Origin of the sequence: Yersinia canariae (assembly GCF_009831415.1) — a bacterium.
In the GTDB taxonomy this organism is placed as follows: Bacteria; Pseudomonadota; Gammaproteobacteria; order Enterobacterales; family Enterobacteriaceae; genus Yersinia; species Yersinia canariae.
This window is the reverse complement of sequence record NZ_CP043727.1, coordinates 230686-461371: the sequence shown is the minus strand read 5'-3', so window position 1 is coordinate 461371 and position 230686 is coordinate 230686. Positions and strand designations below refer to the sequence as shown.

The following is a 230686-nucleotide window of genomic DNA, read 5'->3' as shown; positions in this document are numbered from 1 at the left end:
TATGAAAGAGATGAAAATCACCATTGCTCACGAGGCAATACCTACTGTTGGTTGGCCTGCAATGACCATGCGATTTACATTTACAGCGGTGGATGACAACATCCGCGCGCTAAAAGTAGGTAACCATGTGAATTTCACTTTTGTGCAGCAGGATAATATCTCATTGCTTCAGGAAATTAAAAATAGTCAGTCTTAATTAATTTCCTCATTAAAATTTATTTGCCTGCCCCCCTGTTATGGCAGGCTTGATTATTTACCCCTACGGTTCTCCCCCGAGTTAACAGGCTTGGCTTCTATCAATGTTCAGTGGAATTAAATATGGCTTCTATAAAACTTAAATATACTGCAGTTATTATCAGCAGTCTTGTGATGGGAGGGCTTATATCCGTTGGGGCTTACCATTATCTTTTTTCCGCAGACAAGGCTGAAATACAATCATCAGAGCGTAAGGTCCTGTTCTGGTTTGACCCAATGAAACCCGATACCAAGTTCGATAAACCCGGAAAGTCCCCGTTTATGGACATGGACCTGGTACCAAAATATGCGGATGAAGGTGGATCCGGAAACAGTAACGGCATCCGTATCGATCCTACTCAAGTACAAAACCTGGGTCTTAAAACAGAAAAAGTCCGCACAGGGCGCCTGACTTACTCTCAGACGATCCCTGCCACTGTCAGTTTCAACGAATATCAGTTTGTTATTGTCCAGGCCAGATCGGAAGGTTTCATTGAAAAAGTGTATCCGCTCACTATCGGGGATAAAGTCAAAAAAGGCACGCCCCTGATTGACATCACGATCCCTGAGTGGGTCGAGGCTCAGAGCGAGTACCTTTTGCTGTCAGGTACTGGCGGTTCAGCAACGCAACTTAAAGGGGTGCTGGAACGCCTTCGCCTTGCCGGGATGCCAGAAGACGACATCCAGCGCTTACGCAATACGCGGAACATTCAGACGCGCTTCACGATTAAAGCACCTATTGATGGTGTGATCACCGCATTTGATTTGAGAACGGGGATGAACATTTCAAAAGATAAGGTTGTTGCCCAGATACAGGGGATGGATCCGGTCTGGATTAGCGCCTCGCTACCGGAGTCTATCGCATATTTGCTGAAAGAGACCTCTCAGTTTGAAATTTCTGTCCCGGCTTATCCTGATAGAACGTTCAACATCGAGAAATGGAATATTCTTCCCAGCGTTGACCAAGCCACCCGAACTCTTCAGCTTCGCCTGCAGGTAGACAATAAAGATGAGTTACTGAAACCAGGAATGAATGCCTACTTGAAACTCAACACTCAGAGCCAGGATATGTTGCTTATTCCTTCTCAGGCGGTCATCGATACCGGCAAAGAACAACGTGTGATAACTGTTGACAACGAGGGCCGGTTCGTTCCTAAAGTCATCAAGGTTCTGCATGAATCCCAGCGCCAGGCCGGGATTGGTTCTGGCTTGACCGAGGGTGAATCGATTGTCGTCAGCGGCCTCTTCCTCATTGACTCTGAAGCGAACATTTCCGGTGCGCTGGAGCGTATGCGTCATCCAGAGGATCACGCGACTACAGCACCCGAAATAACGGCCCCTTCAGCCAACGCACATTCAGGTCACTGAGGAGACGAAGATGATTGAATGGATTATCAGGCGTTCGGTCGCCAACCGCTTTCTGGTCATGATGGGAGCCCTGTTTCTGAGCATCTGGGGAACCTGGACTATCATCAATACACCAGTAGATGCCCTGCCTGATCTCTCTGATGTTCAGGTTATTATTAAAACCAGTTACCCGGGACAAGCCCCACAGATTGTAGAAAACCAGGTTACCTATCCCCTAACGACCACCATGCTTTCTGTACCCGGAGCAAAGACCGTCCGAGGGTTTTCACAATTCGGTGACTCATACGTTTATGTGATTTTCGAAGACGGCACTGACCTGTACTGGGCAAGATCCCGCGTATTGGAATACCTTAATCAGGTTCAGGGTAAGTTACCTTCAGGGGTCAGTTCCGCGATAGGGCCGGATGCCACTGGAGTGGGCTGGATTTTCGAATATGCTTTGGTGGATCACAGCGGTAAGCATGACCTCTCGGAATTACGTTCTCTGCAGGATTGGTTCCTGAAATATGAGCTGAAAAATATTCCGAATGTGGCAGAAGTTGCCTCTGTGGGCGGCGTTGTCAAACAATACCAGATCCTCGTTGATCCGATGAAACTGGCCCAGTTTGGTGTAAGCCTGCCAGAAGTTAAACAGGCCCTGGACTCCTCTAACCAGGAAGCAGGCGGTGCTTCCGTTGAGATCGCCGAAGCCGAGTACATGGTACGAGCCAGCGGTTATCTGGAAAGCATTGATGACTTTAACAATATTGTCCTCAAGACGGGTGAGAACAGTGTCCCTGTTTACTTAAGGGATGTTGCGCGTGTTCAGATTGGACCAGAAATGCGTCGCGGGATCGCGGAGCTGAATGGTGAGGGTGAGGTTGCGGGCGGTGTGGTTATTCTGCGTTCAGGCAAGAATGCGCGTGAAGTCATTTCTGCAGTAAAGGATAAACTGGAAACACTGAAAAGCAGCCTACCAGAAGGTGTGGAAGTGGTGACCACTTACGATCGTAGTCAACTGATTGACCGTGCGATTGATAACCTGAGCTATAAACTTCTGGAAGAATTTATTGTGGTTGCCATCGTATGTGGCCTGTTCCTTTGGCACGTTCGTTCTGCATTGGTTGCCATTATTTCGCTTCCTCTGGGGCTGTGTATTGCCTTTATCATCATGCGTTTCCAGGGGCTAAATGCCAATATCATGTCTCTGGGGGGAATTGCGATTGCTGTTGGGGCCATGGTGGATGCCGCCATCGTCATGATTGAAAATGCGCACAAACGGCTTGAAGAATGGGACCATAGTCACCCTGATCAACAAATTGACAATGAAACTCGCTGGAAAGTGATCACCAATGCTTCTGTTGAAGTTGGACCGGCCCTGTTTATCAGCCTGTTGATCATCACCCTTTCATTCATTCCTATTTTTACCCTTGAAGGACAAGAAGGGCGTTTGTTTGGGCCTCTGGCCTTCACAAAAACCTATGCCATGGCGGGGTCTGCATTACTGGCGATTGTGGTCATTCCTATCCTGATGGGGTATTGGATCAGAGGAAAAATACCGGCAGAAACCAGTAACCCACTGAACCGTTTTCTGATAAAAATTTATCATCCTTTGTTGCTCAAGGTTCTTCACTGGCCAAAAATGACGCTTCTGGTGGCTGCCCTGTCAATTTTTACCGTGATATGGCCACTCAGTAAAATGGGGGGAGAATTCCTGCCTAAAATCAACGAAGGCGATTTGCTGTACATGCCTTCAACGCTACCCGGTGTATCGCCTGGTCAGGCTGCAGCCCTGTTGCAGACGACGGATAAACTGATCAAAACAGTGCCTGAAGTGGCTTCTGTTTTTGGTAAAACGGGTAAAGCAGAAACGGCAACAGACTCTGCACCACTTGAAATGGTGGAAACCACGATCCAACTGAAACCTCAGGACCAGTGGCGACCGGGGATGACGCTTGACAAGATTATTGAAGAGCTCGATGAAACGGTTCGACTACCGGGTCTGGCCAACCTCTGGGTTCCACCTATCCGTAACCGCATTGATATGTTGTCCACCGGTATCAAGAGCCCGATAGGTATTAAAGTATCAGGCACGGTGCTCTCCGATATTGATGTCACGGCTCAGAGTATAGAAGAAGCGGCGAAGACCGTTCCTGGCGTGGTGTCCGCCCTGGCAGAACGCCTGGAAGGTGGACGCTATCTCGATATCGATATTAACCGGGAAAAAGCGGCCAGATATGGCATGACGGTCGGAGACGTGCAGTTGTTTGTCTCGTCTGCCATCGGGGGTGCCATGGTCGGCGAAACAGTGGAAGGAGTGGCTCGTTATCCGATCAACATTCGCTACCCTCAGGGGTTCCGTGATGGGCCTGGCGCATTGAAACAATTACCGATATTGACGCCGACGAAGCAGCAAATCACCTTGGGTGACGTGGCTGATGTGAAGATCATTTCAGGTCCGACCATGCTGAAAACAGAAAATGCCCGTCCTTCAAGCTGGATTTATATCGATGCCCGTGGCCGTGACATGGTATCCGTTGTTAACGACCTTAAAACGGTTATCAGCGAAAAGGTCAAACTTAAACCGGGTACCAGCGTCTCGTTCTCGGGACAGTTCGAATTACTGGAGCATGCCAACAAGAAATTGAAGTTAATGGTGCCCATGACCGTAATGATTATCTTCATTCTGCTTTACCTGGCATTCCGTCGCGTTGATGAAGCGTTGTTGATCCTGATGAGCCTGCCGTTTGCGCTGATTGGCGGTATCTGGTTCCTGTACTGGCAGGGATTCCATATGTCCGTTGCAACGGGTACGGGGTTTATCGCACTGACTGGGGTAGCTGCAGAGTTTGGCGTAGTGATGCTGATGTATTTACGTCAGGCTATTGAAGCAGACCCTAAATTGTCCAAGCCAGAAACATTCACGCGTGAAGGTCTTGATAACGCGCTTTATCACGGTGCTGTACTGCGTGTTCGTCCGAAAGCCATGACGGTCGCGGTCATCATTGCTGGACTGTTACCGATCCTGTGGGGGACTGGGGCAGGTTCAGAAGTCATGAGTCGCATTGCTGCCCCGATGATTGGAGGGATGATCACGGCCCCTTTGCTGTCCATGTTTATCATTCCGGCAGCCTATAAATTAATCTGGCTGCGTCGGCATAAAAATTAATCATGTAAATCAGCGGGAATATCGGCTTCAGAGCCGAGCTCCCGCCATCACCCTTCTCTGTCCGGAGAATAAAATCCGTGCGGATAACATACAGAGGATAGTATGAAAAAAGTGTTATTAATGGCCATCATGTTCGCGTCCTCCCTGCCAGTATTCGCGGGTGAAAAAGTCATCGACTTATACAAGTCTGAAAGTTGTGGCTGCTGTACGCAATGGGGTCAAGTTATGGAAAAACAGGGCTACCAAGTTAACACTCACGTTTTGAACGAGAGCGCCCTCACCGCATTAAAGGATAAATATACAGTTCCTACGGACTTAAGAAGCTGCCATATGGCCACTTCAGGCAATTTAATCATTGAGGGGCATGTGCCTGCGGAGGCTGTCAGTAAAGCCTTAATTCCAGGTTCTGGTATCTATGGCCTTGCAACACCAGGGATGCCAGCCGGAAGTCCGGGCATGGAAATGGGAGATAAAAAAGATCCCTATAACGTCATTGCGTTTGAAAAGAATGGTTCACAGCGGATATACCAGCGCATTGAATAACCCGGTACCTGGAATTTTCAGCCAGCCTTATATTCCAGTCTGGCTGAATACCGTAAAGAGAATTACAACTAAATCACAGAGACATTCGTGGTATCAGTGGCAGTGACATATCCTGAAGAGAGTTGTCTTTGCATGTCAAACAGGTCAAGTAAACGTAAGGAGAAGTACCGTGAATAAAAAAGGGTACGAAGTCCCTGATGCCGTTGAGACTTCTGGGCTTGCTCACCCGCGACCCGAACAACTCCGGGCTGCGAAAACTGTCCAGGATCCTGTTTGCGGTATGCCTGTAGATCCTGAAAAATCCGGGTTCAGCATATCCTATCAGGATAGACAGTTTTTCTTTTGTTCTGCTTCATGTGAATTAAAGTTCAAAACAGATCCTGAACATTACATCCACGCTAACTCAGCCCCCTCTCCAGAGCAAAAACATTCCCAACATCATCACTCGCCGAACAGTATGCCTAAACCAGATGTCAGTCATACCAGCGGTGCCGTCTGGACCTGTCCCATGCATCCGGAAATCAGGCGCAACAAGCCCGGAGGTTGCCCTATTTGTGGGATGGCACTCGAACCTCTGATTGTCGCTGCTGATGCAGGTCCGAGTGACGAATTCCGAGATATGACGAGGCGTTTTTGGATCGGTGTATTATTGTCTCTCCCTATCCTTGTTCTGGAGATGGGTGTCCATTTATCAGAAATTCTATCCCGGCTTATCCCGCCAATATTATCAGTCTGGATCCAACTCGTTCTTGCCACTCCGGTTGTTCTGTGGTGTGGTTGGCCTTTTTTTGAGCGTGCCTGGTCATCTATACAAAACCGTTCACTGAATATGTTCACCCTTGTAGCTATGGGGACTGGTGTGGCCTGGCTTTATAGCGTCATTGCGACTATTTTCCCGACCTTATTCCCTCCCTCCTTCAGAAATACAGACAGTGTGGGCGTGGTTGCTGTTTATTTCGAGGCCGCGGCTGTCATTACCGTGCTCGTTCTACTGGGGCAAGTCCTGGAACTTCGGGCCAGAGAGCAGACCTCTGGGGCAATCAAAGCCCTACTGAACCTTTCCCCCAAAACAGCCAGACGAATTAAGCCAGATGGCCAGGAAGAAGACATCAGTATTGATGACGTGCTTCGGGGGGATCGGCTCAGGGTAAGACCCGGAGAAAGTGTGCCTGTTGATGGTGTTGTCGAGAATGGCAACTCCTCCATTGATGAGTCCATGGTGACCGGTGAATCGATGCCTGTCACAAGAAGGGTTGAGGACAATGTCATTGGCGGGACCATTAACCAGACGGGAAGTTTGGTTATTCGTGCGGAAAAGGTGGGCAGCGAGACGATGCTTGCCAGAATAGTCCAGATGGTGGCTGACGCCCAGCGTTCGCGCGCGCCTATTCAGCGTATGGCAGACAAAGTGTCTGGATGGTTTGTCCCCTTGGTGATTGCTATTGCCATTCTGTCATTCATCATCTGGGGGATATGGGGGCCCGAGCCCAGATTCGCTCATGGATTGATCGCTGCTGTTTCGGTATTAATCATCGCCTGTCCCTGTGCGCTGGGATTGGCTACCCCAATGTCTATTATGGTGGGTGTTGGTAAAGGTGCGCAATCTGGTGTGCTCATCAAAAATGCAGAAGCACTCGAGCATATGGAAAAGATTGACACACTAGTTGTTGATAAGACAGGAACACTGACAGAAGGTGCGCCCTCAGTCACCGCTATCATTTCTTTAACGCGTGGTGGAGAAGATGCACTTCTCAGGATCAGTGCGGCTGTCGAAAAGTCGTCTCAGCACCCATTAGGTCAGGCTATCGTCGCGGCAGCCATAAAAAAAGGCATTGAAATTCCTGACGTCAGCGATTTTGATGCGCCTACCGGAAAGGGTGTCCTCGGAAAGGTCGAGGGCAAAGTGGTGGTGATTGGTAATGCGGTGGCAATGCATGAAAATGGTATTTCAACTGAAAACCAACTAGAAGTGGCAGACTCCTTGCGCAGGGAGGGCGCAACGGTCATTTATGTGGCTATCGAGGGGATTTTAGCAGGAATGATGGCTATTGCCGATCCCATCAAAAAGTCCACATATGGTGCACTAAAATCTCTTCAGAAAGAGGGGATCCGGATAGTGATGTTAACGGGGGATAACAGACTGACTGCTGAAGCTGTTGCCCGAAAGTTAGGTATTGACGACGTGGAGGCTGATGTACTTCCTGAGGGAAAAAGTGCCATTGTGGCTCGCCTCAGACAGGAAGGTAAAATCGTTGCGATGGCCGGTGATGGGGTCAATGATGCACCCGCTCTGGCTGCTGCAGATGTAGGGATTGCAATGGGGACAGGTACTGATGTTGCCATAGAAAGTGCTGGCATAACGCTTCTCAAAGGGGATCTCTCGGGGATTCTGAAAGCTCGACGGCTATCTGAAGCGACCATGGTTAATATTCGTCAGAACCTGTTCTTTGCATTTATCTACAACGCACTGGGCGTACCTGTGGCAGCAGGACTGCTATACCCATTTTATGGTGTATTGCTCTCCCCGATAATCGCCGCTGCAGCAATGGCGTTGTCATCCGTAAGTGTGATCGCCAACTCGCTTAGGTTAAAAGGGACCGATCTCGATAACTGAGTATTATCCTGGGAATAAACCCGGATGATTAGGAGGAAAATCATGAAAAATGGCACACTGGCTCTTATTGCCCTGATCGCTATATTGGTATTTGCCGTTATCAGGGAGCACTGGGAGCATGTCGCTGGCTACTGGCCCTATCTGATCCTGCTTTTGTGTCCGCTCATGCACTTTTTCCATGGGCACGGAAATGGGCATAGCCATCAAGAGAAGAACCCTTCCGACAAAAAATAAAGACGTTCGGGGTCAGCCATTGCCCCCGAACATTAATCCAGAAATCGCTCATACTGCTGTATGTGAGCGTATACATGTTTCTCCAGTGGACCGAGTTTCGGTTTCTGTGGACGAAAGGCCAGAGAATCAACGGGGTTATCCTGAACCAGTAATTCATAATGCAAATGGGGTCCGGAAGAGCGACCACTGTTTCCTGACAAAGCGATCTTCGAACCGCTATTAACACGTTGACCTTTTTTTACCAAGATTTTATTGAGATGGAGGTATCGGGTCTTAACCCCAGACTTGCCTGCCACTTCCACATAGTACCCCATTGAGCTGTGATACTCTGCTTTCATCACGGTTCCGCTAATGACACTGACGACTTTTGTGTTCATCGGCATAGAGTAATCGATACCATTATGTGGACTGATTTTACCCGATACAGGATTAACACGGGCTGGGTTGAAAGAAGAACTAAGACGGGCGGAAGGCGGTTTAGGATAAGCCAGGTTTGTTAATTGGAGGTCGCGCCCTAATTTATAAAAATCAGCATCTGAAATTCGGTACGCAATATATTCTTCTTTCCCTGAAGATAATTTATAGGCTACCACTCGAGATTTTCCGGATTTTTCTCCGACCACAAGTCTTATAGTTTCGTTTTTTTTAAGTTGTTTTAAATTGATGGCGTCTGGAATAGATCTCTTGAGTGCAGCTATTTCACCCGCTCCAAGACTGGAGCGGGCAGCAGTGATATAAAAGTCATCCTTAATAACATCAGTAGAATACATGCACTAGATTCTCTGGTAATATAATCGCTCCTCGCTATTCTAAGGGGGATAGTGTCATCTGTCATCATTAATTACAGGAAATGGAACCACAGATGGTCATAATATTTGTAACATATCTTTTATACGTTATCTTGCAAAAAGTCCTGACCCTCTACGACAAGCCGGATGACGATTGATTTTTGCGCTTGTCGCGGCTCGGAGGACTCATGCCCTCTCGATTTAGAGCCGCATTCTGTCTGGCTTTATCTGCCAGTTTTACCCGTTCAGCGTCAGAAAGTGCTTCAGAGGCGGCAAAAAGTCTGGCTAGACCATCGCTGACTCTTACATTTAACAATTCATCGATTTTCATATGAAATTCCTTTCAAATCAATATTATTTCGCAAGTCCGCGCTGAAGACACCAGGTAAATTCAGAAGAAATACGCATTAACACCTCATCGAAAATCAGCACGTAAAGCTAGAGAGGCAATTCATTCTGCATAAGCAGCCCGAATTTTTTCTGCCTGCATCTGATGAGCCGGGGCAGCAGCATTATTGACTTGTTCATGCACAAGTGCAGCCCGATCGGCTGCATTTAAATCAGAATAGGAAACCGGATCTGGTTTATTTTCTTCCTGCGCTAACATTTTCTTATGAGACTCAATTATTTTCTGGTGGGCATATGAGTTACTGTTATTCATAAATGAATGTGCAACGATAGCTCGCTCATGTTCATTCATTTCAGAAAATGACTTTGCCCTACTTTTATTTACACTTACTGAATCCTCTTTATGAACTGAGGCATTAACATGTGAAACCGCAGACGCGTTATTAACGAACTTATGAGCATTTAATGCCTGTTCACTGGTATTAGCAAAAGAAGTACCTATGGAAAGTGTAGAAAGCACGGTAATAAGAATTATTCTATTCATGAGACTTTTCCTTCATTATTTATATTAGTAATCAGGGTGTAATTAAAATAATACTTCATTTATAAAGACTGTGCGAAAAATGACGTAAATGTAATGAAGATAATTAAACCCTTCAACATTACGCGATTGTAATGATTATGTTGTTTTTTTTATGTTAGCTTCATTTTCAGTTTTCAAAATACAGAGGGCAGCTCACGAATTGCTCGTATCACTCTCAAAAGGAGAAAGTTAATGCAGTTAAAAACTTCACGACGCACTTTCATCAAAGGACTCACTGTCACCGGAGTTACCAGCAGCCTCGGCGTGTGGAGTTTTAATGCACGATCAAACCTAAACCTTCCTCTGCCACAGACACTACGGGGCACCCGTTTTGATCTGACGATCAGTGAAACCCCGGTCAACATCACGGGAAGCAACCGGCAGGCCAAAACCATTAATGGTGGCCTGCCCGGGCCAACATTGCGGTGGAGGGAAGGTGACAAAGTCACTCTCAGGGTCAAGAACAAACTGGATGAGCACACGTCCATTCACTGGCACGGCATTATTCTGCCCGCCAACATGGATGGCGTACCAGGACTCAGTTTTGCGGGTATCGAGCCAGACGAGACCTATGTCTATACCTTCCAGGTCAATCAAAACGGCACTTACTGGTACCACAGTCATTCAGGTTTGCAAGAACAGGAAGGCGTTTATGGTGCCATCATCATTGATGCCCGTGAGCCAGAACCGTTTCAGTATGACCGTGAGCATGTTGTCATGCTGACCGACTGGACGGATGAAAACCCTCAACGCCTGCTGAGCAAGCTCAAAAAGCAGTCTGATTATTACAACTTCAATAAACCCACGGTGGGTTCCTTTTTCAAGGATGTCAACACCAAAGGGCTCTCTGCCACGATTGCCGATCGCAAAATGTGGGCGCAGATGAAAATGAACCCAACGGACCTGGCTGACGTCAGTGGGTATACCTACACCTATCTGATGAATGGGCAAACCCCCCTGAATAACTGGACGGGGCTGTTCACGCGAGGAGAGAAAATTCGCCTCAGATTTATTAATGGCTCCGCAATGACCTATTTTGACGTGCGCATTCCGGGCCTGAAGATGACCATTGTCGCTGCGGACGGCCAGTATGTAGAACCCGTCAGCGTTGACGAGTTCAGAATTGCTGTTGCTGAAACGTACGATGTCATCGTCGAGCCAACCGAAGATGCCTGCACCATTTTTGCGCAGTCCATGGATCGCACGGGTTACGCCCGTGGAACACTCGCTATACGTGAAGGGCTCAGTGCACGCATACCCCCTCTGGATCCCCGGCCCGTTTTAACCATGGATGACATGGGGATGGGAGGGATGGATCATAGCCAGATGGCAGGAATGGCGGGGGGTGATCAGATGATGAGCATGGATGGTGCTGATATGGCGCAGCCAGAGTCATCGTCGTCACCGATGGACCACAGTAACATGGCCGGAATGGACCATTCCCAGATGGCGGGTATGCCAGGCATGCAGAGCCACCCGGCGTCTGAGGATAATAATCCTCTCGTCGATATGCAGGCTATGAGTGTGTCTCCCAAGCTGAACGATCCGGGTCTCGGGCTCAGAAACAATGGCCGTAAAGTGCTCACCTATTCCGATCTTAAAAGTACGTTTGAAGATCCCGATGGCCGGGAGCCCACACGAACCATAGAACTTCATCTGACAGGCCATATGGAAAAATTTGCCTGGTCATTTAACGGCATCAAGTTCTCCGATGCAGGGCCTCTAATGCTTAAATACGGCGAACGCATCAGGATCGTCCTTGTCAACGACACCATGATGACTCACCCAATCCATCTGCACGGCATGTGGAGCGATCTTGAAGATGAAAACGGTAATTTTTTAGTCCGTAAACACACGATTGATATGCCACCAGGCACTAAACGCAGCTACAGGGTCACGGCTGACGCACTGGGTCGTTGGGCTTATCACTGCCATCTTCTTTATCACATGGAAATGGGAATGTTTCGTGAAGTTCGGGTTGATGAATGAGGAGAATGAATGTGAATACGTGGAATTTTAAACACCTCATGGTTGGGATGTTGTTCTCTCCCCTAGCATATGCAGGGCAGCATACTTCAGTCTCCTCTCATGCGGGTCATGATATGTCCGCCATGCAGCAACCGACCGATACAGAAGACATGGGTATGACCGCCATGGAGCCGGTGATAACGGAGAGTCGCACACCTATCCGCCCCATTACAGATGAGGACAGGAAAGCCGCATTCAACGATCTTCAGGGACACAAAGTTCATGACAGCGGCATCAATTATTTCATTCTGCTTGACCAGTTGGAATGGCAAAGAAGCAATACCGACAATATTTTCAGTTGGAGTGTCAACAGTTGGGTTGGCGGAGATATCGATCGGCTATGGATTAAAAGTGAAGGTAAACGCGTCAGCGGTAAAACAGAAAGTGCAGAAGCCCAGTTATTATGGGGGCATGCCATCGGTCCTTGGTGGGATCTGGTCGCGGGGATCCGGCAGGATTTTCGCCCCTCATCACCACAGACATGGGGCGCAATAGGCTTCCAGGGACTGGCCCTCTATAACTTTGAATCGGAGATCACTGCCTTCGTGGGGAGCGGCGGTAAAGCAGCCCTTCGCCTGGGGGGAGAGTACGATATTTTATTCACCAACCGACTTATTCTCCAACCCTCTTACGAGGTCAACTTCTACAGTCAGAATGATGAATCACGAGGAACAGGCAGTGGACTGTCCGATACCGAACTCGGCCTCAGATTGCGTTATGAGGTTCGCCGTGAATTTGCACCCTACATCGGTGTTTCATGGGATCAGCGTTATGGAAATTCATCAGATTTTGCAAAAAATGACGGCGAGAAGGACAGCGAGTTTGTCTTTCTGGCAGGTGTCAGAGTGTGGTTTTAATTAACTGAATCATTTAAGGGGAAAGTGTATGCGTTTATTTCATCAGGCTGTACTGGCTTCAGGGTTAACTGTTGGTCTTGTTTTTTCTGCAATGGCACATCCTGAATTAAAAAGTTCCGAACCACAGGCGAATGCCACGGTTTCATCACCTACAAAAATCGAACTGAATTTTACAGAAAATCTGGCCACTAAATTTTCGGGAGCAAAATTAACCATGACAGGAATGAAAGGCATGGCCTCTCATTCACCTATGTCCATGGCTGCCAAAGTATCACCGGGTAGCAACCCTAAATCCATGGTTGTCACCCCTCGTGAACCGTTACCGGCAGGAACATACCGTGTTGATTGGCGTGCGGTATCCTCCGATACCCATCCTATTACCGGAAACTACTCCTTCTCTGTGAAGTAATCGATATGAACGACCAAATAATGATTATAGTTCGATTTTTCCTGTATCTCGATTTGATGCTTATTTTTGGGCTGCCTTTTTTCGAGATATACGGAATAAATAAAACACGACGTGAAACAGGATCAGTCATTCATTTCAGGTCGTTCATATTCTTTGCGGTCATTTCAGGTATTGTGCTGACATTTTTCAATATGCTTCTCGTCTCAAATGCCATGAGTGGTGTGACGGACTTCAGAGAGTTATCAATACATATTATAGAAATGGTTATTGAGGAAACAGAAGTGGGTGTCAGTTGGGTTATTCGCCTGATTGCACTTTTTATCGCGCTCTCAGGTATTTTACTGTATGAGCGTAACCAGCAGGTTTCACGCTGGATAACCACCCTGGCGGGCACAGTAGCCTTGGCTACACTCGCGTGGGGAGGGCATGCGGTAATGCACGACGGCATACACTACTACCTTCATTTATTCAGCGATCTTGTTCATCTTGTCGCCGCAGGGACATGGGTAGGAGCTCTGGCAGCCTTTGCCATACTGTTGCTACGTAAAGGTAACCATAACAAGCTGTTTGTTGAGGTTGTCTCGGAGTCGCTGGCCGGATTTGCTACAGCAGGGACGATTATTGTCGTGGCATTGAGCCTCAGTGCCGCAGTCAACTATGTGTATATTACCGAAGGCGTTCTTTCCGTCCTTGTAAACAGCTCTTGGGGGCTATTGCTGCTTGCGAAAACCGGGCTCTTTGGCCTAATGCTGTTGCTGGCAGCAGCAAACAGGTTTCACCTTGGCCCACGATTGGAACGAACTGTCAGTATGGGAGAATACAGTAAAAGTATCTCTTTAATGCGTCGAAGTATTCTGACAGAATTCTTTATTGCCATAATTATCCTTGCAGCGGTGGCCTGGCTGGGAATGTTGTCTCCTTCCTCCATGGGCGAATAAAGAAACAGCTTGGAGAACAAGTACATAATGCAGCATATCCTCATTGTGGAAGATGAAATAAAAACAGGCAGTTACCTGCAGCAGGGACTGGAAGAGGTCGGCTATCAGGTGGATCTCTTTCACGATGGCCGTGAAGGTTTGAATGCCTTACTGAAAGGCCACTATGAGTTGATTATTCTGGACGTCATGCTGCCGAGCCTAAATGGTTGGCAAATCATCGACGAGATGCGTCAATCCGGCCATGAAGAACCCGTTTTGTTTCTCACTGCGAAAGATAATGTCCAGGATAAAGTGAAGGGACTGGAACTGGGCGCGGATGATTATCTGATCAAACCCTTTGATTTTGCGGAACTGGTCGCCCGGGTACGAACACTGCTGCGCAGAACTCGTGCCCTTGGCCCGACAGTATGCAGTCTGGCTGACTTGACGGTGGATATGGTACGCCGGACAGTAATGCGCTCTGGAAAACGAATTCATCTGACGTCAAAAGAATATATTCTGCTGGAATTATTATTACAGAGAACGGGAGAGGTCCTCCCCCGGAGCCTGATATCGTCGCTGGTATGGAACATGAATTTCGACAGTGACACGAACGTGATAGATGTCGCAGTGCGTCGTTTGCGAAGCAAAATTGATGATGATTTTGAACCTAAATTAATACATACCGTACGGGGTACTGGTTATGTCTTGGAGATAAAAGAAGAGTGAAAAAAAAGTTCTCCCTAACAACACGATTGAGCCTTGTTTTTTCCATTTTCATGCTTTCGGTATGGTGGTTATCAAGTTTTTTGCTGATTACTGCACTTAATAGTTACTTTGATAACCAAGATAAGGAATTTATTCTCGGAAAATTACAACTCACTGAAGAGTTATTGAAATCCGAAACTATTAGCTCTCACGACAATATAAACCCTCTTTATGATAAAATTAATGACGCAATGATTGGTCATGCAGGCTTGTTTATTTCAATAAGAAATTCAGATAATGAAAAGATTATTGATGCATATTCGAAGAATACCCCAATTCCAGAAAATCTGTTAAATAATTCAGGGGGCACTCTGAATAATATGCTGCAAAATAGAGAGAACGGGACGATATACCGGAGTATTTCTCAGCGTGTTAGCCTACCTCAGTCTACTGGGCAAGATAAGCATTTCATCATTACCGTCGCCACGGATACCGGTTTTCACTCCCAGTTTATGGATAAGCTGGGAAACTGGCTGTTCTGGTTTAATTTTGGGTTGCTATTTATTTCAGTTTTCCTTGGCTGGCTTACCACACGGCTTGGTCTGAAACCGCTGAGGGAAATGACACGTCTGGCATCCGGGATCACCATTAATAATCTTGATCAGCGCCTGGATCCTGATTCTGCACCGTCTGAAATAGCCGGAACAATGCGAGAATTTAACAACATGCTGGACAGGTTAGAGGGGTCATTCCGACGATTGTCAGACTTTTCTTCTGACATTGCTCACGAACTGCGTACACCTGTCAGTAATCTGATGATGCAGACTCAGTTTGCACTTGCGAAAGAAAGGGATGCAGAACATTATCGCGAGATCCTTTTTTCTAATCTGGATGAACTCAAACGTTTGTCCCGGATGAGCAGTGACATGCTTTTTCTGGCCAGGTCAGAACATGGCCTTCTGCAACTGGATAAAAAGAATGTTGATCTAGCCAGGGAACTAAAAGACCTCATTGAGCTGTTCGAACCACTGGCAACGGAAACTGAGAAAGAAATGACCCTGAGTGGCTCAGGAATAGCTCAAGCAGATCCAGACATGCTTCGCCGGGCGTTCAGCAATCTGCTGTCGAATGCGATTAAATATTCACCTGATAAGTCGGATATTACTGTCAAGATTGAAGGGGACGAAGAACAGACGATCATTAGCTTCATTAATACTGCTTCAGGCATTTCCGCCGCGAATATTGACCGGTTGTTTGACCGTTTTTACAGAGCAGACTCTTCAAGGGTTCACAACACGGAAGGCACAGGTCTTGGGCTGTCGATAACACGTTCCATAATCAATACGCATGGCGGAGATTTATCAGTGGAGCAGCAGGGAAGAGAAATATTATTCAGGGTCTGTTTATTTCGACAAAGTAAACTGAAGAAACAATAAAACCCCAGAAAACAAGAGGGACGAAATGTGTCCTTGATGAGTGACAAAAATGTCATCATCGCGTCACGCGTTAAACAGAACCGAGTGTTTATACTCAACAGCAAATCAGGATAACAGCGGAATATGATGTTTCGCTTCAGACCTGAACTGAGAAAGAAACTGAGGGTAGCGCGCCATAAATCAACGTTGGATAAATGGAATGCGAACCACCTACTGCTGATTACTGGAGAGTTTACACCATGAAGAAAATTATTATTGCTGCCGCTGTTGCCTTGACCTTTTTTTCCTCAGCCTGGGCCGCCGAAACCGTGAATGCCCATGACCAGGTCAAGAATGCCCAAGCGATGGCACACCAAAATATGTCAACCACACAGGGTTCTGCCGTGCAGGGTTCTGGTGTGAAAATGGCGGATATGGATGAACATGGCAAAGCTGCTATGTCGCATGAAACCATGAAAAATGGCAGTGCACCTGCGCACCAGGATATGGCAGAAATGCACAAGAAAATGATGGACGATATGACACCGAATGACAAAGCTAAATCAAAAACATTCGCAGAAATGGACGAGCATGAAAAAGCGGCCGTCGTCCATGAGAAAGCCAATAATGGGCAATCATCCGCAATTCATCAGCAACAGGCCGAAAGACATCGTAGCCAAGTTAAGACTAACTGATCCTGCCCCTAACTGTGTGTCCCCATGTTAATGCCGCTTTATGATGGCATTTGCCCCAACTGCAGGGGCTTTGTTTTGACTTCGTCCCCCGCCAGTGGGGACTTTTTTATAGCCAGTTGCCCTGTTTCTCAGATTTACTATGACGAAAACGTAAGCGAATGAGATATCGCTTTAATAGCTTTCAGACCCGAACCAAAACGTACGATGGCATCCCTGTTCTTTTCAAGCTCACTGTAAGGCAGATAGGAAATGTTTAAATCCGTGATCCTACTGAAGGCAGGGCGCTGTAGTTGATTTCTAACATCTTTTTCGCGTGCATCGGGAGCAACCAGAAATAAAGCTGTTGAGGCAGAGAAATCATTTCCGTTCAACGCCAAATCCAGCATACGGACAATGCCCGAATAAATTGACGTTGAATGCTCCACTTCGAATGCTGCAATAACCTTATCCCCTGCAGGATCAAACCAGAGCACATCAATTAGCTTTGTTGCTTCGGCCCCCTTCGCAGTTTTAACCGATTCAGGTAGGCACTCAAGGCACCCCTCGGCAAGAGGCATGCCCTCATGCTGACGTCCTCGGTCATTAGACGCAATCCAGACATCATACCCAAGTCCTTTACCGATATCTCGCAACCATGCCTGTATTTCGCTGTGTGTCCGTTCGTTTTCGCCCTCCTGACGCATCGCCTTGCTCAGTTCTTTTGCATTAATGGCTTCCTGCAGATGTGTATTCCAGTCTTCAACAGCGGAACTCGAATCTTCCAGAGGAGGGGCCGGGTAACGGCCTGAACCAATATCAAAAAGAAGCCCAGCAATAGCACCCAGATCGTTAGAAAGTAAATCACGATAACGGGCATTCAATGTAAGAACACCTTCCCTCATTGCAAGAAAGTGCGCCCAACTTCCCAGTTTGACCCGGGCCCCGGTAAGTGCGTTGAATCCTTTGACTATCGCGGTGTTAAAAGGCGGTACATGGGTAGGGTGCAAGAAGTAAAGGAGGTTTGCGACTGCGGGCCCAAGCCCCTTTATCTTCACATTATCAATGGCCTGAATATGGCGGATAATCTCATCAGCCTGCCCGGAACACGAACACGCCTGAAGCAGACGACCGAAAGCTTTCTGATTATGCGGATTTTCATAGATATCAGGAATGCGAAGTTTGGGTTTCCAAAGAAATGCGTGATCCGCCCCTTTGAATATTTGTTTTTGTTCAGCAACTGAATGCACTATAGTCTCAAGAGATGAACCGCGGTATGCCACCCCAAATGTTCCCTGTTCTATCTCATCCACAACAACGTTGATGCCGTTCCGGATCGACCGAAAATTCTTCAAGCGCTTATCCCATAAGAACCATGTGTGATAAGTGGCCTGAGGATCATGCCGCCATTGTTCAATTAAATGACGAATATGTTTCTGGTGATTCATCTCCATTGAAGAACCTTTGAAAAAAACATGATAACTATTGATGATCTCTACCTTTTTTAAGATGGCAGAACGAATCAGGTTGACGACTGAACGTGATATCCCGCTGCATAGTCTAGGCTAGTCTGGGTGATAACAGCCACAACCAAATTGGCTCCCAATTGCGAACCTTCCTTGAAAATTTTACCACATATGGTCATCATGATGGGCTGGGGTGTGATAGTGCTAAGCGGAAACTTTCGCTAAAGTCTGATTGAAGTGCAAGGATAGTCTCTAGCCTCCCTCGAAACTGGCCACGTTTGCCTAATTTCGCCCTGACATTTCGACGCTGCCTAAAATGTTTCGGAGCTACAGGCGATTACCCTTATAATTGCTTTAGTCAAATGCAGTAATACGAGACTAATGGCGCTCCACCATGGAGAGCGCCATGGGTAAAATTATGCGCTAACCGTGAATGACATCATCATTCCTGTATCTTCATGTTCTAACAGATGGCAATGTGCCATAAAGGCTTTTTCTGGAGGGGCCAGATGATTAAATTGCACCAAGACTTCACTGACTGCACCTTCAACATGAACAGTGTCTTTCCAGCCACGACGATGTGCCGCCGGTGGTTGCCCATTCTCAGAGAGGATCCTGAATTGAGTACCATGGATATGGAAAGGATGTAGCATCATGTCCCCCACTCCCGAAATAGTCCATTTCTCATATTGACCTTTTTTTGCATCAAACATCGGTTTCATCATGTTGAATGGTAAACCATTAATGAAGTTGGCATTAAACAAATCAATTTTGCCATCTGTCGGCACATCACCATGATCCATACCTTGCATCATGTTGCCGTGCATTGACATTGCAGGATCCATTTTCATTTTTCCATGGTCCTCCATACTCATTCCAGCCATAGCTTTCTCACCGTACCTATCCATTAAAGCTTGCATGCCTTGCATATCAACTTGGGGATCCATGGACAGCAGCAGTGAACGCTGTGTAATCCCCTCAGTTGAAGGAATAGCAGGGAGTGTCACCAAATTGTCTGGAAGCTTTCTCTCTCCGGGCCTTAGCGTGGTTTCTATATGTAAAACCGGTAAAGCTTCATCAAATGGTGCTAATGTCATCCCTATTTGGCGCACGGGTAAGGTATTAATATCAAAAGGTTTTCCATCAGACGTATCAACCAAGACTTCGAATCTTTCCCCCATTAAAATGGGTAGCTCTGTCACTTTTACCGGCTCAGAAAGGTAGCCTCCATCGCTGGCAATCACATACATGGCACGTTTATCACTGGTGGCCAATCTTAAGGAACGCGCATTACAACCGTTAAGAAAACGTAGGCGTAACCAACCTCGGGGTGAAACATGCTGAGGGTACACAGCGCCATTTGTCAGCATCAGATCGCCAAACCAGCCAATAGCGGCGGTCATCACATCCATTTTGTAATCAACCTGCCCTTCACTATTAAGCCTTTTGTCTTGTAAAATGACTGGAATATCATCTACCCCCCAATTTTTAGGTAGGGTTAAAGCACTACTTTCCTTGTCCTCAATAAGGATAAGCCCGCCTAATCCCATGGCAACATGGTACCCACTAATATGATGAGGATGTGGGTGGAACCAACAGGTTGCTGCTTGTTGATCAACCTTGAATTGTGTTTTCCTGCTCTTGCCCGGTTCAATGATTGCTTGTGGTCCGCCATCAGCACTTCCAGGAACCTCCAAACCATGCAGATGAACTGTTGTGGCTTCTGCTAATTGATTTTTAATTAACAAAGTAATATCACTATCTTTTTTTAAACGTAAAGCAGGTCCCAGTAGTGCACCGTTATAACCCCATGTTGTAGTAGCGGTTGTCCCTCGGAAAAGGGTTTTCCCTGATTGAATGGTTAATGCGATCTGACCTTGGGCATCAGGTTCTAACAAAGGAGGGATTGGTAGAGCAGGATAGTCCGCTGCAAAAACACGAGAACTCCACAAAGGTAACGTAGTGGCAGCACCCAATGCCGCACTTAACTTAATAAAATCGCGACGTTGCATATTCAACTCCTGAGTTTCAGGGTTAATTACATGGCTTCTTGATATCTTTCAGAAAACATTGATTTTAATGAAATGACTTAACATTTACGCCGAGTAACCCGATAAATTTCATGGGTAACATCAACAAAGATATCATTGTGCCATCAGATACCACCTGTTAGTGATGCAGTTACCCACTGCATCACCTTTTAGCAGTATCGTTTCCATATGATGTAGGGTTTACCTGTAGCGACCACCGCCATCATTTTGGGTCCATTCCGATTATGGTATGTATTTTTCTATTGCCATTGATAAACCTTATGATTTAGAACAAAAAACGCGGACAATGCAATGAGGTCTTCCGCCTCCTCAACCAAATTTCACCTTCTCACTTCTTTATGAGAAATCCACGGCTGGTTGCAGCGATGACGTAAAGCCACTTTATTGTTTTTCGTGGTTTTTTAGCCACCCCTGCATCTGGTCGATTTCTGGTTGCTGGGCTTTTATAATTTCTTCTGCCAGCTTTCTCATTTCGGGATCTTTGCCAAATTTAAGCTGTGTTTCCGACATTTTAATGGCACCCTGATGATGAGCAATCATCCCTTTAGCAAAGGCTACATCTGGATCCGATGACATTACTCCCGCCATCATGTCATCATGCATAGTCTTCATCCCAGCCATCAACTCTTGAGATGCAGGAGACAGTGATCCATGCGCCCCCATTTGCATGGTCTGGTTGGCGGCGAAGACCGCCATAGGTGACATTAACAACACTGTTAGGAACAACATTTTCTTATTCATTTTACTACCCTTTCAAGTTAATTAGTTCGCTAGAAAGTATAGCTGTTATCTGCAATTCTGGCCGATTTGTCGTAAGCGCACAGACAACGCCGTATTGATATTCAGCGGTAAGATCAACGCCCCACGGCAGTATTAAACCGCAGCCCTGTTGCCTCCTTTCTCACACTCTACATATCCTCGATGAAACCGAAGAGTAATCTTTAAAAAAACGCCCCGATACCGGGGCGTTGAACTTAAGATCATGCTACTGATTTTTCGTTGCTATCCAAGCGTACCGACCAGCCATGAAGATAGTAAGCAGGTGTTCGCATAACGCGACAGCATTGCATCGTTAGCGAGTTGGCGGTGATAATTTCTGCCGGGATCTGCAACAAAGACAACTGCAGATAGCACATCGCAGTTGCGACCGGATCAATATCAACACAGCTTGCAAACATCCATCGCTGTGGAGGGTATCCCGCCTGGCTAAACTGCTCGGCCACCGCGATAATCATCCCACCGGCACCACAGGCTGGTTCACCCACGGTCAGGAACGGCTTTCGCTTCAACTCACTGTCCAGGTCATGAACCACCATCTTTGCCATCATCCGGGAAATATCAAACGGCGTGAAAAATTGCCCACGTCTTGCATCACCCAGTTCAAGGTTCATGAATATCCTGCCGAGAACATCATCGTAAATCGGCTGCTGCAGGCCCAGGCCACACCGGAGAATACCCAACAACTTTCCCATGCGATTGACGTCTTCACGTTCATACTGTTTGACCAGGCTAAGGTACTCGTCCTCAAGCTGCCGCGAAAATGCGACCTGATTGTGGACTGCGCACGCAGCCATCTGTACAAAATCCCGGAAAACCTCATAACGATGATGATAACGGGCCGTCTGGTTAAATAATGAAATAAATTCCGCAACATGCGGATTGGGATTTGCCATAGGGATGTTTCCTGAAATAAAAGGGGAAACATCCCCCAAGGGAAATGTTTCCCCTGGGGAGTGGCAGGTTATTGGCTAACCTTGGGTGAAAAGTCAGTGCTGCATCAGTTTCTCATCCGTTTCATCGATACGGACAAGCTGGACTTTCTCTGGTACAAGCTCCAATACGGCAACCATAAAGTTGCTTGGGGTTAACAGCGGACTTCGGGGAGACCAGTCGTTCTGGTCTATCCGGTCCAATTGGTATTTTTCTACCAAGTGGTTGATCGCTTCATAAACAGGAATGTTGAGCCCAACCAATCCCATAACGACATCGTCATCATGAAAGTTGGTATCGTTCAACGTCAGCCCAAAGTGTTTCTCCAGAAGGAACGCCGCTATCTTTTGGTATTCGCGAATTGCAGTGGTGTCCATCGTGTCTTCCTCCAATAGCGGCTCAGGCGGCAGCCAGGGCTTGTTCACGTAAAATAAGGTATTCAAAGGCTTCACGGGCAAAACGGCTTGCCTGGAAGATGGCCTTTTTGTCTTCTTTCAGTGCCTTCAGCCATGAGGCAATATAGCTCTCATGCTGAACATCACCCTGGATACCCACTTCGGCGCACAGGAATGCCGAACCGATTTCCGCGACAAGTTCCTCGAACGCGTACACCGGGTCCCCAAACCGGCGTGAAGAAGACGTGATGCCTTCTCGCGCCAATCGGGAGACATGGCCGGTAGAATGCACCAGCTCATGCAACAGCGTACTGTAGTAATCTGCCGGGCGATGGAACTGCACCGCTTCCGGCATCGTGATACGGTCGGCTCCAGGGCTGTAGAACGCCTGATCCTGATGCCGGTGTACCACCGGTACGCCACTGCAGACAACCACCTGTTCTGCCCGCTGGATACGCTCAATATCATGTCGCTCGGGTGTTTCCTCAGCGTCACCGGCCACACTCACCGGCGTCAGCAGTTTCTCGGGTAAATTATCACACTGCTCAACGTTGAACAGGTGAAAACTGGTCATGAAATTTCGCCTGGAGACCACGGCGTTACCCTGTTCATCAAAAAGAGGCTTGCCTTGCTCGTCCGTCTCTTTTTTCTCAAACGGCTTGAACAGGGTCACCAGTGTGGATTTTTCGCCTTTACGCACGTTACCGCCCACATCCAGTGCCTGTTTGAACGTCAGCCAGCGGTGTGAGGTAAACCCCTTCTCCGCTGCATCAATCCACAGCAGCAACACATTGATACCGCTGTAGGCCCGCCCAGTAATGGCGTTGGCCGGTAACCCGCTCATGCTGACCGAACGGCCACCGGCAACAGTACGCCACGGTTTGCGCCACGGAGACGTGCCCTTTTCCAGCGCCGCGACGATTTTATCCGTCACGACCTGGAACAGGTCCACTTTATCCTGGTGACGTGATGCTGCCTTTTTCCTGGTTTGTTTCGTTGTCATGGTAAGTCCTCTCCATAAAAAACGGGGACTTACCCCCTTGCGGGAATAAATCCCCGCAAGGGTTGTCAGTGCTAAAATCGTATTAACCGATAATAGCGTCAGTGTGTTGAAGTCCTGGAGGTAACGTCACTGCCAGATGTAAGTGGGTGTTTAACCAGTCAGTCACCTGTTGCCACTCGGTACGTCCGACCGTCGAATGAAGGGCGTAGCACGTCGGGCAGTAATGGCTGACCAGCAGCAGTACCGCCATCACCAGAAAATCGTAAGGGTGATGGAAGGTATTGCACTGACTTTGCCGCCGTTCGGAAGAACACAACCGAACCAGGCAAAGAGGGTCACCTGACAGGCCTGCGCCAAAATCACCGTTAAAGGAGATAACGCCCAGCCCCACCATACTGTCGTCATACCTCAGTGGTTGCGTTCCACTGTGGTCATAGACAGTCAGGGGTTTACCCAGCCAGCAAAAAACCGACTCGTTGCGAACCCGATGATGCACTCGGGTTATTGCACGGCACAGCTCACTCCAGGCCTCATGGGGAACCGTCTGGATAGGGGTGAAGAAGTAACATCGACGCATTACCATCCCTCCAAAATTGCTCTTGATTCCTCTAGCCCCGCTTCAAAGAAGTGGTCCCAGGCTCCAGGGCAAACCATTCTGCCCAGAGCAATGACATCATCGAACAAAACTTTGCAGGACGGATGGGTATAACGGAGTGGATCCAACCCACATTTTCTAGCAAACGTTTGTGCCAGATTGGCAATCTCCCAGACATTATCGGTAAAGCCGTCTTCATCCGGTTGTGTGCCAATATCCAATTGCTCATGCGCGGCAATCACCCGCAAATCGCCTTCAAGGTTTGCCAGTTCGCACAAGTCATCGAGAGAAAAGGGGCCGTTGGCCTGATTTGTCGTCATCATGGTAAGTTCCTTTATAATTAAAAATGGGACTTACCCCCGATAGGGAAGTCAGTCCCTATTGGTAAGTAAAATAAAAACAACGATTTATCGGCCCTGGGTTCGAACAACCTCCAATGCGGCCTCAAGCGTTAACCAGCAGATCCCTGTGTTGGCATCGAAATCATGAACAGCCTGTTCAAGGGCTGCTATGGCTTCGCCAGGGGTCGCCGTCTCGTCCTGAGACTGAACATCTTCGGCGTACCACAGATCCAGCAGGATCACTTCGTCCTGATCCGCATGTCGTTGAAGTTTCTGAATGGCTTCAGCCACGGTTAAGATAGCGGCCATCAGTCAATCGCCCCGCCAATAGCAGCCCATTCAGGATGCCGCACTGCAAAATCACGCAGTCGGTGGTAGCTCTCGATAAGAAAGTCATGACCCGATTCTGCCAGGACGCACAGGGCATACAATGACACCGTCATTCCCAACGCCTGGGCACTCATCTCACCTCGGTAATAGTTTGAGTGCACCTCAACCCGATAGGTTTTCTCCGTCTGCGGACAGACAAAGAACCCGCCATCGGATTGGGTATACCAGTGCCAGAAATCACTGCCATAGTCCTCGCCATAGTCCTGACTGAACCTACGGGCATAGGCGTAGCACATCTGAGTAAAGCTGACCACATGGAGCGTGGCACTGTCCTGGGAAAACTCCTGTTGGACGAGTACCGAAACCAGCTTGTAGAAACCGGTCATCCAGTCCGTGTTCTCCGCCGTTACGGCGGGTGTTTTTGTCATCTGTGTCATTCCAGGTTTTCTCCAAAAAAAGAGCGGAACCTGCCCTTTGGGGGACACGTCCCACAAAGGATTGAGTAAAAATAAGGTTCTGTGCCGTTCACCACCGAAGTGGCGAAGATGCAAATCAGTGGGGCGCGTTGAGCCAGCCACGCTCGGCAAACGAGACGACTTCTCCATGGCCAATCACCAGATGATCAAGTACCCGCACGTCAATTAATGCCAGTGCGGTGATCAAGGTGCCAGTTATAAGCCGATCCGCTTGGCTGGGTTCAGCCATGCCCGAGGGATGATTGTGCGCCAGGATCACCGCGCCAGCATTGTAGGCCAGAGCCTGCTTGACAATTTCCCTGGGATGAACAGTGACCGAGGCCAACGTGCCGGTAAATACCGTCTCACTGGCGATCAGGCGGTGCTGAGTATCCAGGTACATCACCATAAACACCTCACGCTGCTGTCTTTCCAATTGCAGGCGCAGATAGTTGCGTGCAGCATCTGGTTCGGTGATCACTACCGTGCGGGCTTGTAACTCGCGCGCCAGCAAACCGATAGCCTGGGTAATGATATGTTGCTCATGAGTTTCATATTGCATGGGGTACTCCCGAAAAATCGGCATACACCACCCCAGTCGGGCAGTGCTCAGCCTGACCAGGTGAAGATCATGGATCGTGTAAAATGTATGATGTTCCGAGTTAACGGTTCACCACCGAAGTGGGTAACAACATCTCGCCGTGCTCATTCACCATCGCTATACATTCACGCAATAAACGACTGGCATGGCTAAAACATCGCCGGTCACGCTCACTCGCTCGCTTACAGCTCAGATTTTCCAGTTCTGCAAGATGACGTTGCGCACTACCCCGCCATGAATGCCGCTCATCATTCCCAACACAGGCGCAGAAATGGGCATTCGCCAGGGTAAACAGTCGGTCCGTTGCATTCCGGTATTCCGCGACAAGAACAAAGGTTGTCATAAGTCACTCCGTATCAAATATGACAGGGAGTCATCCCTTTACGGGGATCGGCTCCCGTAAAAGTGAGAATGAAAATCTCTGCCAGGGGAAAAGCTTCCCGGCAGAGACAAGAGCCATTAGCTTGCTGAAGTAATTATCAGTTTGTAATCGTCATATTTCACCAGGAAGCTCTCTGTCAGTTCGACAGATTCCTCCCCCAGACGAACAAACAGGGTTAACGAAAATGTCACTTCCGTATCGGAAGGAACTGCCCGCTTACTCCAGGCATCCTGCGCTGTTTTTATCAGCGCAAGTTGCCGACGTTCCCACTCAGCGATGCTGAAGCGGTCTACGGCGCGATCCCAGGCCGATAACGTGATAGATACTGGTAAAAAAGCCAGTTCTTTGTCTTTGTGTGAGTCCATAGATGTTTCCTTACGCAAAAAATAAGGGAACACCTATCCCCAGGAGGGAAGCGTGTTCCCTTGAGGGTGAGTCAATCAGATAGGATGCCAATCAAGGCATGTTGGATAAGTGCACCTTCATCGCAGTGAACTGCGATCCCCGCTTTCAAAGGTTCAGGGGGGTTACCGCTCTAAAGCGCGTCCTCTCAGGTTGTGGTCGCTTTGGCTTGTGATTGCCCGAAGGCGTCCTTCTCAAATCACCAGGACATTGGCTGTTGTCAGAGACAACGGGTTAGCATATAAAATCGTACACAATTCAAACGTATTCGACAAGTCCATTCCTGCAAGAAATACAACTATCCTAGGGACACCCGACTCCAATTATCACTGCCAATCAAAATTCATCATCACCCACTCTATTATAAACTCTGGCAACATAATGCCCGCGCCCGTCCCCATGCCCTAAATCCATTGAGACCATTGCTTCCGCCTCTTTTCGGCTCAATCCTTTATTCATATGATATTCCGTCGCTTCTCTGGAATAGGCATAGCGCAGACTATGCGGAGACTCCTTCCCCGTTAACCCGGCCTCTTTGAGCGTATTTCTATATCGATCAATAGCAGAGTGCAAATTAGGCTTATCTATTAATTTCCCATTGTGTTTATCAACATATTTTATCGCCTCATTGACTGCACGAATAACCGTTTCGCGATCTACAACCGTGGTATCCCTCGGGCGTCCACCTTTGGTGCCGAATACAATCCGTATACGCTCATCCCCTTTATTTAATGCCTGCCGCCAGGTCTTTAATGACTTGGCGGATTGAACCGTCTCTTCTGTTCTCAATCCTAAATAACGGGCTAATTGCATTGCAGCGGCAACACCTTCGTCTTTATCACGTACCTGGGCGAGCGCTGCGTGATAGCGCTCGTCTGAAATAGCAATTTTAGAACCGTCACGACTGGCCCCAGATAAGCCGAGTGCCGAATTACTTAATCGTTCATGATTTGGATCGGCGAGTTTCGTCCTGCCAGCAGTAGAAAACATCGCCCGAATAGCCGCCATTTCATTTTGCATCGTCCGTTTTGATATATTTTCAGACTGGCGATTTTTTATATATAGCTCAACATGATTGGTTTTTATATTACTGATGTCGCGGATCTGAATATTTAATTTCAACATACTTTCTGCGAAACGAGACGCTATTCTGGCGCGATCTGAAACAGTTTTAAAACTTCCGCCCGATTTTCGGGCCAATGTGATCAATTGCTTACTTAACTGCTTATTGGCTCTCGACATCCCCCACTCCTTTCGTCCTGAAAAACGCACGACATTACCGCCTTCGTCTCGAAGGATGAAGGACGTACCGAACTGCATTTTTGATGTACGCCAAAACGTCTGAACAACGTTCAGCATGACGGTGATACATCCTGGCCCCGACGACACGGTTTGCTTTGCGCTTCCTGCGGCTCGACTGATAACTGTGCATCGGGGTGGCAAAATGTTGAGTTCTTGTGAGGTATCCACAGCTCGCTGAGCTGCTTGCGGCTTGCGCCGGTACCTGACTATTGCCAGGTCACCTCCATCCATCAGCATTCGCTGATGTTGCCATCGTTACCGAGTCGATTGTTCTCCTTTATTTCATAGATAAGCGTCTTCATGGGTTACCCCGTTTTTACGACGCGATGGTTTAAAAAATGGCCTTTTACTGCGCTGGACGTTCCGTAGCCCCGGGTTCGGCCAGGGTACTACGTGTCGGTCAGAGCGTAGAAGACGTTGGTAAAGCCCGTATTACTTGGGTTCGTCAGTTATGCGCTTTGCGCGTCACTTGGTATATGCTTCGCAATTACACAAGTGACGCGCTGCGCAACTCCCGCGCCAAATGCTGCTTCTGCAGATGCCAAATGTTCCAATTGGCATAGCAGAACGCCGCAAATGTTGCCGGGATCGCTGGACGTTGGTCCAAAAAGATAAGGGCGTAGACGTGGTGTTTCTCCTGGTAATAGAGAAACTACCCCGCAGTGAAGTTTCCCGCTGGGGCGTCAGTTGTCGTGATGAAACTGACTGTCTGTGAGTGGATAAGTGCACCTTCATCGCAGTGAACTGCGATCCCCGCTCTCAAAGGTTCAGGGGGGTTACCGCTCTAAAGCGCGTCCTTTCAGGTTTAGGTCGCATTGGCTGTGGTCGCTCGAAAGCGTCAGTCTCAGACCACGCTTCTCTCCATATGACTTTGGCTGTGTGACCACCCGAAGGCGCTTCTCTCAGATCACCCGCGCACTCCTTGCGCTGAAGCATTGGCTGTTGTCATCGACAACGATAGAACAGGGGAATCATAGAGGAGAGTCCAGAAATCTTCAACAGAAACAGGGCGGGGATATATGCAGCAGAAGTGACGGAGTTTTGCACATACCCACCGCCAGAGTCTGTTCGCTTGTCCCGCTCACAGACCGCTCCCGTTTGCCGGGGTGCTAGGTGGCCCCCGGCTTCACTGGCTTTTCTGACCGTGGATATGTGCATAACTCAATTTATTTTTTCAACATTGACAGGTTCCCAATCGCTTTTTTCTCCGCCAGTTTAGCTGCCGGTTTAATATAGCCCTCAATGCCTGAAGACACTGGCAGAATAACATCAACATCGGTTGATTTTGATTGGTAACCCGTCACCTGCTCTATCAGTTTAATCACATTCTCGGCTGTTAGCTCCCCATTAAAAAAACCACTAATCAAGTTAACCAAACGAGGGTCAACAGAGGATAACGCAGCGCCGAAAATAATGGCTTGCCGGTAAAAATCACCCCGAACTTGTGTCGGCAAACTTTCAACATAGTGTTGCGCCAATTGATCTTGCAGATATATTGACGGGTGTAAATACGCAACGATCTTCTTTCGTTTATTATTCATAGTTAAGCCCTGACCATCGCCTTAACCAGAGCGAATTGTGGCTCTTCTACTTTACTCACCTTATGGCGAGGAAAATATGTCTTAATATATGGATAGATAATTTCCGCCCCTCCCCCGGTCAGATATATACGATGCATTCCGCTGAAGGACTCAATTTCATTTCTCACACCATCAGCCAGGGAAGCGGATTCCATTTGTATTACCGCCTGGATATTACTGATCTGGTCAACGTCATTGATGAGGGTTCGTAAATAGTCCTCATCCAAATGATTCCTGATAATTTCCCCCGTCACATAATAGCTACTTGGGGTAGAAGCATTCATTAATGCATCCATCACTGCCCGGTTAATCCGAGATGTCCCAATCTCTGCATTCCCTTTGACCTCGGTAATACTTTCGAAAGCCCCCTGTATCATGCCGCAATCCAGCGTCGTTCCCCCTAAATCGACAATAAGGCTACGCTCAAGTGGCTTAACCTTATCAGCAATGATAGAAGCCAGTGCCGCTGGCAAAGACTCAGGCATGACCTTCACCTCCTTGATTTTAAAGACTTCTCCTTTATTCAACGAAATATTTCGCAAGACATTATTTTTCTTCGCCTCTATATTCACCTCATTCGGCTGGTTATCCACATCGAAAAACTCTGTCACCGGCAGGGTGACCGTCAGTGCGATCTCCTGCGGCGGTAAACCCGATGTCAGCAAGGCATGATGAATGGCAAGCAGGTTTGTGGTGCTGTATTGATAACTAACATGCGTGGTGCCGATTGCCGCAGTGCTTCCCAAATCATGCGAATACTTTTTCCCATCAACGGTGTAGTTGAACACTTTTCGCATCCCCAGGATGGCAGGGCTCCAGCCATCTTTGAAACTGTTACCCGACAGATGTGTCTTGATCTCGCCCTGTTCCAGCCAGGCCAGTTTTACGTAGGTCGATCCATCATCACAAGATACGTTGAGCATATAATGTCTCTAATTGCGTATTGATATGACTCATATTGAGAAAACATGAGTGTCTGAAAACACGCACACCTTCGAATAAATCAATAAATGAGTCCATTTTTAACTCAAATTGAGAAATTTATAATTTCCATACTCCGTCATTCCCTGTGTTGACTCAAAATGCGTCATGGCATGCCTCACCGTGAGTCATCTTTCATGCAGCAAACAGGTTGTCCCAACATCGCATCTGCCGTAATGTAGTGGTGACAAAATTCTGGAGGTTAAGGGCTATGACCAACAAGGCATCAAATCAGCAGGATGAGATCTGGACCGTTATCGCAAAGGGGCTAGTAGAAGCAGTAAAAATGGTGTTTTCTATCTTTCTTTTTGTTTTTACAGCAGGAAAAAGCAGAGACTCTACAGAAAACATAAGAGAAGAAAATGGCATTGGCGAATTACGTAACGGCCATAGTGGTTATGGATACTATGTGAATGGAATGAGAACAGATACGGATGATGAGTGATAATATTACCCTCTATTACCACCCATCTTTTGCCCTATTTCTTGCCCATACCTTTGGTTGCAACAGTTTTAGCTACTTCTGTAGCGATTTTACCTCCTTGAGCACCTGCAGCACGACTACCGTCTGAAGCATTCGTAACTGCTTGAGATATCGCCCCTCCAATGTGTACGCCACTCCAGCTTATAGCCCCAAACCAAAATGCAGGCAGTACCACAAACATCGCCCCTAGAACCAGATTCATGATCCAGCCTTCAGCCCCAACGCTACTGAACCAGTTGTAATACCCGCGAGCACCGGTGTAGACGATTTCAATGAGCCGATCGTCAAGCCAACTACCCAGTTCCCACCAGAACGTAACGAAAGTCATCGCAAACATGACAAACGTCAGCGTGACCACCACTTTGGGGTCATAGGCACCGAACAGCATCACCAGAGGGATGCAAATGACCATTGCCATCATCAGGATGCCATGCACCATAGGCAACGCCTGGCGTAAGGCGTCAAACGCCGGTAACTGTGTTGCTTGTGCCGAGAATGCGCCCAGGCCACTGACCATCTGCTTAAAGCTGCTATCAAGTGCTATCCCGGTTCCCCGCTGGCTTCCTGCCATATAGGTTTCATGCCCCCCGGACATCAGGGTATTTTGCGGGCTGACCAGCCAACGCAACAGGTTTTCCTCCCAGTTCTCACTGTCAACGAGCTTCATTCTGTTGGCAACTTTCGTGTTATAGGCTCCCGCCAACCGACTTTTCAGCCCTGTACCGGATGCACTCCACCACTCTTTGCACGTTGGATACCCGCCCCGTCCCACATCGGGATAACCGCTATCCCGACTGTCGCTGTACGGCCACTGCGAACGGGGTGAGGTAGACGTGTAGTAGTCATAATATCCGCCCGTATTCAGGAAATAGCTTGAGCCTATCCAGCCCACCGAATTAATGGTGGCATCAGTAAGTTGGCTATTGGTGGATTTCAGTTTGAAATAGGCCTTGGAATAGCACTGGTTGGCGAATTCCTGTACCTCCTGTCGGGTCACCGGATCAATAAGTTGGGTATGTTGCACCTCAAAGCGCAACTGGCGCAGTTCCATACCACAAGGGATGGACGCAATGGCCGCATGCGTCACCCCTTTTGACAGGTTGTGAACCAGATACCACCACATCGGTACCTTGGCAACCTGGCCGTTGAAGTCAGTCAGCAACCCGCCATAGCCTGACTCATCCGGCTTGGGCACGTTGGTGCCGCATTGCCTGGAACGGGTTTGGTCAAACTTCATGACTGTCAGATCAACCTCTTTGAACGGCATCGCACAGAACAGGATCACCACGAATGCAACGTACAACACCTGCTCGATGCGAGGGAGTGCCAGTACCCCCTTGTTTCCCTCGTCATCCCCTTCGGTACGCACCTTCAGCCAGACTCCGGCGACCTTCAGGACCAATGGCAACGCGAACAATCCCGTAGTGGTAATGATGGTCCACAGGGCGTTATTAATCAGCCAGCCCAGGAACACCAGGAAAAACTCCAGATAACTGTCCGTCGTCATCACATCCCCCAACGGTAACTGGTGAATTCAATCAGCAAGGCCAGGCACACTATCATCACTTCGAGTCGGTAGACCGCACCCGGTGAAGGAGCCTGACGCAACAACGTCGCCCGGACACGGTGAAACCACATTGCGGCCACAATGCCGTACAACGTTAACCGCCAGATAAACAGCGGAACTCGCGCCTGTTGCAGCCAGACCGTTAGTGCGGTTTCATGCCCGGCCAGATACAATCCCAATGCCGTCGCACATCCCCCCAGTAGCAAAATCCCTACCATACCGAAAATAAAACCTGCAACTTTACGCCACCGGCGCGGCATCTTTTTCTCTGGTTGGCTTTCGTCCTTCGAGACTCTTATGGTCGTCATGATTATTCCTCCGTGGACTTGCTGAGTCCCTGGACAGCACTGTCATTTTGCTGGTTGTTCTGACGCAGGCTGTTATCGACCTCACGCGCTTCCTGACGAGTGATCGCCACCAGAATGGAGTTGTTGCTGATGGACTTACGTATCTCCATCTCATTTTTCAATGCCTGGATCTCCCGGTCTAAAAACTCTAGACGGCGATCAGAGTCCTCCATCGCAAGCGGTTGTTCTGCCGCGTTAGGTTCTGATTGCCCGACAACCAACATACGGCGCATCGCCAATGCCGTCGTGATGGTGTCTGCCATCGCCAGTTCACCGGCCAGACGCTGTACCAGAGCGCCATTGTCCGGGTCATCCTTCAGCGCCTGGATAACCCCGCGCGTTACGGCCAGATCACCGGTTTTCAGCGTGCCAAGGTTGGTGGCATTAGGAGCCAGGTTACCGTTCACCAGTTTGACCAGGATCTCCAGATTCTCCTGGGTAGACGTATCTAACATGGGAGAAAAACCTTCGCCTGGTGTAGAGGTGCCAGGCTCATTTTCCACCCCACCGCTCCCACAGTCCGTTCCCTTGGCGCAGGTACGAATAGCACGATCACCGAGAACCTTGACAACGGCTTCTGCCGCTTCCGTACTGGTCTTGTATTTTTGACACAATGAACCATTACACGCAGAAGAACTTACCGCCGCATCACTGGTTGCAGACTGTTTATTCAGGATGTTGTAACCTGCTTTCACCAAGTCATGAGTCGGTTTGATCGCTGCCTGCCCGCTCCCTCCCCTTTTCTGACCACCTACCCACTTAACACCTTCTTTTCCTGTCGATTTCTGTTGTTGATTGCTGGCCTGTACCGCATCAGACGTGCTGGAAACTATATTTTGGTACTCTTCACTTATCGCAGCCTGTGTCCACTTGTTAGACGAAACGTAATCTCCCATTTTCTTCGACATCGTCTGGCAGTTGAGCTGAGCCTTGTCGAACGCCACATTGGCCTGCAGGACCCCATTGGTCAGCAGTTCGTATAATCCAGGGTTCGCCCGCTGGATTATCATCGCCGGAAGGCTGGCAACCGCGCCGGTTGCACCGTTAATCACATCCCCCATCATATTTTTGAAGCCGTCCGTCGCCCCGTTGAGCTGGTTCTTGACCGTGGTACTCAAATCGAAGTTGCCGCACATCAGATCATTGTTCCAACTGATACCGAGCCCCATTTTCTCCATATTGTTGCTACTGGGGGGTTGAGATATCACTGTTCCCCCACCGATTGAATAAAACAGGTTGTCGTTTACAGCCCCTTTCATTCCCTTGCCATAACCGGTGTTAGCCTCTTCGCCCGTGATGTCGAATACCGCAAATGCCGGTTGATTCAGAACCAACAGAACGGCACCCGCCAGCGCCCCTGCCTTTAAAAATGCGTTGAATGTCATGGTGTACACTCCCTTGAGTTAAAAATCAGTGCTGTAGAGGAACGTTTGGCCGCGCCGTTGGCAGCAGGAATAGGGTTGCCAGAGCGCCCAGGCATAAGCGCCATCTGTCGCGATGGGGTTGCTGCTGTCCGGGAACACGGCACAGGAAGAGGAAACCGAGGGAGCCAATTGCTGCCATTTGTGATTTTTGGTGCCGGTATTCTCCGTCACCGGGTCGGGCGGCCAATATCCGTCACTGCGACTGGCGGTCATCGGGTTATAGAGATGCACCTGGCCGGTACGCGTGATGATATCGGCAGTACGCTGAGCCACAACTGCAGCCGCTTTGTAGTCATCCACCTGGATGACAAACCCACCACGCGGGAACACATTGCCCCACATATCCCCTGTTGAGCCCACTTCACGCATTCCTAGTGTCAATGCTTCGGGATAGAGGGTTTCCGGGATGCCGGTACGCCAGACCAGCGCGTCCAGGGTACTGAGGAAGTACGGCACAAACGCCGAGGCAGAACTGGCGCAGGTGTAGCCCATCGACCCCATGAAATTGTTAAATAAAGGGGCCGCTAATGCAGGGTGGCCAATCGCATCAGCGTTCTTGAAACGCAAGTTGTCTTTGCGCAGCCCGCGCTTCTGCTCATTATTGCCACCGCCTTCTGCCACGCCAGGAATGCCCGTCCCCAGAATCGCTACTTCTGACCATGGGTTATCTCCGGTCTGGGCATAGCTGGACACCACGGCATTGGGGATGTAGTGCTTCACCTTGACAGACGTCCGTACCGTACATCCCCAGGCTGTACAGAACAGCCAGTAACACACCCCGGAGATCCGGTACTCCAGGCACGTCGGGGAAATCGCACTGGCAATGATTTGTACCGAGTTGATCGCACTGGCCGTGAACGGTTGTACCGCGCAGTACAGCAACAACGCCGTCGCCAACTTATGACGGCGCAAGGGGATAAGGTTCATTGTGCCCCCTTATGCTCAGCCAACTTTGCTTCGGCCAGGGCAACGTCAGCCGTGCCGTACACCACATACCGGTCGTCAAATACCACGGCAGGGTATTTCTTCAACCCGATATCGTAGGCCTGGATAACCCCCTGGTAAGCCTGCACTATCTGTTGCTCTTTCTGTTGCCAGTCAGGGGACTGCAGCACCGCTTTGGCCTGCTGCTCTGCCTTGCGAGGGTCAGCAGACAGGGCACCAAACACTTCACGCTGGACGACCTCCGGTGCATCCAGGTAAACCACCTGATGCCCGGCACGTAATCCAGTCGGGGGATGCTGACTGTCGGTATACACCACGGTTGCCGCCTGTGCCGATACGGGAGCGCACCCGATAGCCAGCAGGAACACAACGTTACGTTTCTTCATCACATCTCACTCCTGTGGGACAAAACCGCAGGGTGACGTGCATTGATGACAAAAACAGCAAACAACTCTAAATGCGTTGGGGGAAATTAGGGGAGTAACCACCGTGAGCGCTATTGATGATTTATCAAGATAGTGATGCTGGTAGTAGGTGCTACTAAATCTGATCGTCGGCTAAGTGCCAAATATAGTCATTCGAACCCTGAGAGTTACACTTTAAAGTGATTCAGGGTATGCACTTGCTGGTTACGAAGCTTGAAAAGTGAATGGCTCCCTGTAGGGGGTTATGTGGATATCCATCATGCGGTACGAGATATCAGTGAATGGATACAAGGTTATTCGCCCCCATCGGCACAATGGTGGGTTACCGCCCTGTGAATACGAAGAGCAGTGGAAAAAGGCTACGAAGGTGTCCTGATTTTGTGAGCCACTACACTGACGTACCGTCTATATAGCTATTTAGGGTGCTGCACACAGCCAAGAAAGCTACATTTCGGACACAGCCCAACACATTAAGCTTTTCTCAAAGCCAGTCAGTTGAAGGTGCTCTATTCTGGGAGCCAAGGTCCGAAGTTTCTCCAGCAGGTCGTTCAGATGTTCCGATGGCAAGATGAGGTTCTTGAGCTGGGCCGAGATCTGAGTGGGAATTCCGTATTCATCCAACGCGGTGAGCAGCGGGTCGAGGAACATATTTTCAAGCTGCTCAGCAAAGAAGCTGAAATCTCCCGGCTCGATCCCTTTTTTCGCCAGCACGTCGGCCTGAATGTTATTCACGGCCATGATGTCCCGAGGCAATCGGAAACACACCATATTTCTGATGAATTTCAGGCGTAGGTTGATCGCTTCGCTGGGCGTATGTTCCTGCCGTCGATTCTCCACCGCGTCTCTTAGGTAAGCTGGCAGGTTTTTCTGAGTTCGGAGCTCATTGATGTGCCACACCAATTGCAAGCTGGACGATATCCCATAGTCCATCAGGTTACCGCCCTCCAGACTGTAAACCAGTTCACATAGGTAATTGAGCTGGTTCGGCTCAGGAATACCTTTCCAGTCCAGAAGTTTGCTGCTGGGCAGTAGGTCACGAATGATCGTTTCTGCTACCTCGACTTGCCGCTCAATCGGGACGTGCCGGTTCTCTATCAGGGTTGTCGGCGACAGTACCGGGTTGGCGTATGCATCTTGGAGCCGACCACGTGAAATATCAGTAAGGTATTCGTTCTCCAGTTGCATGAGGAGTCCCATCGGGGAGTTTTCATCCTGATGACCGATGGGGTATTCGACTGTGAGGCCCTGCTCAAGGGGAGGCGCTTCGAGCATGAAGACTTTTCCAATGAAGTACTTATTCATACGGCCTGCGCGACCGGAAATATTCTTGTAGGTGAAGTAGTCGAATGTTGAATTCTTCAGGCGCCGGTCATAAATGATCACGTTCTCTGCCGATGTGTTGACGCCTTCGATCATCGTAGATGTACAGATAATTCTCTTGATGATGCCATCGTTGAACAACTTGACGATGTACTGCTGCAATGCACGTGGCACTCCTCCATGGTGAATCCCGATACCCAGAGATATTGCCTTGGCAACGTTCCATTCAGGGTGGTAGTGTTTAGAGATCCACTCGGCTATTTCCTGCGTCTCTGGTACTGGCGTCAGCCCAGCTTCCTGAATCAAATACTCGGCGACCCTGTTCGCACTAGGGGGGGCCTGACAGTAGATTAAGGTAGGCGAGTCTAGAGTTGTGACCAACTCTAGCAATTTTTCCTTTCGCTCTTCGGATCGCATCTCCAGATTGAAATTCTGGATGTCGACCGCGACCGTGCTGTAGTCGGATGGGATGAAGTGGTACTCATAGTCATCCAAACCAGAGATCTTCTGAATGTGAGGCCCGAGCATGTAGAACTGAGCACCTGTCTTTGCGAGCTTGTGAAAGGCCAAGCTCAGGTCAACAGCGCGTGTGCTTTCGTCTGTGGAGTTCCCCAAGTCGATTTTGTAGAACTCGTCCAAGACAAAGAACTCCACATCAGCAAGATCAGGACGCTGGATGACACGCTCTTGGGTGAGCAGGTAGACGTTGGTTGTCTCGATCACGGATTCTTGGCTCGGATGCGTGATCAGGTTGAAGTCCTTAAAACGTTTGACCAGGCGACGGCGGGTTTCGTCGATCAGCGCAATGGTCGGAACGATCACCACCACCTTTTTGAACCGTCGCTGTGCCAGTACAGCGTCAATGACTAGACTTTTTCCGACGCTTGTAGAAGCACTGAGTACTACGTTTCGGCCTTGCATGATCAAGCTGAAAACATGGGCCTGCAGATGATGAAACACCATGCCTTGTTCTACTCCCTCGACCCTGTGAGCTTCGTAAGCTAAGCGGTCAGAAATCGCCATGCTGCTGAGGTGAGGAGTGATATAGGGGAATAGTCCGACAGCTCGTACCATGTTTAGCAGGAGCGACTGTTCGACAGAGTCAAAAAGCTTAAATTTGTCGAGTGCTCGGATCACCAAATCGCGGCCCTCCCACTCGGAATTGCTTCTGTTGACGATGGTGTTGATGGCGAGCAGCACATCGACCGTCGTTGCGTTCTCTTCACCGAGTTTCGCCAAGATGTTCTTGATTTTTTCGTAGTTCATAGCCGCTTCGTTCCTTGAGACATCTGCGGCTGAGTGATCTGCCCGGGATATCTTCATCTTCGTATACCTTCTGCTCCGTTATCCGGAGAGCATGTATCAGTTATGCCTGCAATTCTTCCAGCTTTTCGCAGCGAGCGTTGAAAGCCTTGGTCAGATGTTCAATGCTTTCCATAGGCACCAAGAAGATGAGCACCTTCACTTGTTTGATGTTCTCCGGCAGTTCCGAGGTGAACGTGCTGAAGTGGGTTTCGATCTCTATCTTGAGGTTGTCTACGTAATCAGCGAGCCAGCCTGACGAAAGAGCTGCACTGTCGTAGGTCAACAAGATGGGGAAGCAGAGAATATTCAGCATGTCATCGACAGGAGAATTCCGATGCAGAGCTTGATTGAAGGAATCTGCTTTTGGCTGGTGATGTAAAGGTTCGCGTAGAGAAATAATGATTTCGCGCTCTGCCGACAGCACGGTTTCTGAGATAGTTTCGTCAAGAATTTCTCGAATTTGCTCTAGCGTTGTATCCATGTCATTTGCTTTGCTCAAGCGGGCAAGACCTAGCCACAACTGGTCATCCTGATCAGGCATCTGAACGATGTGAGCATTGCCAAATTCTGAAAGCTTGCCAGCAGATTTGTAGAAGACTTTACACGCAACGGGCTCGCTGTTTTGGCGGCTGCGCAGGATGGAATGGAGAATTAATTCTGCAATGAGCCTGTCGCGCGAAAGCTCACTGTCGCTGAAGGTACTGATTGACCTAGCCAGTATCGTTTCGGCGTTATGCGCAAGGATGTTTACGATTTCACTGGCCTTTAGGGAAAACTCGGGTAGCCATTCGATGAGATGCTTTGCGTAATTTTCATGCCGCCATTTCTTAAGCGCATAGCGCACGTCAAAACCAGAAAATGAGTGCAACAAGCCCTCTTTTGTGTTGGCGTGAAACTCGACCAAGAACGGATCCGGACGCTTTTTATATGGTTTGGATGTGGCCGTTGACTTGTCATCAGCCTCGTCTAATAATTTCCTGAGGTAAGCCAGCGTCGGAGCTCGAAGGATGATCTTAGATGCTGCGGCTGTCTTCACGCTAGCTGTGGCCGCTTTGTCAGCAATCTCTAAAAATTCTTCGTAAATTGCCTTTAGTTGCGTGAAGTTGGGGCGATTTCCAAGCCCCTCCGCAAGCTGGGACAAAGCCTTTATATTGACGGCCTCCAGCGCCTCGACATCACCGTATACCTGCCAGACAAAGTTTTCCGCCCAGTACAAGAAGTCCCGTTTTTGAGGTGATACAACCGTTTTAAACTTCTTGCGCAGTGCCACACCTCGGGTCGTGGTTATGTCAGGCAGCACCCGCTTATCTATCTCTTTCTTGAATCCTTCAAGAATTTTTGCGACGTCGCGCTTGGTCACGATTCGGAAGCGGGCAATACCTGGGCGTACGTCGCATTTCAGCGATTTATGTAGCAGCGAAGAATTAGCCTTGGTGCCGTCTAACGCTGTTATCTCTTTCAAGTTCCATTTGCCATCACTTTCGGTTGTTTTGACCTGAATGTATTCATTTAGTATCTGGCCCGCGCATTGGAATACCGCCACGATGTCATCCGCTGTCTCGCATTCCACTTGGGAGTAGTTGCTGTCCCGGAGCATCTTGAAGATGAAACTGACAGCTACGTGATCTTGATACTTGAAGCCTTGCCTTGCCGCAGGCCCACCTGCATCGGATAGGCTAGTAATACTCATCATGACATCCTTGCATTGCGAGAAGATTTGCAGAAATTGGACATCAGCTCAGCCAATCAAGACAATACATGCGAAGCCTGCTAATACTACAGCGCTATTCCTATTGCAGTTATTGGCAGGTCATATGCAATATTTATTGTCACTTTATGCTGCTCTCAATAGTCCAAGGTAAAAGCAATATTTCGATTGAATCACCCCATAGTCGTAAACACAAGTTAACCGCTTTTGGCCGAAAGCAGTTATTTATACAAATGGATAATAGACGAAATAAATCATTGCGTCTCCGCTTTGCAGATCGCGCTGCTCCAGGTTCGCTGTCTGCTCATCCCTAACAGGTTTGGCTATGGCCATACTTCTGCATCCCTGACACCTACCGACTGGCTTCCAGAGCCGGGTCTGCGTGCTTGCGCCTGCCATGAAGCTCAGCACACAGGGACGACCGTTGACATGTCCAGCAGTCTTTCCTGACGCCATCACCTTGTCCGTGACTTTAACCCGTGGCTACGCGTCATCAAGGCGCGCCACTCTGCTGTGCGTTTGGGCCGCACCTACTTGCCGCTTTTACCCTTGCCGTTTCTTTCGCTGCTGCATTCCTTTGACCAGCTTCCGGTCGATTGACACGGACTGATATAATCAACGTCCTCTTCACGCACTGAGCTGCCTGTCAAACCTGATTGGTCCAAGAGTTGTGTAAGATTAGGTACAAGATAGTACAGATAGCCGGTCATTTGACCGGCTTGCAAGAAAGGTTACTGTGATTGAATACCCAGGCGCTCTTCCAACTGCGTCACCAGATACACTGCATCGACCGCATCCGGCAGGTTGATATACCAGCGCGGAGCCTGGGCATAATCCTGTGCGGTCGGCCAGTGTAACGTGCCGGTGATCGTCAACAGCAGATTGGCACTGCCATCGGCACCGGCGAGCTTCACCGCGACGCAACTGTGATGCCCCACCCGGTGCGGCGAACAGGTGATCGAGACCACAGACCGGGTACGTGCCCGAATCTGCTCACACAATTCTGCCAACTGCCCGGCATTTACCTCACTGATACGCGGATTACCCTGTGGCGGGGCCTCAAACAGCACGCTATCTTCACTACCGTCACCGGCCACAATCTCCAACATGGCCTTCTTCAACTGCATCATGCCGCCGCCTTAGCGATACCGCGAGCCACATCCAGTTGATGTGCAATCTGTTTTGCTGCCGCCAACTCTGACACCCCCTGCGCCTGCATAATCGCCCGTCGCGCCGCCTTCTCCTCTTTCTCGGTCATGCCCAATGCCAGATATAAGCTCGGCGGTACCGCCCGGAACAGCGCCTCGATGCGGCTCGCCAGTACCACCCCTTCGGTATAACAACGGGGGGTTTTGGTCGCCGACAGCAACATGGCTTTCTGCTCCGCCGTCAATTTCTTGAAGCGGGCGATCTCCTCCACCTCTTCCGGTGGCATCACCAGGCACAGCCACCATTCAATCATGTTGAGCATCTTCTTCGACGTGTTCGGGAAATCCTCCAGGTTCTGCGTTGCCAGCCACAGCCAGGCCCCCAGCTTACGCCACATCTTCACTATCTTGACCACAAACGGAGCCAACAGCGGGTTGGTCGTTATCATGTGTGCTTCATCGGTCGCAAACACGATTTCCCGGTCCAGGAATTGGTCGCGTTCGGCAATGTTGTTGATGGTGTTTACCAGCGAGGTATAGGCCACCGCCAATGCCGCCTCATACCCTTCCCGCGCTAACGTTCCCAGGTCAATCAACGTCACATCCGCCTCGGGCCAATTCTCACCGGGGCGGTCAAACAGCTCGCCCAGGAACCCCTGCATAAACACGCCCAGCGATTCCCCCATGTTCTGTGCTCGGGTTCGGCGAACTTCAGGACGCGCCGGATCAGCCGCAAACTGGTATAACGCCGCCTGCAGGTCGCTGGTGACCATCTGCCGCCCCGCGTTATAGGCTGCTCGCGCGGCCACCAGGATGGCCTCACGCATCATGCCCCGATCGGCCCGCTCCAGCTTGGCCTCTTCCTTGGCCTCGCCGCCGGTGATCATCAACCGAGCAACAATCTCCAGTTCACCCAGGATGTCACGCTCCTCATCGTCATCCTCCTCGTCACTGTCCTCGGTCTCGATACGCTCACTCAGTTCCTCCTCACTCACCAGCACGGCTGGCGTCTCGATCAGACGGTGGGCATCGGCAAAGGGAGCCAGGGAAATACCGCAACCGGGCTTGATGCTGACCTTGTTCACCGTCAGATCCAGCTCTTCGCAGTAATCCGCAAACAGACCAAAGGAGTTACCGGCTTCGGCAATAAACAGCCGGGGACGGTGGATAGCCATCAACTGCGCGAACAGGCTGTTCAATGTGGCCGATTTCCCCGAACCGGTGGGACCAAACAGCACCAGATGGGCATTCTTGGCGCGATCCTGACTGTTGAGCGGATCAAAGGTCAACGGTGCGCCGCCCCGGTTAAAGAAGGTGAAGCCAGGATGGCCGGTGCCGGTGTCACGACCAAACACCGGCAGCAGGTTGGCCATGTGCTGCACGAAGGTCAAACGGGTATACCAGTGTTTTTTGTCGTGCATCGGGTTAAAACACATCGGCAAGGCGCGAAGGTAGCCGTTGAGCGGGGCAACATCGAACTCCGGCTTAACCGGCTGCAGTCCGGCGTTCAACAAGACTGCCGTCAAGTCACGCTGGCGGGTATTCAGCACCTTGACTGTCGGGGCCTTCAGATAGAAGGTCATGCTGCCCCGGTACAGCTTGTGCTTTTCCCCCAGATAACGCTTGGCGGTTTCCGAGTCTTCACGCACCCGCTCCGACTCGGTATTCTCGCCGATGGCATTCTTCGCCAGGTGATTAAAGCGCTCTTCCAGCACGTCCTGGGGCTGCACCACCAGTGTCAGCGAGGCCACTGTCCCTTCCGGCAGTAAATCCATCAGCGCATTGATATTTTCCCCTTTTCGCGTCTCCCCCGTCAGGTGCCCCACGGTGGGCGCCCGGCGCAGCCGGTCGACCGTGACCGCCTTGTGCGGCAGTCCATCAAACCACCACACGCCGCGCTCCACGTCAGAACGCGGCGGTGAAAACAGCACCGTCTCACTGAAATCATTTTCCACCGGTAACACACCCGACTCATCATCCTGGTGCGCAGCCGTGCGATACAAGATCTCTTTATCGACCCAGTCAGGCTCGGGGTTAAACCAGCGCAGCAACCAGGCATGGATCTGCTCCCCATTCTGACGGGCCGCCACAACACCGGCACCGGCCAGCGCTGACGAGAGACGTTCACAAACCTGGTTCAACGCCTCTTCGGGCGCATGGGGCTCACGCAGTGCCGGATTGACATAGCGATAGACCACCATCCGGGTACGGCGTTGCTGACCGCGCCAGGGTGCGCCGGTGATCGCCTTATCGATAAACAGCCCCTTGGGTACCGCAATCCCGCGCATATGCCGTTCCATCTCGGTGAGATAGGCTTCAGTAAACGTCGTACCCTGCGCCCAGGGCTTGACGTAAGCACGCAGTTGATCCAGGTATTCGGTGACGTCGGTTTCATCCTGACAGAAGAACTGCACCACCCACGGGTGCGAATCCCGCTCCTCAAAACTGTCCTGCAGGGCGTCTTCCACCACATCGCGGATCTCCTCCAGCCGCTCCGGCGTCCGCCCTTCGGTACCCACCGGCACAATCTCAAACACCGCCCCGACCGATACCCCGTCATCGAGCAACAGGCACTGGCTGCGCGGCAGGTACTCGGCCCACGGCAGGTAATCCACAAACGTCGGGTTGTTCGGGTAAAGTGCCTTTTCCTCGGCCACCGTCAGCTTGCCGGTTTTCATCTGCGGCTCACGTGTCAAGACCGCCGTATCCAGGCCATCGTCTTCTGCTGCTGCGGGAGCCTGTTTGCCAATTTTCTTCTTGCTAAATAATGAGAACATTACAGCGCCTCCGTACGTTCACCCGGTAGCGCATACTGTACCCGGCTGTAAAACGGGAATACCGAGCTGTAGCCCGGCACCGGCGCGGGCTCATTTCCCGCCATGTGCGGGTAGATATAAATCACCATATCGGGGTTCGGCAGGCGCGGGAACACCTGCTGGATCTCGTTTTCCGCCGTCCGGGTATAGCTCTCCTCGATGGCCTGACGGGCAGCGCTGTCGTCATCGGTCAATCCCCGGCGTAATGTGCTGCGGGCCTCGGTGGCCGTCCGTGCCGACGAGCCTTTGTTTTGCCACAGCTCCAGCATGGTAGAATCCCCCGGTGGCAGCATTTCATCTTTGGTGGTACTGCAGCCAGCCAGCAACACGGTCAGGCACAATAAAGGTAAAAAGTGCTGTTTCATCAAAACCTCCTCAATCCAGCGCATGCTGCTGGCGGATATCAAAATCGTACCGAACCTTGCGGCCCTGTTCTTCATAGTCAATCGGGATTTGGCGGGTAATATGCACGGCCACCTGGGCACCCGGTGGGACATACACGGCGTCAAACATCTGGCCGTAACGCGCTTTCACCCAATCAGCCAGCTCGTTGGTGCCACCCGACAGCGCTTTACCCAACGCCGCCTGCCCGGCACTGCCGGTCAGCGTACTGGTCACCGTGGTACCGTCCACTGAGGTGGTCGTCTGGCTGTTGGCCATCGCATCCGCCGCTGCACCGGCCCCCGACAACGCGAACAGAGTCGGCAGGTACGTCGAGGCGTTGGATTTGCGCTCCCCGGACAGACACGGCACCCCGTTCTCATCGGACAACCAGCCAATACTGCCGCCGTTCGATTTGCCGTTGCTGCCGTCGCTGGATTTGGCCGGAGACGGCACGGTACGCACGGTGCCATCGGTAAAGACAAAGGTAATGGAATGCACTTCGCCCCGGACACAGGACAATACCCAATCGCCGGTGGCGGTGCCGGAGACAATCGCCCCTTCCACGTCCGGCAGCTCGATACCGTTGGCGGTCAGGTTCTCTTTGCCGATAAGCACTTTAAACGGGTACGGATCGGTGACTTTCCCATCAATCGGCACCCGGCCCAGCAGCGCTGTCATGCCACGGCTACCAATCAGCGTCGAGTTCTCCGGCAGTGTGTACACCGGTGTCGCTTCCTCGATGGCCTGCTGATTTTTCGCCGCCCGGTCCAAATCGGCTTTCTGGCGCGAAATAGCGTTATCATCCAGGCTGGCAAAGGAACTCGGGAACTGGAAACTGCCGGTGCCTGCCGCCGTGCCCACGGCAGCGGCCCCGATGACCGGTTTACCGTTGCGGTCAAGCTGCACGGCGTCCTGTGGCTCAATCCACATCACGCCGCCACTCACAGTGCCCGTTGCCCCGTCACTGCCCTCCAGGCCCAGCCCAATCGGCAAATCACCCTGCTGTCCCTGCCCTGATGCGGATGAACCGGCAGACGGCGTCTGACCTGACTGACCGCCCATCCCCTTCAGATTTTCAATCAGCGTTGCCAGGCGCTGCTGCTCCGCCTGAAGTTTCTGCCGGGCCTGCACCTCTTCCTGCTTCGCCACATTGACCGCATCACGAATGCGGTTATCCACATTCACTCCGCCTTCTTTGAGGGTGGCGTTCTCTTCCGACAGCGTGACATTCTGCCGCTCCAGACTGGCCTGCTTGTCCTGGATAACCTTCAGACGTGCCACCAGGGTTCGCAGGGTATCTTCCGGGGTATCCCCCTCGATACCGAGGATCTGCAGCTCCTCATCGGTCAGGTCAGCCACCGTATTCGTTTTGACGGTCGATGAGACCGGTGGGGTACCTGAACCACAGGATTTCACCCCAATGGCGATGGCAATAAACAGCACCACCGGCACCAGGACTTTCAGCAGGGTATTGGATTTAATTTGCATGAGTCTGCCCTCTTGATGAGGTTCGCGCCTTGCCCTTCACGGCAGGGGCCACCGGCTCTGGCAGAAATGCCGCGTCCGGGCGTCCCTGCATCACCAGGTACAGCAGGGTGGTGTCTTCCGGTGTACCGGCAGCACCCAGCCAGCGATGCTGGAAGGTCGCCGAATGGAAGGTGCCCTGCAAACGACGCGGGTCAAGTACCACTTTCCCCGACCGCTGATTGGTCAGCTTCAGGGCTACCACGTTGACCCCCTGAACACCCCAGGCCGCCAGTGGGCGCACCGTGACCGGCTCGGAAGGCAGCAGAGAAGTGATGTTCGATGACAGACCGTGCGAAATGGCGTGTACCCCCGGCAACGCTTCAATCGTACGCAAGGGGGCATACAGACGTTGTGCCGCATAACGCGTCAGGGCAATCGGCAGGGGCGTCGTAATACGCGGGGTGTTGTCTTTGGCAGAGATCTGGCCCTTACCCTGGGTTGTGGCCGTCTCTTCTGCACTGACCGAGGTGTTATCACTGCCGGTCGCACTGGAAACGTCACCCTGATAGACCAGGCTCACCGGCTCACGCACCTGCTTGCCCTCCAGGGCAGTGATATCCAGCAGGATAAGCTCGCCGTTTTCCACGTCCTGCAGTTGCAGTCGAGTGGTGGCAAAGGCGCTGCTCGCCTGCAGGTACACGGCACCGCCGGTGCTCTGTACCCGCAGCTTACCGTTCAACTCGGGAGGGAAACCCACACGCACATTCTTGTTTACAAACACAATGCGTTCCTGCCCCACGGTCAGTGGCACCTGCAGTGGAATACGCTCCCACTTCATCAGTTCTACCGCCTCGACCGGCAGAGGGGCACCCAGTATGCCTACCGTACCCAGCAACGCCAGGCACAGCGGCAGATAATGATGTTTTATACGCATCAGAACAGTCCTTTCTTCTCAACCGGCGCGACCGGGGCCGCTTCCAGGCGTTGGGGAATATCGGCGTAGCAATCAAGTGCCAGACCAAACGGATTGGCTTCCGGGTTCTGATCCCAGCGCACAATCTTCAGCGGGTAGCGCACCAGTGCGCGTTTGACCGGTTCGGTGTGGTAATACTCATCGGCCACCAGATCCAGGCGCACAATCCAGCTATCGCGGCTCACTACTGTCACGCTGTCATCCTTGTAACCGCGTCCCGGTACTTCCGAGATCCCCCGGACGCGCTCCCGTAACTCCCCGGCGGACGAACGCTGTTTTGCATCCTTGTTCAGCCACTCTTCACAGGTCGGCGTCAGGTAGGCAGAGAGAGTGCTGATACGGTACGGGTAGTCGGTATTGCCGTCTTTCGGCCAAGAGTTAAGTTGCTGGAAGATGTAAAAGGCAAAGCTGTAGACGGTGGACGGGTGAACCTCCCACCAGGCGCGGGTCGAGCCCGAGCGCAGATCGGGCGGGTTATGAACGGTCAGGTTGCGCGGTGACAACATCCAGCCAGCAAGGGCTATCATCAGCAGAACCATCAACACCCCGCAGGCTCCACGCAGGGTTGAAATATGGCGGTCACGCGCATTGACCGCACTTCTGTACTTACTCATCAAATTCCTCCTGGAACTGGCGAATGACCGGCGTTGAACGGCGCAATGCCCAGGTCTGGTTACGGTGTATCAAGTGGGGATTGCCCATCCGCTGACGGCTCAGCCACAGCTCAACACGCCGGTACAGATAGTTCTCCGGTTTACCGCGCTTGAAGCGGGCCATCAGCTTGCCGCCGAAGAACACCGTAAACAGCGGCATCAATAAGCTGACAGTAGGAAAAGCCAGCCAGCCGATGAACGGCGCAAAGGGTATGGCGACCACCAGGCCGCCCAGTACGCTCAACCCCGCTGTCATAAACAGCTCCGGCGTAGTAAAGCCTTTGAACACGATAGGCTCGGCATTGAGCCTGTCAGGCAAAAACGAGATGGTCGCCATACCGTACCTGCCTTAGCCTACGATGACCGTGGCCGCTTTGGTTGCCAGCCAGATGACAGCGACCACAAGCACGATACCGACCACGACCAACATACCGAATTTGGCCCAAGTGGATTTTCCCTGCTGCACTTCAGCAAAGGTGGCAATAATGGCGTTCGCCACAACCAGCAGCGCCACAGCCGCCAGAATTAAGCCACCCAGCACGATGCCGTCATTCACATAGCCAGAAATCTGGCCGTAGAATGAACTGTCGGTGCTGGATTTTGGGCCTTCCACGGTCGGTAAAGCTGCCTGGGCGGACGTGACTGCCGTTAACGCCAGCAGCAGGGTGGACTGACGGACACGCTGTGCGACACGGCGGGAGGAAGAGAGAAGAGACTGCAGATTCATGATGGTTTCCTTACAAATAAAGAAGAGATAAATGATTAACTGGCGAACAAATACAGACTGACCAACAGCAAGATGACGACACGCACCACGAAGCGTTGAACGGCAGCCCCTTTGATGTTGCCTGCCGCATAGCCCCGATAGACGTGAACAAATCCCCACCCTGCCCACAGCGTCAATACCGCTATCAATGAACCGATAAACAGCAGGTTCAGGACGGCGGGCTCGACGTTGCCAGCAGCGGCTTTAAACGCGGCGGTCTGTGTTTCATTCATTACCGACGCTCCTGGCGATATTGCCCGGAGACTGACGATGTGGTGGGTTGAGCACGGGAAGGTTCGAGGTAAAACTCAATCCCCCTGCGCATCGTGTTGACGTCCTGCGTGGCCCGCAGATAGTCAAAATGAAAACGCCCGGACTGACCGTCCTGAACCGCCATCACACGGGCGCGCTCTAGGCTGGCCTGCACCTGATCCAACTGCTTCATGACCAGGGCCAATTCGTCTTTCTCACTGGCCTGGACGGACAGTGCGGTGAACAGACTGCCTGCGAGACACAACGCCCGCAGCGGTGCTATGTGCATGGGAACCTCCTTTTACGGGTAATAGATGCAAGGCAGAGCTTGGCGAAAAGGAGGGGGAGGGTCAGCAAACAACTAGAAGGGGGATTTTGAAAATTTATCCGGAGCTAAACAGTGTGAGATCTGCGCTCTAGGGATGATAAGTCATGAAAACAGACCAGAAAAACGCTTGGGTCCATTGTGCGAGGCATGTGTCACCTCAAAGATGTAACTTAAACATGTACATATGTCATACTGAATCATGCCACCCTAAAGGAAAAGATGTAAAAAATCATTAAAATCAACTAGTTAAATTTATTTTTAATTTTATTAACAGTAATAGATTAACTTTTTGTAGAATGTCTTGGTGAAACAATAAGGATCTATATAGCATGTCTATTTACGCAATTTGGAACAACAAAGGCGGTGTTGGGAAGAGCTATCTGACATTCCAGTTAGCTTCCGAGTACGCCAGACAGAACCCACAGAAAAAAGTGCTTGTTGTGGATCTTTGTCCTCAAGCCAATTCTTCATCTATGTTGTTAGGAGGAATGATTGAAGGGGAAAATCAGCTCACCAGAATTCATACGCAGCAACCTAAAAGAACTATCTCCGGCTACATTGATGAAAGAATAAGAAGCCCATATGTGTCTCCAAATTCTGGGGCAAATTATATTACTCAAGTATTTCCCCTAAATAGACGCATTCCAAATAACGTCTACTTAGTTGTTGGTGATGAGCAACTAGAAACACAGTCATCCCGAGTTTCTAGTGCTGCCAACCCAGGACCACAGGATGCTTGGAGAAGCGTTCATTTATGGATTCGTGACCTAATTGATGATATTAGGATTTCATGGAATAATGAGGATTGCTGTGTTTTTGTTGATTGCAATCCAAGCTTTTCTATTTATACAGAATTAGCATTGTCAGCATCTGACAGATTACTTATTCCTTTCTCTGCCGATGGTTCGTCTAAGCGTGCTGTAAAAGCTATATTATCGCTAGTTTATGGTGTACAACGCCACGCTGGTGAACCTCTCTCTGAATTTGTTATAGAATCAAGACGTTGGAGGATGCAAGCGCCTCTCATATATATGTATGTCGGTAATAGACTTACACAAATGAATAGCTCATCTGCCTCAGCGTTTAGAACCGTTGTAAGCGAAATAGGAGAAGAGATCTGGAGTGTTTGGCAAAACAGCCCTCAAGTATTCTGTGTTCACCCAAATGGTGCTGCTACGCCAGGCAATAAGCGAGCTTTCAAAGCTATGTTCCAATATGAAGTTAGTGATGCAAACTCAGCATCCGTAGTTTCTGGTGCGTTAGGAATACCGATAGCATCCCTTACTGCTGGACAAAAAGATGTAGCGGGCAGAAGCATAACAGTGAATCAATCACAATTAGACAAACAAGTTCCAAATGTTCGAGATCTCGCTATGAATATTGAATAATATTTTTCATCCAAAACATCCAGAGGGACTATTACTTTGGGTGTTTTGATAAAATGGAGATATTATCGAGAGTGATTAAAATTCGCCCGCAAAGCTTAACATATAAAACCTCATCATTATAATGATGAGGTTCATTGCTATATCCCGCAAATGTTATTTAATAATGCAACATTAGCCCATAAAGCGATTTAATTTAAATATTATTACTAGACTAGTCGTAAGGCAGCTTTGCTTTTTGAGGACTGCCCTCCAGATCCCTGAACTATAGATACGCCAAATAATAAATTTGAAAGTTCATCTATAGGAATATTTAGGGTGTTAGCTATCACCGCCATAGAAATTCCATCTAAACTCAGGTTTTCTATAACCTTCTCTATAATCAGTGAACGCTCCCGCTCAATCCCACCAGGCTCTCCTGTTCTATAACCTTTTACAGAGGCATCTCTCATCAAACTATTATATTGCCAGTCACTTAATGCGCCTGCATTTCTCATTCGAACGATCAAGGCCATAGCAGATACACGCCAATTAGCTTTAAGCTGAATTATTTTATCTAATGTAGGAAATGCAAGTTTTGCCGCTAGTATATTTTCTTTAGGCATTAAGAAGCACGATGCGAAGGAGTCTGCTTCCTTCTCAACATCCTGTCCCTGAGGTATTCCATGCCTATGCAAGACCAAATGACCCAATTCATGTGCAGCGTCAAACCTACTTCTTTCACCTGTCTTTTTTGTATTCAGAAACACATACGGAATACCGTCTTTCCAAAAAGAAAAGGCATCTATATCAGCGGTGTCCTCTGCAAGGAAAAAGACTTTAGCCCCATGTTTTTCAAGGAGATGTATCACATTTCCTATACTTTTCTTCCCAAGTCCCCATGCTTCTCTTAAAGACTCAGCGGCTGTCTCTGGCTCACTCCCTCTCATATCTGGAACATCAACTGCAGGTAACTTGAATTTTTCATCAAAATAGTTACTAACCATGACACCAAGTCCACCGACACCTATTGCAGCATGCTGCTCCGCTGCTTTAGTTTTCCTAAGTGAACGGAAGGAAACTGTGTTGGGGTTTATGCTTTCAATATCATCGCCAAAAAAGAAAGATTCCGGGTACTTAAGCGCATTAACATAGGCTGAAATGGTTGCGTCAGTTGGAGCATACAAACAATACTCCTTTTCATACTCAATAATAATACGTGAAGACAACCCTGTAGCCTCAGCTAACTCTTTCAGGGTCATCTTCCTCCTGATCCTAGCTAAACGCAGCCTGGAAGGATTAAATAATTTTCTATTCTCGGAATCTAATTCTTTCATATTCTTACAACGTCAATATCAATTTCTTCGATGAAATCTTCATCCTGAATAATTTCACCACCATCAAACGGAACAGAATTTAATATTATTCTCTCGCCCCAAGTATTTACCCGAGCAAACCCATTGACCACTTTCATTCCAACAGGAAATGAAATTTCGCAACGTACCTCTTTATTTCCACTATCATAGTAATAAAGAACGATGTATGTCTGTGTAGTATCTACTGCTTGAGGAGGTTCTAATCCAAGTCCATCATTAGAAAACATCGGATGTTCTACTGGAAATAATTCAAGAGTATCTGAGTTGCTGCTCACAATACTCATGGTAGCCTCGCCTTTTGCGTTTTTTGTTTTTGGCCATCCTTCCGACTGCCCAGTATCTTTATCTCCGGCAGTAACTACCAGGTTAATCCCTAATTTAGAGTTGTGAATCATCTCCATGCGATTTTGTCGCGAAGAGCTCCAGCCAAGATCTTTTGCGATCAACTCACCGCGCAATGCAGCTACGAACTGACTCCAAAATCTAAAACCGCCATCAATCACTGGATGTAGCTTACTCGTTCGGCGACGCTCATAAAGAGCACTTGTAATCGCGTTATGAACATCATCCGGATCGATACCCATCTGAGACAGTCGCGTTACTGAAGCATCCTGAATTGTTATCTTACACTTTGGTATATTCATTGTGACTACTCTTCATTTATGGGCACTTCATGATTTTTACATAAATTTAATGCGCAAATCAAGAAGTGAAAAAATTTAAAGTTGCGCCCCATGCTCTTGCCAGGCGAGTACTACCACGGATACCTCCCCAACTTCCTATACCGAAGATGTACAATAATCCTGTCGAATTAGACCTTTATCAGCAATCACAAATACTTTTTGAATGACCCCATCGTCACCGATATCGCCAGCCCCATCAGCAGCGCAGCAGGCAGCAACAGCAGGTTCGGATACACTGAGAACGGTGCGGACAGATAGAGGATGCAGGGAATATAGACTGCCGGTTTCACAAACCGCTTGGCATGGTGATACAGAAAACTCGACTCATACCCAGCACCATAGCGACGTAGGTCACGCCTCACCATCCCGTCTACGATTCCCACCAGGGCCACCAGAACAAACAGCGGCACCGACAACACCAGAATGGTGACACGCATCAGGAAAACCAGCGTGACATACATCGAGGCCATCAGGTATTCACGCGCCACCTGTATCAACCAGGCTCCACTGACATTGAGGCCATCCGTCAGGGCATTACCGCTGTTACTTGACTGCGCTGACTGGAGCCACCCCAGAAAACCACTGTTCACAAACAGCCACTGGTAGCCAACGGTTATCCAGGTACTCACCGTGGTCACCGGCGCAGACAGCAACAAACTACGGGTAAACCCTTCAGAGAAATAACCGCTTTCCGTCACCATCACCGCACGGCTGTGCTCGGCTCCCAGTTCCGGCCAAAAGAAGGCAATCCCGATGTACTCCACTATCAAGCTAAACAACAGGGAGACCAGTAACATGCCGACTACCCGCCAGGGCATGTCCCACAATACCGTCATCAGCACACCATGCGGTTTAGGTGGCTGGGCCTGCTGAACCGGTTGCGGGGAAGAAGATGCTTGTGCCATACCCCTCTCCTTAATGTAGCGCCAGGACTTCCAGCTCACACTGCAGCAGCATGGGCTGGGCATTGATTGTCACCCAGATGCCCACCTGATTAGCCGGGCAAGGCTCCTGCTCACGTCTGGCGTCATACCCTAATCTGCTTAACGCTGCCACTATCTCCGGGGCAAACGGCGTTGAACAATGCTGGTTTTTCAGCACCGCCATGATATCGCGAGGCACCTCTGCAGACAGCCCCAGACTGGATGCCAGCACAACACTGACACGATACTGTTGTTTCATTGAGTTTCCTTCTTCAGACCACGTTATTGTCAATCTCGGGTGCCCGGTCTCCCGGCAAGGCCGTTCCCGACCACCAGGTATCGCCCGTGCGGTAATTTTTCTTCATATACTCGGCGATTTTCGCCAGACTTTCCGGCATCAAGGCATCATTCCCCGCCGCTGGCAACGGCATACGGATCTTCCACAGTTTCCCCCCTTCCAGCAAGGCAAAGGCCTGGCCTTTAGGCAGGTTGATCACATTGGCCGGGGTGATCAGTGGGGTACGCACTGAGCTGACCCTGTCTTGAGTATTAGACGTAAAATCACTGCCCATTTCCGGGTTAGAAATGTCAGTCACCCCGGACACCAGTGTCTTGGTATACACCTCGACTTCAGGCACTTGTTTCGTCATCAGTTCTGCCGTTTCGGTATGCCGAACGCGCAGCATCACCAGGCTGTTGAAGTTACCGACCACCTGAGCGGCCTTGGCAGCACTCCCTAGCCGTGCCTCGATGTCCGGCAGGGTTTGGGTATAGGCTGTCACCTCGATACCTGCACCGCCCCCTTTGTTGATAAGCGGGATAAACTCGTCACCCATCAGTTCGTTGAATTCATCACAATGCAGGCTGATCGGGGTTTTCTTCCCGTCATCACCCGGTAAACCGTCGTTGATACCAAACTTATAAATATGCCCCGCCACGCTCACCAGGTCGGCAAACATGCTGTTGCCCACCGCTGCAGCCACCTCCGGGTCTGACAACGCATCCAGGCCGATATAGACAATGCCCTTTTTACGGATCACCTGCTGCCAGTCAAAAATCGTGCGCGGATCGGTCAGGTCGGTATAGTCCGGTGAGATGAGTTGCGCCGTCTTGCCGGAGGTCAGTTTCTCCAGCAACGGCAACAGGCTGGCAACAATCTTGTCATAGTATTTCTGGTCATAGCGAACAGACGAGCGCAGGCCATCCAGGATAGGGTCATACACCCGTTTTCCCTCATCACTCCCCAAAACGTGCTCAATCGCCACGATACGCATCGAGCGCCCCTCCATATGCCGAGGAATATCACGCTCATCGAGAACGGGCACCAGACTCTCAATCTGCAGCCACAACGCCGGGGCATGTTGCGACAGGTAAAACTCGGCGTAGTTTTCATAGAGGTCACTGATGTTATTAACGTAACGCATGATCAGACCAAAGTCAGGCCGCTGTCCCAGGGCAACCAGGCCACGGGCGATAATGTTGACAAACCGCCAGGCAAACTCCCGAAACACCGCATTGTTACCGCCGCCTTCCAATTGTCCAGCCACACGGGTAGCCACCTCAGAAATACGGTTGAAACGGCCCACGGCGTTGTAGCGGGCACTGATGTCGGGCCAACCCAGGTGAAACACCTGCAGCTCGCTGGCGCGACCGGCGCGGTGGGCTTCGGCGTAAATGCGCTTGAGCAGATCCGCATCCCCTTTTGGGTCAAAGACAATGGTGACATTGCCACGCCGGATATCTTGGGTGATCAGCAGCTCTGCCAGACGGGTCTTCCCGACGCGGGTCGTGCCCAGAACCAGCATATGTCCCACCCGCTCCAGCAGGCTCAGCGACACATTGACCTCATCAGGTTCAATACCGTGCAATGCGGGCTTACCGCCGACGTCCGGCAGTGGACGTACCGGATTGAACGCCGACTGGCTGGAAAGCCATTTGCACAAGGTGGGGTAACGGTATTCGTAACGTTGTTCAAAGCGACGCGCCGCCTGGTACAGCGCCGGGGGATTCACATAGCGTTCCACTTCGGGGCGCAATGTCGCCAGCAGGCGCTGGGTATGTTTCTGTTCCCATAAAAATCCGCGCCCCAGGAACAAACGTTGGTGACTCACTGGCACCTCAGCGCTGGTCATCACATAACGCGGTAAACGGCGGATATTGCGCCGATAGCGCAGCACCCTGAACCCTTCACGGGTCCGTTTCAGCGCAAACACGGCAAACCCACCGGCAGTGACATAGCTGACAACAGGAGCCAACGCCACCGCCCAGGGCGCTGTCACACAGATATAGCTGGCACAGGCGGCAACAACTGCGGTATTTAGCTCGACAGCCGGTCGCAACATCGCCTCAATCACATAACGATCACTCATTGTTCATTCCTCATTCAGTAGCCAGGGTCGTTGCCCGTCGATAAGGTCAAGTAACCGCTGACCACTGATAAACTCGATATTGGGGAAACCTTTCCGCGCCTCGCGGGATTTCAAACCCGTTCGCCCGGTATGCACAAACAGCCCCCGGCAACGTTCGCGGCAGACCAACGCCCCAAATGCCGCCACATGGGCCGGTGTGATGGTGCGGGCATAGCGTTTGGCCTGGATAAGGTAACGTTTGCCATGACTCCACACCTGCCCATCTAATCCGCCATCACCGCTATAATGCCGGTTGCGTTTGATGCGATATCCCCGGCGTTCGAATGCAGTCAGTAGCAATTCTTCAAACACATAGGGGTTCACTTTACGCAGATAATTCAGACGTTGGCCGTCACCGGCCAACTGGGGAAGACGCGCCAGAACACGTTGAGCCTGACGCTGATAACGTCGGTGGCGACTGACTTTCGCGCCAATCAGTAACGCTATCCAGCTCAGCACGCTAAGTAAAAGCAGCCACCAGACCAAAGGTCCCAGACTCTCCAGCATCAGACCCGATCTCATTGTTCCAATCCCTTTTCCGTCAACAACACCGGGTAATGGGTCAGCCCCAGCCGCTTCGCCAGATCACTGCCCGAGACCGGCAACAACTCCAGCCCATCCGCGTGTTTCTCCAGGTCATTGAGCGCCCCCTCGCTGGCAACGTTAACCACCAGGCCCACCGCGTTTAACTGCACCAGAGCATCCCGACGCAGTGACAGCCAACGACGAGACAGGTCATCATCACCAATCAAAAACATCGGGCGCATCCCCGGCAGAGTCAGTGCCCTGGCCTCCACCTTGCCGGGTGTTAGCTCAGGGGTACTGATGGGCAAAACGGTAAGCGGAATAACAGACAACGGCTCTGCCTGGGATGCCGTGGCTTTGCCTTGATTATTGATGCCCTCAAAATACGTTGCTGTTGGCTGACCGCCCAAATCGGCGACGACAGTGAGTTCAGCCTGGACGGTAAAACTGGCGACACCCAATACCATCACACAGATCAGGCGGGGCAATAAACGTGGATTCAGATTCATGGCGTCGCTCCTGCAGCAGGTTCAATGACAACATTCGATGCCAGTACCCCGGTTGTCGGCTGCAGGCGATTCAAATGTCGTTTCACTATGGCTTGATAGGTCCGTGCAGGCTGACCGCCTGCCGGATGGTGATAGCACCCGGCTGCCGTTATCCAGCTCCCCGGCTTGTTGTCGTAGCAGGCCCGCAGAATACGGGCTGCCACATGCAGATTGACATACGGATCAAAGGCTTCCCAGGTGGAGCGGAAGTGATGCCCGTTCCAGCCCAGGTTCACCTGTGCAATCCCGACATCGATACGTTTCAGCGAATGGCTGCGCATAAACCCTAATAGCGCCTGATAAGCCTCTTGGCGGGTCGTATAACGATAGCCTTTTCCGGCGACATTAATGGTCCACGGCCAGGGGCGAATACCGTGGGGAAGTTTCTTTGACGATTCCGTCAGCGCCAGGCTGTACAAGGCTTCGGCTGGCACCCGCTCTTGTACCGCCACCTGGTAATAACCTGACGGGATCTGCTGAGAAGACACGGTTGCCAGACTGCCCGCGCTGCACAAGAGAAGCGCCAGCGCACTTAATACGCGGTAACTTGCCATCCGTTTGTCCCCTGTTGCAGTACCACCGGCATACGTCCCTGACCGAACTTGATCCACTGCCCCCGGTCGTGATTGAGCGTCAGCGTTTTCGCTTTCACCCGCTCGACGGGGATAGCCAGCTTCTTCGCCCATACCCGCACGGCTTCATCCTTCCCTTCACTGCCGACAAGGTAGATATCCAACAGGCGTTGGCTAGCCAGCAGAGACGCCACTTTGGTCTCACACGGCGTCCCACAGTCAGCCCGAACAAACAACGCCAGCCGCCCGTTACCTTGCCCGGCATCCCCGGCAGATTGCACCGGCAGGATACCGGGGTAGACACGAACCCAGGCGGCATTCACTTCACGTTGGAATGCCAACTCAGCCTCAACCCGCTGAAAGTCCTGCTTGACGGACAGGACGGCGTAGTGACGCCGCTCTTCCTCGCTCCGCGCTTCGATACCCAGCGTGGTGATCGGATCTAACCCCGGCGATAAAATCCCCCGACGCCCTTTGCTCAACTGCTGATAGCGTTGCCATTCCTCGGTGGTCAGCCCCCATTCCTGCGCACTTTTTTTCGACTGAGCTTCTTCCAGCGCCTGCAGGGTGGTACTGACACTGGCGGTGTTTCCCTGCTGGGATTGCTCAGTTTGCAGTGCGGCGGTTGCCGGGAAAAGCGGGGCCATACCCAGGCCCAATACCAGCGCGATTGATGTCAATTTCATCCTGAACCTCCTTTATTGAACGGTCAGCGTCTGCGTCCGACCTGCGACGCTGAACTGGGCCTGATTGACCCCGGCTGACAACAGTGTCCAGCCCTGGACGGTTTCGCCGGTTTCAACCAGTCGGATATCCGCCAGATTGAACGCCTGCAGCGGTGCCACGGCGACAAACACTGTGCCTCCCCGTCGTTCAATGCTGGTTAGACGGAAAGGCGCAGCGACAGACCGGGCGCTCCGGGTGGGGGGGTCTTGACGTTGGGTGTGGTCGCCGCTGGAGTGACGGCAGAGGTTGCTGGCTTGGTTTGTGCTGCACCGGCCCGTTGTTCCAGGGTGTCAATACGGGCCTGCAGAAGTGCCATTGTGGCATGAACGCCCTGCAGCGCCTGCGCATCTGACGACACCGGCAGGCTGACCTTCGTCTCAAGCATACGCACCTGCTGCGCCAGATGGTCAAACGCGGTTTTATCCACGACGGGCGCAACCAAGGCTTCCTCCAGGGAGGCCGACAGCGTTTTCAACGTCTCGCTATTGCTGATGACCTGCCCGTTCAGCTTGTCCAGCTCTTGCTGGACCGCATCCCGACCGGGGACTTGCCCCAGGGCCGTTTGTAGCGAGGCAATCTGGGCAGATTGGCTCACCACTTTTGCCCCAATACCCACCACCGAAAGTACCAGGAGCATAAAGACGCTATAACGCAGCAACCGCATCCCCTTGCCCGGACGCGCGGGCAGGGTCTCCTCCATTATTTCGCTCATTTCAGCATCCTTTGCCGGGCTGGAGCCGGAGTGGGTTGCGGTTGTACGGTGGGAGCCACTGACTTGATGGCAGGCGGCTGTAGAAAGTGACTGCTGGCGATCGGCGCAGGGGTCGGCTCTGGCGGTAAACGGAATCCATCACGCAGCGAATGACAAACTACACGCTGCACCGAATCCACCTCTAGCTGCCAGGCCGGTCCGGCCAGGATTTGCAACGCGTCACTCAGGCGGATCGGGCCGAGCTGATGATGCACTGCCGGTAAGGCTTGGCTGTAGAGCACACGATTGGCTGACGTGATACTGCACAAGCTGAACCCAGACTGGCGCAGCGCATAGCGCATCGCATCCGCCACGGTGGGCGACAAGGAGGCTGGAATGCGAATATCGATCACCTGCTCCAGCGGGGCGCGTTGTGCCTGGGAAGGGGAGGTACTGACCAGCAGATAGCGGTCATAGCGAACCACCTCCAGCGGCGCGGCAAACGCATCGGGACGAGCCGACTGTACGTTACTCGAGAGCTGGACACCGGCAATTGGGGAGGGGGGATCGCGTTGCAGGTTTTTTTGCGGTTGGACACACCCGGTCAGCACCGCAGCGGCCAGTAAACAAGCAGGGAAAGCGTAATATGATTTCATGAACATCCTCAGTAAGCAGTCAAAAAGACGTGCTCACTGTGCGAATCTTCACGGTTACCCTCAACGAACAACTCATTTCCCGAAAATAAAAAAAACGCCAGAGAAAAACCCTGGCGTAAAGTGAGGTGCTACATCGACAATCTAGAACGCATTGTCCGGGTACTGTTGTTGTGCGGTACTGGCCGAAGCCCCTGGTGTTGGCGTTGATTTTTCCGCTTTGTAAACCATTTCTTGCCCTACCTTGATCCAACTGATTTTTATCAGTCGCGCTTTCAGCGTAGGCCGGGATTCACCTGCGTGATCGCCTTTGGTCAAGGTAAACACATCTGCCGTCAGATTGCTGAGTTTAAAGCCTAAAAGCACTTTTTTTTCTTCATCAACAGACTTCTGACAGCGCCGGATGAGACTACTGGCTTCTTTGCCGGATATGGTGACATCGAAACGCGTGTAGTCCGGTTTCTCAGTCGATCCGTGCAAGGCATTAATCACGCCAGTCAGGAATGAACCGTTGGCCGTAGTGATCTCACGGATATTGCTGAGATACCCCAGACCATCAACATGCAGATTAAAATAGCTGGCCTGATTTTGGGTAGCAGTAGATTGAGATGCTTGAGACATGGTGTTTCTCCTTGGGAATAAACCGGTATGCGGAGAAACGTCCCCAACGGGAATTTTCCCGCAGGGTATCAACGTGAAGACGCTGACTGTCTGTTAAGTTGGATAAGTGCACCTTCATCGCAGTGAACTGCGATCCCCGCTTTCAAAGGTTCAGGGGGGTTACCGCTCTAAAGCGCGTCCTTTCAGGTTATGGTCGCTTTGGCTTGTGATTGCCCGAAGGCGTCCTTCTCAAATCACCAGGACATTGGCTGTTGTCAGAGACAACGAGTAAGCCTGGTCATTATTCAAACGGGCTAAAAAGAAGTCAACACTAAACTGTCAGCCGAAATGTCATTAGGAATATTTGATAAAAAAAACGGGAACCGTATCTTCCCGATACGTTCCCGCCATGCCTGCACCACAGGCTGTTGTATGACTGCATTCCATCAACTCAGAGGCCGAGCCTTCGAACCCGACGCGTTTTTCACTGAGACTTTGCGTCTTATACATCCATTCCCCAGGTAAAAAGAATGATGCATATTACTGGTGACCGCAGTAATCACGGGGTGCTTCAGAAGCCTCGGCAAAATAGCAAACTCCGTGCACCGAGTGCAATGGATTATTAATTTTACCTCAACGCGCTTTCTTTTTGGGGAAGCCCCGACGCTTGTTCCGCTGAGGGGGATTCACTATCCCGGTACAGTCAGGATAACGCAGGCATCCCCAAAAACTCCCTGATTTCCCCGACCGCTGCAAGGTCACACCCCCACACGTCGGACACGGCGGTGAGGGTGGAACCGTGATATTTATCGCCTGCTGACGCCCTTTTTCGACCAACTGCGCTGTCCAGGCTGACTGCTTTGCCATAAAGTCATCCAGGGACATCTTTCCTTCGGCGATATCATCCAGCGCCTGCTCCCACAAGGCGGTCATGCCGGGATCTTTCAACGGCATCGGCAACACATCCATCAGTTCACCGGCAACTACGGCAGCACGCAGAGATTTCCCCTTTTTTACGATAAAACCGCGAGTCAGCAGGGTTTCAATGACCCCGGCCCGCGTCGCCTCCGTCCCCAATCCTGCGTTCTCTTTCAGGATTTTTTTCAGGCGGGGATCAGTCACAAACTGCGCGGCGTTTTTCATCGCCGCAACCAAGGTGCCTTCCGTATAATGCTCAGGCGGCTTGGTCTGCTGGGGCTTCATGGCCGCCCCGGTCACCTGACACTGCGCGCCCTGCTGCAGGGCTGGAAGCTGCATGTTGTCGGTATCGCCTTGCGCCTCATCGCCCTCATACTCCTGTTCTTTCTCAAATAGGACTTTCCAGCCGGGCACCACCACCACATTACCACGGGTTTTAAACAGTTGACCGCCACAGAGCAATGACACTCGGGTCGCATCCTGTTCATAAACTGGCAGAAACTGCGCCAGATAGTGCTGCCGGATCAATTGGTAGACCTGACGCTCTACCTCACTCATTATACCGAGTTCGCAAGGTTGTTTTGTGGGGATAATACCGTGGTGGGCGGTGATCTTCTTATCGTTCCAGGTACGGGAGACATACCCTGGCTGCAACCGTGCCAGAACCGTCGAGAGCGCCGGGTCACTTTTGACCAGAGCAGAAAAAACGGCAGGCACTTCCGACAACATCGAGGTCGGCAGAAACCCGCAGTCTGTACGTGGGTAGGTCGTCGCTTTATGTGTTTCATACAGAGCCTGGGCAATATCCAGTACCTGCTGAGCACCCAATCCCCAACGCTTTGAGCACTGCTGCTGTAGCGTACCCAGATCAAACGGGAGCGGGGCCGAGACGGTTTCGCGTTTGGTCTCTATCTCTGTGACCGAGGCAACACCCTTTTGCTGGCAGAGCTGGACAACCTGCTGTGCAACCCCTTGCTGAATACAGCGCTTTTCATCATCACAGTAGGTTGCTGCGGGCACCCACTGCGCCTGAAAAGATTGACCGCTGGACGTCAGCGCAAGCGTGACCACAAAAAAGGGCTTTGGCACAAAACTCGCGATGTGCCGATCGCGCTCAACAATCAGATTGAGCGTCGGCGTCTGTACCCGTCCAACTGAAAGCACATTGCCGTAGCCGCTATCACGGGCTTTGACCGTGTAAAGACGGGTCAAATTCATGCCGATTTGCCAATCTGCGCGAGAGCGGCCAAGACCCGCCAGGTAATAAGGATACGTTTCATGCCCTGGTTTTATCGCGGCCAGTGCGGCCCGAACACTGGCTTCATCGAGCGCCGAGAGCCACAACCGTTCGACGTTGCCCTGATAGCCGCAATAATCAAGGATTTCACGGGCAATCACTTCACCTTCACGGTCGGCATCCGTCGCAATCACCACACAATCCGCCTTGAGTAACAACTTTCGGATCACCTCAAACTGCACTTTGGATTCGGGTTTGATCTGCATTTGCCATTGTGTGGGTAACACCGGCAACACCTCGGTACGCCAGGGTTTGCCAAACTGCTCGCCGTACATATCAGGGCTGGCTTGCTCCAACAGATGCCCAAACCCCCAGGTCACCGTCACCCCCGCACCTGACAAATAACCGCTCTTCTTCTCCGTTGCGCCCAGCACAGCGGCAATATCCCGTCCCTGACTGGGTTTTTCACACAGAAATAGTTTCATTCCATTATCCATGAAAGTGAGCCCGTCAGATTCAGAATGCACAACACCCTACCCACAGGGGCATAGCACTAAAATGACAGGTGAATAAAAATTCGAAGATGGCCCAGCCGGACCATCACATGATGCAGACGCCGTTAGCGTACTTTACCTTCAGCGACCTGTTTGACTTCGGCAAACAACTTGCCTGTATAAGCCTCGGTGACATGTGAGGCCTCACTGGAACGGAACGAAATGTACATACGACTCCCCGCACCATTTTTCTCAAGCTCAATCAGGATATTGTCTTCAATCCCCTCATCAGCGCCCCAATCCTTGCCCATCTTGTAGTAGGCCCCAGGTTGCGCGTCCCAAGCATAGGCACCATCCGTAATTGAGGCGGCAACCCAACGATTGCTATTACTACTATTGTTTAATCTATTGACCTCATCACTGGAGGTAAAATTGTAATACCGTTTTACCCTTGCCGCTACCGTATCCACATCAACCGGAACGTCAAATTCTCGGGCGTTTTTCTTATCCACTACCGGTGAGTTTTTGGACAACGTTGGAAGCCCGCCCCCCTCATTTGAGTCGGTTTTTTTTCCCAGTGAGAGCAAGCCGTAGCTCACATCGCTGACTTTTTTATTCAACTCTGCAACATCGCTCCCTGCACATCCCCCTAATAGAACAGCCGATAGCACCACGCCTGCAGCATTACAAAAATTACTCTGTCCCATGCTTCTCATCCTTATATCCTTGTTTATCAACGTCCCCCACGACCTTATTATCCTTGGATTTATGCCGAGATCGCTTATTTAATAAACGAAGGCTCTCTGCATTGACCGGCGGCGAGAAACGAGAGCGTTTTTTGCCTAAAAGCACCTCACGATCCAAATCACCAAAATATTGCTGCGCCGGATGTATCGTGTCAGTCTCCATCACAATATCTGTGCGGTTGATGGGGAATGATCGGTAGTGCTGTGCCGCCGAGAATATTTTACGAATCTGGTATCCGCCCTGATGCAACTGATCATCACGATGCTGCCGAGAGATAAATCCGTAATGATGGGCCTGAAATAATTTCAGCGCCAGTTGGTCAAAACCAACAAGCAGGTAAACGCAGCGATACCCTAAAGGCGTATGACTATGCACACCAATATTAAGAGGGGAGCTGGAAACAACACTGGATAACGAAATACCGCTTGGAAGATCGGCTATAATACTGTTTGCCTCATTTAACAAATGCTGAATGTTCTTATGTGCTTCATCAATCAGCTTTTCAAGCTGATACATCACGGCATCCGCATAAGGATTATCAGCAAGAGAATCTCGGCTGATGCTGGACACTAACCGGAAGAATCGCGGCATTCCGATGATGGTATCTTTCCTAGCACCTCTTTCTCTTCCTTCCCAGGTACTGATCGCATAGTAGGTATGCAAATCAATCTGCAGTTCTGAATGTAGTGCACCGACTTTTTTACCATCCTTTTTCTCTGCATTGTCAGTCATGACAGCCTCTATTCGATAGTTGACGCAGAGTGAGATAGTCAGAGATCAACGGCCCCTCGAACAACGGGAAAGTATTTTTTCGTCTTTCACAATTTGTAGCTCAGTCTGTACCTATTGATCCCCGATTATTGATAGCTTAAAACTGATGACCCCATCATCAGTCTGTACCTATTGATCCCCGGTTATTGATAGTTTAAAACTGATGACCCCGTCATCAGTCTGTACCTATTGATTCCCGGTTATTGATTGTCAAAACAATTACCGCTTGTAAGCAGCACGGATCTCAGCCATCACCTGAGCAATGCTTTCCGCCGATGCTCGCTGGTTTTTCCCTTGCGATTGGACTTGAACAGGCTCTGGTAGTGGCTGGGATTTTGGCGGCTGCCCACGTTTGCCCTCGCCAACTGTCGAATTGAATTGTCCATTCCTCGCCCGCTTCAGCGTGGCAAGCAGGTAGGCAATCACATTTTTTATCTCACCGGTACCGATACGCTCCGCCACTTCATCCAAAACCTGTTGTCCCAATGGCGCTGGCAGTGCCTTCAGTTGCGGCTCCACGTTATCCCGGTCAACCGTGGCCAGATTTTCAATCAACACTGACGGCCAGCGAAGCCGGTTGTCGTTATTCCCGGATGCCCCTCCCCCTACGTACGTATCTTTTACACACTGTGTATAACTACGTACGTAACAGTTCGGATTCCGAACTCTGTCATAACCCCTTGTTTCTAGACTGAGTTCGGGATCCGAACTCGGTAAAAAAGCCCCCTCATCGACACTGGGTTCGGTTTCCGAACTCGGTGATCTTTGGGTAACAGGAGCCATTTTTTGACTGAGTTCGATTTCCGAACCCGGCAAAGAAGCCTGCTGTCGCAATGCCAATTCTTGAGGAGACTGAGGGGAGGACAACCGAGCTTCGATCAACGCAACGCGCGAATGACGGTGACGCATGGACGTATCCTGTTTGATTTCACTCAGTACAGACAGTGCCGTTAACCGGATAGTCTTGTTACCGTGCTGACACGCTTGTGCCACCGAATCCAGCCAGCCGGGATCAAAGTGTTCGGCATCACGTAACCCCAACGGTTCATCATGCTGTGCATAGATGTTGCCACGGACACGGCCACCGTCATCCCTGACTCGCTTACATAAACTCAGCCAGCCCGTGAGCCGTAACATCAACAAGGCGCGACTGACCGTTTCTCTTGAGGCTTTACCTGAATGGGGGGAGGCAAGCTGAAGCTGCAGCTCTTCATAGGTGGGGAATACCGCTCCGTCGTTCTGCTGAGCATAGAGACGGATCATTACCCAGGCGGTTTTATCCAGTGGCGATAAACGGTTATCCATATAAAGTTGCCGGGGAATGGCATCATGCACATTCCCCAGATAGAGCAGACCACTCTGCTCATTTGTCACCGCACCGGATTGTGCCTTTTGCACAATCCGGGCCGTCATCCTGCTTAATGTATGTTGTATGACGCTGTCTACCGCCAAGGCCATCAACCCGCTCTCCGCTGTTGCTGCTGTTCGATCCAGCCTTTTACCAGCGTCCACACGGACGTTAAGGCGATATCTTGCTGTTCAGCAATCAGCATCATGACCTCCAGCGCTTCCAACGAGTCAAGATTGCTTATCTTGGCAGTTCGCCACTGCTCCCAGATAGAGATCTCTTCTGCTTCAGCGGGCATCTGATTACGCCCTTGCCGGGTAGGAATTCCGGCAAGGCGACGACGGGTACTCACTTCCGCCGCCGTCAGTCCAAAATAGCATTGCATCATTTCTATCGATCCGCCCAACGCCAATGCACGATCGATACGCTGTATACGAACCTGCTCTTGTCGGGCCTGCGCCAGCATCATATTGAGATTGGTATGGTTGATGTGAAACGTCAGTATCGAGACAGAGGAGTTAACCAGGTAGTGTAAATCCTCTACCGTAAGTTGATTCAATTCCTGGATCTCCTCCAGCGTCAGTCCCATTGCCTCACAACGCCGAATGTTGCCGGATTTCAGTTCCATCAAGACCTGCGTCAACAAGGCATTTGTCGTCATACCGGTGTGCGGATTCATATGTAGTTCCCTCCTAAAAGTATCCCTAAATCAATCGCCCACGCCACCACACACAGCACAACCAGCGTGATACCTGACCTGTCCTGACGGATTTTATTCATTGGATACCCCTCTGTTACCGGTCAGTTTGCCTTGCTCTGCACCGTCGACACCGTGATACAACCGGGCATTCTTCCCTGCGACAAAGCCGGTTCCACGGGCAATATCTGCCCCGCGACATTCCCTGGCTTCCCGAAGTTTGGTCTGAGATAACGCCAAGGCTTCAAGGTAATGCGCCATACTCTGGCTCTCCCGCTGAGAGGGGCCAAAATCAACGACGACACGGCGAACACCCTCAACCCACCCCTCACGAAACTGGTCGGCACGGGCACGGCGAGTTGACAGTTTAAGACGCTTGTTTTGCGTCTTAAGGTAGGCGGTTGTTGCCTCTTTCAGTTGGCGAGATAGAACATCAAAGGAATATGCAGCCACGGCAGGACGTTCGCCAAAACCGCAGAACACCACGACGCGGTGACTGTTGCCAGCGCTTCCCTGCTGCCAGCGATAGTAAGCCCGACAACCAAATGCACGGTTAACAACCCAGACCAGCCTGTCCATCCACTGAGGGATTTTCACGGCATCTGACGGGGCTTTCTGTGTCTGCTCTTCCCGTACAGAAGAAGACTCGGCATCCAGTTCACTGATACCGTATTTTTGCATCAACGTCTGAGCGCGGGATAAGGCCAGCCCGGCCTCATGGGCATTGCTGTTATTTTTAGCCAATTCCAGCAGTTTACGAATTAACTTCACCAGACGAACCTGACGCTGTGAATGTGAGTGACTCATCCCTATTCCTCCCTACCCTGACACTGCTGTGACTGGCGTTGGATCTCACGCAAACGCCGTATCACGCGTATTAACCGTAAAAACTTCACTACCTGAATATCATCCAGCAACGGCCAGTCTGCCGGTTGCTCAGTACCGATGATGATGTTGGTCAGTTCAGTCGCAGACAGTGAAACCGCAGCATCACCTGATAACCCTGCCAGCAATCGCGTTATCGGCGAGGCCCGGTGAACATTCACCTGCAGACGATATCCCGACGAGCCAGGCGCAGTGTCTTCACAGAGTTCCTGCTCGGCCTCAAGCACTTCAGCCAGCTCAAAGGCCAGACGAAAAGCGGCATCCTGCAAATGCTCAATATCGTCCTGCAGGGCGGAAATATGCCAAATATCCGTCACCGGCTCTAAACCGGTATTGGCGAATGAAACCGAGGGATCTGAGGTTGCACTTTCCAGTACAGAAGACGGGTTATCATCCTGCAGTACAGCGCCAGATGAGGCTGAAGGTGGGAAAGTTACCGGTAATGTTGACTCCCGAGACTCATTTGGTAGGCCATACAAATCAAGCTGTTCCTCTTCCTTGCGCTGCTCGTGATCGGCGGTATCAGCATCAAACGCTACCGCAGGTTTTACATCCTGCAGAGAGATAACGGCATCGGGCTGGCGATGCACCGCCGGGGAGGGGTTTTGAATCTGATTATCATCACAGGAAGGAACACCAAGCGAAGACGCAGGCACCACAACGGGGGTTACCCCCTCCTTCTCGGTGCCTTTATCTGCATTGATAATATGTTGTGGTAGAGGTGCGGGTTCGCCGAAGAGTTTCCGGCGATTCTGCTCTTTCGGGTCGAGTTCGATTAACCAGCGATCATACGTAATCTCCGAGCTGGGCATTGCCTGGAGTAAGGCGGCGATCAACTCGTCTTTGAACGTTTCCAGGGTGTATTGGTCTGGATCATCCAAGGTGTGACAAACCGTGCCAAATACTGTATCAAAATCGTTAGTCACAGGAACACTGGTCGAAAAATCGTTCCATGCTTTTTGTGCAGCCGAGCGGAGGGATATAAGCTGGATAACTTGCCCCTTACCCATTCCTGAATTGAGCAGGGTGGGCATGTACGGGTATAAATTTTCAAGGGTATATTCCATCCTGCTGATATTTGACTGAGTGATAGGGTAGCCTTCAGTACGCAAAAATAACTCCAGCTCTCGCTGAGATATTTTCTTCCCAATTTGCTCTTCGTAAATACACTTCGCCTTTGCGATACCCAACGCTTTTTCTATAAACAGTAAATCACCCCGAACATCATTTTCAGCCAAATGCCCGATGACACACTTCAACCGCCCCGGCCACGGCTTGAAAATGCACTGAATACGACGAAAACGCTCATCTTGGGTCTCTTCCCATAGCTCCACCAGGATCGTGTAGCGTGTATTTCCCCCATCACTGAAGATATACACATCTTCTGCGCTGTCGGGGTTTTTCGTGACTTTTGGCACCGAATCCAGACCACGCGCCCGGATAGAAGCCTTGATATCGTCATACCTGGGGTTACGGGTCGTACGCGGGTTATCTGGGTTGGGCCGCAGTTGATCCAGCGTCAGTACCATTGGCATTTCACTGACCGGCAAGACGGCCACTGCGCCGGACGCTGGCGAACGTCCCCGCTGCAATAATTGTTCCCCTAACGTCTGCACCTTTTTAGAAGTCATAGCGACCTCCCGAGAAATCTTCAAATCGGGTGATTTCAGGCTGGAACTTCACTTTTACCGTGCCAATGGGACCATTGCGCTGCTTACCGATAATCAGCTCGGCAATGCCTTTATCCGGGCTGTGTTCGTCGTAAACTTCATCACGGTAGATAAACAGGATCACGTCAGCATCCTGCTCTAATGCCCCGGAATCTCTAAGGTCACCGTTATTGGGTCGTTTATCTGGCCGGTTTTCAAGAGCGCGATTAAGTTGTGAAAGGGCGACGACAGGGCAACCGATCTCTTTTGCCAGCACCTTTAGAGCACGTGAAATCTCGGCAATTTCCTGTGTGCGGTTTTCCTGACCAGGGCAACGCATCAACTGCAGGTAATCCAACAGGATCAAAGACGGCTTTCCGTATTTACGCACATTTTTGCGTACCCGAGAGCGCAACATTGAGGGGGTCATAAAGCTGTCGTCATCAATAACCAGACGATCTTTCCACTCAAGAAGAATTTTGTTTGCCTCCCCCACCCTGGCCCACTCTTCATCGCCCATATTGCCATTGCGGAGATGCTGCAAAGGGACACGTCCCAGCATGGCAATAAACCGTGATAAAAGCTGGTCGATGGGCATTTCCAGGCTGTAGATCTGCACCGATTTGTCTTTCCTGGTCTCCAAAGCACCTTCACATAAACTCAGAGCCAGCGCGGTTTTGCCCATTGAGGGGCGTGCCGCTAACAGGATTAGATCACTGTCTTGCAATCCACTGGTCATCCCGTTGAGTTGCTCAAAGGGGGTTGGGGTGCCGGTGATCAGGTCTTCACTGCTGCAACGCAGCTCCAGACGGTCAAGATAGGTCTCCAGCGAGGATATGAGATCAAACGGCTTACCGGACGCCTGTAGACCCGCGATATCAAAGAGACGTTGCTCTGCCTCTTCCAACAGGGAAGCCACATCCGTACGAGCATCTTCGGCCTGTCCGGCCAGATCATGCCCCAACGCCAGTAACTGGCGTTTTTGCTTACCGGTCGAGACATATTGTGCATAGGCCACAATATTGGCGGCGCTTGGGGTGTTCTTGGACAGTTCAGCCAGATAGGCAAAACCCCCGACAGTATCAAGCTGCCCGACACGCTCAAGCTCTTCTGATAAGGTGATGAGATCGATGGGCATATTGCGACCAAGCAACGCCTGCATGGCTGCAAATATCGTCTGATGAGGTCGTGAGTAAAAGCTGTCTGCCGTCAGGATCGGTGCAATCTCATCCCAACGGTCATTCTCCAGCATCAGGCCACCCAGGACAGACTGCTCGGCTTCCAATGAATGTGGCAGAACCCGTTGTTGTTCAGTGCTACGCATGGCGAGCCTCCTCAATCTGAACCTCGCGCAATGCACACGCCAGAACTTCACGGAGTCGAGAAGAAGCGACCAGGATCAAGGGTTCTCGATCATAACTCGCGCCAGACTCCAGCAACGGAAGTCCAACCGGCGCTTGCGGGCCCACGGCCATATCACGAAGTTCCGATTCACTCCACAGGTTGGAAAACTCGATAAAATCGCTCGCCAGTTCCCATTCATCAGCCAGACGCTCATAAATCCGGCTTTTTGCTGTTTCGTAATCAGGCGCATCGACAAACACATGAACCTCATCGTGTCCCTTATAGGTATCAACGGTATAAGCGACAGCCCGCCAAATTTGATTGCGATTCATACGCGGATCTCCCGAGCAAGAACATCATCAAACAGGGGTTTCCACTCAGGGAAAAGCTCACAAGCCAGATCACATATAGACTGTGCGGCAGGCGGGGTTTTACGGTCAGTTTCATACTCCAGTCTGTGGGCTGGCTGAGACAAACTGTGACCCAGTTTATAAACGTCCAAATCGTAGATTTGCGTTGCCAGCATACTGACCGGGATACCTGTAGAACTGTATGTACCTTCATCAATAATCTGCGTTATCGCTGCCAGCGCTTTTTTTGCCAGAACGGTGTAATCCATGCAATTCACCAGAATTTTCACCGGGGGCAATGCGATACCAAAGTCTTTATAAGGCAATAATCCTTCCATCAGCGGGATAGTGCCGCGTAAAAACTCGCGCACATCAGGTACCACCGGCTTGATCATGGCTAGCGCCGTATGGTTCGTTGCTAGCATGACCAGCTCAAGCATGATGGATCGGGCCCCCTGTGAATCAATAATAATCACGTCATAGTCGGTAAACAGAGGATGCTGCAGTAAATTGCGCAAACGAAAACGGCCATCCGGCGCATGCATCATGGCCGTTTTGAGTTGTTCGTGGGGATCGTTAGAGATAATCAGATCAAGGTTGGCAATACTGGTATGGGAAATAAGCTGTTGAGGTTGATTGAGATCAGCCGTCTGCATTAACAACTCATACAGGCCGTAGGGGGCTTCATACCGCAGGTGATAATAACTGGAGGCTGTCGGTTGAGCGTAGTCACCGTCGATCAACAGAGTCTTGAGACCGGCATCTGCACAGAAGCCGCTGAGATTAGCTGCGTGGGTCGATTTACCTTCGCCGCCTTTGGTAGAAATGATTGAAATTACATGCATATTTATTACCCGAATTTGTCATTCGAGCAATAGTAAAAACAGGTGAAACTTTAACCGTTTTCTACACGGGGATTGAAAATCCCCGTGTCCTTGGTTCGATTCCGAGTCCGGGCACCACTATTTATAAGGCCTCGCTGCAAAGCGGGGCTTTTTCGTATCTGGATTCTGGTCTATTTCCTGTCTGACGCCTGACTCATTGCGACCCCTATTTCAACACGCTATCTCCCATTTCCCCCTGCACATCCCATCATAGTCATGCACTCTGACCTATACAGCCAGAGCCCCATTCATCATATAATCGTCCTCATCCTTATTAACGCCCCCTTTATCACACCACAAAAAGCAGAAAAACTCCGGTCCTGATCCGGTCTCCCCGTGGCTCTCCCGTGCTTTCCCCGCAAATCCCCCGAAATCTTTGCGCGTAAAACCCTTGTTATACAACGTTAATTTACCCACAGCCCCGTTTTCCCGTTTATTTCACAGTAGGGGCCCCTCTATTCTATATTTCTTATTATTCAAAAAATGATGTCACAGTATTGTGATGACTCATGAAGGTATTTTGTCTAAAAATCTATTTTTTTAGACAAAAACCAACAACATCTCACTGTCAATTAATTTCAAATTAACTCATTGTAATATATCAATTTATTAATTATTGAATTTAAACAAAACCCATAAAACATGGAAAGTATTACAGGAGGATAGTGAAAAAGTCATATTCCTCTCCCCAAGACATGTATGCCATTCAGAAAGCATAAGATGTGATGAGTGAGTCATCATTGAGTTGGCAACAGAAGAGTGGACAGTCATGAAAACTGAATAAACATATTGTTTTTATATTTTATCTGAGATTAACAGAATAACCCTATCCCCATGCAGCATCAGCCTCGTTCTTCAAATACATATTATTACCCTGCCCCCACGCCTCAAACTTACGGGGAAACGGGGAAAAAACCCAAAAGTCATAGGATGAGAAGGCTTTCGGCTCCCAAAAAAACGGGAAAATACCGGGAGAATGCGGAAGAAAGCCGGGGAAGACCAGAAATAGACCGGAACTCTACTCGCCCAGTCGCCTTATCTCATCAGCATTTATCCACCCACTTCATACCCCTTGTTCATCTGCTCATATCAGTTCTCAACACCGACTGAGGTCAGGGACTCTTACCTCCCTGTCTCACTTGTTACGCGTATTACCCCATTAATCCACACCGGCATAAGGAGACTTCAGCATGCCTGTACCCCGTCGTTTTAAATTTACTCACCGGCTCATAGAGAGTTTGCCACCCAATCCATCCGATGCGCCGTCACGAGAAGCTGAATACAGTGATACCGAGATAAGCGGCCTAAAATGCCTGATTGGAAAAGGAGAAGGCAAAAAGAAATTTCTGCTACGTTATCTCTGGCAAGGACGCAAGCGCGCCATCAGTATTGGTCACTGGCCGGAGATTGATGTCAGTACTGCGCGAAGGATTGCCACTGAGATGAAGCGCCAAATTGCCACAGGAACCGATCCTCGCCACGAACGGGACAAATGTCGCGCCATTCCCACGCTCACAGAAGCGTTTAACCAGTATTACCTTCCGTGGGCGAAGTTACATAAAAAAGCTGGAACAAGGATGAACAGCGTTTTCGTGACCATATTACCCCTGTGATGGGGAATCTGCTGCTCAATGAAATCACGCCCCGTCACGTCACCCATCTTCAGTCATCACTCTGTGAAACCTGTCAGCCTGCCACCAATAACCGGGTCATCGCCCTGCTTAAAGCCCTGTTCAGATAAGCGTGGAGACCGGAATACTGACCTTTATAATATGATTATCCATTTCATTCGTCGGATTCAGCGCTACCTCGCCGGTCACACCCGTTAGTTTCGCACGCGAAATGTCGCCAAACGCGCGCTATGAAAGCCCTATCACGGTGCCCGGTGTTGAAATTGTGTAAAGCGAGGCTGCGCAGGATAAAGGACTCAGCAGCAACCAAGTAATCAGAAAAGATAAAGCGCGCGTCATAACGGGATTCTCCATTAAACAGATGAAGCATAAACGCGTCAGGCAGCAACTTTATTCGACTGATACTTACACTTAACCATTTTATCTTTGAGGTTAATAAAAAAACCGGCCAAACTGGCCGGTTTTTCTAGCGTCGGATACGCGCAGCTTAATCCTGAAAAACGGTGTTGAACCAGAGCGTCAGATGAACTATGTCCACCGCGTCAGGTGGCCTGCTCCCGTTTAGTTAATCTGCGACTACCTTAGCAAAATCTCAATCTGCTGCAGAAAACTTAGAACGTTCGCTGTGAGCTCAAAGCTGCCTGTCATGCCTGCTTAAAAACAGGCTTAACGTAGGATAATTTCCTTTTTCCAAGCGGACCCCTTCATGTAAGCACCGAAAGTATCACTAATGAGCCTTATCACCTCTGATTCATAAGCATTCTCAATATTATTTATCACTATCACGCCCTTGTTTAAAATCGATGCAATTATCCGCTTGATTTGCCCCATTAAGGGCCTCTCGGATATCACTTAATATACGTTGTCGCACTGAAGCAGGTTGTATCACTTCAACATGCGGTAGCCAGTATTTAATTAATGGGATAATTTGGTTCAAATGGTGGACCTGAGAAATCAACAACATCCTCCCATCCGGGGATGTATGGATTATTTCTTGCTGTGGGTAAAGGGCTCGACGGCGAAAGTGATGTGCTACCTGTGGCGATACAGAGAGTAATACCTCGAAATGTTCTTCGCCGTACCAGATACTGTCAGCCTCCTCAATACGGGCATGAATATTCGACTGAGAGGTAAACACCACCTGACTGACCAACAATCCGCTAATACCCGATACCACGAAACTCTTGAGGAGATGATTGTCCACACCAGCCAGATACCAAATTCCCCGATCGCTCACTAAACGATACGGCTCAACGTCACAATATTTCTTGTCACTATACGTAAAAGAAACGGCTTTAGACTGCTGGGTCGCCTCAGCCAGTGTATTTAGCGTGGAAAGAAAGACAGCGCAATTTTCAAAGGCACGCGGCTTAATCAGAAAAGGATTATTATCTGTCGCTCCCAGCAGTAACGTTAATAGTGGATCATCCCAGCGCGGGAATAGCCCATTTATCCCAAGAATATGGGTGAAACGCCGTAAATCAGTATTACTGCGCTGCCCCAATGCCCCTCGAGCCAGATAATAGTTTTTACCTTTTCTTTCAAGATGTAGGTATGCCAAACGCTCATGCATATCCCGATACAAGGTACGCTCGGATACATTAAATTCTGCCGACAATTCTGCCAAAGAGAGGCACTCACCATTATTGAGACGAGTCAGCACCACACCAAGGCGATACCCCAACTTGTCGTGTCGATCCATGCCAATAACCTGCCCAATTCAGTAAAAACTGAATTATCCGGGAAGGTCAAGACAGGTTACGTCGAGGGATAAAAAAATAACCATAAAAATTAATCATTTAAATTCAATTCGTTACTTAAGTATATCTATCTAATAATAGTCGTTGACACAACCTGTCATATCAAAAATTTACCGTATTCGTCAACACGGTGAGCCAGAGATCGTGACTCTCGATAAAAGTGGAGCCAACACAGCGGCTTTGGCCACGCTCAACGCCGACAAACCCGATGAAGAAACCATCACTATCAGGCAGAGTAAGTATCTGAATAATCTTGTCGAACAGGATCACCGCAATATCAAACGCCGGATACGACCGATGTTGGGATTCAAATCATTTCGCCGGGCACAAACGATATTGGCTGGCATTGTGTGTACAGATGATACGTAAAGGGCCGCTTCAGCATCCCGACGGCGAGGGTTTATCCCAGGCGGAACAATTCTATCTGTTGGCTGCCTAAAAAACCGGCAGCGCCACTTTTGCTAACTTCTCTACGCTAATGCGACAGAGCCCAGTTTTCAGCTACCGCCTCTTCGCGGTTTTTCTTGCTGACTTCGGCGTATTTCTCGTAGATACCCTGTTTATCAGCGCCATTTTTTTCGGCTTCTTCCAGCTCTTTGTGCAGGTTTAGTACATCTTTTGAACTCAGATAGTTATTCTCCACCGGAATCGCAGATTTCAGTAACCTGCTTCAGCGTATCATGCCAATTAAACATCCGAGGTACCCGGCCCGACTTAACCATAAAAATGGGCTGGTGAGACCAGACCGGCGGATATTGGTTAATTCCCGCATTGGTGCAAGGCCATCATTTTTGATAACAACATCCTTTGCACCATAGCGACAATGCATTATCAGAAAGAAAATCCCAGCAATCCCTAAACCAAAATAACTCTCAGGGCTGCCCCAAAAATTGGTCCGTAATTTTAAATAAGTGAGCCCCCACATACTCAGTAAAAAGACCATAAAAGAACATGCAGCAATATTCATGTCACGTTTACTGCTTAGCCCAAAAAAGAGCGCATCAAAAAAATACATCGGGGTAAAAGGTGACTGAACACCTCTTCCTGTCGCTTTACTAAACCGATAAAACATGACCGTTCCGACCGCAAAAGCGGAAAGTGCAATACCTAACAACACATAAATCATTTGGTTAGTCCTTTTTGATAGGCCAGGAAATTAGTTCGGTACTGCCAGAGCCGTTAAGCTCTGGCTGATTGTTACTGTTTTCACTTTGTCGGATACTCGCACCAATTCCTCCACCAACTCTGAAAGAGCCACCAATGCCGTCTTTACCAACACACCCTTCAACTGAAAAAACACCTGCCGATATAGCACCGGAATAATCATAGGTAGGGTTGAAACCTTAAATCGGGTAAGGTCCAAAAGCCAGACCGGCAGACGCATCTGCACGCCAGCCTAACACCTTCGTAATCCCACCATTAATTGCAAATTTATCCTCTGAAAGCACACCTTCCAGATACCCCCCTGCGACATAACCTCCAGCGACCTGACCTTTTAAATCGCCATGAATTTTTGCTGAATCCCCTACTGACGGGCCGATATGTGATTTGTCTACCGCTTTGATAATTTTATCGTTAGTGACCCCTTTACCGCCGAGATCAAAAGCCAAAGACGCATCCTGCTGCACACGCGGAGGAATAAGATCACCAAGGGCATTATTCTCCACCGCATTCTTCCCAGCCTGCGCACCAGCCACTGCGCTACTGCTGCTATCACCTACCAATCCACCCGCCAACCCTGCGGCCAATGTCGCCAGCGCACTGACGGTTTGTTTCTGTTTTTCGGTGAGACTGTCTTTATCCCAGCCCATCGCCTTGATGATTGCGGGTGCGACGGCTTCTGCCGTGAAGGCAGAGATGGCACCGACTGTCGCATTACCGCTGAAGTGCCCCACCACCGCACCTAACACCGCATGCGCCATCAGATTAGCGCCCAAGCTCTGATCGGCGGGCAGGTATCTGCTAATTTCATGGGCCAGATAAGGGGCGCTGCCACCAGCGAGAGCTTGATCAATATTACCGCCGGTCAGCCCCTGAGTGATTGCTGTTGCAGCTTGGATCGCCCGTTGTAAATCACTGCCAGTGCCGTAACTGGCTGACGCTACTGACTCACCGCTTACAGATCAAGTCGAGACTAATGCAATTTAGAGCTTAGATGGGGAAGGATCGGTTCGGCAAGCAGGCAATTATCACCGTTGAGCGCGGTAGAATAGTTATTGAACTGGATATTAATATCTGACAAACAGGCAAAACAAATACCCTCCGGCATAGCCGGAGGGTATTTGTTCTATTTAATAGGATAGTTGTAATGCTCAGGGATTTTATAATCTTCCGGGAAAGATATCTCATCGGGAAGCTTGAAAAAACGATCAATATCCTCGGTCGTCTGATAAAAAACCCCATATATCCCAGATAAAAAAGCTGATATACGTAGCAAAGCTGCTTGCATTGCTAATTCATCATCATTTTCTTGCGCATTAAAAAACAACTCGATTGTTAAATTAAGATTTCTTATGCTTCCTTGGATGCTATCTACTATTGAATAATCCTTCTCCAAATAAAGGTCATCCATATCAAGCTCTTTACCCGACCGCTGCTTTAACAGCTCCAAGTAAGCATCTTTAAATTTATCTAACATACTAATATCTATCATTTTGGCAACCTTCTACCTTCAGCTTTAGCGGCCTTGGTTTTTGCGTCATTAAAGGAACCGTCAAGATTAAGGACCGCCCTTACCTTTGTCCCTGTACTATCAAAAACTTCGATATGGTCTTTATGTTTGGCATCTAAATAGAATTGATCACCTTTCTGAATATAATCACCTACAGGTTTATTTGCTAGGTAAACGCTTTGCCCCTGATATAGCTTACTAGTTTTTTTAGATATATCTTTAATTTCACTACCAAAACCAGTTTTTTTAAAGAACTCAGCCATATTCCCCACAGCCCCGGTATTTGGAACATGCGACATTTTCTTACCTGGCAGGAAAAGACCTGCTAGCATCCCACCAGTGGCTTCCAGCGCCATCTGATCCCCATCGTATGCCTTTTTGGCTGACTCTGCGATGGCTGACCAGGTTTCACTCTGCATCAGTGCTTTTACGGTATCTGCCGCCGCCTGATTTTTACCCGCCAGATCGTTTAATGCCTGAGTGCAATAACTGTCCCCGATAGCACAGGACGCCAGCGCCATCACATAATCAAGCGCATAGTCGCCGCCACCCAGTGCCGTATCACCAGTATCAGCAAGAGCTGTGATAATAGCGTTTGCGATAGCAGATGTTGTGCCTTCACCCAGTTTATCCCTAATTTGATTTTTCAGGGATTCAGCAGCCTGTTTCATCGACTCACGGCCATGATCACCAGACAGCGAGTTATTCTCCACCGCATTTTTTGCTACTTTAATCTCATTCGATTTACTACATCTAGAAGTTCTTCAAGCTCTTTACCATACTCAGTTGGTTCAAAGTCTTCAGTTATACCATTTAGCATGAATTCATTAGAGATCAATCCACATAGTTCTTCAATTTCATTTGGCGTGAGACGGTTATCAATTATTTTTGATACAATCACTGAGTTATCTGTACCGCATAGAGTGGCGATTATTTGTTGATGGCTCAGAGTTAAAATACTATTCATTTTGCTACCCCATATGATGATTTCGCCCATCCAGTAACTACTTTACCTTCAGCATTGATAACGATAACTGCATCATTTCCTGTATATCGAAATGTAGGGCCATATTTTGATGGTACATATTCAATCTTTAGAGGGTTCGACCAAGCACTATCCAGCGCTATAGGACTTATCCCTATGCCTCCATCTCTACCAGCAATTTGCTCTAATGCATGTTGAGAGTAACTAGTAATTTTTGTTGGCGCTTTGGCTCCCGCAGCCTGTTCAGCAGTTAGCTGCATGTTCAGTCTTGCACCACTGAATGCGCTTTCCGCTGGGCGGCTAGGAATAATCCCTTTAGCCATTGCTTGATCAATTGTTAGCCCGTTCCCTCCTGATGCTAGCACTTTCGCTGAAACTAAAGCCCCTGATAATACCCCTGCAACATTCTCTAGAGCCCTCTGGTCGCCATTAGCTGCTTTGATGGTCGTGGATTTTATTCCCTCCCATGCATCGCCATTAATGATGGCAGTCAGTATGGCTGCAGCCCCCGAATCTTTTTTCGCTAAATCACTTTGAGCCTGATCACAGTAACTGTCTCCGGTTGCACAGGCAGCCAGCGCTGCGGTCAGATCGAATGCCGTATCACCACCTAACATGACGGCATCACCAGCTTCACTTCCAGCATTAATCAGACCATTAACAAGCTGGGATGCGAGGTTTTCACCCAGCTTATCCCTGACCTGTGCTTTCCACCATTCCGCACTCTGCTTTAGTGATTCACGTGATTGATCCCCACTGAGCGAGTTATTCTCCACCGCATTCTTGCCAGCCTGCGCTCCGGCCACTGCGCTACTGCTGCTGTCACCAACTAACCCACCCGCCAACCCGGCGGCCAGTGTCGCCAGCGCACTGACGGTTTGTTTCTGTTTTTCGGTGAGACTGTCTTTATCCCAGCCCATGGCCTTGATGATTGCGGGTGCGGCGGCTTCTGCCGTGAAGGCTGAGACGGCACCGACTGTCGCATTGCCATTAAAGTGGCCCACCACCGCACCCAACACCGCATGCGCCATCAGATTAGCGCCCAGACTCTGATCGGCGGGCAGGTATTTGCTAATTTCATGGGCCAGATAAGGAGCACTGCCGCCAGCGAGAGCCTGACCAATATTACCGCCGGTCAGCCCCTGAGTGATTGCTGTTGCGGCCTGGATCGCCCGTTGTAAATCACTGCCAGTGCCGTAACTGGCTGACGCTGTATTACGTATCTGCTCGACCAGTTGCTTATTCGTCGGCGTCAGATTGCCTTTCTCCGCCAGCACGTCTTTTGCTGCCTGAATTGCCTTCGGATCTTTCAGCGCTTTTTCTTCCGCTATCTTACCCTGCGTGCGCGCAATATCGGCAACCTGATTGCCTATCTCCCCGATCAAATTGATTTCGCGCAGGCGGTTTTGCTCTTTCTCTTTATCGAAGATAGGGGAGAGTGCGTTGTTGGCGTGTTCGACGTCACGGCTCAGGTCAGCGACATTTTGCTGTTGTTTCTCGGTATCGCGAACCGTGATAGTGCCATCCGAAACCGCAGCATGAGTAGTCGAACTGGCATCACCACTATTGCCTCCCACGATGGGGACGCCCCCGCCCATATTGCTGATAAAGTCCTTGCTGCCGGTAAAGCCGCCACTGCTCAGGCCCATGCTGCTGGTCGAGGTTTTAAAACTGGCCTGATTATCGAGATCCGAGAAGCCGAGCGAGCCAGTATCCAACTTGTTTTTATCTGCAGTGGCCGTCGAGCTAATCACCGCACCGTTGAGCTGAGTGTGCTCGCCTACGGTGATATCAAAACCCCCTTTGCCGGCAAAGAACCCGGTCTGCTCCTGTACCGATGTATAGTCTGAGTCAATTTTGGACTTACTGGCACTGACACTCCCGCTGCCGGTCATGGTGCCGAAGGTGAAGCTGCCACTGGCACTCACGCTGGTCTGTTTGCTGTCGTAGTTGTTGCGGTCTTGCTCACTTTGCAGGGTTAAATTGCGGCCAGCATCCACTTTCACTGTTTCGCCGCTGACCTGCGTACCTTTCAAGGATGTATCGCGGCCACTGGTGATACTCACCGTATCGCCCGCTTTTAACTGGGTTTCAGTATGGGTCAGGCTGTCGCCTTGCTCTTTGCCTTTACTGGCATTCACACCCGCAAAGATACTGATACCGGCCCCTTTTCCGAAGCCAATACCTATCCCAATATTGCCGCCCGAACTTTTATTGCTGCCATGCAGACTCTCACTATTTTCGGCACTGTTCAGCGCAATATCATTTTTAGCAGCCAGACTGAGATTTTTTCCCGCTTGCAGCTCGCTGCCCTGTACCCGAATATCGCCCGGCCCCTTGTCTCCGGTGGCGGTGATAGAAAGATTATTCCCGGCAGCAATGTTGCTGCCGCTGGCGGTGGTCTGCTCAAGACGACTTTCTGATTTACTTTTTTGGCTGCCAAGTGAAATGCTCACCCCCACCGCATTGGGGTCGCCGGTTTCATTGGCAAGCACCCCTGCTTGGGCCGCCTGAACGCCCTGAAGCACAGTTTTGGTGGTCTGCAATGCCTGGAGGCGGCCATTGGTCTCTTTTTTGGCATCCTGGGCGGTAGTGACGGCGCTGTTGATGGCACTGCCTACCGCACCTGACAGGGCGAGGGTGATGCCACTCTGTTTGCTCTCGGTGGTATGCTGTTGAGACAGGTTGTTTTCCGCGGCAGTTATCGCGACATCTGACCCTTTCAGGCTGATGTCTTTATTGGCGATCACTTCGCTGCCATGAAGAGTTAACTGATTTCCTGCATTAAGAGTGACATTGCCCCCCAAACTGCCAATCGTGCTACCAACGTTGCTCAGAGTCTGCGTCTTGTCGGTGTTTTTTTGGCTATTACTACCAATCGTGACACCAATGCCGCCCGTGCTCATCAGGCCAGATTTTTTCTGCTCAAACAGGTGAGACTCGCTCTCGCTCTGTTGCGCAGTGCCGATGGTGATATTGTCTTGCGCCCGCATATTGATATCGTTATCGGCCACCACGTTACTGCCGGTGACCGCGATATTTTTGCCACTGACATTGATAGAGCCCGCCGACAACATTGATCCGACCGCCAGTGTCTGGCTAATACTGTCTTCGGTGCGGGTCGTGGTGGTCGATGCCAGCCCTTTACTCTTACCGGTGTGATTGCGCAGTTCATCATGCTGTTCGGTCTGGGTGGTGCCGTCGTATTCCGCAAATGCCCCTTACAATGTGTATGAGGTACTAAAACCAATTGACGATGTTTCAAAAAGTAAAGTTCTTCCTTGGTTTGGTCAAAAAGGGCAAGGAACTCAGTATGAGCTACCTAAGCCAGTCCAATGGTATTTAGATAAAGGTTACTTGGGAGAGAAAAAATGACAAAAGAAGATCTGCTTTGTGAATTAGAAAAAAGGAACGTTCCCAAAGGGATCTATAGCCTTGATGGAGTTAAGGATGGAGAGTGTTTATGCATTATTCATCAGGGGAACGCCTGGGATGTTGTTTATAACAGCCGGGGTAAAATTACGTACAAAGAAGTTTTTAGTAACGCTGAATCAGCTTATGATCAATTTTATCAAATAATGAAAGATGATTATGGTTGGTAGTTGTCGTGGAGAATAATCTTCTAGGTGGCAGTGAATGGCTCCAGACGGAAAAAGCCAGGGAACATGGCGCTGATGTTCTCTCCTGTAGTGATAATCCTTCCGGTGAAGCCTGTAAGTGGGGGCAGGCTGAAAATAAAGCTTATGCAGCCGCATTAGCGACAGGCAGTGTTGTCCTGTTACCGGGGAGTGCCCAGTCTATGTGGTTACTTGGTGCCGGGACAAATGCCGGGATGCAGATAGCGGTGAAATAAACCCGGTCAACTCAGTGGCAGCAGGCTGAATAAATGTGATAACCATAGGGCAGGGCTGGAAAGGGACAATATGATGCACAAGGTAAACTTATAGGCTTCCTGGAACCGCCAAGATGATGAAATTAACAGCTCAAATAGCGAGCTTGCCAGACAGAGAAAATGTTGTTTATGAAATCTATGCTGGATCTGATCAGGTTGCAGAAATATCAAACGAACCTGACGTTGGATTGCGAATAGATATTTTTACTTGTCCTAATGGTGGATGTTGGAGTTTTGATTTTAATAAGTTTCGCGTTCTCATCGAACAAGCGAAAAAAAACATCAGTTAAAACAGCAATCTAGGCCAGTTAGCCGGTTGTGTCGCATTAAGGGTAAGAAGCTAAGCTGGCGTGGTATGGCTGTTTTTTAGGACAGGCTCTATCCGCCCCGTCCCGGGAAGGCTGATGGGGCTATAGGTTCAACGGACAACTCTAGCATATGGCAAACGGGTACTATTGGTAATGCGATAACCAAATCTGAAGGGTCTCTGTCTGGATCTACAACCGTTATTCCTCCCAATGCAAAAACAGAACAGATTCGCTCCTTAAACCGAGAAAATGAAAGCGCGCAAATATTATCTCAATCAGGTTTTTATGTTGAGCAAAACCCTTATATAGCGGGAAATAAAAATCCAGGCTATAGGATTAATGGTGAAATTTTTGACAATTATGCACCTAGTTCTAGTAGTGTGAGAAATATATGGACTGAAGTGAAAGGTAAAATTGACGAAGGGCAAACCTCGAATGTTGTCATCAATATGTCTGATACCAAAGTCAGTTTTTCTCAGTTACAACAGCAACTTACAAAATGGCCGATAATGGGGATGGATAAGCTCATTATTATAGATAAATCTGGCAACGCTATTAGGATGAAGTGATATGTCAATAGATATAAGATGTTACACAAAACTGATAGTGCCTGATTTACAGGTTAAGTTAGATCAGTTTTTATTGAAATATCCTGATGTTTTTCCTGAACACTACATGTTGTATAAAGCAAGAGATTTAGGGTTATTTGATAAAGAAATCTCTAATGAATTTGGACTGGATCCAGAATCGTATTTTGGATTGCATATAACTAATAAAACACTTGAGATATCGGCTGATGAAATGGCAAATATGATTAGGCAAGCTCTGGGAGCGGACAATGTCATTGTGCTTTTAAATGGTGAAGATTTAATCTAAACATTGTGATGAATCCCAACCCTTAGCGGTTGGGATTTTTTATCTATCAGAACTTCAACTCCGCCTCAATTGTAAGCACACCCGTAAGTGGTGCCAACACAGCGGATTTGTCCATACTCAACGCCGACAAGCCCGGTGAGGAAACGATAACCGTCAGGCAAAGTAAATATCTAAACAACCTGATTGAGCAAGACCACCGGAACATCAAACGCCGGATATCCAGCTTTTATGAGTTTGCTCGCGTAAACAGTGTGCTCTGATGGCCTGGACAAAAAACACATCTGCAAGCCGACTCATCACTATACGCGACCCCATGTGTTGCTCGGCACTTTCGATTGCCAGTAGTTTTAATGTTGCTTCTAAAAGCGGTGAACGGGTTGTGTCAGAGGGGATCACTACAACTGTCGGCAGCAGTGAAAGCAACGGTTCTGCTCCTGCGGTATCAAAGGAGAAATAACCACATAGTATGTCGGCCGCTTCGCCATCACCTCCAAAACTGAGACCATTACCTGAACCTTCAGCAAAAATGTCTTCACACCACCGCGCTGGGGTAGACGGGTTATCCACTATCCTGTGCCATAAACGGCCCCAACGTCGAAGTGGTCTGACCGGTATTCATCATACCTTTACCGAAACCGCTCCCACTTAGTGCATTATTTTCAACGCAGGCCATAGTTTTCAAAGCGTAAAAGCAAAAAAACGCCCCCAGCCTACATCTTAAGCTGGAATAAGCCGGATTTGGGACGGATACACCTGTGACCGTAGCTATCGAGCGGGAACAGTTGATTGTTGAGACTAATTTCTGACCGTGAAAAGTAAAATCCCGACGTGGAGATCGGGATTTCATTTAATTATTTTATTCAAGAAAAAAATCAAATTCTCTCTCTTCCCCTTTTCCTTGATACTTATTTTTTGTTTTATTAAAAATATAAATAATAATATCAAAAACAGCCCCTAATCTTTGGCGTGAAATGTTCGAGTTTTTCCAGTGTAAAATAACTCCAGCTCCCATACCTGAACTTAGCATATCCCAAAGAGCATCTGTGTTATTTCCATAATACGGTCCAAAATCCAACAAGTTAGATAATATAAAATGAAAATCATGTTCTGAATTAATTTCGTTACCATCAATAGTGATTAGCTGAGTCATCGCCATATCCTTTCTCATTTCCATGTACCTACAGGTGCTACTGTTTTATAGTGATCCGTTGTGATGTATAGCAATCCATCATTTGAATATAAGAGACGGGTGCCATCTTGTTTCGCTCTGGACACAGTATTAGCCAAACCTACATCAGCCTCATACCAGACTCTGCCTTGAATTGAAGGTAATACATGGGTCGTATTTTCAAATATATCGCCTCCAATTTGACCTCCGGGAACATAATTACCCAAAGCTTTACCTGCTGTCCAGCCACTATCTTCCGCAACTTGTTTGACTACATATTGGGATGGTAATTTACCTGTATTCCGTAAACTATCTACAACTTCATTTGCCACTTGAGTTGTCTTCAGATCTATTTTCAAACCAGCATAACTTGTAGCGTTATGTGCTGCATTAGCCGCAACAGCTCTCGCTGCTGTCGCTTCCACTGCCGTTTTACCAATCCCTATAACTCCGGCAGCACCAACTCCGCCAGGCGTTGCGGTTTCAGCAATCTGCAACCCTACGTTATTCAGACAGATTGCCGGTTCGGCCTTACAACCTTTCAGTGCGGCTTTAGCAAGGGCTGCTATTTCCGGCGTGGCTGCAACAATCATTGCTCCTCCAGCCACCGCACCTACGCCAGCAGATACAACAAGGTTTCCTTCTGCAATACCTTTGGCTATACCAGCCTTACACGTCGTATCACAGTCAGGGGTGTTACCCAACCAGAATCCGATATCTCCGGCTCCCAGGCCCAACGAGTTATTCTCCAGTGCATTCTTCCCAGCCTGCGCCCCGGCAACTGCGTCAGCAGTGCTGCCACCGGTCAAACCGCCGGCTAATCCGGCCGCCAGTGTACCCAAGGCGCTGATGGTTTGTCGTTGTTCTTCGTTCAGATCTTCACGCGCGATCCCTGGGTACATTTGCCAGGCGATATATTCCCCCATCACCGCACCGGAAGCCCCTGCCAGTGCACTGTTGCCATTGACCTGAGCGACCACCGCACCGAGAACCGCATGGGCCATTAGATTGGCTTCCGTGTTGACGCCCCCTTTTCGGGTCGGATCAAGGGTCATATTGTGGATCACTTCAGCCAGATACGGTGCTGAGGCTCCTGCCAGCGCTTTCGCCATATCACCACCGGCCAAGCCTTGTACGGCGGCTGTCGCGGCCTGAATACCTTGTTGCAGCGCGCTGCCGGTACCGTATTTCTTCATCTCGGCTTTGTATTCTTTTGTCTCACGCAGGGCTTCCGCATCGCCTTTCAACTTCGGATTGGCCTTCAGCGCGGTCTCCAGACCGATGATATCCCCTTGTGTTCGCGCAATATCCATGGCCTGACCGCCAATCTCGCCAATCAACTGCGCTTCTTTTAGCCGGTTTTGCTCTTTCTCTTTATCAAAGATAGGGCCGATGCTGCCGTTGGCGTTGTCGGTGTCGCGGCTCAGGTCATCGACATTCTGCTGCTGTTTATCCGTATCTCGGATGGTAATCATGCCATCGGATACGGCTGCCTGCGTAGTGCCTTCGGCATGACCGTTATTGCCCAGCCCCGACAGCACCACGCTACCCAGATTACTCAGCAGGTCAGACCCCACCGGACCACCGGTGCTCAGGCTACCGCCCTGATGCTCAGCTTTGAAATCGGCTTTGTTCTCGATGTTACTGAAGCCCAGTGTGCCGGTATCCAGACTGTTCTTGCTCTTGTCTGCGGTGCTGGCAATCACTGCGCCATCAAGCTGGGTGTGTTCACCGACGGTGATATCAAAGCCGCCTTTGCCTGCGAAGATACCGCTCTGCTCCTGCACCGAGTCATAATTGCTGTGCAGCTTGTCCCGACTCATGCTCAGATTGGCTGAGCCACCGGCACCAATGACCGCGACACTGATACCGCCGCTGACGCTGGTCTGCTTCGAATCATAATTGTCGCTGTCTTGCTGGCTTTGCAGCAGGAGGTCACGGCCGACATCCACTTTGACGGTTTCGCCGTTAGCTTGCGCGCCTGTCAGTGCAGTATCACGCCCGCTGCTGAGCGACAGTGTGCCGCCCGTATCAATCTGGGTTTCCGTCCAGAAGGTGCCGTCGCCGTGCTCATTGCCCTGACCTTTGTTGGCATTGGCAAAGATGCTCAGGCCACCGCCAGAGCTACCGAACCCCAGACTGACGCCCACACTGCCGCCGCTGCTGCGGTTACTGCCGTCGGTTTTTTGCGTACTGGCCGCGCCGAGTAGCAACACATCACGGGCCGCATCCAACGTCGTATCGCCGCCAGCTTTGAGCTGGCTGCCCTGCACCACGATATCGCCACTGTTCGTTGGGTTGCCATCACCGGTGGCGTTGATGGTCAGATTGTTGCCCGCCGTCAGGGTCGAACCCGTCACGCTGGTCTGTTCCTGCTGCTGTTGCGAGGAGGATTTTTGTGCGCCTAATGAGATGCTGACGCCGAACATGCTGGCGCTATCGCCCCCCTGAGCCTGCACCAGTTGGCCTGCCTGCACCGCTTGCACGCCACCGAGCGCGGCTTTCACGCCTTTCAGCGCGGCCAGTCGGCCATTGCTTTCTTCGCTGGCATCTTTGGCGGCGGTCACTGCGGTATTTAGTGCGCTGCCGACTGCACCAGACAGGGCCAGCGTCAGGCCGCTACTTTTTTGCTCCACAATATGGGTTTGGGTGCTTTGATTTTCCGCTGCCACAATAGCGACGTTTTTCCCGGTCAAATTGATGTCTTTGCCGGCTAACACCTCGGAGCCTTTTACCGTCAAGTCTTCCCCGGCAGTCATGTTGACGTTGCCCAGAACACTGCCAACGGTGCTGCCCACGTTGGAAATCGACTGGCCGGTATCGGTCGTTTTGGTACTGTTACTGCCCACCGTGACCCCAATACCACCCGTGCTCATCAGGCCCGATTTTTTCTGCTCAAACAGGTGAGATTCGCTCTCGCTCTGCTGCGCAGTGCCGATGGTGATGTTCTCTTTTGCGCGCAGGTTAATATCGTTATCGGCCACCACGTTACTGCCGATGACCGCGATATTTTTGCCACTGACATTGATAGAGCCCGCCGACAGCATCGAGCCAACGGCCAGTGCCTGGCTAATACTGTCTTCGGTGCGGGTGGTGGTGGTGGAGGCCAGACCTTTTTTAGTGCCGGTATGATTGCGCTGTTCATCATGTTGTTCGGTCTGGGTGGAGACGGTGACATCCCCGCCCGCAGCCAGCTTCAGAGAACCGTCGGTTTGTACTGCGCTGGCACTGAGGGTGATGTCTTTTGCCGCATTAAGATTGATATCGTTCTTGGCGTTCAACTGGCTGCCGTGCAGCGTTTCATCGTAGAGATCCACTGAACTGGTATGGCGCTTGCTCGAAGATTCACCGGTGACGTGCAGACTGTCGGTGGCCGCGCTAAGGTTGATATTTTGCGCCTGCACATCAATGGTATCGGCATTGATGTTGGCCCCCACGGCGGTCAGATTGTCGACCTTAGCGGTCAACGCGCCACCGATATTCACCTCGCTACCCAGATGGCGGATGTGCTCGCTGGTCGAACTGCCATAACCATAATTCGCACTTATCTGGTCGCTGCGCTCGACGGTATTGAGGATCCAGTTGCCGCCGGTATTGACCTGAAGATCTTTGCCGACATTCACACTTGCGCCTTGCAGGATAAAGTCGCGCTCGGTATTAATCACCGCGTTGTTACTGACATTGAGACTCGCCAGCGGCCCTAGCAGGGTTTGATTGCGCAGCACGGAACCATTGCTGCTACTGAGTTGTTCAGTGCCGGTGCGCAGGATTAAATCGCGCCCGCTATCCAGTTGCAAGTTAGTGGCATTTAACTGCGCACCGGTCAGGTCTATATCACTGTTCAACGTACTGAGTTGCAGATTATTGCCCGCCTGAAGCAGGCCGCCATTGCTGGTCAGGGTGATATCTTTTGCCATGCTAATGCGCAGATCATGGGTGGCTTTGATGGCCCCTTGATTACTTAAACCCTGGACATCGGTGAGTTCGATATTATTGGCCGCAATCAGCGCACCGTTGGCATGCAAGTCACCCGGCTTAACGCCTGCCAGATAGACCACCGGTACCAGCACGGTTTCGCCAGCGACTTCGCGGCTTTCCATCAGCACGATATTGGTGGTTAATGCGGCCATCTGTTCCGCACTGAGGTGGGTGCCGAGGGCAATATTGAACGTCTTGCTGTACTCGAGTCCCGCCGCAAAGACCTGCTCGAACTGTTCCTGAGCGCTGCGGTAATCACTGGCGACCGCCTGACCGGTCAGCGCCAGCACCTGGTCGCGCACCAGACGTTGTTCGTAGGCGTTATCCCCCAAACGTTTGAAGAGCACATTCGGGTCATTATTCAACTGTTGGAGCACGTAATCCGACCCTTTCCAGTTATTGAGATTGGCAAACGCCGGGTTAGTTTCCACCAGATAGCCGCCACTCAACGCCCTAACTGGGGCGGCGAGGCCAGTGCGATCCACGTTGGCGGAAGGGGTATTGATACTGTCGAACGAAAGCTTGCCTTCCGGGTCAGGCGCGTAGTGGCCTTTATCTGTACTGAGTTGATACAGCCCACCGCTGGGAAGTGTCAGCGAAATACCGTTAAATTCAACAGCAATGTCCTTGCCGATATTGTCACGATTGTTTGGTGGAGAGATTGCACCGGAGTTTGCCCCATTATTAATCGTCGTCCCACTGCCACTAATGGTTTTCGCGGTAAGACTGGAGGCGTATTGGTTGGTGGTGTGTTCTTTGACCTCCGGCCCCCAACCGGTACCCCACAAATTGCCTTTGTAGGTACGGTAGCGCCACTCACCGCTGGATGTCGTCCGTTCGATCAGGCGTTGTGCATTCCCCCAACCATCTTGATTCAGGGTGACACCCGAAAGATCAATCTCGCCTTGCGCACTCACTTTGCTCCAGAAATTTTCCAGCGTGCCCACCTGTGGGGTCAGGTTCCCTCCCGCTAACAGTTGTGCCTCAGGGCTGATTTGATCAATGCCGTTATAGGCGTAAGTCGACGTATAATCAGTGCCGGTATAATCGCTATTCATCGAGCCGCCATGAGGCGGTTCTGCATAGCGCCCGCCCGGAATATCTGGGTTTTCAGCCGTCCAGTAAGCGGTGCCATTCACCGTATTGGCCACAACAAAGTTGCTATTGGCGGTGAGAATATGGCGGCGATTGGTCAGCTTGCTGGCGTAAATCAGCAGATCTTTGCCTGATTCAATCAGACCAGAAATGTTGAGGATCTGAGCCGCCGTCTGATAATTCCCGCTATTATCTTGCCCGCCCGCCAGAATGACCTTACCCATACCTAAAAGGGTGGTGGTCGGGGCGCTGTCTGTGTGGGTAACGGTATCACTGTTCTCAATCACCGGTGCCAGCAAGGTTAATGTGCCATTTTCATCCGTTGCGCCGATGAGGGCTTTAGGGCCGGAGTTGGTGATGCTTTGACGTGCTTTGAGTGTGGCTTCAGCCCCAATAATGCTGCCGCTGTTGAACAAGGTGGTGGAGTCAGTACTGAGTTTTCGGCCTGCCAACAACTGCCCGCTATTGGTTAAGGCACCTTGAGTGGTAAAGGTTAAATCTCGTCCAGCCTGGAGGGTAGAGCCTGCCAGATTGTTGAAATCACTCAGTAAACCAATAGTTAGATCCTGACTGGCACTGACTTTACCTGCGCTGCCATCAAACTGACCAAGATTCAACGAGATATTATTCGCCGCCAGTGCGCCGCCTTGGTTATTGAGTTTTTGAGCTGCATTTGCGCCCGCAGTAATGGTCAGCGAGCCAAGAGAAATGATGTTGGCGCGCTGTGTGCTGATATCACCACTGTTGGCAATAATATTCATCTCGCGAGCTTGCGTGTGACTGTCGGCAAGACTCACCCGACTACCGGTTAACGTCATGGCCCCCGCCGCGAGGGTTTGACCTTGTGCGATCAAATCCTGATGGGTGGTTACCGCCAGGTTGCCCGTATCAGTCAGGCGGCCATCACTTTGTATCCCAGCGCCCAACAAGCTGGTGCTGTTGCTATCAAGACGCTGCGCCTGCACCGCCACGTTGCCTTTAGAGAGCAGGGTGCCAGCGCGGTTATCCAGATAACCAGCCAGGTTGAGATTGAAATCGGTGATGCCAGTTTGTGCGATGACACCGCCGAAGTTAGAGAGTGATTGCGCGGCGAGAGTTATCTGATCAGCAATCAGGCTGGCTTTATCAGCACGTAGCAAGGTGGTTGTCCCAGCCGACAGCTGCGTCGCAGCTTTAACCACGGCCTCAGTTAAGGTGATATCGCCCGATTTGGCCGCGAGAGTGATAGCATTAGCCTGAGTCTGACTACCGGCTAAATCAAGTTGGCTACCTGACAGCGCTAATGTACCCGTAGCGATATTCTGCCCTTGAGCAATCAAGGTGTGCTCTGTGGTGATAGTCAAATCACTGCTGTTGGCTCGGCTACCATCTGCTGTCAATCCCGCTGCTATCATGGATGGATTGCTACTGAGTAAGCCGCTGGCCTTCAGTTGGAGGTCGCCAAGTGCGGCAATGGAACCATTGTTAGCGACACTCCCGTCAGACTGCCACTGTAGTACGCCTTGGGTATAAACGGAGCCGGAGTTAGCCGCATTACCATGCACTGTTAACTCGCTGTTCCCCGCGCCATAGAGGCTGCCACTGTTATCCAGATTACCTTTGGTCAACAGGTGTAAATTGCCCTTGGCAGCATACAGGCTGCCCTTATTGGTTAGGTCACCGGTGACGGATAGCGCCATTTGGTCACCCGCGCTATACAAGGTGCCGCTATTGTTGAGATAGCCCTCAGTGGATAACTGCATATCCCCGCGAGTTTGTATCACACCGCTGTTAGCCAGATTGCCCGCAGAGGCTAAAGTCAATTGTTGTTCGGTGTAGATCTCGCCCCGATTTTCGGCATTTCCGTTAATTGTAAATTGCCCAACACCGGCGGCATACAGAGTCCCGCTGTTAAACAGGCTATCGGTGTTCAATGACAAATCCCGACCGGCCAGTAGGGCGCTGTTGTTATCAGCATTGGTGTTGCTGATACTGAGCGCCGTCAACTGCATATCCCGTCCGGCTTCCAGTTTGTACTGATTAGTCAGTGCGCCACTGGTGTTAAAGAGCAGATCACGCCCCGCCGTTAGTCGTGCGCCAGCCTGATGAGTGAAATCACTTTGCAGGCGTATCCACATATCGGTCGCGGCGGCAATTTCCCCTATGCTGCTATCAAGTCTGGCGAGATTGAGTTGGATGTTATCAGCATGCAATTTACCGCCACTGTTATTCAGGGTTTGTTTCGAGTTTGCTGCGGCGGTGATCGCAAGGGTTCCGGGAGTGAGCACCGTCGCGTCTTGCGTAGAAATATCGCCATCGCGTGCCGTTACAGTGATATTGCCAGCCTGAGTTTGGCTACCGGTGAGGTCAACACGGCTGCCCGATAACGTCATGGCACCCGCAGCCACATTTTGCCCTTGAGCAATCAATGCCTGGCGCGTGGCGACATTAAGCTCCCCACTATTGGCCAGCTTGCCATCGCTCTGCACTCCGGCACCGAGCAAGCTGTTGCCATTGCTGTTCAGTGTTTCGGCTTGCAGCGAGAGTTTGCCACCAGAGAGGAACTTGCCATCACGGTTATCAATATTACCCGGCAGATTCAGATTGAAATCTGTGGTCCCCGTTTGTGCTATCACGCCGCCAACATTGGAGAGCGTTTGCGCGTCGAGTGTGACTTGTCCGGCAACCAGGTTGGCATTGTCGGTACGTAGTTGCGAAGCTGTTGAGGCAGAAAGATTCTGGCTGGCGGATAACCTGGCTCCGCTGAGATCAATTGGCCCACCTTGTGAGGTCAATGTGATATCACTGCTCTGGGTTTGACTGTCGCTGAGATCGATACTGTGTGCGTTGAGATTTTGCGCCGTACCACTGACATTTTTCCCTTGGGCGATTAGCTGCCCGTTGGCTTCAATGCTAAGAGTGCCGCGGGTAACACTGCTGTTGTCGGATTTGACACCCGCACCCAAGAGAGAGTTGCGGTTACTGTTTACCTCCGCCGCGCGCAGAGTAGTATCACCCGCCGCCGCAACAGTGCCACTGTTACTGAGCTTACCCGCCGTAGTGAGTTGGGTATCACCACTGGCGTAGAGCACACCTGAGTTATCAATATTGGCGGAAGTCTTCACCGCCAGTTGTCTCGCACTATTGATCTGGCCGCTGTTCATCAGCATGCCGTCAGCCGTGATAGTAATATCACCTGCTGAAGCACCTATCTCGCCCGCGTTACGCACACCGACACCGCTTTCAGTACCAATCAGGCGAATTTTACCCGCATACATGCCACCCAAATTGGCAACATCCACCGCCACTGTTGGGTGCGCGCTGCCATCGGCAGCTTTGGCATTAATATTCTGATGTGCGGCATCAATCTGATTGCGCCCGGCGGTGACTTTTAGATCATTGGCCCAGATACCGGCATTCACTTTAACGGAACGGGCGATCAGATCAGTATGATCCTGGTTGCTGCTGTCCAGACCTTTACCTTGAATAACAATTTCGCCCCGATCTACATCGTAGCCGGTGAGCTGGCCATTATTGAGCTGCGCCTGACCGGTAGTTAAGGTCGCGCGGTTGGCGTTAATAAAACCACAACCATCACAGGTAATGCCTGATGGATTGGCAATCACCACCTGCGCCTTGCGCCCGGCCACTTCGATATAGCCATTGAGCTTGCTCGGGTCACGGCTGTTGACTTCGTTAAGGATAATACTGGCCTCACCGTGTGCCAGCGATGGGTTGCCGTTGACAAACCCACCGAGTTGGGTCTGGCTGACGCCGTGGCTGTTATTGAGGATAACTCCGCGATTATCGACATCTAACTGGCTGTAAACGTTGCGTGACACACCGTCGCTGCTCGGCGTCTGGATATTAACCTGCGGTGTCCCGTTGGCGCTGTTGATAATGGCCGGCTGCTGATTTCCCGGCGCACTGCCGTCGGCGACAATATCGGCCTGAGCGGATAACGAAACACAACCCAGGGCCAGTAACAGACTAAAACTCAGCGACGATAAGGCACTGATACGGCGGCTTTGCGTATGCCCAAGACCTGACGACGGCGATGATGCGGCCCGACCCGAGGCGGCGATATCCGCTACCACCATCAACATGCCACGCGCTTTATTGAAAACGATACGGTACAGGTTCTTATTCATAACTCATCCCAGAGTAAAGCGTTAATCGGGCGCATCAGTATTGCCAGTTCAGGTTAAAGCCCAGAGTCACCGAGTCGGTTTTGAATCCGTCGGGTTTAGAGAGTGGTTTGCCCGCAAACAGGTCGTAGCGGGTATTCAGAATATTGCCGCGAACACCGATGGCTCCACCCGCCAAATGCTGGCCCAGCAGATAAGAGGCACTGCGTCCCCCAACCTCGCCATAGTCAACGCCGACATACAGTTCATGCCCTGGCAGCGGGGTGTACCAGCCGAGATCATTGCGCACTGTCCAGCCACGATCAGCATTCAGCGTGCGCTCGCCATCAAACCCGCGCACTGACCAGCGGCCACCAATAGAGAACTGATCCTGTGCCGTCAGCGGCGTGTTAGTGCTTTGACGTTGGTATTGCAGGTTGTAGTGGAATTTTTGCGTCAAGACGGCAAAAGGAATATCCAGTTGTGCATTTAAGCGCAGAATTTTACTCAGGGCGGTGCCTTCCCCAACATACTCTTCCTGTGCGGGCATCGCACCAAACCAACGAGTGCCGCGCTGATAGCTGATACCGGCATCCAGTGTGGCCTGCGAAATAAAGTGGCGATGTTCCAGCCCAACACGCCAGGCGGAGGTGCGGCGGCGCTGCACTTCCACTTCGGTATCATTGATGTAGTTTTTCGACGAGCGGGTCAGCACATTGTAGGTAAAAGTGGTTTTCTGGTTGGCGTTGCGGTGCAACAGACGGCTGAGTTGCAGTGTGACATTCTCACTTTCACCCCGATAGCTGTAGTCGCCATTCAGGCCTGCAACCGTCTGATGATAGTCATAGCTGCTGGCGGTAATACCTGCGGTCCAGTAACCGAACGGCAGCGAGTAATGACCGGTCAGGTTATTGGTGCCTTTGTCGCCGCGATTTTTTATTGAACCGCCAGCCGAGACATAAAACAGGTCACTCAGGGATAAAGGGTTATCCAGAAACAGTGTTGCACCACCTTGATAGCGGCCGGTGCTGCGGGTGCCGGAGTCATCCAGTGAGGCCGCCAATCGCCACATTTTACTCTGTTTCCAGTTTAGGGCGATGTCGGTCTCACCGGGTGCGGAGCCGGGGATCAACTCCATACTGGCTTGCACGGTGGGGACGCGCTGTAGGTTCTCCAGCCCTTGTTCGATATCACGCAAATCCAACAAATTACCGGGGCGGGCGGGGAAAGCACTGAATAGTGTGACATGGCGGTCACTGTCGGGAGTCAGTGTCACCTGACGTATTTTGCCGGGTATCACGTGTAATGCCAATGTGCCGCTGTTCAAATCTTGCTGCGGAGCCAAAACACGGGTGGTGACATAGCCATGGTCGATCAGGCGGTTTTGCAATTGGCTCATCAGCAGATTAATGCCCTGTCCGCCCAAACACTGGCCTTGCGCCTGATTGGCCAGCCGTTGCAGCGGCAACCAGCTCGGTAATGGCTCGGTTCCACTGAGGATAATGCGGTCAATAACAAAGCAGGGGTTTTCAACCGGGAAGGCAATCCGGCCCACAGAGGCCGCAGGTACCGATAAGCGTACATCGGGTGTCGCAGGCGCCAGACGTTCTTCCAGTGCCCGTTGCCGTTCCTGCTGATGAATACTTTGTTGAACGGGGGCTAATTCCGCGCTATTACTTGCAAGTGGAATAGCTACCGCAGGCAACAATATGCCAGCTATTAATGTTGAATGATGGGAGCGCAGCACAGGGAATATCCTTATTTGCCCTGCTGGGGCAGATAAACGGCTGAATAAAGTAATTCAGCGCATTATGCCTACGAGAAGTTATTTTCAATACATATTTTATAATATAAAAGACATCAAATAATTAGCTTATAAAATCCATAGAAAATATCGTACAAATGGAAAGTTATTGTGATAAATATCTAATTAAATTAAATACCAATAGTAGTTGGTCGTTCGTGAAGGCGAAATGAGTAGTCAGTTAACTTTATAATAATCTCAATAACATGACTTAAGTCAATATTCTCTGGTAAAGCCGCAGGAGTAACATAAACTAATCCTACAATTCCAAACCAAAAATCTAATGAGTTATTCTTTCCATTGTAAATAAGGTTGGAACATGATAACCGAATTGCAGGCTTTGTCGCATTAAAGCGTAGTCAGGTAACATGCTGTTTTTTTATGGTGCTACCTGACTATGCCACTGATCCGAAAAGCCTTCAAACGCCTGCATTATCCCGTGGATGTCATCGCGCAATGTGTTCGCTGGTACCTTGCTTATTCCCTGAGTCTGCGTGATCTCGAAGAAATGATGGCTGAGCGTCGCGTTGTCGTTGATCATTCCACACTTCACCGCTGGGTTGTTCGTCTGGTACCGCTACTGGATACGGTATTTCGCCGACATAAACACACAGTGAGTCGCCGCTGGCGAATGGATGAAACCTACATCAAAGTCAAAGGCCAATGGAAATATCTTTATCGGGCCGTCGACACTGCCGGTCACACCATCGACTTCCTGCTGACTGCCAAACGGGATACCGTCGCCGCATTACGTTTTCTTTCGCAAAGCCATTCGTCAGCACGGTGAGCCGGAGATCGTGACTATTGATAAAAGGGGTGCCAACACAGCAGCTTTGGCCATATTCAACGCCGACAAGCCCGGTGAGGAAACGATAACCGTCAGGCAAAGTAAATATCTAAACAACCTGATTGAGCAAGACCACCGGAACATCAAACGCCGGATACGGTCGGATGCTGGGATTCAAATCGTTTCGGCGAGCACAAACGATATTGGCTGGCATTGAATGTGTGCAGATGATACGTAAAGGGCAACTTCAGCATCCCAATAGCGTAGGTTTATCCTCTGCGGAACAATTCTACCTATTGGCAGCCTAAAAAACAGGCAGCGCTAATTTTGCCGCCCCTTTCCTGTTAATGCGACACAACCCTTTTTCTCGTCAGTCGCACCCAGCGTATTATTCTCCACAAAAATAAAATCCCAGCGACTTAGGTGGGATTTTTTACTATCAATTGTAATTAGAGATGAGTTTATTTATTTCATCTCGTAGCTGATCATCATTAAATTCATACTCCTCACGATCTTCATCTGGGTTATACATATCAGCCAGACAAAATATACTTGATAAACACTCACTTATCTTCGCATCATAGTTAAGTATATTTTTGTTATCTCTTTCTATACGCCAAAGCTCTATATATGCTTCTGAAAATACTGTTGCTGACAATCTTTCAGCAACAAAAGATCTAGCAAAGTCCAAAAGTAAATAATTCATCTTAACACCCCATTTTTCATAAGGTTATCATATTGCGGTGTCCCTGGAATGACTTTAAAACCTGTAATAAATTCACCCGATTTACCAATAACAACCGCGTTATTTGTAGTAGGGTTAAAAAATACTTTAGAGTCTTTCACAAAACCATAAGTACCCTTTTCAAAGGTAGTAGTATCATCTATATGATTTTTAATTGCAGTTTCATACTGCTTAAGTGTCTCAGAGTTTTTCTTTGTGGTAACAACATCAAAATCAGCTGCATGCTTGAATTTTTTATCTAACTGTTTGGTGCTGAAAGCGATTCTATCAGAAACAATTATAGCTCCAACATCAGGCACTTTCTTACCCGGTAGGAAAAGCCCTGCCAGCATTCCACCAGTGGCTTCCAGAGCCATCTGATCCCCATCGTATGCCTTCTTGGCTGACTCTGCGATGGCTGACCAGGTTTCACTCTGTATCAGTGCTTTTACGGTATAGGGCAATGGAAACATACACTGTCAGTTTTTATCTCGACATCTGAGCAACGTACTGAAGGACGCGAGAAAGCGCGACAAATTAATTATGAATTGTTTTAATCGTGACCAATTTAAGCACGAGTTTTGAAAATCCCCGTGTCCTTGGTTCGATTCCGAGTCCGGGCACCACTATTTAGAAACGGACGCTTACGGGCGTCCGTTTTGCATTTAAAAACCAGCTTTTGGATACGAGATAACAGTATCATTATCCTCAAAAAAGCCAGTTCCCCTCTGAAAGACCAATCTTACGACTGACCAACAGCTAATACATTTATTCTGCATAAACGGGATTATCAAACTTAGTTTTATTTCATTACTCATACTGTCTCTTTCCCCCGGCCTATGCGCAATATATTAATTTATATGGCAATAGTAACTCACAGCAATAAGTTAGAAAAATCACAGTAAATAATATTGAAAAATCCCTCCCACCCTCTTTCAGCGCCGCACTCACTATGGCGGAAAAATTTCCCCAAGCCCCCAGTGATAAAGAGTTAGCACAAATACACCAGAAAACCTTAACAAATAGCGATAGAACTGTAGATGCGTATAATTTTCATCTTAAGGAGCGATATATGTCTTTAAAAGGTAAAGTGGCGCTGGTGACAGGTGCGGGGCAAGGGATCGGCAGAGGTATTGCACTTCGATTAGCTCGTGATGGTGCTGACATTGCATTGGTTGATTTAAATGATGAAAAAACCAAAGCCGTCGCGGACGAGATTCGTGCTTTGGGTCGTAAAAGTGTCACTTTTAAAGCTGATATAAGTGTTCGTGGTGAAGTTTTTGCCGCGGTTGACTACGCCGAAAAAGAGCTCGGTGGCTTCGATATTATGGTGAATAACGCCGGTATCAGCCAAACTAAAAGTCTGCTGAACGTCACACCGGAAGAAGTCGAAAAAATATTTAAAATCAACGTGCAAGGTACACTTTGGGGTATTCAAGCCGCAGCAATAAAATTTAAGGCCCGCAAGCAGACAGGTAAGATTATCAATGCCTCATCTATTGCCGGTCATGAAGGGTTTGCTCTGTTAGGTATTTATTCAGCCACCAAATTCAGTGTTCGCGCACTGACTCAGGCCGCAGCAAAAGAGTTGGCCAGTTTCGGTATTACGGTTAATGCCTATTGCCCCGGAGTGGTCGGGACAGATATGTGGGTTGAGATTGATAAAAGAATGGCCGAAGAAACTGGCGCACCGATTGGTGCAACCTATAAAAAATATGTCGAGGGCATCGCCCTTGGCCGGGCAGAAACACCGGAAGATGTTGCCGCTTTTGTTTCATTCCTCGCCGGCCCAGATTCAGACTATATGACCGGACAAGCACCCTTAATTGATGGCGGTTTAGTTTTTAGATAAGTTGCCTTGCCGTGTTCGTGAACAGTAAACCCACCATTGGTGGGTTTTATGATTTATGTCGTGCAAACTTCTCATCAAATACGAGTGGTTAAAAAACTATCAACAGTGACTCTGCTATCTGTTAAGTTACTCTTTCACGCACGATGGAAGGAGCATGCCAATGTCCCGTCTTACCGCGAAAGACTTTTCCCCTGAACTGCTCGAACTCTACGACTATTATGCCCATGGTAAGATAACCAAACGGCAATTCCTTGAATTAGCAGCAAAATATACTGTCGGCGGCCTAACCGCGCTCACCATACTGGGCCAACTCAGCCCGAATTATGCACTCGCCCAACAAGTGGAATTCACCGATCCCGATATTATCGCCTCATATATCACTTACCCATCACCAAATGGTCATGGTGAAGTGCGCGGCTATCTGGTTCGTCCCGCGAAAGCAACGGGCCCACTTCCTGCGATAGTGGTGGTTCACGAGAATCGGGGGCTAAACCCTTACATTGAAGATGTGGCCCGCCGTGTGGCAAAAGCTGGATTTATTGCGCTCGCCCCTGATGGGCTTAGTTCTGTCGGGGGGTATCCTGGAAATGATGATAAAGGCCGTGAGCTACAACAGCAGGTTGACCCCACCAAACTCATGAATGACTTTTTTGCCGCGATTGAATTCTTGAAAGTGAATGAAGCCACCACCGGCAAAATCGGGATTACGGGCTTTTGTTATGGCGGTGGGGTTGCCAATGCCGCCGCCGTCGCCTATCCCGAACTTGCCGCGGCGGTGCCTTTCTATGGCCGACAACCCAAGCCCGAGGATGTCCCCCGCATCAACGCGCCATTGTTACTGCACTATGCTGAACTGGACACCAATATTAATGCGGGTTGGCCAGCTTATGAAGAAGCACTCAAATCCGCGAACAAAACTTACGAAGCCTATATTTATCCCGGTGTAAATCACGGTTTTCACAATGATTCTACACCGCGTTATGACCAAGCCGCTGCTGACTTGGCGTGGGAACGCACCATCGCGTGGTTCCGCAAATATCTGGCATAAGTCTTAAGATGGGCTAACGTCTGAGTGACTCTGCGTTAGCTCATCCATCTGAATTTGTATGAATTTTCACTATTAGTCAGTAAAAAAACCCACCAGCCGCCACTCCTAAACCCAGCTTAACTGAAGCTCTTTCCTACTCTCCCGGCAAATGTGAGCCTATTTCGCCCGGATTTAATGATGCGGATCAATATATCGGCCTTTACCCATTGATCAAATGCTTATGATTATCATTTAATTTATCATCTAGGTCGTAATTGAGTCTGTCATGAATATTGATTTGATGCCGTATCATGCCCGTCCGGGGCCCCTACCTTTCCCCAAGCGCTGGGCCACAATGCCATGGCGTGATAGCCGCCCACTGCCGGCTGAGTCACTGCAAAATAGCTGGCAATCACTGCTGCAAAAGCCGCTGCCACCGAATAAGCGTTTGCTTTATTTACATATTCCATTTTGTGCTACTCACTGCACTTTCTGTGGTTTCTATCAAAATCCTCTACAACCTGAAAGCACTGCGCGCTACACCGACTACCTGCTGCGGGAACTGAGCATGGAAGCGGGCAGCCCCCTACTACAAGGAGGGCCAATTCATGCAATTTACTTCGGGGGCGGCACACCAAGTGCACTTTCAGCACAACAATTACACAGCATTATCAGCCAATTGCGTAAAAGTTTGCCGCTAGCTCCCGATTGTGAAATAACCGTTGAAGGCCGTATTTTCAATTTTGATGATGAGCGGATTGATGCTTGTCTGGATGCTGGCGCTAACCGTTTTTCTGTTGGAGTTCAAACCTTTAACACCCGTATTCGTCAGCGCATGGGGCGGAAGGCCGACCGCGATCAAGCCATTCGTTTTCTGACTAATTTGGCCTCTCGCGATCGTGCTGCTGTGGTCTGCGACCTGATGTTTGGCCTACCGCATCAAACACCAGAAACCTGGCAGGAAGATTTGGCTATCGTGCGGCAACTGCCACTGGATGGCGTTGATTTATATGCTCTTAATTTATTGCCAACCACACCATTAGCCAAATCAGTGGAAAATAACCGGGTGGAACTGCCGACACTGGCGCAGCAATGTGACTTTTACTGTCGCGGGGCCGAAAGTCTCGCACAGGCGGGTTGGCATCAGTTAAGTAATAGCCACTGGGCGCGCACCACACGTGAACGCAATCTTTATAACCTATTGATAAAACAAGGGGCTGATTGCCTGGCCTTGGGCAGTGGTGCCGGGGGATCTTTGCAAGGGCATGCTTACATGCAGCACCGCAGTTTAGATAACTACTATCAATTAATCGACAGCGGGCAAAAGCCTTTAATGATGATGACGCAAGCCAGTGGCGAACATCCGTGGCGGGCCAAATTGCAAAGCGGTATTGAAGTCGGCCGCCTGGATCTGAGTGAGTTAATGACTGACCCATCCCCGCTGCTGCCATTGATTGCGCAATGGCAACAGAACCACCTGCTAAAAGATAACAGTTTCTGTCTACGGCTCACTGATAACGGGCGCTTCTGGGCCAGCAATATCATGCAAGCTCTGCAAAATATTATTCCTTCACTTATGACTACGGAAAGCCACTTATGACCTCACAATCCCCTAAAAATAAATCATTATTGGCCGAATTTCTTGCCACGGAGCCGGATGGCACACTGGAACAAATTGCACAGGATTATCAGGTCAGCCCACTCGAGGTAGTCCGCGCCTTACCACAACGTGTTTTAGTCAGTGCGGACCAATTTGACCAGGTCTGGGACAATATGACGCAGTGGGGAGATGTCACCACTCTCGTGCACACGGCCGATATTATTCTGGAGCACAAAGGCCCGTTACCCAGTGGTTTTCATCGCCACGGCTATTTCAATCTTCGCGACAAACAAGGGCTCAGCGGCCATATCAGAGCACAAAACTGCCAAGCTATTGCCCTACTGGAACGCCCGTTTATGGGGATGGCAACTGCATCAGTACAGTTTTTTAATCAGCAAGGTGATGTGATGCTGAAGGTCTATGTGGGCCGTGATGAGCATCGCCAATTACGAGCTGACGGCCTCGCCGCATTTCATCAATTGGCTCAACAGCTCACTCAAGAACAGCATGATATCAATGAAAAAAGTGAGGAAACCCCATGAAACCTTGGCTGATATTTGGTGCCGGACATGGCGTGGGCGCACATCTGCTTGCACTGGCAAATTCACCGGCCAACTCTGCCCTGAATCCGCGCCCTGTCACTCTATTGATACGCAACCCGCAACAAGCAGAATCCCTGCGTAGTCAGGGACTTACCGTGGTATGTGGCGATGCTTGTGATCCAGAAAGTGTGTATCAAGCTTGCCAACTCGCGGGGCCAGAGGCCGCCATCATTTCAACATTAGGTAGTCGCACGGCTGACTATCAGGGCAATCGGCTGATCATTGATACTGCCGAGAAACTCGGCCTGAAACGCATGCTTTTAGTCACATCCATTGGCTGTGGTGATAGCTGGCCAACACTTTCCCCCGCCGCTCGTGCCGCTTTTGGTCAGGCGGTTCGTGAGAAGTCACTGGCTGAGAGCTGGTTACAAACCAGTGGCCTGATTTATACCTTAATTCGCCCCGGCGGTTTACTGGATAAACCCGCAACAGGAAAAGCCACCTGTCTGCAAGCTGAGGCCCATGGAATGGTCACCCGCGCGGATGTTGCAATGCATCTGAGCCAGATGGTCGAAGATCCCGCCACCTATCATCAAATTTATGCGCTTGTCGACCATGGATAAGCTCGCTAATTAAAAGCCAGTTAACAATAAATATGTCTTGATGTAACATCCACCCTTGATTGATAATGCTTATCATATTGATAGCGGTTATCATTACCTTGCTGGTTATATGGATAAACAGTTGAACAGAGCACCAATAATGAACGATGAGTCTGCTACCAAGCTTCCGGCGGACAGTAAGCCACTGTCTATCACCAGCGAACAACTGCTGGGAGAGCATGGTGTCGCTTTTATCGTCCATCAGGGCGAATGCTATCAACTGCGCCAAACCAAAGCCGGGAAGTTAATACTGACTAAATAATATACCGAAAAATCTAAAGCCCTCACGGTGGAAACCCTGAGCGCGAAAGATATTAATGCAAGCCACCCAGATTGAACAATCAAGGCAGCCAGCAACCTATTTATTTGTTTTGCATATAATTTTTTGCATAGAAAATATGGAGAATTGCCGACATGCCTCGTTTTACTTCCGACCGTTTCCGCTGGTCCTCACTCAGTTTGGCAATCGCTTGCGCCCTGCCTCTTGCTGCTCAAGCTGCTGATACCACAACCGCAGCAAACAGCAAAAAACACGCCACCGACACCATGGTGGTCACGGCAACCGGTAATGAGCGCAGTAGCTTTGAAGCACCGATGATGGTGACAGTCATTGAAGCCAACACCCCTACCAGCGAAACCGCGACCTCTGCTGCAGATATGTTGCGCAAAATTCCGGGGCTGACAGTGACGGGCAGCGGACGTGTTAACGGGCAAGATGTGACATTACGTGGTTATGGCAAAACTGGCGTCCTCACCTTAGTTGATGGTATTCGTCAAGGCACAGATACCGGCCACCTGAATGCAACTTTCCTCGACCCAGCGCTGGTCAAACGGGTTGAAGTGGTTCGCGGCCCCTCCGCACTGTTGTATGGCAGTGGCGCATTGGGCGGGGTTATTTCTTATGAAACAGTGGATGCCGCCGACATGCTGTTACCTGGCCAAAACACCGGTTATCGGGTTTACAGTTCCGCAGCAACCGGCGACCACAGCTTCGGCCTGGGGGCCACCGCTTATGGCCGTACTGATGATGTCGATGGCATTCTCTCCTTCGGTACTCGCGATATCGGTAATATCCGTCAGAGTGATGGGTTTAATGCACCTAATGATGAAACCATCAGTAACGTACTGGCAAAAGGGACCTGGCGTATTGACCAGATTCAGTCTTTGAGCGCCAATTTGCGCTATTACAATAACAACGCGATAGAGCCAAAGAACCCGCAAACCAGCGCGCCATCCAGTAGCAATATCATGACAAATCGCTCGACAATTCAACGCGATGCTCAGCTTAAATACAACATTAAGCCGCTTGATCAAGAATGGTTGAATGCCACCGCTCAGGTTTACTACTCCGAAGTAGAAATCAATGCGCGACCACAAGGTACGCCAGAAGAGGGGCGCAAGCAGACCACTGAAGGTGGGAAGTTGGAAAACCGCACCCGTCTGTTGACTGATAGCTTTGCTTCACACCTGCTGACTTACGGCACCGAAGCTTATAAACAAGAGCAAACGCCGGGCGGCGCAACAGAAAGTTTCCCACAAGCTGATATTCGTTTTGGCTCTGGTTGGCTACAAGACGAAATCACCTTGCGCGACCTGCCGGTTTCCATTTTGGCCGGTACCCGCTATGACAATTATCGCGGTAGCAGTGAAGGCTATGCCGACGTCGATGCTGATAAATGGTCATCACGCGGGGCGCTTACGGTAACACCCACTGACTGGCTGATGCTGTTCGGTTCCTATGCGCAGGCCTTCCGCGCACCGACGATGGGTGAGATGTACAACGATTCAAAACACTTCTCCATTCCTATCGGCGGCGGAAGATTCATCACGAACAACTGGGTGCCGAATCCAAACCTAAAACCGGAAACCAACGAAACTCAGGAATACGGTTTTGGCCTGCGCTTTAGCGACTTGTTGATGGCCGAAGATGACCTGCAATTCAAGGCAAGTTACTTCGACACCAACGCGAAAGACTATATCGAAACCAAGGTAAACATGGTCGCCATGACCACCACTTCGGTGAATGTCGATCGCGCCAAAATTTGGGGCTGGGATGCCACCATGAGTTACAAAACTGCCCTGTTTAACTGGGATCTGGCCTATAACCGCACCCGGGGGAAAAACCAGAATACCAATACTTGGCTCGAATCCATTAGCCCAGATACCGTGACCAGTACCCTGGATGTGCCTGTCGCTAACAGTGGTTTTGCCGTAGGCTGGATTGCCACCTTTGCTGACCGCTCTCAGCCATTAAGCACCGGCAAACGCCAGGCCGGTTATGGCCTCAATGACTTCTATGTCAGCTATAAAGGTCAGGAGCAATTTAAAGGCGTGACCACCACCGTGGTGTTGGGTAACGCCTTTGATAAAGAGTATTACGCGCCACAAGGCGTGCCACAAGATGGCCGTAATGCGAAGTTCTTCGTGAGCTATCAGTGGTAATTGATTGAAAAAGTTAGTCTGAAATAACACATCCGGTAATTCAATCAACGAATTACCGGATTATCATTTCTACCTGTCACCTGCATATAAAAAATCAATAGAACGAGGAAGTTATTATGAGCAAGCCAATATATGAGCAGTATCTGCAAGCAAAAGCCGATAACCCAGGCAAATATGCTCGCGATTTAGCCACTCTGATGGGCATATCAGAAGCGGAACTGACTCACAGCCGTGTCGGTCACGATGCCAAACGTCTGAAAACTGATGCCCGCACATTACTGGCCGCATTAGAGGCTGTCGGTGAAGTCAAAGCCATCACCCGCAATACCTATGCCGTCCATGAGCAAATGGGGCGGTATGAGAATCAACATCTGAACGGCCACGCCGGTTTAATCCTCAATCCGCGTGATTTAGATTTACGTCTGTTCCTCAATCAATGGGCCAGCGCATTCACCTTGTCAGAAGAAACTCGCCACGGTGTGCGTCATAGCATCCAATTCTTTGACCATCAGGGCGATGCTTTGCATAAAGTGTATGTCACTGAACAAACTGACATTCCCGCTTGGGAAGCACTGCTGGCGAAGTTTATCACCACAGAAAACCCACCATTGCAGCTAGAGCCGCTAAGCACACCTGAAGTGGCAGAACCGACGACCACTGATGAGACAGTCGATGCCGAATGGCGCGCCATGACTGACGTACATCAGTTTTTCCAGTTGCTCAAGCGCAATAACCTGACTCGCCAGCAAGCATTCCGCGCGGTGGGTAATGACCTGGCGTATCAAGTTGATAACAGCTCACTGACCCAACTTTTGAATATTGCCCAGCAAGAACAGAACGAAATTATGATTTTTGTGGGTAACCGCGGTTGTGTGCAAATCTTTACCGGCATGATTGAAAAGGTTACACCGCATCAGGATTGGATTAATGTTTTCAACAAGCGCTTCACACTGCACCTGATTGAAACAGCCATTGCCGAAAGTTGGATTACCCGCAAACCAACTAAAGACGGTTTTGTCACTAGTTTGGAACTGTTTGCTGCTGATGGCACCCAGTTAGCTCAACTTTACGGCCAGCGCACTGAAGGGCAACCGGAACAAAATCAATGGCGAGATCAGATTGCTCGCCTAAATAATAAGGATATTGCCGCATGAGATTAAGGTTACTGTCACTCCCTTTCATTCTGTCGCTGAGCGCCTGCATTCTGCCGCTAAATTCTTTCGCCGCAGAACGTATCGTCACCGTTGGCGGTGATGTCACAGAAATTGCCTACGCACTGGGTGCGGGGGGCGAGATTGTGGCTCGTGACAGTACCAGTCTACAGCCTCAGGCAGTGCAGAAGCTGCCTGATGTTGGTTACATGCGCATGCTCAATGCCGAAGGGATTTTGGCGATGAAGCCGACCATGCTGCTGGTCAGTGAGCTGGCGCAACCTTCACTGGTGCTTAAACAGGTCGCTGACAGTGGTGTAAATGTAGTCACCATTCCGGGCCAAACCACACCGGAAAGTGTGGCAGTGAAGATAAATGCTGTCGCCACAGCACTGCATCAGCAGGAAAAAGGGCAAGAACTTATCAAAGACTATCAGCAACGTTTAGCCGCAGTGAATAACACTCCCCTGCCGGTCAAAGTGCTGTTTGTCATGAGCCACGGGGGGTTAACACCGATGGCCGCAGGTCAAAATACCGCAGCAGATGCCATGATTCGTGCCGCCGGTGGCAGCAATGCGATGCAGGGTTTCAGCCGCTATCGCCCACTGTCACAAGAGGGCGTAATTGCCAGTGCCCCTGATTTATTACTGATTACCAGTGACGGCGTGAGAGCGCTGGGGGGGAGCGAAGGTATCTGGAAATTACCCGGCATGGCATTGACGCCCGCGGGTAAAAATAAGCGACTATTAGTCGTAGATGATATGGCGCTACTGGGCTTTGGTCTGGAAACCCCACACGTACTGGCGCAACTGCGCAAAAGTATGGAACAAGCGCAATGAATTGCCGCATTCACCCGCGCCTGATGCTGAGTATCTTGTTGATGATCCTTATCATCTTAGCGCTCGGTTCAGCCAATATGGGTGCATTGACGCTCTCGTTTCGGACTCTGTGGCACGCCTCATTAGATGATGCAATGTGGCATATTTGGCTCAATATCCGGCTGCCTCGCGTGCTGTTGGCGGTCGTGGTCGGCTGCGCACTGGCAGTTTCCGGCGCTATCATGCAAGGATTATTCCGCAACCCACTGGCAGACCCCGGCCTGCTGGGTATCAGCAGCGGCGCGGCTTTGTGTGTCGGCATAATTATTGTTATGCCATTCAGCTTGCCGCCACTGTTAGCACTTTATAGTCATATGGTTGGCGCATTTATTGGCAGTCTGGCTATTTCAGCCATTATTTTCACCCTCAGTCGCTGGGGGCATGGCAACTTATCCCGCCTGCTACTGGCCGGCATCGCTATTAATGCGCTGTGTGGCGCGGCCGTCGGGGTATTGACCTATATCAGTGATGACCAGCAATTGCGCCAGTTCTCCTTATGGAGCATGGGCAGTTTAGGTCAGGCGCAGTGGTCAACACTCCTGGTGGCCGCATCCTTGATTCTGCCCGCGTGTGTGCTCGGTTTGTTACAAGCTCGTCAATTAAACCTGTTGCAACTGGGGGATGAAGAAGCGCATTACCTCGGGGTCAATGTACGGCAAGCTAAACTGCGCTTGTTGCTGCTCAGCGCTATTTTGATTGGCGCAGCCGTTGCTGTCAGTGGAGTGATTGGTTTTATTGGGTTGGTCGTCCCGCATCTTATTCGCATGCGTATCGGTGCGGACCACCGCTGGTTGCTACCCGGCGCTGCACTGGGCGGCGCGTGTCTGTTACTGACTGCCGATACTCTGGCCCGGACCTTGGTTGCACCAGCTGAAATGCCGGTCGGGTTGATAACCAGCTTGCTGGGTGGGCCTTATTTTCTGTGGCTGATTTTACGTCAGCGGGAGCAACGTAGTGGTTAATACCGCGTTATTAGAAGCGAATCAGCTTTCTTACCATGTTCAGGGGCAAAGGCTGATTAATAACGTTTCACTACAAATAGCCAGCGGGGAAATGGTGGCGATTATCGGGCCAAACGGCGCGGGGAAATCCACCCTGCTGCGTTTATTAACGGGCTACCTTTCCCCCTCAGAAGGCCAGTGCCAATTGCTGGGGAAAGACCTCAACAGCTGGCAGCCCCAAGCATTGGCCCGCACCCGAGCGGTAATGCGCCAATACAGTGACTTGGCTTTTCCATTCAGTGTTAGTGAAGTGATTCAGATGGGCCGGGCACCTTATGGTGCGGCACAAAATCGTCAGGCGTTGCAGGAAGTTATGGCGCAAACAGACTGTCTGGCTTTGGCGCAACGCGATTACCGCGCACTCTCGGGCGGCGAGCAACAGCGGGTACAACTCGCTCGGGTATTAGCTCAGTTGTGGCAACCCGAGCCGGCCCCGCGTTGGCTATTCCTTGACGAACCAACTTCCGCATTAGATTTGTATCATCAACAACATACGCTGCGCTTACTGCGCCAGCTTACCCTCCAAGAACCCTTGGCGGTGTGCTGCGTACTGCATGATTTAAATCTGGCGGCACTGTATGCCGATCGTATTTTACTGTTAGCGCAAGGCGAGCTTGTGGCCTGTGGCACACCAGAGGAAGTGCTCAATGCCGAGACACTGACCCGCTGGTATCAGGCTGACTTGGGGGTTTCACGTCACCCGGAAAGCGCCCTGCCACAGATTTATTTGCGTCAGTAATTGCAGCCTAAGGCTGGCTTTGCTTTTCTAAAGCCGCCTTTGGCTCAACATCCGCCAACAATTCATAAATCGTCTTGCCCACTTTTTGCACTGCGCGTTCAATCTCAGCCGTCATCGGTTTGCTGTAACTCAATCTTAGGCAATTGCGGTATTTCCCAGAGGCGGAACTAATAAATCCGGCGGCCACCTGCACCCCCAATGGCAACAAGCAGCGATTAAGGCGCAAGCTATCAAACCCATGTGGCAATTCGACCCACAACATAAAACTGCCCTGTGGCCGACTTAAGCAGGTATTCGGCGGGAAATATTTCATCACCCAACCCGTCATAATATCGCGATTGCGTTGATATTGGCGGCGCATCCGGCGCAAATGCTGCATGTAATGGCCCTGCTTGATAAATTCAGCCATTGCCAATTGGGGTAACGAAGCAACTCGCCCGGCAGAAATATATTTCATGTGCAGCGCTTTATCTAAATAGCGCCCCGGAGCAATCCAACCGACACGTAAACCCGGTGCTACCGTTTTTGAGAAAGAACTGCACAGCAATACTCGCCCGTCATCATCAAATGAAGCAATAGTCGGAGGGCGCGGATATTGGTAAGCCAGCGCGCCATACACATCATCTTCAATTATTGCGACGTCATAGCGCTGGGCGAGTATTAGCAGCGCCTTTTTGCGCTCATCGGGCATGTTGTAGCCCAGTGGATTATTACAAGTCGGCGTGAGTTGAACGGCCTTAATCGGCCATTGATCTAAAGCCATTTCCAAGGCCTCCAGACTGATCCCCACCACCGGATCGGTTGGGATCTCAATCACTTTCATGCCCATCCCTTTCAGGGTTTGCATCGCACCATGGAAACTGGGGGAATCCACCGCCACAATATCACCGGGCTGGCAAACAGCGCCTAATGCAATAGCCAGTGCGCCATGGCAGCCGGATGTAATAATGATATTATCAGCCGATTGATGATTGCCGCTGTCCAGCATTAGACGAGCAATTTGCTCGCGTAATTCCGGCGAGCCATAAATATTGTCATATTCCAGCACTTCTTCACTCTGATGAAGGCTAATACGGCTCAATAAACGGCTGAGAATTTTCAGCCCAGGGCCAGAAAGATCAGGCGAGCCCGCGCCCAAATGAATAACATTTTCCTGATCGCCTCTTTGCAGAAATGCCAGCGTATTTTCCCACTGTGATATTTCGACCGGCCGCTGTGCATGGGTGCATGTGGCGGGTAAAGAGGGTAAATTTGAACTGCACCGCACGAAGTAACCCGACTTCGCTCGCGCCTCAATCAGCAAACACTCTTCCAACTGCCGATAAGCCTGTTGTACGGTACTAATGCTCACCCCATGCTCGTCACTCAATACTCTGACCGAGGGGAGCCGCTCACCTGCAATATAGAGCCCTTCTTTAATCCGCTGACTCAAAATATCGGCCAGTTGTTGGTAACGAGTCATTGATATCACCTAATCAGTAGCAACCAGTACAGATGGCAAAAAATTGCACCATTCAGTTGATATATCTCATATCTGTATGGAAATAATAGTCCTAATTTGCATCTGTAATGTTTCGCGCCAAAGTCTCATGCTAATGGCTCACCTACTGACGGGGAGTCGAAAATGAATAATATAATTGAAGATCAAATAGATAAATGCTGCTCGTCAGCTGCACGAGCCGCAAAAAATCGCCCTAATATTTTTATTCGGTTATGGCTAAAAACATACAGATATGCGCATCAATGGAATGAGCAACGCAAAACGGCCAATACACTGGCGCGGTTGAACTCGAGTCAATTGAAAGATATTGGCCTAAGCCGAGAGGATATCAAGCGCGATTACAGCCGCCCATTTTGGCGCTAAATGTCGATAGTGGCCCATCAATATGACAGGCCACTCGTCGCTTTAATATGACCATTTAATGAAAATTACTCAGCCCGTTACACTGGCACTGCGCCAGATTGGCCATAATTTCGGGATATAAATCAGAGGCTAAAAATGCAGATATTCCGCCTTTTAAACTAAATATCTGGGAATACGGCAGTTTGCTTGCCAATATATTAGCGGCTCTTTGGCTACGTACCCCTGATTGGCAATACAAAATAATAGGAACATCATTAAAATATCCATTATCGGTGCTTTCTATCTCAGCTAAAGGAATATGAACTCCACCGATAGAGACCTGCTCTCTTTCATGCAATTCACGAACATCAATCAGATGGATGACCGCATAGGCATGGATAAGATCATTAAACTCCGCAAGGGTCATAACAAATTGATCAGGCATCACGGTACTACTGCATACAGCAGGAATTTCTTCTAATATCTGAGACCAATTAGGGTCTCTTAATGGGTTATTCCGCGAGGCAGAAAAACTCAACTCTGTTGTCGTTGCTTCCAAAGCATCATAAACCAATAACCGCCCAGATAGAGGTCGTCCCAGACCGGTTACTAGCTTAATTACCTCATTAGCCTGAAAGCAGCCAATAATACCGGGTAAAATACCTAACACCCCAGCTTCTGCACAATTTGGGGCTAATGCTGCATCCGGTGGTTCAGAATAAAGATCGCGATAATTAGCACCACGAATGCCATTTTCATCCTGAACATTAAATACCGACACCTGCCCCTCAAATTGCATGATCGCCCCATAAACCAATGGCTTACCGGTAAGATAACAAGTATCGTTAATCAGGTATTTTGCAATAAAGTTATCCGTGCCATCGACTACAATATCGTAGCGAGATATTAACTCTTCGGCGTTATCTATATTTAATTGGTCAATATAGGTTTCTATCTCAATATAGGGATTGAGCTCCTGTAAACGTGACTTAGCAACATCAGCTTTTTTCTTTCCTTTATCTACAACCCGATATAAAACTTGCCGATGTACATTAGAAACATCAATATGATCAGCATCGATAATACCTATCCACCCAATACCCACAGCAGCTAAATAAAGTAAGACCGGGCAACCAAGCCCTCCGGCCCCGACGACTAATACGTGGGCATTTTTGAGTGCCAACTGGCCTTTCATCCCGATGGACGGAATCAATAAATGCCGAGAATATAACCCTATTTCAGGGGGGGTAAGATGATCATAATGTGTATTATTTACCAAAATTTTCATACTATGACTCCAAATATTACCTCCTTTTATTTAATAGTCAGTTATCCATGACTTATCCAGGTTAAAAACTTTCTATGACAATAGCGGCCAAAGTATCAGCACGGCTAACATTAAAAACATGATGAACAAAGATGGGCTGTTTATTCAATAAATAAGCTCGCGTTCTTACTCTACCTTCATCAAACAAAAAGAATGGGCAGCTCAGCTTCGCAACAATGCTCTTAATGGGCTTCTCCATAGTGCGACGGAGTTCAGCCGGATCGTCATCTAATGAAATAATTAGCCGTTCACGCCCGGCAGAGGCAAGAGTGGGTAATTCAATAAAACTCCATTGGTCCGCCACTTCACACTGATGGCGATAAAGCGTAAATAAGTCGTTACTCTCAGTAATAAGCAGCCCTTCAGTTTCTATTTTATTTAGCAGCTTGGGCACCGCTCGAACAATATTGGATGAATCTATCTCTTCAGGCAAAAACCGTTGCAGTAACTTTTCATCTACTTTACCCGGCACAGCGGTAAGTGCATCATCTCCGGATAATAACAATAGACGAAAACAAATCATAACACGGGAAAAAACAATATTATTGGCACTAAATTCGTAATGAAACTCAAATATATTATCATTTTGTCTAACCCTAACTTTAGTCACACTTGCCGTAAATTGATTAGCATCAAAGAATTCAAATGGTGCAGTATATTCAATTTCAAAAGCCGTCACTACCATACTCTGTTGATACTCTTGTATCAGTGTAGGAAGTGATACATTTAAATAATATTCAAACCATAGCCATTCACTACTCGCTGCCAAAGACAGCAACTCTCTCCCATGAAATTGCAGAGCGGTAAATACACACGTATGAATGGGGTAAGTCATATTAACCATGCGTTCTTCGTTCATATCAACCTCCCGCAATAGCGGTAAAAATATCAACACAGTCATTATTTTTTATCGGCTCATGAAATTCATCTGGATTAATTTTTTGGCCATTCAAAGAAACCAGATATCCCTTTTTAAACTTTAATTCCTTATCATAGATAACCTCTTTTAATTCCGGCCACTGTGAAATCAATCGTGTCATTAACTCAGTAAGAGTGCTCGGTTGGTCAATATCAATTTGTAAATCTTTCTTATAATTAGTGAATTTGGCTAAATTGCCTGATAGTTTAAATCTCATAATGTTTATCCTCCTGCACTATTTTTTGTTGTGCAAGCATCTCAAATTCATGAATAACCCGAAGACCCAGATCGACTTCTAGCTTCTCCTGTGGGTCAGCCCCTGCCAGCAGTGAGGTAAAATCTCGATGTGAACGCCCTAAACCACTCTCTTCGGTATATCCCCAGCCACCGGTGAGTTTTAGCGCCATTAGCGCAATGAAGTTTATTTGCTCAGTCGCATAGTGTTTTGCGGCTGAAGAAATAGGGTCCCAATATGGATCACTCTCTTTTCTCGCCTGCCGTTCCAGAGAATGGAAAACCATCGTTCGCGCCGTTTCGAGCGCAATAGTCATACGCCCAATAGCAGCCTGCACATGCTGCATTTCAACAAGAGGTTCATCGTAACGAATAGTTCTTTGTAAATAACTTATCGTCTCTTCAATAATGGCCCGTGCTCGCCCTAAAAATAGTATTACCAGTAATGGACGGCGACAATTGAGAAAATAGCGCTGTACAAAACTAAGACCATCAGTAGCAACCAGCAAGCGATTTTTATCAAGCTTTACATTATTAAGATTCAGTTGTACCAATCCCAGTGAATGCATACCGTGCATAAGTCTAGGAATAATCTCCACTCCAGGATCACTGCGTTTAACTAAAAAAACTTGTAGGTCACTGCTTTCGCTACGAATAAAAACCAGAAAAAGATCGGCAGTAGCACCACCCGTAACATACTGCTTAATACCATTAAGAATATAACCATCTATATTCTTGCAATAAACAGCATTAGATAAGAAAGAAAAAGCATCAGCATTCTCGGTATAAGCGAAGGAACCAAACTTATCCCCATCAATTAACTGGCCAATATATTTTTCAATAAAAACCTCTCTCTCTGTTGCTATTAGGGCTGAAGTAAATGACACTCTGACGGACATAAGAAGAGGAAAAGAGGTATCAGTGGATAAATAACCTATTTTTTCTAAAACACTTCCCCACACAGCATCCCCTTGATTTTTACCTCCAAATTTATTTGGCAACATATAAGTAAATAACCCTAATGAAGCAAATTTTTTCGCTACATCATTAGGAATAGGTATAGAGTTATCATCGCGATATTGTGTTTTTTTATTTATTTCCTCCTCAATTAAATCACCATATAATTCTTTAATATCATTTGCACCTTGCCAATCTATGTCCATAGGATGCCTCTCGCATTAGCCAGCTATATTTCATGAAAGTAACAATGAAAATTAATATTTTTTCACTATTTCATTTAGAGCAGATATAAACAAATCAATATCTTGCAATGTGTTATACACTGCAAATGAAATTCTGACAGTCTCTTGCACCCCAAAAAAAGTCATTAATGGTTGAGCACAATGACGGCCAACCTGTACTGCAATTCCAGACTTATCTAATGCCAGACCAACTACTTTCGCGGGAATACCGTCTACAATAAAACTGACTACTGCGGCTTTTATTGGTGATTGACCTAATATATGAATAGAAGGCAATAAGGAAAGTTGCTGGGTAGCATAATCCAACAATACTTGTCCATGCCGGGCAATAGCATTAATCCCCAGTTCCTGCAGCCAAGTAATAGCGGCACCTAATCCGATGATACCGGCAATATTTGCAGTGCCAGCCTCAAAGCACCGCGGAGGAGTAACAAAAGTAGACTGATCAAAGCTAACATTTGCCACCATTCCGCCACCATATTGCCATGGCGGCATATTTCGCAGAATATTACTGCGGCCATACAACACACCAATACCCGTAGGGCCATAAAGTTTATGACCAGAGAATACATAAAAATCTGAGTCTAACTCTTGCACATCAATCGCAATATGAGGTACAGCCTGAGCACCATCAATCAATATAATGGTTTCTTCTTTTTTGTCGCGATGCCTTTTGTCGTATGCCCTTACTGCCTGAATAATAGCCATAACTGGATTGATTATACCTAGCACATTCGAGACATGAGAAAGTGCTAAAATCCGAGTATGGTGACTCAATAATTGTTCAAGTAACTCAGTCTGTAATACTCCATTTTTATCTATCGGCAAAATTTTTAATCGTGCTCCGCTCTCCCGGCATAGTTGTTGCCATGGGACGATATTACTGTGATGCTCAAGAGCCGAAATCAAGATCTCATCACCGGGATGCAAATATTTTTTCCCCCAACTTGCCGCCACTAAATTAATAGCGGCTGTTGTTCCTTGAGTGAAAATTATTTCATCTACCGACTTAGCATTAAGAAACACACGTATTTGTTCTCTAACCTGTTCCAGCGCTGTCGTTGTGCGCTGTGAGAGTGTGTGGACCCCCCTATGTGCATTTGCATAATATTCACTATAACATTTTGTTATTGCATCAATAACTGCCTGTGGTTTTTGGCAGGAAGATGCATTATCTAAATAAACTAATGGATAACCATTTATCTGTTGCTTAAGAATCGGGAACTGCCTATGAATGGCATCAACATCGAACACTCCCTCTTTTGCTTGAGCATTTACCATAAAACACCTCAGAATTAGAAATCAGTTTTAATATTTTCACGATCATCTTTTCTCTCCAATGAATGTAATTTATCACTTACAAAATAATGAGCTTGCTTGATATTAGTTAATATGATAATTTTTTGTTTATATAAAAATCACAAATTTGCAATCAATCTAATTATAGTATTATTTTTTAATTAGTATGTTTTTTTGTTATTTATTTTTTATTGAAAATAAAAACATCACTATCTATATTACTTAATATAAATAATGATGTCTTTAATAATAAACCAGCTATATAAGTGAACTGGGTAATGAGTGTTTTATATTAATGCATTAGAAGTCATAACCTACGGTTGCTTGTACTGAGCGCTCTGCCCCCCAGTAGCAATAGGAAGTGTTATAACAGGCCGCGACATACTTTTTGTCTGCAATATTATTCACATTCAATTGAACAAATGCGCCTTTCAACGATGCTGCCCATGTTCCTAAATCGGCGCGAACAGAGGCATCACCCAGCGTGTAAGAAGGCACTCGCACGGTATTGGCATCATCAGCCCACTGCTTGCCAATGTAACGGATGCCGGCACCGACATTGATGCCATAACCCGCTTCATATTGCGCCCACAGAGAAGCCATATTGGATGGTGCTAATACCGGTGTATTGCCATCATTTCCATCAATAGCATCTTTGAATTTCACGCGATTATAGGTATAGCCCGCAATCACACTCAGCCGCTCATTAATTTGGCTTCGAGCTTCCAATTCCAGCCCTTGTGAATTCACCTTACCCGCTGGCACATAGTAAGTCGCTGGAACTGCACGGTTTGCCACATCATTTTGGGTCAGGTCATATAAGGCGGCGGAATAGAGCGAAGTGCTGCCTGGCGGCTGATATTTAATCCCCACTTCATACTGCTCGCTGGTCATCGGTTTCAGCAGTTTTTGCTGTGCATCTGGGAATAAACTTGGCGTGATAGCTTGGCTATAACTCACATACGGTGAAATACCGCTATCGAAGCTATACAGCAATGACGCACGCCCACTGGCGTGATTATCCGTGCGCTCATCCGTGCTGTTGGCGGTCTTATCAATATTTTCCGTTTTCATCCGATCATATCGGCCGGATAAATTGAGATGCCAATTATCCAATGTCAGTTCATCTTGCAGATAAACCCCGCTTTGCTCATAGCGGCGGTTTAAATAAGATGTGTTAATACCTGGGGTGGTGCGCAGATAATCGCTATATAAAGTCGAACCACCAGAAACACCGGTATAAGGGTTCAGCGTGGTAGCATTAGCGCTATCACTGCGCAGATTATTGCGGAACTTCTGGAAGTCAAAGCCCAGTAACACTTTGTGTTCAACCGCCGCCGTGGCGAAATCAGCTTCCAGTTGGTTATCTACAGCAAATGCATTGAGAGAAGAATCTTCACCAGAATAATAACGATTCATTAGAGTACGGTCACTATTCCAACCGCCCTGATAAACCTGCTCTAGCTGAGTATTAGAATGGGTATAGCTGGCATTCTGGCGGAAGGACCAAACATCATCAAATTTATGTGCAAATTCATAACCATAGATTTGCTGCCAGCGCTTAAATACATTGTGATTACTTTCGCCATCAAAAAAGCTGCGACTCAATTTTTGCCCATAAATACTGCCATCCGCCGGAACTGCACTGTGATAGCCACCGGAGGGATCTTTTTGCAAATTGGCGCGCAATAACAGCGAAGTATTTTCATCTGGTTGCCACAATAATGATGGGGCAATTGCATAGCGCTCTTCGCGTTGATGGTCATACATGGTGTCGCTATTACGGGTGATTCCCGTTAGGCGAAATGCCCAATGTTCTGAGATTGCATTGGTATAATCAAACGCAGCGACTTGCGTATTGTTATTACCGGCGGTCAGGCGGAAATGGCCTTCAGGGGTAAATTGAGGTCGTTTGGACGTCATCATCACTACGCCGCCGGGGATACTTTGGCCGTATAGCGCCGAAGATGGGCCTTTTATCACATCAATACGCTCAAGGAACCAGGGGTCAACCTGCAACACATTGTAACTGCCGCCATCACTGAGTAAGCGTAGCCCATCAAGGAAGGTATTATTCACATCCCCGCCATGAAAACCGCGCAAGGCAATCGTGTCATAACGGGTTGCGCCGCCGGAAAAACCGGTGAAGACGCCAGGAGTGTAATTCAGCGCCTGATTAACTGTCGCAACGTTTTGATCATCCATTTGTTGGCGAGTAATAACTGATACCGCTTGCGCAGTCAGGATTAACGGCTGATCGGTTTTCGTTGCCGCTTTGGTGGTTTTTGCTGTGTAACCCAAGGTGGGTAAATCAGCTTCGTGGCCTGCTTTGGCAGTCACTTCTATCGTATCGTCAGCCATGGAGGCTAATGGAATAAACATAGCCAATGAACATAAAATAGCAGAGCGCTTTATTATAAAAACCGAGAACATAATGACCTTCCCCAGATGGTGTATATGGTTATTTATCAGCGTCCCTTGCTATTTTCGTCTGGCAAACACTCTTGCCTGCACACCACATATCGTGAGTCCATAAGTGCAGCGCACAATCTATTAAATGAGAGTGCTAATTACAATGATAATTATTATCTTTGGTATTTAATTTATGGGGATGATTATCGGAGTAAGATTATTCAGTAACTCGCAAGGTGTGCCACAATAACTGTCAAGCAGGTACAACTGCACTAATTGATGGGTTAATTGTGGCATTCACTTTCGGGCTAACCAGTTTTATGAAAAACAATGGGTATTTTGTTTCGCGTCGAGATTATCCCCGACTCTATCTATTGCTCACGCTTATTTATGCATCACTAATAGCGATTTCAGCGACGGGCACTGTCTTTGCGGCTACAACATCAGAGACGACAGCCGAAAGCAGTGAGGAGCCGGCAAAACCGGCGGTATCAGTACAATTAATTAGCCTGCAAAAACAGTTGGATAAGCTAAAGCAGAGTGTCTCGGTCAGTACATCTGACAATCAGTTAAGTGCGCTGAATGATACCGCCTTGGCGCTGGTTCATGATGTCGACATCCTGCTCGCCGATTTGAAGCCCAAGCGAGAACAACTGCAAACACAATTGGATGTTTTAGGCCCCCTTCCTGCCGCCGGTACGCTAGCAGAAACCCCGATAGTTGCTCAACAACGCCGAGCGCTAAACACCCGTAAAGCCCAGTTAGAGGGCCAGAATGATCAAGCTCAGGCCATCAAAGCCAACGCGGAAAACCTGGCAACACAAATTATCGCGTTACGGCGAACTGCGCTGAAATCTCAAATAGCCTTAAATTCCGGCAGTATTTTAGGGGCTAAATTTTGGGCACCCATCGTCAGCCCTAATGTTGATGATGACAAGCGGCTCAAGGATTTTGTGCAAGAACTGGCTGATGCCTGGCATGCCGCCTGGGAACCCGAATGGCGCACTGGCACGGCAATATACCTGTTGCTGGCACTGCTGATCGGCGCTTTTGGTTTTAAGTTGCTCGACAATCTGACCGCCTGGTTCTGTACCAAATGCCTGCCCCAAGGCCCATTGCGCCGCAGTTTTATGGCCTCAGTAACCACCCTCTACACGGTATTGATCACCGTCACGATGGCGCAATTCATCACCCAGACATTCACCCGCACGCCCGATGTCTCGCCACTAGTTATGAATTTTGCGCAGGCATTTGTTCAACTGATGTTTTTCTCTGCGTTAGTCGCCGGTCTCGGGCGAGCATTCTTATCCAACCAGCGCCCCTCATGGCGTTTACCCGCCATTGCCGATGAAGTCGCCGCGTCACTAAAGCTATTCCCTCCGCTATTAGCCAGCTGCATCATGATTTTTGGTGCTATTGATCAAATGAATAACATGATCAATATCAGCGTATCGGGGACCATTTTTGGCAATGGAATATCCGCCCTGTTGGTGGCGCTGACGGCCGCGATTATCCCATTACGCGCCAACCGAATACGGCGTCATCTGATGGTCAATGGCGAAAAACCTGAAGCTTACTCCACATTAGCTGGATTGATTCATCTGGCTATCGGTATTACGGCAATAGCCATATTGCTGTCATTATTAGTCGGCTATATCGCACTGGCAAAATTCTTAAGTTACAAACTGGTGTGGGTTTGCCTGGTACTCTCTTGCTTATATTTATTGACTCATTTCTGTGTCGATTTAGCGGAAAGTCTCTTTTCCCCGGCCAGCAGTGCCGGTAAAGCAATTAAGCAATCGCTAAATATCGATGATCGCCATCTGGCCCAAGCGGCAACATTATTATCGGCGACCAGTAAAGTCACCCTGATATTACTGGCTATTATCGCGCTATTTAATGGCACTTTTGGCTCGACCACGCCAGTTTCTCTGTTGCAAAAAACAGTGGAACTCTTAGGCGGTGAAGGGCTGGAAAGATTAAATATCGTCCCGACAAATTTGTTTAATGCTGCACTTTGCTTACTTGTTGGCTTATATACGCTAAATACCGCACGGCGCTGGCTCAGTAATGAATTCCTACCGAAAACCCAGATGGACTCTGGTATAAAAACCTCGGCAGTCACACTGTTCAGTAATATTGGTTACGTACTGGTGATTCTCCTGACCTTATCAGTGCTCGGTATTCAGTGGAATAAATTAGCCTGGATTGTCAGCGCGCTGTCGGTAGGTATTGGCTTCGGCTTGCAGGAAATTGTGAAAAACTTTATTTCCGGCATTATTTTGCTCACCGAGCGGCCCGTCAAGGTCGGGGATTTAATCAGTATTAGTGGTGTGGAGGGTGATATTCGCCGAATAAATGTTCGCGCCACCGAAATCCAACTCGCTGACCGCTCTACAGTTATCGTGCCAAACTCTCAATTAATTTCGCAGAATGTACGTAACGCCACCATGGCTAACGCGCAAGGGGTGGTCACGATTGCTTTAACATTCCCGCTGGATTTAGATGTTGAACTGGCACAAACGCTACTGATAGAAGCTTATGAAGAGCACGAATCCATACTCGATACCCCGGCTCCCTCGGTAAAATTCAGTCAGTTAAGCCCGGACGGTATTGTGCTCAGTGTCACGGGTTTGGTGCCCAGCCCACGCATGGTGAGTAATACTAAAAGCTCGTTATTATTCAGTATATTAAAGCGACTTCGGGCCGCAGGTGTGTCTCTGACAGTCGCGACACCGACCAAAACGATACCGACAGAGAATTAACCTTGAGTGGGCCATAAGTTATATCAATACGATAAAACCTATGGCTCTCAATAACTTATTTTGCCGGACTGAAGCTAAATATTTTCGGATGACGCCCTAACCCTTGCGCAGCTAAAATATTAACCTGCTCAAGATGATGGCGTTCACTTGCTGTTCTTCTTGAGCCAGCAAAGCAAAGTTCCCATCTTATTGCCGACTTCAGCGCTGAATCAGGTAGCGAATGGTCGGGCCATCTTGCTGAATATCCAACACCGTATAGCCGTAATTTCGGGCATCTAACGGAATATTATTAATGGATTGCGGGCAATCACTGATCACTTCCAGAATTTCGCCCGGCTTCAATTGTGGCATCGCTTCGAGTGTCGCGACTGCTGGGTATGGGCAGGGCTCGCCCACCATATCCAAACGATAATCGGGCACAATAGCGGTAGGAGTTGTTAAATTATCTGCTGACGAAGAATGGCTCATGATGGCTCCTTAACCAAAGTGGATGCAGCCGCTTTCTGCTTGCGGAAGAAGTGTTTTTCCCACCACAGCATGGCTGCAAAGGCAGCAGCTAACATCAGGTAGGTCACCAGTAATCCGCCAATAGGCCCGAAGGTTTCCAATAGGTTAACTTTGTCATAATTGGTCGCCAAAGCTGGAGCAAAATCATCCCAATAGTAGGCCAGAATAGTCGCGCCAATAATATTCCCCAGCCCCACCCACCAATAGTGAATTTGCCCTTCTACCGCGCGATACATCCAGCCTGTTTCACAACCTCCGGCCAAGACGATACCAAAACCAAACAGTAAACCACCAATCACCGCGTTTGGCCCGGCCCACAAAATCTTGGGCGCCACGCCCAACTGCACGTAGCTGAAAATACCGATAGCACTGACCGCCATCCCCAGAATAATTGCTTTCGCCATATGGGTACGGCCCGTTATCCACAAATCGCGAAAGGCGGAAGTAAAGCAAATCTGCGCCCGCTCAATCAGCAAGCCAAAACCAATCCCGCATAGCATGGCAATGCCCAGTTTCGGGTGGCGGAACAACTCAATTAACGACCAGCTTAATGCCAGAATAAACACCACCATACCCAGGCGGAAACGGCGCGCAGCCCTGGCTGGATGCTGGGTCAGCGGCGAAGCAGAAGTCACTTTTTGTAATTTCACCGGGATACGAAACAGCGGCAATAGCGTAAATTTAGCCCCAAAATAGGACCCCGCGGCCGTCGCAAGTGCAAAGAACCAAGCATGCAATGAAAACTGCGGAATACCGGTAAAGAAAGCCGCCAAATTGCAGCCCATGGCCAGGCGCGCACCAAAACCGGCGATAATGCCGCCGACCAGCGCTTGGGCAATGCGAATACCATGCTGAGGTTTACGCAGTTTCACATTATTAGCCCACAGTGCTGCAGCAATACATCCGGCAAACATACCGATAATCATCATGCCGTCGATACGGTCCAGTGGTGTTCCCTCCAGCCCGATAACTTTAAAATAACCCCACTCCTGCGGATGAGCGCCGAACAACTGCATCAGGTGCCCCCCCCAACGGGTGAATTCCCCTGTCACCGCCCAAAAAGTGCCCGTCAAACCAAAGTAATAAGTCGATAGGATACCCGCAGCAATCACGGCAGGCAGTGGCGCCCAAAAGCGCACCAAATATTGAGATTTAAACATATGCCAGCTCACACTGACACCTCCAAATACGTGTTGTCACAGACCAAGTCAGTGTCATTGGTTGCGACGGATAAAATAGACCTACATATAATAAGCTAATTATTTCGTTAATGGAGGCGAAACGTATTGAAAATTAGATGTTAACTAAAAGTAATATCAATGAGGGGGATAATCGTCATCCGGGGATTGATAATCCAGCGCCAAAGCCAGACGCAAAATAGCAGCAACCGGCTCAAATAACGGCTCAGGGATAGTATCGCCGCAAACCACATCGCGGTGTAATGCCCGCGCCACGGCAATATTTTCGACAATGGGAATGCCCTGCTGCTCTGCTAATTTGATAATCAATGCAGCCCGCTCACCTTTGCCTTTTTCAATGACTACCGGCAGTGGGGCATCATCGGGGTGATAAAACAGACACACGGCAAAATGGGTGGGATTACGCACCACCGCCGTGGAGCGCTGTACATTTTTAGCGAAACTGCCGCTTTGCACCTCCTGCTGTAACTGTCGCCGTTTTTGCTTAATATGCGGGTCCCCGTCACTATCTTTGTGTTCCCGCTTGACCTCTTCATGAGACATTTTGAGTTGTTTCATGGTGTTATAACGCTGGAAGGTATAATCCAGCAGGGAAAAAACCACATAGCAGATAATTAATGCGCCCAACAGCCAACCCATTAGTGTGCTAAATACGGGGATAGCACAGTAGCTACCGCAATAGGCCAAATAACCAAAAGAAGTGGCGTATCGTGCTAATAAATAACCAAAAATCAGAGTTAACACGCTCACTTTCAGTAATGACTTACTCAACTCAAACAAGCTGCGTAATGAAAAAAGCTGTTTGGCATTATTGATGGGATTGATGTGTTCGCCTTTAAACTCCACAGCCTTGCTCGCCAATAGTGGCCCGACCTGCGCAATACCGGCAATAATTGTCATTAAAATCAATGCGCCGCCCAATATTCCGACGATATGAATGAGCACCGCTATGCATTCTGACCCTATACGCGCCAGCGCCAGAGTGAAAGGTTGTTGTATTTGATTAATTGAACTGCGTATCACAGCACCAATCTGATCCGTCAGACTGGTGCCCGTCAGGAAAAAATAGGCCACCAGCACCACCAACTGCACCCCAGAGGTTATCTCGACACTTTTAATAACCTGCCCTTTCTGCCGAGCTTCTCTCAGCCGTTTGGCCGTGGGTTTTTCATTTTTTTCACTACTTTCGCTGCTCAACATCGCCTCCTTTTATCAGAGGGATAAGTGTGCTTATTTTCTGCTCAGTATGATTAATACCGACCAAATAGTGATGCAATGCATAAGGCAGACTAATTAGTAACAGAAACAAGGCTAATGCACTTTTGATAGGCATCGCCAAAAAGAACACATTCAGTTGTTGGGAAGAGCGATTGATTAGCCCTAAAGATAAATCGGCTAAAACCATCACCAGCATCGCGGGTAAAGCAAAACTCAGACAGAGTTCATACATCAAATGCCACTCACTTTGCAGAAATTGCAGCATGGCCGATGTGGGCTGGATGCCACTGCCAGCGGGCAAGATGTCATAAGAGTCATAAAGTGCCGACAGTACCAGATTGAAGCCGCCGGAAATCAGAAACAGAACCGTTAATATTTGCGTAAACAGCACGCCAAAAATAGACGATTCCATTCCCATACTCGGGTTAAACAGTGTCGACATGGTGGCACCGCGCAAGGTGTCAATCAGAAAGCCCGCCATATCAATAGCCCAAAAAGGCAATGCCGCGACAAAACCAATCATCACCCCAATCATAAGCTCGATGCATAACACCCAGAACCAGCTGGTGAGATTATCGTGATGCATTAATGACGCGGTGAAAAATAGTGGCGTGACGGGCAAGGCGATAGCAAAAATCACACTGTTGCGCAGCAAGCTACTGCCCAAACTTCGGGCCGTAAACAGAGGTAATATCAATAACATGCCATAAGGGCGGGCCATCGCCAGCCCCAGCGCACCTAACCAATGCAAAGAATCCTGCATATTAAGACCGCATACTGGTCATCTGCAAAAAGGTCTGCTGGGTGTAATTCAGCAATGTCGCGCCCATCCAATGATAAGTCATTAATAACGTGACAGATACGGCGAGCAATTTAATCAAAAACTGTAACGTTTGGTCCTGTATCTGGGTTAGCGCCTGCAACAAGCTCACCACTAACCCGACCACTGATGCCACCACCACCACCGGCATCGACAGCAGTAAAACTATCCATAACAATTGGGTCGCCAGATGAACCACAATGGCATTACTCATTGTTATCTCCCCTGATGATTATTCATAAGTAAGAGCCCACCAACTGCCCCAGCAGCATTCCCCAGCCATCAATCAATATAAAAATCAATAATTTGAATGGCAGTGAAATGGTTATTGGAGAAACCATCATCATGCCCATTGCCAGCAAAATATTGGAGACAATCAAATCAATTGCCACAAAGGGCAAGTAGAGCAGCAAACCGATTTTAAATGCCTCTGTCAGTTGGCTGAGGGTGAAAGCGGGCATTAATATCAGTAGCGAATTGGGTTTGATGGTGTTGCGATAGCGCTCAGGCCATTTGGTTTGGATGATGTTGTTGAAAAAATGGACCTGTTCCGCATCGGTATTTCGTTGTAAAAAATCGCGGTATGGCCCCAGAGCATGTTCATCAATATGGTGCAGCAAGTCACCAAAATCATTGGGCAACGGCTCATCCTGAAGGCGGGCATGCACATCTAATCCCACTGGGGCCATGATAAAAATAGTTAACACCAGTGCCAAACCGTAAATAGCAATATTGGGCGGCACCTGCTGGACCCCCAGCGCATTACGCAGCAATGAGAAGACAATCGATAGTTTGAGAAATGATGTCCCCATGACCATCAACAGGGGAAGTAATGACAGGATAAAAAGCAGGACAATCAATTGAGAGGACGAATTCAACAACTCCATAGTGTATTCCGCAAAAGCTAGCCTGTTGGATAAAAGCAATACCAACAGTATTTGCGCAGACCGCCTTTCTCGGCATCAGGTCATCACCTGAATAACCTCATATTCCCCTGTTTTTACCCAAAGCTGCAAATGGCGCTGCGGCAAGCCAGCAGTGTCAAGGACGCAGGGTAAACCACTGATTGATAAGCACAACCCATTGCCCCTCACAACTCAATAAACTGCCACTCCCGACGGATTGCCCGTGTAGCCGGATATTTACTTCGCCGTAGAGGTGAGTTTGGCATGGGAGTGTTTGCCCGACATCTAACTGTTTGATGTCGCCCAGTGGCAAGGTTAAGCGGCCAATTTCCATTACCAGAGTTTGCGGCAGTTGATCAACTTGCACTGCTTGTGGCGTTTTCGGCATTGCGGCGATATCACGCGACGGGTCAATATCGTCATTAACTTGTTGAATAGTCATTTTGTTTCCATCTTCCAGTTTGATATAAATCCGTGGTGATGCCATTTGCCACAACCAGCAGTTCCCTTGTTCCAATTCAGCAGCGCCGCTGATTCGCACCCCATCCCCCGGTTTGATGTGTTGCAATTGATACAGTGATAATCGGCTCCACCCCACCACTAATCCCGTTTGCCAGGGCACCTCATGTTTGGTGACCGGCTCATGGTGCCAATCAGACAAGATTTCGGCTAACGCCGCCAAAGGCCAGTCAAACAACACGCCACTCAGCTGCTGGCCTTCCAGCTCGAAAGTCAGCGCCACGGCCCATTGGGGTAAAAGTGTCATGGCCACCGGCACGGAGTAAGGGATTGTCAATTCGGGCAGCACCAGAGACAGCGGACTGATGGCCCAATGGGCCATGGCACTGACCAACTCTGTCGCCAATAACTGTGTATTTTCAGTTGCTAACGACGATGCCAGCCAGTTACTCCAGCAAGACTGGGATAGCCAGCAACCGCACGGTTTGCCCGCATATTGCAGCGGCAAATAAACGCCTTCGCCCTCAGCGGGTGCTAATGTGGCACAAACCCCGGCGGCATGACGTCCACGACCAATGATTGCGCTGAGATGGCGTAATTCAGCCGACAATATCCCCCGCATGGGTCACCTCCAGCAAACACGGAAAACCCCATTGATGCAGTTGCCGCTGCCAGCGTGTTTGCAGCCGCTGTAGACGTTCGACCCATTCGTAATCGGAATGGCTGAGTACAATATGCAAACCATTAGCTACCAGGCAGACATGAACCCGGACACCCGACAATGGGCCACTGATGATGTGGTAGTCCGTCTGCATCAAGTTACCGCCCTCTGCGGGAGTCATTGACTGGGCAAGATCCCGCATTGGAGCTGAACGTGGTGGAAAATAGCGGGAAAATTGCTGTTTTTGTCTCTCATTACCTAAACTTTGCATCTGCCCCCCACTGAGATACTCCTCACTGAGCAGCGGCAATGCCCCCTCAATATCGATTCGACTCATCTTTTATTAGCATCCGTAATTTTTCCTGCTCACGCTGATTAGTCCGTAACAGCCCCTGTTGTAATGCAATAGCAGCCTGCTGCTGCTGTCTCTGGGCCGCTAACTCACAGAGCGATTTTTGCAGTCGCCGCTCCGCCTGATACACCTTGTGCTGCAACGCGTTTTGCTCTTGTACTGTCGTCGGGCTCAGTTTGCCGCGCCATTGAGCAAGCATATGTAATTGCTGGCATAATTCGTGGCGTTCTTGATGAATATTTGCCAATTGCTGTTCTTGTTGTTGCTCCTCTTGCCGCAAGCACATTAATTGCCGACGTAATCGGCGCTCTTTGCGCTGGCGCAGTGCCAATAGGCGCAAGAGCATATCGAATGCGGGGTTGATTAACCCAGCACCTGTGCGAGTTGCGCCAAAGTGTGAGTGAGCTCGGCGGTGTCGGTTTTGCATGATAATAATGAGCTTTCCTGTTGCAAGAAGGCGCAGATAGCCGGATATCGCTGTAATGCCTCATCGGCCTGTAAGTCTTGCCCTTCCTGATATTCCCCCACTCGCACCAGTAATTCTATCTCCTGATAGCAGGCCTGCATGTGGCGCAGTTTTTGTGCCAAAGCCTGATGCCTGGCACTGGCAATTTGCGGCATGACCCGGCTAACACTGGCGGCAATGTCAATGGCCGGATAGTGTCCGGCTCCCGCCAGTTGCCGTGACAAAACGATGTGCCCATCTAAGAGGGATCGCACTTCGTCGGCCACGGGCTCATTCATGTCATCCCCCTCAACTAACACGGTGTAAAAAGCCGTGATGCTGCCGCGCTCACTGTGACCTGCCCGCTCAAGTAAGCGGGGAAGTGCGGCAAAAACACTGGCGGGGAAGCTGCCCATCACAGGAAGCTCCCCGGCCGCCAAGCCAATTTCACGAGCGGCTCGGGCATAGCGGGTGAGTGAGTCGGCCATTAACAGCACTTTCAGCCCGCGCTCACGGAAATATTCGGCCACCGTGGTGGCGGTATAAATCCCCTTCTGCCGCTCCAGCGCTGGCCGGTCGGAAGTTGCCACCACCACCACTGTACGGCGGCGGATATCAGGAGTGAGCACTTGCTCAAGGAATTCCCGCACTTCACGCCCACGTTCACCAATCAGCGCCAACACGGTGATATCCGCCGAGCAACCGGCACATAGCATGCTCAACAAGCTGCTTTTACCCACCCCGGCGGCGGCAAAAATACCGATTCGCTGCCCTTCACCACACGTCAGTACCCCATCAATGGCACGAATTCCGGTGGTCAATACTTGCTGGACGGGCTGACGAGTTAAAGGGTCTGGTGGCGGATAATCCAACTCGCGCCAATGCCCCGTCAGCTGCGGGCCACCGTCCATTGGCATACCCAGCCCATCCAATACCCGTCCAAGCAAATCAGCACCAACTCTTATGCGGTGCGCATGCCCAAGTGGGGAAACCCATTGACCACATCGTAAGCCGGCGGAGGATGCAAATGGAGATAACAATGCAGTTTGCTGCTCAATGCCGACCACTTCAGCCAACATATCCGGTGAAGTCATTTGGCATAATTCCCCCAATGCCACGCCGGGTAAATGGGCGCGTAACAGTGTTGGGCCGACATCTAAAATCGGCCCGCAAAACGCCAAGCCACTTGGTGGAGGGGACGATAAGCGCAATTGTTGTTGTAATTGAGCGCTTAATGCCGCGATATCAGGTAATTTCATCCAATTCATCTCCGATAAGCTCAATAGTACCGGCCACCTTAATATTCATTTCATCACCCAGTTCTTGCCAGGAAAGCACCGGCAGCACAAAAATTTCCCGCTCGACAATTTTGCGCAGAAAGCGCCGCACATCGATGGCGGTCAGCAACACGGCATCGGTATTTTCAGCAAAGGCACTTTTTATTTTGTCGAGAAGTAGCCGTGAATGTTTATCTCCCAGCGCAGAATATGTGCCCGCCGATGTCTGACGAATAGACTCGCGGATCAGGTTTTCAGCCCCTTCGCCCAACCGCAATACTGGCAACCAGGCTTTATTTTTGCTAAACCGGCCACACACATGACGGCGTAACGCGATACGCACATACTCGGTCAACATGACGATATCTTTCTCTTTGGGCGCCCATGCCACCAGCGCCCCGAAAATAGTGCGCAAATCGCGGATAGAAACATCCTCCTCTACCAGCCGTTGCAATATTTCCGCCACTTTCCCGACAGGCATCTGGCGCTGTAGCTCTTTCACTAACTCGCCGTAACGCCCCTCCATGGCATCCATTAGATAACGAGTTTCCTGCACACCAATAAACTCAGCGGTATGCCGTTCAAGTACCCGAGTCAGACAATGAATAATGCGCTGATGCCCTTGTGCATAGGGGATTCCTAATGTGCTGGCCTGATGCCCTTGCTCAGCAGCCAACCACTCAAAGGTGCCCATTTTCATGCCAAGGAATTGGCTGCGCGTATCGAGCAAGGGATTGGGTTGCAGCAGTAACAAATCATCGGCGGGTAGTGTCAGTGTCAGCACTTGTTCCTGATAGACTCGAATTGATAACTCATTCTCAGCGAGGCTGGGATCACTGCGAACAACGACTTCGGGTAGGGGCACGCCAAGATGTTCAAACCAGCGCCAACGCAAGCCATCGAGGTCTCGTCCCAAATAGGTGTAACGTAAGTTGGGCGCACAATACAGCATCAATGGCACAGCGCCAGGGGCCATGGTATGAGCGGGAGAAGGCTGACTTTCGCCATTGTCGCGAGCCCCTGCGCGGGACTTTTTTTTCCGATACAGTAAAAAGGCCGGTGTGGCGACCAGTGCCGCCAGAGTGATAAACACCAGAAAAGGAAAACCCGGTAACAGTGCAAAAACGGCCAGAATAGCCGCCGCCAGCAATAAGGCATCGGGTTGACGCCCTACCTGCACGGCCAAATCTTTAGCCAAGCTTTGTTTATCATTGCCGGGAACCCGGGTCACAATAATCCCAGCGGTGATTGAGATAAGTAATGACGGGATTTGAGCGCATAAACCATCACCCACGGACAAAACTGCATAGGTGGTCATCGCCTCCTCGGCAGACATATTATGTTGCAGCACTCCGATAGTGATGCCGCCAATAATATTCACCAGAATGACAATAATCCCCGCGATGGCATCGCCTTTAACAAACTTCATTGCCCCGTCCATCGCACCAAACAGCCGGCTTTCTTTTTGCACCCGCTCGCGCAATCGCCCGGCTTCGGCAGAATCGATAACGCCAGCGCGCATATCGCCGTCAATACTCATTTGCTTGCCCGGCATGCCATCCAGTGAAAAGCGGGCGCTGACTTCGGCGACACGTTCCGAACCTTTGGTTATCACGATGAACTGCACTACTGTGATTATCGTAAAAATAATCAGCCCTACCGCCAGGTTACCGCCAACAACAAACTGGCCGAACGCTTCGACAATTTCGCCAGCATCATGCTGTAGCAGCACCAAACGTGTGGTACTGATGGTTAGCGCCAACCGATAAAGTGTGGTGATAAGTAACAGTGACGGGAAGACCGAGAATTCGAGTGGATCGCGCAGGTAAATTGAGATCATCAGCAAGATAACGGAAAATGCGAGGTTGATGGCAATCAGCACATCAACCATGGCGGTCGGCAGCGGCAGGATCATCATAAAGATCGCCACCAACAACATGATCGCCAGAAAAACATCCTGACGCGCAGCGATCAGCATCAGGCCGCGCATAAATGCCGATTCTCTCATGGGTATTCTCCCGGCAAACGGCGGAGTAAAGCACACTGTTGCTGATAGAGTTGATACCAACACTCGGCCCCTGATGACTCTGGGGGGGAGCAACTGACCATCATGCCCATTTTCAATAAGTAGATACGCTGAGGGACACCGTTAAAGCGCTCCAGTTGCCAGCATTCCTGAAGCAGCAATAAGTCATCATGGTGATAATGCCGATGCTGCACGCCACTGGTCAGTAATAACCGCGCATTACGCCACTCAAGAAAAACCAGCCGCTGTTCTATCTGCCATTCCATGCGTGGGGCCAATACCGAGCAAGGTAACTCCGCCATCTGGGTAAACAACTGGAGGTTACGGGTCACGACTAAATCCATTTCCATAACCACGCCCCATCAAGATAATTTATTGGTTTACTGGATTAGTAAGCATGAGAAAGGATACGGAGCTTGCTGCCCCGGCTCTATCAGGTATTGGCCTGATTCGACAGCTTATATCTCCAATAACACCGCTAAAATTTGCTGTTGCTGTTCCTGATCATTGAAGCAATCAAGCGGCATAAGATTGAACAAGTCATAAAACCGATGAATAAATCGACTGCGCGTATTAATGTCATCACCAACAATCGCCTCAATGCGCGGTTGTAACCAACCACTAAATAGCCAGGGTTGGCCCACCACCGCCAGCACTTCACTCAGAATCCGCTCCCCCTCGACGGCGCAAGTTTTTCCCATAAGATTGCAATGGTCTTCCAACCCCAAAAACATGAGCAAACGGCGAAGTTGATTCAGTGTGGCGGCCAGCCGCTCGCCATGTTTAGGGGGAGGCTGAGAAGCTAAGTCAAACGCAACTGCGCGCATTAATACCCGAACCCGTTGCTGGCGCTGTGGCCAGCGACTCACTTGGCTAAACCACTCCGCGACGGATAATTCACTCTGCTCAATACTTTGTGCAAATAATTGCTTAATGGCACCCAGCTCGCGACTTTCCTGACTGCCCAACTCGAGCAAACCAAATAACTCAATTTCCCAGCCACCGTTTTCCAATAACGGCGCAAGTAATTGCGACAAACTGCGGCGACGTAATGGATTATTTTTGCTGTACGCCATCATCGCGGCCAGCAACAAGATTTGCTGCCCTATTGACAGCCCACCTTGGCTAAGTTGGCGAGCAAGCAAAGAAATTTCCATATCAAACGGAATATGCTTGGGCAGCAAAGAATCCGCACCGCCGGATAACTGATTGATTAACTTCACCAATAATTGCTGACGACGCTGATTTCGCTCCTCAGCCTCAACGGATTTTTGGTCTTTTAATCGGGAACCTAAACTTAGCCCGATCTCTTCCATGGTTTCTTCCAATGCAGTTTGTCTGACCTCAGACAATTCAATGCTGGCTAATTCCATGACTGATCGGGCAGGGGTTATTCCGCCATCTAACTCGCCACTATGGAGTGAAGACCCGTGAATGGCATGGGCATCTGATACATTATTGGCCGTCGTCATGAACAGTTCCTGATGAGATAACTTCTTGATAAAGCAATAACTCTGGTGGCTCTTGCAGCCAAAGAAGAAGTTGCGATAAATGGCGCGAAAGAGAAAGCGTGAGCTGTAGCATGGGAAAGCCCAATTGGGCCTGATCCTCTGCCATATTGTTATCTGCGACGCACTGCACTCGCGAACCTAAAGCCGAGGCCACGGCTGAAAAATGTTGTGAATGAACACGCAACACCAGCTCATTGTGGTGTGCCATTTTCTCTACCTGTTCCGCCAGACGATGAATCAGAACTTGACTCGCCGCCTGCTCTCCTGCCCAAGAGGTGATAACCGATGCAAGAGCGGCCAAAATAGAGGCGCGGGCCTGCGTAATCAGTGCTGATTCCACGTGTTCAGCCGCCACTAACCAACGGACATGCTGTGCTAACACATCAGATTCCATTTGGTGCCGAGTTTGCTCAATCAGCTTATCCGCCTGTTGCTGTGCTTGAGCCAGTAGTAATTTGCCCTCAGCTTGCGCGGCGAGCACAATATCAGCCGCCTGCGCTTGGGCCTCAGACAAAATATCGCGACTTTGTACTATTTTGTGCAACTGAGCCGCAGGGATAACAACCTCGCCAACAGGCAATGAAAAATCAAATTTCTCCACCCGAATCTGAAAGGGATTCACAACAAACGCTCTAATCGGGTTAGCCAATCATCAACCGCAAGGGATAACGCCCGCGATAGCAATAGCGCGCGCGGTGAAGGCGGTAACGAAATACACATTGCCCGCCACACGATGCAATCACGACGAACCTGGTGGGCCAAACTCTGCCCCAGTCGCGAAGCAACACAGAGCAATTGCGGTGGGCTTAATTTGGCAGAAAGATGGCCGCGACACCCCATTCCCATGAGCTGCTGAATGTCACTCTCGTTAAATATCGGCGCAAGTAACTGCCGATACTGACGAAGGCGCAGATAATCATCGCATTGCAAATAAACCAATCCCAATGCCAGACAGCGGGCCAATAATCGCTGCGGTTCCACAATTTGGTATTGCTGCTGTTGGCTCAACATCGCGGGCAGCGATTGCTGCGGAAAATTTCGCAAGCTATTGAGTACAACATTCAGCGCGGCATCCAATTCATGATTTCGGCCATAGCAGTAATTTCCTGTTTTAACCCCGGCCGCCGCCAACCATAATGGATGGGCAAATTGTGCCGGCCGCCACGCTAATTGATGTAAATACCGAATATCGGTGGTTAATGGCAATATCATTCGACCCTCCCGCCCCTATCGGCGCAGATACCGCAACAAGCAAGCCGTTGATAACCCGACAAGCAACACCAGCAGCAAACCTAAGACTATCTGCAATGTCGCGGCATGGCGTAATAGCCATTGCAGCGCCACTTCTGAATGACTTTGCTGCTGTATGGCGGGAGTGTTGAACCGATAATTAGTTGGCTGCATCACGACACTAATCTGCGAAAAATCAATTCCCGGAATTGCATCGCGGATTAGATTCTTAATTTGCGGCTGATAACTCAGTAAATTGACCTCCGGCGAATATTTGATAAACACCGAGGCCGCATGCGGAACACTGCTTTTCCCGTCTGTTGGTGCCGGCATGGCAATGGTCACATCAGCTTGAATCACCCCATCCATATGGCTCAGCATGCTTTCCAATTGTTGCTCTTTGAGATAAACCATCTTGGCCTGCTCCTGCCCCGGAGACGTCACCAACTGATTCGATGGGAACAACTCGCCTACCGTGGCAAATTTTTGGCGAGGGAAACCATGCTGCCGTAGCAACTCCACGGCATTAATAAACTGACTTTTATCGACATTCAGCCCGACAGTTCCCCCTTTTTCAGACTGTTTTTCTGCTTTGATTTGATGCAACATCAATAACGCTAGCATCTGGTTGGCCTCCCCTTCCGCCAGCCCGCTATACAACTCCATACCGCAGCCGGAAAGTGACATAACAATCAGTAATAGTGCTATCGTGCGGCGCGCCATTTTCATTGCATATTGACCAGCTTGTTAATGTTCTGCCCGACAACACCAACAACTTTTGCAGTTAAATCAACGGCTAGCGTGGCATGCATCCATTCAGACTGGATTGGCAATAAATGATCCGGAGACATCATGGGAGTGGGAGGCTCAACCTGCTGCATTAACAGCGCAAATTTGGCATTCTGCTGCGCATCAGCAGGCTGCTGAAATGGTGTACTCAGCTTGGCTGCGGCGGTGATAGCATCAATTTCCATCGGATAACCTCGGGTGAATAAATCGTGTGATACCGCACAAGATTACATTTTGGCGGAACAAGAAACGCCTTGTTGCAGCAAAACCAACATGCCGCGCGCCTCTTTTGAGGTGGAACTCGCCAACAGCGCCAATGCCTCATTTTGGCGGTTAAGCCCAAATAGCAACATTGCCTCACAGACTAATCGCACTTGAGGATCGGGAATTAACTGGGGCAATACATTAAGAATATCGCGAGCCTCTGCCAGTAAGTTGTGATTAACTCCCGCCAGCGCGGCTTCAACCAGCAATTGGCGACAAGGTGCTGAAAGCAAAATCATATTTTGGCAATAATCCCACTGACCATATCTTTAATCCCCTTCATTAAAGCGCTGCTGAAATTGATATAAGATGAATACTGCTGCATAGCGAATTGCATCTTTAGCATGTGGTCAGGATCAGAAGGATTACCGGATGTCATCTGGTTTTGAAAATCCTGTCCAATATTATTGATGCGCTGCGCCAGCCCATTAACTAATGCATTTATATCCATGAGACCCCCTATTCCATAAGTGACCGCATATGTGACGGACACTGCTGAAAACGGCGACGAAAACTATCAGAGAAATGAGCGTGATTGCTAAAACCGCACTCCATGGCAATATCTGCCACACGCAGTCTTGTGGATAACAACAACTCACAACCTTTTTTCAAACGTTGGTCTAGTAGCCATTGCTTAGCAGACATCCCAAACTTTTCGTAAAACAAGAAATTCAATTTACGTGTCGAAATACCTAATTCATCGGCATAACGTGAAACTGTCCACGGGTTGAGACGATTCTTGTCAAAGAACTCCAGTAATTCATTATTGGTGCCTACTATTGATTCTAATAATTGAGAGAAGTAAATAGGTTCCAAACCCAAGCAATATAGATAAATAAACCGCAGTGATGCACTTCTCTCAATATCAACCAACTGTTCAGTGGCACATATAATGTCATTACTTGCAGGCAATACTTTGTAGCGTTCAGATATGTTTGGAGGCAAACGAAACTTATTCGATTGCACCATTTTACTGGCTAAATCCTGATATAACGGTAAAAGATCTATGGAGTGACACAATATTGAGATAAACGTACTTTGTGAAAAAGAGGACACACTGGCTTTCTCATCAGTAATAACTAACTTTCCAGCGGGAATAGTATGACAACCGCCTTCACTGCGTAATACTCCCTCTTGACGAAATAGAATAAATTTTATTGATTTCATAATATCCCTTCCAGTGCCATTATCCTTATGCAAGATTGACAAATAAGCGGGCAAACTGACATCCGGTATAGACCTTAGATTTAATTAAAATGTCTATGCCATTCTTCCCAATGAGAATATGGTCTTGTCTATTTCATTTAACATCTGTAGATGCCCGTCAAATTGAGATAGCTTTTCGATAACATCCTTTTCATTTGCCGTTAATTCTTCAATCATTGCATCCTTTTTATCACTGTCATGATTAATCCAAATACCTAATGCACCGGCAGTAATAACACTTAACATTGAGGATAATATTGGAACGTAATTTTTGGCGAGTAAACATAAACTACTACTCACTGCCGGATGGATTAAAGCACCTATTGCGCCTAATGAAACCACGATTCCCACACGAACAAAATAGGAAGTAAAACGAGCAATTTTTTTAGCACTATGAGGAGAGGCATTAAAATACTTAGCTAACATAAAAACTGCCTGCTGCATGGCATCACTCCCCATTGCCAGCTCATCTTTATTTTTACTGGCACAATCCCAGTTATGATAAGCACAAGCAAGGTTTGATATTGATAACATTAGATTTAACCCTGTGACTACAGCAATAGGGGCCGTAATACCACCACTACAGATGCTAACCCCAATACTCACGGCGAATGACGCAGCAGAAACTGTCAATTCAATTACATTAATAAAGAATTGCTTCCTGGCTAAATTCACTCGAATATCTGTCAATGTTTTACTCGCGTCTTGCTGAGTATCCAGTAATTTATTGACATCTAATGCAGTATTTTTAGCTTTTTCTTTAAAAAAAGTGATATAAGGTAATTCGGGCTTTTCAATATCATTACCATCATTAACTTTCGTAATGAAAGGTTCATATTCTGGAGAAACTTTAACAGGAGTAACTTCTGACATATTGGATCTCCTTAAACATTTCCCATTAATACTCTATTTATACTTTTATACTTTGCCCAATAATAGATTAGCTTTCTCCGCGACTGGCGCATATTCAGGGCACATGTAACTCATCTCTATAACTGTTTGCAATGCTTCCCTGGCATCTGCCCCCTTTCCCAAAGCATGTAAACAAACTGCCATTTGATAAACAGGCTGCGGATCTTTCGTTTCTAACAGTAGTGCGCAAGCATAAGCGCCCAGCGCCAATGTGAACTCTTGCTGCTTTTGTAAAGCACCCGCGAGGGCCAAATGAAATTGCGGTTCTAATGGGCAGTGTAATGTGAGCCAAGAAAAATCGGCTATAGCCGCACTATAATTATTCTCCAGCCAAGCCTGATAACCCCGTAAATATCTTTCCTCTACCTCTTGAGGATTAATATCCTGATTATCATTCATAGCTTCCGAGTTAATAACTCTCTTAGTCACCAATACATTATTTATTTTAGCGCAAATTTCCTGTAATTTATCGAGAGTATCCTCACTCATATCATTCCTTAGCTAACATCAAACAATAACCAGTCGTCACCATTAATATTTTTACTGAATGCTCCCTTAGCGATGAGTAGTTTAATAAGTCGGTAGCGTATTGATTGCAGAGTTGGACTGGAAATGTTATCCACAATCATCATTCTGACTATCGACAATTCATTTATATCCTTTCCTAAATGATGTAATAGATTAAATAATTTAAAAAAACCGTTGGGAAAAGCACGCTTATTTATTGCCTCTAGATAACAAATAATAAACTCACCGTACTCAACTCGATAAACAACACGATAGCCATAGATCTGAAACTCATGACCTATTTGCAATGCACTTTTCTCAAAGTAAGCGACTTTAACCGGGCAACCTTTATGGTTTAAGTATTGTTCAATATTGAGTAGACTCGATTTCATCATTCATAACTTCACAGCCATGGAAATCTGGCCCATCATATTATTGATGGAATTACCTAAATCTTTCATATTTTGTCGAGACTCATTCAATTTATCTAATAGCTCACTTATATTCTTATTATAAGATTGCGCACCACTACTTTGCAGGTCACTGGTCATACGCAGCAAATCTGCATTACGCGCCATATCCCCCTCAACCAACTTACCACTACCCGCTCCGAGCTGCCCTAGTGCCGAGCCGCTATGTGTCGCAATATCCCCGAACTTGAAACTTGCCGCCGCCCCCGCACCGCTAGCAATACCAGAAAGAATAGTGCAAACCCCACTAGCAATAGCGCCAGACGCAGTTTTGTCGATTGCCTCACGTTTATTCTGCATTGAATTGACTTGAATATCCCAACCAAGTTTTTGTTGCTTTTGATTATAGGTATTAAGTAAATCACGCATCTTTTTAAATAGAATATTCATTTTTAGAATAATATTAGATAAATCGGACATGAAATTCTCAACATAGTTTCCCATGCCTTCACTCCCCTTTTCAGTGGAGACTCTGCTTTGCTCAGGAAGTGTTATTCCATGATTAACTGACATATTCATAATAACCTCTTTATATCAATGATTTTGCGATACCGACCTGCAACATGCCATTCTGGCGGATATTGTCATTTAATTTTGTTAATGAGTCTTGCGCATCCTGAGACGTTTCCTTAAGTTGTTTAAGTTGATGCTGTTTATTTCGCTCCACCCATTCATCCATAAATTGAGTAAAATCTTGATCAAGAATTAATTTTTGGATCTCTTTTTGTAACCCGGCATTTTGAACAGATAACTGACCATTATTAATTTGTACTGCAGCACTACTGCATTTTTGAATAATCAGTAAAGGTGACGTGGAAATATCTTTTAAAATTGTCGTCACTGACTTTTTCAAAATGGCTTTAGTACATTGCTGACTCAATTCTTCTGTTGTGAGAGTGACCCCTTTTTTTATTGCATCCTGAGCCAGCTTTTTCGTGACACCACTAACCAGCTTTTCAATCCCTTCGTGGGTAAATGACTTTGTGATATTGCGCACCAAGGTCATTTCCGCCTTAGCCGCCTGTTTAGCTGCCGCCGACGCCATCTCAGTAGCCTCAACCATCTCTATTTCCATCGTTTTCATAGAGATATCGCGGCTCACCTGCTGACTAACATCCTTACCAAACTGCCCTGCTAGCTGCTCAATCTCTTCCGTCGCCCCTCGTTTGATAGCATCCGTCAATGCTTCACCGCCTCCTTTTTTCAGTACATCACCCGCGCCTTGGGTCACGGCACGGGCAGCATTGATTGCGCGGCCCGCCTGAAACAAGTCGATTGCCATGGCAAAACATTCAAACCCCAGCTGAACTTTACCTGCAACATCAATAACTTCTTGGCATTTTTCTTTTGATGCCCCGAGTAACATCGCCGTTTCTGCTGCAGCTTTGACCAACCCCGCCGTACCCGCAGCTAAATACGCAACTCCCGACGTCATAGCAACCGGATCACCGGTTAAAACACCCTCAGCAATCTTAAACGCACCATAAACCACCTCGGCAGCACCAATAATCCAATCAAATACTGCATTGAAAACCCCCGCTTTTTTGGCTTTATCGGCTTGCTCAACAGCTTTATCAATCTGTTTTTGATATTCAGAGACGCGCTTATCGCGCAAAAAAGCCTGAACATCCGTTGCGCGCTCCATTTGCTTACCTATGGATTTGCACAAATGAGAGAAAAGCCCAATGTTTAGATTACCAGCCATCGACATGATGAGTTGCATATCCATACTGTCTGGTCGATCAAGCGAAAATCGGTTTCTGCCCTCTTCAGCTAAACCCGCGCGCGGCAAAGACGTCAGTAAACGGTCGAGTGCGCCTTGCGCGTTTTGTTGTGTGATTTTGGGTGAACTTGTATTGGTATTCAGTGAGGCAGGCAGCCCCGCGATACCCCGCCAGTCGGGCATTTTTATTGGCGATAACGCGGAGCTGTTATCCGCCATCATTACCGGCCAGTCATTCAAAATGGCGGTTTTAAAACCTATAGCATCAGACATGTCGCACCTCCAGAAGTAAAGCCGCTAACCCGCGCTCGACTTGTTGTTTCACTTGAGTCCATTCAGTGTGCGAATGGCACCAGTTTAATGACGTTCGGAAAGCTTTTTCAGCGTAATCCCTGTTACCACAAGCCACATAACATTCCGCAGCAAAACAGGAGGGCCTGGGGTCATCGACCTGGATCTGGCCTGCGCGACTAAAACTGTAAATAGCCTGGTGAAAATCCGCAGTTTGCTGATAACACAAACCTAAAGTCAGCCAATAAGAGAAATTCCAATGATCCAGCCGCACTAATAGATTTAATAATCGCTTAGCGCTGTCATATTCCCCGCCTTGGCACAGTTGTACGGTGTATTCATATACCAATGCCAAATCTTGCGGGTTCATTTTGGCTAACATACGGAGAGAACCGCCTCGCCGCATAAAATTAATGACCTCGTCACTGAGCTGAATACTCATTTCACACCATCCTTAGCACCGCGATCTGATTAACAAAAATTGCGTGCAATCGTCATCAGTAAATCTTTTAAACCTGTCTGCAATGTGCTGATGTTATTGGAGCAAACGTTATAACTTTGCATAATTTTCTGTAGCTGTAATTGATCCTGACTCATCGTATCCGTAGCTCGATTCTTCTCGTTATCCAATGCCGCTTTCACCGCCTGAAGCTGCCCTTTATCCAGTTTTGGGCCATATTCACTTAAATATTTATCAATACTCATTCCATCAACGGTAATGCCATTTTTCCGCATAAAATCAATGACTGAGTCAGGTAGAGGCTCTTTCGTTTTATCGTCACCCTTTGCAGCTTTGGCAATAATCTCATCGACTCGGTTAGACATATCCTGTGTATCATTGGCATATTTTGAGCGCGCCTGCATGGCTTTAAAATTAGTACTGGCAATATTAGAAAGCACATCAAGAAATGAATATAAGACTTTTAATCCTATACTGAAAATATCATCTGAATCATTGACCGCATAAGGTGCAGTATTTTTTATAACGTCATTTCCAGAGAGGTTCGCTGCTTGTGCTGAAAAATATTTAGGCATATTGATATACGAATTCGTTGACATATAAACACTCCTACATTCCAGTCGAAAGGATATTTAAGGATGATCGTCGCTACGTGTTGTTGTTCTCTGAGGTATTAATGTTCTTAAGTTGTGTTTCTAACTGCTTAAACTGTATATTCATCTGTGAAATACAATCCAACATTTTGGCTTTTTCTTGTTTAAAACCATTGGGAAAAGCAGCATTCAAACGTGATAACGTTTCTCTGGCTTTACTATCTATATCTGCACGTTGTTTCAGTAACTCAATATTTCGTTGAAAATCCTTAAGTCTATTGAGATCCGCTTCTAATTTCCCGTGTCTTCCCTGAAGATCATTTAGCATATATTGAATAGGACCATTTTTATTCATATAATAGTGCCTTATCTATTTATGAGCCATTAAATTAATTCTGTATTATTAATTGCCATTTATCTTTTATATTTTAGCTATTACTTTTAAAAAGCAGCACCACAAATAAAATCATTTTTTATAGCGAACAATGAGAGTTTCTATAATTTTTTCGGCACTGTCTAATGCTAACATCATGTCATAAAGATATTTATAATCTTCAGGTGTTTGCTGGAGAGACAATTGATAGGTAACCAATGATTTTTCTTTTATCAGTAAGATTTTTCTTTGCTGAACTAATGATGGATCGGATTTAATATAATCCTCCAGCTCCGTTATATGCCGCATTAATTTATTTCCTATACTCAAAAATCCATCGGTATTTGTACTAAGTTAGTCGATTTTAATAAAGAGATGCCTTGCTCCCCAATCAAAATAACTTTATACCCATTTTCCAACACTGCCCCTTGCTGTAAACGAACCCCATTAGCCAGTTGTACAAACCTTGAATAATTATTTCCGCCATAGCTAACAATCGCGGCAGGAAGAAGTTGAGTACTTTGATCGGCCGCTGGAATATTCTGGTATCTCACCGGAAATGCATCAGGTTGCTCAGCACGAGCCGCCAACATCTGTCTAAGATGTTGCTGTTGATCGGGCGACAGTACGCCGCTAATAACGATCTCTTTATTACTCTGTGTCATGCTCAGGTAACCTAATAACCCCCGTTTTTTTAAACATTCAACTAAGCGTGAAATTTGCCCATCATGAGAATTAATAACCGTCCAGCCTTTTAACCCCGTGACAGTTGCTAATACCTCCTCCACACTTCGCCATTTATCCCCCATCTCAATAGCACCATGGAGTATGACATTCCCCTTTTTTTTACCGATATAAACCTCAATATCTTGATAACCATATTGATGTAGCACTTCACTAACACTGGCAATGAGCCGATCATCGCAAACGAGTTGATTACTGAATACAACATGATTCGAAACTAAAAAGTTTTGCAACTGAATAACCGCAGAGGATGATTCACAGTGTCCACTCAGCGCCACACTGCCATCTGCTAACCAATCCGCTTTTATTCCCTCTAAAGTAGCGGTTTTTAACTGTTTCGATAATTGCATTGGAACAGTCGGAGGAAGATTAGAAAATAATCGATTCGACTGCTGTGTAAACCAAAATAGAAAGATAAATAACAGTGCCAATAATAAAAATGTCACCACAGATAGCCACAATAATAGGCGTGACCTTATTCTCCGAGTCACTTTTATTCCGCTTAAGACATCACTTTCCTCACCAAGGGCCAGTGCTAAACCGGCGGTTTCAATCAATTGTCTTAAAGGCACTGGTTGCTGCATATCGTGCCGCAAGCCATTCACCCAAATGGCCCCCGGTGCCTGTAGCCTTATTTGATTTTTGCTGATGACCAAGGTTAATATTTCCCCCCGAGGTAATGGCAATAACACATCACACCCTAACTCTCCCAGAGTAAATTCCCCCTCAGGCAAAGTCAGTTCTCGGCCCTTGAGTTCACTATTCAATAGCCGAAGCTTGAATTTTACTGCCATATTATTCCCCTGTGTTAACCGGCACGGCTTTGATTAGAAATAGCCTGACAACACTATGAGATTGCTTATTCGTACTACGAAACAATCCGCCGAGTAAAGGGATATCACCCAGTAAGGGGATTTTATTTTGTGATTCAATTTGTTTGTCTTGAATGAATCCACCCAAGAGTAAGCTTTGTCCAACGCGTAATGTAGCTTGGGTCGAGATATCTGAATTCTGTATTTCAGGTAGAGGCTCACTGCTACTGATAGGTGCCTGTTGCTGGCCATCTTGAATATTCAGGTTAAGAAGGACTTCTTTTATACCATCTGAATCAATCATTCTCGGTGTGACTCGCAATAATGAACCTGATGTTATTGATTCAAGTTTTGCCACCTTATCGCCTTGTAGCTTGGTATAAAATGTCACATTCTTGTCTAACACAGCTTGAATATTATTTAAGGTCACTACTGACGGACGAGATAAAACCCTGGCACGTGAGTTCTTCTGTAAGGCATTCAGGCGAACCATAAAGTTCCCTGTGTCGCCAATCACGGTAGAGAATCCATCGGTATTATTTGGAGCTGCCTCTCTATTAAATGAGATCCCCGCCCCACCAATGGATGTAGATGCTGACCAATCAATACCAAGCTGACTGATATCTCCGGCATCAACATCAATGATCGTTACCGAAATTTCTATTTGGACAGGTCGCAGATCCAATTGGGTAATTAAACTACGATAAAGTGGCATATTAGACTGACGGTCACGGATAATAACCGCATTTTGCCGTGGGTCTGCCGAAAAAAGTGGCATACTTACAGGCGTATCCCCTGGCTCTTTTTCTCCCCCCAAAGGTAAATGATTACCTGCACTCATTTCACGTAGCACACTGACCAAGCCCGGTAATTTAACTTGCTGGTCTCGATATTGGTAAGTAGAGTCGGCAGCAGAAGCATATTTTAGTTGGAAGACTTTCACTGTTTCTTTATTTTGATTTTGTTTACGAACTTGTGAAGAAAGCATTTTAGTCAGTGAAGTCACACGTTCAATACAGATAGGCACACCCGTAACTTCAATGGCATTAAGGCGAGAAATGGCCTGTACTGCACAATTTTTACCCTCAGGAACCCCACTTTGTTTTAGATATTTTATTAAGGTTACCGTCGACAGTCCCTCAGGAGATATAAACTCTCTTTTTATAGCGTGAGTTTTATAGAAATAAAGAGTATCCCCATCATAGTACCAAGTGATATTGTATAGCCCTGCCAATTCAGACAATATTTCCTCGGGAGTTTTATCCCGAATCTTACCACTGAATTTTTCAGTTATTTCTGGGCTGACAACAACGGGAATACCATAGTTACCCCCGAGATCATTCAATAAACTAGTGACTGCCATCCCTCGGCTATAAATAAAGAAAGGTTCGCCTTGCCAAGGAATCGATTTCCCCGCGGCCTGGGATACAAATAAAAACAATATAAAACCAGTAATTTCTTTCATAAAACAATCCTGCTGGCATCTATTTTATACTTGCTTAAAAGAGGCGTTTTAGATGCATTCATCGTGGCGACCAATGAGTTGAGCATTTGGATAACAGTATGAATCCTATCAAGCTTAATAGATAATCTTTGCCGCTCATTATCAATGTCATTTCTCTCGTCGAGAGTATATCGGTACCAAAGCCACCAATAGTCGCCCTTAAGCTGTAATGCAAAATCCTGCGTATCTTCAAGAGCCACCAACATGAGAGAAATATAATGAATCACTGAGTGAGATATCATTTTTTTGTCAGTAAAAACAAGACTAATACAAAGAGAGTGATCGTAATCCATCGCTTTGGCGGGGATCTGATTTAGTGTAAAACACATAATATGGGTATCTGATAAATCAATATCTTTGATTAAAGGCTGCATTTTCAATATTTCTAACATCAACTGTCACTCCAGCAATACCACAGTTTAATTATCCTCCAATCCTAAATATCTGTTATAAGGTGAAAACCTGATTTACTCATTATTCATAATTAAATGAATCTATAACGAGCAGTAATGAAATCAGTGTAATTCTTGATATCAAATTTTTATTGTGGCGTACTAAAAAAAACAGTCAGGTGACTTTATGAAAAAATCATCATCACTCGTCACTCGATTGACACTATTACTCGCTATGACCTTAACGGCTATTTGGCTAATTTCAATTATTATGGCGGCATTTTTTTCATATGAAGATACGCGTCAACGATTGGTGAATGAATTAACACATATGGCATCACTTCGCTCAGATTTAAGCAATTACCAATTTGAAGGTGCGGAACGGGATGCTCTTGCACTGATCGACCGCCAGGCTCATTATCAAATGAGCTGGGGATTTCCCATGAGTCACAAAAATGATAATGTGGGAAATAATACTCTCGTCAACTCAATAACATGTAACTCTCCGCAGTCTAAACATAATTTCCAAGTAAATCAGGCTTATGGTACTGCAGGCCAAACCTATTATCTTGATAGCTTCACGATTCAACGAAGTAATGGAATTACCATATTCAAACCACAAGAAGTTTCCAACAATTATTTGAAGCAACGGCGCAAAGAGCTACTTCTACTTCCCATATTCCCTACCCACAATAATATTTTTTGGGGTATGCCAACGTATACGCCACAAAATGGCTGGCATGTTTCCGTTGCCGCTTGTGACCATATGGGTTCATTAGCTGGATTTTCATTAAAACTAAATGAATTAGTGAGTGATAATCAGTCTGTTGAGAGAAGAGATATTAATTTATGGCTGGATAAAGATGGCAGATTATTACCTGTCCCTCAACAAAATATACCTTCAAATCAGTTATATGACATTCTTCGTCAACTGAAAAATATCCAATTGCACGATGGTTGGCAGCAAACACCCGATTATTTAGTACTAAGAACTCAGCTAAAAGGCCCTGGTTGGCAACAATTAGTGATTTACCCTCAAGTCGGTTTTGCTTGGGAGGCGGCCAAACCGGCATTACATCAACTCCCCTTTGCACTGGCAATTTTACTGTTACTTACCTTGGCACTTTCTTTATTATTGCGATATTACTTGGCCATCCCTTTATGGAATTTTGTCAATATTATTGGGGCCACCGGGCCACAAGCTATGGAGCCACGATTGCCCATTAAACGAATGGATGAATTAGGCCATATTGCTCGCGCTTACAACAGTTTGCTGGATACCTTAAATAAGCAATACGACACATTGGAAATGAAAGTAAAAGAACGCACCATGGCATTAGCAAAATCAAAATTAACCGCAGAACAAGCCAATCAGCGTAAAAGTATCCATCTGACCACGATAAGCCATGAAATCCGCACCCCGTTGAATGGGGCTTTAGGCGCGATCGAGTTATTGCAAAATATGCCCCTAACGACTGAGCAATATCGGTTAGCTGAGACAGCTCGCCAGTGCTCACATTCATTGCTGGCGATAATCAACAATCTTTTGGACTTCTCACGTATTGAATCCGGCCAATTAACTCTCTCTCAAGAGAAAACTGCGCTTTTGCCTTTGCTCGATCAGTCGATGCTAACTATTCACAGCCAGGTCTTGAGTAAATCTATTGTTCTTTCTACTTATGTCAGCTCAGATGTACCACTAGAACTTGAGTTGGATAGCCAACGCATAAAGCAAACTCTGGTTAATTTATTGGGTAACGCAGTTAAATTTACGCAGCAAGGTCATATTAGCCTTTCGGTTGAACGCAAAGGCCAGCAACTTTGCTTTACCGTTGAGGATACCGGCTGTGGGATTGATTTACAGCACCAGCAGAAAATATTCCGCCCCTTCATTCAAACTTATGATCACGGGCAAGGGACGGGGCTGGGGCTGACTATTGCAGATAACTTGGCAAAAATGATGGGGGGGCATATTACGCTTTATAGCAAACCCAACTCAGGGAGCCGTTTCTCATTAATTCTGCCATTTAATGGAGTCGCCCCCGTAATACCTTTTAAGGGTGAGTTTTGTCCATCCCCGCCAGCATTGCGGGCACAATTATCTGCCTGGGGTATAACCTGCCAACCGATGAACAATAAATCGCTAAATCTGCCACAAGAATTCTTGGCTGATAAAGAATTATGCTACTTACCGGGTCGTTTATATAGCAAGGTGAAACAGTATCTGGGCAATAAGGAATACGCCGCCACGGATTATTCTGAGATACAACATAATCTCCCACTACAACCTTGGCATATGAGTATATTGCTGGTCGACGATGCAGAAACCAATCGTGATATTACCGGCATGATGCTGAAACAACTGGGGCATGAGGTTACGCTGGCAGAGAGTGGCGAAATAGCGCTGCGTATCGGGCAAGGCCAATATTTTGATCTGGTATTGATGGATATTCGCATGCCGGGGATGGATGGTCTGACAACAACTCAGTGCTGGCGTAATGATGCCATTAATTTGGACAATCAATGCATGATAACGGCGCTTAGTGCCAATACTAACCCTGATGAAAAAATAAGGGCTTATCAGGCGGGGATAAATCACTATCTTTCGAAGCCCGTGACGTTCAGCCAACTCGCTGAAGTTCTGGATATGACAGCACAATTCCAGCTTGAACGTGGGATTAATCTCACGCCTCAAATAACCACATCCAAACCATTATTGAATCTGAGCGACAGCTCACTTCGTCTAACATTATCAAAATCGCTACAAGAACTACTGCAACAAGCAAGGGACTCCCTGACTCACATTCCGACATTATCAGACCATCTTCACACTCTAAAGGGCTGTGCCGGCCAGGCCGGCCTAATCGAATTACAAGATGCCGTTATCCAACTGGAAATAGTCATCGAAACCAAGGGAATCATCACACAACAAGATATCACTCGCCTCGACGAGATAATCCATGAGCTATTTCAGCCATAGAACCTCCGCGACGCCATTTAAATCATCAGGTAAAGGAATAACTTTATGAATACAAAATTATTAATTGTCGACGACCATGAGCTGATTATTAATGGTATCAAAAATATGCTTGTAGCTTACCCTCGCTATCAAATTGTCGGCCAGGCGGAGAATGGATTAGACGTGTATAACTTATGCCGCCAAACCGAGCCAGACATTGTCATTATCGATTTGGGGTTACCCGGTATGGATGGTCTTGATGTCATTATTCAACTTCTTCGCCGTTGGCCAAGTATGAAAATACTGGCATTAACCGCTCGCCATGAGGAGCATTACGCCAGCAGGACATTAAATAATGGTGCGCTAGGGTATGTTCTAAAGAAAAGTCCACAGCAAATCTTGATGGCCGCGATTCAAACTGTATCCGCAGGTAAGCGCTATATTGATCCCGCGCTCAATAGCACCTTATTGAGTAAGCTGGCTCAAGGTAATGAGACTCATCAACCCGTTCTAACCCCCCGCGAGCGGCAAATATTAAAACTGATCACTGAAGGTTCCTGTAATCGTATTATCGCGACTCAGCTTTCAATCAGTCAAAAAACCGTTGAAACCCACCGCCTTAATATGATGAAAAAGCTGGATGTACATAAAGTCGCTGAATTGATCCGTTGGTCATATCGCTTAGGTTTAAATGAGTAATGCCAGTAAGTTATCTACATGCTTATTTCTTGTAAGAATGAACAATAAAAACCCCCTGTTAGCATCACGCCAACAAGGGGTTTTTAACTCATAAATAGCTTAATAACTAGCTTTGAACGGGTGTCTGTTTCGGTGCAAACAGAGTTTTCTCATAAGCCTTAGCTTTCTTATGATCAAACTGATGCTCCCATTTAGCGATAACCAACACAGCCAATGCATTCCCCACGACATTCAATGCAGTTCGCGCCATATCTAGAATACGGTCAACACCCGCAATAAAGGCCAACCCTTCTAATGGAATACCGACACTGCCTAATGTCGCCAGTAAAACAACAAAAGAAACACCCGGAACGCCGGCAATACCTTTCGAGGTTACCATCAAGGTCAGAACCAGAATAATTTCTTGCCCGATGGACAGCTCAATACCGTAGAGTTGGGCAATAAATATGGCTGCAATACTTTGATACAACGTGGAGCCATCTAGATTAAATGAATAACCGGTCGGTACCACAAAACTGGTAATAGCTTTTGGCGCACCATAAGCTTCCATTTTCTCGATAATGCGTGGTAAGACTGTTTCTGAGCTGGCGGTAGAATATGCCAGAATTAGCTCATCTTTCAGAATTCGAATCAATATCCAAATACGCAGCTTACACAATCTGGCTACGGTGCCCAATATCACTAAGGCAAAGAAGAGAATAGCGGCGTAAACCAGCACAACCAATTTGGCGAGAGGGATCAGTGAGGCAAAACCAAAGTTGGCGACAGTCACCGAGATTAAGCCAAATACCCCGATAGGCGCATAACGCATAATCATATGTGTAACTTTGAACATGCTTTCAGATACTGCTTTAAACACATTCAACAGTGGTTCTTTGGTTTCTTTTGGCAATGAAGACAGCCCTAAACCAAACAACACTGAGAAGAAAATAATTGGCAACATATCGCCTTTTGCCATAGAGGCAAAGACGTTGGCAGGGATCAGCGATAAGATAGTGCTGACCAAACTGTGGCTACCACTTTGAACTTGTTCGGTGGTTTTTTCATACTGGGAAATATCAACCACGGTTAATGCCGACATATCAATGCCGTGCCCTGGCTGGAACACATTCGCCAAGGTGATCCCGACAATAATGGCAATGGTCGTGATAACTTCAAAATAGATGATGGTTTTTAGACCAATTCGCCCAAGCTTTTTCGCATCACCAACACCGGCAATACCCACTATCAAGGTTGAAATAACAATCGGCACCACAATCATTTTAATTAAGCGGATAAAAATATCGCCCGCTGGGCTTAAAATATTACTAACCAACCATTCTCTTGATTCAATTTGGTTATGCAGAATTGCACCAACCAAAATACCCAATACCAGTGCAATGAGTATTTGCCAGGCCAGACTTATTTTTACACTTTTCATACCCTAAAAATTCCTCAAAGCATCCTATAAAATGCGAGTTACCAAGCATCTTAAATAGAATACTTAATCATTAAATACGGGGCTATAGTTGATCGTACTTATGGTTCAGCCTCCCGCCAGCCGTCCACGTTATAAATCAGTATCATTTCTGGGCACTCCTCTGCAAGCCTTGTTTACACTAAGCCTACATCGTAGCAGTGCATAATATCGGTCAGAATAATCATGCATGACCAGTAAATATTTGTTATTAAAAAAGTAAAATCCATCAATGACAAATAACAACCACATCCATCAGTAGAAAAAATGAGCTAAATTAAATTATCATATAAACCTTAGTTATGTTCTATTTCTGAATGCATTATGTTTCCATTCTGTTAAATTTAATTTAGGACAACTCCCGCTCACCAAGAATATTCTTAAAGAAAAGTTGTTTTTATTCTGAAAATGAATATGAAGAAGTCAAAATAAATAAAATATTAAAATGCATATTTATGCTTTAGCATTTTTTATTTATAAGTACATATTCCTAGTTCGAATATATACTAATTTTTAATTACAGTTAGGCATTAAAATAATATTAACACGGCAATTGTAAATGAATATTTTATTTTTTGGTTAACAATTAATACCGTATAAAATTAATCACGTCACGTTAATATTCCTGACAGTGCTAGCATATCAATATCTTCTTTTCATACTGAAAATGAGCTGACGACCACATTTCCTTTCCTTTATAGCGTAGTCAGACGGCACCTCTTCTATCCTTAAGATATCGATTCACCACTCAGCGCATTAAGTAAGTCTCTAAATCAACATCTTTTATGCGTGATCTGCCGCCCAAAAAAGAAACAAAACATCCCTTCACAGTATAATTAACTTTTGATTGACATATTATTAACAATCTCAAGGAGAACGATTATGAGCCAAATACATAAGCACCCTATTCCAACTGCAATTGCAGAACATGCCCTGATAAACCCAGAACAATACCATCAATATTATCAACAGTCGGTGCAGAACCCGGATGAATTCTGGGGTGAGCATGGCAAGATTATTGATTGGATTAAGCCATATAGCACGGTGAAGAACACGTCTTTCGATCCCGGTCATGTCAGTATTCGCTGGTTTGAGGATGGCACGTTGAACCTTGCGGCCAACTGTCTAGACCGCCATCTGGCAGAGCGCGGTGATCAAACTGCAATTATCTGGGAAGGCGATGACCCGAATCAGTCTAAAAAAGTCACATACAAACAGCTTCATCATGATGTATGTCAGTTTGCCAATGTGCTGAAAAGACTGGGCATCAAGAAAGGTGATGTCGTCGCTATTTATATGCCGATGGTGCCAGAAGCCGCAGTTGCTATGTTGGCTTGTGCTCGCATTGGTGCTGTTCACTCCGTTATTTTTGGTGGTTTCTCACCTGATGCCGTCGCTGGCCGTATTATCGACTCTAACTCAAAATTGGTGATTACTGCCGACGAAGGCATCCGTGCTGGCCGTGCAATTCCACTGAAAAAAAATGTCGATGAAGCGCTAAAAAATCCCGCGATTACCAGTATCAAAAACGTCGTTGTATTCCAACGCACCGGCAATGCCAGCTACTGGAAAGACGGGCGAGATTTGTGGTGGCATGACCTGATTAAAGATACTTCTGCCGACTGCCCGCCTGAAGAAATGAATGCAGAAGATCCATTATTTATCCTTTATACCTCTGGCTCTACCGGCAAACCAAAAGGGGTATTACATACCACCGGCGGCTATCTGGTGTATGCCGCACTGACCTTTAAATACGTATTTGATTACCACCCAGGTGATATCTACTGGTGTACAGCGGATGTTGGCTGGGTTACCGGGCATAGCTATTTGCTGTATGGCCCACTGGCCTGCGGTGCAATTACGTTAATGTTTGAAGGTGTGCCTAACTATCCGGGCGTTAATCGCTTAGGACAGGTTATTGATAAACATCAGGTTAATATTCTGTATACCGCCCCGACGGCTATCCGAGCTTTAATGGCCGAGGGTGATAAGGCCGTCGAAGGTACCCAACGCACTTCGCTGCGCATCATGGGGTCGGTCGGAGAACCTATCAATCCAGAAGCATGGGAATGGTATTACAACAAAATTGGCAATAGTAAATGCCCAATTGTTGATACCTGGTGGCAGACTGAGACCGGCGGTTTCATGATAACCCCACTCCCCGGCGCAACCGAGTTGAAAGCAGGTTCTGCTACTCGCCCATTCTTTGGTGTTCAACCAGCACTGGTAGACAACTTGGGTAACCCGCAAGAAGGGGCTGCCGAAGGGAATTTGGTCATCACCGACTCGTGGCCGGGTCAGGCTCGAACCCTGTTTGGCGACCATGACCGCTTTGAACAAACTTACTTCTCTACTTTTAAAGGCATGTATTTCAGTGGTGATGGCGCACGCCGTGACGAAGATGGCTACTACTGGATAACTGGCCGGGTTGATGATGTGTTGAACGTTTCAGGCCATCGTTTGGGCACCGCAGAAATCGAATCAGCGCTGGTATCACACCCGAAAATTGCCGAAGCCGCTGTTGTTGGCGTTCCACACAATATCAAAGGCCAGGCTATCTATGCCTATATCACATTGAATCATGGTGAAGAGCCCACACCAGAGCTGTATACCGAGGTGCGCAATTGGGTACGTAAAGAAATTGGCCCAATCGCAACACCAGATATTCTGCACTGGACCGACTCACTGCCAAAAACACGTTCGGGCAAAATCATGCGCCGGATCCTGCGCAAAATTGCCGCTGGCGATACCAGCAACTTAGGGGATACCTCAACGCTCGCCGATCCGAGTGTCGTAGACAAATTACTGGAAGAAAAACAATCAATGCAAGCGCCGTCGTAAATTATGCCGCCTACGGGCGGTACCTTATTTAATGCCTCAAAGGAGAGACTCTGATGAATGACAGCATTTATCAAGAGATTGAAAATAACCCGCGTTTCAAAGAGTTGGTACAAAAGCGTGGTCGCTTTGCCTGGCTACTGTCGCTAATTACCTTGGCGCTGTATGTCGGTTTCATTTTCCTTATTGCTTTCGAACCACAATGGCTAGGCACCCCGCTATACGCAGGTTCCAGCATTACTCGCGGTATTCCCGTTGGTGTGGGCTTGATTGTTATTTCTTTTGTTCTTACAGGTGTTTACGTTATTCGTGCTAATGGCGAGTTTGACCGTCTAACGGCAGAAATTCTTCGTGAGGTGAAGCAATGAAGACTCGCCATTGGTCCGTACTTTCCTTATTAGCTCTGCCTGCGCTGTCACAGGCAGAAGCAATTACCGGCGAAGTTCATCGCCAGCCGCTCAACATTCAGGCGATTGTGATGTTCGTGCTGTTTGTCGGCGCAACACTTTATATCACTTACTGGGCGTCTAAACGTACCCGTTCGCGTGGAGATTATTACACTGCGGGTGGACGTATAACCGGCTTCCAAAATGGTTTGGCGATTGCCGGTGACTTTATGTCTGCGGCCTCATTCCTCGGTATTTCCGCATTGGTCTATACCTCCGGTTACGATGGCCTGATTTACTCCATCGGCTTTTTAATTGGCTGGCCAATCATTCTATTCTTAATCGCTGAACGTCTGCGTAACCTGGGCCGCTATACTTTTGCCGATGTGGCCTCATACCGGTTAAAACAAAGACCTATCCGCACCTTATCTGCCTGTGGCTCATTAGTTGTAGTGGCTTTGTACCTGATTGCACAAATGGTCGGGGCGGGTAAATTGATTGAGCTGCTGTTTGGTTTGAACTACCACGTCGCTGTGGTGCTGGTCGGCATGCTGATGGTGCTGTACGTCCTGTTCGGTGGCATGTTGGCCACAACATGGGTACAGATAATCAAGGCGGTATTACTGCTGGCCGGTGCATCATTCATGGCTATCATGGTGATGAAATCGGTTAACTTCAACTTCAACACATTATTCAGCGAAGCCGTCAAAGTTCACCCTAAAGGCCTGTCAATCATGAGCCCGGGGGGATTGGTATCTGACCCAATATCAGCCTTGTCTCTAGGTCTGGCATTGATGTTTGGTACTGCCGGTTTGCCACATATTCTGATGCGCTTCTTCACCGTGAGTGATGCAAAAGAAGCCCGTAAAAGCGTGTTCTATGCAACAGGCTTTATTGGCTACTTCTACATATTGACCTTTATTATTGGTTTTGGCGCAATCTTATTGGTCGGCCCAAATCCAGCCTTTAAAGATGCGGCTGGCGCATTGCTGGGCGGCAATAATATGGCAGCAGTTCATCTGGCAGATGCTGTTGGTGGGAGCTTCTTCTTAGGCTTTATCTCAGCAGTCGCCTTTGCAACTATCTTGGCAGTGGTCGCCGGCCTAACCCTCGCGGGTGCTTCTGCGGTTTCACATGACCTTTATGCCAGTGTGATTAAGAAAGGCAAAGCCAACGAACGTGATGAGCTGAGAGTTTCAAAAATTACCGTTGTCATTTTAGGATTTGTTGCCATCGGTTTAGGTATTTTGTTTGAAAAACAAAATATTGCCTTCATGGTTGGATTAGCATTCTCCATCGCGGCCAGTTGTAACTTCCCAATTATTTTCATTTCGATGTATTGGGAAAAACTGACCACTCGTGGCGCAATGATTGGGGGCTGGCTGGGGTTATTGACCGCAATAATTCTGATGATTTTAGGCCCAACTATCTGGGTTACCATCTTGGGGCATGCAAAACCAATCTATCCATATGAATATCCTGCATTATTCTCAATGATAGTGGCATTCGTCGGGATCTGGTTCTTCTCCATAACGGATAAATCAGTAGAAGGGCAGCAAGAACGCTTACGTTTCAAAGCCCAGTTTGTGCGGTCACAAACGGGATTAGGGGCTTCTCAGAGCAGCTCTCACTAATCTTGGTTGATTCACAAAAGGCCCCTTGGGGCCTTTTTTTATGGTTTTAGCCAGCGATCTAGCCATGGGAAAACCACATCTTGCTGCTCTTGATAAAATACATGCCCCAATGCGGGCCAATTGCGGGTGACCAACCGTGATTCTGCATTTTGTGAGCGCCAAATAGCATGCACTTTGTTATATGCCTGTTCCACGGCATCCGACGGGAATAACTTATCTTTTCCACCATTAAAAAGTAACATCGGCTTTGGTGCGGCTAAACTGGCAATATCAGGAAAATCTAACTTATTGGCAATACCTGGATGCAGCATGTAGAAAGCGGATTGCCCACGAAGCACATTATTACCCGGTGTCATCAGGCCTTGATAGTTACCAAACCAGGATATAGCCGCTGTCGCGGCGACCTTATCTGACAATGCCGCCAATTGCCAAGCGCGGTAGGCTCCCATAGAAAAACCAAGTACACCAATACGTTGCGAGTTGACCGACGGCATCGTCGCCAGAAAATCAACCGTTCGCATATCCTCATAAGCCATGGTTCCCGCTAATGAGCGACCAAGATTAAAGAAATTACTGGCTAAAGCTTGCTGCTGCTCATAACTCATTGGGCCTCTGTCACCCCAGCCAATCGCGTCGATGGAGAGCACCACATAACCACGTTTCGCCAATTCATCGCCAATGAATTTACCGCTAAAGAATTTATCCGCCCATGCCTGTGCGGAAGCCAGCTGCGCACTATCCCCCCATGGACGAATCATTTTCTCTTTGCCGATATCGAACTTGGAGCCATGGTCATGCAGTAAGACAATCGCCGGATGAAGTCCCTTGCTCTTTGGGGTTAATAACAAACCCTGAACACGACTCTCATCCGTGATGTTAAATACAATTTTTTCAGCAACATAGCTGCCACGGTCTTGCTGATCTATTTTTTCTGCAGAGAATGCGATTGTTGAGTCGGGAGTAAGCAATGCCTGCCGGAGGGTTTTTCGAGTATCACTTTTCCATAGTGAGAAATCTGTATAGTTTCCAGCGAGCCATGAGCTTTGGTATGTCATTTGCTTTTTCAGCTGTGGATAAAATACCGGCAAGTTATTTTCAGTAATAGCCGCTTTTTGGTATGTCACAGGGCTTGCCTGAGCTGTTGTGCAAGTAAGTGCCGTAACCAATATTGCGGTATAAGCAAAGAGACCAGCATTCATTTAAACCTCAGTAATCAAAACATCGTTTCAATTTTGTACTCGATGATTCTAAGGGAATAAAGCTTTTTTTCTGTGGGCGAGGTTATAAAAATGGCAGAAAACTTAACGCGGCAGACAATTCGTCCAAACACATAAACATTCGGTTAGTTTAAAGATGTATTTATATCCGAATATCGGTGTATTCGATTCGTCATCCATTCAATCACACCTAAAATGTACAAATAAAAAAAGCCCTCTGCACAGCAGAAGGCTTTTCTATATCGCGCACATAGCAAAAACCCCACGCTTTTGGCATGGGGTCTCGGCTTGATTTGATGCCTGGCAGTGTCCTACTCTCGCATGGGGAGACCCCACACTACCATCGGCGCTACGGCGTTTCACTTCTGAGTTCGGCATGGGATCAGGTGGGACCACCGCGCTATGGCCGCCAGGCAAATTCTGTCTAAACTAACCCGCTATGCAATCCTACACACAGCCAGCCAGCCCAATCTCGGAACGTCGCTGAAAATCTCTCTCAAATCACCAAAACACCTTCGGTGTTGTAAGGTTAAGCCTCACGGATCATTAGTACTGGTTAGCTCAATGCATCGCTGCACTTACACACCCAGCCTATCAACGTCATAGTCTTTAACGTTCCTTCAGGGGGCTTAAAGCCCCAGGGAAGACTCATCTCGAGGCAAGTTTCCCGCTTAGATGCTTTCAGCGGTTATCTCTTCCGAATTTAGCTACCGGGCAATGCCATTGGCATGACAACCCGAACACCAGTGATTCGTCCACTCCGGTCCTCTCGTACTAGGAGCAGCCCCTCTCAATCTTCCAACGCCCACGGCAGATAGGGACCGAACTGTCTCACGACGTTCTAAACCCAGCTCGCGTACCACTTTAAATGGCGAACAGCCATACCCTTGGGACCTACTTCAGCCCCAGGATGTGATGAGCCGACATCGAGGTGCCAAACACCGCCGTCGATATGAACTCTTGGGCGGTATCAGCCTGTTATCCCCGGAGTACCTTTTATCCGTTGAGCGATGGCCCTTCCATTCAGAACCACCGGATCACTAAGACCTACTTTCGTACCTGCTCGAGCCGTCACTCTCGCAGTCAAGCTAGCTTATGCCTTTGCACTAACCTCACGATGTCCGACCGTGATTAGCTAACCTTCGTGCTCCTCCGTTACTCTTTGGGAGGAGACCGCCCCAGTCAAACTACCCACCAGACACTGTCCTCACCCCGGATCACGGGGCCGAGTTAGAACATCAAACATTAAAGGGTGGTATTTCAAGGTTGGCTCCACGCAGACTGGCGTCCACGCTTCGATGCCTCCCACCTATCCTACACATCAAGGCTCAATGTTCAGTGTCAAGCTATAGTAAAGGTTCACGGGGTCTTTCCGTCTTGCCGCGGGTACACTGCATCTTCACAGCGAGTTCAATTTCACTGAGTCTCGGGTGGAGACAGCCTGGCCATCATTACGCCATTCGTGCAGGTCGGAACTTACCCGACAAGGAATTTCGCTACCTTAGGACCGTTATAGTTACGGCCGCCGTTTACTGGGGCTTCGATCAAGAGCTTCGCCTTGCGGCTGACCCCATCAATTAACCTTCCAGCACCGGGCAGGCGTCACACCGTATACGTCCACTTTCGTGTTTGCACAGTGCTGTGTTTTTATTAAACAGTTGCAGCCAGCTGGTATCTGCGACTGGCTTCGGCGCCGAGAGCAAGTCTCTTTACCTAATGCCAGCGTGCCTTCTCCCGAAGTTACGGCACCATTTTGCCTAGTTCCTTCACCCGAGTTCTCTCAAGCGCCTGAGTATTCTCTACCTGACCACCTGTGTCGGTTTGGGGTACGATTTAATGTTACCTGATGCTTAGAGGCTTTTCCTGGAAGCTTGGCATCAACTACTTCATCACCGTAGTGACTCGTCATCACACCTCAGCGTTGATAAGCAACCGGATTTACCAAGTCACTCCGCCTACATGCTTAAACCGGGACAACCGTCGCCCGGCTAGCCTAGCCTTCTCCGTCCCCCCCTTCGCAGTAACACCAAGTACAGGAATATTAACCTGTTTCCCATCGACTACGCTTTTCAGCCTCGCCTTAGGGGTCGACTCACCCTGCCCCGATTAACGTTGGACAGGAACCCTTGGTCTTCCGGCGTGCGGGCTTTTCACCCGCATTATCGTTACTTATGTCAGCATTCGCACTTCTGATACCTCCAGCAACCCTCACAGGTCACCTTCAACGGCTTACAGAACGCTCCCCTACCCAACAACACCTAAGTGTCGCTGCCGCAGCTTCGGTGCATGGTTTAGCCCCGTTACATCTTCCGCGCAGGCCGACTCGACCAGTGAGCTATTACGCTTTCTTTAAATGATGGCTGCTTCTAAGCCAACATCCTGGCTGTCTATGCCTTCCCACATCGTTTCCCACTTAACCATGACTTTGGGACCTTAGCTGGCGGTCTGGGTTGTTTCCCTCTTCACGACGGACGTTAGCACCCGCCGTGTGTCTCCCGTGATAACATTCTTCGGTATTCGGAGTTTGCATCGGTTTGGTAAGTCGGGATGACCCCCTAGCCGAAACAGTGCTCTACCCCCGAAGATGAGTTCACGAGGCGCTACCTAAATAGCTTTCGGGGAGAACCAGCTATCTCCCGGTTTGATTGGCCTTTCACCCCCAGCCACAAGTCATCCGCTAATTTTTCAACATTAGTCGGTTCGGTCCTCCAGTTAGTGTTACCCAACCTTCAACCTGCCCATGGCTAGATCACCGGGTTTCGGGTCTATACCTTGCAACTAGACGCCCAGTTAAGACTCGGTTTCCCTACGGCTCCCCTATTCGGTTAACCTTGCTACAAAATATAAGTCGCTGACCCATTATACAAAAGGTACGCAGTCACACCACGAAGGTGCTCCCACTGCTTGTACGTACACGGTTTCAGGTTCTATTTCACTCCCCTCGCCGGGGTTCTTTTCGCCTTTCCCTCACGGTACTGGTTCACTATCGGTCAGTCAGGAGTATTTAGCCTTGGAGGATGGTCCCCCCATATTCAGACAGGATGTCACGTGTCCCGCCCTACTCATCGAGTTCACAGCAAGTGTGTTTTTGTGTACGGGAGTATCACCCTGTACCCTGCGACTTTCCAGACGCTTCCACTAACACACAAACTGATTCAGACTCTGGGCTCCTCCCCGTTCGCTCGCCGCTACTGGGGGAATCTCGGTTGATTTCTTTTCCTCGGGGTACTTAGATGTTTCAGTTCCCCCGGTTCGCCTTGCATGGCTATGTATTCACCATGCAATAGTGCAACGAATTGCACTGGGTTTCCCCCATTCGGGTATCGTCGGTTGTAACGGTTCATATCACCTTACCGACGCTTTTCGCAGATTAGCACGCCCTTCATCGCCTCTGACTGCCTAGGCATCCACCGTGTACGCTTAGTCGCTTAACCTCACAACCCGAAGGTGTCTTTACAGACATCGTCGTATTGCGATTATTTGAGAGACTCTAATACAGGTTAATCCTTATCTCAGTACTTCTACGGAGAGATAAGTTTCAGCTGTATTGTTTCAATTTTCAGCTTGTTCCAGATTGTTAAAGAGCAATATCTTAAACACGACTCGTTAAAGTCATCTTTAAGATATTTTCAGTTCATAAAGAACCGGTGATAATGTCTTTCACACATTATCGGAGTGGCGTCCCCAAGGGGATTCGAACCCCTGTTACAGCCGTGAAAGGGCAGTGTCCTAGGCCTCTAGACGATGGGGACACAAAAATCCGATTAAATCATTCAACTTAATCGTTTTTGCATCAGCATGAGTCGAAACTCACAACATCAACAGGTGCTCTTGCTCGTTTACATTCATCAGACAATCTGTGTGGACACTGCGCAATGCGTATCGTTAGGTAAGGAGGTGATCCAACCGCAGGTTCCCCTACGGTTACCTTGTTACGACTTCACCCCAGTCATGAATCACAAAGTGGTAAGCGCCCTCCCGAAGGTTAAGCTACCTACTTCTTTTGCAACCCACTCCCATGGTGTGACGGGCGGTGTGTACAAGGCCCGGGAACGTATTCACCGTAGCATTCTGATCTACGATTACTAGCGATTCCGACTTCATGGAGTCGAGTTGCAGACTCCAATCCGGACTACGACAGACTTTATGTGGTCCGCTTGCTCTCGCGAGTTCGCTTCACTTTGTATCTGCCATTGTAGCACGTGTGTAGCCCTACTCGTAAGGGCCATGATGACTTGACGTCATCCCCACCTTCCTCCGGTTTATCACCGGCAGTCTCCTTTGAGTTCCCACCATTACGTGCTGGCAACAAAGGATAAGGGTTGCGCTCGTTGCGGGACTTAACCCAACATTTCACAACACGAGCTGACGACAGCCATGCAGCACCTGTCTCACAGTTCCCGAAGGCACCGAAGCATCTCTGCTAAGTTCTGTGGATGTCAAGAGTAGGTAAGGTTCTTCGCGTTGCATCGAATTAAACCACATGCTCCACCGCTTGTGCGGGCCCCCGTCAATTCATTTGAGTTTTAACCTTGCGGCCGTACTCCCCAGGCGGTCGACTTAACGCGTTAGCTCCGGAAGCCACGCCTCAAGGGCACAACCTCCAAGTCGACATCGTTTACAGCGTGGACTACCAGGGTATCTAATCCTGTTTGCTCCCCACGCTTTCGCACCTGAGCGTCAGTCTTTGTCCAGGGGGCCGCCTTCGCCACCGGTATTCCTCCAGATCTCTACGCATTTCACCGCTACACCTGGAATTCTACCCCCCCTCTACAAGACTCTAGCTTGCCAGTTTCAAATGCAGTTCCCACGTTAAGCGCGGGGATTTCACATCTGACTTAACAAACCGCCTGCGTGCGCTTTACGCCCAGTAATTCCGATTAACGCTTGCACCCTCCGTATTACCGCGGCTGCTGGCACGGAGTTAGCCGGTGCTTCTTCTGCGAGTAACGTCAATCACTGCGGTTATTAACCACAATGCCTTCCTCCTCGCTGAAAGTGCTTTACAACCCGAAGGCCTTCTTCACACACGCGGCATGGCTGCATCAGGCTTGCGCCCATTGTGCAATATTCCCCACTGCTGCCTCCCGTAGGAGTCTGGACCGTGTCTCAGTTCCAGTGTGGCTGGTCATCCTCTCAGACCAGCTAGGGATCGTCGCCTAGGTGAGCCGTTACCCCACCTACTAGCTAATCCCATCTGGGCACATCCGATGGCGTGAGGCCCTAAGGTCCCCCACTTTGCTCTTGCGAGGTCATGCGGTATTAGCTACCGTTTCCAGTAGTTATCCCCCTCCATCAGGCAGTTTCCCAGACATTACTCACCCGTCCGCCGCTCGCCGGCGAAGTAGTAAACTACTTCCCGCTGCCGCTCGACTTGCATGTGTTAGGCCTGCCGCCAGCGTTCAATCTGAGCCATGATCAAACTCTTCAATTTAAGATTTGTTTGATTTGCTACTAATGAAAGTAGCGATGCTCAAAGATTACTTTCTGCAAATATGCATTCGAACCGAGGTTCAAATGTGTACTGCTTTGGTCACTCTTCAAGACTTTGATATTGCTTCTGCCTGTCGAAACAGGCTTCGATATCGTCTTGCGAGTGCCCACACAGATTGTCTGATAAATTGTTAAAGAGCGTTCGTTACCCGTTTGCCTTGCGGCGAATCTTACGGTAACGCGGGAGGCAGATAATACGCTTTCCCGCTGAAGAGTCAAGAGTTTATTTGTTTTCTTTCGAAGTCAAAGTCTATCTTTTCTCTTCCTGACCCGGCGAAGTATGTTTCGTTGTTCCCGGTCAGTGGAGGCGCATTATAGGGAGTTCCTGACAGCCTGCAACCCCTAATTTGAAAAAACTTTTCAACCGTGTTTTATTTCAGCAATTTGCGGTGATAACCACCATTATTGTTACTTTTCGTACTGTAGCGCAGAGAAATCCTGTGTAAAACCGCTTACCTGTTGCCAATCGGTATACTCAACTTCTTTACTGGTATCTGTTTCGCCGCCCGTCATGCGCATAATAAGTTGAATCATGACCCGGTCTATCCACCGATAACGCGGATAACGCAGCGCTCCAGCGAATACCGTGCACAATGTGGGCTGCCACGGTGTGCTCAGCAAAAACTTACGGACATAGGCGTTGGTCTGTGGCGAACGTTTTTCTGGTTTGCGAGCAGTAAGATTGACAGCAAAGAACGCGCTCGGCATCTGATTGAGCTGTTCGACGTGTTTATTGACGAATTTACTTAATACTGGACTGAAATGGCCATAACGCACCGAAGCACCAATCATCACTTGTTGATACTGGTTCAAGTCTATTTGCCCTACTCCTGCCAAGTCTTGTATTTCACACGTCGCTGTTGCCGATAATTCCTTAGCTATATAAGAGGCGATGTTTTGTGTTTGGCCGTCTCGGCTGGAGTAAAGTATCAGTACTTTCATAGCAATGTTCCTTATGCAGAATTACTCACGCCAGAATGTTGGGGTGAAAAGAACCAGTAGGGTGAAAACTTCCAATCGACCAAATAACATGGTTATCACCAGTATCCATTTCGCCGCTGGGTTCATAGAGGTAAAGTTATCAGCAACAACCCCCAGACCTGGCCCAAGATTGTTCAAAGTTGCGGTGACCGCCGCAAAAGCAGAGAACTCATCAACCCCCGTCGCGATAATCGCCAACATACTAATGATAAAAACCAAAGCATAGGCGGAGAAGAACCCCCAGACCGCTTCCAATATTCTTTCCGGTAATGCTCGCCGCCCCAATTTAATGGTGTAAACCGCGTTTGGATGCACTAAACGTTTTAATTCACGTGAGCCTTGCAGATAAAGCAACAGAATACGGATAACTTTCAATCCGCCGCCAGTCGACCCCGCACAGCCCCCTATAAAAGCAGAACATAATAAGAGTATCGGCAGGAACAGCGGCCACTTAGAAATGCTGTCTGTCGTGAACCCCGCAGTGGTCGCCATGGACACCACTTGGAAAAAGGCCTGGTTTAATGTTTCCAGCCCCGATTTGTACACACTGTGTTGCCAGAGTACCAAGGTACAAACGATAACCAGCGTCAATTGTACAAAGATAAACATACGGAATTCGGGATCGCGCCAATAAACTTTCAAACTTCGGCCACTGAGTACGGCGAAATGTAGACCAAAGTTACAGCCCGAAATCAGCAGGAAAATGCCAATAATGGTGTTAATCGTCGGGCTATTGAAGTAACCGATACTGGCGTCATGAGTAGAGAAGCCGCCTATGGCAATTGTTGAGAAACTGTGAGAAATGGCATCAAACACCGACATCCCCGCGCCCCATAGCGAAAGTGCGCAGGCAATGGTCAGTAAGACATAGATAAGCCACAGTGTTTTAGCCGTTTCAGCAATTCGGGGGCGCATTTTATTATCTTTCAACGGGCCGGGCATTTCTGCACGATAGAGCTGCATGCCCCCGACGCCCAAGATAGGCAAAATAGCCACCGCCAAGACGATGATCCCCATGCCGCCAAGCCATTGCAGCATTTGTCGATAGAATAAAATAGCTTTGGGCAGTGAATCCAATCCCACCAGTGTGGTGGCCCCGGTGGTGGTCAGCCCGGAGAATGATTCAAAGAATGCATCAGTTAACGAAAGATTGGGTCGTTCTGAGAATAGAAAAGGTAATGCCCCGACACTGCCCAGTACCGTCCAGAACAGCACCACGATGAGAAAGCCCTCGCGGGGTTTCAACTCATGCTTCTGTTTTCGGTTTGGTAGCCAAAGCAACAGGCCTATCGCCAGAGCAACAAAAAAAGTTTCGCTGAAGGCACGGCCGGCACCATCACGATAGATCAAGGCCACTAGCCCGGGAATAAACATTGTCCCGGAGAATAAGATGACCAGCAGACCAACAATACGGGTTATGGCACGAAAATGCATTCCGGCACGTTCCTTAGCAATTCACTTGGATGGGGATTATTGCGAAATGGGCGTCAATTGCAACGTACCACGACTGAGATCTCGCAATTTATCCCCGACCTGACTGGCTTGAGTTGCTGGCAAAGAGAGATGAAGTGTCACGAGTTGTGCATATTCACTCTGTAAAATCTGGCCTTCAACCTGCTGTAATAATGTTTCGACCATCGCGAGCTGCGCATAGTCACACTGCAAAGTATATTCTACCTGTGGGACTTTATATTTTACTTCAATCTGCTTTAACGCTTGTTGAACACCACTGCCATACGCCCTGACTAACCCGCCAGTACCGAGCTTGATGCCGCCATAATAGCGCACAACCACGGCCGTGATTTCACCAATCCCACTGCCCATCAGCTGCGCCAGAATAGGTTTACCCGCTGTGCCCGAGGGCTCACCATCATCGGAAAAACCTAATTGCTGTGAATCTGTTGGTGTCCCGGCAACAAAAGCCCAGCAATGATGCCGGGCTGTTGGGTGCTGCTGCTTTATCTGCTGAATAAATTCTTTTGCTTCACTCACCCCGCTGGTATGTGCCAGCAAGGTGATGAAACGGCTTTTCTTGATTTCTTCGCTGACAGTTACCGGAGCCGCAGGTATCAAATAAGGCTGCATTAGGCCAGCTTCAGGTCACGTGTCATGTTCTCGACCCGATTATCATGAATAACGATATTATCTTCTATACGAATACCACCATAAGGCTTCAGCGCATCAATAAGTTCCCAATTGAAATACTGGCTGAATTCACCCGCGCGCCAAGGGGCCAATAGAGATTCGATAAAGTAGAGGCCCGGCTCAATGGTCAGTACCATGCGGGGTTGCAGGATACGCGTGCAACGCAAGTAAGGATATTGGGATGGCGCACTGAGATGCGTTCCTTTGTCATCTTGCATAAATCCAGCAGTATCATGAACTTGCAGCCCAAGCGGGTGACCCAATCCATGCGGCAAGAATGGGCAGGTAATGCCTTTTTCAACCATCGCCTCTTCACTGATACCGGTGACCAGATTATGAGTGCGCAGCAGTTTGGCAATACGCTGATGCATCTGAATATGATAATCGGTATAGCGTTCGCCACTTTTAATGGTTTTGATCAGTTCAAGCTGTTCATTATTAAGGTCTGCAACCAATGCGGCAAAATCGCTTTCACTGTTTGCAGCATAAGTACGAGTCAGATCAGCAGCATAACCATTGTATTCAGCGCCTGCATCAATTAGGAAACTACGAATCTCTGCCGGGGGCTGATGTTGCAATGTGGTGTAATGCAGCACTGCCGAATTCTCATTCAGCGCAACAATATTATCGTATGGCACATCAGTATCACGGTGACCCGTAGCCATTAGATACGCCAAATTGATGTCAAACTCACTCATACCCGACTGGAATGCTTCATGTGCAGCCCGATGCCCAGCGACCGCCATCTTTTGGGCTTCGCGCATGCACGCCAGTTCATAATCTGTTTTATAAGAGCGGTAAAAGTGAAGGTAATCCAACACCGGTTTGGGGTTAATGTTTTCGGCACTGAATCCCAGAGCTTGCGCGCGTTGCTGAGCATAACCAATATAGGCCACTCGCTCGCGCGGCACAGGTAATTGCTGTGCAATGTCATCGGCGTTAGCTAACGGCTGAATATCCAGTTGTTGGGTCCAGAAGCTATCAGGTAGCGGTTCAACACTGTGCCAATAATCTACCGGGGAGTAAAACCATAACTTCGGCGTATTAACACCATCAACCCATAACCAGCAGTTTGGAACTTGCGTCACCGGCACCCAAGCTTTGAATTGGGCATTCACTTTAAAAGGATAGTCGCGGTCATCAAGGAAAATACGTTGTAACTCACCGGAATGAATCAGTAAAGCGTCCAACTGATGGCGCTCTAACACATCGCGGGTGCGTTGTTGTAGGGTGGATAAATGTTCGTTATATAAAGAAGCCAGCGTTTCCATCACAGTACCCTTTGCTATTAGAACTTAATTTTTTTATCTTATCATAGTCGCTAAAGCCATGTTTCGACGACCTCTTATCTACCAGGCAAATACATTACCTGGCGCGCTAAATTCAATATTTCCCCACTCAATTCGTCGCGAATAAACTCGATAAAAATCAATTATCCTTTCTGATCGACTGTGATCTTCACTGCAAAAAATCAATCTCTTGTTTGCAATTCATTAACAAAATATCCACACTTCCTAAATATCTGGTCATACCAGATCACATGCGCTTATTCAGGAGATAGATATGCTCTACCAAAGCGAAACACTAAAGCTTCACTGGCTGCAAAACGGCATTGCCGAGTTGGTGTTTGATGCACCGGGTTCAGTTAATAAACTGGATACCAAAACTGTAGCCAATTTGGGTGAAGCCCTGGCTGTGCTGGAAAAACAAAGTGAACTCAAAGGGTTGCTACTGCGTTCTGCCAAAGCAGCTTTTATTGTCGGTGCCGATATCACCGAGTTTCTGTCCCTGTTTAACGAGCCACCAGAAAAACTGCATCAATGGTTGGTTTTCGCCAACGATATTTTCAATCGTTTAGAAGACTTACCAGTGCCGACCATTTCTGCAATCAATGGATATGCGCTGGGTGGTGGATGTGAATGTATTCTCGCCACAGATTTCCGTGTTGCCTCGCCGGAAACCCGAATCGGCCTGCCAGAAACCAAGCTGGGTATCATGCCGGGCTTTGGCGGTTCGGTACGTTTACCGCGCTTATTAGGTGCTGACAGTGCGCTGGAAATTATCGCCGCGGGCAAAGATATTATTGCCAAAGATGCCTTAAAAGTTGGGTTGGTTGATGCCGTCGTCGCCCCTGAGAAGCTGGCCGATGCCGCTTTAGTTATGCTGAAACAGGCCATTGACGGGAAGCTCGACTGGAAAGCAGCGCGCCGCCCGAAATTAGAGCCGCTGAAGCTCAACCCGACCGAAGCCGCCATGTGCTTTACCATTGCTAAAGGCATGGTCATGCAAGTGGCAGGTAAACACTATCCGGCACCGTTGACCGCCGTCAAAACCATTGAAGCCGCTGCAAAATTTGGCCGAGCCGAAGCATTGAAGCTGGAAACCAATAGTTTTGTTCCATTAGCGGGTTCCAATGAAGCGCGTGCATTAGTCGGTATTTTCCTGAATGACCAATATGTTAAAGGCCAGGCCAAAAAACTCGCCAAAGGTATCAGTGCGCCAAAACAGGCCGCGGTGCTGGGTGCGGGGATTATGGGCGGCGGTATTGCCTATCAATCGGCACTGAAAGGTGTGCCGGTCATAATGAAAGATATTAATGACAAATCCCTGACATTGGGGATGAATGAAGCCGCCAAGCTACTGAATAAACAATGGGAACGCGGCAAAATAGATGGTCTGAAAATGGCGAATATCCTGGCGACCATCCAGCCGACATTGGATTACACCGGTATTGAACGCGCCCAAGTCATCGTGGAGGCCGTGGTGGAAAATCCAAAAGTGAAAGCGGCCGTCCTTGCCGAGGTTGAAGCACTCATTGGTGAGGAGACTGTTTTAGCCTCGAACACCTCTACAATTCCGATTGATCAGCTCGCTAAGTCCCTTAAGCGCCCAGAAAACTTCTGCGGCATGCATTTCTTCAACCCGGTGCATCGGATGCCGTTGGTTGAGATTATTCGCGGTGCAAAAACCTCAGATAAAACTATCGCTGCTGTTGTTGCATACGCCACGCAAATGGGTAAAACCCCTATTGTGGTGAATGATTGCCCAGGTTTCTTTGTTAACCGTGTCTTATTCCCGTATCTGGCGGGATTCGGCATGTTAGTCAGAGACGGCGCAGACTTCCGCCAAATTGATAAAGTAATGGAAAAACAATTTGGCTGGCCAATGGGCCCTGCTTACTTATTAGATGTGGTGGGTATTGATACCGCGCATCATGCGCAAGCCGTGATGGCTGCTGGTTTCCCTGATCGTATGAGTAAAGATTATCGCGATGCAGTTGACGTGATGTTTGATAATCAACGATTTGGTCAAAAGAATGGCCAAGGCTTCTACCGCTATACCCAAGATGCCAAAGGTAAACCGCGCAAAGAGAATGATGAACAAGCCGATGCATTACTGGCACAAGTCAGCCAACCCATCCAGAAATTTAGTGATGATGACATTATTGCCCGCACTATGATTCCAATGATCAATGAAGTGGTGCGATGCCTGGAGGAAGGCATTATCGCCAGCCCGGCGGAAGGTGATATGGCGCTAGTATATGGCCTTGGGTTCCCGCCATTCCACGGCGGTGTTTTCCGTTACCTTGACACCATCGGCAGTGCAAATTATGTCGAAATGGCTCAACGCTATGCCCATCTTGGTGCGCTATATCAAGTTCCACCAGGATTAAGATCCAAAGCTGAACATAACGAAAGCTATTATCCTGTGGCAGCAGCGCTGCTTGATGTTTCTACCAGTCAACCGGCATGAGGTCTGAAAACATGGAAAATGTAGTCATTATAGATGCCGTCCGCACCCCGATGGGCCGCTCCAAAGGCGGAGCATTCCGTCATGTTCGGGCGGAAGATCTCTCTGCCCATTTAATGCGGGAAGTGTTAAGCCGTAATCCTGGGTTGAATGCCGCCGAAATCGACGATATCTATTGGGGTTGTGTGCAACAAACGCTAGAGCAGGGCTTTAATATTGCCCGCAATGCTTCTTTGCTGGCCGAAATTCCCCATAGTGTTCCTGCGGTAACAGTTAACCGCCTGTGTGGCTCCTCAATGCAAGCTTTGCATGATGGTGCCAGAGCTATCATGGTGGGTGATGCACAAGTCAGTTTGATTGGTGGCGTGGAACATATGGGCCATGTGCCTATGAATCACGGTGTTGATTTCCATCCAGGTATGGGCCGCACTGTCGCTAAAGCGGCTGGAATGATGGGATTAACGGCCGAAATGCTGGCAAAAATTCACAATATCAGTCGCCAGTCACAAGATGAGTTTGCTCTGCGCTCCCATCAACGCGCCTATGCGGCGACACAGGCTGGTCATTTTGCCAATGAGATTGTCGCCACGAATGGGCATGATGCCGACGGAATATTAAAACGTTTTGATTTCGATGAAGTTATTCGCCCTGAAACTAATCTGGCAGGTTTAGCGGCGCTACGCCCAGCCTTTGATCCGGTGAATGGTACTGTGACAGCCGGAACATCATCTGCTCTTTCCGATGGTGCTTCTGCAATGCTTATCATGAGTGAATCACGTGCAAAATCATTAGGTTTAACACCTCGTGCGCGCATTCGTTCTATGGCCGTCGTCGGCTGTGACCCCTCGATTATGGGATATGGCCCAGTCCCTGCCAGTCAATTGGCATTGAAACGTGCTGGGCTCAAGCTCGAAGATATTGGTTTATTTGAATTAAATGAGGCGTTTGCCGCTCAATCACTGGCTTGCCTGAAAGGTTTGGGGCTGCTGGAAAGTATGGATGACAAGGTCAACCTGAATGGCGGCGCCATTGCTCTCGGCCATCCATTGGGTTGTTCCGGGGCGCGTATTTCGACCACGTTGCTCAATCTGATGGAACGCCGTGATGTGCAATTCGGCCTGGCGACCATGTGTATCGGTTTAGGCCAAGGAATCGCGACTATCTTTGAACGCGTATGACCAAAAACATTAAGGGCCTGAATACAGGCCCTTAGACTGGAGTTTAGTTGCCGTTTTCCCGCCTGTCAGGGGCGGGCTTTTTACTCAGATAAAGGCAAAAGCATCACCAAAGATGTGTGCTTCCTGCGCGCCCCGTTCAGCACAGAAACGCTCACGGGCAATTTTGGCCATTTCGAAACGGCCTGCAATATAAATATCCTGCTCCGCGAGAGAGCCGTAGTCTTGCAGCACGGCGCTCAAAACGGTTCCGGTACGACCGCGCCAACCCTCTTCGGGCTGCTCAACCACAGGAATAACTTTCAACTGCGGATACTTAATTGATAGCGCTTCCAGCTCGCCAAGATCATATAAATGCACCGCTTCGCGCCCACCCCAATAGATGGAAACTTCACGATCCGGTTGCTCCGCTAACGCCGCCAACAAAACTGAACGCGCATAGGAAAAACCGGTCCCGCCAGCAATCAAAATCAATGGCCGGTGACTGCCTTCGCGGAACCACGCCTCACCATGAGGGATGTCCACATCCAGTGTTTTCTCTTTCAGAATTCGGTCCATCACCGCCATGGCGTATAGATTCAGTTCCGAAGCCCCGATATGCAGCTCGATGGAGTCTTTTTGCAGTGGCGTGGATGCCATAGAGAATGGGCGCTTATCGCGCTCATCCATGACGACCATCAAATACTGCCCAGCACGGAAAGAAAATGCGGATGCAGGTACCAGTTGCACCCGGTACACCGTATCGGTAATGGCCTCTACGGAGGTTACTTTACAGCTTAAAGTTGTCATGCCTTCCCTCTGTCGGGTCATCAAATGCAAAACTAAGGACAAAATGGACGCCGGTTAGCGTTTCGTCTCTTTGTCACTGAAAATGGCGAGCTCATCCCAAATAGCATCAACGCGGGCGCGAACTTCTTCATCCATCTTAATAGGACGCCCCCATTCACGCGGGGTCTCAGCTGGCCATTTGTTGGTGGCATCCAGCCCCATTTTCGATCCCAAACCGGAAACCGGTGAGGCGAAATCCAAATAATCTATTGGCGTATTTTCAATTAATACCGTATCGCGCGACGGATCCATTCGGGTCGTAATTGCCCAAATCACATCATTCCAATCACGGGCGTTAATGTCATCGTCACAAACAATAACAAATTTCGTATACATAAACTGACGTAAAAACGACCAAACACCCATCATCACGCGTTTTGCATGACCAGCATACTGTTTCTTGATGGTCACCACGGCCAGGCGGTATGAACAGCCTTCTGGCGGCAGATAAAAATCAACAATCTCAGGGAATTGCTTTTGCAAAATAGGCACAAATACTTCGTTCAGTGCAACGCCCATTACTGCCGGTTCATCGGGTGGGCGGCCAGTATAGGTTGAATGATAAATCGCGTCTTTACGTTGGGTAATATGTGTGACGGTAAAGACAGGGAAACTATCAACCTCATTGTAATAACCGGTATGGTCACCATAAGGGCCTTCTGGTGCCATCTCACCCTGCTCAATATATCCTTCCAATACAATTTCTGCACTTGCAGGAACTTCAAGTGAGTTGGAAAGACATTTTACGACTTCGGTTTTATGTCCGCGTAATAGACCGGCAAAAGCATATTCAGACAGAGTATCAGGCACTGGCGTTACTGCAGCCAAAATGGTCGCAGGATCAGCCCCGAGCGCGACGGCGACGGGGAAACGTTCTCCTGGATGCGCCTCACACCATTCTTGATAGTCTAAAGCCCCACCACGATGGGAGAGCCAGCGCATAATTAACTTGTTTTTGCCCAAGACTTGCTGGCGATAGATCCCCAGATTCTGGCGCTCTTTATGCGGGCCACGAGTCACCGTCAACCCCCAAGAGACTAATGGGGCGGCATCCTCAGGCCAACAGTGCATTACAGGAATTCGACTTAGATCAACATCATCGCCCTCCCACACTTGCTCCTGACACGGAGCGGAGCTTAGGCATTTCGTTGGCATATTCAATACCTGCTTAAATTTCGGCAGTTTATCGAATAGATCTCGAAAACCTTTCGGAGGATCAGGTTCTTTCAGGAAAGCCAAAAGTTTACCGACATCGCGCAGTGCGCTGACATCTTCTTGCCCCATCCCCATGGCAACCCGCTTGGCTGTGCCAAACAGATTACACAACACTGGCATGCTGTAGCCTTTTGGATTCTCGAAAAGCAATGCTGGCCCACCTGCACGCAAAGTGCGATCGGCAATTTCTGTCATTTCCAGATAGGGATCAATAGGCTGGCTAATACGTTTAAGTTCGCCCCTCTGTTCCAGCAACGAGAGGAAGTCACGTAAGTCACGGTATTTCATGCTGATCATTTCGGCGGCTATGTGATGCGCCATTATAGGCTGTCTTTATAGCAGTTGCTGTCTTTTTGTTAAAATGAAGGTTGGGTAACCCGAAAAAACATCAAGCAGCTATTGGCCATTTACATTGACACATACAGATTGCATTCTTTCGATATAAAATAATCTAAATCCTTATATAACAGACATATATCTAAAATGGTGTGTTTTTCCTCACTATATAAATATCCCCACTTTTGCTATGCTGCCAAATAGTAGCTAAAGGCATATGAAATGATGAGACATTGGCATTTGTTATATTGTAAACGTGGTCAGCTTTTACGCGCTAAAGAGCATCTAGAGCGGCAAGAAGTGAACTGCTGGACACCAGTAGTCGCTATCGAAAAGATGGTTCGCGGAAAACGAATTGAAACGACAGAAGCATTATTCCCGAATTATCTATTTGTGGAGTTTGATCCGGAACATATTCATACCACCACGATAAGTGCCACCCGAGGTGTAAGTCACTTTGTTAGGTTTGGCGTACAGCCCGCAGTAATCCCAGCTATCGTTATTGCTGAGATGCAATCCCATACGGCGGACAAAATCATTGCTCCGGAGATCCCCATTGCTGGTGATGTAGTGACAATTACAGAGGGTATTTTTTCTGGCTTACAGGCAATTTATACCGAGCCAGATGGCGAAGCGCGCTCAATGTTGCTGCTGAATATGCTTAATAGTCAGGTATTACAAAGCCTGGATAATCGTCAGTTCGAAAAACAGTAAAATGCTTAATTTACTGAATTCAAGGTAGGTATCTCAGTACCTACCTTGCAACTTAATGACTAATACCCAGTTTCTAGCGATAACAAAAGAATTAACGCTGCATTTGATCGTCATGTAACCACTGGGCTACTTGCTTTGCAAAATAGGTTAATACGCCATCCGCACCCGCGCGTTTAAAGCACAGTAAAGACTCCATTACCGTCGGTTTCTCTTGCAACCAGCCATTTTGGATTGCAGCCATGTGCATCGCATATTCACCAGAAACCTGATAAGCAAAGGTCGGAACCCCAAAGGTGTCTTTCACCCGACGAACCACATCCAGATATGGCATCCCAGGTTTGACCATCACCATATCGGCCCCTTCCTGTAAGTCCTGAGCAATCTCTTGTAAAGCCTCATCACTGTTTGCGGGATCCATTTGATACGCTTTTTTATTGCCGCCTTTCAAATTATTGCTGGAACCAATGGCATCACGGAATGGGCCGTAGTAGCACGAAGCATATTTTGCTGAATACGCCATGATTTGCGTATTAACCCATCCTTGCAACTCCAACTGATCGCGAATAGCACCAATACGGCCATCCATCATATCACTCGGGGCAACAATTTCAGCGCCAGCCTCTGCATGTGACAATGCCTGACGAACCAAAATTTCTTTGGTTATGTCGTTGATGACATAACCATCAGCATCAATCACACCATCTTGCCCATGGGTTGTGTACGGATCGAGGGCGACATCAGTCAGAATACCTAATTCTGGCACCGCGTCTTTTAGTGCACGAACCGTCCGCTGCACCAAACCATTCGCGTTATAGGCCTCTTCCGCATGTAATGATTTCATACCTGGTTCAATAACCGGGAATAACGATATGACCGGGACGCCAAGCTTGGCAATGGCCTCAGCTTCTTTCACCAACAAATCAATCGTCATACGCGAGACTCCCGGCATGGACGAAACGGCCTGCTGATGGTTGTGTCCTTCCATGACAAACACCGGATAAATCAAATCATTGACTGTCAGCTGATTCTCAGCAACCAGCCGACGACTGAAATCATGACGGCGCACTCGGCGCATACGGCGACCAGGGAAGGTGCCCGGGAATGCATAGCTCATATTGTTCTCCTAACTCAAACCAACCGGAAAATCCGGCGGGCGTTTTCATCAGTTTTCTGTCCCAGCCATTGAGGGTCTTCTTGTCGCCAGACAGCAACCTGCTGGACGATATGAGGCAGAAAATAGGGCTCATTGCGGCGGGATGCAGGTTTGGGATGTATATCTCGCGGCAATAAATAAGGAGCATCGGTTTCCAACAGCAGTTGCTGAACAGGAATACTCGGTAATAACGCTCTAAGTTCAAGACCGCGTCGTTCGTCACAAACCCAACCGGTAATGCCGATAGATAGGCCTAATTTCAGACAAGAATCTAATTCATCAGCAGTGCCGGTAAAGCAATGCACAACAGCGGCGGGAATTTTATCTAGCCAAGGTGAAAGTAAAGTGATGAACCGTTCGTGAGCTTCTCGGCAATGCAAGAATACGGGCAAAGAAAGTTCAGCAGCCAAAGCAAGCTGTGCAGTAAAGGCGATTTCTTGTTCTGCGGGAGTAGAGAAGTTGCGATTAAAATCCAACCCACACTCACCAATGGCGACTACGGCGGCATTGCCTGCCAATGCCCTAATTTGCTGCTCCACATCTATTTGCCAACTGCTCGCATGATGAGGGTGAACACCTGCGGTTGACCAGCAATATTCCGGATAGGCCATGGCAAGCTCAAGTGCATCCACGCTTTCTTTAGCATCAGTACCGGTAATCAGCATACCGGTAACCCCAGCTTCTTTTGCACGGGCCACGACCTGAGGGCAATCTTTTGCAAATTGTGAACTGGTTAAGTTCACACCGATATCAAACATAAGTGTTCCAAAACAGAAGCCGCCCAGAGGGCGGCTAAAATATCAAAGCAGAAATTTAAGGTTCTTTCGGATGACTATCGACTTCTTCATCCTCTTCCTCAATATCTGTACGGCGCTGTTTGCCGGTGTAGAAACGGGCAAAGAACACACCCACTTCAAATAATAGATACATCGGAATTGCTAACAATGTTTGTGACAACACATCAGGTGGGGTGAGAAGCATCCCCACAACAAAAGCGCCAACAAATACATAAGGCCGTTTTTTCTTCAATGCTTCAGGAGTTGTAACCCCCGCCCAGCACAGAAGAATTATCGCAATCGGGACTTCGAAGGAAATACCAAAAGCCATAAAAAGTGCCATGACGAAATCAAGGTACTTAGTGATATCTGTTGCGATTAATACACTTTCCGGGGCAGTTTTGGCAAAAAAACCAAAAGCTAGCGGGAAAACAACAAAGTAAGCAAATGCCATTCCCAGATAAAATAAGAAGCTGCTGGAAATCAGCAGTGGGACCATCAAGCGGCGCTCATGTTTATACAACGCAGGGGCTATAAACGCCCAAACCTGATAGAGGATCATCGGCGCTGAGACGAACACCGAAACCATCATGGTCAACTTAATCGGGGTAAAGAACGGTGATGCGACATCTGTTGCGATCATACTGGAACCAACAGGCAGTTGTTTGATCAACGGTGCTGAAACCAAGTGGTAAATATCATTGGCAAAAAAAACCAATACGAAAAAAACCACTAAAATAGTGATGATGCAATTCAATAGCCGCTTACGCAATTCTATTAAATGAGTAATAAGGGGTTGGGTATCATCAACAGCCATGTTTACCGATCGCCGCCAGGTTGGTGAGTTCGAGGTTGGTCAGCACGAAGTGAATCTGTGCTATGGGTGCCAACAGTGGCAGTTTGCGCTTTTGTTACGGGAGCATTCATAACAGGAACCGACTCCCTATCTGCAGACGAAGAGCCAGACGCAGAAAATACCTCATCCTGAGTAATGTGTTTTCCATCACTATCAGAGGTGGCTTCAACCGCGACCGAAGTGGCGGCTTTATCAATATCAGGGCTCGGCGCTTGAGGTGATGCTTGAGCCTTTGTTGCGGACTCAGCAGGTGTCACACCATCATGAATCGCTTCCGGTTCGGTCACTAGCGGGTTATGGATGGTGTGTGGTGCTTGCGAGCTGATGTCAGAATGATAAGACCGTTTCAGCGATTCAGCAGCCTCTTTGAGTTCATCCATTGAAGCTTTCAGCTCAGGGGTCAGGTTCTGCAAACCAGCCTCTTCTGCTTTTTTCAGACTGTCTTGCAACTCTTGAATTTTAAGCTCTTGTGCTAATTCATTCTGCACTGTGGCCGCAAGTGAACGCAATGTACGAATCCAACCAGCGACTGTTCTTACCGCCACCGGTAGTCGCTCTGGCCCAAGGACGACCAGACCGATCACAAGTACCAGCAGCAGTTCACTAAACCCGATATCGAACACAGCTTATCCCTGCTCTTTGTCGTGACTCTTAGACTCTTCAGCTTTAACTACTGGCTGCTGCTTTTCAGCGATCGATTTTGCAAAGTCAGCATCGTTGCTGGTTTTATCAGCATCAGTTGGCGGGGTTTGTGGCTCATCACCTATTGCTTTTTTAAAGCCTTTGATGGATGCCCCCAGATCTGACCCTAGCGTCCGCAGTTTGTTAGTACCAAACAACAAGACAACGATCACGGCAATGATTAATAACTGCCAAATACTTATACCACCCATTACATTCACCTCTATATACAAGGGTTATTCCACAGAGGGCCGCATTATACGTCATATAACCTCTGTGAATATCTATCTAACTTACCGCATTTTGAACTAGCGCATAGCTTCTTGAACAAATAAGCGACTTCTTGAATATCTTTTACATTACTCATAAGTCGTACAATAGGCTATCCACAGAAACTTTTAGCAATAAATCATTAACTGGTACGTCGCCAACCAATAAACCAAGCCAATACTCCAGCGACAATGAATCCCGTTGAAATTTCTACCGCATCGGCCAAGAATAAAATGGTACCACTGACTAATAGTGTAGCGCCAACACCGAATAAATACCGCGATTGCCCCTGACGTTGTTGCTGGCCTTGCATTTGAGTCGTGAGTTTATCGACACTTTGCTGTAATAATTTGTGCTGCTGCAAACTGTCATATACAAGTTCTGGTAACTCTGGAAATTTCTCAGCCCAAAATGGTGCTTTCTCTTTCAGTGCTCGGATAACCGCAGGCAACCCAACTTGATCTCGCAGCCAACTCTCAAGGAAAGGCTTAGCTGTCGTCCAGAGATCAAGCTGTGGATAGAGTTGACGCCCCAGACCTTCAACATATAATAATGTTTTCTGCAAGAGAACCAACTGCGGCTGTACTTCCATATTAAAACGGCGTGCCGTGTTAAAAAGATTCAATAACACATGCCCGAAGGATATTTCCGCCAGTGGTTTTTCGAAAATAGGTTCGCAGACGGTACGGATAGCAAATTCAAAATCCTCAACATTAGTATCACGAGGAACCCAGCCAGAATCGACATGTAACTCAGCAACCCGCCGATAATCTCGATTAAAGAAAGCAATAAAATTTTCAGCCAGATAGCGTTTATCCGCTTTATTCAGCGAGCCAACAATGCCGCAATCGATACCAATGTAAAGTGGGTCATGAGGGTGCTCATAGCTGACAAATATATTCCCCGGGTGCATATCTGCGTGGAAAAAACTGTCACGAAACACCTGAGTGAAAAAGACTTGAACCCCGCGCTCAGCCAGCAGCTTCATATTGGTGCCTTGATCTTCCAAAGCAGTAATATCAGATACAGGTATGCCGTAAATTCGCTCCATCACCAATACACTTTCGCGGCAATAATCAGAATAGACTTCTGGGATATAGAGCATTGGGCTGTCTTCAAAATTGCGACGCAACTGGATAGCGTTAGCGGCCTCGCGCAGCAAATTTAGCTCATCAAGCAGTGTTTTTTCATATTCACGGACAACTTCCCTTGGACGTAATCTACGACCATCAGGTAAAAGCTTGGGTACCCAACCAGCAAGACGATACATCAAACGTACGTCGGCTTTAATAATGGGCAAAATATCAGGCCGAATAACTTTGAGTACGACTTCTTGGCCATTCTCTTTTAAACGCGCCGTATGTACCTGAGCAATAGAAGCGGAGGCTAAAGCTTCCTGCTCAAAATCGTCAAACCATGTTTCTAACGGCCCACCCATTGCGATCTCAATATGCTTTCGCGCCAAAGCACCATCGAATGGGGCAACTCTATCCTGTAATAAAGCAAGCTGATCGGCAATTGCCGGCGGGAAGAGATCACGCCGCGTGGACATCATCTGACCAAATTTGATCCAGACAGGCCCTAACTCCTGTAAGGCAAGGCGTAAACGCTCACCCAGAGGTTTATCTTTATGACGATTAGGCAACCAGAAAAATAAATGACGACCAATGCGTAGTGGCAACGTCAAACGTATATTCGGGATTAGCTCATCCAACCCATAGCTTAAGAAAACCCGAATGATAAGATACAGGCGCCGAAGTTCTCCTGGCGTCATTGTTTTGTCTCCATGGTTGCCAATCTAGCACTCAAAGCCTCAGTTGCACGAGCAGCGGCATCAACCTCTTCGTTAAACCACACCACTTCCAACGGCGCTGGAGCCATTTTCCATTCTTCAGTTATTGCTTCAGCCAAGTAAAGTTGCTGCTGTTGTAATTGCTTACTGAGAAAACGGCTACTTTTATGTACTACTTGCCCAATAGTTTCCGCTGCAACATCACCAATATAGGGAGCCAACCATTCAGCAGGCTCCAACTCGGCAAGATCCAAGAGCGTAACTAGCTGTTGAACCACCTGAATATTACCTTCTACAATCAGTTCACCGCTGCGCATCAAAGGCGATAGTTGTTGGCGGTCACGCAACTTTACCAGCACAGTAATGTCCGTTTTCACTATGCAGTCCGCATCACCATCCCATTGGCTTAAAACATCAACCTGCCGCTCACTAAATACTAATAACAGCGGAAAACTCATCTCACGTAATTCGATACGCAGGACTTTCCCCGTTAAACGTAAACGGGCAGCTTTCAGACTTTTATCGCGAAAGAGCACGCTATTTAGTGATGTTTCTATAGCGGCTGTTATTAGCGGCGACAGCAAAGTTGGTTTCAGTGACAAGGATTTAAATATCAGTGATTTTAGCGGCATAATTCTATTCCTGTTAGAACTTGAAACCCCGATGTAACGCAACAATGCCACCGGTTAAATTGGAATAGGTTACGTTTTCAAACCCGGCATCTATCATCATGCCTTTCAGTGTTTCTTGATCAGGGTGCATTCGAATAGACTCTGCCAAATAACGGTAGCTTTCAGAGTCCTGCGCCACAAGTTCACCAATTTTAGGTAAAATATGGAAAGAGTATGCATCATAGGCTTTACTCAAAGGCTCCAGAAGTGGCTTAGAGAACTCAAGAACCAATAAACGGCCGCCGGGTTTTAATACCCGAAACATAGAGCGCAACGCTTTTTCTTTTTCGGTTACATTTCTCAAACCGAATGAAATAGTAATGCAATCAAAGTGATTATCAGGGAATGGTAAGGCTTCAGCATTCGCCTGTACGTAGCTAACATTGCCGACAATACCTTTATCGCGTAGCTTTTCGCGCCCCATACGCAACATTGATTCATTGATATCCGCCAGAACCACCTCGCCCTGCTCACCAACCAGACGAGAGAACTTAGCTGTTAAATCTCCGGTACCACCCGCTAGATCTAATACCTTTTGACCGCGCCGAACACCGCTGCAGTCAATGGTAAAACGCTTCCAAATACGATGAACGCCGAATGACATCAGGTCATTCATCAGATCGTATTTGGCGGCTACGGAATGAAAAACTTCTGCCACCATGCCTTCTTTTTGTTCTTTGGCTACGGTGCGAAAACCAAAATGAGTGGTTTCCTTCTCCTGATCTACCATTTTTCTTTGCCTGCTTTTCAGTCAATCTTTCGAGGAAGTGTACCAGATCTCCGATGAAAGCCCCACCTCACCTGGTATTAAGGTAACTGCTTAATCGCAGCTTTCTCAACATCATACAGAAGAGGAACATGCAACTAACCCTGATACTTCAGCGGTGCAGAATTGTTGATCTCAGATTCTGCATCATCGGATAGCGCTAAATCACCCTCAGGTTTATCTTCCATACTGGCTTTCTCCGCCAATATTGGACTAATAGGTCGTTTTACCTCGACCCCCAGAGTGCGAAAACCTTCAACTTGCCCTATCAGATTACCACGGCCTTGCGACAGTTTGCTCATTGCCTGACGATAACTTAGCTGCGCCTTATCGAGGCTTTGCCCCAATGATTCCATGTCATCAACAAATAAGCGCAATTTGTCATAGAGCTTGGCGGCTCTATCCGCTATACGCTGCGCATTTTGGCTTTGGTGCTCGTAACGCCATAAATTAGTAATAGTCCGTAAAGCCACCAGCAGTGTTGTTGGGCTGACCAACATAATATTGTGCTGTAGGGCTTCGTTTATCAATTCTGGCTGACGGTCAATAGCGACCAAAAACGCAGGCTCAACAGGGATAAACATCAATACATAGTCAAGTGAACGTAAACCGGGGAGTTGCTGGTAATCTTTACGACCCAACATCCTGATGTGAGCGCGTAGCGATGATAAATGTTCATTTAAGGCCGCGTCGCGCTCAATATCATCTTCACTATTAAAATAGCGCTCATAAGCCACCAGCGACATTTTAGCGTCAATAACAACATCTTTACCCTGCGGTAAGCGCACAATAACATCCGGTTGCATACGACTATTACTATCAATTTTCACACTAACTTGAGTTTGATACTCATAACCCTCACGCAACCCTGAAGCTTCAAGCACTTTTGCTAAAACGACTTCCCCCCAGTTTCCCTGAGTTTTATTATCCCCTTTGAGCGCTTTAGTCAGGTTTAGAGCTTCCCGCGCCATTTGCGCATTAAGCTGCTGTAAACTTCGGATTTCATGGGTCAGAGTATGTCGTTCACGGGCCTCTTGCCCAAAGCTATCCTGAACCTGTCTTCGGAAACCATCTAACTGTTCCCGTAGAGGTAACAATAAACGATCAAGACTTTGCTTATTTTGTTCGTCCGCACGGCGACCCGTTTGTTCAAAGATGCGATTTGCCAGATTTTCGAATTGAGTGGTGAGCCGTTGCTCGCTATTGAGAAGCAGACGTTGCTTTTCTTCTGCGGTCAGCCGAGTTTCTTCCAAGCGGATCGTGACCTCGCGTAGTTCAGCCTCTTGTGCACTATTCACTTCTCGTTGAGCTCTTAATTCTTGATTGAGCTGCTCACATTCATTACGCCAATGAGTCAACTGTTGCAGTTTTTCAGCATTTGCCGCCAGTTGGCTGTGCAAATTGCGGAGTTCTAATTCACCTTGGCGTAATTGTTGTTCATTACGTTGCAAAAGAGCCTGTAATTCCGAGGTATTTTGCTGAGACTGTTGTAATGCCTGTTCCAGTAACCGCCGTTCAATATCCTGCTGCGCCTTATTTCGCTGCTGATACAAGCTAGCCATTAGCCAACCAATAATCCCACCAAGTAGGCAGCCTCCCAGCCCATAAAATAAACTGATATCCACGGTTATCTCCCCATTACCTATTGTCAGCCAAGGTAAGGGGACACTGTATGGATGTCCAGATTATTTTTCCGTTACATGCCATATTGCGAAGCCGTACGCATAGATAGTAAGCAGATAAAAAACGGCTTACTCTGCTACAAAGAAATGCGCTAGAACTATCAGCCACAAATATGAGGCCCATTAGAGAGTTCAGGCTATATTAATCTATCCAGTGAGAAAGCCACTGAATACCAAAAGCGCCTGGAGCCAGAATACCGAATGCCCAAATGATAGCGGAGGTGATATTAGCCAACTGGAAATAGAACTTTGGCATAGCACAAATCCCAGCGACTAAAGGAACGACTGCGCGCAATGGACCAAAGAAACGGCCGATAAAGGCACCAAAGAACCCCCAGCGCTCGAAAAAAGCATGACCGCGAACAAGAAGTTGGGGGTTGCGGGAAAGTGGCCACAGAGTACCAACGCGATCTTTGTAATGATCTCCGACCCAATAGGAGATCCAGTCGCCAAAGAAGGCCCCAGCGGCGGCGGCGGCCCATATCGGCCAGAAAGAAATACCGCTTTCACCTATTAATGCGCCCAATCCAAGCAAAATAACTGTTGCGGGAAGTAGCAGGGAAAGAAAGGCTAGCGACTCACCAAAAGCAAGAATGAATACGATAGGCATTGCCCACGTCTCATGTTCGCGAACAAAATCAGTAACGGTAGTAATGACATCATTTAGGGTCACAGGCATTTTCCTGTTATCAACAAAGTTGCCATTAGCATACTCAATGTATCGACATGTTTGTTTAACAAAAAATAAACGGCCGGAAGATTCCGACCGTTTATCAGGGTTAATTTAGAATATCAATGATATCAAGCGTTGGCAGTGACTACTTTATTGCCAGCCATCTCGGCTGATCTGCGAATCCACAGTTCACGCCATTTTTTCAGCGCTGATATCAAGATAATTACACCCAATGTCATCATGATGATAGAGATAATACCATTGAACAAATTGTAACCTTTCGCTGCTGAATTGAAGTACACATGGGTAATCATCCAATAGCCCGCATAGTTTACAGTGACAAACAGATACGCAAGTGGGATCACACAAGTCAGCATGTAAACACGTTTGGTTGCTAAACGCAGGATGATAGTGGCACCAATGATTAAGCCAACAGAAGCCATTAACTGGTTTGATACGCCGAACAGCGCCCAAACCGAGTTGATATCGCCGGAGTTAAGGAGGTAACCCCACAACGCGCAAGCAATAACACTGCACACTAATGTGCCAGGTAACCAATCAGTGCGTTTCAATGGTGCCCAGATATCGCCCAGGAAATCTTGCAGCAGGTAGCGAGCAACACGGGTACCAGAGTCAACGGCTGTCAGAATAAATACGGCTTCAAACATCACAACAAACTGGAAGAAGTAAGCAGCTAAACTACTGAACCATGGCACTCGAATGAAGATATCCGTCATACCCACAGCTAAGGTAACAGCACCACCGGTACGGCCATACAAATCTAAGCCAATTTCCTGACTCAGTTTTGGCAGGTTAACCACTTCCATGCCGAGCATACTCCAGGCTTCAGCAGATGAGTTAATCGCAAAATAGTCAGCAGGATGCAGGGATGTTGCAGCGATCAGGGCCATAACCCCAACCATACATTCGGCCAGCATCGCGCCAAAACCAACAGGTAGGATATCACTCCATTTATCGATCTGTTTTGGTGTAGTACCTGAACCGATAAATGCATGGAAACCGGAAATAGCACCACAAGCAATGGTAATAGAGATAAACGGCCAGACCGGCCCTGCCAGAACTGGGCCGCCACCATGAATAAACTGTGTTACTGCTGGGAATTGAATTTCAGGGTTAATAAATACAACACCGACAATCAGTGCACCGAATACACCGATTTTCATAAAGCTGGAGAGGTAACCGCGAGGGGTTAACAGCATCCAGACAGGTAAGGCTGTAGCGAAGAAAGCATACATTGGCAGAATAATACTAACGGTATCGGCTTTCAGCATTAGCCATTCACCAAGCCAAGTGCCTTCAATGTAAGGGCCGACGAACACGCACACCATAATGGCGGCGATACCGACATAAGAAGCCCCTTTCATGCTGCCAGTCATGCGTTCCCATAAACCAACACAAATTGCGATAGGGATTGTCATGAAGACCGCGAAAGTACCCCAAGGGTTACGTTCCAGCGCATGTACCACAACCATCGACAACCCGGCCATGGTAATAGTGATAATAAATAGCATAGCCAGACCGGTACACCAGCCCGCGACTGGCCCAAGTTCTGATTTAGCCACTTCAGACAGGGACTTACCCTGATGTTTCATTGAAGCAAACAGAACGACGGTGTCGTGCACAGCACCACCGATAACACAACCAATCAGTAACCACAGGAAGCCGGGTAAATAACCATATTGGGCTGCCAGTACTGGGCCAACCAAGGGGCCAGCCGCAGCAATAGCTGCAAAGTGGCTACCAAAGTTCACCCATTTTTTAGTTGGAACGTAATCTTTACCATCTTCAAAGGTGTGGGAAGGTGTTACTTCACTGTCATCGACTCGCAGAACCTTACGAACAAAAAAGATACCGTATAAACGGTAGCAGATCATAAGGATACACGCGGAGGCGATAACAAAGGTAATCGCATGTTGCATGAGCATTCTCTCCAGGGAATTTGTCAGGCGTTAACATACGCTTGGTCCCTAAGAGAAATACCCGCGAACTGGTTAAGCGGTAGTTTGCATCATTAAGCGGTTAAAAAGAGCCACCCAGTGGTGGCTCAATACACGATAAATCACAAAATTAGCCTCTTGGTATGCGATTACTCCAAGAAATATGACTGCAATTTTTCACGCTCGCGGCTGCCAAGACCAAATTCATGCTGTAGCCACTGTTCGCGGCTACCATACCTCTCTTGAATACTAAGCAGAGCAGTTTGAATAAACTCTTCTCGAGCCGACAGTACAAAAGCAAATTGACCTAGTGCCTTATCATTTAATTTGAGTGCCAGTTCAGCCAGCATATGTTCACGAAAAGGTGCCAGTGTCGTTTCAGTCAGCAAGTAATCTTCCAAGACTGTCGATTCATCAGCCCCTAAAGCAAACAGCACCAATGCTGAACCCACTCCGGTACGGTCTTTTCCGACCGCACAATGTTGTACCACACCTGCCGCGTCGTGTTCTGGCGAAGCACTATTTTGTAGCAAACTGACCAATTGCTTATAAGCTTGATTATTAAATGGTAGGCGGCGATAGAGCTCTAGCATGAAGGCTCTGGCATCAAATGTCGCTAACGTCTCGTTTGTCAGTTTCTCGAGATTGGCGTTAACTTCACTGCTGAGTGGGTTGGCTGGAATATTGTGATAGCTGGCACCCGGCCAAACAATATCGGGTTTGGCCTGAACTTCATCAGCATCGCGGTAATCTAGAATTTGAGCAACGGAGCCACTGCTGAGAACCTCACAATCTTTAGAACTCAAACGATCAAGTGAACCCGAGCGAAATAATAACCCGCGCTTGATACGCCGGCCATCTGTAACGACGTTACCACCAAGATCACGAAAGTTAATACCACCATCCAGTGGCAGCAGGGAAGGATGAGATAGAACAGGTGTCGTCATATTTTCCTCTTATTATTGTCCATTATAAGAGCTACGACATTAACAGATAATCAGCCGAAATAAAGAACGGGCCAGTAACTGACCCGCTCGTATGATATTCATTGATTCATTTGCGGAGAGTTACTGGCCCGCCAGCAGTAGGTATTACAGTAGGTGGCGAGCCGCTTCAACGACAATTTTCACCGCATGGCTTTCAGTCGCTTTCATGGTTTCTTCATTCGGAATTTCTTGCTGGGTGCGGTTAACAATTACCCCAGCGACCATGCCGGCACGCAGGCCTTGGCTGGCGCACATTGTCAGCAATGTGGCTGATTCCATTTCATAATTCATTACTCCCATAGATTGCCATTCTTCCATGGAGCCTTTGAAACGGCGGACAACACGGCCAGAGTAAGTATCGTAGCGTTCTTGCCCTGGATAGAAAGTATCTGAAGAAGCGGTGACACCAATATGAGTCGTCGCACCAACAGATTTAGCCGCATTAACCAATGCTGTGGTGCAGTCAAAATCAGCCACTGCCGGGAATTCCATTGGCGCAAAGTGCAGACTGGCACCGTCTAAACGCACTGCTGCGGTTGTGACCAATACATCACCAACATTAATATGTGGCTGAATCGCACCTGTAGTACCAATACGCAGGAACGTCCGCACACCGAGTTGCGCTAATTCTTCAACCGCAATAGAGGTGGATGGGCCACCAATCCCAGTTGAGCAGACAATCACAGCTTTGCCATCAAGTTCGGCACGCCATGAGGTAAATTCACGATGTGAAGCCAGATGTACTGGGTTATCCATCAATTTAGCGATTTTCTCAACACGCTGTGGGTCACCCGGAACGATAGCCAGAGTCGCCCCTTGCAAATCATTTTTAGTCAGGCCCAAGTGAAAAACGTCGGATTTAGCCATGTGTGAGACTCCTCTTTCATGAGAGATGTTATAGGGAGGTACAAAGGAATACTTTACTCAAAACCATCACATTATTTCGTGATGATGGTCACCTTGATAAAAGAAATGATAACTTCAAATACATTTTAAATGTGACACATATCACATAACAACTTCATTGAGACTGTTTTTTATACAAAAAAAGCCCGCAGCAACAGTGACTTTATATATGAATAACAATGATAGGACTCATTGATGAATGTTGACGATATATCTTCTCGTCATCAGTTGACTGAGCAGGTGCCTCAATATCGCAATAAAACGTTTAATTACGGCAACCTGATCTCATTAATCTCACAGATTATCTATAGTAAAAGTCGACAACTGCAAATATCAGAGCAATGGATAGCTCAACCCAATAAGACTTTATCGAGCCATATTTTCCTCATTTCGTAAGGAGACCACAGTGAAAACTGATCAATTGATGACTCTCAGGCAGGCGGCAAGCGGATTCACCCCCGCAGTCGATCCTCTGGCCCCGACGACCCGCCATACCGATCAACAAGGTATTCACTGCACGGAAACCACTATCCCGTCCCAAGGAGACGAGTTACCGGCCTATATTGCTAAGCCAGCCCAACATACTGGCCCATATCCTGTCGTTATTGTTGTACAAGAAATCTTTGGTGTGCATGAGCACATTCAGGATATCTGCCGCAGACTGGCGAAGCAGGGATATTTGGCCATCGCCCCTGAATTATTCTTCCGCCAAGGGGATGCCAAAGAATATGATGATATCAATGCGTTAGTTAAAAATCTGGTCAGCAAAATACCTGACAGGCAGGTGATGGTTGACCTTGACCATACTGCACATTGGGCATCGCGCCACGGCGGGGATACCAGCAAATTGGCCATTACCGGCTTTTGCTGGGGTGGGCGAATTGCATGGCTATATGCCGCTCATAACCCGCAATTAAAAGCGGCTGTAGCTTGGTATGGCAAATTGGTCGGAGAGAAAACCTTACTGCTACCGAAATATCCGGTTGATATTGCCGTCGACCTCAACGCGCCGGTATTGGGATTATATGGTGGCAAAGATGGCAGTATTACCCAGGAGCATATTGACACCATGCGTCAGGCACTAAGGGCCGCGAATGCCGATGCCGAGATCATTGTTTACCCTGAGGCAGGGCATGCATTTAATGCGGATTACCGCCCCAGTTATCACGCAGAATCTGCACTGGATGGCTGGCAGCGCATGCTGAACTGGTTTGCAGAGCACGGCGTTGCTGCTAACCCAGTGCCTGAAGAAGATAAATAATAGCCATAAAAAAGGGCGCAACATATGCGCCCGAAGTCTCACAACACAGAGTAAAGCGCTATTAAGCTTGTTCTGCGCGCAAGCGCTGTGCCGCAAGTACCATGTTTGCCAGCGCCTGACGGGTTTCTGGCCAGCCACGGGTTTTCAAACCACAGTCTGGGTTAACCCACAAACGTTCCGCAGGAATCCGCTGCGCCGCTTTGCGCAATAAAGCTTCAATCCATTCCACACTTGGCACATTCGGTGAGTGAATATCATAAACGCCGGGGCCTATTTCATTGGGATAAGCGAAGTCTTCAAATGACTCCAACAATTCCATATCTGAACGGGACGTTTCGATGGTAATCACATCAGCATCCAGCGCAGCAATAGAATCCATGATGTCATTGAACTCGCAGTAACACATATGGGTGTGAATCTGAGTATCGTTTTGCGCGACCGCCGCATTCAATTTAAAAGCATCAACCGCCCACTGTAGATAAGCTTGCCAGTCAGCACGGCGCAGAGGTAGGCCTTCACGCAGTGCTGGTTCGTCAATTTGGATGATACCAATACCGGCTTTCTCCAGATCCTCGACTTCATCACGCAGTGCCAATGCAATTTGTTTAGCAATAGTTTCACGGCTAACATCTTCGCGCGGGAATGACCAACACAGGATAGTCACCGGCCCGGTTAACATGCCTTTTACCGGTTTGTCCGTCAGAGACTGAGCATATTTGGCCCATTCAACGGTAATGGCTTCAGGGCGGCTGATATCACCAATAATTACCGGTGGTTTAACACAACGTGACCCATAGCTCTGTACCCAACCATTTTGTGTAAAGACAAAACCATCCAGATGCTCGCCGAAATATTCGACCATGTCATTACGTTCAGCTTCGCCATGCACCAGCACGTCCAGGCCCAAACGCTCCTGTTCGGCAATGGCTTGTTTGATATGCTCGCTAATACCGGTGCGGTAGTTTTTGCCATCCAAACGGCCTTGCTTGAAGTCCAAACGTAAACCCCGAATTTCAGTGGTTTGTGGGAATGAGCCAATGGTAGTGGTCGGCCAGGCAGGTAAATTAAAGCGCTTACGCTGAGCAGCCGCACGCGCTTCATAAGGCAATTGGCGCTCAATATCTTGTGCAGTGATAGCCGCCAAACGCTGTTCTACTTGTGCGTTGTGGACACGGCTGGAAGCACGGCGAGCACGAATTGGAGCACTGTAAGCGGCTAATTCAGCCAGTTTGGCTTCAGTAGGTGCATTCAGCGCCTGTGTTAACAGTGCCAGTTCGGCACATTTTTGCAGGGCGAAAGCAAACCAGCTCTTCACTTCTGCATCAAGGCGGGTTTCTTCACTTAAATCAATCGGGCTGTGTAATAAGGAACAAGAGCTTCCCAACCATAACGGACGACTATTTACCAGCGGTTGCAGACGTTCAAACCAATGACTCAGATCGGCGCGCCATACGTTACGGCCATTAATAACACCCAGTGATAACAGCCACTCATTTGGCAGTTTTGCATTCAGGCCAGCAATATCATCCTGACCGGCAACCACATCAACGTGCAGGCCTTGTACGGGTAAAGCGCGAATAGTGTCAAGGTTATGGCCGATGCTGTCGAAATAAGTGGTCAGCAGCAATTTAACCTGACCTTGCAGTGCCTGATAAGCCGGCTGGTAGGCGTCCAGCCACTCTTGTGGCAATTCCAATACCAATGCTGGCTCGTCAATCTGTACCCACTCGATACCGCGTTTTGCCAATTCCGCCAGAACTTGCTGATAGACTGGCAAAATATCTTTTAGTAATGAGAGGCGGTCAAACTGCTCACCTTTCACTTTCCCCAACCACAGATAAGTTACCGGGCCAAGCAGTACTGGCTTGATTTTATGGCCCAATGCCAGCGCTTCATCCACTTCATCTAGCAGTTGAGTCCAGCCCAACTTGAACTGCTGGCCCTGTTGGAACTCAGGCACCATGTAGTGATAGTTAGTATTAAACCATTTCGTCATTTCTGCTGCTGCTGCCGGTGTACCGGTAGGTGCGCGGCCACGGCCAATTCGGAACAAGGTATCTAAGTCAATCGAACCATCTGCATTCTGATGGCGCTCTGGGACGTTGCCCAGCAGTAAGCTTGTGGTCAATACATGGTCATACCAGGCGAAATCACCGACTGGCAATAAATCAACACCAGCTTGTTGTTGCTGTTGCCAATGGCGGGCGCGCAATTCACGACCCACATTGAGCAATTCTTCTTGCGTGGAGTTGCCTGCCCAGTAACTTTCTTGTGCTTTTTTCAGTTCACGTTTCAGACCTACACGCGGAAAACCCAGTGTGTGATTTAAAATTGTCATCGTCTTATTTCCCATTTAGCCATCCAGATGTTTACACATCCATAATCAGCAGGTACTGTATTAATCACAAGCGCAATTTGTTCACTGTCACTGTGAAGGACTCTCATGATCGAACTGAAACACTTACGCACTCTACAAGCTTTGCGTAATACCGGCTCACTGGCTGCGGCGGCGACACAACTTCATCAGACCCAATCGGCCTTGTCTCATCAATTCAGTGACCTGGAACAACGTCTGGGTTTTCGCCTGTTTGTGCGTAAAAGCCAGCCATTACGTTTCACTACGCAAGGTGAGATCTTGTTGCAGTTGGCAGAACAAGTGCTGCCGCAAATCAAGCAAGCGCTGCAAACTTGTAAAGAGCCACATCAAACTGCGCTGCGTATCGCCATCGAATGCCATAGCTGTATTCAGTGGCTAACACCGGCGCTGGACAGTTTCCACAAAAGTTGGCCCCAAGTGGCAATGGACTTCAAATCAGGTGTGACTTTCGACCCACAGCCAGCCTTGCAGCAAGGAGAGCTGGATTTGGTGCTGACGTCTGATATTTTGCCGCGCAGTGGTCTGCACTATTCGCCGATGTTTGATTTTGAGGTACGGCTGGTACTGGCACCAGACCATCCTTTGGCCAATAAAGCCCGCATTGAACCGGAGGATTTGGCGCAAGAAGTGTTGATGATTTACCCAGTACAGCGCCAACGGCTAGATATCTGGCGGCATTTCCTGCAACCTGCGGGAATTAATCCCTCGCTGAAAAATGTCGATAACACCTTGTTGCTGATTCAAATGGTTTCAGCACGGATGGGGATAGCCGCCCTACCACACTGGGTGGTAGAGAGCTTTGAACGTCAGGGATTAGTTGTCACCAAAACACTGGGAAATGGCTTATGGAGCCGGTTATACGCCGCCGTCCGTGATGGGGAGCAGCGCCAACCGGTCACGGAAGCTTTTATTCGTTCGGCCCGGCAACACGCTTGTGATCATTTGCCGTTTGTAAAGAATGCGGAGCGACCCAACGCCGGTGTACCCATAGCGAGGCCATTATCACAATTGCCCCAATGATAAAGCTGGGCCAATGGGGTTTTTCTTGCCAAATGGCCAGATTCACCAGTAATCCAGCCGGAACATGCACATTATTCATGATACCCAGGGTGCCGGCATCGACCTGTGTCGCACCATAATTCCACATGAAATAACCTAGGCCAGATGCGCCTACACCGAGCCAAACCAGCACGCCCCACTGCAATGATGTGGTAGGCAGTTTCTGTGGGTTGCCGAAAGCAAACCAGGCGATGACGGCAACAACCAGAGCGCCGACATAGAACCATGAAAATGCCACATGCTGCGGAATCGGGTGGATTTCCATCAACCGCTTGTAGCCCACTTGTCCGATGGCGAAACAGATATTTGCCGCCTGAACCAGTATCAATCCCCACCAAAAGTGTTCGCTTAACTGGTCATAACGAATGATAGCCGCCCCAGCCACCGCCAGCAAAGCACTCAAGGCATAGCCCCAGCGCAGAGGCTGACGCCGCAGTAAATCATAGATTAACGTGACATACAGTGGGGTCATTACGGTGAACAGCAAAAACTCCGGCACACTCAAGTAGAGATAGGCGCGGAAGCTGAACAAATACATGATTCCTAACTGAATTGCGCCCACCATCATATACAGCAAGATCACCCGCCAGTGGATATTGCGCCAACGTAGGAACGGCAAAAAGACCAGAGCAGCCAGCCCGACACGCATCAGCACGGAGAACCAGCTATCCACCTGCCCTGCCAGATATTCGCCAATTAGGCTGAAAGAAAATGCCCACAAAATGGTGGTAATGACCAGTAACGGCACGATAATTTGGCTCATTGAGGTGATAAAGTGCAATTGTAGCGCAAGCGGGGAACAATTTTTACGCGAAGTGGGTTTACATCTGGTCAAATACAAACCCATTAAGTTTTCTACAGCGCTTTGATAGCACCTTTTTATCTCGCTAGTTACATCCCCACGCCAATTATCGTCAATATTAGCGGAGTAGTAACAGCGGCCAGTACGGTAGACATCACCAAACTGGCGGCGGCAGGGCCGGTCAATACATTAAATTGGCGTGACATCAGATAAACATTCACACCCGTCGCCATTGACCCCAGCAAGACCACCACCTGAGTTTCCAATGCGGGTAAATTCATGGCCCACGCCAGCGCCCATATCACCATCGGTTGCACAATCAGCTTGAGAAAACAGATAGCGCTGCTGATTTTCCAGCCTTCGCTCACGCGATACTCCGCCAGCCCCATTCCCAGCACAATCAATGATAACGGAGGGGCCACCTGCCCCAGCATGGTGACCGGCTGGTCGATAAATTGCGGCAATTGCAAACCCGTCAGGCTAAATAATGTGCCCGAGATAATGCCGATTATCAGCGGGTTAGTCAGTACACTGCGGGCCGTTTTCGCAAAGCCGGCTAAAGTTGGCGAGCCATTACGCGCCCACTCCACCGAAATTGTCACTAATGTCCACAAAATTAAGCCGTTAAAGACTAAAACCAGCGCCACTGCGGGAATAGACTTTTCTCCCAGCATGATGGTGGCGATAGGTAGCCCCAGCATCACGTTATTGGAAAAAATCCCGCCAAGGGCAAATACCGAACCGGACACACCATCCAGATGAAATACCCGGCTGGCGATGATTCGCCCAATAACAAACACCACCAGACAGCTACCAAAAAAGGCGATAAGCAGACGAGCATCGACCGCTGGGCGCTCGGAGAAATCACACATCATACGAAACAACATGGCAGGTAATGCGAGAGAGAAAACAAAGCGGGTCAGGCCATCAGTGATAGTGGATGGCCACTTACCAAATCGGACTAAACCGTAGCCCAGTGCGAGCAGCACAAACAGCGGTGAAGACAAGACAATCTGGTGCCAGAGCGAAATAACAAAGGCGGGCATGATTCACTTCCTGTCAAGCCGGGCCAGGTCAGCCCGTAAATGTAAGAATGGCTGACCTGTTCTGTTTTCCGTTTTATTTATATCAAAGTCATTGGAGTTACAGGTAGGCAGCAAATGAACAAATCCCGATGAACATACTCATGTATGTCATTCGGGTGAGTGAGTGCGGCTAACACCCTTGTGACTTCAAGTACGAAGGTAGAAGTCTGTACTAATCAAATCTATACGGTCAGTACAGATACAGTCAACGCCCCAATTTAACAATTCCTGCGCGCGCGCGGGTTGGTTGACGGTATACACCAAAATATGCAGCCCGGCGGCTCTGAGTAAAGCGACCCGCTCTGCCGTCAGTTGCTTGTGATTAATATGCAGAGAGACACAATCTAGCTGACGCGTCATTGCCAGCCAATTTTCATCCCATTTATCCAATAATAGGCCGCGCGGCAGCTCAGGTGCCGCCTGCTGTGCTGCGGCCAGTGCCTCAAATGAAAAAGACGACAATAACGGCGGTATGGCCTGGTCTTGCCACAAGGTGCGGGCCGCTAGCGCAACAGCCCGCCCGGTAGGAATGTCAGTTCCCGTGGTCGGCTTTATCTCAATATTTGCCGCCATGCTGTACTGGGCGCAGCGAGCAGCCACCTCAGAGAGTAATGGCAAGCGCTCACCGTGAAATGCCGGGCTATACCAATCACCGGCATCCAACTGAATCAGCTTTTCCCAAGGTAAATCCCCAGCGACACCCCAGCCGTTACTGGTGCGCTCTAGGGTGTCGTCATGCAGTAGAAATATCTGGCCGTCTTGCGATAACTTAGCATCAAACTCGATCATTTTGTGGCCGTGATGCGCGCCAACATCAATCGCCGCCAAGGTGTTTTCGGGCGCTAATGCGCCGCCACCCCGATGAGCAACAATAGTAGGGTAAGGCCAATTTTCACTCATGATTCCATCCGTAGTCCGCTTTCTGAATCAAAAAAGTGCAGCGCCGCAGGTGGCAAATACAAATACAGCATACTGCCCGCCGTCGGCATTTCTTCATGAGATAAACGGGCGATAACACTCTGCCCACCCCATTGCCCATGTGCCAAATTATCCGCCCCTAACAATTCGAGCGTTAATAAAGCCATCGGGATCCCCTGCGCTGACGTTGTTTGCTGAATATGCTCCGGACGAACACCCAAGGTCAAGTGGCGTGAGGCCCATTGTGGTCGTGGAACCGCCAGCGGAAGTGCCATACCGTCGGATAAAATAAAGTTACGCCCATCCGGGCTGACGGTTCCGGCGAGCAGATTCATTGCCGGTGAACCAATAAAGCTGGCGACAAACAATGAGGCTGGCCGTTGATAAACCTCACTTGGCGTGCCAATTTGTTCTGCCACACCTTTGTTCATCACAATCACTCGCTGGGCCAGCGTCATGGCTTCGACCTGATCATGAGTCACATACAAACTGGTGGTTTTCAGCCGACGATGCAATTGTTGCAGTTCAAGGCGCATCTGCACTCGAAGCTTGGCATCCAGATTGGAAAGCGGCTCGTCAAATAGAAATACCGACGGCTCGCGCACAATAGCTCGACCCATCGCGACACGTTGGCGCTGACCTCCAGATAGCTCGCGTGGCTTGCGTTTAAGCAGCGGTTGCAGCTCCAAAATTCGGGCCGCTTCATCAACGCGCTGGCGGATCTGCTCCTTGCCAAAACCACGGATTTTCAACCCATAAGCCATATTGTCAAACACACTCATATGGGGATATAACGCGTAATTCTGAAACACCATGGCGATGCCGCGATCTTTGGGTTCCAAATCAGTTACCCGTTGATTATCAATATAGATATCCCCACTGGTGGTGCGCTCTAGCCCCGCGACCATCCGCAGCAATGTCGATTTACCGCAGCCGGACGGGCCGACCATCACGATAAACTCACCATCCGCAACATCTAAATCAATCTGCTTTATCACCGGCGTGACGCCGTCATAAGATTTGGTTACTGCTTGGAGCTTTAAACATGCCATATCAGATTACTTCTCACTGTCTACCAGGCCGCGTACAAACCAGCGCTGCATCACAAGGACCACCGCGACCGGTGGAATTAACGTCAAAATCATTGCTGCCATCACCTGATTCCACTGGGTTGGTGCGCCCGAGGTAGAAATCATGCTTCTAATTCCCGCCACCGCCGTGCCCATCGAAGCATCACTGGTAATCAGGATTGGCCAGAGATACTGGTTCCACCCATAGATAAAAGTGATAACAAATAGTGCCGCCAAATTGGTTTTGGAGAGTGGCAAAACGATGTCCCAAAAAAAGCGCATGGCACCCGCGCCATCAATTCGAGCGGCTTCCAATAACTCATCTGGCAGAGTCATAAAAAATTGGCGGAATAAAAATGTTGCTGTGGCAGAGGCCATCAATGGCAGAGTGAGGCCGGTGTAGCTGTCAAGCATGTTCAGGTTAGCAATCACTTGAATTGTCGGAAAAATACGCACTTCCACGGGCAGCATTAAGGTGAGGAAAATCAGCCAGAAAAACAGATTTCGCAGCGGAAAACGGAAGTAAACAATGGCATAGGCAGACAACATCGACACCGTGATTTTACCGACGGTAATCGCAAACGCCATCACAAAACTGTTAAACAGCATCAGCCCAAAAGGCGCACTGTTATTGCCTACACCGGCATGCCAAATGTGGCTGATGTTCTGCCATAAATGTGGGCCGGGAATCAGGGTCATCGGCACCTGGAATACCTGCGTGTCATCCAAAGACGCTGCGACAAAAGCCACATATAGCGGGAACAGAATCAGTAACACGCCGATAATCAGCATGACATGACAAAAAATATCCAGCCCACGGCGATTCTCAATCATTGGTAACGTACCTTACGCTCAACAAAGCGGAACTGGATAACCGTCAGGCCAATCACCAGCAACATCAGAACAACCGATTGAGCCGCTGAACTGGATAAATCCAATCCGGCAAAACCTTCACGGTAAATTTTATAAATCAAGGTCGTGGTGGCCTGCATCGGGCCGCCGCCTGTCGCCGCATCTATCACCGGGAAAGTATCAAAGAAGGCATAAACCAGATTCACCACCAGCAGGAAAAAACTTACCGGTGAAATCAGCGGCAAGACCAAATTGAAGAAACGGCGAACTGGCCCGGCACCATCAATAGCCGCAGCCTCGACCAGTGAGCGGGGGATCGATTGCAGTGCAGCAAGGAAAAACAAGAAGTTATAACTGATTTGTTTCCACACCGAGGCCAGCACCACCAGAAACATCGCCTGCCCACTGTTTTGTGCGTGATTCCAGTTGTAGCCTAGAGTGGCAAGGAAATGGGTTATCAAGCCCAGCCCTGGGTTGAATAAAAATATCCACAGCACCGCCGCCACGGCGGGAGCAACGGCATAAGGCAAAATCAGTAACGTTTGATAGATACGGCTGCCCCGTAAAACGTAATCCACCATCGCGGCGAGAAACAATGAAACAATCAGACCAATGCCTGCCACCAGCGAGCTGAAAATAAGTGTGGTGTAAAATGAGGCCAGATAGTATTCATCATGAAACAGCGCAATAAAATTACTCAGCCCGACAAACTCGCTAGACAAGCCAAATGGATCCAACATTTGCACCGAATACCATAGCGCTTCACCCGCTGGCCACAGAAAGAAAACAGCCGTGATGGCCAGTTGCGGTAATACCAACAGGTAAGGTAACCAACTACAGGAAAAACCGGGACGGGAAGATGACATAAAATTAACCGTTTATCGAACAGGGTATTGATTACCACCAGAGTGCTAATCGAAACGTCACGTCTTAATTTAATACAATACTATTTGGCGTTACTGACATAGGCAGTTTGGGTCGGGTCAGTGCGCAGCCCAAACTGCCAGATAAAATGGCCAAAGAATGTTATTTGTTTGCTTGCTCAAAGCGACGCAGCAGAACATCACCCCGCGTTACTGCGGTATCCAGCGCTTCCTGAGGCGTTTTCTTGCCTGTCCATACACCTTCCAATTCTTCGTCTACCACGGTACGAATCTGTGGCATATTGCCCAGACGTAAACCCTTGGTGTACGGCAAAGGCGGCTTGTTCAGCATTTGGCGGGTTGCAACATCAGCACCTGGATTCTTATCATAGAAGCCTTGTTGCTTGGTCAGCTCATAAGCGGCGGTAGTGATAGGCAGGTAGCCTGTCTTCTGATGCCATTCGGCAGCAATTTCTGGTTTAGCCAAGAATTGCAAGAATTCAGCCACACCTTTGTAAGTGTCTTTATCTTTACCATCCATCACCCACAAGCTGGCACCACCAATAATGGCGTTTTGCGGGGCATTCTTGGCATCTGCGTCATAAGGCATCATACCAACGCCGTAATTAAACTTGGCGTAATGGCGAATATCTGCAAGTGAACCGGAAGAGGCGGTGGTAATAGCACAATCGCCATTATAAAACTTGGCCGTTGATTCATCCTTGCGGCCAAAATAGGTGAAATCACCTTTTTTATTCATATCCGACAGCAATTGAATATGTTTAACCTGCAAAGGTTTGTTGAACTCTAATACGGCATCAGTGCCATCAAAACCATTATTCCGGCTGGCAATTGGCTGACCATGCCAGGCACTGAAGTTCTCAATTTGAATCCAGCCCTGCCAGCCGCTGGCGTAACCACAACTTGAACCCGCAGCACGTAATTTAGCGGTATCTTCTGCCAGTTCTTGCCACGTTTTCGGCGGCTGATCTGGATTCAAACCCGCTTTCTTGAATGCATCTTTGTTGTAATACAGCACCGGAGTGGAGCTGTTAAATGGCTGGGATAATAAATGTCCAGTTTTCGCATCGGTGTAATAACCCGCAACCGTAGGGACAAAGACAGATTCATCAAAATTAATATTAGCGTCTTTAAATACCTGGAATACCGGTTTAATGGCCTTACTGGCCATCATTGTTGCGGTGCCAACTTCATAGACCTGCAGGATAGCCGGTGCTTTCCCTGAGCGGAAAGCCGCAATACCTGCCGCCAGGCTTTGTTCGTAGTTACCTTTATAGACCGGCACAATTTTATAATCGGTATGAGACTGGTTAAAACGATCTGCTAACGAATTAACTTCTACTCCTAACTCGCCTTCCATCGAGTGCCAGAAAGGAATTTCAGTGACCGCCATTGCATTGGCACTGAATGCCAAGGTCAGCGCGATACAAATCGATGTTTTACCAATAGTGTTGTTAAACATATCTTGCCCCTGAATAAATCTGTATGGCTCACCTCAATGAACTGCGGCGGATGAGCGAAATAAATCAGTTTTTGTTCGAAAGCAAACATGACACTGTTTCATGACAGAAATATAACTTCAAGATGACATTAAAATGACAAAAATAAGAACTAACACGATATTATTTTTTAATATCATATTCTGTTATTCATGCAATTATTTTATCAAATAATGAGACACATGATTTAATGAAAAATTACAAGACAAAAACAATGAAAATTTAAACATCAATAAAGAATTAATTCAATTACTTAGCTTCAATTAATTTTCTCTCCTTAAATTGGTCGAATCGTTATTGAACCTCATCTATCTCACATGATAGTGTTTGTTCGCCTTGTGAGTGACACTATATTAATATAACCATATTAGCGCCCTCGTTATTATTGTTTTATATAACTCACAAGGGCCATCAGAGGAAAATAATGCCTATTCAATTTGAATGGGGTTTTTGTATAATGGACTATCAGGTATCTATGATGAAAAAGACTCTATTATCTATTATTACAGTAGCAGTATTGGCGAGCAGTACTATTGTTCATGCGCAACCGCTCGATAGAGACATACCGGTTACAGCAGAAATTAATGGTTCAATCAGTATGACAAAAATTAATGGTGATGCATTTAATAATATCGCCATGGAATATGACCATGCCAAGAATGATGGTACATATGAATACATTGAACCCATTAAAATAACGAGTAACACTGGGACTAAAGTCAACATCAAGCTCAGAAACCCACTTGTTCTAGAGGGTGACTCTGGTGGTGCGGTAAAAACATTTGATGATGTTGTCGTGCGGCTAGGGCAATCACAACTCGGGGTGGGCGGTGTAAATTTCTCCTTAGATAATAATAATGAGATGAACCGTGCGTTAACTATAAGGGCTAAAAAACCCGCAGACGCCCTATCTGGCGAAACGTATACAGGGACGCTTCAACTGACTATCGAAGATTTTGCTTAAGCACACATCAGTTAAATAAATACATGCAGTCAGCAGATTAACCTCCTGGCTGCTTTATCCTTTGACTTAAATATATATCATCATGGTTTAATGAAAACCATCAACACATAAAATATATTCGTCTGAGGAGATCTGTTTCTATAAAAATAATCAATAATGGAATGGAATCCAATGAAAAAAAGAATGGGTGTTAATCAGATAGTTTTATTTGTTTTACTACTCCCAATATTTAATTCAATACATGCGAAAAATATAACCATAGAGTATTTGGTTCCAGATGGATTTTCAGCTATTGAAGAGAATGGCACCATAGAGCTATTAGGTATATTTGATGGGAAGATCTTACCTGCAAAAATATTTTTCTCTGAAAAGAAACAAACTTTAAATTTCGATCATCAGCAATATCGCGATAATAATGTTGATGAACAATCAATCATATTGTTAGAGCAAATTTTGCTCCAAATCCCCTACTTACAATGCCAAAACGGTTGTGACTATATTGTATCCGGATACAACGTCATTCTAGATAAGATAAATCAGGTTATCACCATTACCAATAATAACAGCCGCTACCTGATGCCAACCACTACGTGGGGATTGGTACATAACCAATCTTTTGACCTGCGCATGACAGCGAAAAACTACCGTGCTGTATCTGCCCGCGGGAACGGCTACCTCGGGCTACCTCTTCAATCCTATGGTTTTGTGCAATGGTTCTATAACACGGCCCGCTCGAAGAGACATTACCCGCTAGCAAGTCAATCGCAATACCAGCAGATGACTCAAATGGGCATTGACAGTTGGTATCTGCAAAAGAATTTTCAAACCCTTTACATGCGGGCAGGTAAGCAAAACAATTTGGATAACAGCGCAGGCAGTGTCCATACCTTGATTAATCCTGCATTAGAACAATTTGTGACCATGGGTAGCCAAAGCTATTTAGCCCTTGATAAACCCTCGGCAGGCAGTTTGATACTGTACGCAATTTCTGATGGTGATTATGAAATCTACCGTGATAACCAACTTATTCGCCGGATTCCTGCGCAACTTGGCCGCAATGAAATTGATTACAGCCAACTTCCTGGCGGCTATTACAACGTTGATATTCGCTTAGTGGATAACACCGGGCGCGTCGTCAGCCAAGAAAATCAAACCATCAGCAATTTAAGCACTCAAACCAATGATGGTTGGTTCCTGTCCATGGGCAAAGGGGCGACACGTAACAAACACCATGCTCATCATCTGGCGCAATTTGGCCGCAGTATGAAAATACAAAGTATTCAAACCAATATCTTATTGCTTAAAGATGATAGTCGCCACTGGGCGGCAGAAGCCAACATATCGCGCCCATTAGAATTTTCTGGCTTTAATATCACCCCGACCTTTAGCGTGATGTCTGGTGAAAAACACGGTGGGGGATATCTGCGTTTAGAGGGTGGAAATCCTGCAGTAGGATATTTCACTACGGCCCGCTATCAAACACCCGATGTGTCGATATATGCACCAAACTCGGGCAGTACATCAGCATCTTATAGCCGCCGTTTAGGGCCAACTCAGCTTAGTTATCAATTCAATCAATATAAAAGTCATCATCGGCATCGTATTCAAAGCAGTTGGGACTGGCGGCGGCCACAATTTGGTCTAAATCTGTCCCTTGGTGTGCAAAAAGGCGGGCAGTGGCACAGCCGAAACAACTACGGGGTATTTCTTAATACCACATTGTCCTTCCGTCAGAGCCGCGCCAACATCAATAGCGCTTATGCTCAGCAGAAGTTAAACACCAGTGCCAGTTATCAAAAAGAGTTTACCGATAGCTATGGCACCAGCGCTTTGGGTATCAATGGTAGCACCAGCGGCAAAATCAATGGGATCGGAACTTTTGCCCAACGTAGTGGAAGTCGCGGGGATATTTCCGCCCGAGCAGGTATCGATAACAAGATAGCTAACGGCGGCATCAGCTACAGAGGCATGCTAGCCATTGGTCCACAAGGAACGGCATTAGGGCGCAGTAGTTACAGTGGCACGGCATTATTGATAGAAACGCCAGAGTTATCAGGTACACCTTATAACTTCCACGCGGAAGGTATCCCGATAAGTGGTGGAGGGACCTACGCCATACCGATTCCCCGCTATCAAGACCGTTTCTTTGTCCGCACCCATAACGATAGCAGTGATCTGGACATGAACATTCAACTGCCGGTCAATATTATCCGTGCACATCCAGGACAAGTCTTTATCAGTAAAGCCGATATTACCCTTGACATACTTTACAGCGGCTTCCTTAAAGACAAACAAAATCGACCTATTACAGGAATTATTGAGGAGACTGGAGATACCGTTCACCCCAATGGGCTGTTTGCCATTAATTCTGACGTGATGCTGCAAAATATCACCGTTCAAAATAGCGCTGCCCGTTATCGCTGCAATATGCGTCAGCAACATGAGCATATTTATCACTGTCACCTCGACCAACATCAACAGGAATAACTATGAAATATAATAAGTTATTATCGGCTGTTATCTTGCTGCTAGCCCCTATTGCTGCAACTTATGGGCAGTTAATGGCCCTTCCTACGCGCACAACGGTCGAAGCTTTGGAGCAAAACCGCACTGTGCAAGTTTATAACAGCGGCGATAAAGCACTTTATTTAGATATCTCGCTGCAACGAGTGGATAACCCAGGGGTGACTCCAGAGAAAAAGACGCTAATTAGTGATATTTCTCAACCTGAGATGATTTTCAACCCGAACCGGATTACGTTAGGGCCGAAACAAAAGCGCGACATAAAACTGTTGCCATTGAAATCGCCCACTCAGGAAACGCTTTATCGCTTGTATATCGATCCGATAGTTGCGACCAAAATCTCTGGAGAAAGCGAAGATAAAAGCAAAATCCACACCCCGATGACAATCAGTATTGGCTATGGTGTGCTGATTCATCATATTCCGCCAATGACAACGCAATCTCGCCGCTGGCAACATCAATGTTTGCCTGATGGGCTAATACTGAGCTCCACTGGTAATATCCACAATAAATTTACACAACTAAAATCGCGCGATAACAGTACGCTGACAGATAGCCTAAACCTGTACCCAAGTACACCTATCACCTTATTGGTAAAACAGCTTAACGGGCGGGTAGATAATGAAACCTTTACGGTTAATTGCAGCTAGTTTATTACCAATGAATGTTTTTGCCGCCATCGATATTCAACCGCATGTATTGGAAATACAGCAATCCAATGCCGTGGTAAATGTCATTAATCAAGGCACAAAAACCCAGTACATCAGGGTTCAGTTGTTTCAGGTAAATAATCCCGGTGAATCCCCAGAGCAAGAGTCATTAACTCCTATTGGGGAACAACTTCAACCAATGCTATTTGCCGCTCCCGCTAAATTAACGCTCGGCCCAAGCCAGAGCGCAAGAATCATTATTAAAGCATTGCGTTCGCCTGATAAAGAGCAGGTTTATAGATTATCAGTAGCACCTGAAAATACGCTAAAAGTAGCCGGTGGGCCGGGGGCAGTTGTTGGTGTACAACTAAGTTATATGGGGTTGGTAAGGCATTTACCCGCCTCATCTCAACAGCAATGGGTACATCACTGCATCAACGGAAAGTTAACATTAGAAAACACCGGAAATACCCGTCTACAGTGGCATAAACTTAAAACTCTGTTAGGAGAAATAGACGATTTTAATCTCTATCCTAATCAACGTCGGCAACTATCTGTCAGTAATGTACAAGGGATGATTGAAGATAAATTTGTCAACTTGCAGTGCTCTGCTGAATAAAAATAAGGAGCGTTATGAACATGATAAAAATAGCAGCCATATTACTATTCCTCCCCTGGTATGCTGCTTCAGCAGGGACTCCTATTTTATTAGGGGATATTGACGTCAAATTAGAAGTTACCGCCCAGCCTAGAATCGAGGTAGAAAAACCGCAAGGTGGCTGGTACACCAGCATCAAACTACATTCTCGTCTGGATAATCATAAAATTTATCAATCTGAAGTTCCCATAACAGTAAAGCTGCGTCGGCAAGATGGCTTCCGTGTTTCAGTTAAAAATCCGCTGGTGCTAATACGTCAGACGAATGATGCTGGTGCATCCAGAGTGGCATTCTCACCAGCTGAAATACGTTGGGGGCAGGACCGCGCAACTTTGCGCCCACTCTCAGCAACCCCCGAAACCTTCACTGTAAATAGTGGGAAATCCAATTTAATTAGCACTGACTATATATTGCAAATTTCAGCACTGGCACCAAGTGGACAAGATATCGCGGGGAAGTATTACGGGCAGCTAACATTAATATTTGAAACAAATAGCTAAAAATCATCTTTGATGGTCATGGAGAGACACCAAATGAAGACAAAAAGCAAAAAATTATTGATCGGGTTATTGCTGTTAATATTGCACCCTGTAGCGATGGCGAATCCTTATTTTTATGACTATGTCCAATCCTATTCTAACTGCTCAGCCAAACTATTAGACGATGGCAGTGTGAAAGTTTCATTTCAGGCTAATTTGATTGATGGCTTATTTGGTCAAAGTACGAATGAACACCAAGTTAAATGGGGGGAATTAGTTAACATTCCTTATGAAGGCCTGAAAAATACATCATTAGACTCACACAATGCTCTGCTTTCACTCTATTTCTTTAATACTGATGGCTCGCCAAATTTAAATATTAATGTACAACACATTCATGACACTTCTCTTAATGGCATTAGCCATGGGAGCTCAAATAATAATATTAAAGAAATTAAGTTTAACAGCCATCAGGTTGTATTTAATGACACTCACTACTATGTATCATTTACGACTAATGCAAATACCCTCAAAAATATCAGAATCGGTGCAACTGTTGGTGGCATACTTATTTCCAATGGACAGGAATATTCTCTACTTTCATCAAAGGGTGTTTCATTTAACCCTTTAGGCAACCAATGTGAACTCTTTGACCCTCAAGCAAATATTGCACCATCGTCCCTAAAAGTTGATCCTAAATTCCGCTTATCAACGGCTACTTGGCAATTAACTAATATTGATTTGGATAATTTACTCGATAAGACTTCTGATGATGATGGCTTACATGCTCCGCTGATAAATCCATCCGCCAATCGTTTTTGTATCAGCTATCGGGCCATAGGAATACACAACAACCACTATATGATAAGCGCGAGTAGTATAAATGGGTTAGCACCGAGCAGCCAATATTTTCAATTAAAAGAAAATAAAGGGAATAACATAATTAACTATCGAGTGGCACTAATAAATGATGAACATGCCAAAACAGATTTTTCATTGCCACCAACCTATGAAAAATTTGTACATTTGAAGGCGGACAATAGCGCTGGTGAAGAAAAAATGTGTTGGTCACCGGAAATACGACTTTACCATACTGATACTACAGATAAAGGGAGTTATAGCGACACGCTGAATTTCACTATTACCCCTTTAGCATAAGGTTTATCAGATAAATAATAAGGCCCTGAACCGGGCCTTAATTAAAAATGCAAATAAGTTGAAGAAATGTTTAACCGCCCAGGTAAGCAGAACGCACGGCTTCGTTGGCCAGCAATGCCGCACCGGTATCTTCCAGAACGATACGGCCATTCTCCAACACATACCCTCGGTCGGCCAATTTCAGCGCCTGGTTCGCATTCTGTTCAACCAAGAAGATAGTCATTCCCTCTTCTCTTAGTTGTTGAATAGTATCGAATATTTGCAAAATAATAATCGGTGCCAGGCCCAGAGACGGCTCATCCAACAGTAACAACTTAGGCTGGCTCATCAAAGCACGCCCAATTGCCAACATTTGCTGTTCACCACCAGACATAGTGCCAGCCCGCTGGACACGGCGCTCAAACAGCCGTGGGAATAAGTCGTAAACTCGCTCAATACGCTGTTGATATTGCTGGCGATCAGCAAAAAAACCGCCCATTGCCAGGTTTTCTTCAACCGTCATGCGGGAAAACATCCGGCGACCTTCCGGCACAATGGCAATCGCCTCACGCATAATGCGCGCGGTCTGCCAGTCGGTAATATCCTGCTCACCAAACACAATGCTGCCTTCAGTGGCGCGAGGTTCGCCGCACAAGGTGCCCAGCAGGGTGGTTTTACCCGCCCCATTAGCACCAATTAAGGTAACAATTTCACCTTGTTGAATGTGCAGACTAACCTGATGCAGTGCTTGAATTTTGCCGTAATGGGCTGAAACTTTATTAAATGACAACATGTTATGTTTATGCCTCGCCCACTTTTATTCGCCCAAATAGGCCCGGATCACATCCGGATTATTACGGATTTCTGCTGGTGAGCCATGCGCCAACGGCGTCCCCTGATTCACCACATAAATACGATCAGAAATCCCCATCACCAATTTCATGTCGTGCTCAATGAGCAATACCGAAACTCGGTGCTGGTCGCGCAACTCCATAATTAACTGATTCAACTCATCAGTTTCTTTCGGGTTCAGGCCAGCGGCTGGTTCATCTAACATTAATAGCTCAGGGCGGGTCACCATACAGCGGGCAATTTCCAAACGGCGTTGCTGCCCGTAAGCCAAATTCCCCGCCTGACGGTTGGCCAGATCCAATAATCCGACACGCTCTAACCAGGTTGCTGCACGCTCTAATGCATCAGCCTCCGCCCGTCGAAAGCCCGGAGTTTTCAGCAAGCCAGCAAACACACCACTTTTAAGATGTTGGTGTTGCGCCACCAGCAGGTTCTCGACCACGGTCATCTCACGGAACAAGCGCACATGTTGGAAAGTCCGAATCACGCCCATTCGAGCAATTACCTGTCCAGGTAGCCCTTCAATATGGCGATCTCGTAATTTAATGGTGCCGCCAGTCGGGCGATAAAATCCGGTCAGGCAGTTAAAAATTGTGGTTTTACCCGCGCCATTTGGCCCAATCAGCGAGACTATCTCCCCTTGATTGAGATGCAGGCCAACATTGTTCACCGCCAATAACCCACCAAAGCGCATCGACAGCCCTTCAACAGCTAACAAAGGTTGCGTACTCATGCTTGCTCCCCCTGCTTCGCTTTGATGTCGGCAACTTTCAGCTTCAACTGTGGCCGTTTCATTGGTAACAGGCCCTGCGGCCGCCAGATCATCATCAATACCATCAATGCACCCAGCAACAACATACTGTAAGCATTGAGATCTCGCATTAATTCACGCGAAACCACCAGCAATACAGCAGCCAGAATAACGGCGAACTGTGACCCCATTCCGCCGAGTACCACAATCGCCAAGACAAAAGCGGATTCCACAAAAGTGAAAGATTCAGGGCTAACAAACCCTTGCCGGGCAGCAAACAGCGTGCCGGCGAAACCAGCGAAAGCGGCACTGATGGTAAATGCGGTTAGCTTGATTTTTGTTGGACTCAAGCCCAGTGAGCGGCAGGCAATTTCGTCTTCGCGCAATGCTTCCCAAGCCCGCCCCAATGGCATACGTAACAATCGGTTAATCACAAACAGAGTTAGGATTACCAGCAACAGCGCTACCATATACAGGAAAATGATGCGGTCGCTTGGGTCATAAGTGAGGCCAAAGAAATTGTGGAAAGTGTCCCAGCCCCCGTCTTTCGCGGTGCGGCTGAACTCCAAACCAAACAGAGTAGGTTTAGGAATTTGGCTAATACCATTCGGCCCACCGGTAATTTCAGTATTATTGAGCAGCAAAATACGCACAATCTCACCAAAACCGAGTGTCACAATGGCTAAATAATCCCCGCGCAAACGTAAGACCGGGAAACCCAACAGGAAGCCCGACAGTGCCGCGATAATCCCTGCCAGAGGCAAACTTTCCCAGAAACCTAAACCGTAATAGTGATTCAGTAAAGCATAGGTATAGGCACCGATAGCATAAAACCCACCGTAACCCAGGACTAACAAGCCTGATAGCCCGACCACAACGTTCAATCCCAGCCCTAACATGACGTAAATCAGTGTCAGAGTCGCGATATCAACTGAACCTCGCGAGACCAAAAACGGCCAAGCTATTGCGGCGATAATAATTGCCGCGGCCAATAACTTCTGGCGTGGTGTCGTGCCGTCAAAGCTGGGTAATACCCATGCCGGGCCAGAGACTTTTTTAATCCCCTGCTGAATGAATGGGCGCACTAACTGGAAGAAAAACACGACGAGACAAGCCGCGCCAATCCACAGCCAGCGTACTTCTGAAGCGCCTTGCACAATAAGTTTGGTGCCGTCTAACTGTAACTGCAATCCCATCACAAAGGATGCGAGAACCAGTAAAACGAAGCTGGAAATAATGGCGTTTAGGAAATTGAGTTGTTTCATACTTTTTCAACCTCCGGGCGGCCTAAAATCCCGGTCGGCATCACTAACAACACGACAATCAGTAATGCGAATGAAACCGCATCTTTGTATTCTGTGCTGAGATAAGCAGAAGTTAATGCTTCCGCGACCCCCAGAATCAAGCCGCCAATCATCGCGCCCGGAATACTGCCGATGCCGCCTAATACCGCGGCGGTAAAGGCTTTCATACCAGCCATAAAGCCGATGTATGGGTTAATCACACCATAAAATTGCCCCAGCAAAACCCCAGCGACAGCGGCCATCAGCGCACCGATAACAAAAGTCAGCGAGATAACCCTGTCCGTGTTAATGCCCAGTAAACTGGCCATTTTTAAATCTTCGGCACAGGCACGGCAGGCGCGGCCCATACGGGAATAGCGGATAAAGAGTGTCAGCCCCAGCATAGCGAGGAAGGTCACTATCCAAATGGTCAACTGCATGGTGCTGATGGTCGCGGCAAAGCCATTAGCCTCTGCCAATGTCCACTGGCCAGTCACCAAGCTCGGTAACGCCAGATCCCGCGAACCTTGGGTCAAGCTGACGTAGTTTTGCAAGAAGATAGACATCCCAATCGCTGAGATCAGTGCGATCAAGCGCTTGGAGCTACGAACCGGCTTATATGCAACCCGCTCAATACTCCAACCATAAGCACTGGCAATCACTATTGATACGAGAAAAGCAGAGCCAATCAATAACCAACTGGCATCGATACCCATCATCATCAATGCGGCGATCACGATAAAGGAGACGTAGCTGCCTATCATATACACTTCGCCGTGGGCAAAGTTGATCATGCCGATAATGCCATACACCATGGTGTAACCAATGGCGATCAGCGCATAAGTGCTGCCCAACGTCACGCCGTTGAACATCTGTTGCAGGAAATAAAGAAACTGCTCTGACATACCCTAACCCTTTGATTCACTTGCCTGGCTGCCCTAGTCAACTGCGCCTAATCTACTGTGTGCAGAGAGGAAGAATCCCCCCGGAACGTGGGGGGATGCAGTTGGTAAAAGGGGCCGGATTGCTGCAACAGCAACCCTACAACTTGATTATTCTAATATTATTGTTATTTGACTGCGGTAGATGAGCCATCCGCATGCCATTCAAAAATACCGAACTCAAACCCTTTCAGATCGCCTTTCTCATCCCAGTTCAATGGCCCCATCACTGTTTCTACCGGCTTGCCGGTTTTCAGATCCTTGACTAAATCAGCGGGTTCTTGGCTGCCGCTACGTTCCATCGCAGTTGTCAATGATTGCAGCGCAGCGTAGGTCGTCCAGACGAATGGGCCAGTAGGGTCCAGTTTCTTCGCTTTCAGCGCATCCACGATAGGTTGGTTAGTAGGAACCTGGTCATAGCGTTTTGGTAATGTCACTAACATGCCTTCAGAAGCATCACCTGCGATGTTAGACAGTGAGGAGTTACCCACACCTTCTGGCCCCATAAAGCGAGCGGTCAAGCCAGCTTGCTTCGCCTGGCGCAGAATTTGGCCCATTTCTGGGTAGTAGCCGCCGAAATAAACAAAATCGACGTTTTCTTTCTTCAAGCGAGCAACCAGTGTAGAGAAATCTTTATCGCCTGCAGTCACACCTTCAAACAGCACAGGTTCTGTACCTTGCTTTTTCAGGCTATCACGTACAGAGCGCGCCAAACCTTCACCGTATTGCTGCTTATCATGTATGACAGCAATTCGTTTAGGTTTGATAGTTTCAAGGATATATTTTGCCGCCGTTGGGCCTTGATCAGAGTCCAGACCTGTGGTCCGCATAATCATTTTATAACCACGGGTGGTCAGGTCAGCATTGGTGGCCGCAGGGGTGATCATAATCACGCCTTCATCTTCATAAATATCTGAAGCAGGCTGAGTTGAAGAGGAACACAGGTGTCCGATTACATAACGGATGCCGTCATTAATCACTTTGTTAGCAACAGCTACCGCTTGTTTCGGGTCGCAGGCATCATCGTATTCCACACCGACCAATTTATCGCCATTAATTCCGCCTTTGGCATTGATATCAGCAATAGCCTGACGAGCACCGGTAAATTCCATGTCACCGTATTGGGCAACCGGGCCAGACATTGCGCCAACAATGGCAACTTTGATGTCTTTCGCCAGCACAGAATGACTCATCGCCATTGCTATACACCCAGCCAGCAACACTTTACCTTTTGTTAATTTCATCCGCGAATTCCCCATCTGTCATTGTGAACGTGCTTGTTGTGTTGGTCTGAACGTTTTATAGCGCCGTAACGTTTTCTTCATAAGTAATAATGATTTAGTCTCAAAAGTCATACTTTTTTCTAATAAGACTTTATTTTTCATGCTATTAAACAGGAGTTTTATGCTGTAAATCAACTGAGACAAGCAGAAACAAGCGGTGTAAACAGCATAAAATTAGGATTAAATTGAATGGGTTTTACTCAAATGATAGTAGATTGTGCTAGTTATGTGATCATTTACTCTGTTAAAACTCGGAAAATGCAGTAGCGAAAAAACATTTTCCCCCGTGAACGTACAGAAAAACTTACACAACTCTCTGACCCGTGATCTAGTACAATAAACCACAGCCCTATAACCCTTACATCTTTGCGGTCTATCGACGATGAAACTGACTATTGAACAATTAACAACCCTTACTCATCAGGATCTTACCGATTTAGCGAAAATCTGGCCTGAGCAGCAACACACTGTCTGGCAGCAATGGATTAATGACGGTAAACCGCTCTTTGCCGCGCGATTTAATGAGCGCTTGTTAGGAGCAGTTAAAGTTAGCGTAGATGGCCAACAGGCCGAGCTTCAGGATTTATATGTCAGAGAAGTGACGCGCCGGCGTGGTGTGGGGCTTTATCTTATTGAAGAAACATTGCGCCAGTTAGCGCAAGTGAAGCACTGGCAATTGAAGGACGATCAGGTGGCAACCGCAAACCGTGAAGCGGTGGATGGTTTCATGCGTGCCTGTGGTTTTAGTCGCGGCACTCACAGTTGGCAGCGGTGAATATCAGAAAAGCAAAAGGGCGATATAATTATCGCCCTTTCAGTTGTGTTACAGCATCTAACTCGCTGTATTAGGCTTCAATCGCCATACGTAATTTTTTCATCGCATTCTTTTCAAGCTGACGAACACGTTCAGCAGATACACCGTACTGATCAGCCAGCTCCTGCAACGTAGACTTATTGTCATCATCCAGCCAACGAGCACGGATAATATGCTGACTCCGCTCGTCTAAACCTTCCAACGCATAAGACAATTTGTCTGCTGCGTGATTGTCCCAGTTATCCTCTTCAATGCCATCAGCAAAGTCTGAGGTTTTATCCTGTAAATACAGGACGGGTGCCATAGATTGGCCATCACGAGCTTCGTCATCTGGAGATGGGTCGAAAGTCATATCCTGAGCGGACATGCGCGATTCCATCTCACGAACATCTTTACTGGTCACACCCAGTTCTTTGGCAACCAGCTCGACTTCATCCTGATTGAACCAGCCTAAACGCTGCTTGGTTTTACGCAGGTTAAAGAACAACTTACGCTGAGCTTTAGTGGTCGCGACTTTAACAATCCGCCAGTTACGCAGAACATATTCGTGAATTTCTGCTTTGATCCAGTGTACCGCGAAGGACACCAGACGCACCCCAACTTCGGGGTTAAAACGGCGAACCGCTTTCATCAAGCCAATATTACCTTCCTGAATAAGGTCAGCCTGTGGCAAACCATACCCGGAATAGTTACGGGCAACATGAGCAACAAAGCGCAGGTGAGACAGGATTAGCTGTTTAGCCGCCTCCAGATCGCCCTGGTAATGCAGCCGTTCAGCCAGTTCCCGCTCTTCCTCTGCAGTCAGCATTGGATAGGCATTGGCAGCCCGAATATAGGCTTCCAGACTACCTTGGGGTACTAAGGCTAAAGTTTGCATTTCTTTGGTCATTCGAAACCCTCTCATTGCATTCATGTTTAGTGCAAATTTCTCTCAGCGCCGATATTTTAGCACCTGCTTAAGCAGATTCAAGCGCTGGGCACCTTATCATTTCACTGTGTTGTTCGACCGGTTATTACCATAAAAGTTCAAACTGGATCACAGTTTCAACTGTTGATTTTAGCAGATAACTCACTGCGCGTATCAGGGGGAGTCTATGGAACTAACAGGCAAATAATGACCCTTTCCCTGCCTTAACTGAGCACCGCAGGGAAAGAGTATAACAAACATTTTTTACTGCGGTGTAAATCGGCGTAAATGTTGAACCGTCGCCAGCCAAGCTGCAATCCAGCCAATCATGGCAGAGATCAATACCAACAGCAGGCACTCATCCCAGCTTAAACCATGTAGTACAAAGCTCGTTCCGAATACTGTGGCGACCTGCGTAACAACCGACCCGAGCTTCCATACCAACGCTTCAGAGAGTATTAGTGATAACACCGCGCCACCAAAGCCGAGCATTGCGCCACCATTTAAGAATGGCCGTAGGATAAACCCATCAGTCGCCCCAATCAGTTTCATGACATTGATAGTATCGCGACGGCTAAAGATACTCAGACGCACACTGTTACCAATGACCAGGAATACGGCAACCACCATCAACACGCCAATCATTGCCGCAACTTGCCCAACTAGCCCGGTCAATGCCGCCAAACGAGCAAACCAACTGTCATCCATACGAACTTCAGCGACCCCCTCAACCTTACTGACCCGGTCACGCAAGGTATCGAGCGTACCTGAGCTTTGGAAATCCAGCTTAGGCGTAATAATGGCAACCGCAGGCAGTGGGTTTTCTTCCAGCATATCCAAAGCACCGCCAAAACCAGACCAGTTACGAAACTCACCCATCGCTTCTTCACGCGACAGATAATTAACTTTCTCAACACCAGCTTCTGCTTTCAGCGCGGTCACGACATTTTCAGCCGCGTTATCATCCAGCGCTTTATCCAGATACACCGTCAACTGTGGGGTTGGATACCATTGATCCGCCGCTTGGCCGACATTCTTCCACACGATATAACACACACTCGGCAGTGTCAGTGAGATGGCAATCACCATCACGGTGAGTAGTGTCGCCAGTGGCTGGCGCATCATATCGGCAATAGCATTAACCCACGAATAGCGCCACTGTTCGCGCCAACCGCCCTTCAACGCCTTGGTTTTTGCTTTCTGCGCACTATTATTCGCCATGATGCGCTCCTGACATCCGCCCCTGACTTAATGTCAGAATCGGGTAGCGCCGCCGGGCAATCAACGACGTATCGTGGGTAGCCATTAACACGGTAACACCCACACGGTTAAACTCTTCGAATAAACGCAAAATGCCTTCAGATAGCGCATCATCCAAGTTACCAGTCGGTTCATCGGCCAGTAATACTGCGGGCTTGTTTACCACCGCACGAGCAATACCAACACGCTGTTGCTCACCACCAGAAAGCTGAATAGGGAAGTTTTTCGCTTTATCCAACAGCCCTACTTTATCTAATGCCGCTGACACCCTGCGGCGAATATCTTCGGTACTGGCACCAGCGATAATCAATGGCATGGCAACATTGTCATATACCGTTCTGTCCAACAGCAGGTGATGATCTTGGAAGATCATCCCGATCTGGCGACGCAAAAAAGGTACTTCGCGGTTTTTCAGGCGGCTGATATCATGACCACCAAACCAGATATGGCCGGCACTGGGGCGCTCGATACCACAAATCAGTTTCAGCAGAGTACTTTTCCCTGCACCGGAATGGCCGGTCAAAAACGCCATTTCCGCTGGACGCAGATGAAAATCTACCCCTTGCAGCGCCTGTCGTCCGCCCAGATAAGCTTTACTGACCTGTTCAAAGCGAATCATCCGTATTAATCCTCTCGGGCAAAAAGAGCCTCAATAAAATCGTCAGCCTTAAATGGCCGTAAATCCTCTATACCTTCCCCAACACCGATGTAGCGAATTGGGATACCGAACTGATCCGCGATGGCAAAAATCACCCCGCCCTTGGCGGTGCCGTCGAGTTTAGTTAGGGTAATTCCGGTCAGGCCCACAGCTTCATTAAACAGTTTCGCCTGACTAACCGCATTTTGTCCGGTACTGGCATCCAACGTCAGCATAACCTCATGGGGGGCATCGCCGTCCAGCTTTTTCATCACACGAACAATCTTCTTCAGCTCTTCCATCAGGTGGGCTTTATTTTGCAGACGCCCTGCCGTATCAGCCAAGAGCACATCAATACCACGCGCTTTAGCCGCTTGGATCGCATCGAAAATGACGGATGCAGAGTCAGCGCCAGTATGTTGTGCAACAACAGCAATCTTGTTGCGATCACCCCAAACTTGCAGCTGTTCTACTGCCGCCGCGCGGAAAGTATCACCCGCGGCCAGCATGACGGATTTCCCCTCGGCCTGGAATTGGCGTGCCAACTTGCCGATGGTCGTAGTTTTACCCACGCCATTCACACCAACCATTAAAATAACAAATGGATTCTTACCACTGACGTCTAATGGTTTGTCCACTTTAGACAGAATTTCAGACATTTCCTCTTTGAGTTTGCCATACAACGCTTCGGCATCTTTTAGCTGCTTACGGCTGGCATGCTCTGTCAAAGAAGTAATGATTTTTCGGGTTGTTTCGACGCCAACATCTGCAATTAGGAGCTGTTCTTCTAATTCTTCAAACAAATCGTCGTCGATTTTCTTGCCACGGAATAGCCCCATAAAACCGGAGCCAAGATTCTGTTTAGTTTTAATTAAACTGCGCTTTAATCGTGCAAAAAATCCTTCTTTGGTTGGCCGCTCTTGTTCTTGAGCCGCAACAGCTACGATTTCTTCTTCAACTTCAATTTCTTCTTCCAGAACAGGAAGTTCCTCAACGATCTCGGCCTGAGGTTGTTCTGCAATAGCTTGTGGCTCTGGGATATCGATAACAACATTGCCTTCCGTCAACGGCAATTCTGGCGCACTGACGGTGCCTTCATCCCATGAGTCAATATTACCTTTCTCACTCTGGGCCTGTGAGAAGTGATGCTGTAAATATTGGCGATCTTCAGAAAAATCGATGGATTCTTCAACTGACTGCGCAGTGGGCTCAGCCTCGACTTCCGGCAGAGTTTCAGCCGCAGCTTCGCTAATCGCGGCGCTATCCCATTCACCTGGGGTTAAGGTAGAGCGCTCGGCCACTGGCTCGTGATCTTCTACCTCAACAGATATATTTTCTGAAACTATTTCAGCCTGTTTTTCGCTGATAACTTGCTCTTCTACAGCATGTTCAGCTAAATCTTCTTTCTCAGTAGCCAATGGCTCTGCTGTGTGTTCTTCATTCTGGCGGCCTAAACCCAGCCAGGAAAGAAATCCACGTTTTTTTTCTTTTGCCATTTTTGGACTCTAATTACTTTGGGTTTGCACAAATAAGATAATAGTTCGCAAGTCTATCACTTTCCCCTGAACAGCAACACGCACACGATGCTGCTTTCTATTGTGAATTCAATCAACAAAGGTTTAACGTTTCCCCCACACTGCACTCATTGGTAGAATAAGAACTAACTTTTTTATTCAGTGCTGCAATACTGGCCAACTTTCAAGCAAAGTGATCTATGGCAAAGCGACCTATAGCAAAAACAAAACAAGCTACACAACCGTCGGCAGGACAAATCCGGATCATTGGTGGTAAATGGCGAGGACGCAAATTACCTGTACCGGATAGCCCTGGACTGCGCCCTACCACTGATCGGGTCAGAGAGACATTGTTCAACTGGCTTGCGCCAATGATTCAAGGTGCCCGATGCCTGGATTGTTTTGCGGGCAGCGGTGCCTTAGGGCTGGAAGCGTTATCGCGCTATGCGGGTGAAGCCATTCTGTTAGAAGCTGACAGGCATGTTGCTAAGCAACTGAGCAGCAACCTAACATTATTGAGTGCTGACACTGGGCAAGTGGTCAACACTAATTCTTTACAATGGCTAGCCCAGCCGGGTCAACCTTTTGATTTGGTGTTCCTTGACCCCCCTTTCCGTAAAGGTTTACTGGCGGAAACTATCAATTTATTGGAGCAATTCAACTGGCTAACTGCCGATGCCTGGATTTATGTTGAAGCTGAGGCTGAGAGTGCCGCCGCTGATGTCCCCGCCAGTTGGCAGTTACATCGAGAGAAAATTGCTGGGCAGGTTGCCTACCGCCTCTATATTCGTCGTAAAGATACTCCCCAAGAGCGGGTATCAATTGAAGAACAGGAGCAACACCATGTGGATTAATCTCGGCCGGCTATTGATGTTGGGGGTATGGTTTTTCTTATTGCTGAATCTGTTTCAGCCGTTCCCTAAGCCTTTGAAATATTTTATTAATGTTGCGATGATCTTCATGGTTTTGATGCATGGTTTACAACTGATATTGCTTAAATCCACCCAGCCAAAAGACCAGCCGATCAGTGGGTTACAACAATTGAAAATTTTTGTGTTCGGCGTTTTCGAATTATTGGCCTGGCAAAAGAAGCAACCACCGCTGCCTAAGAAATAATAGTGACTGTCGTTATATCCTGCGTTTTATCATCCAGTAGGATTATGGTAGCAGGTTGTTTATTTGGCGACTGAACTTGGAGTAAAACCAATATAGCGGGTCCCTTGTATGCGTAAAGTGCCCTTTGCGCCTTGCTCTATTCGGTTATATTCCTGCTGCGGCAGTACCATTTTGATGTTACTGCCCTTGCTTACCTCAATTCCACTCAGTAGTGGCCGGAAATAAACTTCATAGCGTTTTTCTTCAGCAACAATCTCTTCACGTTGACGTGAACGGCGGTTTGGCGCTAATACTTCACGTTTATCAACAACTTCAACTTGTAAACTGCGCACGGGTAAGCGGTCATTTTCTGCATCTTGCCGTTTCTTCTGCCAATATTGGCGAGTGGCCAACACAACAATCAATACCACCACGGCAATAAATAATAACGGAAGTTTGTTCATAATCATCTTGCCCATTCAATCTCACTCGCAAGAGGGATTTATGGTTTATTCCCTGGCAGATAAGGGAAACTCATCACGTTGCTGCCCAGTTCGGAAATGCGGGCACTGCCCTTTTCAGTCACTGCGTCAATACGAATCACTGAGTGAAGGGGAATATAGCTACGGTTAACACCGGAAAATTCTGTCTTCAATTTTTCAGTTGAGGGGTCGACCAGCAAGGTCGATTGGCTATCAAAGACAAAATCAGCAATTTCAATAAACCCAAATAAGGTGCTTGGGCCTACTTCGCGGACATAGAGCTGATAATTTTTACCATTATTTATAAACTGAATGCGATAAAGCAATTGTTCATTGGCCATGTGCTATTGCCTCTATCCCTTGATTTAGCGAACGGAAATCGGCGTTAACATAACATGTGGGCCAGACAAGACCAAGACTTCAGCCGGTCTATCCCTTCGCTAAATCTGATTATGCGTAGTGCTACGCATTAAGTGGCACAAATCATGCAAATCACCATAGTGCTGCTATCACTCTTGGCTTCCATCCCTTACACTTAATTGATGTATGCTCAGAGTCATTGGCGTTGCGGATTATCATTACAACACAGGTACTTTCATTCAAACCTGTATAGAAAAAAGGATAAATAATGAGCTGGCCATTCCTTGCCGTATTCTTTTCTGGTTGGTTGTTTGTCGATGCAACTTACCGAGGCCCACGCTGGCAACGTTGGGTATTTAAGCCTGTCACTCTGCTACTCTTGCTTTTACTTGCATGGCAAGCGCCTATCCTCGGCCCTGCTGGCTACCTGATTGTTTTAGGTCTGCTGGCAACACTGGTCGCCGATGCCTTATTGCTGCTACCCAGTGAGCGCTTACTTTATGCTCTAGGCGCATTCTTCCTCTCTCATTTATTGTATACCATCAGTTTTGCCAGCCAGATGACATTCACCCTGTTCTGGCCGCTCCCCTTGGTGCTCATTATCGTGGGTGCATTACTGTTAGCCACAATCTGGACCCGACTGGAAGAAATGCGCTGGCCGGTGGTTGCGTTCATCGGGATGACATTGCTTATGGTGTGGATGGCTGGTGAACAATACTTTGCTCGTAGCACAGACCTGAGTTTCTCATTGCTGACAGGGACCGTGTTATTGCTGATATCCCATGCAATCTGGCTGCTAAACCGCTATCGCTTTTCTTTCCGAGCTTCAGATGCCATCGTCGCGGGGTGCTACTTTGTTGGGCACTTCCTGATTGTCAGGTCACTATATTTATAATTAACCAATGAATTTATAATTAACCGATGACTACGAAACAGTATTTTCATAGTCATATGGCCTTACGGTTCCAAGGATGGAACCCGTGTGTTCAGCGCAAAGTGCGTTCCTTTCTGTTATATCCTTCTCTTGGTTTCAGCCCCGCTTAGTAATTATTCTCATTTACCCTCTTGACTCTGGAGTTGACTCCAAGGTGTAGAGTGCAACCATACCGGCTCAATCCTGTATATCTTTTACATTCTGTCCAGGAGGCACCATGCATTCACATTCCGAACATCAACATTCAGCAGATACACACAGTCACTGTGGCTGTGGACATACTCATGCAAAAAAACAAACAGGTTGCAGCAGCCAACAAACGGCCAATACCAGCAACGACAGTACAGTTTCAGTGAGTGAGCATTCACATCATGAAGGAGGCTGCTGTAGTCAGAGCCTCACTGATGAGGGCGATGAGGAAAGCGACAGGCTTGCTACCGCGCTACCTTCTGGTAGTCAGCGTTTTAGTTGGCAAGTTAAAGGGATGGATTGCCCAAGTTGTGCCCGTAAAATTGAAAATGCAGTCAGTAGCCTCATCGGTGTTGAAAATGTAAAAGTTCTCTTTGCTACAGAAAAGCTGGTTGTCGACGCCCAGTCAGATATTCGCCCCGAAGTGCAGCAGGCGGTTATCAAGGCGGGGTTCAGTCTGGTCGATACCCAATCACCTGCGGCAAGCAAAACCAGCGCGCAAGAATCACGCTATCGTGAATACATACCCATTGCATTATTAACCACGCTAATGCTCATCAGTTGGGGAATCTCTTTATTCAGCATTGAACTGAGCGAATTCGCCTTTACCGCGACGACAATTGTCGGGTTGATCCCGATTGCCACCAAAGCTTGGAAGCTTATTCGTTCCGGCACACCATTCGCTATTGAAACATTAATGAGTGTCGCGGCTATCGGGGCGATGTTTATTGGCGCTACTGCCGAAGCGGCAATGGTATTGCTGCTGTTTATGATTGGTGAATTACTCGAATCTTATGCGGCAAACCGCGCTCGTCGTGGCGTGACGGCGTTGATGGCGTTAGTACCTGAAGAAGCGCTGCTGCTAAAAAATGGTGAACGCAGACAAGTTCCGGTTTCCAGCTTACGCCCTGGCGATATCATTGAAATCTCGCCCGGCGGTCGACTGCCCGCTGATGCTGAATTAATGACCCCTTTTGCCAGTTTTGATGAAAGCGCACTCACTGGCGAATCTATCCCTATTGAACGCCAGAAAGGTGAAAAAGTTGCAGCGGGGAGCTTGTCGGTCGACCGGGCCACTGAAATGCGGGTTATTTCAGAACCGGGCAATAATGCCATTGACCGCATTCTACAACTTATTGAATTAGCAGAAGAACGCCGCGCACCTATTGAGCGTTTTATTGACCGTTTCAGCCGCATTTATACGCCCGCAATTATGTTTCTCTCGGCGCTGGTGATGCTGGTTCCGCCTCTGGCTTTCGCCGAGCCTTGGGAAACCTGGATTTACCGGGGGCTGACATTGCTACTGATTGGCTGCCCATGTGCGTTAGTCATTTCTACCCCAGCGGCGATCACCTCTGCACTGGCTGCTGCAACGCGGCGCGGCGCGCTCATCAAAGGGGGGGCCGCGCTAGAGCAACTGGGCCGCATTCAAACTGTGGCCTTTGACAAAACCGGGACACTGACCGAGGGAAAACCGCAAGTCACTGATATATTGCCAGTATTTGGCGTGAGTGAAACTCGCCTGTTAGCACTGGCGGCAGCGGTCGAAGCGGGGTCGCACCATCCATTGGCAGTGGCCATCATGCAACGCGCGCAACAAAACACCACTATGTTGCCACTCGCCGAAGAGCGACGGGCATTGGCGGGCGTTGGAGTGGAGGGCAAAGTCAACGGGCTAACTATTCTTGTCAGTGCGCCCAGTAAAATATCACCGGCATTATTAACTACTGAGTGGCTAGTGCAGCTCGATGAGCTGGAAAGTAGCGGTAAAACCGCCGTCGCCGTGCTGGAAAATGAGAAATTCATTGGTTTAGTGGCGCTGCGTGACACTTTACGCAATGATGCAAAACAAGCTATTGATTCGCTGAAAAAGTTAGGAATTCAAGGTGTAATGCTAACTGGTGATAACCCACGAGCAGCCGCAGCCATTGCCAACGAACTGGGAATTGATTACCAAGCGGGATTGCTACCGGCCGATAAAGTCCAGGCAGTTATGGCACTGAATGTGGCCCACCCTACGGTGATGGTCGGGGATGGCATCAATGATGCCCCGGCGATGAAAGCCGCCAGTATCGGTATTGCGATGGGCAGTGGCACTGATGTTGCGTTGGAAACAGCCGATGCCGCACTGACCCATAACCGGCTGACTGGGCTGGCTGAAATCATCCTGTTATCACGCGCGGCCAACGCCAATATTCGCCAGAATATTACTATCGCATTGGGGCTAAAAGGTATTTTCCTGGTGACCACATTACTGGGGTTGACCGGTTTGTGGCTGGCAGTATTAGCAGACTCCGGGGCAACAGCGTTAGTGACAGCAAATGCGCTGAGGTTATTGCGCAAGAGAGATATTTAGGAGCAAGGGCAAAAGCGGCAAATTACTCCGTTTTTGCCCCTTTCTTGACCAAATAGCGATAAGGCGTTTGTTGGGTATCTTGAGCCAACAACTGGTGGTCCATAAAGCGGCAAAAACCGGGAATATCACGGGTCGTGGCCGGATCATCAGCAATAATAAGCAGAGTTTGACCGTCTTCCATATGCCGGACTGTTTTACGCACCATCATCACCGGCTCCGGGCAACGCAGGCCCAGTGCATCAAGTGTTTTATCCGGATTGGCAAAAATATCGGTCATTGCAGTTCTCTTGTGTGTCAGTAAACAGGTTAATAGCAATATAAAATGCAAGTAGGCTTACGAAGCGGGATAGTTTACTCCGCCGGTTTTAAGGTGCAAGTGGCACAATAAATTCCGTGGATAAGCCATCGTTTGCGCTAAAATTAACCATTGCATTCGTTGCGCAAACGCGTATTATGCCGCGCGTCGCAGAAATTGCGGCACATTATGTTTGGGTTCCCTCACCCCAATAACCAAAAAGGTCACATTTATGTTTTCGTTTACAGCCCAACAGCGGATGACCGCTTTGGTATGGCTATCGCTATTCCATATTGTCATCATCACCTCCAGCAACTATCTGGTGCAATTGCCGATCGCTATCTTCGGTTTTCACACCACTTGGGGGGCTTTTACCTTCCCATTTATCTTCTTAGCCACTGACCTGACCGTGCGGATTTTTGGTGCCCCATTGGCACGCAGAATTATTTTGTCCGTCATGGTGCCGGCTTTGCTTATTTCATATCTCATTTCTGCCCTGTTTTATCAGGGAAGCTGGCAAGGATTCCCGGCATTAACCAGTTTTAATCTGGTAGTAGCCCGAATCGCTGTTGCCAGTTTCATGGCATATGTCCTAGGCCAAATCCTTGATGTTCAAGTATTTAATCGCCTTCGTCAGCGCAGTGCATGGTGGGTTGCCCCAACCGCCGCGATGTTCTTTGGCAATATCAGCGACACCATGGCGTTCTTCTTTATTGCATTCTACCGCAGCTCTGATCCTTTCATGGCGGCAAACTGGGTAGAGATCGCTTTGGTAGATTATAGCTTCAAGCTATTGATCTGCATGTTGTTCTTCTTGCCAGCCTATGGTGTGATGCTCAATATGTTATTGAAATACTTTGCCCGACAGACCGAACAACAAGCACTAACTCGGGTGAGCCCTGCTGAACAATAGATTGCTTTTGGCGTCTGAATAAGGTGCGATAAGGCTATACCCAAAGTAGTTGGCGTTGCAGGCCATCCCCTGCAACCTCAAGTAATAAGGGGATATTAATCATCAATAAGGGATTCCCATGCATAAAATAACCAAGTTTCTTGCTGTTGGCCTGCTGGTTGCAGGATTAAGTGCCTGTGATGGTGGCAGCGATAACAATGTGGGCCAGCCAGTCAGCTTGTTGGAAGGTAAAGTCGCATTTAGTTTACCCGCAGACTTATCTGACCAAAGCGGGAAAATGGGTAATCAGGCTAACAATATGCACGTTTACGCCAATAAAACTGGCGATAAAGCGGTTATCGTGATTTTAGGTGATAATACCAATGAAGCATTGGATGTTCTCACTGAGCGCTTGGCTGAGCAGCAACGTGCCCGCGATGCCAACCTGCAAGTCGTGACGAACAAAGCCATTAAGGTCGATGGGCATCCTTTCCAACAATTGGACAGTATTATTACCAGCGGTGGCCAGAAAGCCTATTCTTCAGTGTTGATGGGTAAAGTTGATAACCGATTGATGACATTACAAATTACCTTGCCAGCCGAAAATCAGCAGCAAGCGCAAACTGAAGCTGAGTCGATTATCAGCACCTTGAAATTGAATTAACTATCAGTCACATAAGTTTGAGGTGGCCTTTCTCAATAGAGCGCGGGTAAACCGCGCTCTGTCTTTGACTTTCACTTCACGCCAGTGCTTGCGCCAGCAAGGTAATCGGATGCTCGCATTTCTTGCTGGTCGACATCTCAATCTGCCATTTGCAGGTTTCGCAATCTGTAATCACCAAATCAACACCACTGTCTTCAATCTGCTGGAATAATGAGGCCCCAATCCCTTGGGATGTAGCGTAATTCTCTGATTTAAAACCATATGTCCCGGCAATCCCACAACATTGAGAATCCAACACCACCAGCTCAATACCCGGAATGCGCTGTAACAAGGCCAGGGTATAAGCCGTCCACCCCATCTTTTCCATATGACAAGGCGTGTGATAGGCAATGCGTAATGGTGTGTTATTTGCTGAAAATAGAGGTTTTAATGGTAACTCCCGCCCTTTATCTAATAAACGGTAGAGATAGCGCGTCGCCAGCTCCACTTTGTCACGCACCGGCGCAGTATCGACATCCAGCAAATGTGGATATTCATCTCGTAGCGTAAAGGTACAGCTTGAGGAGGTTGCAACCACTGGGATATCCCGGCCAATCACGGCGTCAGTGAGGGACTCCAGATTCACCCGCGCCTGCTTTTTCGCCTGTTCGATAAATCCATTTGCAATCAGCGGCACACCACAGCATTTCTCGCGTTTAAGCAATTGAACACCAATGTTCATTGCATTGAATACACTGACTAAATCCTTACCCAACTGCGGATGGTTATAGTTAACAAAGCAGCCATGAAAAAACGCCACCTGTTCAGTATATTGTTGCTGTTTCTCTGCTTGTTTGCGATACCAGCGGCGGAATGTGCCAAACGAGTATTTTGGTAACTCACGGCGGTGATCAATTTTCAGCGCTTTATCCAGCAAAGCCCGCACCGGTTTTAACCCCGTGACCGCATTGATGACCGGAGCAAACGGTGTTGAGAGGGTGCCCATGATATCGGTGTGGCTGAGAATAGCATCGCGCAGCTTTGGCTTATTACTGCTGTAACTGGCTTTCGCGCGCTGAATGATGTCGCCGATTTTAACATCTGACGGGCAAGCTACTTCGCAGCGTTTGCAGTTAGTGCAATATTTCAATGCATCGTCATATAGGGCCGGATCTTTCAGGCGCAGGCGCTCGCCATCGGGGCCAGCTTGTTTTGGCCCCGGATAAAGTGGGTTAACTTTCGCCACCGGGCAATAAGTGGTGCACACCGTGCATTTGATACAACTTTCAAAGCTATTATCCCGCGACACATGTTTATCCTGAATGTCTTCGTGCTGTGGTAACCACGTCATAATGTCACCTCCATGGCGCTAACAATCTGCTCGGCAGCAAACAAAGCACTGGTGAGTGAAACACCTGCGCCACAGCCCTGTTGCAGCGGATCGTATCCCCCGAGAACCGCGCCAATAACATACAGATTATCCAGTGCTACCCCGCCGCGCAGCGCCCGTAGCCGGTTATCGGTGTTGACGCCAAATTGCAAATAAGGTTGCGGCGCAAACATATTGCTGTTGCTCCAATCTGCGCGATTGGGTAGTGATAAAATATCCAGATCCAGTATTGGCTCATAGACATGCTCAAAGGTTGCTACCAGCCCATTACTGAAGAAACTGCCACTCGCCAGCACCATCTGGGCCGCACGCAGTGGAATATCGCCATGATTGCGGCTATATAGCCCGGTAATCCGATTCCCCACCAGCTCAGCACGCAATACCGCATCACCCGGCATGACAATACCGCCTAATTGCTGGAAACGGTGACGTAGAGCCTGATGTAAGCGCATGCCAAGCAATGACGGCGGCAGTGTTGGTAATAATTGAATCGGTTTACCCACGGCCGCGCGCAGCGCATCCAATGGCGCTGACTCATCCAGCCCAATACAAGCTGGTAGTAAAATCATTTCTGCGGTGGATGACAAACGCGCCAGCTCATTGGCCAGCGGTTGCAGATTTTCGGGTTGATCCAGTACACGCGCAATATTCACCGCGCGGAATTCGCTGGGGTTATCGCGCAAACGGTCCAGTGCCGGTAAATGCAGATAATCTGCTGTGGCTTCGACACCCTGCTCCTGCAAGGCACTGGCCACCATTTGCGGTTGAAAGTCGAGGAATCCTTCAATACCAATCACTGCCACTTTTTGCCACGGTAGCGGGCCACCCAATGGCGCAACAGGAATATCCGACGGGCTGAGCCATGTGGGTCGACAGTTGCCCAACGGCGTCAGGCGTAAGTGATTTTTGGTCGCGCTACCGACCAGATTCAGGCCGCAGCGGCTTAACAGGGACTCGGCTTGTTGGGCCAACTCACCCACCTGGCCTATTTGCCCCATTTTGCTATATGGATGCTCAGGCGCTAACTCCGCCAGAGTTTCAAGTGCAGAAAGTGGCTGGCTGACCGCCTGCCCATTAGGCAACTTCGCCAATAAATCCAAAGAGCCAGAAGAAAAATGCAGCGCATTTTGGCCGGCGCTGACAATCGCGCAATATTTACCTTGCTCGGCGAGGCGAATACCGCACGCCAGCCCAGCTAGCCCACCACCGATGATAATCACATCAAATTTCATCTGGTTTCTCCTGAACATTGGCAGCACTCGGGCTATCATCCAGACCACAAAGCCCTTGATAAACCCAATGAGTAAACTCGCTTTCCCGCAAGGCGTCGCCCCACGCTATCGGGCGTACGCCTTTCCAGCGCTCATTCAAAAACTGCCTAAGCTGTTCACGAGATTGCTGCGGTGTGGTCACCTTAAAGCGGCTGAGTAAACCCGCGGCACGGCAAGCGCAAAGCTCGCCCTGACAAGTCCCCATGCCAACCCGGGTGCGACGGCGTAAATCCAGTAGGTTATTAACTGAAAGAGATTCAATGGCATAGCGCACTTCACCGGCAGTCACGGCCTCACACTCGCACACCAAGCTGTTATCCAGACGGTTTCCAGCCAATAGCTGTGTCGCACGGTCGCCATGACGATAAACAGCGGAGCCGCGAATGCTGGCAGGTAAGGAAATGACTTTGCTGAGAGTCTGTTCTGCCGACTGTTGTGAGCCGGGCAGCGGCTCTTGTGCTGTGGTGCAGGCCGCTGTCACACCCAGCTTTTCACACACTTTATCTGTGGCCCATTCCGCCATCAGCCGATAGGTCATCAACTTGCCGCCAGTGATGGTGATAAAGCCTTCCAACCCATCGCGGCTGGCATGATCGAGCAATACAATACCGCGACTAACATTACGCCCTGAAGGATCATCATCACTGGCAACCAGCGGCCTAACCCCAGCATAAGCACGTAAAATGCGCGTTTGTGCCAGTTGTGGCGACAGTTTGGAGCCTTCGCGAATTAAGGTATCCACCTCTTGTGCCGTGACAACCATATTGTCTATTTGGTCGTATTCAATATGGGTGGAAGTGGTACCAATCAGTGAAATGGTATCGCCCGGCACCAGAATGTCGGCGTCTGCGGGTTTACGGCAGCGATTGATCACCATGTTGTTGATCCGATGCCCCAGGATCAACAGCGCGCCTTTGGCGGGAAACATGCGAATACGAAGATCGGCGTATTCTGCAATATGCTGGCCCCAGATCCCCGCCGCATTCACGACAATTTGCGCATGAATATCATATTGCCGCTGATTTTTGTGATCAAAAACGCGCACGCCACTCACTCGATCACCGTGACGCAATAAGCCGATAACTTCATGATAAGTCAGCACATTGGCACCGTGCTCACGTGCATCCAACATATTGGCGGCGGTTAAGCGGAAGGGATCAACTGTACCGTCCGGTACGCGCACGGCAGCAATCAGCGCGGGGTTAGCGGCGGGCTCAAGCCGTAATGCTTGTTTAGGATCAATGGCTTCGGTGTCGATCCCCGCCTCCTGGCAGCGAGCAATAAATTGTTCCTGATAGTCCAGAGAGTCTTCCGGCAAGGTGATAAACAAGCCATCGGTTTGCTCAATACAATGGCGGGCAATGCGTTTCAGAATCCGGTTTTCTTCAATACATTCACGCGCGGACTCACCGTCGGTTACAGCATAACGTGCGCCACTGTGTAATAAGCCATGATTGCGGCCCGTCGCACCGGTAGCAATGTCATGCCTCTCCAAAAGCGTGCAAGCCAAACCGCGTCTGGCGCAGTCTCGGGCAATCCCGGCACCGGTCGCGCCACCACCAATAATGATGACATCCGTTTCTGTGTAAGGAGAACTGTTCGTCATGAAAGACCCCACATTATCAGACAGCCGCTCGGCGGCTAATTATGAGTCTATTGAGCCACAATCTTTATGGTTATTGTTTGATAAGGAACAAAAACGAACGAAAAACGAAAGTGAAGTGGTGTTTAAAAACCATGATTGTGATCAAAGTCACAGGTAATTTGTCATTACCAGTTTCAAAATGTTAACCAATCGCTCAAAATTGCCGCCACTTTCATATAACTGTAACAAATGCGCCATCACTCACAGATAAGTTCTACAAATTTATCTAGCATGGCGTTCGTTATGGAACATAAACGATAATAGTTTTGCCGTTTAACCACCGGGTAGATACCAGGCTATACCGGAGTCAAAAAAACAAAAAGCCATCGGAGGCACTCATGTTGAGTATTTTTAAGCCCGCGCCACATGTGGCACGGCTTCCCGCAGACCAGGTCGACCCCACTTACCGCCGCTTACGCTGGCAAATCTTCATGGGCATCTTCTTCGGTTACGCTGCCTACTATTTGGTACGTAAAAACTTTACTTTGGCCATGCCGTATTTGATCGAACAAGGATTCTCACGCGGGGATCTGGGCTTCGCACTATCCGGTATTTCTATTGCTTATGGTTTCTCCAAATTCATCATGGGTTCGGTTTCTGACCGGTCTAACCCACGAGTGTTCCTCTCTGCCGGTTTGATTCTCTCCGCTGCCGTGATGCTGTTTATGGGCTTCGTGCCTTGGGCAACGTCCAGTATCGCCGTGATGTTTGTGCTGTTGTTCTTATGCGGCTGGTTCCAGGGCATGGGGTGGCCGCCATGTGGCCGTACTATGGTGCACTGGTGGTCGAAGAAAGAACGTGGTGGGATTGTTTCTATCTGGAACTGCGCCCATAACGTCGGCGGGGGTTTACCGCCATTGCTGTTCCTGCTGGGGATGGCGTGGTTTAACGACTGGAAAGCTGCGTTATATATGCCCGCGTTCGGTGCTATTTTGGTGGCATTGATTGTCTTTGGTTTGATGCGCGACACCCCGCAATCTGTGGGTTTACCGCCAATTGAAGAATACAAAAACGACTATCCAGATGACTATACAGTCGCCGCGGAAGAAGAGCTGACGGCGAAACAAATCTTCATGCAATATGTGTTACCAAACAAGCTGTTATGGTATATCGCAATTGCTAACGTCTTTGTTTATTTGCTGCGTTACGGCATCCTCGACTGGTCACCGACCTATCTGAAAGAAGTGAAACACTTCGCGCTGGATAAATCCTCATGGGCTTATTTCCTGTATGAATACGCTGGTATTCCAGGGACATTGCTGTGTGGTTGGATGTCCGACAAAGTGTTTAAAGGTAACCGTGGCGCGACCGGGGTGTTCTTTATGACTCTGGTGACTATCGCGACCATTGTTTACTGGCTAAACCCGGTTGGTAACCCTGGCATTGATATGGCCTGTATGATCACAATCGGCTTCCTGATTTACGGCCCGGTGATGTTAATTGGCTTGCATGCCCTTGAATTAGCACCGAAAAAAGCAGCGGGTACCGCAGCAGGCTTCACGGGCTTGTTCGGCTATCTGGGCGGTTCGGTCGCAGCCAGTGCCATTGTCGGTTACACCGTTGACTACTTCGGTTGGGACGGCGGCTTTATGGTCATGATTGGCGGTAGCATCTTGGCCGTTCTGTTATTGATTGTCGTGATGTTCAGTGAGAAAAAACACCACGAAGAGATGGCAAGAAAGCAGGATTTATAAGCTAACGTCTAGCTTCAAGCACGAAGAGTAAAACAGGCTGTGCCGTTATCTATGGATTAATAGCGACACAGCCTTTTTCATACCCTGAAATTGATAAAAGGAGCAATATCAATGCAAACCCACCTAAAATCACTGGTAGCGAGCATGATTCTGGCATCATCAGTCGCCGGTATGGCATACGCGGCAGAGTCACCTTCCACAGATAAATCCGTACTCACCACACCTTCAGCCGATAAAGTGGTTATCGCGCACCGTGGTGCCAGTGGCTATTTACCTGAGCACTCACTGCCAGCCAAAGCTATGGCCTACGCGCAAGGTGCTGATTATCTTGAACAAGATTTGGTCATGACCAAAGATAATGAGTTAGTGGTTCTGCACGACCATTATCTGGACCGCGTGACTGATGTCGCCGAGCGCTTCCCCGATCGCGCCCGCAAAGATGGCCGCTATTACGCCATTGACTTCACTTTACCGGAAATCAAATCACTGAAATTTACCGAAGGCTTTGATATTGATAAAGATGGTAAGAAAGTGCAGAGCTATCCGGGCCGTTTCCCAATGGGTAAATCTGATTTCCGCGTGCACACCTTCCAGGAAGAGATTGAATTTGTTCAGGGGCTGAATCATTCGACCGGTAAAAACATCGGAATCTATCCTGAAATCAAAGCGCCATGGTTCCATAAGCAGGAAGGGAAAGACATTTCCACCAAGGTGTTAGAAGTATTAAAACAGTACGGTTACACCACTAAAGCCGACAAAGTGTATCTGCAATGCTTTGATGCCAATGAATTAAAACGCATCAAGAACGAGCTGGAACCGAAGATGGGTATGAACCTGAAACTGGTCCAACTGGTGGCTTATACCGACTGGAACGAAACCTACGAGCAGAAACCTGATGGTAAGTGGGTTAATTACAGCTATGACTGGATGTTCAAACCCGGCGCAATGAAGCAAGTCGCACAGTATGCTGACGGCATCGGCCCTGACTATCATATGCTGGTTGTAGAAACCTCGACACCGGATAACATCAAGCTGACCGGTATGGTCAAAGATGCCCACGCGAATAATATGATGGTGCATCCATACACCATCCGTGCGGATAAGCTGCCGAAATACGCCACGGATGTGAATCAGCTATTCGATATTATCTACAATCAGGCTGGGGTTGACGGAGTATTTACCGACTTCCCGGATAAAGGCGTGCAGTTCCTGCAAAAACAGGAACAACACCAGTAAGTGAGTGGTCTGAGATAACTTAAAATAACAAAGTGGCGCACTATTTTGCTGTGCGCCACTTTTTACTGATAGAAATTAATTACTTATCAGTGCCTAAGAACATCTTTCGCAGATAATGGGGTACTGCATCATCGGCATTAGAACCAATCACTTCCAGATTTGGCAACATATCTTTTAGGCGCTGATGAGCATCGCGCATAATGCAGCCCTTACCCGACATAGACAACATTTCCAAATCATTCATACCGTCGCCAAACGCGATGCATTCTTTCAAAGAATAGCCAATGATTTTAGCCACTTGCTCAAGCGCATGACCTTTGGAAACACCGCCGCCCATCACTTCCAGACAGGTTGGGAAAGAGAAGCTGACATTCACTCGATCGCCCCAACGGGCATTGATGGCTTCTTCCAAAATCAATAACTTGTCATGATCTTCGCAAGTAAAGTAAACCTTGCACACCCCTTCCGTTGGCAGCAGCGCTGGTTCAAATACCTGATAGTTAAAGACTGATTCGCGGAAGAACTCTTTCTGCTCTGGGCTTTCGCGGTTCATGAACCATTCATCATTCAGATAAACGTTGGTCAAGATATCCGTATTATGGTGTTCAATATTGTACAAATCACGGGCAATATCCGCGTCGAGGTTATGGCTAAAAATCAGCTCCCCAGCCGTGTTATGTACGCGCGCACCGTTGGAGGTAATCATGAAAGCGCTGATTTCCAGGTTGTCACGGATTTGCGCGACGTCAATATGGTGGCGGCCAGTCGCAAACACAAAGTGCACATCACGCTGCGTCAGCAACTTAAGTGTCTCTTTGGTATAAGGCGTCAGAATATGGTCAGGTGATAGCAGAGTGCCGTCTAAATCGGAAGCAACAACATGATACATAGCGGTATGTTCTAACCTCTGGTGGCGTCGGGGTTTAACGGCCGACTGGTTGTTTTATGTTGCAGACAATATTTTATGTTGCAAAGAAGGTTGATGTTGCGCAAAAAAGCGCAATATGGCGCTTAACGCCTCGGCACGCAGGGTGTCCCGCTCGAACAGGATCTCATGGCGTGCGCCTTGAATTAACTTAGGCTGCCCCCCTTCGCAAGGGTGCCCCGCCAGAGTCATTGCCTGAGAAAATGCATCTTGGGCCGGGTTATGAACCACCCGATCCTCACTGGCCTGTAGTAACAGAACCGGCGTAGTAATTTTGTCTGCTTGGGCGATAATTTGCTCCCCCACCAGCAGGCTTTCACGAATCCAATGATAGGTTGGCCCACCCACACGGATTTCGGGTGTATCAGCATATTGGCGCAAATAGCGGCGATAACGCTCGCGGCTGTGAGTCAGCATATTGACCAGATAGGGCAATGGCCGCCACTGACCTGTTCCTATCGCGTAATAATCCCGCAGCTTTTGATGCCCTTCCGCCCAGTCGACAATCCGGTGAGCCAACCAACCCGGCATGGGCAAATGGATACCAAACATAGGAGCACAGAGCGCCACGGCATCAAATACTTTTGGCTCCCTTGCCAAAAAGCGCGTCAGAATCGCGCCGCCCATAGAATGGGCCAGTGCAAAACGGTGCTCATAATGACTCTCCGTTATCTCGCGCTGCACCAGTTGCGCAAAATCCTCAATATAATCATCAAATTTGATCACATGCCCGCGGTTACCATCCTCAAGCATTCGCCCAGATCGGCCCTGACCACGATGATCCAACACTATAACATCATAGCCTTGCTGAAAGAGATCATAAGCTACTTCAGGATATTTGACGTAACTTTCAATGCGGCCAGGCACGACCACCACCACACGGGTATGTTGTGGTGCGCAAAAACGGACATAGCGAATAGGGACATTATCGACCCCCATAAACTCATCTTCATCCCGCTGCTGCCAGAAATCTAACAATGGGCCGTTAACAAAAGCAGCAAACTGCTCTTCGCGGGTCAACCAGTTATTCATATGATTATCTAACGGCATAGCTCGACTCGATAAACGTGAGTTTGTAAATCATGATCTTAGGCATCATGCGTTATAGATCAGGGCGTTATAGCTCATCGCTGATTACAGCTTTTGGCCTGAATTGCTCGGTATTCTGTGAGCCATAGCACAACTATTAGCAATAGAGTATTGTGGCATAAATTTACGTATTCAGGGAACTTTGCCGATGACCTTCGACTGGTGGTTAACTTATCTGCTGACGACACTTATCCTCAGTTTGTCCCCCGGTTCCGGTGCCATTAACACCATGAGTACCGC

General features: G+C 48.4%; 218 protein-coding genes, 1 tRNA gene, 3 rRNA genes and 8 pseudogenes (2 of these 230 running past the window's edge). 66 read left to right on the top strand and 164 right to left on the bottom strand.

Features of this window, described 5'->3' with window-relative positions; genetic code table 11:
* From cusF to F0T03_RS02160, 6 genes and pseudogenes are all read left to right on the top strand, one after another.
* A protein-coding gene (gene cusF, locus F0T03_RS02185; protein WP_050073087.1) for a cation efflux system protein CusF crosses the window boundary here: on the top strand, nucleotides 1–196 show its 3' portion. The gene continues 161 nt to the left of window position 1, outside the view; 196 of the gene's 357 nt are visible here — the last part of the coding sequence; its start codon lies beyond the left edge, outside the window; its stop codon occupies nucleotides 194–196.
* 122 nt (nucleotides 197–318) lie between these two features.
* A complete protein-coding gene (locus F0T03_RS02180) occupies nucleotides 319–1602 on the top strand; it encodes an efflux RND transporter periplasmic adaptor subunit (RefSeq protein WP_046051765.1) in 1284 nt (427 codons plus the stop codon).
* A 10-nt stretch (nucleotides 1603–1612) separates the two neighbouring features.
* A complete protein-coding gene (locus F0T03_RS02175; protein ID WP_050073090.1) occupies nucleotides 1613–4750 on the top strand; it encodes a CusA/CzcA family heavy metal efflux RND transporter in 3138 nt (1045 codons plus the stop codon).
* Between the two features lie 102 nt (nucleotides 4751–4852).
* Nucleotides 4853–5293: a DUF411 domain-containing protein gene (locus tag F0T03_RS02170; protein WP_050073091.1), complete on the top strand. Its 441-nt coding sequence runs from the start codon at nucleotides 4853–4855 to the stop codon at nucleotides 5291–5293.
* Between the two features lie 232 nt (nucleotides 5294–5525).
* A pseudogene (locus F0T03_RS02165) lies at nucleotides 5526–7907 on the top strand (heavy metal translocating P-type ATPase); the annotation flags it as partial.
* A 42-nt stretch (nucleotides 7908–7949) separates the two neighbouring features.
* Nucleotides 7950–8141 (top strand): DUF2933 domain-containing protein, encoded by a 192-nt coding sequence (locus F0T03_RS02160; protein ID WP_050073092.1) that lies wholly within the window; start codon nucleotides 7950–7952, stop codon nucleotides 8139–8141.
* A 32-nt stretch (nucleotides 8142–8173) separates the two neighbouring features.
* Here F0T03_RS02160 and F0T03_RS02155 read toward each other — a convergent pair whose 3' ends face one another.
* From F0T03_RS02155 to F0T03_RS02145, 3 genes are all read right to left on the bottom strand, one after another.
* Complete coding sequence (locus tag F0T03_RS02155; protein ID WP_050073095.1) at nucleotides 8174–8911, bottom strand: peptidoglycan DD-metalloendopeptidase family protein; 738 nt, start codon at nucleotides 8909–8911, stop codon at nucleotides 8174–8176.
* A 151-nt stretch (nucleotides 8912–9062) separates the two neighbouring features.
* Entirely contained in the window at nucleotides 9063–9260 is a 198-nt protein-coding gene (locus F0T03_RS02150; RefSeq protein ID WP_046051770.1) for a hypothetical protein, read from the bottom strand.
* A gap of 120 nt (nucleotides 9261–9380) precedes the next feature.
* On the bottom strand, nucleotides 9381–9821 hold the full coding sequence (locus F0T03_RS02145; RefSeq protein WP_050073097.1) for a hypothetical protein: 441 nt from the start codon (nucleotides 9819–9821) through the stop codon (nucleotides 9381–9383).
* Between the two features lie 231 nt (nucleotides 9822–10052).
* On the opposite strand from F0T03_RS02145, the gene F0T03_RS02140 reads away from it, so the two are divergent.
* The 7 genes from F0T03_RS02140 to F0T03_RS02110 all read left to right on the top strand — a co-directional run bounded on the left by F0T03_RS02140 (nucleotide 10053) and on the right by F0T03_RS02110 (nucleotide 16889).
* Complete coding sequence (locus F0T03_RS02140; protein ID WP_050073099.1) at nucleotides 10053–11849, top strand: copper resistance system multicopper oxidase; 1797 nt, start codon at nucleotides 10053–10055, stop codon at nucleotides 11847–11849.
* Nucleotides 11846–12745: a copper resistance protein B gene (locus F0T03_RS02135; RefSeq protein WP_050073100.1), complete on the top strand. Its 900-nt coding sequence runs from the start codon at nucleotides 11846–11848 to the stop codon at nucleotides 12743–12745. The genes F0T03_RS02140 and F0T03_RS02135 overlap by 4 nt, the downstream gene beginning before the upstream one ends.
* A gap of 28 nt (nucleotides 12746–12773) precedes the next feature.
* Nucleotides 12774–13154, top strand: a complete 381-nt coding sequence (copC, locus tag F0T03_RS02130; protein ID WP_046051774.1) for a copper homeostasis periplasmic binding protein CopC — start codon at nucleotides 12774–12776, stop codon at nucleotides 13152–13154.
* A gap of 5 nt (nucleotides 13155–13159) precedes the next feature.
* Nucleotides 13160–14092: a copper homeostasis membrane protein CopD gene (gene copD, locus F0T03_RS02125; RefSeq protein ID WP_050073101.1), complete on the top strand. Its 933-nt coding sequence runs from the start codon at nucleotides 13160–13162 to the stop codon at nucleotides 14090–14092.
* A 27-nt stretch (nucleotides 14093–14119) separates the two neighbouring features.
* Nucleotides 14120–14800 carry a heavy metal response regulator transcription factor gene (locus F0T03_RS02120; protein ID WP_050073102.1) on the top strand — a complete coding sequence of 227 codons (681 nt, stop codon included), beginning with the start codon at nucleotides 14120–14122 and terminating at the stop codon, nucleotides 14798–14800.
* A complete protein-coding gene (locus tag F0T03_RS02115; RefSeq protein WP_050073104.1) occupies nucleotides 14797–16215 on the top strand; it encodes a heavy metal sensor histidine kinase in 1419 nt (472 codons plus the stop codon). Before F0T03_RS02120 ends, F0T03_RS02115 begins: the two co-directional genes overlap by 4 nt.
* Before the next feature lie 239 nt (nucleotides 16216–16454).
* The gene (locus tag F0T03_RS02110) at nucleotides 16455–16889 is read left to right on the top strand and encodes a hypothetical protein (protein WP_050073105.1); all 435 of its coding nucleotides are present in this window, start codon (nucleotides 16455–16457) and stop codon (nucleotides 16887–16889) included.
* 137 nt (nucleotides 16890–17026) lie between these two features.
* Here the strand turns inward: F0T03_RS02110 and F0T03_RS02105 are convergent, their stop codons facing one another.
* The 16 genes from F0T03_RS02105 to parM form a co-directional block, all read right to left on the bottom strand.
* Complete coding sequence (locus F0T03_RS02105) at nucleotides 17027–18319, bottom strand: type II restriction endonuclease (protein ID WP_203226674.1); 1293 nt, start codon at nucleotides 18317–18319, stop codon at nucleotides 17027–17029.
* Between the two features lie 428 nt (nucleotides 18320–18747).
* Nucleotides 18748–20343, bottom strand: coding sequence for a multicopper oxidase CueO (gene cueO / locus F0T03_RS02100; protein ID WP_050875482.1), 1596 nt, complete (start codon nucleotides 20341–20343; stop codon nucleotides 18748–18750).
* Between the two features lie 420 nt (nucleotides 20344–20763).
* Entirely contained in the window at nucleotides 20764–21123 is a 360-nt protein-coding gene (copM, locus tag F0T03_RS02095) for a CopM family metallochaperone (protein WP_050073109.1), read from the bottom strand.
* Nucleotides 21124–21362: 239 nt separating this feature from the next.
* Complete coding sequence (locus tag F0T03_RS02090; protein WP_050073111.1) at nucleotides 21363–22055, bottom strand: N-6 DNA methylase; 693 nt, start codon at nucleotides 22053–22055, stop codon at nucleotides 21363–21365.
* A gap of 93 nt (nucleotides 22056–22148) precedes the next feature.
* A complete protein-coding gene (locus F0T03_RS02085) occupies nucleotides 22149–22469 on the bottom strand; it encodes a TA system toxin CbtA family protein (protein WP_050073114.1) in 321 nt (106 codons plus the stop codon).
* 22 nt (nucleotides 22470–22491) lie between these two features.
* The gene (locus F0T03_RS02080) at nucleotides 22492–23490 is read right to left on the bottom strand and encodes an ArdC family protein (RefSeq protein WP_050073115.1); all 999 of its coding nucleotides are present in this window, start codon (nucleotides 23488–23490) and stop codon (nucleotides 22492–22494) included.
* 82 nt (nucleotides 23491–23572) lie between these two features.
* Nucleotides 23573–24067: a hypothetical protein gene (locus tag F0T03_RS02075; protein ID WP_050073117.1), complete on the bottom strand. Its 495-nt coding sequence runs from the start codon at nucleotides 24065–24067 to the stop codon at nucleotides 23573–23575.
* A complete protein-coding gene (locus F0T03_RS02070; RefSeq protein ID WP_050073121.1) occupies nucleotides 24067–24408 on the bottom strand; it encodes a hypothetical protein in 342 nt (113 codons plus the stop codon). Before F0T03_RS02070 ends, F0T03_RS02075 begins: the two co-directional genes overlap by 1 nt.
* Nucleotides 24409–24492: 84 nt before the next feature.
* Nucleotides 24493–24735: a hypothetical protein gene (locus F0T03_RS02065; protein WP_050073123.1), complete on the bottom strand. Its 243-nt coding sequence runs from the start codon at nucleotides 24733–24735 to the stop codon at nucleotides 24493–24495.
* Entirely contained in the window at nucleotides 24735–25361 is a 627-nt protein-coding gene (locus tag F0T03_RS02060) for an antirestriction protein (RefSeq protein WP_080991588.1), read from the bottom strand. The genes F0T03_RS02065 and F0T03_RS02060 overlap by 1 nt, the downstream gene beginning before the upstream one ends.
* Nucleotides 25309–25773, bottom strand: a complete 465-nt coding sequence (radC, locus tag F0T03_RS02055; RefSeq protein WP_050073127.1) for a RadC family protein — start codon at nucleotides 25771–25773, stop codon at nucleotides 25309–25311. Before radC ends, F0T03_RS02060 begins: the two co-directional genes overlap by 53 nt.
* A gap of 100 nt (nucleotides 25774–25873) precedes the next feature.
* Nucleotides 25874–26155, bottom strand: coding sequence for a hypothetical protein (locus F0T03_RS02050; RefSeq protein WP_050073130.1), 282 nt, complete (start codon nucleotides 26153–26155; stop codon nucleotides 25874–25876).
* A 116-nt stretch (nucleotides 26156–26271) separates the two neighbouring features.
* Nucleotides 26272–26559 (bottom strand): hypothetical protein, encoded by a 288-nt coding sequence (locus F0T03_RS02045; protein ID WP_050073133.1) that lies wholly within the window; start codon nucleotides 26557–26559, stop codon nucleotides 26272–26274.
* A 373-nt stretch (nucleotides 26560–26932) separates the two neighbouring features.
* Nucleotides 26933–27838 (bottom strand): integrase domain-containing protein, encoded by a 906-nt coding sequence (locus tag F0T03_RS02040; protein ID WP_050073136.1) that lies wholly within the window; start codon nucleotides 27836–27838, stop codon nucleotides 26933–26935.
* A 1226-nt stretch (nucleotides 27839–29064) separates the two neighbouring features.
* On the bottom strand, nucleotides 29065–29439 hold the full coding sequence (locus F0T03_RS02035) for a plasmid partitioning/stability family protein (RefSeq protein WP_050073137.1): 375 nt from the start codon (nucleotides 29437–29439) through the stop codon (nucleotides 29065–29067).
* 2 nt (nucleotides 29440–29441) lie between these two features.
* Entirely contained in the window at nucleotides 29442–30401 is a 960-nt protein-coding gene (gene parM / locus F0T03_RS02030; protein WP_050073140.1) for a plasmid segregation protein ParM domain-containing protein, read from the bottom strand.
* A gap of 269 nt (nucleotides 30402–30670) precedes the next feature.
* Between parM and F0T03_RS02025 the strand changes: the two genes are divergently transcribed.
* Entirely contained in the window at nucleotides 30671–30904 is a 234-nt protein-coding gene (locus tag F0T03_RS02025) for a DUF3742 family protein (RefSeq protein WP_050073144.1), read from the top strand.
* Between the two features lie 34 nt (nucleotides 30905–30938).
* Here the strand turns inward: F0T03_RS02025 and F0T03_RS02020 are convergent, their stop codons facing one another.
* From F0T03_RS02020 to F0T03_RS01940, 17 genes are all read right to left on the bottom strand, one after another.
* Nucleotides 30939–32450, bottom strand: a complete 1512-nt coding sequence (locus tag F0T03_RS02020; RefSeq protein ID WP_050073145.1) for a conjugal transfer protein TraG N-terminal domain-containing protein — start codon at nucleotides 32448–32450, stop codon at nucleotides 30939–30941.
* Entirely contained in the window at nucleotides 32450–32818 is a 369-nt protein-coding gene (locus tag F0T03_RS02015; protein WP_230678716.1) for a hypothetical protein, read from the bottom strand. The genes F0T03_RS02020 and F0T03_RS02015 overlap by 1 nt, the downstream gene beginning before the upstream one ends.
* A 2-nt stretch (nucleotides 32819–32820) precedes the next feature.
* A complete protein-coding gene (locus F0T03_RS02010; protein ID WP_050073147.1) occupies nucleotides 32821–34242 on the bottom strand; it encodes an integrating conjugative element protein in 1422 nt (473 codons plus the stop codon).
* 18 nt (nucleotides 34243–34260) lie between these two features.
* Entirely contained in the window at nucleotides 34261–35208 is a 948-nt protein-coding gene (locus tag F0T03_RS02005) for a TIGR03756 family integrating conjugative element protein (RefSeq protein WP_050073148.1), read from the bottom strand.
* Nucleotides 35205–35612 (bottom strand): TIGR03757 family integrating conjugative element protein, encoded by a 408-nt coding sequence (locus F0T03_RS02000; RefSeq protein ID WP_050073149.1) that lies wholly within the window; start codon nucleotides 35610–35612, stop codon nucleotides 35205–35207. The genes F0T03_RS02005 and F0T03_RS02000 overlap by 4 nt, the downstream gene beginning before the upstream one ends.
* A gap of 483 nt (nucleotides 35613–36095) precedes the next feature.
* Nucleotides 36096–38237 carry a DEAD/DEAH box helicase gene (locus tag F0T03_RS01995; protein ID WP_050073240.1) on the bottom strand — a complete coding sequence of 714 codons (2142 nt, stop codon included), beginning with the start codon at nucleotides 38235–38237 and terminating at the stop codon, nucleotides 36096–36098.
* Between the two features lie 100 nt (nucleotides 38238–38337).
* Complete coding sequence (locus tag F0T03_RS01990; RefSeq protein WP_230678717.1) at nucleotides 38338–39969, bottom strand: HamA C-terminal domain-containing protein; 1632 nt, start codon at nucleotides 39967–39969, stop codon at nucleotides 38338–38340.
* Nucleotides 39970–40715: 746 nt separating this feature from the next.
* Nucleotides 40716–41114: a hypothetical protein gene (locus tag F0T03_RS01985; protein ID WP_050073154.1), complete on the bottom strand. Its 399-nt coding sequence runs from the start codon at nucleotides 41112–41114 to the stop codon at nucleotides 40716–40718.
* Entirely contained in the window at nucleotides 41111–43909 is a 2799-nt protein-coding gene (locus F0T03_RS01980) for a conjugative transfer ATPase (RefSeq protein ID WP_115058001.1), read from the bottom strand. Before F0T03_RS01980 ends, F0T03_RS01985 begins: the two co-directional genes overlap by 4 nt.
* Nucleotides 43909–44313, bottom strand: a complete 405-nt coding sequence (locus F0T03_RS01975; RefSeq protein WP_050073156.1) for a TIGR03751 family conjugal transfer lipoprotein — start codon at nucleotides 44311–44313, stop codon at nucleotides 43909–43911. Before F0T03_RS01975 ends, F0T03_RS01980 begins: the two co-directional genes overlap by 1 nt.
* Nucleotides 44314–44323: 10 nt before the next feature.
* Nucleotides 44324–45820 carry a TIGR03752 family integrating conjugative element protein gene (locus F0T03_RS01970; RefSeq protein ID WP_050073157.1) on the bottom strand — a complete coding sequence of 499 codons (1497 nt, stop codon included), beginning with the start codon at nucleotides 45818–45820 and terminating at the stop codon, nucleotides 44324–44326.
* A complete protein-coding gene (locus F0T03_RS01965; protein ID WP_050073158.1) occupies nucleotides 45810–46733 on the bottom strand; it encodes a TIGR03749 family integrating conjugative element protein in 924 nt (307 codons plus the stop codon). Before F0T03_RS01965 ends, F0T03_RS01970 begins: the two co-directional genes overlap by 11 nt.
* Nucleotides 46733–47386, bottom strand: a complete 654-nt coding sequence (locus F0T03_RS01960; RefSeq protein WP_050073159.1) for a PFL_4703 family integrating conjugative element protein — start codon at nucleotides 47384–47386, stop codon at nucleotides 46733–46735. The genes F0T03_RS01965 and F0T03_RS01960 overlap by 1 nt, the downstream gene beginning before the upstream one ends.
* Nucleotides 47379–47762 carry a TIGR03750 family conjugal transfer protein gene (locus F0T03_RS01955; RefSeq protein ID WP_050073160.1) on the bottom strand — a complete coding sequence of 128 codons (384 nt, stop codon included), beginning with the start codon at nucleotides 47760–47762 and terminating at the stop codon, nucleotides 47379–47381. The genes F0T03_RS01960 and F0T03_RS01955 overlap by 8 nt, the downstream gene beginning before the upstream one ends.
* Nucleotides 47763–47774: 12 nt before the next feature.
* Nucleotides 47775–48152: a TIGR03745 family integrating conjugative element membrane protein gene (locus F0T03_RS01950; protein WP_050073162.1), complete on the bottom strand. Its 378-nt coding sequence runs from the start codon at nucleotides 48150–48152 to the stop codon at nucleotides 47775–47777.
* Between the two features lie 35 nt (nucleotides 48153–48187).
* A complete protein-coding gene (locus F0T03_RS01945; RefSeq protein WP_050073164.1) occupies nucleotides 48188–48424 on the bottom strand; it encodes a TIGR03758 family integrating conjugative element protein in 237 nt (78 codons plus the stop codon).
* The gene (locus tag F0T03_RS01940) at nucleotides 48424–48732 is read right to left on the bottom strand and encodes an integrative conjugative element protein, RAQPRD family (RefSeq protein WP_050073166.1); all 309 of its coding nucleotides are present in this window, start codon (nucleotides 48730–48732) and stop codon (nucleotides 48424–48426) included. The genes F0T03_RS01945 and F0T03_RS01940 overlap by 1 nt, the downstream gene beginning before the upstream one ends.
* 368 nt (nucleotides 48733–49100) lie before the next feature.
* Between F0T03_RS01940 and F0T03_RS01935 the strand changes: the two genes are divergently transcribed.
* Nucleotides 49101–50159 (top strand): ParA family protein, encoded by a 1059-nt coding sequence (locus tag F0T03_RS01935; protein ID WP_050073167.1) that lies wholly within the window; start codon nucleotides 49101–49103, stop codon nucleotides 50157–50159.
* Nucleotides 50160–50365: 206 nt separating this feature from the next.
* On the opposite strand, the gene F0T03_RS01930 is transcribed toward F0T03_RS01935, so the two are convergent.
* From F0T03_RS01930 to F0T03_RS01815, 24 genes are all read right to left on the bottom strand, one after another.
* On the bottom strand, nucleotides 50366–51472 hold the full coding sequence (locus F0T03_RS01930) for a helix-turn-helix domain-containing protein (RefSeq protein ID WP_050073169.1): 1107 nt from the start codon (nucleotides 51470–51472) through the stop codon (nucleotides 50366–50368).
* Nucleotides 51469–52155, bottom strand: a complete 687-nt coding sequence (locus F0T03_RS01925; RefSeq protein ID WP_050073170.1) for a hypothetical protein — start codon at nucleotides 52153–52155, stop codon at nucleotides 51469–51471. The genes F0T03_RS01930 and F0T03_RS01925 overlap by 4 nt, the downstream gene beginning before the upstream one ends.
* A 185-nt stretch (nucleotides 52156–52340) precedes the next feature.
* A complete protein-coding gene (locus F0T03_RS01920) occupies nucleotides 52341–53099 on the bottom strand; it encodes a TIGR03747 family integrating conjugative element membrane protein (protein ID WP_050073172.1) in 759 nt (252 codons plus the stop codon).
* A 10-nt stretch (nucleotides 53100–53109) separates the two neighbouring features.
* Nucleotides 53110–53376 (bottom strand): hypothetical protein, encoded by a 267-nt coding sequence (locus F0T03_RS01915; protein WP_050073173.1) that lies wholly within the window; start codon nucleotides 53374–53376, stop codon nucleotides 53110–53112.
* Between the two features lie 13 nt (nucleotides 53377–53389).
* Nucleotides 53390–55486 carry a type IV conjugative transfer system coupling protein TraD gene (traD, locus tag F0T03_RS01910; RefSeq protein WP_050073174.1) on the bottom strand — a complete coding sequence of 699 codons (2097 nt, stop codon included), beginning with the start codon at nucleotides 55484–55486 and terminating at the stop codon, nucleotides 53390–53392.
* Nucleotides 55487–55489: 3 nt separating this feature from the next.
* Nucleotides 55490–56047 carry a restriction endonuclease gene (locus F0T03_RS01905; protein WP_230678724.1) on the bottom strand — a complete coding sequence of 186 codons (558 nt, stop codon included), beginning with the start codon at nucleotides 56045–56047 and terminating at the stop codon, nucleotides 55490–55492.
* A complete protein-coding gene (locus F0T03_RS01900; protein WP_372513743.1) occupies nucleotides 56044–56529 on the bottom strand; it encodes an integrating conjugative element protein in 486 nt (161 codons plus the stop codon). Before F0T03_RS01900 ends, F0T03_RS01905 begins: the two co-directional genes overlap by 4 nt.
* 26 nt (nucleotides 56530–56555) lie before the next feature.
* A complete protein-coding gene (locus tag F0T03_RS01895) occupies nucleotides 56556–57152 on the bottom strand; it encodes a lysozyme family protein (RefSeq protein WP_050073175.1) in 597 nt (198 codons plus the stop codon).
* On the bottom strand, nucleotides 57131–57856 hold the full coding sequence (locus tag F0T03_RS01890) for a TIGR03759 family integrating conjugative element protein (protein WP_050073176.1): 726 nt from the start codon (nucleotides 57854–57856) through the stop codon (nucleotides 57131–57133). The genes F0T03_RS01895 and F0T03_RS01890 overlap by 22 nt, the downstream gene beginning before the upstream one ends.
* A gap of 12 nt (nucleotides 57857–57868) precedes the next feature.
* On the bottom strand, nucleotides 57869–58027 hold the full coding sequence (locus F0T03_RS01885; protein ID WP_159677138.1) for a hypothetical protein: 159 nt from the start codon (nucleotides 58025–58027) through the stop codon (nucleotides 57869–57871).
* 26 nt (nucleotides 58028–58053) lie between these two features.
* Complete coding sequence (locus F0T03_RS01880; protein WP_159677137.1) at nucleotides 58054–58608, bottom strand: hypothetical protein; 555 nt, start codon at nucleotides 58606–58608, stop codon at nucleotides 58054–58056.
* Complete coding sequence (gene pilL2 / locus F0T03_RS01875) at nucleotides 58605–59249, bottom strand: PFGI-1 class ICE element type IV pilus protein PilL2 (protein ID WP_145548681.1); 645 nt, start codon at nucleotides 59247–59249, stop codon at nucleotides 58605–58607. Before pilL2 ends, F0T03_RS01880 begins: the two co-directional genes overlap by 4 nt.
* Nucleotides 59250–59384: 135 nt before the next feature.
* Nucleotides 59385–59861 carry an STY4534 family ICE replication protein gene (locus tag F0T03_RS01870; RefSeq protein WP_050073178.1) on the bottom strand — a complete coding sequence of 159 codons (477 nt, stop codon included), beginning with the start codon at nucleotides 59859–59861 and terminating at the stop codon, nucleotides 59385–59387.
* 333 nt (nucleotides 59862–60194) lie between these two features.
* The gene (locus F0T03_RS01865) at nucleotides 60195–60350 is read right to left on the bottom strand and encodes a hypothetical protein (RefSeq protein ID WP_155407360.1); all 156 of its coding nucleotides are present in this window, start codon (nucleotides 60348–60350) and stop codon (nucleotides 60195–60197) included.
* Nucleotides 60351–60473: 123 nt separating this feature from the next.
* A complete protein-coding gene (locus F0T03_RS01860) occupies nucleotides 60474–62480 on the bottom strand; it encodes a DNA topoisomerase III (protein ID WP_050073179.1) in 2007 nt (668 codons plus the stop codon).
* A gap of 134 nt (nucleotides 62481–62614) precedes the next feature.
* Entirely contained in the window at nucleotides 62615–63196 is a 582-nt protein-coding gene (locus F0T03_RS01855; protein ID WP_050073180.1) for a hypothetical protein, read from the bottom strand.
* Nucleotides 63183–63968: a PFL_4669 family integrating conjugative element protein gene (locus F0T03_RS01850; protein WP_050073182.1), complete on the bottom strand. Its 786-nt coding sequence runs from the start codon at nucleotides 63966–63968 to the stop codon at nucleotides 63183–63185. The genes F0T03_RS01855 and F0T03_RS01850 overlap by 14 nt, the downstream gene beginning before the upstream one ends.
* Before the next feature lie 258 nt (nucleotides 63969–64226).
* Complete coding sequence (locus tag F0T03_RS01845; protein WP_061111597.1) at nucleotides 64227–65465, bottom strand: STY4528 family pathogenicity island replication protein; 1239 nt, start codon at nucleotides 65463–65465, stop codon at nucleotides 64227–64229.
* A complete protein-coding gene (locus F0T03_RS01840; RefSeq protein WP_050073184.1) occupies nucleotides 65465–66034 on the bottom strand; it encodes a DUF2857 domain-containing protein in 570 nt (189 codons plus the stop codon). Before F0T03_RS01840 ends, F0T03_RS01845 begins: the two co-directional genes overlap by 1 nt.
* 93 nt (nucleotides 66035–66127) lie before the next feature.
* Nucleotides 66128–66859 carry a DUF2786 domain-containing protein gene (locus F0T03_RS01835; RefSeq protein WP_050073187.1) on the bottom strand — a complete coding sequence of 244 codons (732 nt, stop codon included), beginning with the start codon at nucleotides 66857–66859 and terminating at the stop codon, nucleotides 66128–66130.
* A 2-nt stretch (nucleotides 66860–66861) separates the two neighbouring features.
* Entirely contained in the window at nucleotides 66862–68568 is a 1707-nt protein-coding gene (locus F0T03_RS01830) for a ParB family protein (protein WP_050073188.1), read from the bottom strand.
* Nucleotides 68558–69910: an SPI-7-type island replicative DNA helicase gene (gene dnaB-PI / locus F0T03_RS01825; RefSeq protein ID WP_050073189.1), complete on the bottom strand. Its 1353-nt coding sequence runs from the start codon at nucleotides 69908–69910 to the stop codon at nucleotides 68558–68560. The genes F0T03_RS01830 and dnaB-PI overlap by 11 nt, the downstream gene beginning before the upstream one ends.
* Nucleotides 69903–70262, bottom strand: coding sequence for a hypothetical protein (locus F0T03_RS01820; protein WP_050073190.1), 360 nt, complete (start codon nucleotides 70260–70262; stop codon nucleotides 69903–69905). Before F0T03_RS01820 ends, dnaB-PI begins: the two co-directional genes overlap by 8 nt.
* The gene (locus tag F0T03_RS01815) at nucleotides 70259–71125 is read right to left on the bottom strand and encodes a ParA family protein (protein WP_050073192.1); all 867 of its coding nucleotides are present in this window, start codon (nucleotides 71123–71125) and stop codon (nucleotides 70259–70261) included. Before F0T03_RS01815 ends, F0T03_RS01820 begins: the two co-directional genes overlap by 4 nt.
* A gap of 1229 nt (nucleotides 71126–72354) precedes the next feature.
* Between F0T03_RS01815 and F0T03_RS01810 the strand changes: the two genes are divergently transcribed.
* Together F0T03_RS01810 and F0T03_RS21820 are read left to right on the top strand one after the other, a co-directional pair.
* Nucleotides 72355–72777 carry an Arm DNA-binding domain-containing protein gene (locus F0T03_RS01810; protein ID WP_246169923.1) on the top strand — a complete coding sequence of 141 codons (423 nt, stop codon included), beginning with the start codon at nucleotides 72355–72357 and terminating at the stop codon, nucleotides 72775–72777.
* Nucleotides 72777–72905, top strand: coding sequence for a hypothetical protein (locus F0T03_RS21820; protein ID WP_343032879.1), 129 nt, complete (start codon nucleotides 72777–72779; stop codon nucleotides 72903–72905). Before F0T03_RS01810 ends, F0T03_RS21820 begins: the two co-directional genes overlap by 1 nt.
* Before the next feature lie 659 nt (nucleotides 72906–73564).
* Here F0T03_RS21820 and F0T03_RS01805 read toward each other — a convergent pair.
* Nucleotides 73565–74497: a helix-turn-helix transcriptional regulator gene (locus tag F0T03_RS01805; RefSeq protein ID WP_159677136.1), complete on the bottom strand. Its 933-nt coding sequence runs from the start codon at nucleotides 74495–74497 to the stop codon at nucleotides 73565–73567.
* A gap of 175 nt (nucleotides 74498–74672) precedes the next feature.
* Here F0T03_RS01805 and F0T03_RS01800 point away from each other — a divergent pair.
* Nucleotides 74673–74994, top strand: a pseudogene (locus tag F0T03_RS01800) (DDE-type integrase/transposase/recombinase); the annotation flags it as partial.
* Between the two features lie 36 nt (nucleotides 74995–75030).
* Here F0T03_RS01800 and F0T03_RS01795 read toward each other — a convergent pair.
* The 8 genes and pseudogenes from F0T03_RS01795 to F0T03_RS01755 all read right to left on the bottom strand — a co-directional run.
* Nucleotides 75031–75198 (bottom strand): hypothetical protein, encoded by a 168-nt coding sequence (locus tag F0T03_RS01795; RefSeq protein ID WP_159677135.1) that lies wholly within the window; start codon nucleotides 75196–75198, stop codon nucleotides 75031–75033.
* Nucleotides 75199–75225: 27 nt separating this feature from the next.
* A complete protein-coding gene (locus F0T03_RS01790) occupies nucleotides 75226–75681 on the bottom strand; it encodes a hypothetical protein (RefSeq protein WP_159677134.1) in 456 nt (151 codons plus the stop codon).
* A 4-nt stretch (nucleotides 75682–75685) separates the two neighbouring features.
* Nucleotides 75686–76183: pseudogene (locus F0T03_RS01785) on the bottom strand (polymorphic toxin type 25 domain-containing protein); the annotation flags it as partial.
* An 18-nt stretch (nucleotides 76184–76201) separates the two neighbouring features.
* A pseudogene (locus tag F0T03_RS21865) lies at nucleotides 76202–76651 on the bottom strand (VENN motif pre-toxin domain-containing protein); the annotation flags it as partial.
* 191 nt (nucleotides 76652–76842) lie between these two features.
* A complete protein-coding gene (locus tag F0T03_RS01775; protein ID WP_050132565.1) occupies nucleotides 76843–77208 on the bottom strand; it encodes a hypothetical protein in 366 nt (121 codons plus the stop codon).
* Nucleotides 77205–77897 (bottom strand): hypothetical protein, encoded by a 693-nt coding sequence (locus tag F0T03_RS21625; RefSeq protein ID WP_246169922.1) that lies wholly within the window; start codon nucleotides 77895–77897, stop codon nucleotides 77205–77207. Before F0T03_RS21625 ends, F0T03_RS01775 begins: the two co-directional genes overlap by 4 nt.
* Nucleotides 77898–77950: 53 nt before the next feature.
* The gene (locus F0T03_RS01760; RefSeq protein WP_032912310.1) at nucleotides 77951–78193 is read right to left on the bottom strand and encodes a hypothetical protein; all 243 of its coding nucleotides are present in this window, start codon (nucleotides 78191–78193) and stop codon (nucleotides 77951–77953) included.
* A 773-nt stretch (nucleotides 78194–78966) separates the two neighbouring features.
* Nucleotides 78967–81408 (bottom strand): annotated as a pseudogene (locus tag F0T03_RS01755) (hemagglutinin repeat-containing protein); the annotation flags it as partial.
* Between F0T03_RS01755 and F0T03_RS21860 the strand changes: the two are divergent.
* From F0T03_RS21860 to F0T03_RS01720, 7 genes and pseudogenes are all read left to right on the top strand, one after another.
* A complete protein-coding gene (locus F0T03_RS21860; RefSeq protein WP_425511051.1) occupies nucleotides 81404–81586 on the top strand; it encodes a TNT domain-containing protein in 183 nt (60 codons plus the stop codon). The pseudogene F0T03_RS01755 and the gene F0T03_RS21860 sit on opposite strands and share 5 nt — an antisense overlap.
* Complete coding sequence (locus tag F0T03_RS01745; protein ID WP_159677132.1) at nucleotides 81583–81813, top strand: hypothetical protein; 231 nt, start codon at nucleotides 81583–81585, stop codon at nucleotides 81811–81813. Before F0T03_RS21860 ends, F0T03_RS01745 begins: the two co-directional genes overlap by 4 nt.
* Before the next feature lie 5 nt (nucleotides 81814–81818).
* Nucleotides 81819–82090: pseudogene (locus F0T03_RS01740) on the top strand (VENN motif pre-toxin domain-containing protein); the annotation flags it as partial.
* 87 nt (nucleotides 82091–82177) lie between these two features.
* Nucleotides 82178–82393, top strand: a complete 216-nt coding sequence (locus tag F0T03_RS01735; protein WP_159677131.1) for a hypothetical protein — start codon at nucleotides 82178–82180, stop codon at nucleotides 82391–82393.
* Nucleotides 82394–82515: 122 nt separating this feature from the next.
* Nucleotides 82516–82980, top strand: a complete 465-nt coding sequence (locus tag F0T03_RS21855) for a CdiA C-terminal domain-containing protein (protein ID WP_159680624.1) — start codon at nucleotides 82516–82518, stop codon at nucleotides 82978–82980.
* Between the two features lies 1 nt (nucleotide 82981).
* Entirely contained in the window at nucleotides 82982–83287 is a 306-nt protein-coding gene (locus F0T03_RS01725) for a hypothetical protein (protein WP_159677130.1), read from the top strand.
* 68 nt (nucleotides 83288–83355) lie between these two features.
* Nucleotides 83356–83544, top strand: a pseudogene (locus F0T03_RS01720) (IS6 family transposase); the annotation flags it as partial.
* On the opposite strand, the gene F0T03_RS01715 reads toward F0T03_RS01720, so the two are convergent.
* The 4 genes from F0T03_RS01715 to F0T03_RS01700 form a co-directional block, all read right to left on the bottom strand.
* On the bottom strand, nucleotides 83492–83854 hold the full coding sequence (locus F0T03_RS01715; protein WP_246169920.1) for a cupin domain-containing protein: 363 nt from the start codon (nucleotides 83852–83854) through the stop codon (nucleotides 83492–83494). The pseudogene F0T03_RS01720 and the gene F0T03_RS01715 overlap by 53 nt on opposite strands.
* Before the next feature lie 289 nt (nucleotides 83855–84143).
* The gene (locus tag F0T03_RS01710; RefSeq protein ID WP_167515569.1) at nucleotides 84144–84437 is read right to left on the bottom strand and encodes a barstar family protein; all 294 of its coding nucleotides are present in this window, start codon (nucleotides 84435–84437) and stop codon (nucleotides 84144–84146) included.
* A gap of 14 nt (nucleotides 84438–84451) precedes the next feature.
* Nucleotides 84452–93658 carry a hemagglutinin repeat-containing protein gene (locus tag F0T03_RS01705; RefSeq protein ID WP_159677128.1) on the bottom strand — a complete coding sequence of 3069 codons (9207 nt, stop codon included), beginning with the start codon at nucleotides 93656–93658 and terminating at the stop codon, nucleotides 84452–84454.
* A 34-nt stretch (nucleotides 93659–93692) separates the two neighbouring features.
* Entirely contained in the window at nucleotides 93693–95381 is a 1689-nt protein-coding gene (locus F0T03_RS01700) for a ShlB/FhaC/HecB family hemolysin secretion/activation protein (RefSeq protein ID WP_159677127.1), read from the bottom strand.
* A gap of 454 nt (nucleotides 95382–95835) precedes the next feature.
* Between F0T03_RS01700 and F0T03_RS01695 the strand changes: the two are divergent.
* Nucleotides 95836–96533 (top strand): annotated as a pseudogene (locus F0T03_RS01695) (IS6 family transposase).
* A 131-nt stretch (nucleotides 96534–96664) separates the two neighbouring features.
* Here F0T03_RS01695 and F0T03_RS01690 read toward each other — a convergent pair.
* Complete coding sequence (locus F0T03_RS01690) at nucleotides 96665–96931, bottom strand: colicin immunity domain-containing protein (RefSeq protein ID WP_159677126.1); 267 nt, start codon at nucleotides 96929–96931, stop codon at nucleotides 96665–96667.
* Nucleotides 96928–97326, bottom strand: a complete 399-nt coding sequence (locus F0T03_RS01685) for a colicin D domain-containing protein (protein ID WP_246169919.1) — start codon at nucleotides 97324–97326, stop codon at nucleotides 96928–96930. The genes F0T03_RS01690 and F0T03_RS01685 overlap by 4 nt, the downstream gene beginning before the upstream one ends.
* Before the next feature lie 695 nt (nucleotides 97327–98021).
* Between F0T03_RS01685 and F0T03_RS01680 the strand changes: the two genes are divergently transcribed.
* From F0T03_RS01680 to F0T03_RS01630, 11 genes are all read left to right on the top strand, one after another.
* Nucleotides 98022–98801 (top strand): acetoin reductase, encoded by a 780-nt coding sequence (locus F0T03_RS01680; RefSeq protein ID WP_159677125.1) that lies wholly within the window; start codon nucleotides 98022–98024, stop codon nucleotides 98799–98801.
* 160 nt (nucleotides 98802–98961) lie between these two features.
* On the top strand, nucleotides 98962–99849 hold the full coding sequence (gene yghX, locus F0T03_RS01675; protein WP_145556460.1) for a YghX family hydrolase: 888 nt from the start codon (nucleotides 98962–98964) through the stop codon (nucleotides 99847–99849).
* 265 nt (nucleotides 99850–100114) lie between these two features.
* Nucleotides 100115–101428: a heme anaerobic degradation radical SAM methyltransferase ChuW/HutW gene (gene hutW, locus F0T03_RS01670; RefSeq protein ID WP_159677124.1), complete on the top strand. Its 1314-nt coding sequence runs from the start codon at nucleotides 100115–100117 to the stop codon at nucleotides 101426–101428.
* The gene (gene hutX / locus F0T03_RS01665) at nucleotides 101425–101970 is read left to right on the top strand and encodes a heme utilization cystosolic carrier protein HutX (protein WP_159677123.1); all 546 of its coding nucleotides are present in this window, start codon (nucleotides 101425–101427) and stop codon (nucleotides 101968–101970) included. Before hutW ends, hutX begins: the two co-directional genes overlap by 4 nt.
* On the top strand, nucleotides 101967–102593 hold the full coding sequence (locus tag F0T03_RS01660) for an SDR family oxidoreductase (protein ID WP_159677122.1): 627 nt from the start codon (nucleotides 101967–101969) through the stop codon (nucleotides 102591–102593). The genes hutX and F0T03_RS01660 overlap by 4 nt, the downstream gene beginning before the upstream one ends.
* A 109-nt stretch (nucleotides 102594–102702) precedes the next feature.
* Nucleotides 102703–102894, top strand: a complete 192-nt coding sequence (hemP, locus tag F0T03_RS01655; RefSeq protein WP_162526858.1) for a hemin uptake protein HemP — start codon at nucleotides 102703–102705, stop codon at nucleotides 102892–102894.
* Between the two features lie 152 nt (nucleotides 102895–103046).
* Nucleotides 103047–105074, top strand: a complete 2028-nt coding sequence (locus F0T03_RS01650) for a TonB-dependent hemoglobin/transferrin/lactoferrin family receptor (protein WP_145556455.1) — start codon at nucleotides 103047–103049, stop codon at nucleotides 105072–105074.
* A gap of 116 nt (nucleotides 105075–105190) precedes the next feature.
* A complete protein-coding gene (locus F0T03_RS01645; RefSeq protein WP_159677121.1) occupies nucleotides 105191–106228 on the top strand; it encodes a hemin-degrading factor in 1038 nt (345 codons plus the stop codon).
* A complete protein-coding gene (locus tag F0T03_RS01640) occupies nucleotides 106225–107064 on the top strand; it encodes a heme/hemin ABC transporter substrate-binding protein (RefSeq protein WP_159677120.1) in 840 nt (279 codons plus the stop codon). Before F0T03_RS01645 ends, F0T03_RS01640 begins: the two co-directional genes overlap by 4 nt.
* Nucleotides 107061–108065, top strand: coding sequence for a FecCD family ABC transporter permease (locus F0T03_RS01635; protein WP_159677119.1), 1005 nt, complete (start codon nucleotides 107061–107063; stop codon nucleotides 108063–108065). The genes F0T03_RS01640 and F0T03_RS01635 overlap by 4 nt, the downstream gene beginning before the upstream one ends.
* Nucleotides 108058–108843, top strand: coding sequence for a heme ABC transporter ATP-binding protein (locus F0T03_RS01630; RefSeq protein ID WP_145556451.1), 786 nt, complete (start codon nucleotides 108058–108060; stop codon nucleotides 108841–108843). The genes F0T03_RS01635 and F0T03_RS01630 overlap by 8 nt, the downstream gene beginning before the upstream one ends.
* Before the next feature lie 7 nt (nucleotides 108844–108850).
* Here F0T03_RS01630 and F0T03_RS01625 read toward each other — a convergent pair whose 3' ends face one another.
* Nucleotides 108851–110305: an aminotransferase-like domain-containing protein gene (locus tag F0T03_RS01625; RefSeq protein WP_159677118.1), complete on the bottom strand. Its 1455-nt coding sequence runs from the start codon at nucleotides 110303–110305 to the stop codon at nucleotides 108851–108853.
* A gap of 162 nt (nucleotides 110306–110467) precedes the next feature.
* Between F0T03_RS01625 and F0T03_RS01620 the strand changes: the two genes are divergently transcribed.
* Entirely contained in the window at nucleotides 110468–110707 is a 240-nt protein-coding gene (locus F0T03_RS01620) for a DUF1127 domain-containing protein (RefSeq protein ID WP_159677117.1), read from the top strand.
* Nucleotides 110708–110762: 55 nt separating this feature from the next.
* On the opposite strand, the gene F0T03_RS01615 is transcribed toward F0T03_RS01620, so the two are convergent.
* The 6 genes from F0T03_RS01615 to F0T03_RS01590 form a co-directional block, all read right to left on the bottom strand.
* Nucleotides 110763–111974 (bottom strand): ThiF family adenylyltransferase, encoded by a 1212-nt coding sequence (locus F0T03_RS01615; protein ID WP_159677116.1) that lies wholly within the window; start codon nucleotides 111972–111974, stop codon nucleotides 110763–110765.
* Nucleotides 111975–112035: 61 nt separating this feature from the next.
* The gene (locus tag F0T03_RS01610; RefSeq protein ID WP_159677115.1) at nucleotides 112036–112872 is read right to left on the bottom strand and encodes a hypothetical protein; all 837 of its coding nucleotides are present in this window, start codon (nucleotides 112870–112872) and stop codon (nucleotides 112036–112038) included.
* A 1-nt stretch (nucleotide 112873) separates the two neighbouring features.
* A complete protein-coding gene (locus F0T03_RS01605) occupies nucleotides 112874–113149 on the bottom strand; it encodes a MoaD/ThiS family protein (RefSeq protein WP_159677114.1) in 276 nt (91 codons plus the stop codon).
* Complete coding sequence (locus F0T03_RS01600; RefSeq protein WP_159677113.1) at nucleotides 113139–114329, bottom strand: acyl-CoA dehydrogenase family protein; 1191 nt, start codon at nucleotides 114327–114329, stop codon at nucleotides 113139–113141. Before F0T03_RS01600 ends, F0T03_RS01605 begins: the two co-directional genes overlap by 11 nt.
* 51 nt (nucleotides 114330–114380) lie before the next feature.
* Nucleotides 114381–115649: an aminotransferase class V-fold PLP-dependent enzyme gene (locus tag F0T03_RS01595; RefSeq protein WP_159677112.1), complete on the bottom strand. Its 1269-nt coding sequence runs from the start codon at nucleotides 115647–115649 to the stop codon at nucleotides 114381–114383.
* A 318-nt stretch (nucleotides 115650–115967) separates the two neighbouring features.
* Nucleotides 115968–118100 (bottom strand): TonB-dependent siderophore receptor, encoded by a 2133-nt coding sequence (locus F0T03_RS01590; protein ID WP_159677111.1) that lies wholly within the window; start codon nucleotides 118098–118100, stop codon nucleotides 115968–115970.
* 269 nt (nucleotides 118101–118369) lie between these two features.
* On the opposite strand from F0T03_RS01590, the gene F0T03_RS01585 reads away from it, so the two are divergent.
* A complete protein-coding gene (locus F0T03_RS01585; RefSeq protein WP_162526857.1) occupies nucleotides 118370–120844 on the top strand; it encodes a DUF3772 domain-containing protein in 2475 nt (824 codons plus the stop codon).
* Nucleotides 120845–121042: 198 nt separating this feature from the next.
* On the opposite strand, the gene yedF is transcribed toward F0T03_RS01585, so the two are convergent.
* The 32 genes from yedF to F0T03_RS01425 form a co-directional block, all read right to left on the bottom strand.
* Nucleotides 121043–121312: a sulfurtransferase-like selenium metabolism protein YedF gene (gene yedF, locus F0T03_RS01580; RefSeq protein WP_145555871.1), complete on the bottom strand. Its 270-nt coding sequence runs from the start codon at nucleotides 121310–121312 to the stop codon at nucleotides 121043–121045.
* On the bottom strand, nucleotides 121309–122523 hold the full coding sequence (gene yedE, locus F0T03_RS01575; protein WP_159677109.1) for a selenium metabolism membrane protein YedE/FdhT: 1215 nt from the start codon (nucleotides 122521–122523) through the stop codon (nucleotides 121309–121311). Before yedE ends, yedF begins: the two co-directional genes overlap by 4 nt.
* 144 nt (nucleotides 122524–122667) lie before the next feature.
* On the bottom strand, nucleotides 122668–123750 hold the full coding sequence (locus F0T03_RS01570) for an EscU/YscU/HrcU family type III secretion system export apparatus switch protein (protein ID WP_159677108.1): 1083 nt from the start codon (nucleotides 123748–123750) through the stop codon (nucleotides 122668–122670).
* On the bottom strand, nucleotides 123731–124531 hold the full coding sequence (locus F0T03_RS01565) for an EscT/YscT/HrcT family type III secretion system export apparatus protein (protein ID WP_159677107.1): 801 nt from the start codon (nucleotides 124529–124531) through the stop codon (nucleotides 123731–123733). The genes F0T03_RS01570 and F0T03_RS01565 overlap by 20 nt, the downstream gene beginning before the upstream one ends.
* A gap of 1 nt (nucleotide 124532) precedes the next feature.
* The gene (locus F0T03_RS01560; RefSeq protein WP_145555867.1) at nucleotides 124533–124802 is read right to left on the bottom strand and encodes an EscS/YscS/HrcS family type III secretion system export apparatus protein; all 270 of its coding nucleotides are present in this window, start codon (nucleotides 124800–124802) and stop codon (nucleotides 124533–124535) included.
* 22 nt (nucleotides 124803–124824) lie between these two features.
* Nucleotides 124825–125475 carry a type III secretion system export apparatus subunit SctR gene (gene sctR, locus F0T03_RS01555; protein ID WP_145555878.1) on the bottom strand — a complete coding sequence of 217 codons (651 nt, stop codon included), beginning with the start codon at nucleotides 125473–125475 and terminating at the stop codon, nucleotides 124825–124827.
* A gap of 154 nt (nucleotides 125476–125629) precedes the next feature.
* Nucleotides 125630–126574: a YscQ/HrcQ family type III secretion apparatus protein gene (locus F0T03_RS01550; RefSeq protein WP_159677106.1), complete on the bottom strand. Its 945-nt coding sequence runs from the start codon at nucleotides 126572–126574 to the stop codon at nucleotides 125630–125632.
* Nucleotides 126552–126950 (bottom strand): hypothetical protein, encoded by a 399-nt coding sequence (locus tag F0T03_RS01545; protein WP_159677105.1) that lies wholly within the window; start codon nucleotides 126948–126950, stop codon nucleotides 126552–126554. Before F0T03_RS01545 ends, F0T03_RS01550 begins: the two co-directional genes overlap by 23 nt.
* Complete coding sequence (locus F0T03_RS01540; protein WP_208787105.1) at nucleotides 126931–127311, bottom strand: type III secretion protein; 381 nt, start codon at nucleotides 127309–127311, stop codon at nucleotides 126931–126933. The genes F0T03_RS01545 and F0T03_RS01540 overlap by 20 nt, the downstream gene beginning before the upstream one ends.
* Nucleotides 127312–127328: 17 nt before the next feature.
* Nucleotides 127329–128669: an EscN/YscN/HrcN family type III secretion system ATPase gene (locus F0T03_RS01535; RefSeq protein ID WP_145555864.1), complete on the bottom strand. Its 1341-nt coding sequence runs from the start codon at nucleotides 128667–128669 to the stop codon at nucleotides 127329–127331.
* On the bottom strand, nucleotides 128656–130695 hold the full coding sequence (locus tag F0T03_RS01530; protein WP_145555863.1) for an EscV/YscV/HrcV family type III secretion system export apparatus protein: 2040 nt from the start codon (nucleotides 130693–130695) through the stop codon (nucleotides 128656–128658). The genes F0T03_RS01535 and F0T03_RS01530 overlap by 14 nt, the downstream gene beginning before the upstream one ends.
* Nucleotides 130692–131063, bottom strand: coding sequence for a type III secretion system protein (locus tag F0T03_RS01525; RefSeq protein ID WP_167515568.1), 372 nt, complete (start codon nucleotides 131061–131063; stop codon nucleotides 130692–130694). Before F0T03_RS01525 ends, F0T03_RS01530 begins: the two co-directional genes overlap by 4 nt.
* A 108-nt stretch (nucleotides 131064–131171) precedes the next feature.
* A complete protein-coding gene (locus F0T03_RS01520; protein WP_159677104.1) occupies nucleotides 131172–132185 on the bottom strand; it encodes a TyeA family type III secretion system gatekeeper subunit in 1014 nt (337 codons plus the stop codon).
* On the bottom strand, nucleotides 132169–132846 hold the full coding sequence (sctL, locus tag F0T03_RS01515; RefSeq protein ID WP_159677103.1) for a type III secretion system stator protein SctL: 678 nt from the start codon (nucleotides 132844–132846) through the stop codon (nucleotides 132169–132171). The genes F0T03_RS01520 and sctL overlap by 17 nt, the downstream gene beginning before the upstream one ends.
* Nucleotides 132843–133436 carry a type III secretion system domain-containing protein gene (locus F0T03_RS01510; RefSeq protein WP_159677102.1) on the bottom strand — a complete coding sequence of 198 codons (594 nt, stop codon included), beginning with the start codon at nucleotides 133434–133436 and terminating at the stop codon, nucleotides 132843–132845. Before F0T03_RS01510 ends, sctL begins: the two co-directional genes overlap by 4 nt.
* Nucleotides 133437–133451: 15 nt before the next feature.
* The gene (gene sctJ / locus F0T03_RS01505) at nucleotides 133452–134183 is read right to left on the bottom strand and encodes a type III secretion system inner membrane ring lipoprotein SctJ (protein ID WP_159677101.1); all 732 of its coding nucleotides are present in this window, start codon (nucleotides 134181–134183) and stop codon (nucleotides 133452–133454) included.
* Nucleotides 134180–134428 carry a type III secretion system inner rod subunit SctI gene (sctI, locus tag F0T03_RS01500; RefSeq protein WP_159677100.1) on the bottom strand — a complete coding sequence of 83 codons (249 nt, stop codon included), beginning with the start codon at nucleotides 134426–134428 and terminating at the stop codon, nucleotides 134180–134182. The genes sctJ and sctI overlap by 4 nt, the downstream gene beginning before the upstream one ends.
* A gap of 42 nt (nucleotides 134429–134470) precedes the next feature.
* Entirely contained in the window at nucleotides 134471–134746 is a 276-nt protein-coding gene (locus F0T03_RS01495) for an EscG/YscG/SsaH family type III secretion system needle protein co-chaperone (protein WP_145555857.1), read from the bottom strand.
* On the bottom strand, nucleotides 134743–134958 hold the full coding sequence (gene sctF / locus F0T03_RS01490; RefSeq protein WP_159677099.1) for a type III secretion system needle filament subunit SctF: 216 nt from the start codon (nucleotides 134956–134958) through the stop codon (nucleotides 134743–134745). Before sctF ends, F0T03_RS01495 begins: the two co-directional genes overlap by 4 nt.
* A gap of 8 nt (nucleotides 134959–134966) precedes the next feature.
* Nucleotides 134967–135674, bottom strand: a complete 708-nt coding sequence (locus F0T03_RS01485; protein WP_159677098.1) for a helix-turn-helix domain-containing protein — start codon at nucleotides 135672–135674, stop codon at nucleotides 134967–134969.
* Between the two features lie 93 nt (nucleotides 135675–135767).
* On the bottom strand, nucleotides 135768–136586 hold the full coding sequence (locus F0T03_RS01480) for a hypothetical protein (RefSeq protein WP_159677097.1): 819 nt from the start codon (nucleotides 136584–136586) through the stop codon (nucleotides 135768–135770).
* Nucleotides 136587–136631: 45 nt separating this feature from the next.
* Nucleotides 136632–137114: a tetratricopeptide repeat protein gene (locus tag F0T03_RS01475; protein WP_159677096.1), complete on the bottom strand. Its 483-nt coding sequence runs from the start codon at nucleotides 137112–137114 to the stop codon at nucleotides 136632–136634.
* An 8-nt stretch (nucleotides 137115–137122) separates the two neighbouring features.
* Nucleotides 137123–137524, bottom strand: a complete 402-nt coding sequence (gene sseE / locus F0T03_RS01470; RefSeq protein WP_159680612.1) for a type III secretion system effector protein SseE — start codon at nucleotides 137522–137524, stop codon at nucleotides 137123–137125.
* 3 nt (nucleotides 137525–137527) lie between these two features.
* Nucleotides 137528–138121, bottom strand: a complete 594-nt coding sequence (gene sseD / locus F0T03_RS01465) for a type III secretion system translocon protein SseD (RefSeq protein ID WP_145555853.1) — start codon at nucleotides 138119–138121, stop codon at nucleotides 137528–137530.
* Nucleotides 138122–138131: 10 nt separating this feature from the next.
* Entirely contained in the window at nucleotides 138132–139598 is a 1467-nt protein-coding gene (gene sctE, locus F0T03_RS01460) for a type III secretion system translocon subunit SseC family protein (RefSeq protein WP_159677095.1), read from the bottom strand.
* Nucleotides 139591–140058: a SycD/LcrH family type III secretion system chaperone gene (locus F0T03_RS01455; protein WP_145555851.1), complete on the bottom strand. Its 468-nt coding sequence runs from the start codon at nucleotides 140056–140058 to the stop codon at nucleotides 139591–139593. The genes sctE and F0T03_RS01455 overlap by 8 nt, the downstream gene beginning before the upstream one ends.
* A gap of 29 nt (nucleotides 140059–140087) precedes the next feature.
* Nucleotides 140088–140675: a type III secretion system translocon protein SseB gene (sseB, locus tag F0T03_RS01450; RefSeq protein WP_159677094.1), complete on the bottom strand. Its 588-nt coding sequence runs from the start codon at nucleotides 140673–140675 to the stop codon at nucleotides 140088–140090.
* Between the two features lie 49 nt (nucleotides 140676–140724).
* Complete coding sequence (locus F0T03_RS01445) at nucleotides 140725–141024, bottom strand: chromosome partitioning protein ParA (RefSeq protein WP_159677093.1); 300 nt, start codon at nucleotides 141022–141024, stop codon at nucleotides 140725–140727.
* Nucleotides 141025–141135: 111 nt separating this feature from the next.
* Nucleotides 141136–141351, bottom strand: a complete 216-nt coding sequence (locus F0T03_RS01440; protein ID WP_145555848.1) for an EscE/YscE/SsaE family type III secretion system needle protein co-chaperone — start codon at nucleotides 141349–141351, stop codon at nucleotides 141136–141138.
* Nucleotides 141352–141368: 17 nt separating this feature from the next.
* Nucleotides 141369–142580, bottom strand: coding sequence for a type III secretion system inner membrane ring subunit SctD (gene sctD, locus F0T03_RS01435; protein ID WP_159677092.1), 1212 nt, complete (start codon nucleotides 142578–142580; stop codon nucleotides 141369–141371).
* Nucleotide 142581: 1 nt separating this feature from the next.
* Nucleotides 142582–144063 (bottom strand): EscC/YscC/HrcC family type III secretion system outer membrane ring protein, encoded by a 1482-nt coding sequence (locus F0T03_RS01430; RefSeq protein WP_159677091.1) that lies wholly within the window; start codon nucleotides 144061–144063, stop codon nucleotides 142582–142584.
* Nucleotides 144060–144494 carry a hypothetical protein gene (locus F0T03_RS01425; RefSeq protein ID WP_159677090.1) on the bottom strand — a complete coding sequence of 145 codons (435 nt, stop codon included), beginning with the start codon at nucleotides 144492–144494 and terminating at the stop codon, nucleotides 144060–144062. Before F0T03_RS01425 ends, F0T03_RS01430 begins: the two co-directional genes overlap by 4 nt.
* 187 nt (nucleotides 144495–144681) lie before the next feature.
* Between F0T03_RS01425 and F0T03_RS01420 the strand changes: the two genes are divergently transcribed.
* Entirely contained in the window at nucleotides 144682–147474 is a 2793-nt protein-coding gene (locus F0T03_RS01420) for a two component system sensor kinase (RefSeq protein ID WP_159677089.1), read from the top strand.
* A gap of 45 nt (nucleotides 147475–147519) precedes the next feature.
* Complete coding sequence (locus F0T03_RS01415; protein WP_145555843.1) at nucleotides 147520–148152, top strand: two component system response regulator; 633 nt, start codon at nucleotides 147520–147522, stop codon at nucleotides 148150–148152.
* Between the two features lie 106 nt (nucleotides 148153–148258).
* On the opposite strand, the gene gltP is transcribed toward F0T03_RS01415, so the two are convergent.
* Nucleotides 148259–149572 carry a glutamate/aspartate:proton symporter GltP gene (gene gltP / locus F0T03_RS01410; protein ID WP_145555842.1) on the bottom strand — a complete coding sequence of 438 codons (1314 nt, stop codon included), beginning with the start codon at nucleotides 149570–149572 and terminating at the stop codon, nucleotides 148259–148261.
* A 918-nt stretch (nucleotides 149573–150490) separates the two neighbouring features.
* Here gltP and acs point away from each other — a divergent pair.
* Genes acs through actP form a run of 3 tightly spaced genes read left to right on the top strand, consistent with a single transcriptional unit; the run spans nucleotide 150491 to nucleotide 154466 of the window.
* Entirely contained in the window at nucleotides 150491–152449 is a 1959-nt protein-coding gene (gene acs / locus F0T03_RS01405; protein ID WP_159677088.1) for an acetate--CoA ligase, read from the top strand.
* Nucleotides 152450–152502: 53 nt separating this feature from the next.
* On the top strand, nucleotides 152503–152814 hold the full coding sequence (locus F0T03_RS01400) for a DUF485 domain-containing protein (protein WP_145555840.1): 312 nt from the start codon (nucleotides 152503–152505) through the stop codon (nucleotides 152812–152814).
* Complete coding sequence (actP, locus tag F0T03_RS01395) at nucleotides 152811–154466, top strand: cation/acetate symporter ActP (RefSeq protein WP_145555839.1); 1656 nt, start codon at nucleotides 152811–152813, stop codon at nucleotides 154464–154466. Before F0T03_RS01400 ends, actP begins: the two co-directional genes overlap by 4 nt.
* Before the next feature lie 38 nt (nucleotides 154467–154504).
* On the opposite strand, the gene F0T03_RS01390 is transcribed toward actP, so the two are convergent.
* The 9 genes from F0T03_RS01390 to pepQ all read right to left on the bottom strand — a co-directional run bounded on the left by F0T03_RS01390 (nucleotide 154505) and on the right by pepQ (nucleotide 165573).
* Nucleotides 154505–155665 carry a dienelactone hydrolase family protein gene (locus tag F0T03_RS01390; protein WP_159677087.1) on the bottom strand — a complete coding sequence of 387 codons (1161 nt, stop codon included), beginning with the start codon at nucleotides 155663–155665 and terminating at the stop codon, nucleotides 154505–154507.
* A 316-nt stretch (nucleotides 155666–155981) separates the two neighbouring features.
* Nucleotides 155982–156097 (bottom strand): 5S ribosomal RNA (gene rrf / locus F0T03_RS01385).
* A gap of 111 nt (nucleotides 156098–156208) precedes the next feature.
* Nucleotides 156209–159117, bottom strand: a 23S ribosomal RNA gene (locus F0T03_RS01380).
* A gap of 242 nt (nucleotides 159118–159359) precedes the next feature.
* Nucleotides 159360–159435 (bottom strand) — tRNA-Glu (locus F0T03_RS01375).
* A 138-nt stretch (nucleotides 159436–159573) separates the two neighbouring features.
* Nucleotides 159574–161117 (bottom strand): 16S ribosomal RNA (locus F0T03_RS01370).
* Together the 16S, 23S and 5S rRNA genes with 1 tRNA gene alongside form the textbook arrangement of a ribosomal RNA operon.
* 467 nt (nucleotides 161118–161584) lie before the next feature.
* Nucleotides 161585–162118, bottom strand: a complete 534-nt coding sequence (gene hemG / locus F0T03_RS01360; RefSeq protein WP_145556135.1) for a menaquinone-dependent protoporphyrinogen IX dehydrogenase — start codon at nucleotides 162116–162118, stop codon at nucleotides 161585–161587.
* A 21-nt stretch (nucleotides 162119–162139) separates the two neighbouring features.
* Nucleotides 162140–163591: a Trk system potassium transporter TrkH gene (gene trkH, locus F0T03_RS01355; RefSeq protein WP_050101031.1), complete on the bottom strand. Its 1452-nt coding sequence runs from the start codon at nucleotides 163589–163591 to the stop codon at nucleotides 162140–162142.
* A gap of 36 nt (nucleotides 163592–163627) precedes the next feature.
* Entirely contained in the window at nucleotides 163628–164242 is a 615-nt protein-coding gene (locus tag F0T03_RS01350) for an IMPACT family protein (RefSeq protein WP_159677086.1), read from the bottom strand.
* Nucleotides 164242–165573 carry a Xaa-Pro dipeptidase gene (gene pepQ / locus F0T03_RS01345; RefSeq protein WP_159677085.1) on the bottom strand — a complete coding sequence of 444 codons (1332 nt, stop codon included), beginning with the start codon at nucleotides 165571–165573 and terminating at the stop codon, nucleotides 164242–164244. Before pepQ ends, F0T03_RS01350 begins: the two co-directional genes overlap by 1 nt.
* 292 nt (nucleotides 165574–165865) lie before the next feature.
* Between pepQ and fadB the strand changes: the two genes are divergently transcribed.
* Nucleotides 165866–168055, top strand: coding sequence for a fatty acid oxidation complex subunit alpha FadB (gene fadB, locus F0T03_RS01340; RefSeq protein ID WP_145556132.1), 2190 nt, complete (start codon nucleotides 165866–165868; stop codon nucleotides 168053–168055).
* Between the two features lie 11 nt (nucleotides 168056–168066).
* On the top strand, nucleotides 168067–169230 hold the full coding sequence (fadA, locus tag F0T03_RS01335) for an acetyl-CoA C-acyltransferase FadA (RefSeq protein ID WP_145556131.1): 1164 nt from the start codon (nucleotides 168067–168069) through the stop codon (nucleotides 169228–169230).
* Between the two features lie 84 nt (nucleotides 169231–169314).
* Here the strand turns inward: fadA and fre are convergent, their stop codons facing one another.
* Nucleotides 169315–170016, bottom strand: coding sequence for an NAD(P)H-flavin reductase (gene fre, locus F0T03_RS01330; protein WP_145556130.1), 702 nt, complete (start codon nucleotides 170014–170016; stop codon nucleotides 169315–169317).
* A 54-nt stretch (nucleotides 170017–170070) separates the two neighbouring features.
* Nucleotides 170071–171567 (bottom strand): 4-hydroxy-3-polyprenylbenzoate decarboxylase, encoded by a 1497-nt coding sequence (gene ubiD / locus F0T03_RS01325; protein ID WP_159680610.1) that lies wholly within the window; start codon nucleotides 171565–171567, stop codon nucleotides 170071–170073.
* Between the two features lie 264 nt (nucleotides 171568–171831).
* Between ubiD and rfaH the strand changes: the two genes are divergently transcribed.
* Complete coding sequence (gene rfaH, locus F0T03_RS01320) at nucleotides 171832–172320, top strand: transcription/translation regulatory transformer protein RfaH (protein ID WP_145556145.1); 489 nt, start codon at nucleotides 171832–171834, stop codon at nucleotides 172318–172320.
* Between the two features lie 91 nt (nucleotides 172321–172411).
* On the opposite strand, the gene hemB is transcribed toward rfaH, so the two are convergent.
* The 13 genes from hemB to udp all read right to left on the bottom strand — a co-directional run bounded on the left by hemB (nucleotide 172412) and on the right by udp (nucleotide 185451).
* On the bottom strand, nucleotides 172412–173434 hold the full coding sequence (gene hemB, locus F0T03_RS01315) for a porphobilinogen synthase (RefSeq protein ID WP_159677084.1): 1023 nt from the start codon (nucleotides 173432–173434) through the stop codon (nucleotides 172412–172414).
* Nucleotides 173435–173448: 14 nt separating this feature from the next.
* A complete protein-coding gene (gene tatD / locus F0T03_RS01310) occupies nucleotides 173449–174231 on the bottom strand; it encodes a 3'-5' ssDNA/RNA exonuclease TatD (RefSeq protein WP_159677083.1) in 783 nt (260 codons plus the stop codon).
* Between the two features lie 55 nt (nucleotides 174232–174286).
* The gene (gene tatC, locus F0T03_RS01305; RefSeq protein ID WP_159677082.1) at nucleotides 174287–175066 is read right to left on the bottom strand and encodes a Sec-independent protein translocase subunit TatC; all 780 of its coding nucleotides are present in this window, start codon (nucleotides 175064–175066) and stop codon (nucleotides 174287–174289) included.
* A gap of 2 nt (nucleotides 175067–175068) precedes the next feature.
* The gene (gene tatB, locus F0T03_RS01300; protein WP_145556126.1) at nucleotides 175069–175728 is read right to left on the bottom strand and encodes a Sec-independent protein translocase protein TatB; all 660 of its coding nucleotides are present in this window, start codon (nucleotides 175726–175728) and stop codon (nucleotides 175069–175071) included.
* A 3-nt stretch (nucleotides 175729–175731) separates the two neighbouring features.
* Complete coding sequence (gene tatA / locus F0T03_RS01295) at nucleotides 175732–175998, bottom strand: Sec-independent protein translocase subunit TatA (RefSeq protein WP_145556125.1); 267 nt, start codon at nucleotides 175996–175998, stop codon at nucleotides 175732–175734.
* Nucleotides 175999–176198: 200 nt separating this feature from the next.
* Nucleotides 176199–177830, bottom strand: a complete 1632-nt coding sequence (ubiB, locus tag F0T03_RS01290) for a ubiquinone biosynthesis regulatory protein kinase UbiB (RefSeq protein ID WP_145556124.1) — start codon at nucleotides 177828–177830, stop codon at nucleotides 176199–176201.
* Nucleotides 177827–178480 (bottom strand): ubiquinone biosynthesis protein UbiJ, encoded by a 654-nt coding sequence (gene ubiJ / locus F0T03_RS01285; RefSeq protein WP_162526856.1) that lies wholly within the window; start codon nucleotides 178478–178480, stop codon nucleotides 177827–177829. The genes ubiB and ubiJ overlap by 4 nt, the downstream gene beginning before the upstream one ends.
* Nucleotides 178481–178493: 13 nt before the next feature.
* Nucleotides 178494–179249, bottom strand: a complete 756-nt coding sequence (gene ubiE, locus F0T03_RS01280; protein WP_159677081.1) for a bifunctional demethylmenaquinone methyltransferase/2-methoxy-6-polyprenyl-1,4-benzoquinol methylase UbiE — start codon at nucleotides 179247–179249, stop codon at nucleotides 178494–178496.
* Between the two features lie 134 nt (nucleotides 179250–179383).
* On the bottom strand, nucleotides 179384–180910 hold the full coding sequence (gene rmuC, locus F0T03_RS01275) for a DNA recombination protein RmuC (RefSeq protein WP_162526855.1): 1527 nt from the start codon (nucleotides 180908–180910) through the stop codon (nucleotides 179384–179386).
* Between the two features lie 199 nt (nucleotides 180911–181109).
* On the bottom strand, nucleotides 181110–181640 hold the full coding sequence (locus F0T03_RS01270) for a DedA family protein (protein ID WP_145556122.1): 531 nt from the start codon (nucleotides 181638–181640) through the stop codon (nucleotides 181110–181112).
* Nucleotides 181641–181768: 128 nt separating this feature from the next.
* A complete protein-coding gene (locus F0T03_RS01265) occupies nucleotides 181769–183580 on the bottom strand; it encodes a carbon starvation CstA family protein (protein WP_162527004.1) in 1812 nt (603 codons plus the stop codon).
* A gap of 167 nt (nucleotides 183581–183747) precedes the next feature.
* Nucleotides 183748–184545, bottom strand: coding sequence for a tyrosine-protein phosphatase (locus F0T03_RS01260; protein WP_145556120.1), 798 nt, complete (start codon nucleotides 184543–184545; stop codon nucleotides 183748–183750).
* 144 nt (nucleotides 184546–184689) lie between these two features.
* Nucleotides 184690–185451, bottom strand: a complete 762-nt coding sequence (gene udp / locus F0T03_RS01255) for a uridine phosphorylase (RefSeq protein WP_019080151.1) — start codon at nucleotides 185449–185451, stop codon at nucleotides 184690–184692.
* Between the two features lie 445 nt (nucleotides 185452–185896).
* On the opposite strand from udp, the gene F0T03_RS01250 reads away from it, so the two are divergent.
* Nucleotides 185897–186751 (top strand): dienelactone hydrolase family protein, encoded by an 855-nt coding sequence (locus F0T03_RS01250; RefSeq protein ID WP_159677080.1) that lies wholly within the window; start codon nucleotides 185897–185899, stop codon nucleotides 186749–186751.
* 61 nt (nucleotides 186752–186812) lie between these two features.
* Here F0T03_RS01250 and metE read toward each other — a convergent pair whose 3' ends face one another.
* Entirely contained in the window at nucleotides 186813–189089 is a 2277-nt protein-coding gene (gene metE, locus F0T03_RS01245; RefSeq protein ID WP_145556118.1) for a 5-methyltetrahydropteroyltriglutamate--homocysteine S-methyltransferase, read from the bottom strand.
* A 105-nt stretch (nucleotides 189090–189194) separates the two neighbouring features.
* On the opposite strand from metE, the gene metR reads away from it, so the two are divergent.
* Nucleotides 189195–190148 (top strand): HTH-type transcriptional regulator MetR, encoded by a 954-nt coding sequence (gene metR, locus F0T03_RS01240; RefSeq protein ID WP_145556117.1) that lies wholly within the window; start codon nucleotides 189195–189197, stop codon nucleotides 190146–190148.
* On the opposite strand, the gene F0T03_RS01235 is transcribed toward metR, so the two are convergent.
* The 7 genes from F0T03_RS01235 to ugpB all read right to left on the bottom strand — a co-directional run bounded on the left by F0T03_RS01235 (nucleotide 190036) and on the right by ugpB (nucleotide 197260).
* A complete protein-coding gene (locus tag F0T03_RS01235; protein WP_145556142.1) occupies nucleotides 190036–190935 on the bottom strand; it encodes a carboxylate/amino acid/amine transporter in 900 nt (299 codons plus the stop codon). The genes metR and F0T03_RS01235 overlap by 113 nt on opposite strands.
* Before the next feature lie 143 nt (nucleotides 190936–191078).
* Complete coding sequence (locus F0T03_RS01230; RefSeq protein ID WP_145556116.1) at nucleotides 191079–192035, bottom strand: AEC family transporter; 957 nt, start codon at nucleotides 192033–192035, stop codon at nucleotides 191079–191081.
* Nucleotides 192036–192221: 186 nt separating this feature from the next.
* Nucleotides 192222–192974 (bottom strand): glycerophosphodiester phosphodiesterase, encoded by a 753-nt coding sequence (gene ugpQ / locus F0T03_RS01225; protein ID WP_159677079.1) that lies wholly within the window; start codon nucleotides 192972–192974, stop codon nucleotides 192222–192224.
* Nucleotides 192971–194044, bottom strand: coding sequence for a sn-glycerol-3-phosphate import ATP-binding protein UgpC (locus F0T03_RS01220; RefSeq protein WP_159677078.1), 1074 nt, complete (start codon nucleotides 194042–194044; stop codon nucleotides 192971–192973). Before F0T03_RS01220 ends, ugpQ begins: the two co-directional genes overlap by 4 nt.
* A gap of 6 nt (nucleotides 194045–194050) precedes the next feature.
* The gene (ugpE, locus tag F0T03_RS01215; RefSeq protein ID WP_145556113.1) at nucleotides 194051–194896 is read right to left on the bottom strand and encodes a sn-glycerol-3-phosphate ABC transporter permease UgpE; all 846 of its coding nucleotides are present in this window, start codon (nucleotides 194894–194896) and stop codon (nucleotides 194051–194053) included.
* Nucleotides 194893–195780 (bottom strand): sn-glycerol-3-phosphate ABC transporter permease UgpA, encoded by an 888-nt coding sequence (ugpA, locus tag F0T03_RS01210; RefSeq protein ID WP_159677077.1) that lies wholly within the window; start codon nucleotides 195778–195780, stop codon nucleotides 194893–194895. The genes ugpE and ugpA overlap by 4 nt, the downstream gene beginning before the upstream one ends.
* Nucleotides 195781–195940: 160 nt before the next feature.
* Nucleotides 195941–197260 carry a sn-glycerol-3-phosphate ABC transporter substrate-binding protein UgpB gene (ugpB, locus tag F0T03_RS01205; protein ID WP_145556111.1) on the bottom strand — a complete coding sequence of 440 codons (1320 nt, stop codon included), beginning with the start codon at nucleotides 197258–197260 and terminating at the stop codon, nucleotides 195941–195943.
* Between the two features lie 461 nt (nucleotides 197261–197721).
* Here ugpB and F0T03_RS01200 point away from each other — a divergent pair, with 461 nt between their 5' ends.
* The 6 genes from F0T03_RS01200 (at nucleotide 197722) to F0T03_RS01175 (ending at nucleotide 203729) form a co-directional block, all read left to right on the top strand.
* A complete protein-coding gene (locus F0T03_RS01200) occupies nucleotides 197722–198261 on the top strand; it encodes a CS1 type fimbrial major subunit (RefSeq protein WP_246169918.1) in 540 nt (179 codons plus the stop codon).
* Nucleotides 198262–198417: 156 nt separating this feature from the next.
* Nucleotides 198418–200748, top strand: coding sequence for a TcfC E-set like domain-containing protein (locus F0T03_RS01195; RefSeq protein ID WP_208787090.1), 2331 nt, complete (start codon nucleotides 198418–198420; stop codon nucleotides 200746–200748).
* Between the two features lie 2 nt (nucleotides 200749–200750).
* Nucleotides 200751–201434 carry a fimbria/pilus periplasmic chaperone gene (locus F0T03_RS01190; protein ID WP_145556110.1) on the top strand — a complete coding sequence of 228 codons (684 nt, stop codon included), beginning with the start codon at nucleotides 200751–200753 and terminating at the stop codon, nucleotides 201432–201434.
* On the top strand, nucleotides 201406–202053 hold the full coding sequence (locus tag F0T03_RS01185; RefSeq protein WP_145556109.1) for a hypothetical protein: 648 nt from the start codon (nucleotides 201406–201408) through the stop codon (nucleotides 202051–202053). The genes F0T03_RS01190 and F0T03_RS01185 overlap by 29 nt, the downstream gene beginning before the upstream one ends.
* Before the next feature lie 14 nt (nucleotides 202054–202067).
* The gene (locus tag F0T03_RS01180) at nucleotides 202068–202592 is read left to right on the top strand and encodes a fimbrial protein (RefSeq protein WP_208787089.1); all 525 of its coding nucleotides are present in this window, start codon (nucleotides 202068–202070) and stop codon (nucleotides 202590–202592) included.
* A 33-nt stretch (nucleotides 202593–202625) separates the two neighbouring features.
* Nucleotides 202626–203729 carry a hypothetical protein gene (locus F0T03_RS01175; RefSeq protein ID WP_159677076.1) on the top strand — a complete coding sequence of 368 codons (1104 nt, stop codon included), beginning with the start codon at nucleotides 202626–202628 and terminating at the stop codon, nucleotides 203727–203729.
* A 70-nt stretch (nucleotides 203730–203799) separates the two neighbouring features.
* Here the strand turns inward: F0T03_RS01175 and livF are convergent, their stop codons facing one another.
* The 5 genes from livF to F0T03_RS01150 all read right to left on the bottom strand — a co-directional run bounded on the left by livF (nucleotide 203800) and on the right by F0T03_RS01150 (nucleotide 208779).
* Nucleotides 203800–204501: a high-affinity branched-chain amino acid ABC transporter ATP-binding protein LivF gene (gene livF, locus F0T03_RS01170; RefSeq protein WP_145556106.1), complete on the bottom strand. Its 702-nt coding sequence runs from the start codon at nucleotides 204499–204501 to the stop codon at nucleotides 203800–203802.
* A gap of 24 nt (nucleotides 204502–204525) precedes the next feature.
* A complete protein-coding gene (gene livG / locus F0T03_RS01165; RefSeq protein ID WP_159677075.1) occupies nucleotides 204526–205293 on the bottom strand; it encodes a high-affinity branched-chain amino acid ABC transporter ATP-binding protein LivG in 768 nt (255 codons plus the stop codon).
* Nucleotides 205290–206576 carry a high-affinity branched-chain amino acid ABC transporter permease LivM gene (locus F0T03_RS01160; RefSeq protein ID WP_159677074.1) on the bottom strand — a complete coding sequence of 429 codons (1287 nt, stop codon included), beginning with the start codon at nucleotides 206574–206576 and terminating at the stop codon, nucleotides 205290–205292. The genes livG and F0T03_RS01160 overlap by 4 nt, the downstream gene beginning before the upstream one ends.
* A complete protein-coding gene (gene livH / locus F0T03_RS01155; protein WP_145556103.1) occupies nucleotides 206573–207499 on the bottom strand; it encodes a high-affinity branched-chain amino acid ABC transporter permease LivH in 927 nt (308 codons plus the stop codon). The genes F0T03_RS01160 and livH overlap by 4 nt, the downstream gene beginning before the upstream one ends.
* Before the next feature lie 164 nt (nucleotides 207500–207663).
* Nucleotides 207664–208779, bottom strand: a complete 1116-nt coding sequence (locus F0T03_RS01150) for a branched-chain amino acid ABC transporter substrate-binding protein (RefSeq protein ID WP_145556102.1) — start codon at nucleotides 208777–208779, stop codon at nucleotides 207664–207666.
* Between the two features lie 421 nt (nucleotides 208780–209200).
* On the opposite strand from F0T03_RS01150, the gene panM reads away from it, so the two are divergent.
* Complete coding sequence (gene panM / locus F0T03_RS01145) at nucleotides 209201–209593, top strand: aspartate 1-decarboxylase autocleavage activator PanM (RefSeq protein WP_145556101.1); 393 nt, start codon at nucleotides 209201–209203, stop codon at nucleotides 209591–209593.
* Nucleotides 209594–209663: 70 nt separating this feature from the next.
* On the opposite strand, the gene rpoH is transcribed toward panM, so the two are convergent.
* From rpoH to ftsY, 4 genes are all read right to left on the bottom strand, one after another.
* Nucleotides 209664–210521, bottom strand: a complete 858-nt coding sequence (gene rpoH, locus F0T03_RS01140) for an RNA polymerase sigma factor RpoH (protein WP_025379881.1) — start codon at nucleotides 210519–210521, stop codon at nucleotides 209664–209666.
* A 282-nt stretch (nucleotides 210522–210803) separates the two neighbouring features.
* A complete protein-coding gene (ftsX, locus tag F0T03_RS01135) occupies nucleotides 210804–211760 on the bottom strand; it encodes a permease-like cell division protein FtsX (RefSeq protein ID WP_145556100.1) in 957 nt (318 codons plus the stop codon).
* Complete coding sequence (ftsE, locus tag F0T03_RS01130) at nucleotides 211750–212418, bottom strand: cell division ATP-binding protein FtsE (protein WP_004391337.1); 669 nt, start codon at nucleotides 212416–212418, stop codon at nucleotides 211750–211752. The genes ftsX and ftsE overlap by 11 nt, the downstream gene beginning before the upstream one ends.
* 5 nt (nucleotides 212419–212423) lie before the next feature.
* Nucleotides 212424–213932, bottom strand: coding sequence for a signal recognition particle-docking protein FtsY (ftsY, locus tag F0T03_RS01125; RefSeq protein WP_159677073.1), 1509 nt, complete (start codon nucleotides 213930–213932; stop codon nucleotides 212424–212426).
* 218 nt (nucleotides 213933–214150) lie between these two features.
* Between ftsY and rsmD the strand changes: the two genes are divergently transcribed.
* A complete protein-coding gene (gene rsmD / locus F0T03_RS01120) occupies nucleotides 214151–214804 on the top strand; it encodes a 16S rRNA (guanine(966)-N(2))-methyltransferase (protein WP_159677072.1) in 654 nt (217 codons plus the stop codon).
* Complete coding sequence (locus tag F0T03_RS01115) at nucleotides 214794–215066, top strand: DUF1145 family protein (RefSeq protein WP_145556096.1); 273 nt, start codon at nucleotides 214794–214796, stop codon at nucleotides 215064–215066. Before rsmD ends, F0T03_RS01115 begins: the two co-directional genes overlap by 11 nt.
* Before the next feature lie 59 nt (nucleotides 215067–215125).
* Here the strand turns inward: F0T03_RS01115 and F0T03_RS01110 are convergent, their stop codons facing one another.
* Together F0T03_RS01110 and F0T03_RS01105 are read right to left on the bottom strand one after the other, a co-directional pair.
* On the bottom strand, nucleotides 215126–215509 hold the full coding sequence (locus F0T03_RS01110; RefSeq protein ID WP_159677071.1) for a DUF2500 domain-containing protein: 384 nt from the start codon (nucleotides 215507–215509) through the stop codon (nucleotides 215126–215128).
* 38 nt (nucleotides 215510–215547) lie between these two features.
* The gene (locus F0T03_RS01105) at nucleotides 215548–215868 is read right to left on the bottom strand and encodes a DUF1820 family protein (protein ID WP_004710182.1); all 321 of its coding nucleotides are present in this window, start codon (nucleotides 215866–215868) and stop codon (nucleotides 215548–215550) included.
* Nucleotides 215869–216155: 287 nt separating this feature from the next.
* Here F0T03_RS01105 and F0T03_RS01100 point away from each other — a divergent pair, with 287 nt between their 5' ends.
* Nucleotides 216156–216782 carry a lysoplasmalogenase gene (locus F0T03_RS01100; RefSeq protein WP_129195380.1) on the top strand — a complete coding sequence of 209 codons (627 nt, stop codon included), beginning with the start codon at nucleotides 216156–216158 and terminating at the stop codon, nucleotides 216780–216782.
* A 256-nt stretch (nucleotides 216783–217038) separates the two neighbouring features.
* The gene (locus tag F0T03_RS01095; RefSeq protein ID WP_159677070.1) at nucleotides 217039–219366 is read left to right on the top strand and encodes a zinc/cadmium/mercury/lead-transporting ATPase; all 2328 of its coding nucleotides are present in this window, start codon (nucleotides 217039–217041) and stop codon (nucleotides 219364–219366) included.
* 22 nt (nucleotides 219367–219388) lie between these two features.
* On the opposite strand, the gene tusA is transcribed toward F0T03_RS01095, so the two are convergent.
* Nucleotides 219389–219643: a sulfurtransferase TusA gene (gene tusA / locus F0T03_RS01090; protein ID WP_145556092.1), complete on the bottom strand. Its 255-nt coding sequence runs from the start codon at nucleotides 219641–219643 to the stop codon at nucleotides 219389–219391.
* 250 nt (nucleotides 219644–219893) lie between these two features.
* Between tusA and F0T03_RS01085 the strand changes: the two genes are divergently transcribed.
* Both F0T03_RS01085 and F0T03_RS01080 read left to right on the top strand, forming a co-directional pair.
* Entirely contained in the window at nucleotides 219894–220574 is a 681-nt protein-coding gene (locus F0T03_RS01085; RefSeq protein ID WP_159677069.1) for a 7-cyano-7-deazaguanine/7-aminomethyl-7-deazaguanine transporter, read from the top strand.
* A gap of 118 nt (nucleotides 220575–220692) precedes the next feature.
* A complete protein-coding gene (locus F0T03_RS01080) occupies nucleotides 220693–221217 on the top strand; it encodes a DcrB family lipoprotein (protein WP_145556090.1) in 525 nt (174 codons plus the stop codon).
* Nucleotides 221218–221293: 76 nt separating this feature from the next.
* On the opposite strand, the gene glpC is transcribed toward F0T03_RS01080, so the two are convergent.
* Genes glpC through glpA form a run of 3 tightly spaced genes read right to left on the bottom strand, consistent with a single transcriptional unit; the run spans nucleotide 221294 to nucleotide 225463 of the window.
* Nucleotides 221294–222547: an anaerobic glycerol-3-phosphate dehydrogenase subunit GlpC gene (gene glpC / locus F0T03_RS01075; protein ID WP_162526853.1), complete on the bottom strand. Its 1254-nt coding sequence runs from the start codon at nucleotides 222545–222547 to the stop codon at nucleotides 221294–221296.
* Nucleotides 222544–223818 (bottom strand): glycerol-3-phosphate dehydrogenase subunit GlpB, encoded by a 1275-nt coding sequence (gene glpB, locus F0T03_RS01070; protein WP_159677068.1) that lies wholly within the window; start codon nucleotides 223816–223818, stop codon nucleotides 222544–222546. The genes glpC and glpB overlap by 4 nt, the downstream gene beginning before the upstream one ends.
* Nucleotides 223808–225463 carry an anaerobic glycerol-3-phosphate dehydrogenase subunit A gene (gene glpA, locus F0T03_RS01065; protein ID WP_159677067.1) on the bottom strand — a complete coding sequence of 552 codons (1656 nt, stop codon included), beginning with the start codon at nucleotides 225461–225463 and terminating at the stop codon, nucleotides 223808–223810. Before glpA ends, glpB begins: the two co-directional genes overlap by 11 nt.
* Here glpA and F0T03_RS21505 point away from each other — a divergent pair.
* The 3 genes from F0T03_RS21505 to glpQ all read left to right on the top strand — a co-directional run bounded on the left by F0T03_RS21505 (nucleotide 225462) and on the right by glpQ (nucleotide 228432).
* Nucleotides 225462–225620, top strand: coding sequence for a hypothetical protein (locus F0T03_RS21505; RefSeq protein ID WP_167515567.1), 159 nt, complete (start codon nucleotides 225462–225464; stop codon nucleotides 225618–225620). The two genes, glpA and F0T03_RS21505, sit on opposite strands and share 2 nt — an antisense overlap.
* 220 nt (nucleotides 225621–225840) lie before the next feature.
* Nucleotides 225841–227196, top strand: coding sequence for a glycerol-3-phosphate transporter (glpT, locus tag F0T03_RS01060; RefSeq protein WP_145556087.1), 1356 nt, complete (start codon nucleotides 225841–225843; stop codon nucleotides 227194–227196).
* A gap of 111 nt (nucleotides 227197–227307) precedes the next feature.
* On the top strand, nucleotides 227308–228432 hold the full coding sequence (glpQ, locus tag F0T03_RS01055; protein ID WP_159677066.1) for a glycerophosphodiester phosphodiesterase: 1125 nt from the start codon (nucleotides 227308–227310) through the stop codon (nucleotides 228430–228432).
* A gap of 79 nt (nucleotides 228433–228511) precedes the next feature.
* On the opposite strand, the gene yigL is transcribed toward glpQ, so the two are convergent.
* Complete coding sequence (gene yigL, locus F0T03_RS01050; protein WP_145556085.1) at nucleotides 228512–229321, bottom strand: sugar/pyridoxal phosphate phosphatase YigL; 810 nt, start codon at nucleotides 229319–229321, stop codon at nucleotides 228512–228514.
* 54 nt (nucleotides 229322–229375) lie between these two features.
* Nucleotides 229376–230407 carry a lysophospholipase L2 gene (pldB, locus tag F0T03_RS01045; RefSeq protein WP_145556084.1) on the bottom strand — a complete coding sequence of 344 codons (1032 nt, stop codon included), beginning with the start codon at nucleotides 230405–230407 and terminating at the stop codon, nucleotides 229376–229378.
* Nucleotides 230408–230594: 187 nt separating this feature from the next.
* Between pldB and rhtB the strand changes: the two genes are divergently transcribed.
* A protein-coding gene (gene rhtB / locus F0T03_RS01040; protein ID WP_159677065.1) for a homoserine/homoserine lactone efflux protein crosses the window boundary here: on the top strand, nucleotides 230595–230686 show its beginning. The gene runs 529 nt beyond the window's last position; only the first 92 of its 621 coding nucleotides appear in the window; it begins with the start codon at nucleotides 230595–230597; its stop codon lies off the right edge, out of view.

What these genes read in the sequence shown, in the direction of transcription:
- F0T03_RS02180 (WP_046051765.1), top strand. Translation starts at nt 319, where the DNA reads ATGGCTTCTATAAAACTTAAATATACTGCAGTTATTATCAGCAGTCTT.
- F0T03_RS02175 (WP_050073090.1), top strand. Translation starts at nt 1,613, where the DNA reads ATGATTGAATGGATTATCAGGCGTTCGGTCGCCAACCGCTTTCTGGTC.
- F0T03_RS02170 (WP_050073091.1), top strand. Translation starts at nt 4,853, where the DNA reads ATGAAAAAAGTGTTATTAATGGCCATCATGTTCGCGTCCTCCCTGCCA.
- F0T03_RS02160 (WP_050073092.1), top strand. Translation starts at nt 7,950, where the DNA reads ATGAAAAATGGCACACTGGCTCTTATTGCCCTGATCGCTATATTGGTA.
- F0T03_RS02155 (WP_050073095.1), bottom strand. Translation starts at nt 8,911, where the DNA reads ATGTATTCTACTGATGTTATTAAGGATGACTTTTATATCACTGCTGCC.
- F0T03_RS02150 (WP_046051770.1), bottom strand. Translation starts at nt 9,260, where the DNA reads ATGAAAATCGATGAATTGTTAAATGTAAGAGTCAGCGATGGTCTAGCC.
- F0T03_RS02145 (WP_050073097.1), bottom strand. Translation starts at nt 9,821, where the DNA reads ATGAATAGAATAATTCTTATTACCGTGCTTTCTACACTTTCCATAGGT.
- F0T03_RS02140 (WP_050073099.1), top strand. Translation starts at nt 10,053, where the DNA reads ATGCAGTTAAAAACTTCACGACGCACTTTCATCAAAGGACTCACTGTC.
- F0T03_RS02135 (WP_050073100.1), top strand. Translation starts at nt 11,846, where the DNA reads ATGAGGAGAATGAATGTGAATACGTGGAATTTTAAACACCTCATGGTT.
- copC (WP_046051774.1), top strand. Translation starts at nt 12,774, where the DNA reads ATGCGTTTATTTCATCAGGCTGTACTGGCTTCAGGGTTAACTGTTGGT.
- copD (WP_050073101.1), top strand. Translation starts at nt 13,160, where the DNA reads ATGAACGACCAAATAATGATTATAGTTCGATTTTTCCTGTATCTCGAT.
- F0T03_RS02120 (WP_050073102.1), top strand. Translation starts at nt 14,120, where the DNA reads ATGCAGCATATCCTCATTGTGGAAGATGAAATAAAAACAGGCAGTTAC.
- F0T03_RS02110 (WP_050073105.1), top strand. Translation starts at nt 16,455, where the DNA reads ATGAAGAAAATTATTATTGCTGCCGCTGTTGCCTTGACCTTTTTTTCC.
- F0T03_RS02105 (WP_203226674.1), bottom strand. Translation starts at nt 18,319, where the DNA reads ATGGAGATGAATCACCAGAAACATATTCGTCATTTAATTGAACAATGG.
- cueO (WP_050875482.1), bottom strand. Translation starts at nt 20,343, where the DNA reads ATGCAACGTCGCGATTTTATTAAGTTAAGTGCGGCATTGGGTGCTGCC.
- copM (WP_050073109.1), bottom strand. Translation starts at nt 21,123, where the DNA reads ATGAATAAGAAAATGTTGTTCCTAACAGTGTTGTTAATGTCACCTATG.
- F0T03_RS02090 (WP_050073111.1), bottom strand. Translation starts at nt 22,055, where the DNA reads ATGGCAAATCCCAATCCGCATGTTGCGGAATTTATTTCATTATTTAAC.
- F0T03_RS02085 (WP_050073114.1), bottom strand. Translation starts at nt 22,469, where the DNA reads ATGGACACCACTGCAATTCGCGAATACCAAAAGATAGCGGCGTTCCTT.
- F0T03_RS02080 (WP_050073115.1), bottom strand. Translation starts at nt 23,490, where the DNA reads ATGACAACGAAACAAACCAGGAAAAAGGCAGCATCACGTCACCAGGAT.
- F0T03_RS02075 (WP_050073117.1), bottom strand. Translation starts at nt 24,067, where the DNA reads ATGCGTCGATGTTACTTCTTCACCCCTATCCAGACGGTTCCCCATGAG.
- F0T03_RS02070 (WP_050073121.1), bottom strand. Translation starts at nt 24,408, where the DNA reads ATGATGACGACAAATCAGGCCAACGGCCCCTTTTCTCTCGATGACTTG.
- F0T03_RS02065 (WP_050073123.1), bottom strand. Translation starts at nt 24,735, where the DNA reads ATGGCCGCTATCTTAACCGTGGCTGAAGCCATTCAGAAACTTCAACGA.
- F0T03_RS02060 (WP_080991588.1), bottom strand. Translation starts at nt 25,361, where the DNA reads ATGGAGAAGTCGTCTCGTTTGCCGAGCGTGGCTGGCTCAACGCGCCCC.
- radC (WP_050073127.1), bottom strand. Translation starts at nt 25,773, where the DNA reads ATGCAATATGAAACTCATGAGCAACATATCATTACCCAGGCTATCGGT.
- F0T03_RS02050 (WP_050073130.1), bottom strand. Translation starts at nt 26,155, where the DNA reads ATGACAACCTTTGTTCTTGTCGCGGAATACCGGAATGCAACGGACCGA.
- F0T03_RS02045 (WP_050073133.1), bottom strand. Translation starts at nt 26,559, where the DNA reads ATGGACTCACACAAAGACAAAGAACTGGCTTTTTTACCAGTATCTATC.
- F0T03_RS02040 (WP_050073136.1), bottom strand. Translation starts at nt 27,838, where the DNA reads ATGTCGAGAGCCAATAAGCAGTTAAGTAAGCAATTGATCACATTGGCC.
- F0T03_RS02035 (WP_050073137.1), bottom strand. Translation starts at nt 29,439, where the DNA reads ATGAATAATAAACGAAAGAAGATCGTTGCGTATTTACACCCGTCAATA.
- parM (WP_050073140.1), bottom strand. Translation starts at nt 30,401, where the DNA reads ATGCTCAACGTATCTTGTGATGATGGATCGACCTACGTAAAACTGGCC.
- F0T03_RS02025 (WP_050073144.1), top strand. Translation starts at nt 30,671, where the DNA reads ATGACCAACAAGGCATCAAATCAGCAGGATGAGATCTGGACCGTTATC.
- F0T03_RS02020 (WP_050073145.1), bottom strand. Translation starts at nt 32,450, where the DNA reads ATGACGACGGACAGTTATCTGGAGTTTTTCCTGGTGTTCCTGGGCTGG.
- F0T03_RS02015 (WP_230678716.1), bottom strand. Translation starts at nt 32,818, where the DNA reads ATGACGACCATAAGAGTCTCGAAGGACGAAAGCCAACCAGAGAAAAAG.
- F0T03_RS02010 (WP_050073147.1), bottom strand. Translation starts at nt 34,242, where the DNA reads ATGACATTCAACGCATTTTTAAAGGCAGGGGCGCTGGCGGGTGCCGTT.
- F0T03_RS02005 (WP_050073148.1), bottom strand. Translation starts at nt 35,208, where the DNA reads ATGAACCTTATCCCCTTGCGCCGTCATAAGTTGGCGACGGCGTTGTTG.
- F0T03_RS02000 (WP_050073149.1), bottom strand. Translation starts at nt 35,612, where the DNA reads ATGAAGAAACGTAACGTTGTGTTCCTGCTGGCTATCGGGTGCGCTCCC.
- F0T03_RS01995 (WP_050073240.1), bottom strand. Translation starts at nt 38,237, where the DNA reads ATGAACTACGAAAAAATCAAGAACATCTTGGCGAAACTCGGTGAAGAG.
- F0T03_RS01990 (WP_230678717.1), bottom strand. Translation starts at nt 39,969, where the DNA reads ATGATGAGTATTACTAGCCTATCCGATGCAGGTGGGCCTGCGGCAAGG.
- F0T03_RS01985 (WP_050073154.1), bottom strand. Translation starts at nt 41,114, where the DNA reads ATGATGCAGTTGAAGAAGGCCATGTTGGAGATTGTGGCCGGTGACGGT.
- F0T03_RS01980 (WP_115058001.1), bottom strand. Translation starts at nt 43,909, where the DNA reads ATGTTCTCATTATTTAGCAAGAAGAAAATTGGCAAACAGGCTCCCGCA.
- F0T03_RS01975 (WP_050073156.1), bottom strand. Translation starts at nt 44,313, where the DNA reads ATGAAACAGCACTTTTTACCTTTATTGTGCCTGACCGTGTTGCTGGCT.
- F0T03_RS01970 (WP_050073157.1), bottom strand. Translation starts at nt 45,820, where the DNA reads ATGCAAATTAAATCCAATACCCTGCTGAAAGTCCTGGTGCCGGTGGTG.
- F0T03_RS01965 (WP_050073158.1), bottom strand. Translation starts at nt 46,733, where the DNA reads ATGCGTATAAAACATCATTATCTGCCGCTGTGCCTGGCGTTGCTGGGT.
- F0T03_RS01960 (WP_050073159.1), bottom strand. Translation starts at nt 47,386, where the DNA reads ATGAGTAAGTACAGAAGTGCGGTCAATGCGCGTGACCGCCATATTTCA.
- F0T03_RS01955 (WP_050073160.1), bottom strand. Translation starts at nt 47,762, where the DNA reads ATGGCGACCATCTCGTTTTTGCCTGACAGGCTCAATGCCGAGCCTATC.
- F0T03_RS01950 (WP_050073162.1), bottom strand. Translation starts at nt 48,152, where the DNA reads ATGAATCTGCAGTCTCTTCTCTCTTCCTCCCGCCGTGTCGCACAGCGT.
- F0T03_RS01945 (WP_050073164.1), bottom strand. Translation starts at nt 48,424, where the DNA reads ATGAATGAAACACAGACCGCCGCGTTTAAAGCCGCTGCTGGCAACGTC.
- F0T03_RS01940 (WP_050073166.1), bottom strand. Translation starts at nt 48,732, where the DNA reads ATGCACATAGCACCGCTGCGGGCGTTGTGTCTCGCAGGCAGTCTGTTC.
- F0T03_RS01935 (WP_050073167.1), top strand. Translation starts at nt 49,101, where the DNA reads ATGTCTATTTACGCAATTTGGAACAACAAAGGCGGTGTTGGGAAGAGC.
- F0T03_RS01930 (WP_050073169.1), bottom strand. Translation starts at nt 51,472, where the DNA reads ATGAAAGAATTAGATTCCGAGAATAGAAAATTATTTAATCCTTCCAGG.
- F0T03_RS01925 (WP_050073170.1), bottom strand. Translation starts at nt 52,155, where the DNA reads ATGAATATACCAAAGTGTAAGATAACAATTCAGGATGCTTCAGTAACG.
- F0T03_RS01920 (WP_050073172.1), bottom strand. Translation starts at nt 53,099, where the DNA reads ATGGCACAAGCATCTTCTTCCCCGCAACCGGTTCAGCAGGCCCAGCCA.
- F0T03_RS01915 (WP_050073173.1), bottom strand. Translation starts at nt 53,376, where the DNA reads ATGAAACAACAGTATCGTGTCAGTGTTGTGCTGGCATCCAGTCTGGGG.
- traD (WP_050073174.1), bottom strand. Translation starts at nt 55,486, where the DNA reads ATGAGTGATCGTTATGTGATTGAGGCGATGTTGCGACCGGCTGTCGAG.
- F0T03_RS01905 (WP_230678724.1), bottom strand. Translation starts at nt 56,047, where the DNA reads ATGAGATCGGGTCTGATGCTGGAGAGTCTGGGACCTTTGGTCTGGTGG.
- F0T03_RS01895 (WP_050073175.1), bottom strand. Translation starts at nt 57,152, where the DNA reads ATGGCAAGTTACCGCGTATTAAGTGCGCTGGCGCTTCTCTTGTGCAGC.
- F0T03_RS01890 (WP_050073176.1), bottom strand. Translation starts at nt 57,856, where the DNA reads ATGAAATTGACATCAATCGCGCTGGTATTGGGCCTGGGTATGGCCCCG.
- F0T03_RS01880 (WP_159677137.1), bottom strand. Translation starts at nt 58,608, where the DNA reads ATGAGCGAAATAATGGAGGAGACCCTGCCCGCGCGTCCGGGCAAGGGG.
- pilL2 (WP_145548681.1), bottom strand. Translation starts at nt 59,249, where the DNA reads ATGTTCATGAAATCATATTACGCTTTCCCTGCTTGTTTACTGGCCGCT.
- F0T03_RS01870 (WP_050073178.1), bottom strand. Translation starts at nt 59,861, where the DNA reads ATGTCTCAAGCATCTCAATCTACTGCTACCCAAAATCAGGCCAGCTAT.
- F0T03_RS01865 (WP_155407360.1), bottom strand. Translation starts at nt 60,350, where the DNA reads ATGTATAAGACGCAAAGTCTCAGTGAAAAACGCGTCGGGTTCGAAGGC.
- F0T03_RS01860 (WP_050073179.1), bottom strand. Translation starts at nt 62,480, where the DNA reads ATGAAACTATTTCTGTGTGAAAAACCCAGTCAGGGACGGGATATTGCC.
- F0T03_RS01855 (WP_050073180.1), bottom strand. Translation starts at nt 63,196, where the DNA reads ATGGGACAGAGTAATTTTTGTAATGCTGCAGGCGTGGTGCTATCGGCT.
- F0T03_RS01850 (WP_050073182.1), bottom strand. Translation starts at nt 63,968, where the DNA reads ATGACTGACAATGCAGAGAAAAAGGATGGTAAAAAAGTCGGTGCACTA.
- F0T03_RS01845 (WP_061111597.1), bottom strand. Translation starts at nt 65,465, where the DNA reads ATGGCCTTGGCGGTAGACAGCGTCATACAACATACATTAAGCAGGATG.
- F0T03_RS01840 (WP_050073184.1), bottom strand. Translation starts at nt 66,034, where the DNA reads ATGAATCCGCACACCGGTATGACGACAAATGCCTTGTTGACGCAGGTC.
- F0T03_RS01835 (WP_050073187.1), bottom strand. Translation starts at nt 66,859, where the DNA reads ATGAGTCACTCACATTCACAGCGTCAGGTTCGTCTGGTGAAGTTAATT.
- F0T03_RS01830 (WP_050073188.1), bottom strand. Translation starts at nt 68,568, where the DNA reads ATGACTTCTAAAAAGGTGCAGACGTTAGGGGAACAATTATTGCAGCGG.
- dnaB-PI (WP_050073189.1), bottom strand. Translation starts at nt 69,910, where the DNA reads ATGCGTAGCACTGAACAACAACGGGTTCTGCCACATTCATTGGAAGCC.
- F0T03_RS01820 (WP_050073190.1), bottom strand. Translation starts at nt 70,262, where the DNA reads ATGAATCGCAATCAAATTTGGCGGGCTGTCGCTTATACCGTTGATACC.
- F0T03_RS01815 (WP_050073192.1), bottom strand. Translation starts at nt 71,125, where the DNA reads ATGCATGTAATTTCAATCATTTCTACCAAAGGCGGCGAAGGTAAATCG.
- F0T03_RS01810 (WP_246169923.1), top strand. Translation starts at nt 72,355, where the DNA reads ATGCCTGTACCCCGTCGTTTTAAATTTACTCACCGGCTCATAGAGAGT.
- F0T03_RS21820 (WP_343032879.1), top strand. Translation starts at nt 72,777, where the DNA reads ATGGGGAATCTGCTGCTCAATGAAATCACGCCCCGTCACGTCACCCAT.
- F0T03_RS01805 (WP_159677136.1), bottom strand. Translation starts at nt 74,497, where the DNA reads ATGGATCGACACGACAAGTTGGGGTATCGCCTTGGTGTGGTGCTGACT.
- F0T03_RS01790 (WP_159677134.1), bottom strand. Translation starts at nt 75,681, where the DNA reads ATGATTTATGTGTTGTTAGGTATTGCACTTTCCGCTTTTGCGGTCGGA.
- F0T03_RS01775 (WP_050132565.1), bottom strand. Translation starts at nt 77,208, where the DNA reads ATGATAGATATTAGTATGTTAGATAAATTTAAAGATGCTTACTTGGAG.
- F0T03_RS21625 (WP_246169922.1), bottom strand. Translation starts at nt 77,897, where the DNA reads ATGAAACAGGCTGCTGAATCCCTGAAAAATCAAATTAGGGATAAACTG.
- F0T03_RS01760 (WP_032912310.1), bottom strand. Translation starts at nt 78,193, where the DNA reads ATGAATAGTATTTTAACTCTGAGCCATCAACAAATAATCGCCACTCTA.
- F0T03_RS01745 (WP_159677132.1), top strand. Translation starts at nt 81,583, where the DNA reads ATGACAAAAGAAGATCTGCTTTGTGAATTAGAAAAAAGGAACGTTCCC.
- F0T03_RS01735 (WP_159677131.1), top strand. Translation starts at nt 82,178, where the DNA reads ATGATGAAATTAACAGCTCAAATAGCGAGCTTGCCAGACAGAGAAAAT.
- F0T03_RS01725 (WP_159677130.1), top strand. Translation starts at nt 82,982, where the DNA reads ATGTCAATAGATATAAGATGTTACACAAAACTGATAGTGCCTGATTTA.
- F0T03_RS01710 (WP_167515569.1), bottom strand. Translation starts at nt 84,437, where the DNA reads ATGACTCAGCTAATCACTATTGATGGTAACGAAATTAATTCAGAACAT.
- F0T03_RS01705 (WP_159677128.1), bottom strand. Translation starts at nt 93,658, where the DNA reads ATGAATAAGAACCTGTACCGTATCGTTTTCAATAAAGCGCGTGGCATG.
- F0T03_RS01690 (WP_159677126.1), bottom strand. Translation starts at nt 96,931, where the DNA reads ATGAATTATTTACTTTTGGACTTTGCTAGATCTTTTGTTGCTGAAAGA.
- F0T03_RS01685 (WP_246169919.1), bottom strand. Translation starts at nt 97,326, where the DNA reads ATGGCTCTGGAAGCCACTGGTGGAATGCTGGCAGGGCTTTTCCTACCG.
- F0T03_RS01680 (WP_159677125.1), top strand. Translation starts at nt 98,022, where the DNA reads ATGTCTTTAAAAGGTAAAGTGGCGCTGGTGACAGGTGCGGGGCAAGGG.
- yghX (WP_145556460.1), top strand. Translation starts at nt 98,962, where the DNA reads ATGTCCCGTCTTACCGCGAAAGACTTTTCCCCTGAACTGCTCGAACTC.
- hutW (WP_159677124.1), top strand. Translation starts at nt 100,115, where the DNA reads ATGAATATTGATTTGATGCCGTATCATGCCCGTCCGGGGCCCCTACCT.
- hutX (WP_159677123.1), top strand. Translation starts at nt 101,425, where the DNA reads ATGACCTCACAATCCCCTAAAAATAAATCATTATTGGCCGAATTTCTT.
- F0T03_RS01660 (WP_159677122.1), top strand. Translation starts at nt 101,967, where the DNA reads ATGAAACCTTGGCTGATATTTGGTGCCGGACATGGCGTGGGCGCACAT.
- hemP (WP_162526858.1), top strand. Translation starts at nt 102,703, where the DNA reads ATGGATAAACAGTTGAACAGAGCACCAATAATGAACGATGAGTCTGCT.
- F0T03_RS01650 (WP_145556455.1), top strand. Translation starts at nt 103,047, where the DNA reads ATGCCTCGTTTTACTTCCGACCGTTTCCGCTGGTCCTCACTCAGTTTG.
- F0T03_RS01645 (WP_159677121.1), top strand. Translation starts at nt 105,191, where the DNA reads ATGAGCAAGCCAATATATGAGCAGTATCTGCAAGCAAAAGCCGATAAC.
- F0T03_RS01640 (WP_159677120.1), top strand. Translation starts at nt 106,225, where the DNA reads ATGAGATTAAGGTTACTGTCACTCCCTTTCATTCTGTCGCTGAGCGCC.
- F0T03_RS01635 (WP_159677119.1), top strand. Translation starts at nt 107,061, where the DNA reads ATGAATTGCCGCATTCACCCGCGCCTGATGCTGAGTATCTTGTTGATG.
- F0T03_RS01625 (WP_159677118.1), bottom strand. Translation starts at nt 110,305, where the DNA reads ATGACTCGTTACCAACAACTGGCCGATATTTTGAGTCAGCGGATTAAA.
- F0T03_RS01620 (WP_159677117.1), top strand. Translation starts at nt 110,468, where the DNA reads ATGAATAATATAATTGAAGATCAAATAGATAAATGCTGCTCGTCAGCT.
- F0T03_RS01615 (WP_159677116.1), bottom strand. Translation starts at nt 111,974, where the DNA reads ATGAAAATTTTGGTAAATAATACACATTATGATCATCTTACCCCCCCT.
- F0T03_RS01610 (WP_159677115.1), bottom strand. Translation starts at nt 112,872, where the DNA reads ATGAACGAAGAACGCATGGTTAATATGACTTACCCCATTCATACGTGT.
- F0T03_RS01605 (WP_159677114.1), bottom strand. Translation starts at nt 113,149, where the DNA reads ATGAGATTTAAACTATCAGGCAATTTAGCCAAATTCACTAATTATAAG.
- F0T03_RS01600 (WP_159677113.1), bottom strand. Translation starts at nt 114,329, where the DNA reads ATGGACATAGATTGGCAAGGTGCAAATGATATTAAAGAATTATATGGT.
- F0T03_RS01595 (WP_159677112.1), bottom strand. Translation starts at nt 115,649, where the DNA reads ATGGTAAATGCTCAAGCAAAAGAGGGAGTGTTCGATGTTGATGCCATT.
- F0T03_RS01590 (WP_159677111.1), bottom strand. Translation starts at nt 118,100, where the DNA reads ATGTTCTCGGTTTTTATAATAAAGCGCTCTGCTATTTTATGTTCATTG.
- yedF (WP_145555871.1), bottom strand. Translation starts at nt 121,312, where the DNA reads ATGAGCCATTCTTCGTCAGCAGATAATTTAACAACTCCTACCGCTATT.
- F0T03_RS01570 (WP_159677108.1), bottom strand. Translation starts at nt 123,750, where the DNA reads ATGTTGAGCAGCGAAAGTAGTGAAAAAAATGAAAAACCCACGGCCAAA.
- F0T03_RS01565 (WP_159677107.1), bottom strand. Translation starts at nt 124,531, where the DNA reads ATGCAGGATTCTTTGCATTGGTTAGGTGCGCTGGGGCTGGCGATGGCC.
- F0T03_RS01560 (WP_145555867.1), bottom strand. Translation starts at nt 124,802, where the DNA reads ATGAGTAATGCCATTGTGGTTCATCTGGCGACCCAATTGTTATGGATA.
- sctR (WP_145555878.1), bottom strand. Translation starts at nt 125,475, where the DNA reads ATGGAGTTGTTGAATTCGTCCTCTCAATTGATTGTCCTGCTTTTTATC.
- F0T03_RS01550 (WP_159677106.1), bottom strand. Translation starts at nt 126,574, where the DNA reads ATGCGGGGGATATTGTCGGCTGAATTACGCCATCTCAGCGCAATCATT.
- F0T03_RS01545 (WP_159677105.1), bottom strand. Translation starts at nt 126,950, where the DNA reads ATGAGTCGAATCGATATTGAGGGGGCATTGCCGCTGCTCAGTGAGGAG.
- F0T03_RS01540 (WP_208787105.1), bottom strand. Translation starts at nt 127,311, where the DNA reads ATGCTCTTGCGCCTATTGGCACTGCGCCAGCGCAAAGAGCGCCGATTA.
- F0T03_RS01535 (WP_145555864.1), bottom strand. Translation starts at nt 128,669, where the DNA reads ATGAAATTACCTGATATCGCGGCATTAAGCGCTCAATTACAACAACAA.
- F0T03_RS01530 (WP_145555863.1), bottom strand. Translation starts at nt 130,695, where the DNA reads ATGAGAGAATCGGCATTTATGCGCGGCCTGATGCTGATCGCTGCGCGT.
- F0T03_RS01525 (WP_167515568.1), bottom strand. Translation starts at nt 131,063, where the DNA reads ATGGAAATGGATTTAGTCGTGACCCGTAACCTCCAGTTGTTTACCCAG.
- F0T03_RS01520 (WP_159677104.1), bottom strand. Translation starts at nt 132,185, where the DNA reads ATGACGACGGCCAATAATGTATCAGATGCCCATGCCATTCACGGGTCT.
- F0T03_RS01510 (WP_159677102.1), bottom strand. Translation starts at nt 133,436, where the DNA reads ATGATATTGCCATTAACCACCGATATTCGGTATTTACATCAATTAGCG.
- sctJ (WP_159677101.1), bottom strand. Translation starts at nt 134,183, where the DNA reads ATGAAAATGGCGCGCCGCACGATAGCACTATTACTGATTGTTATGTCA.
- sctI (WP_159677100.1), bottom strand. Translation starts at nt 134,428, where the DNA reads ATGGAAATTGATGCTATCACCGCCGCAGCCAAGCTGAGTACACCATTT.
- F0T03_RS01495 (WP_145555857.1), bottom strand. Translation starts at nt 134,746, where the DNA reads ATGATTTTGCTTTCAGCACCTTGTCGCCAATTGCTGGTTGAAGCCGCG.
- sctF (WP_159677099.1), bottom strand. Translation starts at nt 134,958, where the DNA reads ATGGATATAAATGCATTAGTTAATGGGCTGGCGCAGCGCATCAATAAT.
- F0T03_RS01485 (WP_159677098.1), bottom strand. Translation starts at nt 135,674, where the DNA reads ATGAAATCAATAAAATTTATTCTATTTCGTCAAGAGGGAGTATTACGC.
- F0T03_RS01480 (WP_159677097.1), bottom strand. Translation starts at nt 136,586, where the DNA reads ATGTCAGAAGTTACTCCTGTTAAAGTTTCTCCAGAATATGAACCTTTC.
- F0T03_RS01475 (WP_159677096.1), bottom strand. Translation starts at nt 137,114, where the DNA reads ATGAGTGAGGATACTCTCGATAAATTACAGGAAATTTGCGCTAAAATA.
- sseE (WP_159680612.1), bottom strand. Translation starts at nt 137,524, where the DNA reads ATGAAATCGAGTCTACTCAATATTGAACAATACTTAAACCATAAAGGT.
- sseD (WP_145555853.1), bottom strand. Translation starts at nt 138,121, where the DNA reads ATGAATATGTCAGTTAATCATGGAATAACACTTCCTGAGCAAAGCAGA.
- sctE (WP_159677095.1), bottom strand. Translation starts at nt 139,598, where the DNA reads ATGTCTGATGCTATAGGTTTTAAAACCGCCATTTTGAATGACTGGCCG.
- F0T03_RS01455 (WP_145555851.1), bottom strand. Translation starts at nt 140,058, where the DNA reads ATGAGTATTCAGCTCAGTGACGAGGTCATTAATTTTATGCGGCGAGGC.
- sseB (WP_159677094.1), bottom strand. Translation starts at nt 140,675, where the DNA reads ATGTCAACGAATTCGTATATCAATATGCCTAAATATTTTTCAGCACAA.
- F0T03_RS01445 (WP_159677093.1), bottom strand. Translation starts at nt 141,024, where the DNA reads ATGAATAAAAATGGTCCTATTCAATATATGCTAAATGATCTTCAGGGA.
- F0T03_RS01440 (WP_145555848.1), bottom strand. Translation starts at nt 141,351, where the DNA reads ATGCGGCATATAACGGAGCTGGAGGATTATATTAAATCCGATCCATCA.
- sctD (WP_159677092.1), bottom strand. Translation starts at nt 142,580, where the DNA reads ATGGCAGTAAAATTCAAGCTTCGGCTATTGAATAGTGAACTCAAGGGC.
- F0T03_RS01430 (WP_159677091.1), bottom strand. Translation starts at nt 144,063, where the DNA reads ATGAAAGAAATTACTGGTTTTATATTGTTTTTATTTGTATCCCAGGCC.
- F0T03_RS01425 (WP_159677090.1), bottom strand. Translation starts at nt 144,494, where the DNA reads ATGTTAGAAATATTGAAAATGCAGCCTTTAATCAAAGATATTGATTTA.
- F0T03_RS01420 (WP_159677089.1), top strand. Translation starts at nt 144,682, where the DNA reads ATGAAAAAATCATCATCACTCGTCACTCGATTGACACTATTACTCGCT.
- F0T03_RS01415 (WP_145555843.1), top strand. Translation starts at nt 147,520, where the DNA reads ATGAATACAAAATTATTAATTGTCGACGACCATGAGCTGATTATTAAT.
- gltP (WP_145555842.1), bottom strand. Translation starts at nt 149,572, where the DNA reads ATGAAAAGTGTAAAAATAAGTCTGGCCTGGCAAATACTCATTGCACTG.
- acs (WP_159677088.1), top strand. Translation starts at nt 150,491, where the DNA reads ATGAGCCAAATACATAAGCACCCTATTCCAACTGCAATTGCAGAACAT.
- F0T03_RS01400 (WP_145555840.1), top strand. Translation starts at nt 152,503, where the DNA reads ATGAATGACAGCATTTATCAAGAGATTGAAAATAACCCGCGTTTCAAA.
- actP (WP_145555839.1), top strand. Translation starts at nt 152,811, where the DNA reads ATGAAGACTCGCCATTGGTCCGTACTTTCCTTATTAGCTCTGCCTGCG.
- F0T03_RS01390 (WP_159677087.1), bottom strand. Translation starts at nt 155,665, where the DNA reads ATGAATGCTGGTCTCTTTGCTTATACCGCAATATTGGTTACGGCACTT.
- hemG (WP_145556135.1), bottom strand. Translation starts at nt 162,118, where the DNA reads ATGAAAGTACTGATACTTTACTCCAGCCGAGACGGCCAAACACAAAAC.
- trkH (WP_050101031.1), bottom strand. Translation starts at nt 163,591, where the DNA reads ATGCATTTTCGTGCCATAACCCGTATTGTTGGTCTGCTGGTCATCTTA.
- F0T03_RS01350 (WP_159677086.1), bottom strand. Translation starts at nt 164,242, where the DNA reads ATGCAGCCTTATTTGATACCTGCGGCTCCGGTAACTGTCAGCGAAGAA.
- pepQ (WP_159677085.1), bottom strand. Translation starts at nt 165,573, where the DNA reads ATGGAAACGCTGGCTTCTTTATATAACGAACATTTATCCACCCTACAA.
- fadB (WP_145556132.1), top strand. Translation starts at nt 165,866, where the DNA reads ATGCTCTACCAAAGCGAAACACTAAAGCTTCACTGGCTGCAAAACGGC.
- fadA (WP_145556131.1), top strand. Translation starts at nt 168,067, where the DNA reads ATGGAAAATGTAGTCATTATAGATGCCGTCCGCACCCCGATGGGCCGC.
- fre (WP_145556130.1), bottom strand. Translation starts at nt 170,016, where the DNA reads ATGACAACTTTAAGCTGTAAAGTAACCTCCGTAGAGGCCATTACCGAT.
- ubiD (WP_159680610.1), bottom strand. Translation starts at nt 171,567, where the DNA reads ATGATCAGCATGAAATACCGTGACTTACGTGACTTCCTCTCGTTGCTG.
- rfaH (WP_145556145.1), top strand. Translation starts at nt 171,832, where the DNA reads ATGAGACATTGGCATTTGTTATATTGTAAACGTGGTCAGCTTTTACGC.
- hemB (WP_159677084.1), bottom strand. Translation starts at nt 173,434, where the DNA reads ATGAGCTATGCATTCCCGGGCACCTTCCCTGGTCGCCGTATGCGCCGA.
- tatD (WP_159677083.1), bottom strand. Translation starts at nt 174,231, where the DNA reads ATGTTTGATATCGGTGTGAACTTAACCAGTTCACAATTTGCAAAAGAT.
- tatC (WP_159677082.1), bottom strand. Translation starts at nt 175,066, where the DNA reads ATGGCTGTTGATGATACCCAACCCCTTATTACTCATTTAATAGAATTG.
- tatA (WP_145556125.1), bottom strand. Translation starts at nt 175,998, where the DNA reads ATGGGTGGTATAAGTATTTGGCAGTTATTAATCATTGCCGTGATCGTT.
- ubiB (WP_145556124.1), bottom strand. Translation starts at nt 177,830, where the DNA reads ATGACGCCAGGAGAACTTCGGCGCCTGTATCTTATCATTCGGGTTTTC.
- ubiJ (WP_162526856.1), bottom strand. Translation starts at nt 178,480, where the DNA reads ATGCCGCTAAAATCACTGATATTTAAATCCTTGTCACTGAAACCAACT.
- ubiE (WP_159677081.1), bottom strand. Translation starts at nt 179,249, where the DNA reads ATGGTAGATCAGGAGAAGGAAACCACTCATTTTGGTTTTCGCACCGTA.
- F0T03_RS01265 (WP_162527004.1), bottom strand. Translation starts at nt 183,580, where the DNA reads ATGCAACATGCGATTACCTTTGTTATCGCCTCCGCGTGTATCCTTATG.
- F0T03_RS01260 (WP_145556120.1), bottom strand. Translation starts at nt 184,545, where the DNA reads ATGACGACACCTGTTCTATCTCATCCTTCCCTGCTGCCACTGGATGGT.
- udp (WP_019080151.1), bottom strand. Translation starts at nt 185,451, where the DNA reads ATGGCTAAATCCGACGTTTTTCACTTGGGCCTGACTAAAAATGATTTG.
- metE (WP_145556118.1), bottom strand. Translation starts at nt 189,089, where the DNA reads ATGACAATTTTAAATCACACACTGGGTTTTCCGCGTGTAGGTCTGAAA.
- metR (WP_145556117.1), top strand. Translation starts at nt 189,195, where the DNA reads ATGATCGAACTGAAACACTTACGCACTCTACAAGCTTTGCGTAATACC.
- F0T03_RS01230 (WP_145556116.1), bottom strand. Translation starts at nt 192,035, where the DNA reads ATGCCCGCCTTTGTTATTTCGCTCTGGCACCAGATTGTCTTGTCTTCA.
- ugpQ (WP_159677079.1), bottom strand. Translation starts at nt 192,974, where the DNA reads ATGAGTGAAAATTGGCCTTACCCTACTATTGTTGCTCATCGGGGTGGC.
- F0T03_RS01220 (WP_159677078.1), bottom strand. Translation starts at nt 194,044, where the DNA reads ATGGCATGTTTAAAGCTCCAAGCAGTAACCAAATCTTATGACGGCGTC.
- ugpE (WP_145556113.1), bottom strand. Translation starts at nt 194,896, where the DNA reads ATGATTGAGAATCGCCGTGGGCTGGATATTTTTTGTCATGTCATGCTG.
- ugpA (WP_159677077.1), bottom strand. Translation starts at nt 195,780, where the DNA reads ATGTCATCTTCCCGTCCCGGTTTTTCCTGTAGTTGGTTACCTTACCTG.
- ugpB (WP_145556111.1), bottom strand. Translation starts at nt 197,260, where the DNA reads ATGTTTAACAACACTATTGGTAAAACATCGATTTGTATCGCGCTGACC.
- F0T03_RS01200 (WP_246169918.1), top strand. Translation starts at nt 197,722, where the DNA reads ATGCCTATTCAATTTGAATGGGGTTTTTGTATAATGGACTATCAGGTA.
- F0T03_RS01195 (WP_208787090.1), top strand. Translation starts at nt 198,418, where the DNA reads ATGGAATGGAATCCAATGAAAAAAAGAATGGGTGTTAATCAGATAGTT.
- F0T03_RS01190 (WP_145556110.1), top strand. Translation starts at nt 200,751, where the DNA reads ATGAAATATAATAAGTTATTATCGGCTGTTATCTTGCTGCTAGCCCCT.
- F0T03_RS01185 (WP_145556109.1), top strand. Translation starts at nt 201,406, where the DNA reads ATGAAACCTTTACGGTTAATTGCAGCTAGTTTATTACCAATGAATGTT.
- F0T03_RS01180 (WP_208787089.1), top strand. Translation starts at nt 202,068, where the DNA reads ATGAACATGATAAAAATAGCAGCCATATTACTATTCCTCCCCTGGTAT.
- F0T03_RS01175 (WP_159677076.1), top strand. Translation starts at nt 202,626, where the DNA reads ATGAAGACAAAAAGCAAAAAATTATTGATCGGGTTATTGCTGTTAATA.
- livF (WP_145556106.1), bottom strand. Translation starts at nt 204,501, where the DNA reads ATGTTGTCATTTAATAAAGTTTCAGCCCATTACGGCAAAATTCAAGCA.
- livG (WP_159677075.1), bottom strand. Translation starts at nt 205,293, where the DNA reads ATGAGTACGCAACCTTTGTTAGCTGTTGAAGGGCTGTCGATGCGCTTT.
- F0T03_RS01160 (WP_159677074.1), bottom strand. Translation starts at nt 206,576, where the DNA reads ATGAAACAACTCAATTTCCTAAACGCCATTATTTCCAGCTTCGTTTTA.
- livH (WP_145556103.1), bottom strand. Translation starts at nt 207,499, where the DNA reads ATGTCAGAGCAGTTTCTTTATTTCCTGCAACAGATGTTCAACGGCGTG.
- F0T03_RS01150 (WP_145556102.1), bottom strand. Translation starts at nt 208,779, where the DNA reads ATGAAATTAACAAAAGGTAAAGTGTTGCTGGCTGGGTGTATAGCAATG.
- panM (WP_145556101.1), top strand. Translation starts at nt 209,201, where the DNA reads ATGAAACTGACTATTGAACAATTAACAACCCTTACTCATCAGGATCTT.
- rpoH (WP_025379881.1), bottom strand. Translation starts at nt 210,521, where the DNA reads ATGACCAAAGAAATGCAAACTTTAGCCTTAGTACCCCAAGGTAGTCTG.
- ftsX (WP_145556100.1), bottom strand. Translation starts at nt 211,760, where the DNA reads ATGGCGAATAATAGTGCGCAGAAAGCAAAAACCAAGGCGTTGAAGGGC.
- ftsE (WP_004391337.1), bottom strand. Translation starts at nt 212,418, where the DNA reads ATGATTCGCTTTGAACAGGTCAGTAAAGCTTATCTGGGCGGACGACAG.
- ftsY (WP_159677073.1), bottom strand. Translation starts at nt 213,932, where the DNA reads ATGGCAAAAGAAAAAAAACGTGGATTTCTTTCCTGGCTGGGTTTAGGC.
- rsmD (WP_159677072.1), top strand. Translation starts at nt 214,151, where the DNA reads ATGGCAAAGCGACCTATAGCAAAAACAAAACAAGCTACACAACCGTCG.
- F0T03_RS01115 (WP_145556096.1), top strand. Translation starts at nt 214,794, where the DNA reads ATGTGGATTAATCTCGGCCGGCTATTGATGTTGGGGGTATGGTTTTTC.
- F0T03_RS01110 (WP_159677071.1), bottom strand. Translation starts at nt 215,509, where the DNA reads ATGAACAAACTTCCGTTATTATTTATTGCCGTGGTGGTATTGATTGTT.
- F0T03_RS01105 (WP_004710182.1), bottom strand. Translation starts at nt 215,868, where the DNA reads ATGGCCAATGAACAATTGCTTTATCGCATTCAGTTTATAAATAATGGT.
- F0T03_RS01100 (WP_129195380.1), top strand. Translation starts at nt 216,156, where the DNA reads ATGAGCTGGCCATTCCTTGCCGTATTCTTTTCTGGTTGGTTGTTTGTC.
- F0T03_RS01095 (WP_159677070.1), top strand. Translation starts at nt 217,039, where the DNA reads ATGCATTCACATTCCGAACATCAACATTCAGCAGATACACACAGTCAC.
- tusA (WP_145556092.1), bottom strand. Translation starts at nt 219,643, where the DNA reads ATGACCGATATTTTTGCCAATCCGGATAAAACACTTGATGCACTGGGC.
- F0T03_RS01085 (WP_159677069.1), top strand. Translation starts at nt 219,894, where the DNA reads ATGTTTTCGTTTACAGCCCAACAGCGGATGACCGCTTTGGTATGGCTA.
- F0T03_RS01080 (WP_145556090.1), top strand. Translation starts at nt 220,693, where the DNA reads ATGCATAAAATAACCAAGTTTCTTGCTGTTGGCCTGCTGGTTGCAGGA.
- glpC (WP_162526853.1), bottom strand. Translation starts at nt 222,547, where the DNA reads ATGACGTGGTTACCACAGCACGAAGACATTCAGGATAAACATGTGTCG.
- glpB (WP_159677068.1), bottom strand. Translation starts at nt 223,818, where the DNA reads ATGAAATTTGATGTGATTATCATCGGTGGTGGGCTAGCTGGGCTGGCG.
- F0T03_RS21505 (WP_167515567.1), top strand. Translation starts at nt 225,462, where the DNA reads ATGAAAGACCCCACATTATCAGACAGCCGCTCGGCGGCTAATTATGAG.
- glpA (WP_159677067.1), bottom strand. Translation starts at nt 225,463, where the DNA reads ATGACGAACAGTTCTCCTTACACAGAAACGGATGTCATCATTATTGGT.
- glpT (WP_145556087.1), top strand. Translation starts at nt 225,841, where the DNA reads ATGTTGAGTATTTTTAAGCCCGCGCCACATGTGGCACGGCTTCCCGCA.
- glpQ (WP_159677066.1), top strand. Translation starts at nt 227,308, where the DNA reads ATGCAAACCCACCTAAAATCACTGGTAGCGAGCATGATTCTGGCATCA.
- yigL (WP_145556085.1), bottom strand. Translation starts at nt 229,321, where the DNA reads ATGTATCATGTTGTTGCTTCCGATTTAGACGGCACTCTGCTATCACCT.
- pldB (WP_145556084.1), bottom strand. Translation starts at nt 230,407, where the DNA reads ATGCCGTTAGATAATCATATGAATAACTGGTTGACCCGCGAAGAGCAG.